Raw genomic sequence first — 210,940 nt, forward strand, 5'->3', positions numbered from 1 at the left:
CAATGCTTATACGGATCGAACGCAAATGATTGTTCAGCGCAGTGGTGTGGCACAGGCAGGAGGCTGGGTGTCGGAGCGCGTCGATGTGTTGTCAGATGTCGTGAAAGCCTACGGAAGCGATCAGGCAAAAATTAATCTGTTAGCACTCGCCTCTGATACAGATAACACCAAATCGAAAGCACACGCAGGTTTTGCAGATTTACACTTTGTTGGACGGGATGCGCCTTGCGTGTTTCCAGTCAAGTGATGAATGAGAATCTAGGACTTTTCTATGCGTAAATTATTGATTTTCATCTTGATGAGCGTCGGCGTTGCAACCAGCGCGCTGACCTTTGCCGCATCGCCTGACAAACATCCACCACTGAGATTTGGCGTTGGGATGTTCCAGCCTGACAGGGAAAAAAATGATGCCACCTATCGTCCCTTAGCCGAGTATTTGTCTGCCAAACTCAATCGCCGTGTGGAGTTGCGTACGGTGGATAGTTGGGAAGGATTAGCTAAGTCGCTCGCCAATGGCGAGACCGATATGGCGCTAATGGGTCCTTGGGGCTATGTATTGGCCAATAACGAAGCGGGTGCTCAAGTGGTATCCACGATTTTGTACGACGACAAGCCTGAATATTTTGGCATCATCGTGACGCACCCCAACTCATGTATCAACACCATCGCGGACCTCAAAGGAAAAACCTTTGCGTTTGGCGATAAGGGTTCCACCTCTGGATATTTGATTCCGCGTCACTTTTTTATGACACAGGGAATTACACCCGAGAAATACTTTAAAAAGGTGATCTATACCAAACATCAGGCGATTGAGACCCAAGTCGCCCAAGGGATGTTGGACGCCGGGGCAGATTACAATCGAAATCGGAATGCGATGATTGCCCAAGGACTGATCAAGGCTGAGCAATCTAAAATCATTTGGCAGTCAGACCCTTTGCCCAATGACGCTTTTGCCGTCGGCAGGACACTTTTTTCGAATAAAGAATTTGTGACACAGCTTCAACAAGTGTTGGAGTCGATTGGACCGGCCTTAAAACAATCCCCTAATCTTTTGCCTACGCACTACACAGGCTTTGTGACGCGTGACAATGCGTTTTACAAGCCGATCCGAGATGCTGGACTGGCGACTGGTGTGTTACGACCGCGATAAACACTAAACATGTCAGCAATCGATATTCCTCCTTCATTGACGAACGACCGTTCTGGAAATTTTTTTCTGCATGGTCGCGCAGGTTTTCTATTGATGACCCTGATGTATGTTGTCCTGATCTCGGTCTGTTTGTTTTCTTTGATTCAAGATGGCGAGCTCTCGATCGGTCGCAATCCCTGGGCAAATTTACTCAAGACCTTTTCTGAGTTTTCTTACCCAAGTTTTTTCGATGTCTGGTTTGGTGATACCGCGCTCGAATACCGCAGTGATGATGGGCGTGTATTACGTGTTGAAAATCGTCGGGAAGTTGAGCTCGACTTCCTGATGGGTTTGGCGCGTGCAACCTGGACGACGATCACGATCGCAACGCTTGGTTCATTACTGGGTGCGCTTTTGGCGCTTCCGCTTGCGGTGTTGACTGCTCGTAACATGTCCGCTCCTAGACTTTTGGCTTGGATAGCCAAAGGCTTGCTGGATGTCATGCGTTCTATTCATACCCTTGTGTTTGGACTGGTTTTGGTGGGCATTGTCGGCTTAGGACCGACAGCGGGTATCTTGGCGATCGGGCTGCATTCCATGGGAACATACGGTAAGTTGTTTGCTGAGTCGATCGAGTTTCTCGATATGCAAGCCGTCCATGCCGTGCAGAGTGTCGGAGCGGGTCCAGTTCAAGTTTTTTTTAATGCGATCTGGCCTGCTGTTCTGCCGCAGTTTGTGTCCAGCCATTTGTATATCTGGGAGTTCAATATTCGTGACTCCACGATTCTTGGCATGATCGGTGCCGGTGGTCTGGGTTTATTGATTACCGAGGCAACCTCTTTGTTTCAATGGGGGCGATTGTCCACGGTATTGCTTGTGGTGATTGTCTTAGTGACTTCTTTTGATGCCTTGAGTCGTCGTATTCGTCGGAGCTTGGCATGAGCCCGAAACCATCCCTTGCGATTGATCTACGCGATGTGCTGTGGAGCGTGCATGGCCGCACGGTATTAGAGGTTGGCGCGCTCAAGGTTTTCGCAGGCGAGCGTATCGCGCTGGTCGGTCCCAATGGCGCCGGTAAATCGACACTATTGCGTTTGATTGCTGGCACCCTTACGCCTACGCATGGCTCATTACACGTTCTTGAGCGTTCACCCTCTCGCAGTCTCAACGCGCGTGAGCGTCGAGTCTGGAGGCGTGAGGTCGGACAGGTTTTTCAGGGCTTGCATCTTGTTTCGCGCCTCAGTGTTCTGGACAATGTGCGGATTGGTGCGTTGGGGCGTCTTTCCGGCTGGCGCACATGGTTGCGTTTTTATCCTCACGAGATTTCTCAGCAAGCCTGTGAGGCGCTGCGGGCAGTGGGTTTGCTCGGACAACAGGACACACGCGCAGATCATTTGTCAGGCGGAGAACGACAAAAAGTGGCCATTGCCCGACTGCTTCTGCAGCAACCAAAATTAATTTTGGCGGATGAGCCGACTGCGGCTTTGGATCCAAATGCAGCAGCGGAGGTGTGTCGACTTTTAGTGCAAGCCGCGCAGGGGGCGACCCTCTTGACGGTCGTACACAATACGACCTTACTGCCGCTGATTGCTGATCGTGTCATTGGTTTACGTCAAGGCAAAATCGCGTTTGATCTCCCAGTTGGTGACGTCGATGATCGCGCGCTGCTAGCGCTTTACCAAATGGATACACGTCGTCCCTCGGATCAATTGAACGTTGTGCTGCCTGCTCGGGCAGAAGTGCAGACACAGGAGCTGTCATGACAAATGATGATTCAGAGGCTCCAGGCCGGAGTTGTCCGCTCAGGTATCGCTATGGTGCCTCTGCAATCGCTCGGTCTCCACTGATTGATACTGAGACGCTCTATGTGGTGGGTGGTCTGTACGGAAATCTTCAAGCACTCGACACCATAGAAAATCTCGTCTCGAGCGAAACAGGAGATGTTCGCCTCTGTTTTAACGGTGACTTTAATTGGTTTAACGTGGATGCCCCAAGCTATCAGGCTGTGATGTCTCGAGTGCTTGAGTACGATGCAGTGCTGGGTAATGTCGAAGCAGAGCTCGGGATGGACGGCGCGGATGCCGGCTGCGGTTGTGCCTATCCAGATGTCGTCGACTCAGCAGTGGTTGAGCGATCTAATCGTATTCATGCGCGACTCAAAGAAACTGCTTCCCGTCATCCTGCGTTGACGACTCGTCTGGAGTCGCTGCCTATGTTTGCGCGTTACCGCGTGGGTCACTGTCAGGTCGGGATCGTACATGGTGATGCCGACTCGTTAGCGGGTTGGCGTTTTAGTCGAGCAGACCTTTCCAGTGCAGGTGCTGATGAGTGGCTTGAACAGGTCTTTTCTGAGGCAGAGGTTGATGTATTTGCCTCCAGCCATACCTGTGAGCCTGTCTTGCATCAGGTGACGCGTGACCGGGGATTGGGAGTTGTCATTAATAACGGTGCGGCTGGCATGCCAAATTTTCAAGGTCAACTGAGCGGCGTGATCACCCGCATTGGCGTTGCACCATTTAGTGCTTCGTCAATACAGGGCGCAAAAATGATTGAGCGCACCCTCATCAAAGGTGTTGAGATCGCGGCGATTTCACTGCCTTATGACCATGAAAAATGGCGAACCCATTTTCTGTCGAATTGGCCACAGGGGTCAGACGCTCACACTTCATACTATGCGCGCATCATGGGAAATCTTTGATATGAATCTTCTTGAAATTGATTTAAATAGTAAAAAAATCCGGATGCGTAGATCCGGATCTCTGGTGTTGTCATGCGTACTTAGTTGACTTCGAGCAACTCGACATCAAAAACAAGCGTGGCATTTGGAGGAATGACGCCACCTGCACCTCTTGCGCCATAGCCCATTTCGGGAGGAATGATCAGGGTGCGTTGACCACCGACTTTCATTCCGGCAACACCTTCATCCCAGCCACGGATCACATGGCCGGCGCCGAGTGGGAAATCAAATGGATCGCCGCGGTCCCGTGAACTATCAAACTTTGCACCTTTGTTACCCGGGGCAGATGCATCGTGCAACCAACCGGTGTAGTGCACGGTGACATGTGCACCTGCTGTGGCTTCCGTACCGCTACCAGCGGCAACTTCGATTTTCTCTAGTGTGCTCATTTTAGTTCCTGTGTAGTTGATGATCAGGCCGCACTCTGTACGACCGGGGGTTTTGGGGTTTTGACACGCAAGCGGTGCATGAGCATTCCGACCGTAAACAAAGCGAGGATGGCATGCACAAGCCATACGCCTAGGCTAAAGGAGAGTTTGCCGCTGATAATCCAGCCCTGCGAGATGTTGATTAAATTGAGGTAGAGCATCGCGATTAAGCCTGCTATGAGCAGGTCACCCGAGCGTCCCATGCGTGGGTTGACTGCGCCAAGAGGAATTGCCATCAGCGCGAGGTTAAGTGCTGCGAGAGGCAGCGCTAAACGCCACATCAGCTGGCCCAGTGAAGCGGGAACCTTGTCGGTGATCAGCAACTCGGTCGGGCGTGAGCGTCGACTATTGAGTGTTTGTTCGCGTGCATTTTCCAGTGACTTTTCACCGTCTTTACTTTCGATACGGGCACCAAAGGCCTCAAACTTGGTCAGGCGCATTTCGGGTGCGCCAGGCTTGATGTCGTAGCGTTGTCCGGGACCCAGCACCAAAAATTTATCACCATTGTTTTCCATGACTGTATCCGCCGAGGAGGAAGTCACGAGGGTGAGCCAATCGGGATCAATGATGCGCATGAATACTTGACCGAGCGGGCCATCTGGCACGGTGGAGCCTTCCACGAAAAAGACTCGGGCCCCTCCTTCGGTTTCTAGAAACTGGCCGGGTGTGATCTTTGAGAGGTCCGACCGTAACTCAAAGCGGGCGCGGTATTCACCGATCTGTCGGTTGGCCCAAGGTGTGCCAAACAGGGTCAGTGACGCGATGATCACAGCGACGGGGATCGCAACACGCAAGACCGGATTGATCCAGTTGAGTAAGGATAAGCCGCTTGAGAACCACACCACCATTTCAGATTCTCTGTAATTGCGGGTGATCGTGGTCAGCACCCCAATAAAGATGGATACCGCCAAAATAATGGGAAGTGCGGCGATGGTGGTAAAGGCGGCTAGGCCAATCACGACATCTGCACCGATGCGGCCGGCAGCGGCTTCGCCTAATAAACGCACCAGCACGACGCTCAGCCATACAACAATCAGCGTCGAGAGTACGACGCTAAAGTGGTTGGTAATTTCGGAGACAACGGAACGTTTAAATAGGGACATTGTGCGCGATGCGGTGTTGCATCAAAAAAATGGTGCGGCGCAAACAACGCCGACACCATGAATTTAGCACAATGAGACGGGCTAGGCCTTAGGCATTCGGTAGGCTGTCGATCAGTTGAATCATCCGTTTGCGCATCGCAGCATCTGGAAGACGGCCTACGCCACCCGCCATATTGTCGATCATGTTGGATACGCGACTAGTCGCGGGTGTGATGCAGGTGACCGCAGGGTGGCTGGCCACAAATTTCAAGAAAAACTGTGCCCAGGTAGTGGCATCAAACTCTTTGGCCCATTCGGGTACCGCTTGACCTTTGACGCGGCTCCAGAGGCGGGTGCGTCCAAAGGGCGCATAGACCAAGACGGCGATGCCGCGTTCTTGCGCGAGTGGAAGAATCGTTTTCTCTGCGAATAAGTCATCAATGGCATAGTTGGTGCCAATAAAGTCGATTTTTTGCGACCGCATGGTGTCAATCATGCTGTCGTATTGATTGCTAAAGGTTGTTGTGATGCCAAGATAGCGAATCCGACCTTTTTCTTTGGCTTCGCGCAAAATAGGGAGTTGAGTCTGCACGTCTCCCATGTTGTGGATTTGAACCAGGTCAATGACTGGTTTGCCGATGCGCTTGAACGACATCTCCAGCTGCGCATGTGCAGCCGCTGCATCTGCCGCACCGCCTCCGCGCGGTGCCACATTAAGCTTAGTGGCCCAAAAGAGTTTTTGTGCGATGCCGAGGTCTTGCGCGATTTTTCCTGCGACCTCTTCAGAGGCACCGTAACTTGGGGCGGTATCAAAGACCGTTCCACCCAGCTCCACCATTTTGGCCATGACATTTTTTAGCGCTTCGCGATCTTCGGTGCGTGCGACTTGCGCAAAGGTGGCCGAACTTCCAAGACCGATGATGGGCAGACGCTGTCCGCTTGAGGGAATCGGGCGTGTGATCAGAGGACCTGTATTGGCTAAAGTCTGTGCCCAGGCGCCTGATAACGCGGAGGCGCTGGCAGCGGTAAGTGTGGTTTGAAGCCAAGTGCGACGATTCATCATGTGAGTCTCCTAAAAGGATGGTCTAAAGTTGTACGGGCGGGCGGGCAGGCGTACTGCGTTTTGCTTGGGCATAGCCGAGCCAAAGTCCCAAGCTCATCCAGATCACTGCGAGCGGAACCGCGAACCATGCGAGCCCAGCCAGTCCCATCCCTAGACGGCCTAACAAGCCTTCTGTTTGAGAGCCCAGGGCGTCACCGCTTCGGTAAACAAAGGTGTCGATAAAAGCCTTTGCCTTATAGCGTTCGGCCCGGGGAACGGTAGTAAAAAGTGTTTCACGCGCGGGGCGCATGATGCCACGCTGGACGGCGCGAAAAGACGCCTCAAAAGCGATCAGCGCTGCCAATGAGCCGAGTAGCGCCAGCCCGATAAAGCCAAAGGCGACCGTGATAGGCAGCAGTGCAAGCGTCACTGCAATTCCAAATCGTTTAATCAGATGACTAGTCAGAAAGGCTTGCAAGACAAAGGTTGCTGCTTGAGTGTAGAGATCAATCCGTGCAAACGCCTCGGTGCGTGTGTCGGTATCGAGTGCCAAGGCTGCGACCATCTGCAAGCGGGTGAAATACAGGAGGGTCGCCACGACGGCCAATATCAGCACGTATGCAGAAATACCAAGTAGGTAAGGGGAACGGAGCACTGCCGTAAAGCCTTCCCACGCACTGCCGCCAATGAGAGTGTGTTCAGCATCGGGCTCGGAGCTGTTGGGCCGCCTCGCATCTGTCGCGTGTGCTTCTTCAAGATCTATCTTTAATGAGGTGAGCCACCAGGCACTCAACACCGCACACAGCAAAAAGCCAGCTGCGATCAGCAGTAACAAGGGCGTACCAAAAGGACGGGCAAGCATGCTGGCAAGCCAAGGACCAAACATCGCGCCGAGCGTTCCCCCCAGGGAAATCGCCGCAAACAAGCGCTGACTTTGGTCTTTTGAAAAGCGATCGGTCATCAATGCCCAAAAGAGCATGGTGGCGAAAAGATTAAAGACGCTGAACCAGACATAAAAAACCTGACCACTGATCAGGCCGACATGAGTGGGTGCAAACGTGAGCAGCAGGTAAAAACAAAGCAGTCCAAACGAAAAAAAACAGTAGGTGGCTGCGATGAAAACCATGCGCCGAAAGCGACTGACAAGCAGACTAAAGAGGGGGTTGATCAAGAGTGTGACGAGCAGTGTCGCCATAAAGAGCCATCGAATGGCGTCTATGCCTCGCTGCATACCCAAGGCTTCGCGAGCAGGTCTGACGACCATGAGCGCGCTGAGAATGCAGAAAAAAAACAGACCGGCTACCAAGGTAGGCAGCAATTCTTGTCGTCTGATGTTGGTAAATGTCTGTAGCACTGTTTTCATTGAGTGGTATCCCCAAACTCGCAGCTATCTTACTGAGGAATCCTCGTTTGTGTGGAGTTGTTTTTGTGCTTTGGGCGTCCTCATAGTGGAAGTGCAGCCTAAACAATGCTTTTTATCTGAGAGTTTTTCCGGGGACGGATAAAATACTGTTTGATCGAGGCGTTTGTTGCCTCTGCAAAGACTGTTTTTGAGAGAAATGCCGTGCCACTCACCCCAACCGTTGAACGCGAAGAGGTTCACCAACGTCAGATTGTGATGAAAGCGTATCGCAGGTCTGATGGACTGTATGACATAGAAGGTCGGGTGGTGGACACCAAAACCTCACCTTTTCTTTCTCCTGTGGCCCAGGCGGAGCGTCAACCTGGCGAGCCGATCCATGATATCTGGGTGCGTTTGGTGATCGATGAATGGTTTGAGATTAAAGACGTGGCGGCGAGTTCTGATGCGACGCCCTTTGTCGTCTGTACCCAAGCGCCACCCACTCTCCAATCACTGATTGGTGCAAAGATTGGGGCGGGTTGGTCTAAGCTCGTGAGGGAAAAGCTTAAAGGTGCGGCTGGCTGCACGCATATGATGGAGCTGTTGGGACCCATGGCGACAACAGCATATCAGGCTCTGTGGCCAGTCACCAGCAAGCGGCCACAGCCACTGGATGCGAATGGGCGTCCAACCAAAATTGACAGTTGTTTTGCTTATGCGAGTCACACAGAAATCGTGGCAACCTTATGGCCCGAGCATTACACCGGACCCAAAGTTACAAAGGAGTGATCCTGACCAGCTGGTAGAGGCGATGCAGGTCCGTGGGTTCGCATAAGTTTGAGTCCACGTTCATGACGGCTGCCGCGGCACTCGCCATGCCAAAGCCAAAGGACTGCTCCAGTGCGTGTTGATTGCACAGGCCCCACAGAATGCCGGCGACGAAATTGTCGCCAGCCCCCACCGTGCTGACGACTTTGACAGGGACGGCGGGCGCACGAAAACTTTGCTTGGCTGTCACGAGCAACGCACCCTCTTCACCGAGCGAGAGCGCAACAATTTCAGCCTGACCCCGCCCGACAATCTCACGCGCGGCCTCGTGCCACTGAGCCTCCGTTGTGAGCGTTTGTCCAAGCAGTTCTTCGAGCTCACGCAGGCTGGGTTTAAACAAGTAGACGCCGACTTCAAGCGCTGCACGCAAGGCTGGACCTGAGGTGTCGAGCACGAAATGCTGACCGTGGTCTTTTGCTCGCTTGGCGAGCCGAGCATAAAAGTCATCTGAAACGCCTGGAGGCAGACTACCGCTGGCAACTAGAAAGCGAGCGGCGGCTCCTCGCTGATCCAGGGCGGCGGCGCAAGCTTGTTGCTCCGCGAGAGTGAGTATGGGTCCAGGTAATAAAAAGCGAAAGTCCTTGCCGCTGGATGTCTCGTGAACGGTAAAGCATTCCCTTGTTTCCTGAGCAATCGGGATGCCCTGACTCTGCACGCCTTCGTTTTCGAGCAGTTGGGTCAAAATCTGACCGGTAAAGCCACCTGAGGGGTAGATGGCCGTTGTTTGGGTGTCAAGACGCCTGACGACACGTGAAATATTGATGCCACCACCCCCGGGTTGCGTTTTTTCCTCTCGACACCTGAGCTTATGGGTGGCGACGACCTTGTCGACGGAGGTCGAAATATCAAGGGCGGGATTCATGGTGAGCGTCACGATTTGCGTCATGCGGGGGCACTCTTTTTTAAGGATACCTGCGAATTATCGCTGAATCCCCTCACGCTATACTCGAAGGAGAAAATTAAAGGCATCGCGCGATGCCGTGTTTGAATAACGGAGATGAGTGATGCGTTCCTTGCTGTTTGTGCCCGCCGATAGTCCACGCAAGCTGGAAAAATCCTTGCAGAGCGGGTCGGATGTACTGATTTTTGATCTAGAGGATGCTGTTTCCCCTTCTCGCAAACAAGAAGGTCGCGTGGAGTTGGTCAAGTTTTTGAATGAAGTGAAAAAGGCCGGTCTCAAAACGCCTGAACTCTATGTGCGTGTCAACGCGCTGACAACGGGCATGACGCTGGCCGATTTGGCTGCTGTGATGCCTTGTCGCCCGGCTGGTGTGGTGTTGCCCAAGTCAACTGGCGCACGCGATTTGGCTCTTCTGTCAGCCTATCTCGAAGCCTTTGAGCATTTGTACCCGCAGACACCATCGGTTGGATCGGACGCATCGACCCAGGCACTGACCTCCATCATCGCGATTGTCACTGAAACTGCTGATTCGTTGGCAAGGTTGAATGAATATCGGGGCGCAACGCCGCGCTTGGCCGGCATGATGTGGGGGGCGGAAGACTTGTCGGGTGATATTGGCGCGTTAACCAACAAGGAAGAAGGGACTTCTGAGTGGACCACCCCCTTCAAGCTTGTGCGTTCGCTCTGTCTGTTCGCGGCCTCAGCCGCGGGCGTGCCTGCCATTGATACCGTGCCGACGGAAATTAACAACGTCGAGGCGTTGACGCGCGAAACGCGACAAGCCTATCGAGATGGTTTTTCAGCGAAAGCTGCGATTCATCCCGGACAGGTGCCTGTGATTAATGCGGCGATGACGCCCGATGCCGCCACGCAGGAGTGGGCCGCTCGCGTGATTGCCGCTTTTGCTGCGAGCGCGAGCGTGGGTGTGGCGACCATGGATGGAAAAATGTTGGATACGCCGCATTTGCGCTTAGCTAAAAAAATTATCGCTGCGGCGCAACTCGCCTAAAGCCTCAAGGAGTTTGACGATCATGGTAGGTCCTTTGGATGGTGTGCGTGTCATTGATATGACATCGATTTTGATGGGGCCGTATGCGGCACAGTTGATGGGCGACATGGGTGCTGATGTCATCAAAGTCGAATCCCCCCAAGGAGATATGGTGCGCGACGTCGGACCGATGTTACATCCACGCATGGGCTCGCTTTATCTGCACGTCAACCGCAGCAAGCGCGGCATGGTGCTCGATGTCAAACAACCCGAGGGCCTTGAGGCGATCAAAAAACTGATCGCAACCGCTGATATCTTGCTATATAACGTGCGGCCTCAAGCGATGGCCCGACTGGGCTTGAGCTACGAAGTCGTCAGTGAAATCAATCCCCGTATTTTGTACGCAGGGACTTTTGGTTTCGGTCAGGATGGTCCCTATGCGCACAAGCCGGCCTTTGATGATCTGATTCAGGGGGCGATTGGTTTGCCGTCCTTGATCAAGCAAGCGGGTTCGGACGTGCCTCGTTATGTACCTTCCAACCTTGTTGATCGCACGGTAGGGCTCTATGCCACCTCTTCTATTTGTGCCGCGTTGTACCACCGTGAAAAAACCGGACGCGGACAGCGGATCGATATTCCGATGTTTGAAACAATGATCAGTCACTTGCTCAGTGATCATATTGGTGGCAAAACCTTTGACCCGCAGTTTGGACCTCCAGGCTATCCGCGTTTGTTGGCGCCTGAACGACGGCCTTATAAAACCTCGGACAGTTATGTTTGCGCCGTGATTTATAACGACAAGCAGTGGGCCTCATTTTTTAGTGCGATTGGTCGATTGGATATTTTTGAAAATGATCCGCGTTTTAAAAACTTGAGTATTCGCACGCAGCACATCAATGATTTGCAGGGCTTGGTGGCTAAATTCTTTCTGGAGCGCACCACGCAAGAGTGGCTCAATCTGCTTGAAAAAGCTGATATCCCCAGTATGCCGTTGCATGACCTTGAAACGATTTTTGAAGATCCGCATCTCGAAGCGATTCATTTCTTTCAGTGGGAAGACCACCCCTCAGAGGGGCGTATTCGTCGCGTGGATGTCCCCACCACATGGTCTGAAAGCCAACCTGTGGCGGGGCGTCCTGCGCCGATGTTGGGACAGCATAGCGAAGAAATTTTGCGTGAGTTGGGCTATAGCGATGAATCAATTGCTTCCTTTATCCGCCAAGGTGTCACGCAGACTGCCGTGATGCCCAAGGAAGCGTAATGACGGTGGATCAGAGTTCGGCATGGCAGCCTTTGAAAGGCGTTCGCATCGCTGATTTCTCTGTGCTGTTGCCTGGTCCGCTTTCGACAGTGTTGTTGGCAGATCTGGGTGCAGAGGTTGTGAAAATCGAATCACCTCATGGCGATCCTGCCAGGAGTCTCTTGCCCGGCGTGTTTAATACGCTCAATCGAAATAAACGCGGTGTGATGCTTGATCTCAAGGATCCGGCGAATGCAACGCGTGTGGCTGAGTTGATGCGCTGGGCCGATGTGGTCGTCGAGTCTTTTCGACCTGGGGTAGCCGCGCGTATCGGGATTGGCTTGGAGGTGGCGCGCAGCCACAACCCTAAAATTATTTATTGCTCAATGTCCGGTTTTGGTCAGGATGGACCTTGGCGTGCCAAGTCAGGCCATGATCTGACCTATAGCGCAGCGGCGGGGGCGATGTCACATTCAGGGAGTTGGGGCCAAGCTCCAGCGCGTTCAGGCTTGCCGGTCGGCGATCTCGTGGCGGGCATGATGGCTTCAAATGCTATTCTCGCAGCGCTCCGTGAACGCGATCTCACGGGTCAATCTGCCCATCTTGATCTCAGTATTTTCGAGTCGATGTTTTTCTGTGCCGCAACGCGACACGGTTTGGACGAGCAGGTCGATCTCACTGGTCATTTATTTCCTGGCAATGATTTGTATCAAACGGCGGATGGTCAAACACTCGCACTGGGCTTGATGGAAGATCATTATTGGCAAGTGTTCTGTGATCGCACGGCTTCTTTAGCAGGCGGCCTTTCTGAGTGTCGGGACTTGGATGAGCAAGCACGTCGGACACGCGGCGATGAGCTGACCACTCAGCTCAAGGCCTTGGTGCGTTCACAAACACTAGAGCAATGGTGTCAGAGACTAGAAGGCAGCGATATTCCCTTTGAAGTCTGCGTGACGCCGGCACAAGCGGCGAACTCTGCGCACTTGCGCACAAGGGTGCGGGTGGCACAACAAGAGGATCAGAAATTTGTTCCATTTCCCGTGACGGTCAATGGTCGGCGGCGTCCTGCAGTGTCGCGCGTGAGTCCAAGGATTGGTCAGGAAACAGAAGATTTTTTTAATGAACTTCAAAGCGCTCAACAATGAGCTAATTTAAAAGTATCAGGGAGTGACGATGGATTTTTCTTTTTCACAAGAACAGCAGACGATTCGCGAAGCGATCAATAAAATCTGTGCACAGTTCGATGATCAGTATTGGTTGGAAAAAGATCGTAACGGTGGCTTTCCTGTGGAGTTGCATCAGGCGCTCGCCAAAGACGGCTGGCTGGGAATTTGTATTCCTGAGCAATACGGTGGTTCAGGCCTAGGAATCACCGAAGCCACCATCATGATGCAAGCCATCAGTGAATCCGGTGCCGGCATGACCGGTGCCTCATCCGTGCATATGAATATCTTTGGTTTAAACCCTGTCGTACAGTTCGCGACCGAAGAGCAAAAAATGCGGATGCTGCCGCCTTTGATTGAGGGCCGCGAGCGTGCCTGTTTTGCGGTGACCGAGCCCAACACAGGGCTCAACACCACCCAGCTCAAAGTAAAAGCGGACCGCCAGGGTGATCATTATGTGTTGAGTGGAACCAAGGTATGGATTTCGACTGCGCAGGTCGCCGAGAAAATGCTGATCTTGGCGCGTACGACACCGCTTGAAGAATGCAAAAAACACACCGATGGCTTGAGCCTGTTTTATACCGATCTTGATCGCAATTTTGTGCGTGTGCACGAGATTGAGAAAATGGGTCGTAAAGCGGTGGACTCAAACGAGTTGTTCATCGATGGGCTCAAGGTGCCGGTCGAGGACCGAATTGGCGAGGAAGGCAAAGGCTTTCACTACATCATGCACGGGATGAATGCCGAGCGCATCCTGATTGCTGCCGAAGGTATTGGTTTGGGACGCGCGGCGCTTAAGCGTGCAACTGAATACGCCAAGGAACGGATTGTGTTTGATCGTCCAATCGGGATGAATCAAGGCATTCAACATCCGCTCGCCGCAAACTGGATGGAGCTGGAGGCCGCGAATCTGATGGTGTTTAACGCTGCGACACTGTTTGACAAAGGTGAGTCGTGTGGCGCGCAAGCCAATGCGGCCAAATACCTAGCAGGCGAAGCCGGCTTTAATGCGTGTCAGCAAGCGGTGATGACGCATGGTGGGTTTGGCTACGCCAAGGAATACCATGTGGAGCGCTATTTGCGCGAAGTCCTGATCACACGTATCGCTCCCGTGAGTCCTCAGTTGGTGTTGTGCTTTATTGCCGAGCGCGTGCTGGGCTTACCCAAATCCTATTAGGAGATTGTGATGGCTGGTTTGTATTTCGAAGAATTTGAAGTGGGTCAGGTGTTTAAACATGCGATGACGCGCACCGTGACTGAAATGGACAATGTGTTGTTTTCGACCTTGACCATGAATCCACAGCCCTTGCATCTGGATGCTGAGTTTGCTTCCAAGACTGAGTTTGGGCGAATCTTAGTCAACAGCTTGTTTACATTAGGCTTGGTGATCGGGATCTCGGTCGGTGAAACCACGCTTGGCACGACAATTGCCAATCTAGGGATGACGGATACGCGTTTTCCAAGTCCCGTGTTTTATGGCGATACGATCCGTGTGGAGACTACGATTGTGTCCAAGCGTCTGAGTAAGTCGCGCAGCGATGCAGGTATTGTCGAGTTTGAACACCATGGGATCAATCAGCGTGGAGAGATCGTGTGTATCTGTCGTCGTTCTGGTTTTATGAAGTGCAAACCAGTTTGATGCAAGTGTCAAAAAAACGATGATGTGGCAAGCGGGACCGAGACGACAACTGCCCGACGCCAAAATGGCGTTGGTGGTCCTGTTGATTTGCTTTGTCTTCAACATGCTTGGGCGTGGGATCGGCGATACCTACGTGACGTTTCTGTTGCCGCTTGAGACTGAGTTTGGGTGGACCCGCTCCGAGCTTTCGAGTGTCTACAGTATCTATATGGTCGCGAATGGTTTGTCTGCTCCATTTGTAGGCATCCTGTTCGATCGCTGGGGACCTCGTCTGGTTTACTTGTTAGGTGTGGGCAGCCTGGGTCTCGGATACTTTTTAGCGGGCAATCTGACGCAGTTGTGGCAGTTTCATCTGTGTATCGGTGTGGCGGGTGGCATTGGTATCTCCGCCATCGGCATGGTGCCTTCTGCCAGTTTGATTAGCCGATGGTTTCCTCATAGCACCAGCACAGCGATTGGTATTGCTTATGCAGGCTTTGGTGCGGGAACGCTTGTCTTGGTGCCGTTCGCGCAATATCTCAATCAAGCAGTGGGATGGCGTGATGCCTATCATGTGATGGGTGGTAGCTTGCTGATCGCCTTGCCCATCGTCATGTTGTTGCCCTGGCGCGTCATTCGCGCTGGCTATGGCGCGCGTGAGAAGCTCAGGAATAGTCAACGTGCTGTCGATGATGCCTTTACGAATGCCAATACATCTGTTCAACCAAAGTCTTCGCCCTTGCGCGCGGCATTGCGACACTCTGGTTTCTGGGGTTTAGCCCAAGCGTTCTTTTTTACCTCGGTGGTGGTCTATACCGTTCTGGTGCAAATGATCGCTTATCTGGTCTCAACGGGATTCACGCCGATTGAGGCTGCGAGTGCGTTTGGCTTTGCGGGTATGTTGTCTGTACTGGGTGTGGGTTCGGCGGGTCGCCTGGCGGATGTGTTGGGCCCGAGGCGAACTGCGACACTCACCTTTATGTGCACCACACTCGGTCTCGCGAGTTTGTTGGCATTGAGTTATTTTCCCTCCCACTGGTTTTTGATGTCGTTTGTGGTGTTCTTTGGGATCGCGCAGGGCGCGAGGGGGCCGATTATTTCTGGCCTGTGCTCCAAGCTGTTTCCAGGCCCCGGTTTGGCCACCATATACGGCGTAGCCTATGCCTGTATGTCGGTCGGTGCGGCAACGGGAGCGATGATGTCTGGCTTTTTATATGACTGGACTGGGGGTTATCAGGCAAGCATTATTTTTTCCATGTTAAACGTCATCCTGGCGGTTTCACCGTTCTGGGTTTATCGTGAACTCAGAAAGTTTGGTTGAGCGAGAGCATGAAAAAATCATTGTTGATGATGCTGTTATCTGTCTGTACGGCAATCTTTTCCTGGCCAGCGCAGAGCTCGTCTCTGTTGAGTGCGCTCACGGATGGGCAGCACGTATTGATGATTCGCCACGCAGATGCCCCGGGCTATAGCGATCCGCCAGGCTTCAAGCTAGGTGATTGTTCCACGCAAAGAAATCTGGGTGAGCGTGGTCGCAAACAAGCAAACGAACTGGGCGTTTGGCTCAAGCGCCAAGGTATCGAGTCCGCAGTCGTGCTCAGTAGCGCATGGTGTCGCTGCGAGGAGACCGCAAGTTTGTTGGCCTTAGGCGCTGTGACAACCGTTGCTGAACTCGGTTCCTTTTTTCAAAGTATGAGCGATTCAGGTCCGCAAACACGCGCACTCAGGGTCTTGCTCGCACAGCGGTTCAAGGCGTCTGCACCGCAAAAACCCATGATTTTGGTCACGCATCAGGTCAATATTTCAGCATTTGCTGGGGCCTCTGTGGGCCAAGGGGAGGTGTTGTTGGTCAAAATCGGCACAAACGGTGAGTTTGTTTCTGCTCGGTCAATTGCGACTCCAACCTCCGACTGAGTGTTGACCGCTTCAATTGCGGTGATAATGTCGATTCTTTAGAGAGCGAGTTTAGGGGCAAGATCGGCATGACCGAGCAAACAATCTATTTGTGGAAAGCGTTTTTTCTAGGCATCGTAGAGGGCATCACCGAGTTTTTGCCCATTTCGAGCACTGGCCATTTAATTCTCTTTGGTGACTGGATCAGCTTTGAGTCAAACGAGGCCAAAGTTTTTGAAGTGGTGATTCAGCTCGGCTCAATTTTGGCTGTTGTATGGATTTTTCGTCATCGCTTGTTCCAGATGGTTCGAGGCACACTGCGTCTTGAGCCTGTCGAAGTCGCCTTTACGCGTAACTTATTGATCGCTTTTTTGCCTTCCGCGATTGTTGGGCTCTTGTTCATCAAGGCGATCAAGGCTTTGTTTTTTCATCCTGGCGTGGTGGTCGTCACCCTAGTGTTGGGTGGCTTGATTATGCTTTGGGTAGAGCGCAAACGTCCCGCTAACAGTGCAGATGCACCCGCCAATCAAGTGCAAACCATTGAAAAAATCACCTGGAAACAAGCCTTGATCGTGGGCTGTGCGCAATGTCTCGCAATGGTGCCGGGTACTTCTCGCTCGGGCTCGACCATCATTGCTGGCATGCTCTCTGGCATTCAACGCAAGACCGCGACAGAGTTTTCATTCTTTCTTGCGATTCCAACGATGTTGGCGGCAGCCGTCTATGATTTTTACAAGCATGCACATTTGCTGAGTCAGCAAGATATGTTGGCGATCGCTGTGGGCTTTGTCAGTGCGTTTGTGTGCGCGTTGGTGGTGGTGCGCGCCATTCTTGTATTTGTGTCTCGACACACCTATCGTGCGTTTGCGTGGTACCGAATCGCATTGGGCCTGGTGGTGGGTGCGTGGCTCTGGATATAAGACGTTAGGTGTTCATTTTGAGTTGAAGTCATTAAAAAAATAAAGGAGAGTGAGAATGCGTTTATTTAGCTATTTAGATCAGAACAATCAAAAACGTGTGGGCGTGCTGAAAGCCGCGGGTTCGCAGGAGTTCGTGGATTTGGCGGCAACCGATGCCACGCTACCCAAGAGTTTGTTGGAGATTATTGCTACGCCGGGTGCGATGGATCGTGCTCAGCAGGCTACGAAAAGCGCCTCAGCGGTGGTGCAGTCTCTCAAGGATGTACGTTTCATTCCCCTGATTGATCGTCCTAGCAAAATTGTTTGTCTGGGTTTGAACTATGCAGATCACGCAGCAGAAGGTGGTCACGCGCGTCCGGAGTACCCAAGCTTTTTTATGCGTGGACCAAGCTCCATGGTGGGTCACCTTGAGCCTATGATTCGTCCCAAGGCTTCGGATAAGTTTGACTTTGAAGCGGAGCTTGCCTTTGTGGTGGGCAAGTCAGGACGTCATCTGACTGCTGAAAACGCACTTGAGCATATCGCAGGCTATAGCGTATTTAATGACGGAAGTCTGCGCGACTATCAGCGCAAATCAACGCAGTGGACAATTGGTAAAAACTTTGACGCGACCGGTGGTTTTGGACCTTGGTTGGTCACGCCCGACGAGTTGCCACCGGGTGCCGACGGTTTGCGTATTCAGTCCCGTCTCAACGGCCAGATTATGCAAGACGCCAACACCAAGAGCTTTCTGTGGGGTGTCGTAGAGACGTTGGTGCTGATTACCGAATGTATGACGCTTGAGCCAGGTGATGTCGTGATCACAGGTACGCCAGCTGGTGTAGGCTATGCCAGAAAACCACCTGTTTTCATGAAGCAGGGCGATACGATCGAAGTCGAAATCGAAGGTGTTGGTTTGCTGAGCAATCCCATCGTTGATGAAAAATAAAATGCATGGATCGCACTTTTAAAATTTGCTTTTAAAAGTATTGCGATCAAAAAAGGGGACCCCGTGGTGTCCCCTTTTTTATTGACGCACACTGCGAGCGACTTAGACCACGCCTTGCTCTTGGAACTTAGCGATTTCGTCGGCAGAGTAGCCAACCTCTGACAACACCTCTTGCGTATGCTCACCCCATTGTGGTGCTGTGGTGACCACATCGGCAGGGGTGCGGCTCAAGGTTGCAGGCTGAGTAATAAAGCCTTTTTCATTGCCCGCTTTGTCTTTGACCATTTTCGAGATGTTCGCTTGCTTGACGTGTTTGTCCGCAAACATCTGTGGCACGTTGTAAACCGGACCGGCTGGCACGCCTGCGTTATTCAGTGCCTCGACCCAATACTCGACGGTGTTGGTGCGGAACACTTCATTCAGAATCTTGTTGCAGCGCGTACGGTTTACTGTACGGGATTTTTCGTTCGCAAAATCTGGATCGGCGATCCACTCGGGATGCTGAACCAATTCACATAAACGCACCCAGTTGCCTTGGCCAGAAGCGCCAAGGTTAAAGGCGCCGTCGCTGGCTTCGAACAGACCCATCGGCGTGGAGGTGGGATGGTCGTTGCCCGCCTGACCTGCGACATCGCCCTCATTGAGGTAGCGCGCCGCCTGGAAGTCCATCATGGCGATTTGGGCGTGCAACAGCGAAGCGTGGACCCATTGGCCTTTGCCAGAGCGTTCGCGCTCTAGCAGTGCTGTCAGGATGCCGATACCAGCGTAGAGTCCTGCGCTCATATCCGCGACAGCCAGACCAGCCCGGACGGGTCCTTGGCCTGGAATGCCGGTCACGGACATCAGACCACCCATGCCTTGCATAATTTGGTCGAAACCAGGGCGTGAGGCGTAGGGGCCTTCTTGTCCAAAGCCAGAGATACTGGCCAAAATAATGCGAGGATTGACCTTGGCCAGGGACTCATAGTCGATGCCGAGTTTCTTTTTGATATCAGGACGCCAGTTTTCGACCACAACGTCGGCTGTCTTGACTAGGCGCATCATAATGTCGAGCGCACCAGGTTTTTTCAAGTTGAGCGTCATCGCCCGCTTGTTGCGGTTGAGGTTCTGAAAATCGCCGCCTTCGCGGTTGCCGGCAAACATCCCTTCGTTAGGGTCGACGCCTTTCGGAGGTTCGATACGGATTACATCCGCGCCAAAGTCGGCCAATAAGCGCACGCAGTTTGGACCCGCACGCACGCGCGACATATCAAGAACACGAAGATTGGAGAGTGCAGAAGAAGCCTGAATTTTGGACATGGTTTTTTTATAGGTGATGAATAATGAACTGTATGTTTTATATGTTGCTTTGAGAATTATTGCAAGAGATACTAGGGGGCTTAAAAAGATAACAGACAACGATTATTTAAAAGGACTTTCATGGCTGAGTTATTGATCACCAAAAATGCAGCGGTTGGCACGATTACGATCTCCAATCCCAACAAAATGAATGCGATGTCGGTCCAGATGTGGACAGACCTGCCAAAGGCCATCCGCGCCTTTGATGCTGACCCCGAGGTGCGTGTCATCGTCATTACGGGTCAGGGTGAAAAAGCCTTCGTATCGGGGGCAGATATTTCTCAGTTCGATACTTTGCGTAGCTCGCCGCAGACACAAAAAGACTACGAAGACGCTGTGGCGGACTCGATGATTGCGCCGCTTGAATGTTCCAAGCCCGTCATCGCGAAAATTCGTGGTTTTTGTTTTGGTGGTGGGTTGGGTTTGGCAGCGGCTTGTGACATCCGTATTTGTTCAGATAATTCCAGCTTCAGAATGCCTGCGGCGCGCTTGGGTCTGGGTTATGGACACACGGGTATCAAGCGTTTCACCGATGTGATTGGTTTGGCCAATGCCACAGATATTTTTGTGACAGCCCGTCGCTTTGATGCCCCAGACGCGCTACGTATGGGTTTTGTGTCGCGCGTGTGTTCTGTAGAGGAAATTGACGCAGTGGTCGACCAGTACACCCAAGCGATTTCTGACAATGCGCCATTGACCGTGGCAGCCAGTAAGTTCATCGTCCGTACGGTGTGCGCGCACCCTTCTGAGCAGGATATTCCCCGTGCTGAGGAAATGGTTAAAAAGTGTTTCGCTAGCGAGGACTTTAAAGAAGGACGCGCCGCCTTTATGGAAAAGCGGCCCGCCCAATTTAAAGGTCGTTAATCAGGCAGCGGCTGTTGAGAGACAGCCGTCGCTTATGCGAGCTCTCTTTTTGGAAACTGCATCAGCATAATCGCAACACCATCCGCGCTGGCGTGGATGGTGGGTGCAGCCTCATCAGGTGCGACAAAAACCAGCGAGCGCTCGGTGGCGGCTTGACCATTGATCTGACAGTGCCCCCGCATGACGAGCCAATACTGTCCTCGACCTTCTGCCGGTGAAGGGCCCGCAATCGCAGCCTCGCCCGTGGTTTGAAAAAGCGTACACACCAGACCATCATCTTCTTGGGGCACGATGGTCTGCGTCAGCACACCCTCGATATTCTTTGGGCCGTCCGCATCCCCGAGCAACGCAGGGATAGATCCCAGGCCGTGACGATAGGACTTTGTCCGACCTTTGAGCGCCTCGCGATGCTCAGGCATCCAGCGAGCGCCAGGATCCCAGCCGTTACGCAGAGTTAAGTACTCGACGCCTGTGCTGTCGGCATGAATAGGGGCATAGGGCGTGAATGCCATGGCATAGTGCACCGTCAGACCCTCAATGGGTTTGATGCCAAATTTGCCTTCGCCGGCCATAAAGACTTGAAACTGATCCGCCTGATGATAGTGACCAGGAATCATGCTGTTGGCGCCTTGCTCGACTAAAAAGGCGATTGGCTCAAGCGGTGGTGGAAAAGCCTCGGGCGTACGCGCTGGCAAGCCTTTTGCGCGGCGCTCCACAGAGTTGATCCCCACATAAGACGAGATCCAGGTGTCTGTGCCATTGGGTAAGCGATAGTGATGGCGTTCATTGCGCGCCTGTTCTTTTGTGACAACAGTCGTCATGTCTGAAATATCTCCAACAATCAATTAAAAGTTTTGAGCCGCGAGGCGAAAGCTCTCGGGTACAGCAACAGGGCGCTGCGAAGCACGATTGACACAGACGTGCACAAACTGACCTTGTGCGGCCGCCTCGTCTGATTCGTCATTAAACACCGCGACCTCATAGGCGATTGAGCTGCGTCCCAAGCGACCGATACGCACGCCGACTTGAATCACGCCGGGTGAAGAGATTTGACGAAAATAGCGGCACTCTGAGGCGACGACAAGTGTTTGATATTCGCCCGCTAACGTTGAACGCATGTCGACATGTAATAAAAATCCGTCGACCGCTGTGTCAAAAAATGAGTAGTAGTGGGCATTGTTGATATGCCCATAGGAGTCGTTATCCGCCCAGCGCAAGGTAATCATTTCAAAAAACTTGAAATCGCTTTTTGACAGCGGGCCGGCGCGAGGTGTCTCTGCAGTCTGTTCGTTCATCACAATCATCTAAAGTAGTTTGATTAAGCAGGTCGGTACTTGGTTGAAATCATGCACAAGGCCACAAAAACGCACAATCCCAAGGTCCAAGACAGCCACAGGACGTTTGATCCCCAGTCAGTCAAGGCGAGTCCAAATAAAAAGGGCGCGGCGGCTTGCGCAAACTTTGACGGCATCATGAGCCATCCTTGTCGTTGCCCATATCCCTTTGTACCAAAAATTGCGAGAGGTAAGGTGCCGCGGGCGATGATCAGGATCCCGTTCCCAATGCCGTGCAAAATGACAAAAGCCATTGCAAAAGGGGCGCCAAACACCAGCAACAACGCACCACCAATCGGGTGTGTCAAGGCCGCGAGACGGGTGCTCACGAGCGGATGCCAACGCCGCATAAAAAAGAAATCGATCAATCTGCCCAAGACTTGGGAAGGACCGACTAAAGAACCAATCGTGAAGGCCACGGCAAGAGGCACACCCATACCCTCAAGCATGCGAGGCATATGGATCATCAGCCCCATGCCAACGAAAGAGTTGGCGGCAAACACAAAAGCCAGCAGGAAGGCGGTGTATTTGTTTGGGATGGGTGCTGGCTCAGTGATTGGTGGTGGAGTCAGGGGGGCGGACGTGGCGGAGGCAGGCGAGACGCCACCTTCTGGCGCCGCAGTGTTAAGCGCCCGCTCGGCGCTCGCACTCAGCGGGCTAGGCAACAGGGCGTTGAGCGGTAAACCGACCAGTATATGGACGCAGGCCCAAAACCAGCACACCCCGCTCCAGCCGAATTTGCTCTCGACGTAAACGGATACCGTCCAAGCCACAAAGCTCGCGAAGCCCGCGATCAGTGTCACCCCAGTAATTGGGTTGCGCGAGCTCTTACCAAAGAGGCGGACAATTGCTGAAAAAGCGACCTCAAACAGGCCCGTGGCCATGCCTAACCCCAAGATGGCATAGCCAAACAGGACGCTCCACATGCCCTCGGCAAAGCCAAGACAGGTCAGTCCCAAGGCAAAAATCAAGTTCGACAGCATCAGAACGGGTCGGCCACCAAAGCGGTCTACCATTTTTCCCGCGAGTGGTCCTGCCAAGGCTGACACGCCCAGGGCGATGGAAAACCCGGCAAACAAGACGGCAGGAGGCAGTCCGAGATCCCTGCTAGCGGGAATGGCGATGACGGCGGGAAGGTAGTGCGCGCCGGCGCTGGCAATCACTTGAGCCGCGCCAGTGACGCTGACGGCGCGATAAATACGAGAGGACATGCGTTTGTCTTGTCTGTCTAGGGGTTATTTTTTCCTTATTGTCCACTTTAAATGACTCAAAATATTGGGTTAAAGGCGAGGTTGTGCGATTCGGTGCCAAGCTTTAAGCTTGTGCAACACTTTTTCCTGTGAGCACACCCATGAGCCGTCAGCAAGCCATTGATTTAGCTACCGCCTATTTTGACCAGGGTCAATTCCAAACGACGCTTGAGCGCCGTGTCGCGATTCCGACTGAAAGTCAGGAGCCTGGAAAGATACCTGTACTGACCGCATACCTCACCGAAGAGCTCTCGCCGCTTCTGGTCAAGCTCGGTTTCGACTGCAAAATCGTTCCAAATCCGATTGAGGGTGGCGCACCTTTCTTGGTCGCGAGTCGCACCGAGCCGGAAGCAAACTTTACGGTCTTGACCTATGGCCATGGTGACGTGGTGCGCGGTTACGCTCCGCAATGGCACGAAGGACTCGCACCTTGGACGTTAAGCATTCGCGGCGACCGTTGGTATGGTCGCGGCACGGCAGACAATAAAGGTCAACACACCATTAATCTCGCCGCGCTCGAGCAAGTGATCACCGCAAGGCAGGGCAAGCTGGGCTACAACGTGACCTTGCTCATCGAGATGGGCGAGGAAATGGGCTCGCCAGGTTTACGCGAGATGTGTACGCTACACGGTGATTTACTCAAAGCTGATTTATTCCTGGCTTCTGATGGTCCGCGCGTATCGGCCTCGCGTCCAACCCTTTTCTTGGGCTCGCGCGGCGCGTTTAATTTCGAACTGCGCCTGAACGTGCGTGAGGGTGGTCATCACTCCGGCAACTGGGGTGGTTTGCTTAAAAATCCGGGCATCCGACTGGCGCATGCAATCGCCTCGATGGTGGATCCCAAGGGCCGTATTTTGGTGCCAAAGTTGTTGCCGAGTTCGTTGCCTGACAATGTGCGCCGTGCCTTGGCCAACATCCAGGTGGGCGGTGGCCCGAACGATCCTGAAATCGATCCTGATTGGGCTGAGCCCGGCTTGACACCGACTGAGCGAGTCTTCGCTTGGAATACCTTTGAAACACTCGCATTTAAAACGGGTAATCCTGACGCACCTGTAAACGCTATTCCGGGCTATGCCATTGCGTTCTGTCAGTTGCGTTATGTTGTGGGTAGTGACAACCAAAACTTTTTAAAGCATATTCGCGACCATCTGGATGCGCATGGTTTTACGGATGTCGAGGCCTTGCCCAGTCGTGGTGAGGCTGCTGAAGCCACCCGTCTGGATCCTGATAATGCCTGGGTCAAAATGGCGGCCGCCTCCATCACGCAGACAACCGGCAAAGAAGTCGACGTCTTGCCGAATTTAGGCGGGACCTTGCCCAATGACGCTTTTTCAAAAATCCTGGCTTTACCCACCGTATGGGTGCCGCACTCTTATGCGGCATGTTCCCAGCACGCTCCAAATGAACATATGCTGGGCTCAGTCGCCCGCGAGTCTCTGCAGTTGATGGCAGGCTTGTTCTGGGATTTGGGTGATAAGGGCGCCAAGATCGCAGCGTGAGAAGTTGTGTCAAGCGTACCGCAGGTTTCAATCTATCTGGAGTTGTAAAAGATGAGCACACAGTTTGATTTGCTGATTAAAAATGCCACCGTGGTCGATGGCACCGGTGCGGACCGATTTACAGGCGATATTGGTATCAATGGCGATCGCATTGCCAAGATTGGCGATCTCTCAGCTTGCACGGGAAAGCAGGAAATCGACTTAAAGGGTCAGGTCGCGGCGCCTGGTTTCATCGATGCGCATACGCACGACGATCGGATGATGCTCTCAAGTCCTGAGATGACACCAAAGGTCAGCCAAGGTGTGACCACGATTATTGGCGGCAATTGCGGAGTGTCGCTCGCGCCGATGCCACGACCGATTCCTGACCCTGTGACGCCTCCGCTCAACTTGCTGGATGATGTGGGTCATTGGTTTAAATACCGAAGCTTCAAAGAATATTTAGATGCTTTGCGCGCCGAACCGTCAACGACCAATCGCGCCATGCTGGTGGGTCATACCACTTTGCGGGTTGCGACCATGGATGATTTGGAAAAGCCTGCAACGCCTGCTCAGATCGAGCAGATGCGTGAGCTTGTAGTGGAGGCCATGCAAGCCGGTGCGATTGGTGTATCAACAGGTTTGTTTTACGAGCCTGCTGTCGCAGCTCCCACCGAGGAAGTCATCGAGATTTGTCGCCCCTTGAAGGAATACAACGGCTTGTATTGCACACATATGCGCGATGAAGCGGATGGCGTGATGGACTCGCTAGAGGAGACGTTTCGCATTGGTCGCGAAGTGGACGTGCCGGTCGTGATTTCTCATCACAAGGTGATCGGTGCGAAAAATTACGGTCGTTCGGACGAGACGTTAGAGTTTATCCGCAAGAGTATGGCCAAGCAGCCGATCTGTTTGGATTGCTATCCCTACACAGCTGGCTCTACAGTGTTATCGATGAGTCGGGCAATCACCTCCGCGCGTGTCATCGTGACGTGGTCGAAAACCTTGCCTGAATATGCAGGTCAGGATCTGGACAAGATCGCAGAGAAAATGGGTGTCACGCAAGAAGAGGCGGTTGAGCGCCTGTTGCCTGCAGGCGCCATTTATTTCCGGATGGATGAAGGCGATGTCCAGAAAATCATGCAGTTCGCTCCCACGATGATTGGTTCGGATGGTTTGCCGCACGACGCTTCGCCGCATCCACGCTTGTGGTCTACCTTCCCCCGTGTGCTCGGTCACTATCGGCGCGGTCTGGGTCTTTTTTCACTTGAGACCGCCGTGCACAAAATGACGGGTCTGACGGCCGTTAACTTTGGTCTGACAGATCGCGGTGTCTTGAAAGAAGGCGCTTTCGCAGATTTGACTTTGTTTAACGAAGAAACGGTCGATGAAGTCGCGACCTACGAAAACCCGATCGCGATGGCGCGCGGGATCAACACAGTGATCGTCAATGGCGCAGTGGTCTGGGATCAGGGCAAGGCAACAGGTGCAAGACCGGGTCGTGTGCTGTCCCGGCCCGCCGCAGCACACTAAGCTGATATCTCTACTTCTTATACCGACATTATTTAGGACACGACGCATGACCACGCTTTTGCCGACCCTTGATCCGTCTCAACTTGCTCGGGCAATCAGCCTGCTGGACGAGGAGTGGTTGCAGCACGACCCCGATTTCGGTCCGGTAATGCCCTTGGTGCTTGGTCGAGGTGTTGGCCAGGATTGGCACAAGGCCGGTACTTTTCGGCATCATCTAATCGGTGTGACACGGACGTTGACATTGTGGCAGCAACCCAAGCATGTGCGTCAGCTTGGGCTCTTGCACAGCGTATATGGAAACGCCCACGTCGATCTCATGAAGTTCGATCCAAAAAGCGAACGGGGTCGTCTGCAAGAGGCCGTCGGTGAGGATGCGGAGCGGCTGATCCATTTGTTTTGTGTCATGTCGCGCACTGAGTTTCTGGGAGAACTATTCAAAGGCAACTTGAAGGACGATGGCAGTTTGACCATCACGCTGCAAGGTGCGCCTTTTGTCTTGCCTGCACGTGATGTGGCAGCTTTTATCGTCGTCAGCATGGCTGATATCTGCGAGCAATGGTACAGCTGGCAAGATGATATTTATATGGGCTATCCCGATTATAAAGCTCAGCCTGCTCAACAGCATTGGGCCGCAGCGCTTTGGCCAGGTCCCATGCGTCCCACGACCTATCGGTGGGGTCAGATTTCGCGCCTGGGGAATTTTCTGCAACATCCTGCCTTAAAAAACCAGTTGCCACAGCCTCCCGTGTTTGACCATGGCCGTCAGGTCATGGCACCCGGCGACGAAGCCGCCGCTGCGGCCCTGTATTGGTCGGTGATGCAACAAAGCCAGCCACTGATGTCGCCGACCGCAACAGCGGCGGTGCTTGAGCAAGCCATCAAGCTCAACCCTTGGGTGGCCGAGCCCTATATGGTGTTGTCGCAGCTCCATATGACAGAGCGCAACTTTGATTTGGGTCGTCAGTATGCAGAGGCCGGTGTGCAAATGGCGGCCTGTTGGGGTAATTCTTGGGACAAGCGGATTGGTTGGGACGGCTGGATGTCTTGGGGGCGAGTGTTGTTACAGTCCGCTCAAAAACGTCAATGGCCCGAAACGCTGAACAAACTGAACAACGTTGCCTTGACGCCGGAGCTTTAATTAAAGCTCAATGATTTGCGCAGAGCCGTTCATGATGGGTTTGCATAAAATTTTGTAGCCATCGCTATCAAAGCCGGGTGCTGTCAGATGCAGCGTCCGCGCTTGCTCTACAGTCGCGACACTCCCCAGATAAAACCAGTTTTTGACGACATGAATCTGTGTCTCGTCATCCAAGGTTTCGATCAAGCCGATCGCGCCTGAATAGGGCCAGCAAATGACTCGACTGTGGGAGAGGCTGTCAAGAAGTCGCCTGCGATGTGCGGCGTGAGTTTCTTGGCCATGACAAGCCCCCGCGCAGCGGTTGAGCATTGCCCGAAAGCAGGGTCGATCACCCGAAAGTTTTTCAAGGCCAAGCACGCTCAAGCAAAGCCGTTGTTCATCAGCAATATTTTTGAGTGCTTCAAGTGCGGCATGCCGACTCGCATATAAACCGTACAAATCAGGTGTGTTAGAAAAGTCGATTTGATTCGAATAGACTACTTCGGGTTTGTCACCGTCAATACGCAGTGAGCACATTTGTCTGCTACGGCGCAATTTTTGATTAAAGAGCGGTTGCTGCTCTTTAATCAATCTGGCTTCAAGTAACAACGCACCGATTTCACCCGTTGTACGGATACAGGTGATTTTTTCAGTTTGCTTGAGCATGCGTGCTTCATCTGCAGTCCGCAGATGAGACATCACGCGCGAACGGATGTTGACGCTTTTCCCGATATACAACGGCAAATCACCAGACTCACCGTGAAAAATATAAACACCTGGTGTGCTGGGTAGATCCGAGATGCTTTCACGTAAGTGTGTGGGATATTCGTAGCCAAGCGTGGCATCAAAGTCCGTGCGCCGCGCGACACGTTTCATGACTGGTTGAACACCTAACCGGACACGTAGCTGAGAGCTAAGGCCTCGGCTACGCGAATCCCATCGACGCCTGCCGACAAAATACCGCCTGCATAGCCAGCCCCTTCACCTGCGGGATACAGACCTTTGACATTGAGACTTTGGAAGTCCGCTCCACGTGTCATCCTTAAGGGGGAGGACGTTCTGGTCTCCACGCCAGTCAAGATGGCATCGTGCATGGAAAAACCTTTAATTTGTTTTTCAAAGGCAGGAATCGCCTCGCGGATGGCTTCGATGGCATAGTCGGGCAGGCTGGTCGCCAAGTCTGTCAAGTGAACGCCAGGCTTGTAAGAGGGGATCACGCTCCCGAGTTCAGTCGAGGCGCGACCCATCAAAAAGTCACCCACGAGTTGGCCGGGTGCTTCGTAGTTACTGCCGCCCAAGACATAGGCGTGCGATTCGATTTGTCGTTGAAAGTCGAGGCCTGCAAGCGGCCCGCCTGGATAATCTTCGGGTGTGATGCCGACCACGATGCCCGCGTTGGCGTTGCGCTCGTTGCGTGAGTACTGGCTCATGCCGTTTGTGACGACACGATTGGGCTCAGAGGTTGCGGCCACGACAGTACCTCCTGGGCACATGCAGAAACTGTAGACGGCTCGACCATTGCTGGCATGATGCACGAGCTTGTAGTCCGCAGCGCCGATAAGCGTGTTGCCTGCGTAGGGTCCGAGGCGCGCGCGATCAATCAAAGATTGTGGATGCTCGATCCGAAAACCGACTGAAAACGGTTTGGCTTCCATATAGACGCCCGCATCATGCAAGACCTTAAAGGTGTCACGGGCGCTATGTCCGAGTGCGACGATGACATGATCAGCCGCGAGTACTTCGCCGCTTTCGAGTTGAACAGCGCGAATCTGCTGCTGCTCGATCTCGAAACCTACGACTTTTTGTGAAAAACGAATCTCTCCGCCCAACGCGATGATTTCTTCTCGCATTTTTTCAACCACACCGACCAGACGAAAGGTACCGATATGCGGTTTGGCGACGTAAAGGATTTCTTCGGGTGCACCGGCTTTGACAAACTCTCGGATGACTTTGCGACCGTAAAACTTTGGGTCTTTAATCTGGCTCCAGAGCTTGCCGTCAGAGAACGTCCCGGCTCCGCCTTCGCCAAACTGCACGTTTGATTCGGGATTGAGTATATTTTTACGCCAGAGTTTCCAAGTGTCCTGCGTGCGCTCGCGCACCGCTTTGCCGCGCTCCAGCACAATCGGTTTTAAGCCCATCTGCGCCAACAACAGTGCCGCGAAAATGCCACAGGGACCAAAGCCAATCACCACAGGCCGAGGACGCGCCTGTTTGGTCACATGCGCCGCGGGCAGGACGAATTTATAGTCAGTGTCAGGTGTTGGACGAATATGCGGATCACCACTAAACTTTTTTAATAGCGATTCAGGTTCAGTGACTTCGACATCGACGGTATAGATAAAAGTGAGTGCACTTTTCTTGCGCGCATCGTAACTGCGTTTAAAGATTTCAAAGGACAGCAGTTGCTCAGGTGCGATGGCAAGCCGCTCGAGAATAGCGGTGTGTAACGCATCCTCAGAGTGTTCGAGCGGTAGACGTAATTCGGTAATGTGGATCATAGGGTGAACGATACACAAATTTTGGCTTGGCTGACACGAACACCCCTGTTTAGACGTCAGAGTTGAACCGATACTGACCCAATTCCGTCAAATTGGGCGACCACCAGATCACCCGCCTGTGCCGCAGGCACGCCTGACCAACTGCCTGTCGTCACGATCGCACCCGCGGGTAAGGTTTGGCCGCCCGCTGTCGCGTGACGGACCCAGGAGGGGATCACCCAGCGGGGATCTTGCATCGAGTGGGTGCCAACGAACTCCAACGGCATTTGTTCGCCAATTTTGACCGTGCAGCGCTGTTTGGACCAATCGCGGCGCGCCTCCTGCTCGCCATAGGGTTGCCATTGCCCCACGACCAGCACGCCATGGGATTGCATGTCCGCGAGCTTTAACAGTGCAGCAGTATCGTTACCTTGTTGCCAGCGCGAGTCAACCACCTCGATGGTGACGGTAAAGGCTTCAATCAGCGCATGACCTTGTTCTTGGGTCATGTTGACTGCCTCGGCAGGTGTGACGGCGTGTTTGGTTTTAAATCCAATCTCGATTTCGATCAGCCGCAGATTAAAAGGGTGTGCACCGGCTTGGGCGGGGCTTTTCCAAATGCCCGCATCCAACAAAGGCGTATTTAAAATCTCACCCGTGCGCGAGGGGCCACCTGATTTCCAGTGGCGGGAAATGGGCGTCTGTTGGGGGGCGAGTGCCGCAAGGACGATGTCCTGAACGGCGAGGGCCTCGGCGCTGTTTTGGAGCTTTCCGTCAAACGGGGTTGAGTCGGCGGGTATCTGGTTACGGCGAGCCGTCAACAAGGTCTGGGCAATGGCGTCAATCTGTGGGTTTGTCATGAAATTTCACTAATGAGTGGGTAATCAAGGATAATCCAGATCTTCCCGTCATGGCGTACGAGCGTCTGACTGCACTTTAAGACGACTTATGGCCCTGCGCGCGACTATCTATAAAGCTGAACTCAATGTGGCGGACTCAGACCGTCACTATTATGAGAGTCACACTCTGACGCTGGCGCGTCATCCTTCTGAAACAGACGAAAGGATGATGGTACGCCTCTTGGCGTTCGCCCTGAATGCTCACGAGGACCTGATGTTTACCAAAGGCATCAGCGATGCCGATGAGCCCGACCTCTGGCGTAAAGACCTGACGGGTGCCATTGATCTCTGGATCGAGGTGGGACAGCCAGACGAACGCCGGATTCTAAAAGCTTGTGGGCGTGCAACCGAAGTGGTGATTTATTGCTATGGCGGGCACACCAGCAAGATCTGGTGGGACGCCATTCAAAACAAATTGGCACGTACACGCAACCTCAAGGTTGTGTGTTTACCTTCAGAACAAACCAAAGAGCTCGCGGCCTGGGCTGAGCGCACGATGACCGTGCACGTCAATATTCAGGATGGCGAGCTCTTTGTTTCCTCAGATAAAGGCCAGATCACGCTAGAGCAGCAGATCTGGCGCTAAGCCAGTTTACGCACGCAATTAAACGCCCATCTGGGTCGCCAGATCGCGAATATCCTTGGCGACGATATCCCAGTCATGGGCCGCGACCAGATTGGTTTTCTGGTCTGGACCATGTTCCGTCGGACGAGGCCAGAACGCTGTTTTGAGGCCAACATTGCGCGCTGCCAACAAATCATCGTTATGGGCCGCGCACATCATGACTTCGCCGGGCTCCAGTTGCAAGGCTGCACACACACCCAGATAGGATTGGGGCTGTGGCTTGTAGGCGCGAAACACTTCGGTGGAGAGATTGAGATCCCAGGGCAGGCCGGTGTACTTGGCGATATCGGTCAGCAAAGAGATATTGCCGTTCGATAATGGCGCAATGATGTATTTGCTTTTGAGACGCGTGAGTCCGCCCACCGAATCAGGCCAACCATCGAGTCGGTGCCAGACCTTGTTGACATGTACGCGTTGTGCTTCGGTCATCGCATCAAGACCGAATTCCTTGATCAGGATCTCGAGGGATTCACGATGCAGCACATCGAGAATAGTCCAGGGACGTTTGCCGCTGCGCACAGCTTCCATTGAGGGCTGGTACATTCCGCGCCATTTGACGGCAAAGGCAGTCCAGTCGGCTTCAAAGCCGTTTTCTTGCCCCCAGCGGGTCAGGTCGCGCGTGATGCTGCCGCGCCAGTCAACCACGGAGCCGAACGTATCGAACACCATGGCTTTGACGGTTGTAGTGAGTGATGACATAACGATTGCTCCGTGATTACATCACTGCGGATAAGCCGCCATCCAGGTTGACACTGCTGCCGGTGACATAGCTGCCACCCTCAGACGCCAGAAATGTGACGACATTCGCGACTTCTTCAGCGCGACCCACGCGACCCAGTGGAATATTTTTGCCCATCGTCTCGTACATTTGCTCAACAGGAATGCCTGCTTTTTCAGCTTTGCGCTCGTGTTGTCCGGCTTTGATCAAGCCGATACACACGCTGTTGACCAAGATATTGTTGGGTGCGAACTCTTTCGACAAGGCCTTGGTCATGGCGAGACCGGCTGCGCGCGTGACCGTGGTGGGCATGGATTTTTCTTTGGGCTGTTTGGCGCCAATGTTGGTCACGTTGATGATGCGACCCCAGTTGTTCTTTTTCATTTCTGGGATAGCCAGGCGCGTGAGGCGAATGGCGGCAAACAATTTCAAGTCAAAGTCGGCTTGCCACTTGTCGTCTGTCACGGATTCAAATTCACCTGTCGCAGAGGTGCCTGCGTTGTTAATCAAAATATCCAGGCGACCGTGGGTCTTGAGAATTTCCTGGACCAAGCGTGTGCATTCTGCATCTTGTGAAACGTCTGCCGCAATGGCGGTCACTTTGCCACCGGCCGCACGAATCTCCGCTGCGACTTCGTCCAGCAAGGCTTGGCCACGGGCCGCGATGACGACTGTCGCGCCTTCTTGGGCGAATTTCATCGCAACTGCTTTGCCGATGCCTTGTGAGCCGCCTGTGACCAATGCGACGCGATTATTAAGTTGTAAGTCCATGTGATGTCTCCGTCCTAAATGACCCGAAATCTTAGCGATCGAGTTGTTGTGAAATAGATAATGCGGCTAATTTAATTTTTGTCGTCAGTTTCTGCAGCAATCTGACGCAAGGCCTGTTCAAAGGCTTCGGGAGGTTGCGCACCCTGCAGCAGATAGTGATCGTTGATGATAATCGAGGGCACAGAGTGAATGCCCATGCTGGTGTATTTTTCTTGTTGCGCGCGGACCTCAGCTTTAAATTCCTCGGTGTCCAAAATATTTTTGGCACGCGTCGTATCCAGCCCCGCGCGTTCAACTGCTGCAACCAGATTGCTCTTGTCATCTAAATTAACGGCAAGCGTAAAGTAGGTGATCAACAATTCGCGCTTGAGGCGATGTTGCGCAGCGGGGTCGTACTCGAGCCCCGCCCAGTAAATGAGTCGGTGCGCATCAAAGGTGTTGTAGACGTGCTTGCGACCTTCGGGGTGAAAGGGAAAGCCCACCTCGGCGGCGCGCGCTTTGATGCTGTCTTGTGTCACACGGACCTGCTCCACCGTTTTGCCGTATTTTTGCGTCAGGTGTTCAAATACTTCCTGGCCGCCAGGGGGCATCTGGGGGTTGAGCTCAAACGGTTGAAAATGAATTTCTACCGGAATGCTGTCACCGATATTTTTAAGCGCGATTTCAAGTCCGCCGAGTCCGACCGCGCACCAGGGGCACGCGATATCCGAAACGTAGTCGATTTTAATTACCATGTTTTTTCCGAATCAGGGGTTGCCGAGACGTGGTGGATGCTGAGGTCAGCGCCCGCATATTCGTCTTCAGGATCCATTCTCAAACCAAGGATGAGTTTGAGGGCACCATACACGATTGTTCCGCCTAGCAATGCAATGATGACTGCCACCGCAGTGCCGATGAGCTGCGCAGTCAGACTGACACCACCCAAGCCGCCCAGGGCTTGCTGACCAAAAATGCCGGCAGCAATGCCACCCCAAACACCGCACAAACCATGCAGAGGCCAGACACCCAAGACGTCGTCGATTTTCCAGCGATTTTGTTCAAGAGTAAAGATAAATACAAACAGTGCGCCGGCCGACAAACCCACAAACAGAGCACCTAAGGGGTGCATTAAGTCTGAGCCCGCACAGATGGCCACTAGACCGGCAAGGGGGCCGTTGTAACTAAAGCCTGCGTCATTTTTGCCAAAGAACCAGCCGCCAAGCGTGCCGCCTACCATGGCCATCAAGGAGTTGATCGCAACCAGTCCGCTGATTTTGTCGATGGTTTGTGCGCTCATGACATTGAAGCCAAACCAGCCCACAGTCAAAATCCAGGCACCCAAGGCCAGAAAGGGAACGTTTGACGGAGGGTGAGCCGCGACCTTGCCGTCTTTACGATATCGACCGCTGCGGGCACCGAGCAATAAGATCGCAGGTAGTGCAATCCAGCCACCCACGGCATGCACCACGACCGAGCCCGCAAAGTCATGAAAATCTTCACCGGTGAAGGATTTGATCCAAACTTGAAAGCCGGAAAAGTGGGTGGGATTCCATGCCATGCCTTCAAACAGAGGATAGATGAACCCGACCAACAAAAAGGTGGCGAGAAGTTGAGGATTAAATTTGGCGCGTTCGGCAATGCCGCCAGAAATGATGGCAGGTATGGCTGCAGCAAAGGTCAGTAGAAAAAAGAACTTCACCAGCTCGAAACCATTTTTGGTGGCCAACTGCTCAGCATCCATCCAAAAATTGAGTCCATAAGCCAAGCTGTAGCCGATAAAAAAATACGCGATGGTTGATACTGAAAAATCAACCAGGATTTTGACTAGCGCATTGACTTGATTTTTTTCTCGCACAGTGCCGAGTTCGAGAAAAGCAAAACCAGCGTGCATCGCCAGAATCATGATGGCACCCAGCATGATAAATAAGGTGTCTACACCTGCTTTAATATTTTCCAAGATCATTCCAACCGAAGAGTGGATCGTTACAATTGAGGCTGAATCTTAGCTCGAATGTTTAGGCATATTGTTATAGGCCGAGACGGATCACGAGCCTAAAACAACAAATCACTATTTTGGTGCAAAAAATAACGAAGAGGAGCAAAAACTGTGTCAGCAACATATCAAATCGCAACGATTGAAGGTGACGGCATTGGACCTGAGGTCTGCAGCGCCACGGTGACGGTACTCACAGAAGCCTTGGGTACCGGGGTCATGGACTTTAATCAGTTCCCCGGTGGGGCCTCGCATTACGTCAAGTCTGGCTCCGTGCTTCCCGAGGAAACTTTTGTAGCCTGCCAGACCTCGCATGCCATGCTGCACGGCGCGGCAGGTTTGCCTGAAGTGACCTATCCCGATGGAACTGAGGTGGGCAACGATCTGCATTTGCAGTTGCGCTTCAAGCTGGATTTGTATGCGAACGTCCGTCCGATCCGGTTGTACCAGGGAGACTTTTCGCCACTCAAGAATCGTCATGCGGGTGATATCGATTATGTGATTGTGCGTGAGAACACGGAAGGCCTGTATGCCAGCCGGGGTGCGGGTGTATTGCTGCGCGGTGAGGTGGCGACCGATACCTTGGTGCTGACACGCAAGGGCGTCGAGCGCATCGCCAAGTTTGCTTTTGAGCTGTCGCGCAAGCGGGGCGGTGCTCCCTCTGATCACAAGCGTCGCATGACAGTATGTGACAAAGCCAATATTTTGCGCAGTTATGCTTTCTTTAGATCCATTTGCGACGAAGTGGCGCAGAGTTACCCGGATGTGGCGATTGATTACTCCTACGTAGACGCCATCACGGTGCACTTGGTCAAGCGTCCAGAGTTTTATGACGTGATCGTGGCTGAAAATATGTTTGGCGACATCATTTCAGACTTGGGGGCGGCGACCGTAGGCGGCATGGGCATCGCGCCATCGGGTGAGCTGGGGGATCATCACGGTTTGTTTCAAGGGGCACATGGCTCCGCGCCAGACATTGCGGGCCAAAATATCGCGAGTCCCTTAGCGACTGTCCTGTCAGGGTCTTTCATGTTGCGTTGGCTGGCAGACCGTCATCAGGACGAGAGACTGACGGAGGCCGCCGGTCGTATTGAGCGCGCGGTCGAGCTCACACTCTCTCAGGGCACTGCGATTCCGCGTGATTTGGGTGGTCAGGCTTCTTGTACAGAGGTGACCGAGGCGATTTGCCGCAACTTAAGATAAATAATATTTAGTTTTAAACGCACACTAGGTCAGTTTTCTTAGGAAATCTGACCTATTTACTTAAATAACTGGGGTTGACCCGTATAGAATCGTAGGATTGGTTGAATGTTCGGGAATCCCACATGATCGGCGCAGTACATCACGCTTTACCAAGCTATCAGACAAAAACTTTGCGACACCTTTTTGTGCGGTATATTTCCAGAACTCTATTAGGAGCTTCTGCAATTTGGTTGGGGTGCTCAGGACTGCTACATGCTCAGCCTGCGGGTCCGCAAGGACCTTTGGCGGTATCCGTGATACAGGCTAAACCCACCAATATCCCCAACGTGCTCGAAGTCACCGCGCAAGCCGAGGGCGCCAAAGAAACCGAAGTGCGTTCACGCGTCAATGGTATTTTGCTCAAAAGGCTGTACGAAGAAGGTAGTCCTGTTCAGGCCGGTCAGCCTTTGTTTCAGATCGATCCCGAGCCTTTCAAAATTACCCTCGAAGAAGCCCAGGCTCGCGCCAAGCAAACAGCGCGTGAGGCTGCGCGCTTGAAGTTACTCTTTAGCAAACAGGCCGTGAGTCGGAAAGAATTCGATGATGCGACTTCCTTGAACGAAATCGCACAGGCTACGCTGAAAACGGCCCAGCTCAATCTTAAGTGGACGACGGTGACCGCGCCCGTGGATGGCATCTCAGGGCGTTCGCTGCGCTCCGAAGGCAATCTGATTTCAAATACGGGCGATGCGGGTCTTTTGACCTCCATCTATCAGATCAATCCGATCTGGGTACGTTTTGGTTTATCGAGCAGTGATACTGCTCAGTTGCCAAGCGGTCGTCTCGACCCAAAGCAAAACACAAGTGTCGAGTTATTGCTTCCAAATGGGCAGGTCTATTCTGAAAAAGGTCAGCTCAACTTTCAGTCAACCTTTATTGATCCAAAACTCGGCACCCAGCAAATGCGCGCGGAGTTTCCCAATCCCAACAGCGTAATTTTGCCAGGTCAGTTTCTGCGCATTCGCGTGACAACAGGCATGCAGGAAAATGTATTCCTTGTGCCACAGGCCGCTGTGATTCAGAGTGAGCGTGGCTTTATGGTCTGGACCGTCGGCCCTGAGGGTCAGGTCATCCCGACGCCCATCAAGGTTGGCAAGTGGTCAGGGAAAAACTGGATTGTTTTGTCAGGCTTAAAGGCGGGCGATCAAGTGGTCACGGACCAGCTCATCAAGATTCGACCTGGTGCGCAAGTCAAGCCCACTGTGGTGCCGCTCGGTCAGGCCTCACCTGGAACGGCCTCTGGATCTGCTAGCGCTGAAGCGCAAAAGAACGCCGCCGCTCAGAAGGATGCTCGATGAGTCTGTCTAGCTTTTTTATCGGTCGGCCGATTTTTTCGGCAGTGATCTCCATCACCATTGTGATCGCAGGACTGATGGCCGCGCGTGGTTTACCGATTGCGCAATATCCCCAAATCGCCCCACCGACAGTCATTATCACGGCCACGTATCCTGGCGCCTCGACGGAGACATTGACACGCACTGTGGCCGGCCCGATCGAAGAGCAGTTGTCAGGTGTAGAAAACCTGCTGTATTTCAACTCGAGTGCCCAATCCAATGGTTCGCTAGTGATTACTGCGACGTTCGAGGTGGGCACCAATATTGATACTGCCACGGTCAACGTGAATAACCGTGTCAAGATCGCCGAGCCGCGATTGCCGGATATTGTGCGTCAATTTGGCGTCACAGCTCAAAAGCGTTCAAACGATATTTTGTTGGTGACGGCGATTACCTCGCCGACCGAGGAATTTTCAAATCTGTTTTTGTCCAACTATGCACTCGTCAATATTGTGGATGAGCTCAAGCGCCTCCCGGGTGTGGGCGACGCACAGATTTTGGGTGCCAAGGATTACTCCATGCGCATCTGGCTCAAGCCAGACCGCATGGCGCAGCTAGGCATTACGGCACCTGATGTCGCTGCGGCGATTGCGGCGCAAAACAAGCAAAACGTCGCAGGAAAGATTGGACAGGAACCGGCTCCACAGGGGCAGCAGTTGGTCTATACCGTGACCGCAAAAGGGCGCCTGGTCACGCCAGAGCAGTTTGGAGACATTGTCATTCGCTCAGAGGGTGCGAGTGGCACGCTCAGACTGAAAGATATCGCACGGATTGAGCTTGGCGCGGCAGACTACGACGCCAATACCAAACTGGTTGGCAAACCCGTCGCACTTGTCGCGACTTATTTGCAATCTGGTGCCAACGCGTTGGCCGTTGCCGAAAGTGTCCGCTCCAAAATGCAGGAGCTGGAGAAGAAATTTCCAAAAGGGATCGACTATGTCATTCCCTTTGATACGACAAAATTCGTCACCGCCTCGATTAATGAAGTGATTAAAACCTTGTTCGAAGCCATGGTTTTAGTCGCCCTCGTGGTCTATTTGTTTTTGCAAAATTGGCGAGCGACTTTAATTCCTCTGATCGCGGTCCCTGTCTCATTGATCGGAACATTTGCAGGTTTGTGGCTGTTTGGCTTTTCCATCAACACTCTGACACTGTTTGCGATGGTGTTGTCGATCGGTATTGTGGTCGATGATGCGATCGTTGTGCTGGAAAACGTCGAACGTCTCATGGCGGAGAAAAATCTTTCTCCAAAAGACGCGGCCTATGAAGCGATGCGAGAGGTGTCCGGAGCGGTAGTGGCCATTGTGCTGGTGCTTTCCGCCGTGTTTATTCCCGTGGCTTTTTTAGGTGGGATCGCCGGAACGCTCTATCAACAGTTCGCAGTCACCGTGGCGCTCGCCGTTGTCTTGTCAGGGATCGTTGCTTTGACCTTGACGCCTGCCTTGTGTGCGCTGTTACTCAAGCCGGGTATGCATGCCCCCAAAGGGTTTGGATGGTTTAACCGCAGTTTTGCCGCATTGACCGATCAATACACCAAGCTAGTCAATAAAACTTTGCACCACCGCGTCTTGGGCGCCTCGGTGTTCGGCGCGATTTTGGTGGGGTGTTTTGTGATGTTTCGCCTGGTGCCTGGTGGTTTTGTTCCAGCAGAGGATCAGGGTTATCTGATTAGTGCACTGGTGCTGCCGGATGGCGCAAGCTTGCAGCGCACCGAAGCAACGGGTGATGCCTTTCAAAAGCGCGTAGTCCAGGACCCTGGTGTCGCGCGTGTGTTTGTGATTGCTGGTCGAGACATTATTGGTGGCGGCAACAAAGCCAACGCAGGTACGATTTTTATCCCGCTCAAGGATTGGGACGAGCGGACTTCGTCCTCTGAACAGCTCGCCAAGAAATTTACTGGTGTGGGAATGAGCTTGCCCGATGGCATGGCGCTGGTGTTTAACCCGCCTCCGATTCGTGGCTTGGGTTCTGCTGGGGGTTTTGAGTTTTATGTGCAGTCTAAGGGCGAGCCCTCGGTGACGGAGTTGGCGAAAGTCGTCAACAATTTTACAGAGGAGCTTAAAAAACAACCCAAGCTCACTGGCATCAATACTTTTTTTAGACCGACCGCCCCACAACTGTATGTTGAGGTCGATGAGGCGAAAGCCTTGTCCCTTGGAATCCCCGTGGCAGATGTTTACCTCAGTCTGCAAGCCACGATGGGCGCACTCTACGTCAATGATTTCAACTTAAACGGTCGGACGTATCGCGTGCAGATGCAGGCGGATTCCCAATATCGCACTGAGCCCACTGATCTCGGTCAGATTTACGTGCGTGCCAACAACGGCAGCATGGTGCCGGTGTCCGCCTTGATCTCGGTCAACCAAGTAGTCGGCCCCGAGCAACTTGAGCGATTCAATGGTTTCCTGTCCGCCAAGGTGCTGGGTAGTGCGGTGCAAGGTGTGAGCTCTGGTGATGCCATCAATATTGTTGAGCAAACCGCACGGGCGTCTTTGCCCACTGGCTATGAATTGGCGTGGGCCGGACAGGCATATCAGCAGATTCGCACAGGTGATGCGTCTGGTTTGGCCTTTATGTTTGGCATCGTGATGGTGTTTCTGATTCTGGCTGCGCAGTATGAGCGTTGGTCCTTGCCAATTGCCGTGCTGTTGGCTGTGCCCTTTGCGTTGTTTGGTGCCTTGCTGGCAGTCTTGTTGCGCGGCATGCCCAATGACATTTATTTTCAGATTGGTTTGCTGGTGTTGATTGGCTTGTCTGCTAAAAACGCAATCCTGGTGGTGGAGTTCGCTTCACAAAAACGGGCGCAAGGCATGAGTGCCATGGATGCCGCCTTAACGGCGGCTAGACAACGCTTCCGACCGATTGTGATGACCTCTCTGGCATTTATCTTAGGCGTATTTCCTTTGGTCATTTCCTCTGGGGCAGGTGCAGCGGCACGTCAGTCCATGGGCACTGGCGTATTTGGCGGCATGTTGGCGTCGACGTTCATTGCCACTATTTTTGTACCGATGTTTTTTACTTGGTTATCTCGCAAAAAATCATGACGCAACCTCTTTCTTCTGGTGTGCGTACATGGGTTCGCACGATGTTGGCACTGTCAATCAGTGGCGTCCTGAGTGGGTGTCTGCTCGGTCCTGATTACGCGCGGCCCCAAGTGGATTTGCCGGAGCGTTTCAATGCGCAAACCTCAGTAACGGCACCACCCGGAGCGATCATTTCTCCAGCGGGCGCTTCGAGTGCTTCAGGATCCACCCCCGCTGCGGTTGCGTTGGCGGACTGGTGGACATTGTTTAATGATCCTGTTCTCAATGACCTTGTTGCGAATGCTCAAAAGAATAATGCGGATGTGCAGATCGCAGTCGCCCGCTTAGGTCAGGCTCAGGCACTCGCCCGACAAGCAGGTGCAGCGCTTTATCCGACCTTGAACTTAACAGCCTCGGGTGTGCGAGCCTCAACCGGTACGGCGGTTTCCGCTTCTGGCGTGGGCTTGCAGACCAACACCTCACAAGTCGGGTTGGTGACTTCCTACGAAATTGATGTGTGGGGGCGTGTGCGACGCAATATAGAGTCAGCAACTGCAGTGGCGACCGCCAGTCAGTATGAGCAGGACAGCGTACGCCTCACAATCTCTGCCTTGGTCACCAATACGTATTTACGTTTGCGCGCCTTGGATGCGCAGACCTCTGTGGTCAGCAACTCCGTCAAGACCCGCGAAAATTCACTGCGTGTCGCGCAGGCCAAGCTCGATGGGGGGTTGGTGTCGCCCATTGATGTCAGCCAAGCCCGTGCGGCCAAGGCTGCCTCCGAGGCGACGCTCTCAGAGCTCACACGCCAACGCGCGATCGTACAGAATCAACTCGGTATTTTGACAGGACAACTCCAGCTGAGCCTCGCACCCGTAGATTTGCGCGGTTTACCGATTCCACCTATTCCGCCTGCGGGCATCCCTTCGACGTTGTTGGAGAGCCGTCCAGACGTCAATCGGGTGGAGCAAGAGTTGACGGCAGCAAATGCGCGGATTGGCGTCGCGACGGCTAACTTTTTCCCAACACTCTCTCTGACGGGTGTTTTTGGTGCGCAAAGTGTGGATTTCAGTGCGTTTCTTTCGGGGCAAAGTGCCGTATGGTCTGCAGGTTTAGGCTTGCTCCAGCCGATATTTTCCGGTGGATCATTGACGGCGCGTCTGGATTTTGCCAAGGCTCAACAGCAGGAAGTTCTTGGTAATTACGTTAAAGTTGTCAGAAATGCGTTTGGCGAAGTGGGGGATGCGCTGGTGTCAGTGCATCAAACCCTTCAAACCGAGCTCTTTTTAACGGAACAAGTCGCTGCAGCGACCAAGGCACAAGAGCTCGCGACCGTGCGTTATGAGGCGGGCTATGTCGATTATTTGAATGTGCTGGAGGCGCAGCGTGTGCAAAACGAGGCGAATTTGGCTTTTGTATTAAATCGTTCCCTGCGCTTGCAGGCGGGTGTGGACTTATTTAAGGCTTTGGGTGGTGGCTGGAACAAGCCGACGCCATAGTCTTGAGCAAAATGAGAGGATGACATGATGAATGAAGCGATTGAAAAACAATACAACCCCCGCACCACGGTGACGCCTGAGCAGCTGGCACATTTCAGCGAGCTCGGCGCGCGCCTCAGCGAGGAGGCACGTCAAAAATACGCGGGACGTTACGATTTGCGCTTCGGTGAAGGCCCGTTAGAAAACGCCGATTTCTTTTATTGCGGTAAACCCAATCGTCCCTTGATGGTATTTTTTCATGGCGGCTATTGGCGTGCCCGTGACAAAAAGGACTACAGTTTTGTCGTGAATGGCGTCTTGCCACTGGATTGTTCTGTCGTGGTGATGAATTACGATTTGTGTCCCGCGGTCACTGTTCAACAGATTGTGGCGCAAACCAAGCGCGGACTCGAATGGGTCGCCCAGCAAGTGGCGGCTTGGCAAGTCGATCCCAAGCAAATCTATGTTTCTGGTCATTCAGCTGGTGCGCACATCATTGCGGCGACGCTCGCACACACTGGCGAGGCCTTTCAGTTGAAGGATCACAACATTAAAAAGGCCTACTTGATTAGTGGTGTCTTTGATGTGGAGCCTGTCCTACACATTACGGTCAATGAAGAAGTGAAACTCAAGCCCAGTGATGTGCAAGAGTTGAGTCCGATTCGTCATCCGTTTTCAGCAAACGTTGCTTACGAGGTGATCGTGGGCGGCGCGGAGCCCAAGGATTGGATTGGTGAATCAGAGCGCATGGCCGCTCACTTGCGTGCTCAAGGCTGTCAGGTGGGTTTGCATGTGTTGCCAGGCTTGAACCATTACACCGTCCTGCACGAAATGGATCGGCCCGAAGGCTATGTATCCAAGCTGTTCGCACGCGATATCGGATAACACATGGAAAATCTCGATCAGCCAAGCGTTGAGTCAAACGCAACCATGACGGTCTTGCGCAGACAGTTAGGCGAGATTCTCATGAGTGAGCGCTTAAGTCAGAAAAAAGACACCGTCGATGTCGCACGTCGCTTGATGCTTTCCAAGCAACAGTTGCTTGCGATCGAGGCGGGTGAGGCCGCAAGCTTTCATCATGAGCGTCGTTATATACAGGGTATCAAAAGCTATGTGTTTTATTTAGGTCTGCAGAGTCGGATGGATGTTGAAAGCTTCCTCAAGCAGATCGAGGATTGCTCTGCAGAGGCATTGCGCGCCTCGCCTGCAGCCGGTGTTGCACAACTGCATCGTGCGGCTGCAACGCCTGCAAATACAAAGCCCTACTCATCGCGCAATCCTCGTTATGTCTACCTTGGGTTGGCCTTGCTCGTTCTGGGAGCCGTTGCGCTTGCCATTTCAGAAGGATGGCCGTTCAAGGGCAGCAACGACGAGGTCGTCAGCAGCGAGTCCACGCCAAGCGCTGCCTTGACGACGGAGGTGAGCAACAACACGCAGGTAGTTCCTACACCTGCGCCTCCAATGATGCCGCAGTCTGAGACCTCCGCGCAGACACAGGCATCTACAACTATACAAGCCCCCTCACAAGTACAGCCTTCACCCAGTCCGCCGGTTGTCGACAAAAGTATTGCGACTGAAAAGCCCGCACCTGCCGTCGCCTCTGGTGCTCCCGGCATAATGCGGATCGATTTCAATGCAGAGTGCTGGATGTCGGTACAGACAATAGATGGCAAAAAAATAGATCGCATTTACAAGCAAGGCGAAAGTTTTTCGATGCCTGTCGCGAACGTGAGTGCGATGATTTTGGGTAATGCGCCTGCTGCCAAAGTATTTTTTGGAACACGACAAGTGGACATCATGTCCAAGGGCTTAGCGCAAGGCAATGTATCCAGACTCGATCAAAAAAGCCTACAGCTGCTGCAAAAGAATTAAGCGCTGAACGTCGAGCGTTTAATTCTTTTCTGCAGGTTCTGTTTGTGACGGGTCTGGTTTGGCAAAGCCTTGCCAACCACCTCCAAGCGCCTTGACCAACGCCACACTCGCGATAAATTGTCCGCCATGCATCTGCCACTTGATGCGCTGTGCGGTGAGCTGGTTTTGCTGAATCAACGCAAGTGTTTGTGCCGTATCCAAGCCTTCGCGATAACGAATCGAACTGATTTGATAGGCACGATTCAGATTGCTGACAGCCGCATCTTGCATCGAACGCGCACGATCAAGTTGTTGCAAAGTGCTCATCGCATCTTGCGTCTCTTGTATGGCGACCATCACTGATTGACGGTAGTTGGCCAAGGTCACGCGATAACCAGCTTGCGCAAAACGATAGTTGGCGCTGATGCGGCCACCATCAAACAACGTTTGCGTTGCGGTCAAGCCAATCGACCAGATGAGCGAAGGTGCATTAAAAATCGAACTCAAAATTGAGCTTTCGCCGCCGATAAAAGCCGGCGCCAGTGTCAATGTGGGAAAGTACGCGGCTTTGGCGACACCGATCTGAGCGTTGGCAGCCGCCATCGCCCGCTCAGCAGCCGAAACGTCTGGTCGTCTTTCCAGCAGGGTAGAGGGCAAGCCGACAGGAAACGCGGGCAATTGCTGAGGTAATTGACCTGGTGGCAAACTAAAGGCGGAGGCGGGCGTGCCGGTTAAAGTTGCCAGCAGATTTTCCTGGACATTACGCAACGAGCGTAGGAGTTCAAGTTGGGCGCCGCTGGACTGTGTCAGGGCGGTCTGCTGTGACAGCTCTGTGCGCCCTGCTGCACCCATGTCATAGCGTTTTTTGATGAGCCCTAAGAGCTTGTCCTGAATCTGGACGATCCCGGTAAGCACGCGAATCTCTTCGTCGTATTGTCTTAAGAGAAAATAACTATTTGCAAGTTGAGCCGTGAGTAAAAGCTTGACGTTCTCAGTATCGGCCGCGGCTTGCTCGGCCGTGCTACGTGAGGCCTCGACTTCACGACGGACTTTACCCAACCAGTCGATTTCATAGGTCATCACCGCGACAGGGCGGAAGTTATTCTGCGTGGTCGATTGACTGACTGTGCTGTAGTTTGTACCAGGGCGATTGGCCGAGGTTTCAGTGCGTGCGCCGGTTGCGCCAAGCGAGACCGTCGGCAGTAGCGCAGCGCCTCGCGCTTCGCTCTGGGCGATTGCTTGATCCAAGCGGGCCAGAGAGGCTTGCAAGGTATTGTTATTGCTCAGTGAGGTCTCGACCAGTTGATCCAGCGTCGGATCACCAAAGGCTTTCCACCACTTTTCTTTCGGGACGTCATCCGCGGGTGTCGCTGTTTTCCAAAGCGTTGGATTCGCACTCGGCAGGGTTTTCCAGTTTTCCGGAAAGTCGACGACAGGTCGTGCGTAGTCAGGCCCAATCGGCGAACAGCCGACACAGGCAAACACTAATACGCTGAGAGCGAGGCTTGATTTCATCATGCGCTTAGGAGCCGCGTCTGGACGCTGGTGCGCGTGGCGCAGGTGCCTGGGGCACGACGGTTTGTCCATTCACCAAGGAATCCATGGGATTCAAGATCATCAGATCATCTGGTGCGAGACCACTACGAATCTCAACTTGATTACCAAAGTCGATACCGAGCGTGACCTTTTTCTTTTCAGCGCGATTGTCTTTGACGACTGCGATGTAAGGGCCCCCAGAACCAAAAATCAAGGTATTGGTCGGAACAATTAAGCTGTCACCAAGTGCAACAGTCATCGCGACTTCGACATAAGCACCTGGCAGGAGAGCGTTACTTTCGTTCGGGATCTCGACATCGACTTGCAGTGTGCGAGTATTGATATCGATGGCGCCAGCAGTGCGCGCGATGCGGCCTTTGATGATTTTCTCCGGCGCATTCGTTTGATAAACCGACACTTCATCCCCGACCTTGACCTGTGACGTACGATCTTGAGGGAGGTAGACATAGACGCTCAGTTTGTCGGTACGCGCCATCGAGAACATGGCTTGCGCATTGCCTACGTTACCGGCATTGACCAAGTCGCCAAGATTGACATTGCGTCGTGTGATGCGTCCTTCAAAGGGGGCGACCACCGTGCCAAAACTCTGCAACTGTTTCAGACGATTGAGTACGGCTTCACTTTGGCGATAAAGAGCTGTTTTTTCATCCATCTCTTGCTGAGAAACCGCGTCTTCGGCACGCAAGCGTTTCCATCGGTCATAGACTGTTTTCGCGAGCTTGAAGTTCGCCGTGGCTTCTTCCACTTGGCGATTGATTTCCGGGATGTCGATGAGCGCGAGCGTTTCACCTTGCTTAGCCGTGTCGCCTAGATCTTTGAACCATTGTTTGACGTAACCCGTCACGCGCGAATGAATTTGCGCCTCATTAATCCCGCGCAGCGTCCCTGGCAGCACCAGTTTCATATTGGGATTGTTTTTGTCCGGGGCGGTTGGTTTGACCACCAAGACATGCATGACGCCGCTGTCATCTGCTCGCTTGGCCAATACTTCCGCATAAGACCAGCGCTCAAATAGTGCGGTGCCTAATCCAAACAGCATCAACGCAAAAATGATGACAGCCACAAACTTGACCGAGCGAAGCGATTTTTTCAATTTGATCTGCGAGTCGGGGTTGTCAGGATGTCCGAGGGGTAGACCATGCGAATCGTGGAGCGAGTCCTTCATACTTTTGCTTCCTTGGAGGCGTGGCGTTGATCGAGCCAGCCGTGCAGACTTGCGAAAAGAACGGGTACGAATAATACGGTTGAAACTGTCGCCAGCAATAAGCCGCCGATCACAGTGCGACCGAGTGGTGCGTTTTGTTCTGAGCCCTGCCCAAAGCCAATCGCCATGGGAATCATGCCGATAATCATGGCCAGTGCAGTCATCAGCACAGGGCGAATACGCGTGGCACCCGCCTCGAGAGCTGCAGCAAGTGGCGAGAGGCCGTCCTTGAGGCGCTCGCGCGCAAAGGAGATCACCAGCACACTATTGGCAGTCGCTACCCCCATCGTCATGATGGCACCGGTGAGTGCAGGCACACTGAGATTGGTGCGCGTAATAATCAGCATCCAAGCAATACCAGCCAGCGCAGAAATCAAGGCGGCAATGATAATGAACGGATCCAGCCAAGATTGGAAGTTCACGACAATCAGCAGATACACCAGCAGCACAGCACCAAGCAGACCAATGCCAAGACCGACATAGGATTGCTTCATGGTCTCAACTTGACCGCGCATCGTCATGGTGCTGCCGCGCGGCAGTTGTGATTTTGCTTCGTCCATGATGACTTGAATATCCATGGCAACTGCCGCGAGATCACGTCCGCGCACGTTTGCGTAAATGTTGATGGAGGGTCGAATGTTGTAACGCGTCAAAATCGCAAACTCTGTAGTGGGTGTCGAACTCACCAGGTTGCCTATGAGTTGTGTGCCGCGATTAGCGGTTGCATTGGCTGTCGCGGCGGTGGCTGACGCAGCCGCATTAGAGGGGCCGACAGGCAATCTGAGCAAATCATCAAGCGAGTCGATGTTGTATTGCGGTGTCTGGGCTTGAATCTGGTAGCTGATGTTATTAACCGGATTGAGCCAGAATGAGGAGGTGGTTTGGGCGCTACCGGAAAGTGGCAACAGAACGTTTTGTGCGAGGTCTTGTGGCGTGAGCCCCATGCCTTGCATGCGCGTGCGATCCATTTTCAAGGCAATCGAAGGTTGATCCAAGCGCTGATGGATATGTACATCCGCGGCACCTGGTACAGAGGCGATTTTGCCCATGAGCTTTGCAGCGAGCTGATGGTTCGCGGCATAGTTATTACCAACAATTTGAACGTCAATGGCAGCAGGTGTACCGAAATTTAGAATTTGTGTGACGATATCTGCGGGTTGATAAAAGAACTCAATGCCCGGGAATCTTTTTCGCAGAATGGGTAACAGTTCGTCCATGTACTCCAAACTCGGCTTGTGGCCAGGTTTAAGAGAGATCATGATGTCCGCATCAAATGATCCAATCGTGCCGGAGCTGCTGTAGGAGAGGTTAATACCGCTATTGGGTAAGCCGACATTATCCAAAATACCCTCTAGATCTTTTTCTGGAATGACTTCGCGGATGACTTTCTGGACTTCGTCCGCCAAAATCGCAGTCCGTTCAACGCGCGTGCCAGTAGGCGCGCGCATGTGAAGCTTGATTTGGCTCGTATCGACAAACGGAAATAAATCTCGTCCGAGTATAAAAAAGATACTGCACGACAGCAGACAGAACGTCAGGAAGCCAGCAATGAATTTCTTGCGATTGCTCAGCAGGTGTCCGAGAAATAAGACATAGCTCTCGCGAAATATTTCAAAGCGCGCGTTAAAGCGGACATGTAGGTTATGAATCCAGCGCCCCACAGGTCCGGGCTGTCCGGCATCCTTGAGCATCAGATAGGCGAGTGTGGGAACCAGCGTGCGTGAAAGAATATAGGAGGCGATCATCGCAAAGCTCACCGCTTCGGCAAGCGGAACAAACAAGTAACGCGCCACGCCGCCCAAGAAAAACATCGGGACAAACACAATACAGATCGAAAGGGTCGCGACAAAGGTCGGGATGGCAATTTCTCCGGCACCATCCAAAACAGCCTGGTACAGATCCTTGCCCATGTGGATGTGACGCTCGATATTTTCGATGGTGACGGTGGCGTCATCGACCAAAATACCCACGGCAAGCGCCAGACCTCCCAAGGTCATCACATTGATAGTCTCGCCAATCAGATGCAGTGCAATCAGTGAAGTAAAAATCGATAGCGGGATTGAAATTGCGATGATCGAGGTGGTACGCCAATTGCCCAAGAACAGCAGAAGCATCAGCGCAGTCAGACCGCCAGCAATCAGGATTTCGTGAATGACACCGGCGAGTGCTTTTTCAACAAAAACGGATTGGTCTCCTAGTAGTCGGACATCAATGCCTTCGGGTAACAGAGGCAAGATAGCAGGCAGCTTTTCCTTGACCTGGCGGACAATATCCAGCGTCGAGGCACCCCCGTTTTTAAGCGCGGTCAGGGTGAGGCCGCGCTCGCCATTTTGCCGAACGATATTGATCTGAGGGGAAAAACCATCACGGACGTGCGCGACTTCGCGCATAAAGGTGGTGGCACCATTGACGGTCCGAATCGGAATGTTATTGAGCTCTGCGATCGTATTCGGGGACGAGTTTAGCGAGATGCTGTATTCGACATCGTCAATTTTTGCAGAGCCAGCCGGCAGGGTCAGGTTTTGCGCAGTGATGGCATTGATCACATCCGAAGAGGTCATGCCTTTGGCGCGTAAGGCCTCGGGATCGATATCCACAGAGACTGCGCGGACTTTGCCGCCATAGGGAAAAGGCACGGCAATGCCCGGAATCGTAATCAGCTGCGGCCGCATGATGTTGAGCGCGGCATCAAAGAGCTCTTTTTCAGAAAGCGTCTTGCTCGACATTCCGATTTGGATCACTGGAATGGAAGAGGCGGTGTATTTAATGACGAGTGGCGGCGCAACACCCGGTGGCATTTGTCGCAAGGCTGACTGAGAGACAGCCACGACTTGTGAGATAGCCGTTTGAATATTCGCTTTTGGCTGAAAATAAATTTTGATAATCGTAATGCCGCCGAGCGAGCGAGATTCGATGTGTTCGATATCGTTGACCGTGGTGGTGATCGAGCGTTCGTGGTTTTGGGCAATCCGATTGCCCATCTGCTCGGCGGAGAGACCACGATAGTTCCAGATCACGCTGATCACTGGAATATCAATTTCCGGCAGCACGTCAACCGGTGTGCGCATAATCGCCAACGGGGCGGAAAACAGAATGAGAAGAGCCATCACGATAAACGTGTATGGCTTATCTAGTGCTATCCGAACGATCCACATCCTGAATTACCTGCGTTAAGCGCCTACGTTCTGCAAGCCAATATGGCTCTACTCGTCAGATCAGCACGCAGGAAGTATAGATAAACTGAACAGGGTCGGATAGATGTATTTCAATTTGACGCTCGAATCAGTGGCTAAATAGCTCGATTCAAGGGTTTTCCCGAAGCGAAGTGCCATGCAAATACTCTTGTTCTAAAACTTCCATCAGGCGCTGTGCACTCATGGGTCTTGCTTGAGCATAGGCACGCCCGGCCCATAGGCTTTGGTGCTCTCCATCGTTATGCTGCACCGCCATTTGTCGCAGATGACTGGTCAAGGTGTTTTGGAGTGGAAAAGGCAAGTGCGGTTGACCGTGCATCACCTCAATAAATTCGTTGCGTAAACCTTGGGCACGACGACCGGAAAATGCATGCGTGAACACAGTTCCGCGCGTGGGCTTGGTCAAAAGAAAGTGTTTGTGCGCAGGCGTTGCACCGGACTCATCACACACCAAAAAGGCGGTACCCATTTGCGCCGCCGCTGCACCTGCCGCCATGGCGAGAGAGACATCACCGCCTGTCATCAGGCCGCCCGCCGCGACAACAGGAATACGCAGGGCTGCGGAAAGTTGGTTGACAAGGGTGAGTGTGGGTAGGTCCTCATCGAGCATGTCAGGCTCAAACGTCCCTCTGTGCCCGCCCGCCTCGATGCCTTGAGCAATCACAAAGTCTGCTCCCGCCGCTTCGATCGCGTGTCCTTCTGCCAAACAGGTCGCACTCACACCAACGCAGATGCCCGCCAGTCTGGCGCGTTCGAGCACTTCAGGTGCGGGCAGACCAAAGTGAAAGGTCAGGACCGCAGGTCGATGCAACCAAACGGGCTCAAGCATGGCGTGTATGTCTGGAAAATAGGGCAGCTCAGGAGGTAATAGCTTTAGATCTTGCGCGATCGGCAGACGCTTGAGTGCGGCAATAGAGTGGTGTTGAAGCTCAACACTCGGAGTCGGGACGGGATGAAACACAAAAAAGTTCGCGTTGATGGGGCCGGCTGTCAGTTGTTTGGCTGCCCCAAGATCATCACTGATTTTTTGTGGTGAGCTGTAGGCAAACCCAAAGCTCCCTAACCCACCGGCGTTGCTGACCGCAGCCGCGAGTGCGGGGGTGTTGACCCCACCTGCCATAGGTGCTTGAATAATCGGAACACGTAATTTGTTCAGAGCAAAAGCCATGGTCACGTCCACCTTTAAAAAGGGATTGGAGACCCATTCTATCCCCTGATTGCCGTTTATCATTACTCAAATGAATTAAAAATATCAATTCTTGAGACGACACCATGAAAAATGAAAGACTGCTGACTTTTGTAAAAGGCATGAGTCGCCTGCTAGAGGGACAGCCTCACGAACCACTGATTTTGGAGCAGGGGGGGGCGTTGTTGGCGGAGCTAGTCAGACATGATGACTGGTTGCCTGAAATCTTTGCACGGCCGCATCCACAGTACTACCAACAATATCTCTTGTATGCCGATCCGTTGGAACGCTTTTCAATGGTGAGTTTTGTTTGGGGTCCCGGTCAAAAAACGCCTGTCCACGATCATATGACCTGGGGGTTGATTGGAATGCTGCGCGGACAAGAAATCGATACGCACTATTTCAAAGAAGCCGACGGTCACTATCGGCGTGGTGAAAGTTCGCTGTTGTTACCCGGACAAGTGGGTTCGGTCTCGCCCGCGACCCACGATGTCCATGAGGTCGCCAACTATTACGCAGATCGCCCCTCAATCAGCATTCATGTGTATGGCGGAAATATCGGTCGTATCCATCGTCATGTGTTCGATGCGGTGTCCGGTCAGGAAAAACCCTTTGTCTCGGGCTACAGCAACGATGTCGTCCCCAACCTTTGGAATTAAGTCAGATGCAGAGCACAGTCCCCGTTCCTTCTCCTGTCGATATTCAGTCTTGTGATTATCAGGCGGTGCGTCAGGCATTATTAGACAAACGTGAGGTTGCTTTTTTGGACGTGCGCGAAGAAGATCCGCACGCCCAATCCCATCCGTTGTTTGCCGCGAATTTCCCACTGTCGCGCGTTGAGCTTGATGCCTACAGTAAGTTACCGCGACGCGATGTGTGGATCGTGACCTTGGATGAAGGGGATGTCTCCCTGGAAGCGTCAGATGCGATGCAGGCCGCGCGACGCTTGGCGACCCTTGGTTACACGAATGTCAGTGTCTTTAAAGGCGGTGTGCGGGCATGGTCTGCGGCGGGTGGCGAGTTGTTTAAAGACGTCAACGTTCCAAGCAAGTCTTTTGGTGAGTTGGTCGAAGCACGCAAGCACACCCCCTCCTTGTCCGCGCAGGAGGTCAAGGCATTGATTGATGAGCAGGCCGATGTGGTGATTGTCGACGCACGTCGGTTTGATGAGTACAACACCATGAGTATCCCGACTGCAATCAGTTGCCCTGGTGCAGAGCTTGTGTTGCGTATCGCCGAGTTGGCACCTCGTCCGGAGACGCGGGTGATCGTCAATTGCGCGGGCCGTACGCGCAGCATCATCGGTACCCAGTCTTTGATCAACGCGGGTATTCCCAATAAAGTCTCGGCCTTACGCAACGGTACGATTGGTTGGACGCTTGCTGAGCAGGTCCTGGACAAAGGGCAAACCAGAAAGTTTTCTGAGGTCTCCGCTTCTACCACGCAAAGTGCTGCGACGCGTGCGCGCAGTGTGGCCGACCGTGCAGGCGTCAAGCGAGCCACCTTGACAGACGTCCAGGCTTGGCGAACGCAGTCGGCACGGACGACGTATTTTTTTGACACCCGTAACCCTGAAGAATTTGTGGCGGGTCATCTGCCAGGTTTTCGTTCGACACCTGGCGGTCAGCTTGTTCAAGAAACCGAAATGGTCGCGCCTGTGCGAGGCGCGCGAGTGGTGTTGGTCGACACCGATGGCGTGCGTGCCAATATGACTGCGTCTTGGCTCGCACAAATGGCGTGGGAGGTCTATGTGCTCGACGGTGTGGGAGCACAAGATTTCAATGTCGAGGGCGCTTGGCAGGCCACACTGCCTTTGGTCCCAGAGGCACCGTTGGTGACGCCTGCGACGCTTGCGGCCTGGTTGCAAGCGTCCGCACCAGATGCAGAAACCCTCGTGATCGATTTCGCGCGTCATGCGCAGTATGTGCAGGGTCACATTCCCGCTGCGCGTTACGTACTGCGCTCACAACTTAAACAAGCCCTCTCGCAGTGTCCTCGCGCCTCGCGTTATGTGCTGACCTGTCCCGATGGTGTGATGGCACGCTTTGCCTTGAACGACTGTGTCCAAATCCTGCGCGAACTTGGCAATACAGCGTCTCTGTCTGTCTTGGAAGGGGGCACTCAGGCTTGGCGTGATGCTGGGCTGGACGTGGAAAAGGGCCCTACCCATTTGGTTTCACCTGCGATTGATCGCTACAAGAGACCTTATGAGGGGACAAATAATGCCCGTGAAGCGATGCAGGGCTATCTCGACTGGGAGTTCGGTTTAGTCGAACAGCTCGGTCGAGATGGCACGCATCATTTCTGGGTTTTATAACGTAGCGCGCTCAGTGCTGCGCGATCGTTAGCGCAGCACCTTGCTCTCTTTTGCTTTTTCAATCAGTGCTGCAGCATCGATGGGCAGTAAAAAGCCTTCTTTAGCTGCGCGCTCGGTGGCTTTTGTCACGGCGGCGACATAGCCTTCATGACTACCATAGCGCTCCTCAAGAGATAGGCGAGGATCTTGATTCGCTTGTCTTTCAGCTGCTGTACGGGCAAAGGGAATCATGCCACCCACATAATTGCAAATCTGATCCTTGTGAAAAGGCTTGGCGCCATCCGCTGTGATGTTCCAACCCAGATAAGTCCCAAGAGGCGCATCGAGCAATACAACGGGAACACCCCCAAGCTCATTGCCATCTTGATCCACCTTGGGTGCATACATTTTTAAGACTTGTTTGATCGGTGGCGGTGCCTTGGTAGGAATGCCAGAGACATCCAAGGCATTGAATTGAGGGCCCCAGTCGTAATCCAGGACGCTCATGATGAAGTCAGGTTCAGGAACCGTAGGTCGCAAACCTGGCAGAGTTGGAAAGCCGATATCCTTTTTATTCGCAAGAGCCAGCGTGCCGCTCTGTTCACCTGGCTGTGCCGCCAGCGTTGGGTAGCGGCTAGGCGGTGGTTCTGTTCCCTTCATGACCCAATCGCGGAAATGCACGCGGATAGCATTGACTGTTTCAGTGTGAGGAACGGGGTTCGCAGGCAAAATGCCGACACCAAAATTATTGCCGGGACATACGGCTGGTGTTTTAGGTAGCCCCACACCTGGCAGGCTTGTATCAAATCCACCGGCCCCGCCGCCGTGATGGCTGCTGGCGATGTAATACCGTCTGACGGTGTTGGGGAGGGGCAAATCCTGCTTGCCATCGGTGCCGACCCATTCCGGGGTGAGCTTGAGGGCCCAGACCTCTGCAGAGCCAAAATGCTCAACAATTTTCGGACAGGTGTTGGAGGCGGTGCAGCGATCCAGAATACCTGCGGAGGGCAGACCTCGAACAGGATCGGGGTGCGGAAGCCACCATTGCGGTCCTTCGCTGCCCGCTTGATACAACTCAAGCACGCCATCGGCTTGCGCCCAGCGGAAATTGAGTGCGATACGACGTCCTGCGATGATGGGCCACATTCCATCGTGCACCATGCCACCGCGTTCCGCCTGGTTGAAACCAAGATGGAGCCAACCCCGCAGGAAATTTCCTGACTGTGACACACCACGACCAATGCTGTGCTTGGCGATGCCAGCGATTGGATTGGCGGTTCCTGCCTCATCTTGCGTAGCATTTTTAAAGAAATCACCCACATCGCGCCAGGCCGCAAATCCAATCCCTAAAACATAGGGATCTGCCGCCGTAAAGACCACCTGATACAGGCGCTTGGGATCAAAGCCTTCTTTTAGACAAATTTGCGTAGCATCGGGTGTGCCAGGAAAGGGAGTCTTGTCATCACATTTTCCCCAGGCCCAGTCTGAGTCGGCAAGGCGGACTTCATCGATGACTTGTCCGTGCATGCCCTCACCGGCACGCGAGGTCAGTGTTGATTTCGAAGTGTCGAGCGAAACTGGCTTGTAGGGGAGGGGATTGCTTTGGACAATCAAGGGTTGTGAGGACTTTCCCGAGCGATTGACGATACGACCAAAGACCTCACCTGTGACAGGATCACCATTGAGCTGGCGCGCAACGGGGACCTCAAGAAATTGACCCGTCTTGGCGGAGTTAACGGGACGCACACGTGTATTGCCGCTGTTATCGCCTTGCCATGCGCTGGCAAGGAGAATGTCGCCAAGCGCTTGTTCGCGGGGTGAAAAGGGGTAGACACGTCCACGGTTTGGGACATCGTGCCATAGCAAACCGCTCGCATTTTTTAGTTCAACGGGCTTATGAATGACGAACGAAGCGACATAACGGACCTTGCCGTCCTTATCTTTGGCGAGTTCGATATCCTGAATGAGTGCGTTGTGCGGCAGTTTGGGGTCCAGCTCTCCAAACGCTCTTCCGGCAATCGTTTCGTAGGCAATGGCTGGAGCAGTATTGCCTTTTTCAACTGCCATCGGTGTAGTTTCGTCGATGATGATTTTGGTCACACGTGCTTGAGCCGTTGTGGCAACAGTCATACCGAGTGCACTCGCAAGTAGTGCAGCGTGAAACAGATGATTTTTCTTTTGATGAAGCATATTGTCTCCTGATTATTTTTTTATTAGACCGCTTGTTGTAACGCTCTTAACTTTTCTAAAAATAACACTTCGCCGTGATTGATTTTTTCGTGCCAGTCCTGGCCAGAGTCATCATTGGTAAAGTCGGTCACATACTTGTAGGAAAGCCAAGGGAGCCCGTGGGCATGCGCCACGGCGGCAATCGCGTACAGCTCCATGTCGACGACATGAATGCCTTGCGCTTCGAGCCAAGGGTCTTTGGCAGTCACAAAGCTGTCACCTGTGCCGCAGGTGTGCGTCCCTTTTTCAGAGAAATACTCATGAGGACGTTCACAAAATGGCACACGTCCTCTGGGAGCAAGGGGTTCGGCAATCATGTCGCGCTGCACCACGCGTGAAATTTCAATTAGACCCGATACGTGCGGACTGACTGCGCCGACCGTCCCGAAGTTGACGATCAATGCAGGTTGCGCTTGCTCAATGGCTTGGAGCGTCGTGAGGGTGGCATTGATTTTGCCAATCCCGGTATAAAAAATCTGAACGCCCTCGGGCATATTCTGAGGATCTAGCTCCGGACGTAATGCGGTGAGGACGATCAGCTTGGTGGCCATTGTTTGAAATGTTTAGTCTTTTTTAGGCCAAAGCACCATTTGTGTGCATCGGAAGATCGCGATTTTTTTATCCGTGGCGGCATCCGTGACGACAGCATCCCAGACTTGAGTATTGCCGCCTAGGTGCTGTGCTGTTGCAGTGCAGCGAATGATTGAGCCTTCGCCACGCACTGTCCCTAAATGATTGCTCTTGAGCTCGATGGTCGTAAACGACACAGCGCCCTCGGGAAGGTGTGCAATCGTCGCATAACCACAGGTCGTATCTGCAAGAGCGATAACGCTTGCGGCATGAAGATACGTGTTGGGTGCGAAGTGCACTTTGCGCAGCTTCATCTGACTCTTGAGCGTACCTTCTGATAGCTCCAGCATTTCGACCCCCATCAGGCCAGGCAGGTTTTCACCGCTACGGAGATTGAGCTCATTGACAGTGATGGTGGGGCGAAGCTTGGGCATACAGCAGATTCCTACAGGAGAATAGATTGAATTAACGTAAGATTATGCCGTAACTGAATCCAACTCACTTTAGTGGACCACCATGACATCGACCCCTTCAACTCCCGTGCGCCTAGGCCCTGAATACGAAGCGCACCTGCGCCAAGGCTTTTCCCAGTCCAGACTGGATCGCCTGGGGCTCTCGATACAAGAACAAATCACGGCCGGACTTTTTCCCGGCGCGGTCACCATGGTGATGCGCAATGATGAGTGCGTGCATTTTGAGGCCTATGGACATCAGAACGCCGCAGGCACGATTCCAATGGCGACAGATTCGATTTTTCGTCTGGCCTCTATGACCAAGCCCTTAGTGACTGTCGCGGCCATGATGTTGGTCGAGCGTGGGCGCTTTAATCTGTATGACCCGATTACCAATTGGCTGCCTGAACTCAAAGACCTCAAGGTGGAGACGCCCGAGGGAGATGTGCCACTGATCCGCCCCATCACCGTTCAAGACTTGATGCGACACTCCGCAGGTTTTGTGCATGGCGATCGGGCGCAGTCACCACGCATTAGAAAGTTGTATGACGAGTTACAAATCGAGGCCAACAAGCAAGACATCCTGGGTGATCAGATGCTCAAAAATCTGGGCACGATTCCGCTTGCGAGTCAGCCGGGTGCGCACTGGGAATACTCCATTGCTGTGGACGTGTTAGGTCTGTTGCTTGAGCGTGTTGAAAATAAAACACTCGAGGAAATCCTCAACGTGTTGTTGATTAAACCGTTGGGAATGAAAGACACTACTTGGTGGGTGGAACCTGAGCGCCTCAGCAGACTCGCCGAAGCACCGGACTCGGATCCACTCAAAGCCAAAATGCTCCTTGCGTATCGTCAGACCACTAATCCTGTGGGTCGCACGTATCTGCGCGGCGGGGCGGGTCTACTTGGCACAGCAGCAGATTACATGCGGTTTTTGCAGATGATGTTGCGTGGTGGCGAGTTAGAGGGCAGGCGATACCTGTCTCGTCGCACAGTTGAGTTTATGTGTTCTGAACACACCATCGGGATGACGGGCTCGACCCATGCCAATACGGGACCAGGCTATGGTTTTGGACTGGGTTTTGCAGTCAGACTGAATCAAGGCATGTGTTGGGTCCCGGGTTCGGCTGGTGAATCGTTGTGGTCTGGGATCTGGGGGACGAGCTTCTGGCTGGATTTCAAAGAAAACCTCACGGCGTTGATTTTGACGCAAGGCCCCACACACAAAATTCAAAGTCGTATGCTCTATAAAACGCTGGTGTATTCGGCGCTGGTGAAGTAAGTGCGATGACGCGACAGAGTCAACAATCCTCCGCCGAATTCACTGCCGAATTTGCAGCCAATCAGCCCATCGATCCGGATCGTTTGCTGGCTCTTGCAGCAGCTGTTTACCGCAGCATTGGCGTACCCGAGCAAGAAGCTTGGCTCGCGGCAGATACGCTAGTTCAGGCTGATCTGTGGGGGCATCAATCGCACGGACTTTTGCGCTTAGGCTGGTATTACGCCCGGCTTGAGTCCCAGGCGATGAAAGCCCAGACCGTGACGACGCTAGAGGTGGATGCAGGAGCGGTCGCCGTGATGGACGGCCATGATGGTGTGGGTCAGGTCATCACCAGACGCGCTGTCGATGAGGCAGTCTCGCGGGCGCGTAAACATGGCGTTGGCATCGTTTCGATCCGCAACTCCAATCACTTTGGTACCTGCATGTACTACACACGTCTGGCCGCGGAGCAAGGCTGCATCATGATGCTGATGAGTAATGCGGGTCCCAATATGGCGCCTTGGGGCGGGTTGAAAAAGAAAATCGGCACCAATCCCTGGTCGATCGCAGTTCCTGGAGGAGCCTACGGTCCTGTGGTGATGGATATGGCCAACTCAGGTGTGGCGCGCGGCAAGATTTATCTCGCCAACAAACGTCGCGAGTCGATTCCGGATCATTGGGCAGTCGACGCGCGCGGTCGTCCCACCACCGATCCCAAAGAGGCGCTGGAGGGTTTTATCTTGCCGATGGCGGGCCACAAAGGCTACGTGATGGGCGTGATGGTGGACATCTTGTCTGGTGTGTTGTCGGGCAGTCAATTTCTCGATACGGTTCACGGACCCTACGACCCGACCAACCGCAGCGGTGCAGGTCACTTGATGGTGGCGATGAATGTCTCGGCGTTTCAACCCCTGAGCGAATTTGAACAGCGCATTGATGCCTATATCCTTTCGTTAAAAGACGTGCCTTTAGCCGAGGGACACGAGCAGGTCTACTATCCTGGCGAGATGGAGAAATTAGCCGATATTAAAAATCGACAACAGGGCCTGTTGTTGCCTGAGGACACGCTGTCGGATGTGCTGCGCGTGGCCAAACACGCGGGTGTGTTGTAGTTCAATCAATAGAGACTCTTGTAAACAATCGTTTTAGAACGTTTAAAAATAAACAAAGGGGTGGAGACCATGGAATTTAGTATTCAACATGCAAAGGACAAGCCTTTTTCGCACGATGGTTTGCGAGAGTATTTTGACTATCGAGACCTCGGGATCTTTGATTCCACCAAGGGCGCTGCGGTGATGCACGTCATCCGCGCGACCAAAGGCTGCAATGCGACGGGTGAATGGCATCGCCACGAATTGAACTTCCAGTTCGTCTATGTGCTCAAGGGTTGGGCAATTTTTGAATACGAGGGTCACGGCGAACATAAACTGGTCGAGGGTACCTGTGTGCATCAGCCTCCCAATATCCGACATCGTGAAATCAGTCACTCAGAGGATTTTGAAGTGCTTGAGATTGTGTTGCCAGGTCAGTTTAAAACGGTTGCACTGTGATTGTGACGCGGCGGCGTGTATTGGGAACGCTCGGCAGTGTCGGTCTTGCGGGCGCGAGCGTTTTAGGCTTTCCCGCCCTCGGATTGGCACAAGCCAGCAAAGGCTCAAAGGCCTCAGCAACATCGTCTGATCCCGCGATAGAAACGCTTAAAAATCCTAAGACAGGCCGTTCGATCAAGCTACGCGTCCGCTTGCCTGAGGCACAGATCCCGACAGGGTTGATTCTGTATTCGCCCGGCCTGGGCAGTGGTGTATCGAATGGCCAAGCTTGGTGCGAGACGTGGCGCCAAGCCGGTTATCTTGTGGTGACGCTCGCACACCCTGTCACTGATGACTCCCTTTGGCGTACCAGTGACAAGCAGAGCTTTAAAACCAATATGCAACTGGCGCTTGCCGGCCCGCAATATGGTTTACGCGTGTCCGACTGCAGTTTTGCGTTAGACCATTGTTTACAGTCAGCACTGCTCAAACCCTATATTGATCCCGACAGGATTGGCTTGGCCGGGCACTCCTATGGCGCCTTGACGGCGCAGACCATTGCGGGACAGCCGCTTGGTGCCAATAGTATGAGGGACCCACGCATCAAAGCGGTGATTGCTTTTTCGCCTGGTGCGACTTCACCTGAGCGTGCAAAGTCCATGTCCAAGGTAGAGATCCCTTTCTTTTGCATCACAAGCGATCGCGATCAGTTTGTGACCTTTAAAAAGGATGCAGACGCCATACAGCTTGGTGTGAGTTTAGCCAATCGAGAGTTGGTGTTTGCTCATCTTCCTGCAGGAAAGAAACTTCAACTCAAATTTCGTGATGCGGACCACATGAGTTTTGCAGGCGAGGCGGTGGACCCCAAGCGCTTTAGCCGTGATATCAAGGTGACCGAGCAGGGTAATCGCGTGTTGTGGGGGCGTGTGAGTGAGATGACGACTGCCTTTTGGGCATATTATCTGGCGGCGGAGGGACGCTCTGTGCCTGCGACAAAAGACGCCTTTGAAGAAAAATTACGCACGCTGAAAGGCCCGGATGACGAGTTGAAGTTTGGTTAATCAGTACCTGAATTGTTTTATGCTTATTCGTTAAAAATTAATATTCTTTTTAGAGACCCATGATGAAAATTATTGTGCTGCCAGGTGATGGTATTGGTGTAGAAACAGTTTCAGTCGCCGTCGACGCGCTTGAGTTGATTTCTAAAAAATTCAAGCTCGACTTGTCGCTTAAGCATGATATTGCCGGTCACGAAAGCCTGAAAAAGTACGGCACCACCATTCATCCAGGCTTGCTAGAGTCTGTTAAAAATGCAGATGGTTTGATTTTGGGCCCGATGGCCACCTACGATTTCAAAGACGAATCCAAAGGTGAAATCAACCCGTCAAAGTTTTTCCGCAAGAGTCTGGATCTGTACGCCAATATTCGTCCTGCCAAGACCTTCCCTGGCTGCGGCACCCCCCACAAACCTCTTGATCTCGTCGTCGTGCGCGAGAACACCGAAGGCTTTTATGCTGACCGCAACATCGAGTCGGGCGGCAGCGAAATGTTGATTACACCGGACGTTGTGGTTTCCTTACGTCGCATCACTCGCCTCTGCTGCGAGCGCATCGCACGTTCTGCTTTCGAACTCGCGATGACCCGCAGAAAACACGTCACTGTGGTGCACAAAGCCAACGTGCTGCGGCTCGGTGATGGCATGTTCATCGATTCTTGCCGTTTGATTGGTCAAGAGTTCCCAGAGGTGCAGATCGAGGAAATCATTGTCGATGCCATGATGGCGCACGTTGTCCGTACACCTGAGCGCTACGACGTCTTGGTCACCACCAACATGTTCGGCGATATTTTGTCCGATTTGACTGCAGAGCTGTCCGGTAGTCTGGGCATGGCGGGTTCCATCAATGCAGGCGATCACTATGCCATGGCCCAGGCGGCGCATGGCTCCGCGCCTGATATCGCCGGAAAAAACCTCGCCAACCCTTTTTCGCAGGTATGGTCAGTGGCGATGCTGTTGAACTGGTATGGTCAGCGTAAAAACAAGCCACAGTTTGTGACTGCTGCACAAGTGATGGAGACGGCGATGGCAGAGGCGATTGCAGCCGGTGAATCGACCTCAGACATTGGCGGTAAGCTTGGCACCAAAGAAACCGGTCAAGCCTTACTGGAGCGCTTGTCTAAGGCCTGAGCATAAAAATAGCGGAGCCATGTGCTCCGCTACTGGTGACTACATCATCAGGTGCGCGATATTTAAATAAATTGAGGCACTCAGCCTGCTTTGTTGAGTGCCTCAATTTTTTTGAGCGCGCCGGCAATCGCGTCGCCAGACAAGTTGATGGCAGGGATGCCTCTAAAGACAAAAGCAATTCCCGCGACAGCCTGTAACTCTTGCACAGAAGCACCTGCGCGTAATGCAGCGACTGCATGGTTTTCTGCTGCTTGCGAAAGGTTCATTAACAACATGCCAAATGCCATGAGTTGACTTGTTTTTAAGTCTAGCGCTTCGGGCTCGAGCAGTTGTGCACGGAGGCGTTCAACGCCCTCGGTCATCTCAGGAGCAGTCTGAACCCCAAGCGTGATTCTGGAATGAATCCTGTCAGGCACAAAGCCCAAAATATGTTTGTAGTTCTCTTCGAGCGCATCAATCTTGCTTTGATTGCTGCTCTGTTGATTGTGATCGTTGCTCATATGCTTGCGTTTTAGTTAGTCTGGATCAGCGTGAATATGGTTTGAAACCGTAGAGGCGTTCAGCGTTTGTGACAAACAGTTTTTGGCGCGCTGCCTCATCAGGTATCCAGGTTTCCAGCAGATCGATCAAGTCGATGTCATTGGGCATTTGGATATGGATGCCTGGGTGAGGCCAGTTGGTCCCCCATACGCAGCGATCAACGTGGTGCGTGAGCAAGGTTTGCGCGAAAGGTTTGATGTCAGGGTAAAGCGGCATGCCAACCGCGGGGGCAGGGACTTCTGACATTCGGTACAAGCTGGAGATCTTGACCCAGGTGTCAGATTTTTGATCCAGCAGGCGTCGTACTGCCAAAAACTCCTCGGCATCGACACCGCGGCTGCCACGAACCCGACCCAGGTGATCAAACACCAAGCCGACCGGACACGCCATCAGGCGTTGTTCGAGGCCTGTCCAATCCGTGCCATTCAGGATGTTGATTTCGATATGCCAGCCAAAGTCTGCGACCAGGTCGGCGATGGCTTCTAGGTCGCGTGTTGTGGCACCGTTAGGATATTGATCCATCAGACGCGCAGCCCGAAAGCCCGCATCATGCAGGCGTTGAATGTGCGCTTTGGGTGTACCAGGAGCAATCGCGGCGACACCGCGAAAGCGCTCAGGGTCTGTCTTGATAAAGTCTTCGGTAATGCTGTTGTCAAAACTATAAATCGAACCGTGAACTTGCACGCCACGATCCACACCCATGATGCGATGCATATTGAGCCAGGATTCCCGTGTGCAGACAGGTGGACTGTACTTGCGGTTGGGATCCATGGGATAGCGATCCACCTGATCAAAGATGTGCGCGTGGCAGTCGATTGTGCCAGCAGGCAGTTGTCGTTTGGGTGCGCGCAAATCCAGGATAGGGGGCAGCGGTGTGGCGTGTGTGTTCATGATGACTGATTAATTGAGGACGATGTTGGCCGCTTTGCCGATTTCTTTGTTGGTGTTGTAGTCTTTTATGACATATTCCTGAAACGCTGCGCGATCCAGAGTAATAATTTCCACACCGAGTGCCGTAAAGCGATCCTTCACACTGTCGCGTGCAAGCGTGTCTTTCAAGGCCTTGGTCAGTTTGTCCACGACAGGTTGTGGCATGCCTTTGGGCCCAAAAATACCGGTGTAGGTCATCATGTCAAAATCTTTGACGCCGAGCTCTTCAAAAGTTGGCACGTTGGGGAGCAAGGGTGAGCGTGTCTTGCCTGTTTGCGCTAACGGAATCAATGCGCCACTCTTGATGTGTTGAAGCGATGCGGTGAGCTGGTCCATCATCGTGTCCACCTGGCCACCAATCACGTCCACCAAGGCTGGGCCGCTACCCTTGTAGGGGATGTGATTGAGCTTGACGCCCATTTTTAAGGCCAGTAATTCGAGCGCAAGGTGCTGGGTCGAACCGTTACCTGCCGAGCCCACTGAAATTGGGTTTTTGTCTGTTTTGGCGCGCGCAGAAAAATCAGCAAAATTTTTCATCGGGCCTTTGGCCGAGGCGCTCAACACAATCGGTACGGCATGAATCGGTCCAATCGCCACTAGGTCCGTTACAGGGCTGTAGGGCGCGTTAGGTGTGAGGGCAGGCGCAATTGAGATGGATCCGCTCGAACCCAACAGTAAAGTGTAGCCATCTGGGTTCGATTTCACGACGCCGGTGCTGCCGATAAAACCACCCGCTCCGGGCTTGTTTTCCACAATGACTTGCTGGCCCAGCAGCTCAGACATTGTGGGTGCCACAGCACGGGCTGTAATGTCAACGTTGCCGCCCGGCGCCCAAGGCACAACGAGTTTGATGGGCTGTTTTGGGAAGTCCTGTGCCTGAGCCTGTGGGCCCATGGCTAAGCCCAAGGCGCTGATAGTCAACGCTAGGCTGGGAAGTAGTCTGGATAGTTTCATCGTGGTCTCCGTGTTGTTAGGATAGCGGCAAGCGTTTGAAAGAAACGCTCCTAAGCCCGAGCAACTGTTTTTGGTATCGCTTAGACTATTGGTTTTAGGGGCAGGGCGCAAGCCATTTCTAGAGCATCCTTTATGCTAATGTAACGCGCACTACAATCCTCTGGGTATCCCCTGCCTGGAACGTTTAACCGAATCGTTTAACTGAATCGTCCAACAGGTTCGCAAAGAGACAAGGAATAAAGTGAATACATTTAACGAGACCGCCGAAGGCGTCTACCTGATTACCGTGACCCCTTTCAAGGACAACGGCGAGCTTGACCTGCCCAGTACCGATCGCATGGTGGATTTCTGCCTCGAGCGCGGCGTCACGGGCCTGACTATTTTGGGCATCATGGGCGAAGCCACCAAGCTGACCGCCGAAGAGTCCCGTCAGTTTGTGCGTCAAGTTCTCGCCCGCGTGCAGGGCAAAGTCCCCGTCGTGGTCGGTGCCTCGGCTGCCGGCTTCGCACCGATGAGCGAGCTCACCAAAAGCGTGATGGACATGGGTGCCGCTGGCGTCATGGTTGCGCCACCTTCGAGCGTGCGTACGGATGATCAGATTTGTAGTTATTTCGATATGGTGACCGAGACTCTCGGACCCGATGTACCTTGGTGCTTGCAGGATCACCCGACCTCAACCGGCGTGCAGATGTCCCCAGGTGTGGTGATGCGCATTTTGAAAAACTCGCCCACCTGCGTCATGCTCAAGCATGAGGACTTCCCCGGTCTGGCCAAGCTTTCGGCTGTACGTACCGCGATGGAAAAAGGTGATCTGCGCAAAATCTCGATTTTGACGGGTAATGGTGGTGGCTTGTTCTTGCCCGAAGAGCTGGTGCGTGGCGCCAACGGCGCGATGACAGGCTTTGCCTATCCAGAGATGATGATTGACGTGTGCAATGCCTACAAAGCGGGTGATGTGGAGCGCGCCTTTGATATTTTTGACGCGTACTTGCCCTTGGCGCGCTACGAACAGCAGGCCGGCATTGGCTTGGCGGTTCGCAAGCACATCTTGGCACAGCGCGGCGCGATTGCCTCAGCAGCCGTCAGAAAGCCTGGACCCAAGCTTTCCGCCCTCGACTTGGCTGACATCGCACGCCTCATTTCCAGACAAGAGAAAAGACTCGCAGCGTTGGGTTGATTCCCCGCAGCTTTTATTTTTTAAAACATCACCTCACGCTTAGTGACCCGGAGAGTACTCATGGTAGATATGAACATTGATCCCAAGGTTAGGGATATCCTTGCTGGAATTTCCACCGCAACCTTGACAACGATTTTGCTCAAAAAAGGTTTGCGTAACGTCTGGATGCGCGGCACCAAGCCTATCCGCGCAGGTCAGCCCCGTTTGGTCGCACGTGCGTTTACCTTGCGTTTTGTACCCGCACGCGAGGATCTGGCGACACCTGAGTCCTGGTCGTCACCCAAGTCGACACGCGGCGCGATCGAAGACATGCCCGAAGGTTGTATCGCCGTGGTCGATTCGATGGGTGTACAGGACGCTGGTATTTTTGGCGATATTTTGTGTGCACGGATGGCAAAAAAGAAAGTCGCCGCACTGGTGACGGATGGTGTGGTGCGTGACTTGGCGGGTGTGCTCGGTACCGGGTTACCTGTCTGGTGCTCAGGTGCTGCAGCGCCTCCATCGGTCGCAGGCTTGACCTTTGTGGATTGGCAGCAACCGATTGGTTGTGGTGGCGTGGCTGTATTCCCAGGCGATGTCGTGGTGGTGGACGATGATGGCGCCGTCCTGATCCCCGCCGCGTTGCTGGATGATGTGGTGACCAGTGCAGCCGCTCAGGAACAGCTCGAAAACTGGATCATGAGTCAGGTCGAAAAAGGCCACGCATTGCCGGGCCTGTATCCACCCAACGCGGAAAATCTGGCTCGTTACAAGGCTGAAACAGGTCAGAAATAATTAAGCTGAGTGTTTCAGTGCGTTCAAAGGCCTGCACCTTGATGCAGGCCTTTTTTATTCTGAGGACCAAAAGAGCGCCAGGTAAACCAAGCAATACTCACGCTAGCGATTGCGGCAGCGACCCATTGCACAGGTTTTGTCTGAGGAAAATCAATCGTCGTGGTCAACAAGATATAGACGCCGACCAAGCCTGCTGTACTGATGATGCGCATCAGCCATGCTTGGGGGAGCAAGGCGCGTGCGGGGATGGATTGAGTCAGCCTGGCACCGGCGATCCCGCTAAACAGACCGATCGCGGCACCCGCGCAAACATCGGCAGGCCAATGTGCACCCACTGCAATACGTGCCAGGCCAGCTAGCGTCGCGACAACGAACAGCCAGCGATAGGCGCTGCGTTTGTGTACTTCGATCGCAAAATAAAAGGCCGTCAAAATCGCAAATGCCGTCAGGGTGTGACCTGAAGGCATCGAGAAGTGCGTCAGCGTTTTACCCATGATGTTGAAACTGGACGGATCCAAGATCGCAGCAGGGCGTGGCATTTCAAGCGCGTGTTTAAAGAAATGCGAAAGCGTGCCTGAGATGGCACCGCCAACGAGTGCTGCAGGCAGTAGACGGGGTGCGAGTACGAGTAGCGGGCATGCCAAGGCGAACACGCCCCAGCCGTTACCCAGCATATTAAAGCTGGCCCAAAAAATTTCTGGCAAAACGTGTGCGGCACGATTGAGCTGAAGAAATAGTTGAGGCTCTGGCGCAAACAACCATAGCCCAAGCCAGACCACGAGAGGAATCAGGCACCAAAGAAAATCTTTGGCGTAAACGGTTTGTACGGGTCGAATAGTCTTGTCGTTCTGCGTGGGCTCGGAAATCTGACTCATGCGCGTGCAGCCTCAAATTGAATCGCAACTTTTTCCATGACTTGTGACACAGTGATGGCTTGCATGCAGACATTGTCTGAACAAGGAGTCTTGCGGTGATTGGCGGCACTCACGCATGGTGAGCAAGCGAGTTGGGCGGTGATCGGTATAGATTTTCCAAGCGAGCCATATAGCGCAGGCGTTTCAGGTCCAAACAGCACGACGGTATGCAGACTGGTCACAGAAGAAAAGTGTCCGGGTCCCGAGTCGTTCGTCACCATGACATCTGCGAGACTATAGAGCGCGGGGAGTTCAGAAAAAGATACCTGGCCGGCAAAATTGAGGGCGCGAGTGACCTTGGCGCCCACGCGCACATTTTCAACGTAGGCAAACTCAGCGGGCGAACCTGTGATCAAAATCAGACTGTCCGGCCATGTGCGTTGTAATTCGACAATCAGTGCAGAAAAGCGCTCTGGTGCCCAGCGCCGTTGAACTAAGAGCTCACTGGCATTGGGATTGACCAAAAATAACGGCTGAGTGCCCAGCTGGAAGTCACATTGCGCTTGAGCGGCGAGTTGTTCGATGCGACCCAATACCGTTTGACGCACCGAGGGTTCAATCACGGCTTGTGCAATCTTGATCGCTTCATCAGGGATATGAATCTTGCTAAAGGGCGTTTCTTGTGCGGTCGCAAAGGCTGCGTGAATGAGCGACAAGAAATTTTTAGCGATATGGATATGGGGGTTGTAATGGACCTTGTGCGTCAGCATATTGCCGCGCCATAAGCCTTCGCCATGAAAGATGTAATAACCGACGCGCCGGCGTGCACCGCAAAGACCTGTTAGAAGCGCGGTAAAACGCGAGAACAGCTCCAGATCGATGACTGTATCAATTTTGCGCGCGCGCGCCCACAAAAGAAATTTAAGGGTATCGAGCGCGAGCGAAACGACTGAGCTTGAATCAATCGTGAAGACGTTTTCAGCAGGAACTGTATTGAGCAAACTCAAGCTTGCACGATTGCTCTTGAAAATCAAAAAGAAAATTTCAGCACCACGCGCCTGCGTATCGCGCATGGCGGGATCCACAATAATCGCGCTTCCCATTTCGGAAAGCTCGATGAACAAGACCTTGCGAGGTGTACTAGCAGGGCCCGCGAACAGACGCGTCAGCCAGTCGATTAACATCACAAACGGCGTAAATAAGGCGCAAAGCGGGACACCGACTCGATGGTCGATGGTGCGCATGGTGTCTACACTGAGGCTCATAAGCTAAATATTTTAAAGATTTTTTGAAGAGAGTTGCGTTGCGCTGTCAGAGTCTTCACGCTTGCGCCTCAAGAGTGACAGGGAGCCGGGCAGGTAGGTGGCGAGTGTCACGATACCAAAGCTCACCGAAGCGAGAACGGTTATGCCACTGTCGATCCCCCACAGCGCTAACGTGGCCGAAAGTGTCGCCTCGCGCAAGCCCCAACCAGAAATACTAATCGGCAGCATCATGAGCAGAGCCAGTGCTGGCATGCCAATCATGAGCGCAGAAAACGGGGCGCTGACGCCAAAAGCTTTGAGACAGCACCAAAAACTGGTGAGCGCTAAAACATGAGTCAACACAGAAATGATGAGTTGGGGGATCACTGTGGGCCACCCCAACCCGGTCTTAAGCGCAAACATCGCCTGAGGCATGCCAAGTTTGTTGAGTATTCGTTGAATCAGCTCTCGGCTCTTTTGCACTTTTAACAGGATTGCGGCCGTCGCAGCGGCGCCTAACATGGCGGCGAGTATCCACCATCCCAGGGATTGAGCCCACGGGGCGAGCATCGCTCCTCCCACCATGAGTCCGCACGCACCCACAATGTTGTTACTCAGTAAGCCGAGCCCGCGGTCGAGCGCGACGCTAAAAAAACCTAATCTCAGACGTGGGGGCGCACGGTTGAGTTCGACGGGTTCGTGGAGCTCCTGCTGGAGTGTTTGGGGCGTGGCGCGCGCCGCACCGCCCTTGTCTGGGTGGCTATTGGCCTTAGCATGATAGGGGCGACTGCCTTCGACTGCGCGATAGCTGTCGCCTCCAATCGTACTGGGTAGCCCCTGGTTGATCAGACCACCGGCAAAATACAGTGTGATGTAGTCTTGGACGGGTCGATAGAGTTTGACACTGCGCATGAGCCAGCCCCAGCGTAAAACCGCTAAAAGGTTGGTGAGCACCAGCATCACCAGTGCGAGCACAAACCAGATGGGATGGATGGCAATTTTGGTGTCTCTGAGTGCTTGCCAGTCGATACTTCTCGTCGCGAGCCAGAGCAGAGCGATGGAAAGTGCGATGCGGATATAGGGCCAGAGTTTTTTAAAAATTTGTTTCAAGGCAAGCGCTTTATTGAGTGCCTGGGGTGGCACCCCAGTGACGACAATGGTAGAAATCAAAGCGTGAGATGTGACGTTCGAAGCGTTTTGCTTCAAAGGTGCCAATCAGTCGGCACCATTCAAACTCTCCCGGCTTGGTCGGTAGGTCAAACTTTACTTGCGACCAGTTTACAAAAAGACTGTCCGACCCGGGCGGAATATTCCCGAACCACAGGTCAAATTGGTCGAAACGGCTGTCCAGGACATGAACAGGCAGAGGTCTGGCATACCAGGCGAGGCGACTCCCAAGCGTCCAGTTTCTGACAGAAAGTGACTTGAGATCGTGCGTTTGGGCAAGCTCTCGCGCTTGAATACCCGCTTGATCCCAGCCCCATAGGTCCGCGAGCGGGTTTTTACGTGACAAAGGGTGGTCTGCCGACAGCCCAGGAATACCAACAAAAAACAAGGCGGCAAACGCAATGAGGCAGATGACGACTTGCGCCCGGATAAACGCCAAAATGAGCGCCTTGTGCCCACTGGACCAACGTTGTGCGAGAGCGATCGCCGCGAAAGGTGTCATTGCCAGCCAGGCTGGTGCAGTCCAGTGGGGCAGACTTCCGCCACCACCCGACATCAAGCCCGTCACCACAAAGGGAATAAAGAAAAACAATAAGAGACATGCGAGCAGCCATTGTCGTCTTTGGAAAATCTGGCGCGTGGCGAGATAGGCACCCAACACCAGCAAGGGGCCGTAGGCCACAATTTGTATGCCAATAAACGCCGCGAGTCTTTTTGCTTGCCAGGCACCACCACTGCCATGTTTGAGCTGATAGGCAAAAGAAATCCACTCGTTGTGCGCATTCCAGAGGAGTACTGGGCTAATGAGTAAAAGAGCCAAGGCGGCTGCTAGCCAAGGACCGCTTGTCCACAGCAATCTCACCCCGCGAGCCACTAAAAGCGTCACAATCACGGCTAAAGCAGGCAGGATGGCGGTGTATTTGGAGAGCCCAGCCAGTCCGAGCAGCAGGCCAAGCGCAAGCCAACGTGACCACTCGTGCCGCAGCGGATCGGCCTGTGCCAAGCTCAGCGTGACGGACATCAGCAACAGTACCCACACCATCAGCAAGCTGTCTGGCAAGAGACCGACTGCCAGAACGTGTAAGACAGGAGCCAGCAAGACGAGCCCGACTGCCCACAGCCCAACTGTGTCGCGATTGAGGGGCTGGGCGACATCGGAGCCGTGCGCAGTTACCTGCTGTTGGTCGAACAGCCGCATCGCCAACTGTCGCGCCAGCAAACTGGAAACCAGCCAAAGTGCCTGTGGAATCAGACGGATCACGCTGTCCGGGGCACCTGCGGCGACCAACGGCCATTGAATCCAGCCCACCAGAGGAGGGTGGTCGAAGTAGCTCCAGTCAGGCTTGGCCGCGTACAAGACATAATGGGCTTCGTCGACCGACAGGGTCAGCAGAAAACCAAACCCCGCATGGATCAACAGACCTAGCAGCAGCAAACGGCTTAAGTTGATGACGGACGAGGTCCTCTCAACATTGTGGGTATTTTGGGTGTGCACGGGAGGTCAATGGCCCGTTTTATTTGATTTGGACAGGCATGACGCGCCATGTCACTTGTCGCTTTCCATCCTCTGTAACTACTTTGGCATTGGCGCGGGTTGCGGTAAAGCCGGCGGGGAAATCGGTTGTGCCCGTCACGTGCAGATAGTGATTGAGCTTGATCGCAATGCGAGGCAGTACGATTGTCTCGACACGCCCATTGGCATAGCGCCCTTCAAAGGAAAGTTCGAGCCATCCCTTGAACTCTGGTTTTTGTGCATTTTCTTGTAACAACCACACCAGATAAGAAAGTTTGGTCGCGTTTTTTTCCTGGGTAAATGAGCTGGTGCTGACACCAATCGGACCATAGCGCGGATCGAAGGTCAGGGTCTGCGCAAACAAATTAAGTTGTTCGCGTAAAGGACCGATGAGCGACTCGGCCTTGGCTAAGCTGGATTTAAGCTGATGAATTTGCTCATCGCGCACGCGCACTTCTGAATCGAGCACTTTTTGAGAGGCATCGACTCGCGTTTGCAGGGATTGTTTTTCGACTGAAAGATTTTTGAGCTCTTCGGTGAGCTTTTGCGTCTCAGCGAGAGACAGACGCTTTTCGCCGTAGCTGGCTTGTAGAAAAAGAACGCCGCCGCCGCCCAGCAAAATACCGACTAAAAATAAAATCAACCAACCCGGCAAGCCGCGTGAGCCCCGCCGTGTGTCATACGGGGCGGGTTTAAAAATCGCACGTTTAGCTTGGACACGTATGACCATCTCTTTCTCCGCGAGCGGACCTCAACTCTTAAGCATGCATTCTAACGTGTTGAGTCGTTCTGGGGTACCGACGTCAATCCACGCGCCTTGGTGAAGTTGACCTGTGATCCCCTTGCGCGCAATTGCTTGACGGAGGAGGGGCGCAAGTTTTGCTGGCTGATGCGCGGGTGTCTGAGCAAAAAGTGATGGTTTATACACACCGATGCCAGAAAAGGTGTGTTTTTGAGCTTCTGCAGGCGAGTCTGTGTCTGTGATCAGTCCGTTTGCCATGAGTCCAAAATCCCCCTTGGGATGATGATCAGGATTGGGGACAAGTAGCAGCCAGGCTTGCTGCGTACTCTGAGCCAAGCTGGCACCAATTTGTAAAGCTTGTAACGGATTCCAGTCACACCAAATGTCGCCATTCATCACTAAAAATGGCTCAGTCCCCAAAAGTGGCAGCGCTGTGGCAATCCCACCCGCTGTTTCGAGCGCAACCGTTTCAGCAGAGTAGTGAAGATTGACCCCCCACTGGCGACCATCTTTGAGGGTGTGCTCAATCAGGGCACCCAGCCAGGCGTGATTGATCACAATCTCAGTGATCCCCGCAGCTGCCAATTTTTCGATATGCCACTGAATCAAAGGCTTGCCAGCGACCGGAAGCAGAGGTTTTGGCACAGTGTCCGTGAGTGGGCGCATCCGTTCGCCTCGCCCGGCGGCAAGAATCATCGCGCGCATCAGAACGTGTACCCGACCTTTGTTTGCACTTGATCGAGTTCGTCGAGGATACGCAGCAGCGGTTTGAAGGCGATGTATCGTCCTGCGACTTGGCGCACGTATTGATTGACACGCGGAATGTGTGCCAGATAGGCGGCTTTGCCGTCGCGGTGATTCAGTCTGGCAAATACTCCGAGGATACGCAAATTACGCTGTAGACCCATCCACTCATAGTCTTGGTGAAAATCTGCGAAATCAGCCGGTACTGGCAGACCATTTTTCCGTGCAAGTTCCCAGTAGCGAATGGCCCAGTCCAGTTGCTGGGGTTCTTCCCAAGTGGTGCGGGCATCCATCACCAAGGAGGCCAGGTCATACGTGATTGGACCTGAAACGGCATCCTGAAAGTCCAAAATGCCCGGGTTGGCGCCGTGCTCTGGACGCTCACAGCGCATCAGATTGGGGGAGTGAAAGTCCCGATGCACCAGAACGCGAGGTTGTGCGGCGTTGCGGGTCACGAGCAAATCAAACACTTGGTTGAGCCCTTCGAGCGCCGCGGGCGCCAAGCTCACCTTGCAATGCACGGACACATACCATTCGATAAACAGACCTAGTTCGTCCTTCAGGCGAACGGTGTCATAAATCGGCAGTCCAGTCGCATCAGCCGCTTGCATTTGCACGAGAGCTGCAAGTGCGTCGCGATACATTGCTTGCAAACTAGCGTCAGTGACGCCAGCCTGAATGCTGTCGTAATACGTGGTGGGCCCCAAATCTGTCAAAAGTAAAAAACCCTGTGCTAAATCCTGCGCAAGGATGGTGGGGACGTTGAGGCCTACGGCTGCGAGCCGATGTGCTACGTCGACAAAGGGCCGGCAATCTTCTTTTGGAGGCGGCGCATCCATCACGACAAGCGTACCCTGCGCGGCTTCAATCCTGAAGTAGCGCCTAAAGCTAGCATCGCTGGATGCCGGGGCGAGGCTGGTGGAATCGAGTCCTAAAGAGGGTGAGCACGTGCCGAGCCACTCAAGAAGACTGGCCATTCTGGGTTCTGAATTGATGGTTGACATGAGCGTAAATATTTAATGAAAAAGTGAATCAAGCAGACGGTTTAAATGATCGCAGCAAAGATGATGGGCTTCTCTATAATAGCGGCTGTGTGAGGCATATCCTCAGAGTTATTTTCCAAAGCAAAATACAGTCTATTTTGCTAATTGTTTGTATTATGGTGACTTTTTAGAACGTGCGACTCTTTCATTCGCTTTGGGTGTTTTTAGGGCTAGGGATTGCGGCAGCGCATGCTCAACCTACCCCTATTTCCGTGACCCCAGCGATTGTAGGCCCAGGTTTGCGCGTTTCACCATTGCTTGAGCGCAGTACGGTCCCAGACAAAGAAATGCCGGCCTTCCTCGAAGGTGCCCAAATGGAGGGTGATGGCTTGGGAAACGCCAAGCTGCGGGGTAAAGCGACCATCAGACGTCAGGATGCCGTCCTCAAAGCTAATATCATTGATTACAACAAACGCACGGGTGTGATGGACGCACAGGTCAATGCGCGTTTGATCCGGGACGGTAACGTGATCACCGGCACCAGCATCATTTACAACTCCGAGGACGGTACTGCCAGCGTCGCTCAGCCTAACTTTTGGGTGGACAACGGTGGCGCGGGGGTTGGCTCCTGGGCGGATGTCTTTAACCGCGATCAGATGAGTCTGACTGATGTCACCTACAGCGGTTGCCCATGCCCACAGCCGTCTTGGTATATCGAGACGGAAAAGCTTGATTTGGACTATGCCGCCAATGAAGGTGTGGCCCGTAATGGTGTCTTGTACTTTAAAGATGTTCCAATTTTGGCCTCGCCTTATCTGACGTTTCCCATCAGAAAAGAGCGAAAATCAGGTTTCTTGTTACCAACTTTCGGTAACACGTCCAACACGGGCTTTGACTACACGCAGCCCTACTATTTTAATATCGCGCCTAACTACGATGCCACGCTGCAGGCGCGCGCGATGTCCAAACGTGGCGTTCAGCTTGGCGGAGAGTTTCGTTATCTCGGCCAAAGTTACAGCGGGACGATGGCCGGTACGTATTTGTCAAAAGATCTCCAGACTGGTGAGGATCGCTGGCTCTACAGCGCCCAACATAGCCAGAGTTTTGGTCGCGGGTTTTATGGTGCGTACAACATCAATGGTGTATCGGACAACAAATACTTTGATGATTTTGCAAGCTTAGGCATCAATCAGGCCGTCATCAGCGCCTTGCCACGGCAGGCCGGTGGAGGCTGGGCCAACGAGTACTTCAACACCAGCGTGCAAGTGTCGACGTTTCAGACGTTGACCGGTATTCCTCAGTACAACAAAGTCCCCGAATACACTTTAAACGCAGCACGTTTTGATTTCGGCGGATTTGATGTGCAGAGCTTAAACACTGCGACGGAGTTTAAGGCACCCCTCGATAATCGCTTTGCTTACGGCCCTGGCGGCAGTTTGCGCTGGCGTCCAGACGGACAACGTCTGCTCTCCTACAACTCGATTGCCTACCCCATCGTGCAACCAGGTTGGTACATCACCCCCAAGATCGCCCTGAGTCTGGCCCAGTACCAAACCAACTGGTATGGCTTGGAGCAGAACTTTGGCTATGGTCAAGCGTCTAATTCGCGGGCCCTGCCCATCATGTCCGTCGATTCGGGCATGACGTTTGAGCGCGACACGACATTCTTCGGCAAAGGCGCACTCCAGACCTTGGAGCCTCGCGCCTATTATCTGCGTGTGCCGTATCGGGATCAGTCCCAGTTTCCTGTTTACGACACCACCTTGGCAGACTTTAGTTTTTCTTCTGCCTTTCAGGAAAATATCTTCGCAGGTTTTGACCGGATCGCAAACGCCAACCAAGCGACCTTTGCCTTGACGACCCGCTGGCTCGACGCAAGCTCTGGTTTTGAGCGTTTGCAGCTGGGTGTTGCTCAGCAGTTTTACTTCGAGGATGAACAGGTCACTTTACCTGGCCAGGTGCCGCGGACCAATACCAAGTCTCAGTTTTTGTTTGGTGGAAGTGCGGCGCTGACCGATACCCTCAATTTGACCTCGTTGGTGCAATACAACCCCTACGCCAGCCAGATCAGTCGTGCCCAGATTACCAGTCGCTGGCGTCCGCAGAGGCTCGCGACACTTGCCTTATCCTATCGCTATCAGGTCAATCCACCCGCGTTGAGTCTTTATCAGTCTCAGGGTCAAAATCAAGTTAGCGCAGCCTTTCAGTGGCCGCTCACAAATAAGTGGTACTCGATCGGACGGGTGGATTACTCTCTGAACAACGCCACGGCGCCGAGTGTGATTGATCCTTCTTTGATCAAGGCCGTACCCAAAGTCACCCAGGCTGTGATGGGACTGGAGTACAAAGGCGATTGTTGTTGGACCGGTCGGGTCGTTGTGCAGCGCTATGTGGTGAGCGTCGACCAAACCAATACAGGTATATTTTTTCAGCTCGAACTCGGCGGACTCGGCAATTTAGGCCAGAATCCAATGGGCGTGATTGGTCGGAGCATTCCTGATTATCAGCCGATCAATCCTCCAGTTCCAAGCATTAGTAAATTTGAAAGGTACGAATGATGGCAAGCTCAATGGCAAGCTTAAAGGCGATTGCGATGACACGCTCAACAAAAAGAGCAAACAGCTTACAGCGCTGTTTAACCTGGCTGGCTTGGATGGGTCTTGCGACCTTGGCGATGCCAAGCGTGGCGCAGCTAGGTGCGCCTGCTCCAGTACGCGCAAATACTGCACAAAAAGCACCTGCTGACCGAGATGCTGACGGTATTGTTGCGGTCGTTAATAAAGACGTCATCACGCGTCGCGAGCTGGATGCCCGCATTCGGATTTCAAAACGAGAGCTCGCCGCTCAGCGTATTCAGGCTCCGCCCGATTCCGTACTTGAGCCTCAGATCTTGCAGAGACTGATCACTGAAACGCTTGAGCAGCAAGAGGCGCGTCGCCAGCGTATCGATATCACCGATACGATGCTCAATGCAGCACTTGAAATTGTTGCAAAGCGCAACAACACGACAGTCGCCAGTATGCGCAAACAGATTGAGGGTGCAGGCATTAGCTGGTCAGATTACAGCTCCATGATTCGTCGTGAGATCATGGTCGAGCAGCTTAGACAAAAAGTGGTGGACAGCACAATTTTTGTCAGCGATGCAGATGTCGATTCCTATCTCCGTGAACAAAAGGCGCGCAAAGAAGGCAACCTGCCATTATCCGTACGTCCAGCGCCACCACCGGCACCCAAGCCGCCACCACCTAAGCCACAAGCGGTCAAGCCCGCCATTATGGGACTGGCTCAAATTTTGGTACGCGTACCTGAGGGCTCCACCGATGAGGAAGTTAAAGCGCTGCGCGCTAAGGCTCAAGCCTTACTCACGCGAGTGCGTCGTGGTGAAAGTTTTGACGCGGTCGCTAAATCTTCTTCGGACGGTCCAGAAGCCAGTCGTGGAGGAGATATGGGCGTGCGCTTGGCGACTGACTGGCCTGATTTGTTCACCAAAGGCGTGGCGGGCGTACCCGACGGGCAGATCAGCAACATCATTAAAAGCCCGAACGGTTTTCATATCCTGAAAGTGATTGGTCGCGCTGGTGGTGCACCGCCACCAGAGCCTAAACCTAAGCCGCAAGCAACGCCTGCACCTGGAACGCCTGGTGGACCCATCCCCCAAGGACCCATGCCGGTTCAGCAAACTCAGGCTAGACATATTTTGATCAAGACCACTGCAGTCGTGACGGACGATATTGCCCGTCAGAGACTGGAGCAAATTCGACAGCGAATTGTTCAGGGTGGAGAATCTTTTTCAGATTTGGCTAAACGCTTTTCTAATGACTCCTCTGCTCCTCAAGGCGGCGTGCTAGGTTGGCTCAACCCAGGCGAAACAGTTCCGCCCTTTGAAAAGGCGATGAATGCGCTTAAAGAAGGTGAGGTCAGCGTTCCCGTACAAAGCCAATTCGGTTGGCACCTCATCATTGTGGATGGACGTCGTACTCAAGATATGGCGGATCAGTTCCTGAGAAATCAGGCGCGACAACTCCTGTTCCAACAGCGTTCAAGCGTTGCGTTTGACGCATGGTTGCAGCAAGTCCGTACGAACTCCTTTATTGATAACAGGCTTGAGAAAAGCCAGCGTCAGTCTGGACGCTAGGACGTGGTAAATAGCCACTCCAACCAAGCGCACCAAGCGCGCAAGCGCTTTGGCCAGAACTTTCTGGTCGACATCGCTGTGGTGGAGTCGATTGTTCGCGCGATTGCGCCGCAGCAGCAAGACAATATGGTCGAGATTGGGCCTGGCTTGTCTGCGCTGACGGCACCGTTGCTCGAGCGTCTCAATCGCTTGTCCGTGGTGGAGATCGACCGCGACCTCGCCCAGCGTTTGCGCGAGCGTTTTCCGGCTGAACAGCTCAACATTGTTGAGGGCGATGCCCTGCAAATTGATTTCGCTCAGTTTGGCGACAAGCTTCGGATTGTGGGCAATTTGCCCTACAACATTTCAAGCCCTTTGTTGTTTGCTTTGGTAGGGAGTGCAGAGCGGGTCATCGATCAGCACTTCATGTTGCAAAGAGAGGTGGTCGATCGCATGGTCGCAAGTGCTGGCGAGTCTGATTACAGTCGCTTGTCGGTGATGTTGCAATATCGCTATCGCATTCAAAAGCTATTCGATGTCTCTCCAGATGCTTTTGATCCACCGCCGCGCGTGACCTCCTCAATTGTGCGGATGATTCCCTTGGGCGCGGAACGTTTACGCGCGCAAAGCGACACCTTGTTTGCGCAGGTTGTTCAGCGCGCCTTTTCCCAACGTCGCAAAATGTTGCGCGGTGTCATGGGTGAATGGACTGCTTTGATTCCTTGGCAAGCGCTGGGTATCGAACCGACTTGGCGCGCAGAGCAGGTGTCTGTTGCGGGGTTTGTCGGCATGACGGATGCCTTGTGGCATGCAGGTGTGCGTTAGGCCCGCGCAGCGAGCCACACCCTCAAAATATCTTGTGCCCGATCGCTCAGCAGAGACTCTGCGTGTGTACAGGCATGCGCTAACGTAGAGGGCCCGGAAACTAGGCTAAACGCTGCCACAATTCCGGTTTGATATAAGGCTTGATAGCCTTCGCCCAAGGAGCCTGCGATCGCGATCACAGGGATGCCTGCAGCTTGCGCAATTTTTGCGACACCCATTGGTGTTTTGCCATGCAGGGTCTGCGCGTCCATACGCCCCTCTCCCGTAATCACGAGTTGGGCACCCTTGATGGCTTGTACGAGGCCACCGAGCTCTGCCACCACCTCGACGCCGGGTCGAAAGCGGGCGTGCAGCCATGCGTGTGCAGCGAACCCTACACCACCTGCCGCACCAGCACCCGGTGCTTCACGGTGGTCTTGTCCAAGCGTCTGGGCACATGCTTGCGCAAAACGACCTAAGGCATGGTCCAAGGTGATGACTTGCTCGGGGGTGGCTCCTTTTTGAGGTCCAAAAATGGCCGAGGCTCCCGAGGGGCCGCATAGGGGATTGTTCACATCCGACGCAATGGTAAATTCAACTTGACTCAGTCTGGTATCGAGGTGGGTGCGATCGATATGCGCCAGTCGGGCAAGCGCGGCCCCACCTGGGGGAAGTGTCTGGCCTTGCTCATCCAAGAGAACAAGCCCAAGCGCTTGAAGCATGCCCGCACCCCCGTCATTGGTCGCAGAGCCACCTAGGCCGAGAACAATTTTCTCAGCCCCAAGATCAAGCGCATGGCGTATCAATTGGCCCACGCCATAACTGCTTGCGCATAAAGGGTCTCGTTCAGACACGGCAATATGCTCAAGGCCTGCAGCGCAAGCCATTTCAATGATGGCAACCTTACCTGGGAGCCAGCCCCAAGGCGCTTCAATAGCACGGCCCAGAGCATCTTGCACAGTGTTGACGCGCCTTTCACCTTGAGTCGCCGTGAGAATGGCCTCCACGGTTCCTTCACCCCCATCCGCCATAGGAATGCAGAGGCAGTCGACATTTGGCAAGGCTCTTCGCAGGCCGTGCGCGATCGCTGCGGCCACAGCGGGTGCGGAGAGCGACTCTTTAAAAGAGTCGGGGGCGATGACAATTTTCATGCGATCAGGAGGCTGTCTTTTTTTGGATAAGTTCGATTTTGTAACCGTCTGGATCCTCAACAAAGGCAATCACTGTGGTGCCGTGCTTCATCGGACCCGCCTCGCGCGTGACTTTGCCACCGCGAGCGCGGACGAGATCGCAAGCTTCGTAGGCATTTTCCACAGACAGTGCGATGTGGCCATAGCCGGTGCCGAGATCATAGGAAGTGGTATCCCAGTTATAGGTCAACTCCAAGACAGCACCTTCACTTTCGTCTTGATAGCCAACAAAGGTGTTGGTAAAACGGCCGCTGGGGTATTCAGTGCTGCGCAGGACGTGCATGCCAAGTACTTTTGTGTAGAACTCAATAGAGCGTTCGAGATTTCCAACGCGCAGCATAGTGTGCAAAATTTTCATGGAGCGTCCTTTAGAAGAAAAGTGCAGATCTGATTGGTTGTGGAATCATACCAATGGACGGCTGGTGCCCATCACAATTCAGGCACGTGATCAGGGGTGTGATGTTTGAGTATCTTTTTCGCCTGCTGATAATCTGGATACAGTTGTTGCACTTCAGACCAAAAGTCCTGGCTATGATTCATTTCTCGTAAGTGTGCGAGTTCGTGGGCAATGACATAGTCGATCACCATGGGCGAAAAATGGATCAGGCGCCAATTGAGCATGATGTTGCCGTCACTGGTGCATGAGCCCCAGCGCGTGGCTGCTGACGATAGGCGCCAGCGACTAATTGTCAGACCTGTCTTGTCAAGAAAGTGTTTAAGACGTTGTTCAAACCACACTCGGGCGCGCCCTTGCAGCCAGGCTTGTGCCATGTCACGGATGCGATGCGCGTCAGCATCATTTGGCAAGGGGAGCCAGAGCAGTTGGCCGTGCTCGGGCGCATCTGGATTGCCTTCAAAATAAGCGGTGCCGCGTGCGACGTGCTCGCCAGGGATACCGTTGCGCAAGATAATTTTGCAACCCATGTAGGGGAGTTCTCCGCCTGATTGCCAGCGGGTATGCGCCATTTCAAGTCGTTCTTTTCGGGCTTGCCAGTCTTGGAGCTTGGCAAGAATCCACGGCATTTTTTCGATCACGGCTTCATCAATCTGGGAGAGTGTGACCCAGTTGGGTGCGGTCACTCTCAGGCCTTCGTCTTGAATCACAAAGCCAATGCTGCGACGGCGCGAGCGTAACAAGCTAAATCCGACCGCCTGATCGCCGTGTCGAACAATTCGCCATTTGGCGCCGAGCGGAATGGTTTCAGGCGCAACTGTCCACCCAGGTTTTGGGGTGTCGGCATCTGAAAGCAAGAGCTCGAGTTGGCTCATGGTTGCGTGGGATAACGCTCTGGATTCAAGCGTTGCATCTCGGCTTCGATCCATGCTTGCACACGCTCGTTGAGGATCTCTGGCGTGAGGCCTGCTGAGTCGATGGCGGGACCAATAGAGACAGTGATGCAACCAGGTTTTTTGATAAAGGCATTGCGCGGCCAGCATTCGCCGGCGTTGAGCGCGATGGGAATGACCGGCGCGCCGGTACGAATGGCAAGCAAGGCCCCGCCCATTTTGAAGCGTCCCACCTTACCTGGCGCGATTCGCGTGCCTTCGGGAAATAAAATGGGCCAGCGTCCTTCGTCGAGTCGTTGTTGCCCGACTTTGACGACTTGCTCAAAGGCATCACGGCCTTTGCTACGGTCGATCGGGATCATGGCGAGCAAGGCCAAGCCCCAGCCGAAAAAGGGTACGCGATGTAATTCGCGTTTGTAAACAAAGCAGACTTCGCGGGGCAGGTAGGCGGGCAAAAACAAGGTCTCCCAAGCGGACTGGTGCTTGGATAAAACAATCGCGGGACCGTCGGGTAGATTTTCCCATCCTTGCACCTGCCAACGCACGCCACAAATGACTTTTGCTCCCCAGACTGCGAGTCTCGGCCAACCCATTGTGAGTGTGTAACGCCAGTTCAAGGCAAGCGGTGACCAGATCATGCAAGCAAAAGCGTAGGGAATGACCGTGACCACCAAAAACAAGGTGTAGAGCGTTGCACGTAGAGTCAGAAAAAGTTTATTGAGCATGGGTGAGTATTTTTTCAACGGCTTCAGCGAGGTTTTGAACAACCTGCGTATTGTCAGGAAGTTGGCCTTGTCGAAGGGTTTGAGGACCATTGCCCGTTTGTACGAGCCAAGGCCGACAGCCTGCACTCGCACCAGCCTGGATGTCTCTCAGAGAGTCACCCACGGTTGGGACGTCGGTGAGGTCAACGTCGTAGCGTCGAGCGATATCGTGAAACAAACCAGGAAGAGGTTTTCGACACAGACAGCCATCATCTGGACCGTGCGGGCAGACAAAAATCGAATCCACAGCACCGTTCAGTTGTGCGAGTTCTTTGCGTAGCTTGAGATGAATGGCAGTCAGAGCGGAAATATCAAACAAGCCCCTAGCCAAACCGGATTGATTCGACGCGATCGCGACAGTCCAACCAGCTTGATGCAGGCGCGCGATGGCCTGCAAGCTGCCGGGGATGGCATGCCACTCGTCCGGACCTTTGACATAGTCCGGACTATCTTCGTTGATCACACCGTCACGATCGAGGATGATGAGTTTCATGTCGCCAGTCTGGAAATGTCAGCGACTTGATTCATCAAACGATGGAGCTGGGCAAGCAGTGCAAGCCGATTCAGACGGACCGCTTGGTCTTCGGCCATCACCATAATGTCATTAAAGAAAGCATCGACGGCCTCGCGCGTTTGCGCCAAGGTTGCCAAGGCTGCTTTGTAGTCGCCTGCATCGAATTGTTGCTGAGCCACTGGCTGGACTGCGGCAATGCTCTGGGCGAGCGCCTGCTCAGCGGGCTCAGTTAAGAGTGCGGGATTCACTGCAGGCAGTGCTTCTTCGGTCTTTTTCAAGAGATTGCCCATACGCTTGTTAGCAGCAGCCAAGCTTGCGGCATCAGGACTTTGCGCGAAGGCCTCGGCAGCGGCCACGCGAGCGGGGATTTGATGCAGCGGAGGCGTGAGGGCCAGCACGGCCTCGACTGCATTGCGATCATGCTGGGTGATGAGCTGATTGCGCAAGCGCTCGAGAATAAACGTCCCAACCTCGGCAACGGTATCGGTTTGCAGTGTGCCGGGCGCAAAGGTATCTGCGCTTGCTTGCAAAAGTCCCTGCAAGGTCAGGGGACCGTCTTGTTGAATGTGCAGGATTGCTCCGGCAGTTAATTGCTCGAACGCACTGATCAGGCCAAGTGCCGCACGCCGCAGACCGAAAGGATCTCGCTCGCCAGTCGGTGCGAGTCCAATGCCCCAAATGCCCACAAGGGTTTCTGCACGCTCGGCCATGAACAGCACCGTCGCAGTGAGATGCGCTGCGGTGACGGGCGTATCAATGCGGATGCGGTATTGACCGGCAAGGGCCTCGACAACGCCAGCAGGCTCTTGATCTGCACGGGCGTAATAGGCGCCCATAATGCCTTGCAGTTCAGGAAACTCGCCCACCATATTGGTATTGAGATCAGCCTTGGCCAACAAGGCTGCACGCGAGCACTCGTCGACATGGGCCCCAAGAGCGTGTGCAAGCCAAGTGGCAATTTTTTGAACGCGGTGCGAGCGCTCTAGCTGCGTGCCGAGTTTATTGTGATAAACGATGGTGCTGAGCGGTTCAACGCGTGCCGCAAGCGGCATCTTGCGATCTGTTTCAAAAAAGAATTCAGCATCAGCCAAGCGAGGACGAATCACGCGCTCGTTGCCCTCAATGATCGCGACAGGTTTGTCGGTTGGCATGTTGCTCACAATCAAAAACTGATTGGTGAGCTTGCCAGTGACGGGGTCAAAGAGTGGGAAATACTTTTGATTGAGACGCATAGTCAAAATCAGACATTCCTGAGGGACAGCCAGAAAACGTTCCTCAAAGGTGCCAACATAGACAACGGGCGCTTCGACCAAGGCGGTGACTTCATCCAGCAAGGCCGGTACTTCTGGGTCGTGACCGAGTGATCCACCTAGCTTGCTCGCTTGCGCATCCAGCAAAGCCTGAATCTGCGCGCGGCGTTTGTCAAAGGATGCCACCACAAAGCCGGTCTCGGCGAGTTGAGTTTCGTAACTGTCAGCATGTGTAATGCTGAGTGGTCCTGGATGTAAAAAGCGATGTCCGTGCGTGACGCGTCCCGCTTTTAAACCGAGAATCTCTGCAGGAATCACGGCGTCACCAAATAAGGCGATCAGGCCATGCGCAGGACGGACAAATTTGACGGAGGTGTGCCCATCGGCCAATTGGTATTTCATCACCTTGGGGATGGGCAGGCCTGCGATGGCGGCTTCGATCGAAGCTTGTAAAACGTCCACAAGTTTGGCACCGGGAGCCGTTCCGCTCGCCACCAGGTAGTCTTGTTTGCCATCGGACTCGCGTCCCAGTTGACTCACGTCCAGTTGCTCCCAGCCTTTCGCCGCGAGTTTTTTAAGGAGTGCAGGGGTTGCTGCACCGGCAGCGTCTAAGGCGATTTTGACGGGCATCAGCCTTTCAGAAAATGCCTGCTCAGGCGCCTCTTCCAGAACTTGGGACAATCTGACCGCCATGTGTCGAGGTGAGGCAAACGGAACGATTGTGTTGTCTTTTCCGATCAGACCGTGCTGGGAAAGTGCAGTGAAGAGACCCTCGGCAAAAGCCTGTCCGAGTTTGGGCAAGGCTTTGGGTGGAAGCTCTTCGGTAAAGAGTTCAACGAGCAGGGGACGCTTGATCATGACTGAGCCCCTTGTGTGGCGTGCAACATGGGGAAACCTAATTTTTCGCGTGATTCGTAATAGGCCTGAGCGACGGCGCGTGACAGGTTGCGGATGCGTCCGATGTAAGCGGCACGCTCCGTCACGCTAATCGCACCACGTGCGTCGAGCATATTGAAGGTGTGGGCCGCTTTGAGCGTCGCCTCGTAAGCGGGCAGCGCCAAGGGGACTTCCATGAGGCGCTTGGCCAAGGTCTCGAAATCCGTGAAGTGTCTGAACAGTGTTTCAGCATCCGAATGTTCAAAGTTATAAGTGGATTGTTCGACTTCGTTTTGGTGAAACACGTCGCGGTAGAGCACACGTCCATTCGGTCCGTCGGTCCAGACCAAGTCATAGACGCTCTCAACACCTTGCAAGTACATGGCCAGGCGTTCGAGGCCGTAGGTGATTTCTCCCGTGGTTGGGGTGCAGTCCAGACCGCCTACTTGCTGAAAATAGGTGAACTGGGTGACTTCCATGCCGTTGAGCCAGACTTCCCAGCCAAGGCCCCAAGCACCGAGGGTGGGATTTTCCCAGTCATCCTCGACAAAGCGGACGTCGTGCTCAGTTGGACGGATACCGAGGGCTTCGAGCGAGCCAATATAGAGGTCCAAAATGTTTGGAGGTGCCGGCTTGAGCACGACTTGGTATTGATAGTAGTGCTGCAGACGGTTTGGGTTTTCGCCATAACGACCGTCTTTGGGGCGACGCGAGGGCTGTACATAGGCTGCGCGCCATGGCTCTGGGCCGATTGCCCGCAAAAAGGTCGCGGTATGCGAGGTACCAGCACCGACCTCCATGTCATAGGGTTGGAGCAGGGCACAACCCTGTTGATCCCAATACTCTTGCAAGCGCAGGATAATTTGCTGAAAAGTGATCATGAAAATTTGACGCAATAATGGCGAAATAAGGCTGCATTTTAGCTTGGGGGCGGGGTGTATGGTGATGGGGCAAGGGTTCTAAAGACTGTTTGGGCGTGAATCGCCTATGATTTAAGAAATTCAGTCGTTTTTATTGAATATTTCGCCTTTTTTCCCTAAGGAGCACCCATGTCCAGTTTGGTTAGCGTGGATTTCACCGACGGTATCCTAATTATTACGATCAACCGCCCTGAGGCGCGTAATGCCATCAGTTTTGACACGGCGCAGCAGCTTTCGGACGCCTTTGACCAAATGGATGCCCGCGAGGACGTTCGAATCGGAATTTTGACTGGTGCGGGCGGCACGTTTAGCTCTGGGATGGACTTAAAGGACTTTGCCAAGACGCGTAAGCGCTCGGCGATTCCGGGCAAGGGTTTTGGTGGCCTGAATGAGTCGCCTCCTAAAAAGCCTCTGATCGCAGCTGTCGAAGGTTATGCGGTAGCGGGCGGATTTGAGATGGTGCTGGCGTGCGACCTGATCGTGGCAGCGAATAATGCGAATTTCGGTTTGCCCGAGGTCAAGCGAGGTCTCGTGGCGGGTGCGGGGGGCTTGGTGCGTTTGCCGCGTCAAATTCCCTATCACATCGCGATGGAGGTGCTGCTCACGGGAGATATGTTGACGGCTGAGCGAGCGCATCAGTTTGGTCTGGTCAATGTCATGGCCGACCCAGGTCAGGCGCTGTCCGAAGCCATCAACTTGGCGCGTCGAATCTGCGAAAATGGACCTTTAGCGATTCAGGCAGTGAAAAATGTCGTCAACAAAGGGCTGGATTTTCCTGCGGCCGATATGTTTGACTTGCAGCGTCCGTTGATTGAGCACATTTTCATGTCCGAAGACGGCAAAGAAGGCGCAACGGCTTTTGCGGAAAAGCGCAAACCGGTCTGGCGAGGCAAGTAACTCTCGTGGCACATGCGTGTGCCTAAATAATTTGATTTTTATCCATTGCAGCATCGTTTTCACACATCGAAACACAGATAGGGTTCTCTATGTCCATCACTATTCAAGAAGAAGATTTCGTCAGTTCGATCGCCGATGCGATCCAGTTCATCAGCTATTACCACCCGGCTGATTACATCAAGCACTTGGCGCGTGCCTATGAGCGCGAGGAAAGCCCCGCAGCCAAGGATGCGATTGCACAGATTCTGACTAACTCGCGCATGAGCGCCGAGGGCCGCCGTCCTATTTGTCAGGACACGGGCATCGTCAACGTCTTTCTGAAAATTGGTATGGATGTCCGTTTCAACTCCAAAAAGAGTATTCAGGAGTTGTGCGATGAGGGTGTGCGCCGCGGTTATCTCAATCCGGACAATCCTTTGCGTGCCTCGGTGCTGGATGATCCAATTTTCTTGCGCAAAAACACCAAGGACAACACACCCTGTATCGTCAACGTTGAGCTGGTGCAGGGCGACACGGTCGATGTGCAGGTGGCGGCCAAAGGTGGCGGCTCAGAAAACAAATCCAAGCTCGCCATGTTGAATCCGAATGATTCGATCGTGGACTGGGTGTTGAAAACAGTTCCCACAATGGGTGCTGGCTGGTGTCCACCAGGCATGCTCGGGATTGGTGTGGGCGGCACAGCAGAAAAGGCCGTGCTGATGGCCAAGCACTCGTTGATGCAAGACTTGGATATGTATGAGCTGCTTGAGCGCGGTCCAAGTAACAAGCTCGAAGAATTGCGGATTGAGATCTATCAAAAGGTCAACGCGCTTGGGATTGGCGCGCAGGGCTTGGGTGGTTTGACGACGGTGCTGGATGTCAAAATCGAGACCTTCGCCACCCATGCGGCCTCCTTCCCCGTTGCCATGATTCCAAACTGTGCGGCGACTCGCCATGCGCATTTTGTGTTGGATGGCTCAGGTCCTGCTCATTTGCATCGTCCTTCCTTGTCAGATTGGCCGGATGTGCATTGGGCACCAGACTACAAATCGTCCAAGCAAGTGGATTTGAATAAACTGACGCGCGAAGAAGTCGCCAGCTGGAAACCAGGCCAGACCCTGTTGCTCAACGGAAAAATGCTGACCGGTCGCGATGCGGCTCACAAGCGCATTCAGGATATGCTGGCCAAGGGCGAGCCCTTGCCCGTCGACTTCCACGGCAAGATGATTTATTACGTGGGTCCTGTTGATCCAGTTGGTGATGAGGTGGTGGGACCTGCGGGCCCGACAACGTCGACACGCATGGATAAGTTCACCGATATGATGTTGGAGAAGACGGGCTTGTTTGCGATGATTGGTAAGGCTGAGCGGGGTCCTGCAACGGTTGATGCGATTCGTAAGCATCAGTCGGCTTATTTGATGGCGGTGGGTGGTGCGGCTTACTTGGTTTCTAAAGCGATCCGTGGCGCCAAGGTCATCGGTTTTGCTGATCTGGGCATGGAAGCCATCTACGAATTTGATGTGGTGGATATGCCTGTGACGGTGGCGGTTGATTCTAAGGGGACTTCGGTGCATACGACTGGACCAAAAGAATGGTCAGCAAAGATCGCAGGGATTCCTGTGGTGGCTGGTTAAGAGCCTCTATAGGTAAAAGCCATGCAGCCCTAAACAGTTCGGTGCGCTGCCTGTCGAGCCGAAGCCCCGCCGTGTTGACGGGAAAAAGACGACCCCCTGTTTGAGCGAAGCGAGTTAGGGGTCGTCGCCGTCAACGCAAGGGGTCTGAGGGCAGCCTGCGAAGTAGGCCGAGAAAGCCAGCGCACCGAACTGTTTAGGGCTGCATGGCTTGCTGTTACTTAAGCGCTCTGTGCTGAATCTAGTTTTTGTTGTGCCAGTTCTCTGAGTTTGACGCGCTGAAATTTATCGCCATTGGCGCTTGCGGTGGCGGGAAAGGCGTCGATGAACCAGAGGTGGGTGGGGACTTTGAAGGCGGCGAGTTGTTTGGAAAGTCTGGCGAGGATGCCCTTTGCGTCGATTGCATCGCTCTTTGACTGATCGCTGAGTGTGTCAGATCCAATGACAAATGCGACAGGCCTGAGTTGACCTTTGATTTCAATACCAACGACTTGCGCGCTTTTGATTTCAGGTTGCTCAGCAAGCAACTGTTCAATCTCTGTTGGATCTACAAGAAAGCCGCCTAGTCGCATGGTGTCACCCATTCGGGACTGATAGACAAAGCTGCCGTCTGCTCTGACATAACCGAGGTCGCCTGTTTTAAAAAAGCCATCTTCTGTGAAGGCTTCTTTGGTGGCAAGTGGGTTGTTGAAATATCCTTTAAATAACGTTGGAGAGTGTATTTCCAGCTCGCCTGAGATGCCTGGTGCGCAAATCGCTCCTGACTCTGGATCTCTAGCGCGCACTGTTGCAAGCGAGCCCGCTGCGGGATAGCCGCCGCCGAGCGCGCGCTCCTCGATGGGGATGTCAGGCTGTTGCAGAGAAAATAGTGCCATGACCTCGCTCGATCCGTACAAACCTCGCATGGGAATGCCGCGAGGAATCAATGCTTTGGCCAGGTCAATGAAACGAGGACTAAAGGATGCGAATCCAAACGTCTTCAGCGAAGGAAAGGGCGTTGGCTCAGCATCCTCAATCAAGCGACGCAGCATTTCGTCACTGCCAAAAACATGAGTGATCTGTTTCTCTTTAATCAGTGTTGCAGCGGTATTTCCATCAAAGAAATCCATCAGTACGACAGGCATCCCAGCAGCGATCGCACCCAGCACACTGTTTAAACCAAAGACACCACATAGAGGCAGTGCTGCGAGCAGCTTGTCGCCGGGCTCGCCAAAGTGATAACCAGAGGTGACGTGCTGAGCATGCTCACTAAGCGTGCGTTGCGTATGCATGACAAGCTTCGGCCCCTTGGTGGTGCCTGAAGTCGTAAAGAACGCAACGTTTCGATCGGCGAGTGAGCTTGTGTTCTCTGCGTCCTTTGAAAAAGAATCATCCATCAAAGTACTGGGTTTAAAAGCAATGACTGGACGGTCAAGTAAGCGAGTCGGTGTCGAGGCGTCGGCATCCAGCATGATGACGCGCTGGAGATGCTTGAGTGCCTGAGGGTCAACATCTTTCACGACTGCGGCGAAATCAATCTTTTTAAAATTGAGCTGCAGGATGAGTGTCGTGGCGTGTGAGTTTGTCAAAATATATTGCAGCTCATGCGCACGATATTTTGTGTTGACGGCGACAAGTGTGGCACCGATTTTGGCCAGTGCAAAAAGCAGTACTAACCACTCGGTGCGATTGATCAGCCAAACTGCGACATGGTCACCGGGTTCTATGCCCTGCTGGAGCAGCCAGGCGGCTGTTTGATGGACCTGTTGGTCAAACTGCGAATAGCTCACAGTTTGACCCTCTTGAACGAGCATGGTGGCGTTTGGGTGGCGCTCTACATGTTGTTGGTAAATCGTAAACAGCGACCCCGCATGCGACATATCAATACAGTTCCATGAGTTCAGTGTTGTTGCTAAATGCTTCAGGCGAGCCTTCGCGAATGAGTTGACCGGACTTCATGACGATGACGCGATCAGAAATTTTGAGTGCTTCTCGAACGTTTTGTTCAACAATCAAAATCGACATTTTGCGTTCTTGCTGAAGCGCACGAATCGGACCCGCCAAGTCTTGAAATAATTTGGGCGCAAGACCAATTGAAGGCTCATCCAGCAACAGGCAGCGTGGTTGACTCAACAGCGCACGACCGAGAGAGACCATTTGTTGCTGTCCTCCCGAAAGCGTACCCGCACGTTGCGTATAAAACTTTTTAATCATCGGCAAAACATTCATGACCCACTCGAGCCGAGCGGTCTGTTCGCCAGTCGGAATGTTGTTGGCCCAAAAACCCAGCTTCATGATTTCTGCAACGGTCAACCCGGGAAAAACGCCTCGACCTTCTGGAACCAGTGCGATACCGGCAGCACTGAGTTCTTTTGGATCCGGTTTGGAGATGGACTTGCCTTCAAGAGTAATGGACCCGTGCTCCAGAGGAACGAGTCCAAACAAGGCCTTGAGAAGCGTGGATTTACCCGCGCCATTGTGGCCGATCAAGCACAAGACCTCGTTGTATTGGAGGCTGACATTAAAGTCTTCCAGCACGGGTCTGCCGCCGTATCCGACGCGCAGATTTTTAGCTTCAAGAAATGGACCCTGGCTCATGAGCGGTCTCCAAAATAAATAGCCGCTAGATGCGGATCTTTGAGAATGTCCTGAGAACTGCCCTGTGCCAGGAGTTTGCCTTGATCGAGAAAGGCGACACGGTCTGAAAGCTTGATCACGATGTCCAGGTTGTGTTCAATGATGCAGATGGTGATGCCGCGTTTGGCATAGTTACGTAACAGCGCAACGAATCGTTCAAACGAGCGCGGATCCAGTCCGGAGGCAGGTTCGTCGAGCAACCAAAGTTTGGCCTCACTCGCCATGATGCGGGCCAGGCTGAGGAACTTTCTTTCTGCGTATGCCAGATCAACCGCACGTTCATTGCGTTTATCGCTGAGTTGCGTTTCCTCAAGAATTTCCGTGACTCTGCGTTCGGCGGCTTCTTTACCACTTTGCCACAGCCAGCTGCTTCGCTCCATCACCGTCATGATGTTTTCTTCGACGGTCATTTGGTTAAAGAGGCGCAAGTCCTGAAAAGTGCGCGCGATGCCCATGCGTGCGATCTGCCAAGGTTCAATGCCTTTGAGAGGCTTGCCGAGCCAGTGTACGGTTCCGCTGGTGGGCACGAGGTGCCCAGTAATGAGGTTAAAGAGTGTTGTTTTGCCCGCGCCATTCGGACCGACGAGCGTGGTGATCACACCTGCAGGCAAGTCCATCGTGACTTCTGAGATCGCTTGAAGTCCACCAAAATTTTTATTCAGTGCACGGATCTCGAGAAGAATTTCTTGAGGTGCCTGATGAGCAGGCTGAGCGTGATGAGTTGCATTCACCGAGGTTGTCGCTGTCGTCATGCTGCTTTCCCCTTTGTGCGTCCACCGACAAGACCGCCGGGTCTGAACATCATCAGTAGCACCATCGCAAGGCCGTAAATAATTTGCTGGATTGTGCCGAGCTCAGAGGGTGGCAGGAAAGGCAGGTATGTCAATGCTGCAGGTAATGACATCAGCAAGGCTGCACCGACGATTGGCCCAAATAGCGTCCCTGTTCCGCCAATGATCACCATCGCCATCAACAAAATCGACATTTCAAGCATGAAGCTTTCAGGGTTAATGAAGCTCATGTAAAACGCGTAAAGTGAGCCTGCTACGCCAGCGAGCCCGGCTGAAACAGCGACAGAAAGCGTTTTGACGGCATTCACGTGTTTGCCATAGGTCTGAGCAGCTGACTCACTATCTCGAATCGCCATGAGGCTTCGACCAAAGCTGCCTCGTACCAACAGCGCGGTGATGGCAAGGACCATCAAAAGAATCACGAGTGCGAGTGCGAGAAAAGCAGTATCGCTATTAAAAACGTACCCAAATAAATTAGGTCTTGGAATGCCAATCATGCCGCCGAGACCACCTGTCACAGATTTCCACTCTGAAAAAATGGTGACGCCAATCACTTGCAAACCAAGCGAAGCGGCGACAAAGTATTCACCCCGCACACGCAAAGCAGGGAGTGCGAGTGCCATCGAGAGGACGGCGGAAATCATTGCCGAGGCAAAGAGACAGAGCAAGAGCGAGTCGGAAAAATTTAAGGCGATATATGCAGTCGCATAGGCGCCCACACCAAAGAACACAGCATGCGCAAGAGAAAAAATACCCGCATAGCCCATGATGAAGTTCAGCGTCAGCGCAAGGATGCCGTTGATGCAAAAAAGGACAGCAATATTTTGTAGGTAGGCAATCATGTTGTGTCCTTCCTTAAGAAACTGTGGCTCGACCGTACACGCCACCAGGACGGAACAGAATGAACAGGAACAAAATCACAAAGGTGACGGCTTCGCTCCACTGGGGATCGATAAAAGCCAAGCAAAGGTTTTCCGCGAGTCCAAGTAGCAATCCTGCAACGGCCGCGCCTTTTAAGCTGCCGACCCCGCCTACGATGGTCGCGGCAATACTGATCAACATGACGTGGTTGCCCATTGAGGGATTTAAGCCTGAGGTCGCCGCCGTCAAAATCGCGGCTGGAACGACTAAGACAGAACCGATCAGAAAAACATATTGAGACAGGCGGCGTGGAGTCAGGCCATAAACTTCGATCAAGGCGGGATTTTCACCTAAGGCACGCAGTGCGATGCCCAAATTGGTGCGTGTCAGCAACCATTGAAGTAGGGCAAACGATACGATGGCACTGGCCAAGACCGCTGCTGCGATGGGCGCGATAAAGAGACCCGGAATAATTTCGAGGCTCTTGCTCAAGGGGGTGCTGACAGTCACCATGCCACGACCGAATACGATCGAGATGACGTTCTGCACCACGATGGCTGCGCCAAAAGAGGCGACAAACACTGTAAAGAATGAACCCTCGTGGCGCTGAATCACTGCATAGACCCAACGATCCAACAGGATACCAAAAAGGCCTGCTGCGGCTGCCGAGGCGATTGCCGCCAGTGGCCATGCCCAACCAAGCACGACATAACATTCATAAAAAATAAAGCCGGCGATCGTAAAGGTCGCGCCATGCGCGGCATGAAATATACGGGTCATGCCGAAAATCAGCGAAAACCCAGCCGCAATCAGTGCGTAAAGCGCACCGGTTTGCAGCCCATTGGCTAACAATTGGGCAAACAGCATGGAGCAGTTTCCTATTTAGACATCCAAATGACGCGTGGACAAAGCCCACGCGTTGACTAACTCGCTTGCTTATTTAGCTGTGGAGATGACTTTGCTCGTGCCATCGCCGACCATTTCATTGATTTGAATGGGGGACTTGACGGTGCCATCATCAGCAAAAGAGACTGTGGCGCCAACGAACTGGAAGTTTTTCGTGGCTTTGCGCTGTGCCAACAGATTTTCGCCTGTGACGGGTTTCCCTGCTTTTTCAAGCGCTGCAGCGAGGTCAGCAAAAGTCAATACGGCGTTGTAATAGTTGAGCACGTACATATTTGGCTCTTTGCCGTATTTCTTTTTGTAGTCATCTTGGACACGCTTGGTCAGAGGATCGTTTTTGTCTAACGAGACTTGCTGGCTGGTGTAAACAAGGCCTTTAGCTTCTGGCAGGGTCAGAATCGATGGCAAGGACATGGCCGAATAACTCGCCAAGGGTTGGCTCACACCGTTGTCACGCAGTTGCTTGACCAATTGAACTTGCTGGTTGCCGTAGGTCGCGATGTAAACGGCATCAGGTTTTGTGTCACGCACGCGCGCAGCAACACCTGAGAACTGTTGAGCTGTTGTAGGAATAGAGAATGAACCCACCACATCGCCACCAGCGGCTTTCACTTCTTTGGTGAGATCTTTCAATACAGCTTGGCCAAGTGGATCATCCACATAAATCAACGCAATACGCTTGTAGCCTTTTTCTTTGACGAGATAAGGCACCATGGCTGTCACTTCGAAGTTCGCCAAGGGAATGGTGTTCCAGAAGTATTCACCGAGCATGGCCAAATCAGGGCCGACGCCACCGCCGTTCACCATGACAGTTTTGGTGCGTGCGCCAATCGGAGCCATTGCTTTCGATACACCAGTAAAGGCTGAGAGAATAAAAGGCACTTTGCTCACGTTGATGAGTTTATTGGCAGCAATCACGCCTTGAGCAGGCAGTGCTTGGCTATCTTCGTACACGGCCGAGAGTTTGCCCGACAGTTTTTTGTCTGCGTTGATGTGCTCAATAGCAAGGTTCACGCCCGAGCTAAAGACCTGACCATATTCGGCATTCGCGCCGCTCAGAGGAAACGCAGCGCCAATTGCATAGTCTTTGGCCATCGCGGGTGTGGCAAGTGCTGCGTGCACCAAGGTTAAACCAACAAGTAGTTTTTTCATTTTTTGTCTCCGGGTTTATAAATAGACTGCTAATTAAATGGGCTACTGATTTTCATGATGAATTGAGTTGCCTTGCCGATTAAGCGTCGATCTTTAACGCGTTCGACCTAGCAACTCCTTTAAGATCTCATCGGTATGCTGCCCCAGCATCGGTGCTGCACGCTTGTATTGAACAGGTGTTGCTGAAAAATTCATCGGGCTTGCTGTCGTGGGCGAGGTGCCGCCTGTTGGATGTGGAATGTTTTTCCAGATTTCGCGCGCGATCACCTGCGGATGATCAAATACCTGATCGATCGTTTGAATCGGACCGCAAGGTACACCGACCGCTTCAAGCTTTGCGATCCATTCATCGCGTTTGCCGGTCGCCATGATTTTTTCCAGCGCTGGAATGAGCTCTTGACGGTGAACGATACGCTGACGATTGGTCACGAACTTTGGGTCGGTTGCATACTCGGGGATGCCGATTGCGCCGCAAAATGAGCGGTACTGCGAGTCGTTACCGACTGCGACGATCATAAAGCCATCCGACGTTTTAAATACTTGGTAAGGTACAACGTTTTGATGCGCATTTCCGGCACGAACCGGAGCCTGACCTGTTGTCATGTAGTTCAGGTTTTGATTCGCTAGCATCGAAATGTGGCAGTCAAGGAGGGCAATATCTAAATGCTGTCCCAAACCGCTGTGATTGCGCTCTTGGAGCGCAGCAAGAATAGCCACTGAGGCATACATGCCCGTGATAATGTCGGTCACTGCGACGCCTGCTTTTTGCGGACCACCGCCTGGCAAGTCATCACGTTCACCTGTGATACTCATCAGGCCGCCCATGCCTTGAATCATAAAGTCGTAGCCAGGACGCTCCGCATAGGGGCCGGTCTGACCAAAGCCTGTGATGGAGCAATAAATCAGGCCAGGATATTCGTCTTTCATGCTCTCGTAGTCGAGACTATACTGCTTGAGGCCGCCCACCTTGAAATTTTCAACCAAGATGTCACAGTGTTTGGCGAGTTCTTTGACAAGCTTAATCCCCTCGGGACTGGCGAGGTCAATTTCGATCGAACGTTTGTTGCGATTAGTGCTGAGGTAGTAGGCCGCTTCAGTGGTGTCATTGCCCTCTTGATCTTTGAGAAACGGAGGCCCCCACGCGCGCGTATCGTCACCTAACTTGGGCCGTTCGACTTTGATGACATCGGCACCCAAGTCTGCCAGGTTTTGCGTGCACCAAGGGCCTGCTAATACCCTGGATAAATCCAAGACACGAATGCCAGCGAGGGGAGCACGGCGTGCTTGAGGTTGTTGCTGATTCACATCTGAAGTCATGCTTTGATTCCTGCGTAGCCATGGCTTAAAACAACGATGTCGCGTTCTGCGACCTTGGCCCTAAAGCGTACTCCATCCTGACCATCGCGCCAAATCTCACACACCAGTGTTTCACCAGGGAAAACAGGCGAGGAGAAGCGGGTGTGTAACGCTGTCAGACGGGTGGCGTCGTGATCACAGGCGGCTTGCACAATCGCACGTGCTGCGACACCGTAAGTGCATAAGCCGTGGAGAATCGGGCGTGGGTAGCCTGCGCGTTCGGCCACAGCGGGATCTGCATGCAGGGGGTTGTTATCTGCACACAAACGGTAAATCAACGCCGCTTGGGGGAGGGTGGGCAAAGAGCAGGTCATATCGGGTGCGCGATCAGGCGTCGCCTCGAGCGCTGGAGGGCTCTCGTCAGAATGACTCAGTCCACCATCACCACGACAAAAAGTTGTTTGACCGATTGTGACGAGATGATTGCCGGCACCGTCATGCAAAGTACGCTCAGATAAAACCAGTGCACCCTTATCCGCGCCTTTGTCGATCACATGCGTAATGCGTGTGCGACCAATCACGCGGCCCGAGGCAGGTAAGGGTCTGTGAATCGTCAGACGTTGCTCACCATGCACCAGTTTGACCCAGTTGATGCCGGCTTTTGGATCTTTCATCCAAAAGCCGGGATAACCGAGCACCACAGCCATGGTGGGAAAGGCCTGCATATCCTGCTCATAGACGTATTTCAAATGATTTGGATTGGTCGGTTCCTGACCGAAACCAATACCGAGCGCATACAAAATACTGTCGTTTTCAGTATAGGTCCGATCGACTTCAGGAAAGACCCAATTTTTAATCAGTTGATAGTCCATGATTAGATTGGATCCCAGTCGATTGCGTCAGGTGAACGCTCGAGCGCCATAAAGTGATGACGCATGGCGGGTGCAGCGATTTCTGCGATCGCTTCGGGTGTCCAGCCTGTACTCATGTGCACAGAGCGAATCGGGCGAGGCTGACTAAACAACATGATTTCATTCGCACGCACGCCAAAGATTTGACCGGTCACTTCCTTAGCTTGGTCGCTACCAAGGTAAACAGCCATTGGCGCGATTTTGTTGGCTTCCATTTTTTGAAGCTTGGTAACGCGGGCTTTTTCCTCGTCGGTGTTAGCGGGAATCGAGCTTGTCATCCGGCTCCAGGCAAAAGGTGCGATGCAATTGGAGCGGACGTTGTAGCGTTGCATGTCCAAAGCGATTGACTTGGACAGTGCAGCAATGCCAAGCTTGGCTGCTGAGTAGTTGGCTTGACCTAAGTTGCCGATCAAGCCTGAAGTCGAGGTCATGTGTACGAAAGCGCCTGACTCTTGTTCGCGATAGTAGTTAGCTGCCGCACGGCTGACGAAGAATGTGCCGTTGAGATGCACGTCAATGACTTGAGTCCATTCTTCTTCGCTCATTTTGTGAAAAACGCGATCACGCAAATTGCCAGCGTTGTTCACCACAATATCAATACGTCCAAAACTTTGGACTGCTGTTTCAATAATGTTGTGTGCGCTGACGCGAGTCGCCACGCTGTCGGTATTTGGAACAGCTTGGCCGCCTGCTTTGATGATCTCGTCGGCAACCTGTTGGGCTGGGCCGGCGCCAGAGCCTTCGCCAGCGAGGCTCGCGCCAATATCATTGACGACCACTTTTGCGCCAGCGGCTGCCATGGCCAATGCAATACCACGTCCGATTCCGCCGCCCGCACCTGTCACGACAGCAACTTTGCCTTCTAACATTCCACTCATCAAGAGCTCCATTTAATCAATTTAATTAAAAAAACTTCAACAATCTGAATTGATTATTGGTTCGGGTAGATATTGCCTTTTGTAATCACGTCTTCCCACATTTTGTATTCGCTGTTGATGCGAGCACCCAAGGCTTTTGCATCACCTTTGTCAAGCGAATAACCGCCAGCTTGAACCGCTTTGATGAATTCAGGATTACGCTTGACCGCATCTATTGCAGCAGTTAGCTTTGTGACAATTGTCTGGGGAATATTCTTAGGGCCAATGACAGCAAACCAGCCCAGCACTTCATAGTCAGCGATACCTGCTTCGATCATGGTGGGGATGTTTGGCATACTTGGATTACGCTCTTTTGATGTCACAGCCAACCCGCGTGCTTTACCGCTGTCGATAAAAGCTTTGCCGGTGCTGGTGATGTCAAACATAAATGTGACCTTACCACCTAACACGTCCACCATAGCAGGTGCATTGCCTTTGTAAGGTACGTGCAGCATTTGTGTTTTGGTGGATTGCTTGAGCAACTCAGCTGATAAATGATTGGATCCACCAAATCCTGCTGAACCAAAGCTCACTTTTTCGGGGTTTTTACGCGCATAGTCGACTAATTCTCCCACATTTTTTGCGGGAATCTGCGGACCAATCAGCAGGACGTTTGCATAGTTCACAATCGGACTGATTAATGTGAAATCAGTGCGTGGGTTAAATAATTTGCTACGTTGAACAATAGGTGAAATAGTCAAGCTGGGACTTGCAACAAAGTTCAGGGTGTAGCCGTCTGGTGTCGCTTTCGCCGTTGCGTCTGCACCAATCATTCCGCTGGCGCCTGCTTTATTTTCAACAACAACCGTTTGCTTGAGTTCATCGCCTAAAAATCGCGAAAATAAGCGACCCGTTGTATCAACCGGTCCGCCTGGTGGATATGCCACGATCAGTTTGATCGGACGGTCTGGCCAGTTGGCCTGGGCGTGTGCTGAGGTGGAGATACCAAAGGTAAGTGCTAGGCCACAGACAAGTTGCAAGGCTTGAGTGATTGATGTTTTGAATAATTTATTGTTCATTTTTTGTCCTTAATATGATTAGTTAATTTTTGCGCCAGATTCTTTAACGGCTTTATTCCATTTTGCAAGCTCAACATCAATATGTTGAGCAAATGCCGCTGGCGTGGAGCCCACCATTTCATAGCCATTGGAATTCAGTTGTGCTTTGATCTTTGGATCGGCAGCGACTTCAGCAAAAGCTTTGCTCAGAGTATTCACAGTCGCGGCAGGGGTGCCTGCAGGCGCGAGGATGCCATACCAAACATTGACTTCAAAGCCTGGAAGCGTTTCTGCGACAGTCGGGACATCAGGCAAGATGGAGGCGCGTTTCGCGCCAGTCACGGCGATCGCTTTCAGTTTGCCAGTTTTGACCTGCTGATAAGAGGTCGAAATACTGTCAAACATAAAATTGACTTCATTGCCAAGCATCGCAATGACGGCCGGGCCGCTTCCTTTGTAGGGGATGTGAGTCATCTTGGTGCCAGTCTGCGATTTAAATAACTCGACAGCGAGGTGGCTGGTGTTGCCGTTGCCTGCAGAGGCATAGGACAGTTTGTCTGGATTTTTCTTGGCCAAATCGATGAGCTCAGGAATCGTATTGGCGGGTGTTGCAAGCGGGGCCGCGACTAAAAGTGGCAGCGTGGCGACGAGCGAGACCGGTGCAAAATCCTTGCGCGTATTGTAGGGGAGTGAGGGATACAGCGCATCGTTAATCGCATGTGCGGTCAGTACCATCAGGAGGGTGTTGCCATCGGGTTTGGCTCGAGCAAGTGCTTGGGTCGCAATGGTGCCACCGGCTCCCGCTTTGTAATCCAGCACGATTGTGCGGCCGAGTTTCTTTTGAAGCTCAGGCAGCATAGGGCGTGCCAGCATGTCCGCACTACCACCGGGTGGGTAGGGAATAATGAGGGTAAGGGGTTGGCTGGATGCACTTTGTGACCAAGCTAGGCTGTGCGCGACGAGTGTCGCTGCACCCAAGGCAAGTTTGAGGCCTACTGAGAATTTACTGTTCATCTTTGATCTCCTCGATTCACAGAGCCCGATTGAAACTCTGTATGGGTGGACGTGTCCCCGTCCTTGATCCCTGTATTGTGACTGAAACAGTCTTAACCGCTATTCATGACTACCCGTAGGTGGGATGGCCCTGTGCATCACGTCGTATGACTGAAAGCTTGGCGCTTGGCTTGAGCGGTGCGCCAGTTTTTTGTTGCAAGGCCTCCATTGAAAGACCCTCGATGAGGGCACGGACCTCAAACCCCTGTGGAGTGACGTCGATGATGGCGAGGTCGGTGTAGACCTGGTCTACCACCCCTGCACCTGTGAGTGGATAAGTACATTGCTGCATCAGTTTTGAGCTTTGATCTTTTGCCACATGTTCCATCATCACGATCACATTTCGTGCGCCGATTGCTAAATCCATGGCGCCACCAATTGCCGCGATTGCGTCCGGGCCGGAGGTGATCCAGTTGGCAAGATCGCCGTTCGCTGCGACTTGAAAGCCACCCAGCACGGAGTAATCCAGATGACCGCCGCGCATCATCGCAAACGAAACAGTGTGCTCGGTAATTGAAGCACCATCGAGAAGCGTCACGGGCGTGCGACTGGCGTTAATGAGATCGAGATCAATTTCATCTCCAATCGCAGCGCGTCCCATGCCCAAAATGCCATTTTCGCTATGGAGCAAAATTTCGCGGTCTTTGGGTAAAAAGTCGGCGACTTGGGTAGGCATGCCGATTCCAAGGTTCACGACCGAGCCATCAGGAAAGTCATGGGCGACGAGATAGGAAATTTCTGCGCGTGAAAGCGGCTTGAATGTGCTGTCTGCGGCTGTGCTCATCGCTCGCCTCCGATTGCTACAACAGATTGAACAAAAATCCCGGGTGTCATGACATGCTCGGGGGCGAGTTCGCCAAGTGGCACGATGCGATTGACTTGCGCGATGGTGTGCTTGGCGGCCATACACATGACGGGCCCAAAATTGCGCGCAGCCCATCGGTAGTTCAGGTTGCCCCAACGATCACCCAGATGCGCGCGAATCAGTGCAAAGTCCGCCGATAGTGGTTGCTCAAGGATATAGCCTTTGCCATCAATGACACGTTGCTCTTTACCTTCAGCAATCAACGTGCCGTAACCTGTTGGGGTGAAAAAGGGACCGAGTCCAGCTCCCGCTGCGCGTAAACGCTCGGCGAGTGTGCCTTGTGGCATGCACTCGAGTTCGACTTGTCCTGCGCGATAAGCATTTGCAAACACATCTGAGTTGGCTGGGCGCGGATGAGAGCAAACGATTTTACGTACCCGGCCTGCTTTGATGAGTCCGGCGATGCCTGTTTCGTGCGTGCCAGCGTTGTTGCTGATGATGGTGAGTTCACGTAAACCTTTGTCGAGCACGGCGCTCATCAGCTCAAATGGGATGCCTGCATCACCAAAGCCGCTGACCATGATGGCGGCACCATCTCTGATCGGTTCGATTGCTTCTTGCAGGGATGCTTTGACTTTATCGAGCATGCTGACTCCAGGTAAGACTGATCGTTAAAAAAGACGCACAAGCGTCGAGTATTAGGGTTTTCATCAGTGTGGTGCTGTCTCGTAGAAATGTTTTTTTTGATTGTAGGGGGTTTTTGAATCAGTATTGCCTCGCGGGGATTTTCACTTGCGGAATGCGGACTTCCAAAATGACAGATGGAATCGCTGCGGGGGAGCGTTAAGATACTGTACATAGGAGAACGCTCATGGATCTGACTTGGACCCCCGAAGAACGCGCCTTTCGTGAAGAGGTGCGTGCATTTGTAGTGGCTAAATTACCGGCCGATTTACGTGCAAAGTCTTTTGCGCATCAACGTATCAAGCGCGATGACTATTTGCGCTGGCATCGCATTCTTGCCGAGCATGGCTGGGGAGCGCCGAGTTGGCCAAAAGAATATGGCGGTACTGGCTGGAATGCCGTGCAGCGCATGATCTTTGAGATTGAATCTTTCAAAGCCGGTGCGCCTCGCTTGTTGCCTTTTGGCCTGAGCATGATTGGTCCTGTATTAATGAAATACGGTAATGCCTCACAAAAGGAGCGTTTTCTTTCCCGCATCATTAACGTGGATGACTGGTGGTGTCAGGGCTATTCGGAGCCTGGTTCTGGCTCTGATTTGGCCTCACTCAAGACACGTGCTGAGCGCGTGGGTGACCGTTACATCATTAACGGCCAGAAAACCTGGACGACTTTGGCGCATTATGCTGACTGGATGTTTTGTCTGGCGCGAACGGACCCAGCCGCCAAGGCACAGCGCGGCATTTCAATGATCTTGATCGACATGCGTCAGCCAGGCGTTCAGGTCAGACCGATCAAAACGCTGGATGGTGGTGCTGAAGTCAACGAGGTCTGGCTTGAAAATGTCGAAGCACCTCTTGAAAATCTCGTCGGGGAAGAAAACAACGGCTGGACCTATGCCAAGTATTTGTTAGGCCACGAGCGCAGCGGAATTGCCGGAATTGGTCACTGCCATCGCGAGCTGGCGATTCTGAAGTCACTCGCTGAACGCACGATGGCCAGTGGTGAGTCATTGAGTCTGAACTCTCGCGTGCGCGACAGTATCAATCGCGTCGAAGCACAAGTGTTGGCGCTTGAAATGATGGTCTTGCGCGTGGCGGCCGATGAGTCAAGCGATCCTGGACCCAAAGCATCTATTTTAAAAATTCGTGGTTCAGAGCTTCAGATGGAACTCGCAAAACTGCAGATGCAGGTAGCGGGTTCAGACGCGTTGCCCTACGACCCGGAGTGGATGTTGGCAGAGTCAGAGTTTCACGGCCCAGGCCCTGAATATTCGGCTGCAGCAGCAGCGGCGTATTTCGACATGCGCAAGACTGCCATTTACGGTGGAACCAACGAGGTTCAGAAAGGCATCATCGCCAAGCAAATTATCGGGGTCTAGGATACATCATGGATTTTTCATACTCAGAAGAGCAACGGATGTTGACAGACAGTCTGCACCGTTTAATTGCAGACAACTGGACTCGACCCAAGCGCCGTGCGCGTCAAGTCAGCGGCAAGCTTGATGTGTCCGCTTGGAACAGTTTGGTCGAACTAGGCGTAGGTGGTTTGTTAGTGGCCGAGGAGTTTGGTGGCTTTGGCGAGACGCCCGCCACGATGTTGGCAGTGCACCAAGAGCTTGGTCGCGGCTTGGTCAGCGAGCCCGTGATTTCCAGCGCAGTGATGGGTGTCACCTTGCTTGCGCAGAGCGATAATCAGGCGCTCAAACAGCAATGGCTGACCGCGCATGCTGAAGGTGAGGCCATTCTTGCAGTGGCTTGGCAAGAAGAGGGCGAGCGTGATGCTCAGCGTCCTCTGAGCACGCGCGCTTCTGCGCATCAGGGAGGCTATCAGCTGGACGGTAAAAAAATTCTGGTTTGGCATGCGGCCGGCTCAGATGCTTTACTGGTCTCCGTCGTGCTTGAGGGTGAAACAACTGTGCTGCTGGTTCCCACCGGTTCGGCTGGCGTGTCGATCGCTGACTATCCCACTTTTGATGGCTCACGTGCTGCGACAGTCACCTTCGAACGCGTCGTCGTACCCGCGGAAAATTTGGTGGCGAAAGGTGTACTTGCGCAAGCCTCGCTCACGATGGCACTGGACTTCGGGATCGTCGCGTTGTGCGCGCAAGCCTGCGGTGCGATGGCTTATCTCACTGACAGCACGATTCAGTACCTCAAGACACGCAAGCAATTCGGACAGCCTTTGGCAAATTTCCAAGTCTTGCAACATCGCTTGGCCGAGATGCTGATCCAGTCCGAAATGGGCTTGTCGATGACCTATGTCGCGGCGATCGCGCTCAGCGAGCCAGATGCGCAAAAGCGTAGTCGCATTGTCTCCATGGCTAAAGTTGAAGTGGCTGCCGCTGCACGTTTTGTAGGTGAGGCCTCTGTGCAGTCTCACGGTGGTATGGGCGTGACAGACGAGCTGGAGGTGGGCGATTACTTTAAACGCTTGACCTATCTTGATTTGTTACTTGGCGATACCAACTACCACTTGCAACGCATGCAAGATCTTGAGACTTAAAGAAAGGAAGTGATCAGATGTCGACGACAGATTTAAATGCGTGGCTAGGCAAGTCGCAAACCGTTGTGGACCGCATGGATCCTGGCCACGCTGCCTGCATTGCGGCAACCTTAGGCGAAACGACCCCGCAAGTGGGTCAGGTGGTGCCGCACCTCTGGCATTGGGCTTTTTTCCTTGAAACCGTGCCAATTGCGCAAACCGGTCTTGATGGTCATCCCGCTCGCGGCAGCTTTTTGCCTCCTGCGGACAATCGCAATCGTATGTGGGCAGGCGGTCGAGTCTCTTTCAATGAGGGCTTGCGCGTGGGGATCGAGGCACACAAAACCTCGACTGTTTTAGCCATCAAAGAAAAGCAAGGTCGCACCGGTTCTTTGCTATTTGTGACGGTCAAGCATGACATCGTCCAAGAGGGCAAACTCGTGATTAGCGAGGAGCAAGATATCGTCTATCGCGAGCCAAGCCCGCCAAAGCTTCAGGGTACGGAGTCTGCACCGGTCGCACAATGGAGCGAGTCAGTGGACCCGAGTCCGGTACTGCTGTTCAGATACTCGGCCGTGACCTTCAACAGCCACCGCATTCACTACGATCACCCATATGTGACGCAAACCGAAGGGTATCCAGGGCTTGTGATCCACGGTCCTTTAATCGCAACGCTCATGTGTCGGGCGTTCGTCCGCGCCAATCCCGCCGCACAAGTACGTCATCTTGCTTATCGCGGTCTACGACCTCTCATCGCACCGACACCTTTCGCGGTCGCCGGCATGATGGAAGCGCCGGGTGAAGCCAAACTATGGGCTGAGCAAGAGGGCACGCTTGCCCACCAAGCAGAATTGAGGTTCGAAGTATGAAAAAAGCTGGTCCACGCCCACTCGATGGGATTACTGTCGTCAGTCTAGAGCACGCGATCGCAGCGCCGTTTTGCACCCGTCAACTCGCCGACAATGGTGCGCGCGTCATCAAAGTCGAGCGGCCGGGTGTTGGCGATTTTGCTCGCAAATACGATGAGCGCACACGCGGTATGGCCTCGCACTTTGTTTGGACGAATCGCTCAAAAGAAAGTTTGACCTTGGACCTCAAACATGAGGATGCCGGTCCGATTTTGAACGAATTGCTGGCCGAGGCCGATGTACTTGTGCAAAATCTGGCACCCGGGGCTGCTGCGCGCATGGGTTTATCTTTCGAGGCCTTGCACGAGCGCTTTCCCAAACTGATTGTGTGCGATATATCAGGCTACGGCGAAGGCGGTCCTTACGAAACCAAAAAAGCGTACGACCTGTTGATTCAGAGTGAAAGTGGTTTCATCTCTGTGACGGGTTCGCCTGATGCGCCCGCCAAGGCAGGCTGTTCGATCGCGGATATTGCTGCCGGTTCGTATGCCTATTCCAGCATTTTGAACGCATTGTTGTTGCGCCATAAAACGGGTTTGGGCAGTCATCTCGATGTATCAATGCTCGAGAGCATGGTGGAGTGGATGAGCTTCCCACTTTATTACGCCTTTGAAGGACAGTCTCCTCCGCCACGCGCAGGCGCTGCACACGCAACGATTTACCCTTATGGCCCCTTTCCCGTGGGGGACGGTAGCAACGTCATGCTTGGTTTGCAAAACGAGCGTGAGTGGCAAGTGTTTTGCGAAAAAGTGTTGAACCAACCTGCTTTGGCGAAAGACCCACGTTATGACTCGACTTCCAAGCGGGTTGCAAATCGCGATGGCTTGCGGGGTTTGATTGTCGATGCTTTTGCCAAGATGACGATCGACGAAGTCATTGAGGCGTTGGAAAAAGCACAGATTGCCAATGCGCGGGTCAATGAAATGAAAGACGTATGGGCGCATCCGCAACTCAAAGCTCGTCAACGCTGGACAGAGGTACAGACTCCTGTGGGTGCTTTACCTGCCTTGCTTCCGCCAGCCACTAGCAGCGCCTTTGATGCTCGAATGGATCCCATTCCGGCCATTGGTGAGCACACGCTCGCGATTCTCAAATCCTTGGGCGTGAGTGACGAAATCATCGCCAAGCTTGAGGCCGCAAAAGCGATTTAAATTTCAAATGCTCTAAAGCGGTAGCGGCCAGAGTTTCTGGTCGCTACATTGCTCCAGCAGAGTCTGGAGGCTTCCTTGCTTGAGTACGAGATCTGGGGTCAGCTCGCTGAGCGGCCGCAACACAAAGGCTCTCTCGTGCATGCGTGGATGGGGCAGTGTGAGTCTCGGTGTTTCCATCTCGACACCTTCATATAAAAGTAAATCGAGATCCAAGGTCCGTGGTGCATTGCGAAACGGCCGCTCTCGTCCATGCGCCTGTTCAATCGCCTGCAAGGCGTCGAGCAAGGCTAATGGCGCGAGAGTGGTATGAATTTGAGCGACTGTATTGACAAAGGTCGGACCCTGCGCATCGACGGGGTCACTGCCGTAAAGCGGCGCAACAATCAGCGACTGAATACCTCGAGTCTCGCCAAGTGCTTTAAGAGCCCGTTCAATCGTCTCGCGCGCGTCCCCAAGATTTGCACCCAGGCCGATCCAAGCGCGCGCAGACATTTTCGAAGACCTAACTTGGGTCAGAGGATGGCGAGCGCTGGGTGTCTGTACTTGGGCTGCGCTTGCGACGGCGTGTGCGCGGACGAGTTCCGGTCGCACTTGATTCGCGAGGGAGTTTGCTCAAGTCTTCAAGCATCGCTGCCCGACCCTCATCATCAGCATTCGCAAGATCCATCCACCATTGCGCCAGAACACTATCGAACTGATGCGATGCTGCGCGTAACTGCAGAAAATCGACAGCGGCTCTAAAGCGAGGTTGTTCGAACATACGCCAGATTGATTTAGGCAAGCGCTTTTCAAAGCGTGGTTGCATAAACCAGATCTCTCGCATATCAGCACTAAAGCGTTTTTGAATGGCGAGCTTTTCAGTTTGTTCGTCGAGGACAGAGTCCGCGGCTTCCATGAGCGCTTGAATCGAAGGCTCGCCGGCTGCAACACGTTGCTGCCAACGCACATCGACTTGATGCCAAAGCAACGCGGCGAACAGAAAGCTTGGGCTGACAGTTTTGCCACTTCGAATACGCTGATCGGTTCGTTCGAGCGAGAGCTCGATAAACGCCTCGCCACCGGGCTGCTCAAGCACCACGTCCAACAAAGGTAAGATCCCTTGATGCAAGCCGTCTTGTCGCAGTTGCGTCAAACATTCCATTGCTTGACCACAGGTCAGCAATTTCAGCATCTCATCGAATAATCTCGAGGCTGGAACGTTTTCAATCAGTTCAGCCATTGATGCTAAAGGCTCTTTGGTCTCAGGCTCGATCTTTCCCTTGAGCTTGACCGCAAAGCGCACGGCACGCAGCATGCGCACCGGATCTTCACGATAGCGCGTGCGTGGATCACCGATCATACGAATCAAACGATGTTTGAGATCGTCGACGCCATTGTGATAATCGATCACTTCTTCTGTGCTGGGATCGTAGTACAGCGCGTTGATCGTGAAATCTCGACGCGCCGCATCTTGTGCATGGGTACCAAACTCGTTGTCGCGCAAAATGCGACCATGCCCGTCGGTGGATTGTGATTCAGAGGCAGGCGCTCGAAAGGTCGACGTTTCAATGATTTCTTGGCCAAAGACCACATGTACCAGTTGAAAGCGTCGGCCGATGATGCGAGCGCGCCTGAACAGCGGACGGATTTGCTCTGGCGTTGCATTGGTCGCAACGTCAAAGTCTTTGGGTTCGAGTCCCACAATCAGATCTCGAACGGCACCCCCGACAATGTAGGCTTGGTAGCCTTCGTGCTGTAAAACCTCGCAGACTTTGATGGCATGACGCGAAACAATCCGGCGATCAATGCCATGCTTATCTTTGCTGATACGTCGCAAACCCTGTGATCTCTGGCCAAACAGCTGACCAACAAAGCGTTTAATGGTGTCTGTAAGCATCAGGATTTATCGTCGGCTAGCGTGTTGAAAAGATTGAGGACGGGCCATTTGCGTTGTTGTGCAACGGCGAGCAGGCTCTCACTAGGATTTGTCACGATGGGATGCGTGACGACTTCGAGCAGCGGAAGATCATTGATCGAGTCACTGTAAAAATAGGACGCATCAAAATCTTGTAATCGCTTGCTCAAGCCTTCAAGCCAGCTGTTCACGCGGAGGACTTTGCCATGTTTAAAACTGGGCGTGCCTAATATTTTTCCGGTGTAACGGCCTGCAATGTATTCGGGATCTGTTGCGATCAGTGTGGGCACACCAAACGCACGCGCAATCGGCGCTGTCACAAAGCTGTTGGTCGCGGTAACCACTGCACAGAGGTCGCCTGCAGCCAAGTGTTGTTGTACGAGTTCAATTGCCGCTTGAGTCATCGCCGGACGAATCACGTTTTGCATAAACTCTTCATGCCAGGCTGCCAGCAAGTGAGGAGGGTGCGCAGCCAGCAAACCCAGCATAAACTCTGCGGCTTGTTCAGCAGTCAACTCACCTGCGTTATAACGGTCCATCAGCTCTTCGTTGCGACGCAACGCTTCGGCCGGATCGCCCGCCCGCCCGGATTTGGCCATGAAAACAGCCCATTGATAATCACTATCAAGAGGCAGTAGCGTGTGGTCGAGATCAAAAAGTGCGAGTCGTCTGAAGGTCATGATTGTAAAAATTCTCGGTCGGACAGCATTTGGCGCACAAGGGGCACAGTCACCGTCCGGTGTTTAGAAAGAGAGTACCGGTCTAGCGCATCCACCAAGGCAAAAAGTTGCCGGATGTCTCGGGTGTAATGCGTCAACATCCAGTCCAACACCTCTTCGGAGAGTGGGAGCCCACGCCTGAGCGCATAGGCTTTGAGCGCTTCGAGTTTTTCCGCATCGGACAACGGGTCTAGGCGAAACACCAGATCCCAGCCCAAGCGGGTGCGTAAGTCTTCACGCAAGGACATCATCATCGGCGCACGATCACCTGTGACAACCAGTCCGAAAGCTTGAGGCGTCGCAGCAAGCTCGCGCCAGCGATTGTACAGGGCAAACACGGCTGCCTGCTGCTCTGCGGTCATCTCCTGGATGTCATCCACCGCCACAACTTCTGCCTCAATTTGGTCGGCTGGCAGGGTGGCGAGGGCCATAATTTTGTCAGAAAGTGTCTCGATATTGAAAAAATGAGCACGTTTGTCTTTTATCATTGCATGCAGCAAATGGCTGCGCCCACAGCCGGGTGGACCCCATAAATACAGTGCCCGTCCCGGAGACAAGCCCTTTGCCGCATCGATAGCGGCGGCATTTGCGCCCACCACAGTGTTGTCCAAACTTGGACTTTGGGTGGGGGAGATTTCTAGAAGTAACTGCCGACTCATCGACTCATCGTAAAATCAGTAAAAATACGGACGAAAGTCCACAATTGTCACACAACCACGGCTTTTTCCCATGACACAACCTCAAGCTCCTCTGACTTACCGCGACGCTGGCGTCGATATTGACGCGGGCGATGCCCTGGTCGACCGTATTAAACCCCTGGCAGCGCGCACAATGCGCGAGGGTGTCCTGGCAGGCATTGGTGGCTTTGGTGCCTTGTTTGAGGTCCCAAAACGCTACAAAGAACCCGTTTTGGTCTCAGGCACCGATGGCGTTGGTACCAAACTCAAGCTTGCCTTTGACTGGCAACGCCACGACACCGTCGGAATCGATCTTGTGGCGATGAGTGTCAACGACATTTTGGTTCAGGGTGCAGAGCCATTGTTTTTCCTGGATTATTTTGCCTGCGGCAAATTGTCAGTCGACGTGGCCGCTCAAGTGGTGGGCGGTATCGCCAAGGGTTGCGAGCTTTCTGGTTGCGCACTCATCGGCGGCGAAACTGCTGAAATGCCCGGCATGTATCCGGATGGTGAGTACGACTTGGCTGGTTTTGCTGTGGGCGCGGCGGAAAAGTCTGCGCTGATTGATGGCAAATCCATTCAACCAGGCGACGTGGTGTTAGGTTTGGCCTCAAGTGGTGCCCATTCAAACGGTTATTCCTTGCTGCGCAAAATCTTGCAGCGTGCCAATGCCCGTCCCGAACAAGACTTTCACGGTCAGCCTTTAGGTGATGTCGTGATGGCGCCGACGCATTTGTATGTCAAGCCCGTATTGGCGGTCCTCAAGGATTTTGGTAAACAAATCAAAGGCTTGGCGCATATTACTGGTGGTGGGTTGCTAGACAATGTGCCACGTATTTTGCAGCCTGGTTTACAAGCGCGTCTGCACCGAGATGCTTGGCAAATGCCCAAACTTTTTAGCTGGCTGCAAGAGCAGGGCGGCGTCGCCGACACCGAAATGCACCGTGTTTTTAACTGCGGAATCGGTATGGTTGCTGTTGTGCCTGCGGCTCAAGCAGAGGCCATCAGTCAAGCACTACGAGCCCAAGGCGAGACGGTCTATCAGCTCGGAGAGATCGCCGAGTGTGCGGCTACAGACGCACAAACTGTCGTCCTCTAAGTTAGTCGACAATCGTTCGGTCGTGGATCAAACGATCCACGATTGCCAAGGTCTTCTCGGTTGCTGCACTTGAATCAGCTTCGATCGTGAGGCGATCGGGTAGGCTACGCAGCCACGTCAGTTGCCTTTTGGCCAATTGACGTGTGGCTGCGATGGCTTGCTCTCTGGCCTGTGCGGGCGTGACCTCGCCCTCCAGCATGGACCAAAATTGTCGATAGCCCACGCAGCGAATCGATGGCAGGTCTGTATGCAAATCGCCTCGCGCACGTAGCGTTCGGACCTCCTCAACCAAGCCTTCCTCCAGCATTTGATCAAAGCGTAACGCAATGCGCTGGTGCAGATGGCTACGCTCTGTTGGCTCAAGACTCAAGGTGACCGTGGCCAAAGGTTTGTCAGTTTGTTCGGGAGCGCTGAGCAGCTCAGACATCGTCTTGCCGCTGATATGCCAGATCTCAAGTGCCCTCTGTATGCGTTGACTATCGTTGGGAGAAAGCCTCGCAGCGGTGACGGGATCAATCAAGTGAAGCGCTGCATGCATTGCAGGCCAACCCTCGACAGCGGCTCGCAACTCAAGTTCTTTTCTAATCTCTGGGTCTGCGCTAGGTAAGTCATTGAGTCCATCGCGCAGGGCCTTAAAGTAAAGCATCGTGCCGCCCACCAACACAGGCAGGCGTCCTCGGGCGCGTATTTCTTTTACGCAACGAAGCGTATCGCGTCTAAAGGCTGCCGCTGAATATGATTCCAGCGGATCCAAAATATCTAATAAGTGGTGATGAATCGCGGCACGCTCTTCTTGCGAGGGCTTGGCTGTACCAATATCCATGCCGCGATAAATGGTGGCAGAGTCAACATTAATAATTTCGCATGGCCACTTTTGTGCAATCGCGCGTGCGATGGCGCTCTTGCCACTTGCTGTGGGGCCCGCAATACACAGCAAAGCGGGAGTGTGAAGTGACTGAGCGGAGAGTGGGTCCGCTGTCATTGGCCGCGTAAAAATAGTTTGTCTAAATCCGATACGTTCCAGTGGATCCAGGTGGGCCGTCCGTGGTTGCACTGATCCGCGCGTTCAGTCTGCTCCATCTGACGCAGCAGGGCATTCATTTCTTCGAGCGTGAGTTGACGATTGGCACGCACTGCCCCATGGCAAGCCATTGTGCCAAGCAAGGTGTTGCGCTGCTCGGTTAAAAGCTGACTTGCACCCAAGTGTTCAAGGTCGCGCAGAACGCCGCGTGCGAGCGCCTCTAAATCACCTCGAACCAGCATGGCGGGTACGGCCCGTAGCGCCATATCTTGAGGTCCCACGGTAGCCATCTCAAAGCCGAGTTCGTTGATCTGTGCACGAAATTCTTCGGCCAGTGCGATTTCTTTTTCGGTGACTCGAAACACAACGGGCACAAGCAGAGTTTGTTGCGGCAATGATTGCGTATCAAGCGCCTTTTTAAGCTGCTCATACACCACACGCTCGTGGGCGGCATGCATGTCGATCAACGCCAGCCCCGAACTCGTTTGAGCCAAGATGTAGATTCCATGCACCTGGGCGAGGGCGCGTCCGAGTGGCCAGGCAGGTGTCGGCTCATCGAGTGGCGCGTAAAGTGTTTTCCATGCCTCAGTCGAAACAGATGAGGCTGGTCCATTCTCACGTAAATGAAAAGTGTTCTGTGTCGCGGCTTGCCAGGGTACGCTTGGCTGAGTGCGATGATCAAATGCGGCTGAGCGACTGCTCGATCCCGCGCTTGCAAAGGTCGCTGGCATAAAGCCAGTCACGTTCTCTTGCGTGGTTGGTGCATTCGGATCAGTAGATGTCCCCACAGCAGAGACTTGCTGGGCGCCCGCGACACCGGCGAGTGCTTGAGTGACTGTTTGCTGAACAAAACGATGGACGGCACCAGAGTCGCGAAAACGGACCTCGTGTTTGGCCGGATGGACGTTGACGTCTACGGCGGTAGGGTCCACATGTAAAAATAATACATAGGCGGGTTGACGATCGCCATGCAAGACATCGGCGTAGGCGCTACGCAAGGCATGGGAAACCGTACGGTCTCGGACATGACGGCCATTGACAAACAAAAACTGTCGATCTGCGCGGGCGCGTGCTGCCGTGGGCCTCGTCACCACACCCATGAGAGAGATCAAGCCGCCTTGGGCATTGACCTCGATGCCGTGCTCGTTAAATTCTGATCCCAGGACGTCGCTGATCCGTTTGAGGGCTGAAGTGGGCAACCATTGACGCACCGCCCGGTCATTATGAAAGACACGGAAGCCAACTTCTGGAAAGGCCAGTGCGATGCGTTCGATGGCATCAATGCAGTGACCAAATTCCGTCGCTTCTGCACGCAAAAATTTACGTCTGGCTGGTACGCGATCAAATAAATATTTCACATCCACTGTGGTGCCGAGGGCGCCAGAGGCGGCCGTCGCATCGCTGGCACCAGGCTCCAGGCACCAAGCGTGTTCCGCTTCTTTGGGGCGAGAGATGAGTGTCAGCTGCGAAACCGCGGCAATTGAGGCCAGCGCTTCACCACGAAACCCCATCGAATGAACAGACTCGAGTTCTTCGAGCGAGTTGATTTTGCTCGTCGCGTGACGGGTCAAAGCCAGCGCGAGTTCTTCTTTCGCAATGCCGCCGCCATCATCTATCACCGCAATACGTCTGATGCCACCTGCCTCAAGACGTACCTCAACCGTTTGTGCGCCCGCATCTACGGCATTTTCCACGAGTTCTTTGAGCACGGAGGCAGGACGCTCGATGACCTCGCCGGCCGCGATTTGACTCACTAGCAGGTCGGGTAGTGCACAGATGGGGCGACGAATAGACATATTGAGAACGAACAAAAAGAAGCCTCTATTCTAGAGGCTTGTTGGGGCAGATGTTCGTATTGTTGTGTTAACCGACGGTTGAGAGATGCGGATTGACTTTGAAAAAATGGTGAATACCTGAGTGCATCGCCGAGGCGAAGCGATCTTGAGTCTGAGCGCTTCTCAGCATCTGCTCTTCGGTTGGATTGCTGATAAAGGCTGTTTCGACCAAGATCGAAGGCATATCAGGCGCGCGCAACACCGCAAAACCGGCGTTTTCAACCTGTGGTTTGTGCAGGCGATAAACGCCGCGCAGCTGATCCAGCATTGTCGAAGCCAGTTGGGTCGAATCTTTGATTTGGGCGGAGGTAGACAGATCAAGCAAAATTTTTGCGACTTGATTGTTTTGTGTCTGAATATTGATGCCACCGATCAAATCCGCTGAGTTTTCTTTTTCAGCTAACCATTTTGCCGCAGTGCTCGAGGCGCCGCGATCTGACAGGACATACACAGAGCTGCCACCCGCGGTGGGACGAGGGAAGGCATCTGCGTGAATCGAAACAAACAGATCTGCTTTGACTCGGCGGGCCTTCTCAACGCGAACATGGAGTGGAACGAAATAATCGCCGTCACGGGTGAGGTAGCCACGCATACCGGGTGTGGCATCAATGCGAGCTTTTAGCTTTTGAGCAATTGCGAGAACAACGTCTTTTTCGCGTGTGCCGCCTTTGCCGATTGCACCTGGATCTTCACCGCCATGGCCTGCATCAATTGCGATTGTTACCATGCGACGCCGACCGAGAGGCGTCGGACTGGTGCTTGGGCTGCTAGGCGCAAGTGGTGGCGCGACAGAGTTGGGGATCACGGGAACAGCAGCCATGCCCGTTCCTTTTGGATTACGACTGATGTCGTTGAGCACCCGCGCAAGAGGATCCTCGTCCAACTTCTTCTGCGGCATTTTCTTAAGCAGCGCGGTCAGAGGGTCCTGCGCTACTTTTGGATACAGGTCAAGCACCAAGCGGAACTTATAGTCCCCGACTGGCTTGAGCGTAAAGACCTGTGGCGCAATGGCTTGCTTCAGATCAAAAACAATGCGGATAACATTGGCCCGGTTCTGCGCGACGCGCAACGAGCTGATGTAAGGGTCGTCAGGGCGTACTTTGCGGACCAAGTCGTTGAGTGCCGGGTTCATCTCCATGCCCTGAATGTCCACCACCATACGATGCGGATTTTCTAGAGTGAAATGTTCGGCACGCAATTCACTGTCGAGTTCGAGCGTGACGCGTGTGTAATCATCCGCTGGCCACGTGCGCACAGCGAGTAGCTTGGCCGCCATGGCGATTCGAGGAATCACTGGCAAAAGTAAAATCGTTGCCGCACCCAACAGACGGCGACGAGCAGGGGCTTTTAGCCCTTCTGAGCATCCTGACTTGTCTGAGGCAAAGCGTCGATCCATTTAAGCCCTCTGGCTGTATAAGCACTAAGTGTTGCAAGACGACCCTGGTTGGCATAAGCCAGCTGAATAAGTAGATCCGGATGCCCTAATAAATCGCCCGCACGTTCAGGCCATTCGATCAAAACAAGTGCTCGGTTATTGAGCAAATCACGGAACCCAGCGTCTAACCATTCTGCAGGATCGTTAAATCTATAAAAATCAAGATGATACAAGTATAAGTTAGAAACTTCATAAGATTCAAGTAAAGCGTAACTTGGGCTCTTAATTCGTCCAGAAACGCCACATTGTCGTAAAAAAGCTCTGGCTAAGGAAGTCTTTCCTGCGCCGAGGTCGCCTTCCAGATGAATGCGGCCGCCAGCGTCGGGACCGGGCTGATCTCCCTCGGACGATGGCTGCATATCCGCCGCAACCCGGGCAAGTGCTTGACCGAGAAGATCGGTATCCACTTCTCCGGGTAACAATAGGGAGAGGGTTTTCAGAGGGGCAGGAGGCATAGGGTAAAACTGGCAGATAAGTGGGTGAGTGAATGCTACTATCATTTTCTCATTTCGCGTCATGGCATCCCGCATGAGTGCTCAGGAATCAAGCGCTGTCGGCACCTTTATCGATGCGGTTTGGCTCGAAGACGGCCTGGCCGCCAACACGCTTGCGGCTTATCGCCGCGATTTGAGTGCGTTTGAACAATGGCTGCAGGTTGAGCGTGGCGTTGCACTTGATGCCGCCGTTGGCGCCGATATCGAGTCTTGGTTTGCCGCTTTGCATGCCAACAGTAAACCCAGCACAGCCAATCGCCGCCTCGCCACACTTCGTCGTTACTACTTGTGGGCCATTCGCCATCAACGCGTCTCGGCGGACCCGTGTCTACAGCTGACAACGGCTCGTCAGCCGCTGCGTGTGCCCAAGACGCTTTCTGAGGGACAAGTGGAGGCTTTGCTTAAACAACCTCCTGTTCATACACCGCGTGGCTTGCGTGATCGCGCCATGCTCGAGGTGTTGTATGCCACAGGTTTGCGTGTTTCTGAGTTGGTCAACATAGGCGTGTTGGAAATCAGCCTGTCCGATGGCGTGCTCAGAGTCGTGCAGGGTAAGGGTGGCAAGGACCGCTTGGTGCCGCTTGGCGCCGAAGCTGCACAATGGATTGATACGTATATGAAAGAGGCGCGTCCCGTCTTGCTCGGACCGCGGACCAGCCCTGCGATGTTTGTGACGGCTCGGGGGACGCCGATGACGCGGCAGTCTTTTTGGCTGTTGATTAAAAAATATGCGGTGCTGGCGGGCGTGCGGGCACCGCTATCTCCGCACGTGCTGCGACATGCATTTGCCACTCATTTGCTCAATCATGGCGCGGACTTGCGCGTGGTGCAAATGTTGCTGGGTCATGCAGATATTTCAACCACACAGATTTATACCCACGTTGCACGCGAGCGTCTAAAAAGCTTGCATGCCCAGCATCACCCTCGCGGCTGAGGGACTTGCTCAACACTTGTTAAACTACACCACACGCCGCCGTAACTCAGTGGATAGAGTACCTTCCTCCTAAGAAGGGAGTCGGACGTTCGATTCGTCTCGGCGGCGCCACCAGATTCTCAAGGGTCACTCTTTAAAAGCATCAATATCTTTTGACATATTTTTATATCGAAAAAAATAACTATTAGATAAAAAAAATAAGCCTTTTGATGAATTTACGCTCGACTGCTTCCTGATCAGACTTGAAACGTGGCGAACATTTGTTTGCCGTCGGATCAAACGTGTTGCCTTTCTTGGCCACGGGATCTTCAAGGAGAATGATATGGATTACAGTTACGAAGGTAATGTTGAGTTGCTTTCAGAAGAATCAGTGAATTCGGATTCTTCGAGTCGTACCGGTTTAAGTCAGATAGACTTTCCTTCAGTTGCAGTCAATGCAGATTCTTTTTCTAGAGATATCCATAGTAGCGTGGCACAGCTTTATATTGTTATGCTTGGCCGAGCGCCAGAAAAAGCGGGCTTAAATATTTGGAGTGGAGAGCTGGCTAATGGGGCTGATATTCAGGACGTATGCAGTTATTTTGCGGCCTGTTCAGAGGTTTCGGATACTTTTCGCGGAATGACCTCAGCTCAACAAGTCAATATGTTTTATTTGAATGCATTTGATCGTTCTGCAGACTCGGAGGGACTCAAGTATTGGGGCGGGCTAATCGATGATGGTATCCCTTTTTACGAAGTTGCGAGAATGCTGACAGAGGCGGCATTTAATGGTTCGGGCGGTGTAGACGCTGCTGATACTGGAGCAATCAGGAGCAAGGTCGAAAGAGCGACTAATTTTGCATTGCATTCCCAAAATGATGACATTGATAGCGCAAGAGATGCGGTGAGGCCATCCACACCAGATGTCGGTGCTCCTGTTCAAACGGATCCTGCCCCGCAATTGCCAGTGAACGTGACTCCGGGACCATCGGATCCGGGTCCCGTGAATCCAGGTCCCGTGACGCCAGAGCCTCCTCCGGTACCAACGCTTACCTATAGTTCCGGTACATTTGTGGAATCTACTGCAAATAACGGGACCATTGGTAGCTCGATTGTGATTACTCTCGCTGGGGATACCTTTTCTACAAATGTTGCAAATAAAATTCTAGTCGCTAATGTGCCTGAGGGGCTTGTTGCATCGTTTACGTTAGCTAGCAACACGATTTTGACTGCCACGCTCACAGGAACTGCGTCACCTAGTGCCAGTGTTCACGATATCAATAATCTGTCCTTTACTTTTCTCGATGGTGCATTTGAGACAACGCCTAACGCGTCAACGGTGGTCAATTACACAAAAACGAGTTTGGTTGTAGATTTTATTGATGGAACTTCTACCGATGAGGGTGGAGGAAGTGGAGGGAGCGGAGGAAGTGGAAATGGTGGCGGTGGCGGTGGCGGCGGGGGTGGCAGTAACGATAACGGTGACTTGTACGGCGATCAGTACGTTCTTCTCCGTGATCTTGACGCAACTGATGGCTTTGGTAACGGAGAAGCTGTTCTAGATGCGAATGGACAGCAAATCCTTGTAGGTACAAACGGCGCTCCAATCTATTACGTGCTCAATGCCGATGGAGATTATGAAATTCCTGCAGATTTGCTGGCGTTTACTCAAACGGTGGAACTCGAGCGAGCAAACGTTGTGCGTGCACCAGAGTCTGTTTTGAATCATGCGCTGACTGAAGCACTTTCTAAGATCGATGCTGCCACTAGTATCACAACGGATCCCGCAGGTCGCATAATGTGCGATGGTGCAACGATTGATTCACCTCTTGAAAATCTAGCACTCTATAAATATTTGATGACAGCAGATGGGCAAACTAATTGGAATGATGTCGTGGACAATTGGCCCGATAAATTCAAAGCCCTTGCCGGAGACGATGCTCTCAATCCGGACTGGAGTCCTGCGAGTCTTTTAGGTGCTGTATTTTCAAAAGAGTCAACGGTCCTCGTAGACGCGGTCTTATACGAAAATACGATGCTTGGCGTCAACACTGTGACCCAGGTGGATGGAGAGCCTCATGTTGATTATTTTAATTTCAATAACGGCAGCAGTGAGGCGTTTAATTATGATCGTGAATCCCATTTTGCAGATGTCTGGTTTCAATGGTATGAAGACACAGACGGGGATCTGAATAATCTTGAGCTTGTTCAAAAGTCTCTTATGGATGCTGTGTTTAATGGTGAGAACTGGTCTGATGAGTACATTGCAGTGTCTGAAGATGGCGCTGCTTTTGAGCCTGTCGCTGCAACGTCCTCAGGTATGAATGATTTTAGCCAGTCTGTGGATGACTCTAGGGCCGTCATTAATTTTATGCATGAGAGTTTTGGTGCAGTTCAGATTCAGGCCCCGGTCTCGTCAGCTTTCGCTTCTGCAGATGCTTTTCTGACTTCTGTTGAGAGCTCTCAGGCCCTCATTTTCGACGAAATTGATAGTATGACCCCAAGTCAAGAGTTGTCGACGCCAACTACGGATTCGCCAGCTCAAGGTTACGCCTTGGTTCAGACGCCTACCTCGGATGTTGAGGAGCTGTTTTCTTTGGAGGAGCCAGATGAAGCGGAGGATGCAATTCAATTGGATGCAGTTCTGACGGACTCGGACTATGTCTTTGAACATACATCTGGTTGCTCTGGTGGGTCTTCAACACAAGAATCTCACCTTTCTGCCATGGCTTCACATTATGTTGAAGTGCCGTTGCCGGTCGCCGAAGTGTCCATTTAATGGTGTCAGACTGGGGGCTGTGTCCTGTGGTCGCGGTTGAGTGCTCGGTCTGATTATCGTTAATTTATAGTCTTATCAGAAAAGATAAGACTATTTTTTTTGTCAAATTGTTAATATGCATTTATCTGCTTACAGAATGTATGTCTGCAAACTTAATATCAGATAGCTTTAATCAAAGGAATTACGTTGTGATGATGGCTCAGAAGAAAAATAAAGCATCAGTTTTCTGCCTTCCATCGGCATGCCTGATGTTTTTAGTCGCCACGTTACTAACCGGTTGTGTTGGCGATAAGCCTGGATTGGGAGACGGGACAAATATTACAGTTTCAGATACTGCCCGCATGACAAAATCAGGATTTCTCTCTGAATACGGACGTTTGAAAGCGACCCAATGGGGTGAGGGTATGCAGTGCTGGAGCGAGCAAAATTTAAAAGCCTCCCGCTACAACAAGGTACTTGTTTCACGAATAGTCGTGTCATTTGCTTCGTCAACAGACAGGCGCAACGAAACAATGATTGATCCTAATGACCTCAAAACCCTGACGGATTATTTCCACGAGGCATTGGTTAAAAGCCTTAAGCCTCAAATGCAAATAGTAGATAAAGCTGGCCCGGGTGTAGTTGTCATGCGTGTAGCATTAACTGACCTTGTCCCTACGCAAGTGACTGACAGCATTGCTGGTACCTTGATTCCCTACGCCTTCATTCTGGAGGCTGGCTCCGGAACAGCAACAGGGCGTCCCGCTGGATCGACCCCATACATGGGTGAAACCGGCATGGAAATGCAGTTTCGTGATGGTGTCACAGGCGCGGTGCTGGCAGAATGCCGCGATACAGAAATTGGACGTAAATATGCAGCCGACATGAACAGTGGTGTTGTAGGTGCTGCGCAGACTTGGGCGAGCGGTTATCTCAATTCTTTTCAGCAATGGTCCTATGCCAAAAACGCTTTTGACAAATGGTCAGTCTTGATTGCGCAGCGCATGGCTGAAATGCGAGGCGTTTCCGCAGCAAAAAAATAAATAAACAAGTCTCCTGACTTTTATCCTCTTGATCCAGATTGCTGCAGAGACATATGACACAAGCGACCGCCAATACACCAGAACAAAAAGATCAATATGCAGTCCGGACTATCCTAATAGGAACATTCATTGTTCTTTTGGCGATGGGGACGCGCGCGACCTTTGGTTTGTTCATGCAGCCAATGGGGCTTGAGCATAACTGGCCCCGTGAAGTCTTTTCGATGGCGTTTGCCATTCAAAATCTGGTCTGGGGATTCGGAGCGATCGGTGCTGGCATGATGGCGGATCGATTCGGTTCGGGCCGAACGATCGCTTTGAGTGCAGTTTTTTATGCCTGTGGTCTTGTCGGCACGCGTTACGCCACGAGCGTATCAGATTTGTATCTGAGCGCAGGCGTACTGGTGGGGCTTGGACAAGCGGGTACAACTTTTGCGGTCATTCTCCCTGTTATTGCAAGAACGGTTCCTGTCGCGTCACGTAGCACGGCGATGGGTATTGCGAGTGCAGGTGGTTCCCTCGGACAATTTTTGGTGGTTCCCACCGGTCAATTGTTGATTGATACATATCAGTGGACGGGTGCGTATTGGATAATGTCAGTTGTGCTGGCCTCGACCTTACCGCTGATCTGGTTTTTGAGAGGAAAGCCTGCGGCTGCAGTCGGGCAGCAACAATCGCTGCTCAGCGCGATTAGCCAGGCCTTGAAACACCCGACGTTTCATTTCCTGTTCTGGAGTTATTTTGTGTGCGGTTTTCACACCGCGTTCATTACTCTGCATTTGCCTTCCTTTGTTACAGATGCGGGTTTAAACGCGAGCACCGGAGCGATCGCGATTGCCTTGATTGGTTTATTCAATGTTTTTGGCTCTTTTTCCGCAGGCAAAATGGGCGGCACACACAGTAAAAAGAACTTGCTCGCCTTCTTGTATTTCATGCGTGCCTTTGGCATTCTTTGGATTTTGGTGATGCCGACAACGACATTCGTCGTCTACGTATTTGCTGCGTGGATGGGGTTATTCTGGCTGGGGACGGTTCCGTTGACGTTGGGTCTGATCGCTCAGATTTACGGCCTGCGTTATGCGGCGACACTTTCAGGTATGGTGTTTTTAGGGCATCAATTGGGGAGCTTTAGCGGCGTCTGGTTGGGAGGCAAGGTCCAGGCGATCACAGGTAGTTATGATCTGGTCTGGTGGATAGGCATTGCATTAGCACTCATAGCCGCAGCCTTATGCCTGCCAGTCAAAGAAAAACCACTTGCCCTCGGCCTCACTCCTGCTGGCGCTTGAGATGCCTCACACTAAACAACATTCTGGTTTTTCAAAAATACTACTCAAGGTACTCGGGGGCGGAGTACTGCTTGCTGTACTCGTGATCGGTTTCTTAGGTTACCTAACGCCCGGTATGCGCATCAACTGGGAAACAGTCGCCACGATGTGCGGGTTTTAATTGTCTGAGATGCCTGCACTAAAAGATTTTCCTGCTACGGATTACACGCAGCTTTGTGGCTTGCCTGCACGTTCAACTGCTGTATTGACCGTCAACAATCGATTGACTCGAAGCGTGATTCAGTCTCTCGCGGCGCATCACGCGCGCACTGCAGAGATCCCACTGGTCGCACCCTGGTCCTCCTGGCTCACGCATGTGCTTGCACAACTTAGCTTTGAGGAACATATTCCTGCACCAGCGTATGTGCTGGATAGTTTTTCAGCACAAACACTTTGGACTCAGGTGATACAGGACCTCGAGACCGAGCGGCCACTGCTTGATATGAATCAGGCTGCCGCAGCAGCGATGCAGGCCGATGCCTTAATGAGCGAGTGGGAAATTGTGGTTGCTGAGGGCAATCACACGGAGGAGTTTTTAAGCCTTGAGCGTTGGCGTGATGCATATCGCACGCGCTTGCACGCGTTAGATGCGCTTGATCCAAGTCAACTCATCGAACGCATCATTTTGCATCTGGAGAAGCTTGCTGACGAGGCTGTGCAAAGCAAAGTATCGATGCCTGCACATGTTGTACTGGCTGGATTTTCTGAAATTTCACCGCGTATGGCGAGGGTGTTATCCGCCTTGTCGATGATGGATGTCTCGATCTCTGTCTTGAGTCAGGGTGATGATCAGCCAGGTCAAGTCAAGAGAATCCTGGCCGCGAATGCTCAGGCAGAGTGGCACGCGGCGGCGTATTGGGCGCGGCACCAGCTGATTCAGAATCCTGAAAAGCGTTATGCAATCGTCGCCGCTCAGCTGGATCGAGAAGTCCCTTATGCCAGGCGCGTGTTGGATCACATTCTTAGAGAAGATGTCGTTGAGCCGCTGGCATTTAACGTCGCGGTGGCTAGACCTTTGTCTGATTGGCGTGCGGGACGTGCGATGCTCGCCTGGTTGAGAACATTTGTCTTCATGAAAGACCGTAAGGGGGCCGAACCTGCGGAACTTGGTGCAGCATTACTGGCTGGCTATTGCGCGGGTGATTTAAACGAGATGGGGCTGCGCGCGCGAATTGATGCGCGTTGGCGTGACAGGCAGACAACGCGCGTGACCTTAGCGGGATGGTCGCGTGCCATTGAGCCACTTTTGATATTAGGACCTGCCTGGCAGTTGGCCTGGCAAAAGTGGCAAGACTTCCCCCGCCAAGCGGACGCTCAGACATGGTCGCAACTTTTTCGTACAACACTTTCCCTCATTGGCTTTCCTGGCAATACCCAGCAAAGCTCCGTGGCCTATCAGGTGACAGAGGCGCTGGACGTTCTGCTCGATCGATTCGCACGTATGAATCCGGTGTTAGGTGTTGTGAGTGCTTCCGAGGCATGGTCGTCGCTGAATCGCTTAGCGCGAAGCTCAGCTTTTCAACCACAACGTGATGCAAAAGCGAGGCTCGATGTTCTAGGTTTGCTCGAGGCGGAAGGCGGGAGCTGGGATGGAGTCTGGATTCTCGGGTTGACGGATGAGGTCATGCCTGCGACGCCCAAGCCTAATCCCTTTATTCCGCTATCAGCTTTGCGTGTTGCGCAGGCACCTCGTGCGACGCCAGAGCGTGAGTATGAGTGGGCACAACAAATTTACAAGCATTTAACCCACACTGCACCAGAAATCATGGTGAGCTCGGCCTCACAAGAAGGTGAGAGGGCTTTGAGGCCTTCGCCGCTCATTTCCAGTCTGACTCCAGTCGCTGATGTCTGGTCGCCCGAATCTCATCCACTCCATAAGCAGGATACCCTGCAAGAGTTGGTGGATGATCACGGACCCGCACTGCGCACGGCAGAGGTGACCGCGGGCGGCGTCAATGTTTTGGAGACGCAGTCTTGTAACCCGATGTGGGGATTTGTGCGTTACAGGCTGGGTGTGCAAGGTTTAAAACCTTATGCGACGCTACCCTCTAAAGCCTTACGCGGTATTTATCTGCATGCAGTGATGCAGCGACTCTGGGAAGAGTTGCGCACACAGGACAGTTTGATTGAGAGACGTGATCGTGGTGAGCTTCAGGGCTGGTTGGAGGCCCTGTTGCACGATGTCGCAAAGCAGAAACTTCAGGAATATCCTGAAATGTGGCAGCAACTGGAGGCTGAACGCTCTGCGCCAATCGTCATGCAATGGTTAGACCTTGAGTCAGAACGACAGCCTTTTACTGTCACTGAAATTGAACAAAAGCGCTTGATGACCATTGGTTCTGTTTCCAAACTCAAGCTTGAATTGAGACTGGATCGGCTTGATACGCTTTTGAGCGATGAGCGACAGGTGGTGATTGATTACAAGTCAGGTTCTAAATTACCGGATGTACTCAAAGACTGGAAGCAGTCCAGACTGTTGAATCTTCAGTTGCCGAGTTATGCAGCGCTAATGCTTAGCCATGATTCGTTTCACTCTGACGCTGAACACCTTGGTGCGTCAGCCGCAGAGGGTCTGGCTGGTTTTATTCTTGTGCAATTGCACAGTAAATCTGTTGCCGCGATTGGTTTGGTGGATGAAGATCTCGGACTCAAAGGTCCCAAGTCACTGAGTGACGCAAAATTTGATGATCCTAGTTGGGGCAGTGCCATGCAAAGACTACACGACGCAATCACGGGGCTTGCAGATGAGTTTTTACAAGGTGTGGCAATTAATCAGTCCTTTAATAAAAATGATCTGAAGTTTTGCGACGTTTTGCCGATATTACGTGTCTATGAGGAAGATCAGGATGACTGAAAAAATCCCTCATGATGCAGCTGTCCGCGCGCGTGCGATTGATCCCAGACAGTCCTTTTTAGTTCAGGCGCCGGCAGGTTCGGGTAAAACTGAGTTGCTCACGGATCGTATTCTTGCGCTCCTTGCGACGGTGAATCGCCCCGAAGAAATCGTAGCGATTACCTTTACGCGCAAAGCCGCGGCGGAAATGCACGAAAGGGTGTTGCAAAAACTGGTGGCAGGTCTGGCGGTCGATCCCCCCGACAAAATGCATGCGCGTAAAAGCTGGGAGCTGGCGCGTCTGGCCCTTGCGCGAGACCAGGAGATGGGTTGGCAAATCTTGCAACATCCCGCGCGGCTTTCGATTCGTACGATTGATGCTTTTTGCGCATCACTCGTGCGCACGATGCCTTGGCTGTCCTCCATGGGCGGTTTGCCAGGAGTGGTCGATGATGCGCGTCCGCATTATCTGGCCGCTGCCCGCATGACGCTGGACCTTGCTGATCAGCAAGAGTTTGTGTGCGTGACTGATTTGCTCAAGCATCTAGATCTGGATATCGAGGTCGCAGCGGATGCGCTTGCAGATATGCTGGGTCAGCGTGATCAGTGGTTACCTTTGCTCGAAAAAGGAGATGATCGCGACTTATTGGAATTGAACTTACAGACTGCGATTGAAGCGGATTTGTCCCGCCTGTCCTCGCTCATGCCGATCGGCTGGGCAGAGCAATTGGCGCCAGTCGCGCGCATGGCGGCTGCTGCACTGTCTGAAACGCATGCAGAGCACGCGCTGACTGATTTACTCGATTGGGAGGGAGAGTCGTTTGGCGCTGAGGTTGAGTACTTGGCGCAATGGCGCGCGCTGGCTGATCTCCTCTTAACGGGGAGTGGCACATTGCGGCGCGCCTTGAACAAGAACAATGGATGTCCACCGCAATCACAGCAAAAAAAATTATTGCAGGAATGGCTGGCTTCGCACGAAAGCGATGAGCCTGCGGCTTGGATTGAAAGATTATTTGCGATCGTTGAAACGCCTGACCCTGCATTTTCGGATGAACAGTGGCATATCCTGAGCGCACAAATAAAATGTTTGTGGATAGCTTCTGCTCAACTCATGGTGCAATTTGCACAAGCCGGTGAGGTGGACTTCATTGAAATCGCCAGGCGCGCAGATCAGGCGCTTGGGCGTTCGGACGATCCTTCGGAATTATTGTTGAAACTTGATGCCGGCATCAGGCATTTGTTGATCGATGAATTTCAGGACACGAGCCAGTCACAGATTGATTTGCTCAAAAAAATAACCTCTGGGTGGCAGACCCATGACGGCCGAACGCTTTTTCTGGTTGGCGATCCGATGCAGTCGATTTATCGGTTTCGTAAAGCGGATGTCGCGCTGTTTCTAAAAATTCGCGATCACGGCCTAGCGGATTTGCGCGTAGAGTCTTTGCAGCTGACCGATAACTTCCGCTCGCAAGCGGGCGTGGTGAATTGGGTCAACACGACTTTTTCTAAGCTGTTGCCTGCTGAGGATGAACCCGCAGCGGGTGCGATTTCTTATGCGCCTTCGCAGGCCTTTCATCCCTTGAGCCTGGATCCTGCAGTGAGTTTTCACCCTGTATTCGTACAGTCTGGCGCGAAAGCCGAAGCAGTGGTGGTGGACTTGGTACGCGAGGCGCTTGAGATGTATCCCGACAAGCAGCATCCTGTTGCCGTTCTGGTGCGCGCGCGGACGCATTTGAAAGAAGTGACGCAGTTGTTATCTCTGGCTGGCATTGCTTGCCGGGCGGTAGAACTCGTTCCCTTGTACAAGCGCCCGTTTGTGGTGGATCTGGTCCAGATCATCCGTGCCTTGAGTCACCCCGGCGATCGTGCTGCTTGGGTCTCTGTTCTGCGGTCACCCTATTGCGGCTTGACGCTCAAGAGCCTGCACGCCTTGGTGTCTGAGGATCGGCTGGAAGCGGTACCCGCGATACTGGAGCGTGCCTTAAAAATATCCTCAACGGGCAACGTCTGTCATGCAGAGCAGGTACTTGAGCCTGATGAGTATGCTCGCTTGATGGCGACTGCCCCGATATTACTGCGAGCATTAAAAGAGGATGATATTCGTCCGCTCGCCAACATGATTGAGCGGGTATGGCGTTTGCTTGGCGGTCCGGCTTTGGCACAAGGGGCCGGGGACTTGCAGGATGCCGAAAGAGTGTTTCAGCTAGTCGAGCAGATGGCACCATATGGTGGTCTTGATCTTGATGCCCTTGAGTCAAAGCTTGAAAAACTGTTTGCGGCACCGGATTCTGAAAGCCGTGCTGTCGAAGTCATGACGATGCACAAATCCAAAGGCTTGCAATTTGAGCGAGTCATTCTCTTCGGTCTGCATCATGCGCCACGTTCGGATCAAAGTCCGCTGGTGCGCATTGAGCAGATTGATGAGCACGTCATGTTTGGTCCGATCAAACCTCGGGCTAGCTCCGATGCTGATGTTTTTTCCAAATATCTCGGCTCACGTGAAAAGCGTCGCGCAGCCTTTGAAGTGGATCGTTTGTTGTATGTCGCTGCGACGCGCGCCAAAGAATCTTTACATTTAGTGGCAGAGGTCAAGCTCGACAAGAAAACCGGTCTGTTAGCGGATCCTGTTTCAGGAAGCTTGCTCGGACGTCTATGGTCGCATGTACAAAAACCTGAGGTGCCGCAAGGTTTGCAAATCCCCGATGAGGTCGCCTCGGATCGACCGGTCCTGACGGGGCAGCCACTCAGGCGCCGCCTACATATTCCGCCTGCGTTCCCGCTGCACCTTGATGCCCCGCGCAATGCTGCCTATGCCTGGCGCGATTCAACGACCTTCGATCGGGAGGTCGGCATTCTTGTGCACGCCTGGCTCGCGCACATTGGCGAACAGGGGCTGGCTGGCTGGTCACCTGAGGCAGTCCTTGAGAAATCCTCTTTGATTCATCGTCAGCTCACGCAGGCGGGTTTACCTGTTTCACAAGCTGGATTGGCTGTGACTGAGGTCACTGATACTTTGGTGGCGATGCTGACACGAGAGCGCGGGCGCTGGTTGTTAAGTCATCCGCAATCCTATCGGGAATGGACGTTGATGGATGCAGCTGGCAAGGTCTCCGTGATCGACCTTGCCCTCGCGGATGAGCAGGGCTGGTTGGTGGTTGACTATAAAACAGGACGTCCGGGTCAGGGTGAAGCTCATGTGAATTTCGTGCAGCGCATGCACGAACGGTATGCCCCCCAACTTGAACGATATTGTCAACAATTGACCGATCTTGATGGTCGAAGTGCGCGTGCAGCCCTTTATTTTCCAAGAGATGACCTTTGGATACCGCTCAATTCAGATTGATGGGGCAAGCCCTGCTAAAATCGAAGTTGGCGGGCCCCTTCGCATGGTTCGGCGGTCAATCTGGTCAGGTCGGGAACGAAGCAGCCACAGCCGTGCAGAATTAGTGCCGAAGTCAGGCTCGCCTCTTCAATTTCCGTCTCTGATCGGTAAAACTTATGAGCTATCTGGTCCTCGCGCGTAAATGGCGTCCTCGCTCGTTCGATACGCTGGTCGGTCAAGATCACGTTGTTCGTGCCCTCACGCACGCACTGACTACCCAGCGACTTCATCATGCCTGGCTGTTTACCGGCACACGAGGCGTGGGCAAAACAACGCTTTCCCGTATTCTGGCCAAGTCGCTCAATTGCGAGACAGGTATCACACCAACCCCTTGTGGTGTGTGTCAGGCTTGTACCGAGATTGATCAAGGGCGCTTTGTCGACTATTTAGAGCTTGATGCCGCGTCCAATCGCGGCGTCGATGAAATGACTCAGCTGCTCGAACAGGCGGTGTACTCCCCGAGCGCGGGCCGTTTCAAGGTCTACATGATCGACGAAGTCCATATGCTGACCGGTCATGCGTTCAACGCCATGCTCAAAACGCTCGAAGAGCCTCCCGCTCACGTCAAATTCATCCTGGCGACCACTGATCCTCAGAAAATTCCTGTGACGGTTCTGTCGCGTTGTTTACAGTTCAATCTCAAGCAGATGCCGGGCGAGGCGATTGTCGGTCATCTTGAAAACGTCCTCGGGCATGAGCAGATTCCTTTCGAGGTGCCTGCTTTGCGCCTGTTGGGTCAAGCCGCAGCGGGTTCGATGCGTGATGCCTTGTCGTTGACTGATCAGGCCATCGCTTACAGCGCCAGCAACCTCACCGAAGAAGCGGTGCGTGGCATGCTGGGTACGATCGACCAGCGACATCTCGTGCGACTGCTCGAGGCGCTGCAGTCTGGTCAAGCGCCGGCTGTGCTCGAAATCGCCGATGAGCTGGCAACACGCGGACTTTCCTATCGTGCTGCCTTGGCCGATCTCGCCGTGCTGCTGTCCCGCATTGCGATTGCTCAGCGGGTCAGTGCTGCTGTGGATGAGGCAGATCCGATCGCACTGGATATCCGCAAGTTTGCGACTTCTTTGCACCCAGATGTTGTGCAGTTGTTTTATACCGTTGCGGTGCACAGCCGCTCCGAGCTCGCGATTGCTCCCGATGAGTATGCCGGCTTTGTAATGGCTTGCTTACGAATGCTTTCGTTAGGTGGCTCGTCCGGTGTGCCGATGCCTGCGCCTGAGTCGACGTCTCAGCCAATGATTACGCCACCCTCCGTCTCTGCTGTAGCAACCTCGGCTGTACTCGCGCCCGCACCAGCTCCCGCGCCAGCGGCTGCGGTAGCTGCGGCACAGACTGCTGCGCCTGTTCAGGCTCGTCCAGCTGTGGTGACGACACCTCCGGCACCTGCAGTGACCGCACCCACACCCGCACCCGTTGCTGTTTCATCGCTACCTGCGCAGCCTCCTGAATCAGATTCGGAACCAGAGCCTGACGACGGGTTCGGTTTTCAGGACGCGGGCGAGCACGACGAGTATTCGTTGAGCGCAGCAGACTTTGAAAGAATGCATGTTGCAGAGGATGAGGAGGCCCTGGGCCTCAATCCAGCCACTCCCGCTCCCACTCTCGCGCCTGCCCCCTCGGTCCCCTCGGCGAATCAAGACACGATCGTCCTGCCAGAGCCTTGGGCCGCGTTTGCCGCCAAGCTCCCTTTGTCTGGCATGTCGGAGCAGCTTGCCAGACAGTCCGAATGCGTTGCCATATTCAAACAGCAATTGACCTTGCGGGTGCCGAGCAAGGCGTTGTCAGAGGGCGCACCGGTCGAGCGCTTGCGCACGGTGCTGAACGATTACTTTGGTTTCAAGGTCGAGCTGCTCTTTGAAATTGGGGCAGGCGAGGGCTCCTCTGCGCATGCCCTTGATTTAGTGGCGCAGCAAGCGCGACAAGATGCCGCCGAGGTCGCCATTGATCAAGATCCTTTCGTACAAGCACTGATTCAAGATTTTGGTGCCAAAATCGTGCCAGGATCGATTCGTCCAAGTCAGCTTAATTAGCGCGCTCACCATACCCATTCTTTAATTTATTTAGGAAATCCAATCATGATGAAAGGACAAATTGCCGGTTTGATGCGTCAAGCGCAACAAATGCAGGAAAACATGAAAAAGGCGCAAGACGCGTTGGCCGATATTTTGGTCGAGGGCGGTTCGGGTGGTGGTTTGGTCAAGGTCACCATGACTTGCCGTCACGATGTCAAGCGTGTGTCGATTGATCCGAGCTTGCTCGCAGACGACAAAGACATGCTCGAGGACCTCGTAGCAGCCGCCTTTAATGATGCATTGCGTAAAGCTGAGGCCACCTCCTCAGAAAAAATGTCGGCCGTCACTGCTGGCATGCCATTGCCACCCGGCATGAAACTTCCTTTCTAAGATGGAAAAAGTCGGCTCTGAGCCACAACCGCTGCTCGCGCTCGTGGACGCGCTCAAACGTTTGCCCGGCGTCGGTGTCAGAACCGCGCGCCGCATGGCCTATCACTTGTTGCAGCACGATTTGCAAGCAGCCGAGCAGCTGGGTCAAGCGTTGACAGATGCGGTCGAGCGCCTGCAGCACTGCGAGCAATGCAATGGTTTCACCGAGGTGCCCGTTTGTGCGACGTGCGAGCATCCTGAGCGTGATGAGACGTTGCTTTGTATCGTTGAGACCCCGGCTGATCAAAACTCGATTGAAGCGACCCACGGCTACACCGGTTTGTATTACGTGTTGATGGGGAGTCTTGCGCCGCTTGAGGGCAGAGGGCCGGATGAGCTGGATTTTGGGCGCGTCTTGAAAAGAGCGGGCAACGGCATCGTGAGCGAAGTGATTCTGGCCACCAACTTTACAGCCGAAGGCGAAACCACGGCCCATTACCTGTCAGAGTCGTTGCGCGCACTCGGTATTAAGGTCACCCGATTGGCACGTGGCGTGCCCGCAGGCAGCGAAATAGAGTACGTGGATGCCGGCACTGTGGCATGGGCGCTGATGGAACGACGTCCGACCTAAATCGTCGCCCACCTCAGTGCTGACCACCTGGCTTTAGCGTTGCGCGTCGATCAAAGCGTCGAGCTTACGCGCATCGGCCACAAATGCCCGAATGCCCTCTGACAGCTTTTCACTCGCCATCGCATCTTCATTCAACAAAAAACGGAAGCTTTGTTCATCGCAGGGCAGGGCTTGTGGCTGACTGGCGCGCGCATTTTCTGGCGTGAGTGAGGCCGCCAAGCTTTCCTGCGCGTCGTTCAGGCTGCCTAAAAGCTCAGGGCTGATCGTCAGGAGATCACAACCTGCGAGGGCCAAAATTTGACCAGTATTCCGAAAACTCGCACCCATGATTTCGGTCGTGATGCCAAAAAACTTGTAGTAGTTGTAAATCTTGGTGACTGACAGCACACCAGGGTCGTGACGGCCACTGCTTGCCGCCTCATCCCAGGCGCTGCCTTGTTGTTTTTTATGCCAGTCGTAAATGCGACCTACGAAAGGGGAAATCAGCTGAACGCGAGCATCTGCACATGCCACAGCCTGCGAAAGCGAAAAAAGTAACGTCAAATTACAGCGAATGCCTTCGGATTCCAATACGCGTGCAGCCTGAATTCCCTCCCAGGTCGCCGCAATCTTGATCAATACACGCTCCCGGTCAAAGCCTTCGGCCTCATACAGCGCCATAATTTGGCGAGCCCGATCAATGGTGGCGCGAGTATCAAAGGACAGGCGGGCATCGACTTCGGTTGACACGCGTCCCGGCACAATACTAAGAATTTCTTTCCCAAACGCCACCAATAAGTGGTCCACCAAGGCCTCTTTAGAGGCGTTCGGGTGCGCGTGCACACAGCGTGCCAGCATTGGGCGGTAGACCTCTTGCTGTACCGCCTTCAAAATCAGGGACGGATTGGTAGTCGCATCGGTCGGCTGATAGCGTTTCATGCTCTCAAAGTCGCCGGTGTCTGCTACAACAGTGGTGTACTTACGTAAAGATTCGAGAAGGCTGGCCATCGGGTTATACTTCCAAGGTTTGCTTACTAGATTTGATGCCGGGGTTAATTGTGCTGCCAAATATATTTGATGAAATTGAGCTTAAGAACCCAGGGTCTGGAACTAATTCAAGTGCCACTAAAACAATTGCTATTCTAGCGTTGGCTGATGGTACCGTGTTTCGAGGCATCTCGATCGGTGCCCCGGGCCATACGGTTGCCGAGGTGGTGTTCAACACCGCCATGACAGGTTACCAAGAGATTTTGACAGATCCGAGCTACAGCGGCCAGATTGTGACGCTGACTTATCCTCATATCGGCAATACGGGCGTCAACCTCGAAGACGTCGAGTCCACCAAAATCCACGCAGCTGGTCTGATTGTTCGTAACTGCCCCGCGCGGTTGTCCAATTTTCGCTCGACCCAGTCCTTGCCAGACTATCTCAAGTCGCAAGGTATTGTCGCGATCGCCGAAATCGACACCCGCAAGCTGACACGCATCCTCAGAGAGGGTGGTGCGCAAGGCGGTTGTATCTTTGTGGGCGATGATGCGGACCAAGCACTCAAGCTTGCTAAAGCCTTTCCAGGCATGTCTGGTCAGGATTTGGCCAAGGTCGTCTCTGCCAGCAAAAATGCCACATGGACAGAGTCCACTTGGCAGCTCGGCGAAGGTTTTGGCAAAAATGACAGCCAGACCCCTCACGTGGTCGCCTATGACTTTGGCGTCAAAGCCAACATCTTGCGCTTGCTTGCCGAGCGTGGCTGTCGCATCACTGTGGTGCCCGCCCAAACAACTGCTGAGCAGGTCCTAGCACTCAATCCGGACGGAGTATTCTTGTCCAACGGCCCGGGCGATCCAGATCCTTGCGATTACGCGATTGCCGCCACCAAGGTTTTCCTGGAGCGCAAGCTCCCGACCTTCGGCATCTGCCTTGGACACCAGATCATGGGCTTGGCTCTAGGCGCCAAGACCGTCAAGATGAAAACAGGCCATCACGGCTCCAATCATCCTGTTCAGGATCTGGCGACAGGGCGAGTGTTTATTACTGCCCAAAACCACGGGTTTGCCGTGGATGCTAAAACGCTCCCCGCAAATGCCCGTGTGACACACATTTCCTTGTTTGACGGCACCCTGCAGGGCTTTGCGCTCACGGACCGCCCAGCATTTTGTTTTCAAGGGCACCCCGAAGCCAGCCCTGGACCGCACGATATCGTGGTCCTGTTCGATCAATTCATGAGCCTGATGGCCGGTAAAAAATAAAGAGTCACCATGCCAAAGCGTACAGACCTAAAAAGTATTCTCATCATTGGTGCAGGCCCGATCATCATCGGTCAAGCCTGCGAATTCGATTACTCCGGCGCACAGGCCTGCAAAGCCTTAAAGGCTGAGGGTTACCGTACCATTTTGGTTAACAGCAACCCTGCGACCATCATGACGGATCCGGAAACCGCCGATGTCACCTATATCGAGCCCATTACCTGGCAAGTGGTCGAAAAGATCATCGAAAAAGAGCGCCCCGATGCGGTCTTGCCTACGATGGGTGGTCAGACTGCGCTCAATTGCGCGCTCGATCTCGACAAGCACGGCGTACTGAAAAAATACAACGTCGAGTTGATTGGTGCGAATGCACACGCCATCGAAAAAGCCGAAGACCGCCAAAAATTCAAGGTCGCGATGTCTGCGATTGGACTCGAGTCGGCTAAATCCGGTGTGGCGCACACACTCGAAGAGGCTTGGGAAGTTCAAAAGCGTATCGCGATTGAAATTGGGACTTCAGGGTTCCCTGCTGTCATTCGCCCAAGCTTTACCTTGGGCGGTAGCGGTGGCGGTATCGCCTACAACGCCGAAGAGTTTGAAACCATTTGCCGTCGCGGTCTCGAGGCCTCGCCCACCAGCGAGCTGCTGATCGAGGAATCGTTGCTCGGCTGGAAAGAGTTTGAAATGGAAGTCGTGCGTGATTGCGTCGACAACTGCATCATCGTTTGCTCGATCGAAAACCTCGATCCAATGGGCGTGCATACCGGTGACTCCATCACGGTCGCGCCTGCACAAACGCTGACCGACAAAGAATATCAAATCATGCGTAACGCCTCGATCGCGGTGTTGCGCGAGATTGGCGTGGATACCGGAGGCTCGAACGTACAGTTCGCCGTCAATCCCGATAACGGTCGCATGATCGTCATCGAGATGAACCCACGTGTGTCTCGCTCCTCGGCGCTCGCCTCCAAAGCAACGGGTTTCCCCATCGCCAAGGTTGCAGCTCGCTTGGCTGTTGGTTACACGCTTGATGAGTTGAAAAACGAAATCACCGGCGGTGCGACCCCTGCCTCCTTCGAACCGACGATCGATTATGTGGTCACCAAAGTGCCACGTTTCGCTTTCGAAAAATTCCCGACGGCTGATGCGCGTCTGACCACACAGATGAAGTCGGTTGGCGAAGTCATGGCGATTGGCCGCACCTTCCAAGAGTCCTTCCAGAAAGCCTTGCGCGGCCTCGAAGTTGGTGTTGACGGTCTCAATCAAAAGACGACTGATCGCGAAAAAATTCAGGTCGAGCTCGGTGAGCCCGGTCCCGAGCGGATCTGGTATGTAGGCGATGCGTTCGCTCAAGGCTTCAGTCTTGACGAGGTGCATCAGCTCACCAAAATCGACCCTTGGTTCCTTGCGCAGATCAAGGAAATTGTCGACATCGAATTGGCGCTCGAGCAGCGGACTCTGGCAGATCTGGACGTTGAAACACTCTTGCAACTTAAGCGCCGCGGTTTCTCCGATCGACGCTTGGCATTCCTGCTCGATACAGTCGAAGCCGAAGTGCGTAAGTTGCGCCATCAGTACAACGTTCGCCCTGTATACAAGCGTGTCGATACCTGCGCGGCCGAATTCGCCACCAACACTGCATACCTGTACTCAACGTACGAGCAAGAATGCGAAGCTGAACCCACCAATCGTAAAAAAATCATGGTGCTCGGTGGTGGCCCCAACCGTATTGGTCAGGGTATTGAGTTTGATTATTGCTGCGTACATGCAGCCCTGGCATTACGCGAAGATGGTTACGAGACCATTATGGTCAATTGCAACCCAGAGACCGTGTCGACCGATTACGACACCTCTGATCGCCTGTATTTTGAGTCACTGACACTTGAGGACGTGCTTGAAATCGTCCACAAGGAAAAGCCGGTCGGCATTATTGTTCAGTATGGTGGCCAGACCCCCTTGAAACTCGCACGCGCACTCGAGGCGAACGGTGCACCGATTATCGGTACCAGCCCAGAGTCCATCGACGTGGCAGAGGATCGCGAGCGTTTTCAAAAACTACTCAACAAACTCAATTTGCGTCAGCCGCCTAACCGTACCGCGCGTACAGAAAGCGAAGCCCTCAATCACGCCCAGGAAATCGGCTATCCCCTGGTGGTGCGTCCAAGCTATGTGCTGGGTGGCCGTGCGATGGAAATCGTGCACGAACAAACCGATCTCGAGCGTTACATGCGCGAGGCTGTCAAAGTCAGTAATGACTCACCCGTCTTGCTCGATCGCTTTTTGAATAACGCAATCGAAATCGACGTGGATTGCTTGTGTGACGGCCAAGAAGTATTTATCGGTGGTGTGATGGAACACATCGAGCAAGCTGGCGTGCACTCTGGTGACTCCGCTTGTTGCTTGCCGCCATACTCGCTATCCCCTGAGTTGACCGAGGAAATCAAGCGTCAAACCGCGCTGATGGCGCGCGCGTTGAATGTGAAAGGTTTGATGAACGTTCAGTTCGCCATCCAAAATGATGACGTTTACGTGCTTGAAGTCAATCCACGTGCATCGCGTACGGTTCCTTTCGTCTCCAAGGCTACAGGCTTGCAGTTGGCAAAAATTGCCGCACGCGCGATGGCGGGTCAGACATTGGCTTCGCAAGGCATTACAAAAGAAGTCGTGCCACATTACTTCTCAGTCAAAGAAGCCGTTTTCCCCTTCGTCAAGTTCCCCGGTGTGGATACGATTCTCGGACCCGAGATGAAGTCGACGGGCGAAGTCATGGGCGTAGGCGAGACGTTTGGTGAGGCCTTTGTCAAATCCCAAATGGCTGCGAGCGTCAATTTGCCTGAGTCCGGTACGGTCTTTATCAGCGTGAAAAATGCTGACAAGCCCAAGGCGGTTCATGTCGCACGCGGTCTGCATGCGCTGGGCTTCAAAGTTGTCGCGACACGCGGTACAGCGGCTGCGATTCAAGAGGCGGGGATTCCCGTGACCCTGGTCAACAAGGTCGCCGAAGGTCGCCCGCATATCGTGGATATGCTCAAAAATGGCGAGATTGCGCTTGTGATCAACACGGTCGAGGAGCGCCGCAATGCGATCACCGATTCACGTGCGATCCGTACCCAAGCCTTGGCAGCACGCGTGACCTACTACACAACGATCGCGGGTGCACTTGCCGCCGTTGAGGGTATGCAATACCTGCGTGAAGGTCTCGGTATCAAGGTTTACTCACTGCAGGACTTGCACCGCTCGCTCGCTTCTTAACCTCACCTTAGGCAGACTGGCTGATGATTCTTCCCTACACCGGATTACGTGTTTTAGACATCAGCCAGGGCATCGCGGGGCCTTATTGCGCACATATCCTGTGGCAACAGGGTGCTGACGTGATCAAGGTCGAACCCCCTGCGGGAGACTGGATTCGCTCCATCGGTGTCAGCAAGGGTGAACATAGCGCTTACGGCATTCAGAATAGTGCAGGCAAAAAAGCGCTTGCGCTTGATGCACGCACAAAGGACGGCAAGAAAATTTTGTATGACATGGCGATGCAAGCGGATGTGATCGTGCAAAACTTTCGTCCTGGTGTCGCGCAGCGACTCGGTGTTGGCTACGAGGAGCTCTCCAAGCTTAAGCCTGAGCTTATCTATGTTTCGATTAGTGGTTACGGTCCGGATGGCCCTTACGCGGATGCCCCTGCGACAGACTCCGTCATGCAGTCCGATAGTGGCTTGATGTTCTCCAATCAGGATGAGCAGGGCACGCCCAGGCGGATGGGGGTGTTGGTGGCCGACATCATGACAGGTTTGTATGCCTCGCAAGGTGCTGCAACGGCTCTATACCAGCGTTTGGCGCGCAAGCAAGGCACGCATGTCGAGGTCAGTCTGTTCGAGGCCTGTGCCTCATTTCAAGGCATGTGTTTTCTTGAGGAAGCAATCGCAGGCAAACGACCTTTCGGTTCTGTCAGTGCACCCAACGGCGTCTTTGACACCTTAGACGGCAAGGTGTCGATCGTGACCGTTCACACGGGACACTTTCACAATATCTGTGATGCGATGGGTCGAGACGAGTGGAAAACCGATCCGCGTTTTATCGATAATCACAATCGTTTTGAAAACAGAGACGCCTTGCGCGAAGAGATGAGCCAACAACTGCGTCATCATTCGACCGAGCACTGGGTTGCTTTGTTTAAAAAGCACGATGTGCTGCATGCCGTGGTACGTGATTACCAAGGTGTGCTCAATCATCCTCAAGCGCTTCACCTCAACTTGGCCCAGCAGCTCGATCAACCAGGCGTTGGAATGTTGCCCTACATCGGAATACCGATTCATCCCCACCGTCGCCCTGTTGAGAGCTCACCGCGGATTGGTGAGCATTCGATTGAGATTCTTGAGCAGTTAGGCCTGTCCCAGGAGACGATCGAGCAACTCATCGCGTCTGGTGTTGTGAAACAGGCTGGTCGCTAAGTCGTGGCCGTCTTTATCACGGGTGCCAGTAGCGGTCTGGGTGCAGCCTTGGCGCGGCACTATGCCGCGCAGGGTCACGTGCTGGGTTTGCTGGCGCGTCGGGGTGAAAGGCTCAGAGAGCTCGTCGCGACCTTGCCCGGATCGCATCACCTCTATGTGGTCGATGTCTGTGAGCGTCAGGCCTTGCACGCGGCGGCCGCAGACTTCATACAAAAAGTCGGGCGGGTCGATATTGTGATCGCATCGGCCGGGATCAGCGCCGGAACCCTGACCGAACAAACAGATGATTTTGACGTGTTCAAAGCGATCTTTGAGACTAACGTTTTGGCGACCGTTTCAACCTTCGAGCCTTTTGTCCCTCACATGAAACAGGTCGGAGCAGGGACCTTGGTTGGGATTGCCTCGGTCGCCGGTGTGCGAGGCCTCCCCGGTGCCGGTGCCTACAGTGCTTCTAAGTCGGCCGTGACCACCTATTGTGAAAGTTTGCGCTTGGAACTCAAACCTTTTGCTGTGGGCGTGGTGACGATTGCCCCGGGCTACATCAAAACAGAGATGACGGCTAAAAATCCTTACAGCATGCCTTTCTTGCTCGATGCGGAGGTCTTTGCCACCCGAGCGGCGCGGGCGGTCGCACGTCAAGATTCTTATGTGGTGATTCCCTGGCAGATGGGAATTGTCGGAAAAATCATGCGCATGCTCCCGAATTGGCTCTACGACAAGATGGCCGTCAATGCGCCTCGAAAACCCCGCATGTCCCGTCAGCCCCGCCAGCCTTAACCGCCATTGCGCGCAGATTGACGGGTACATTGATCGTCAAAACAGGTCAGGGCGTCACATCGCTTTGGGCGGCACCATCCAAATGCGCAACTTCACCCCAGCTTAAGATTTCCCAACGTTCTGGCGAAATGCGCAGACGATTCAGGCTGGCATTGAGAAGTGGCGCATCGCGCGTGGCTTGTAAGCCCACTTGGCTGGCATGCCGCCAAATAATATCCATCGCACCGCCGTGACTGACCACCATCACGCGCTCCCCAGCGTGTTTTTGAGCCAACTGATTCAGTGCGCCCACGACACGTTGGTGAAAGACCCCGAGAGATTCGCCTTTGGGCAGTTCTGCCTCCGGATCGCGGCTCCGCCAGACCTTGGCAGCCTCGGGCTCGTGTTGATCCATCTCATGGAAGATCAAGCCTTGCAAGACTCCAAAATGACGCTCACGCACACCAGGCTCAATCGCGACCGGCAGGCCGACAGCGTCGGCCACGATGCTTGCCGTATGATGCGCGCGCTTGAGGTCACTGCTGTAAATAGCATCCAGACGCGTGCCTGACTCAGTCAGCTGTTTAACGTGACGCGCGAGCGACTGTGCTTGCTCAATGCCCTTGTCATTCAGCCCGATATCTTCCCATCCTTGAACGCGACGCACAACGTTCCAGGGTGTTTCTCCGTGCCGAACTAGCCAGATTTCAGTCATGCTGTGCATCCATACTCAAAATAGAACGTTCAGTGTACTGCCCGACATCATTGCTCGGCGAAAGCACGCTCAATCACAAAGTCACCGGGCCGAGTCGTATTGCCTTCTTTAAAGTTGCGGTCTTCGAGCATCTTTTTAAGGTCACGCAGCATCTCAGGACTGCCACAAATCATGATTCGGTCTTGTTCGCGATCCAAGCTTGGTACACCCAGATCAGTAAAAAGCTTGCTGTTTTCGATCAACGTGGTGATCCGTCCCGTATGGGTAAACGCTTCGCGTGTCACGGTCGGGTAGTAGCGCAACTGTTTGCGGACCATCTCACCCAAAAACTCATGCTCAGGCAATGTTTGGGTCAAATAGTCGTGATAGGCAAGCTCGGCAACTTCGCGTACGCCATGCACCAAGATCACTTCTTCAAACTTTTCATACGTCTCGGGGTCACGAATCACGCTCAAAAAGGGCGCCAAACCCGTGCCAGAAGCAAACATATACAGACGCTTGCCAGGCAACAGATAGTCGATCAGTAAGGTGCCGGTGGGTTTACGCCCCACCACGATCGAATCACCGACCTGAATGTGTTGCAAGCGCGAGGTCAGGGGACCGTCCTCGACTTTGATGCTCAGAAACTCGAGATGCTCTTCGTAGTTAGCGCTTGCGATGCTGTAAGCGCGCAAGAGGGGCTTGTCGTTCACCCGCAAACCGATCATTGTGAAATGACCATTGCTAAATCTTAGTGAAGGGTCTCGCGTGGTCGTAAAGCTAAAGAGACGGTCTGTCCAGTGGTGCACACTCAGGACTTTTTCTTCGTTAAAGGCACTCATGCGGATGTTCTTTATGACTGACAAAAAAAAACTATAACAAATATGATGCAGATCCTTAGTCAAGTTGACCGATATGTCAGGCTAAGTCGCATCCCGAGCTCAATTTGGTTAAAGTTTTTTGCTGAGGCGGCTATAGTGTTCCTTCGCAATAGTCTTTCGCCGCAATGTTGAAATGTTGTCAGAGGAAAAGTCATGAGTGTGCAGAATCCAATGAAGTGGACCCGTTTGCTGTTAAAAGCTTGCGCAATGTTGGCGTTTTCGTCCGCCACGCTTGCACAGAGCACCATCAAAATTGGTGAAATCAATAGCTATAAGGCGCAACCCGCCTTTCTCGAGCCCTATAAAAAAGGCATGGAGCTTGCGGTCGAACAGATCAATGCGGCAGGCGGTCTGAACGGAAAAAAAGTGCAGCTCATTACCCGTGACGACAATGCAAATCCGGGTGATGCGGTGCGTGTGGCTGAAGAGCTGATTTCTCGCGACAAAGTCGATGTGTTGACGGGCTCGTTTCTGTCACACATCGGGTTAGCCTTGACTGACTTTGCCAAACAGAAAAAGGTATTTTTTCTGGCGAGTGAGCCGTTGACGGACAAAATCGTCTGGCAAAACGGTAATCGCTACACTTTCCGCTTGCGGACCTCTACCTACATGCAGGTCGCGATGTTAGTGCCCGAAGCGGCCGCGACGAAAAAGAAACGCTGGGCGATCGTTTATCCCAATTACGAGTACGGCCAGTCCGCCGCTGCCACGTTTAAAACGCTCATGAAGGCGGCGCAGCCTGATGTCGAGTTCGTCGCAGAGCAGGCTTCCCCTTTGGGTAAGCTTGATGCAGGGAGTGTCGTACAGGCTCTCGCCGACGCCAAGCCTGATGCCATTTTCAATGTGCTGTTCGGCGCGGATCTTGCAAAATTTGTTCGTGAAGGCAACACGCGTGGCTTGTTCAAAGGCCGTGAAGTCGTGAGTTTGTTGACCGGAGAACCTGAGTACCTCGATCCTTTGAAAGACGAGACCCCTGAGGGCTGGTTAGTGACGGGCTACCCGTGGTATGGCATCAAGACTCCAGAGCACGAGGCCTTTCTCAAGGCGTACCAGGCACGTTTTAAAGACTATCCGCGCCTGGGTTCTGTGATCGGTTACAGCACCATCATGTCGCTCGCAGAGGGCATCAAAAAGGCCAAAGGTACTGATACTGAAGCCTTGATCACTGCCTTTAGCGGTTTGCAACTGATGACGCCTTTCGGACCGATCACCTACCGCCCTGAGGATCACCAGTCCACCATGGGCAGCTATGTTGGCCGTACGAAAAATGACGGCGGCAAAGGGGTGATGGTAGATTTTCGTTACATGGACGGCACAGGATTTTTGCCAACCGCCGCCGAGGTTAAAAAGCTTCGACCGGCTGACTAAACACGCTCACCACATCGTATGGATTTTGCTAGTTTCATTGTTCAACTCTTAAACGGTCTGGCCGGCGCTTCCTCATTGTTTTTGGTGGCGGCCGGGCTATCGTTGATCTTTGGCGTGACTCGCATTGTCAACTTTGCCCACGGTTCTTTTTTCATGGTGGGCATTTATGTCGCATACAGTTTTGTTGCTAAATTTTCTGCCACGATCGGGTTTTGGCCCGCACTTCTCGCAGCACCGCTTGTTGTAGGCGTGCTTGGCGCCTTGGTTGAAATGACCCTCATGCGTCGCATTTATCGAGCACCAGAGTTGTTTCAGTTGCTGGCCACCTTTGCGCTCGTGCTTGTCATCAAAGATGCCGTCTTGTGGATATGGGGACCAGAAGAGCTGCTCGGTCCGCGTGCGCCAGGCTTTAAATCCGCGGTGCAAATTTTAGGGCGTAGTTTTCCCTCTTACGATTTGCTACTGATTGTGTTGGGGCCTGTCCTCCTTGGCTTGTTGTGGCTGTTGCTGACCCGAACGCGTTGGGGCACCTATGTGCGTGCCGCAACCCAGGACAGGGAAATGGTCTCTGCACTTGGCGTCAACCAGGCTTGGTTGTTTACGAGCGTGTTTGCACTCGGTGCCTTACTTGCGGGCTTAGGGGGAGCACTTCAGCTTCCGCGCGAACCCGCTAGCCTGGAGATGGATCTCAATATTATTGGCGCCGCTTTTGTGGTGGTGGTGGTCGGTGGCATGGGCTCCATTCCTGGGGCTTTTGTGGCGGCGTTACTGATTGCAGAAATTAAAGCCATTTGCATATGGTTAGGGATCGTCACCATTTTTGGTGTTGAAATTTCTTTTTCTAAACTGACGCTCGTGGTGGAGTTTTTAGTCATGGCAACGGTGCTCATGCTCAGGCCTTGGGGACTGCTTGGTCGACCCCAGCCACCTGCGCGACAGGTTGCCCAAGCCGAAGCGCCTTTGCGGGCGTCAGGGGTCTGGAGCTTGCGACTGTGGGGAGTAGGAATTGCCTTGCTTGTCGCCTTGCCTTGGCTGACGCAGTCCTCGCCTTATGTGACGATTTTGAGTATTGATTTGCTGGTGGCTGTTCTGTTTGCGACGAGCTTGCATTTCATCATGGGACCCGCTGGCATGCATTCCTTTGGGCATGCCGCCTATTTTGGTTTGGGGGCCTATGGGGCGGCTTTACTTTTAAAGTATGCAGGGGTGCCCATGGAGGGGGCATTGTTGCTCGCACCTGTCGTGGCGGTCCTTGGTGCGGGTTTGTTTGGCTGGTTTAGCGTGCGCCTGTCTGGCGTGTACCTTGCCATGCTGACGCTCGCTTTTGCGCAGATCACCTGGGCCGTGGTGTTTCAATGGGATGGCTTCACGGGCGGCAGCAATGGTCTGACCGGAGTGTGGCCCGCCCAGTGGTTAACGGATAAAAAGCATTACTACTGGTTGACGCTGGCCTTGGTCGTCGCCGCAGTGTGGTGGTTACGCTGCATGCTCCATGCGCCGTTTGGTTATGCGCTGCGTGCGGCGAGAGACTCAGCCTTGCGGGCAGATGCCATCGGTATTCACGTCAAGCGTATGCAATGGTTTGCCTTCATGATTGCGGGTGGGTTTGCGGGCTTGGCGGGCGCGTTATTCGCCTTTTCAAAAGGAAGTATCTCGCCCGAGGTATTACATGTCAGCAAGTCCGTCGATGGCCTGGTGATGGTGTTGCTTGGCGGGATTCAAACCTTATCGGGGCCGATTGTGGGTGCACTATCGTTTACTTGGCTACACGATACGGTTGCGCGCAACACCGAATATTGGCGCGCCATGTTGGGTGCCATTATTTTGTTATTGGTATTGTTATTTCCAGAGGGCATTGCGGGAGCCGCGCGCCGCCTCTTTACTCGACAGGGTGCCCGATGAGCTTGCTGACGGTCAAGGATCTGGGAAAGTCTTTCGGTGGTTTAGCCGCAGTCGATGACGTCAGTTTTTCGATCCGCCCGGGCGAGCTGTTGGCCCTGATCGGTCCCAATGGCGCAGGCAAGACGACGACATTCAATATGATCAACGGACAATTGCGGGCCGACCGAGGCTCAGTACGTTTATCTGAGCATGAGTTGCTTGGCCTAGCGCCGCGCGACATTTGGCGAATGGGTGTTGGTCGGACCTTTCAGATTGCAGAGACTTTTTCCTCACTGACTGCGTTGGAAAATGTGCAAATGGCGCTACTGTCGCATCAGCGACGTTTGTTTTCGTTTCTCAAACCTGCACGCGCGCTGTATCTAGACCGAGCCCGAGAACTCCTCCACCAGGTCGGCATGGCAGAGCAAGCGGAGCGCGCCTGTAGTGCGTTAGCGTATGGTGATGTCAAACGTGTCGAGCTCGCCATGGCGCTGGCCAATGAGCCAACATTACTACTGATGGATGAGCCTACCGCTGGCATGGCTCCCCAAGAGCGCCACGCCTTAATGGCACTCACTAAACGTTTAGTGCTTGAGCAAAATATTGCCGTGCTCTTTACCGAGCACAGCATGGACGTGGTGTTCGCCTTTGCAGATCGGGTGATTGTGTTGGCGCGGGGACGCTTGATTGCGCAAGGCACGCCCGCCGAAGTTCGTCGCGACCCGCTGGTTCAAGACGTCTACTTTGGAACAGGGGCGACCTTTACCACGCATGAAGACAAGAGGGGCGCGCATGCTTGAGCCAGACCGCAATCAACCTGCGTTATTAACAGCTGAAAATTTGTGCGCCTGGTATGGTGCCGCGCAAATCCTGTTTGACATCAATCTTGAGGTCAGGCGCGGCGAAGTTGTGGCCTTGATGGGGCGCAACGGGGCCGGCAAGTCGACCACGCTCAAGACGCTCATGGGCTTGCTGGAGCGTCGCGCGGGATCTGTCACATGGATGGGGCGTGACATTTCTAAGCAACCCTCTTATCGCATTGCTTCGTCTGGTCTAGGCTTTGTGCCTGAGGATCGACGGATCTTTACCGATTTGACCGTGCTTGAAAATCTAGCCGTTGGACGACAGCCGCCACGTCGCTGGCCGGAGGGTGATGCAGCGCCCGCGTGGACAGTCGAACGTGTGTTTGGTCTGTTTCCTAATCTGGCTGCCATGCCGGAGAGACTGGGTGGACAAATGAGTGGTGGTGAGCAGCAAATGCTGACCGTGGCCCGCACCCTGATGGGCAATCCTTTTTTGGTGTTGCTCGATGAGCCCTCCGAGGGTGTCGCTCCCATTGTGGTGGAGCAGATGGTGCACATGATCCTTGCGCTCAAGCGCCAAGGTGTCAGTATTTTGCTGTCTGAGCAGAATCTCCACTTTGCACGCTTGGTGTGCGATCGCGTGTATCTGCTTGAAAAAGGCCACATTCGTTTCGCCGGTACGCTGGCAGAGCTTGACCAGCTTGAACAGGTCAAACAGGATTATTTGACGATGTAAAAAGCAGGCAGGCCAAGGCACTGCAGCCTTGTTTGATTTGGCCGCTTGCTTTTGCTGCCAACTTTGCTCACAATAGAGTCTTGATCACCACCCCGGCTTCGCATCGATCCGGGGTTTTGTTTTTTGGGAAAAATACCATGGCCACTATTCCTCTTACCGTGCGCGGGGCCGAGCGCTTGCAAGCCGAATTGCATCGCCTCAAACACGTCGAACGTCCTGCTGTGATCAACGCGATCGCAGAGGCGCGCGCTCAGGGCGACTTGTCTGAAAACGCCGAGTACGACGCCGCACGCGAACGTCAGGGTTTTATCGAAGGCCGCATCAGCGAGCTCGATGGCACCTTGTCCAACGCTCAGCTCATTGATCCCACAGCAATTGATGCTGATGGTCGCGCCGTGTTTGGCTCAACCGTTGAGATCGAGGATCTCGAGTCGGGCGAAAAGGTCACCTACCAGATCGTGGGCGACGTTGAGGCCGATATTCGCGCCAACCTCATTTCTGTTTCGAGCCCGGTCGCCCGCGCGTTGATCGGCAAATACGAGGGTGATGTCGTACAGGTGCAGGCACCCTCTGGCATTCGTGAGTTTGAGATCGTCAGCATCAAATATCTCTGATCTTTTGACAGAAATACTTGTTATGCAAAAAAAACGCCCCGATGCTTGGTGCATCGAGGCGTTTTAAATTTAAAGGTTTATTTTTTACAGTGTGTTTTGCGGTCGGCGTGACAGCAAGCGCAACGTCCGTTAACGCTTAGGTGCCGGGCGTTTGCGAGACGTCAATCCCGCTGCGCCACGACGTGCTCCCGCACGTAACGACAGTGCGCTACGACGTGGGATGCCATGTGCGGTATCCTTAGCACCTGTTGCACGCGTGCTTGGGCGTGCAGGACGGTCGCCAGAAAATACGCGAGGGCGATCCAGATCCTCTTCGCCATCCCGCTCGGCGCGTGTGCGGCGAGAAGGTTTTTCAAGCTTTTTGCCTTCGGCAGCGAGCTTTTTAGGTGTGTGAGGTTCGGAGGGTTTGCGTTTAGCAGGCGAAGTCGGTGCAGGTGTAGTCTTGAGGTAGGTGCCTTTTGCGCCATAACGGTACAAAATCAGCATCTTGCCCAGATGATGTACGGCGGCACAAGACAGTGCCTCGCAGATTGCACTGAGCATTTCCTCGCGCGCCTCTCGATCTGCTGTGCCAGCACGGACTTTGATGAGCTCGTGGGCCGACAGGTTTAGATCGATTTCTTTTAGTACTGCCTCAGTCAGGCCGTTGTCTCCAATCAGGACGACAGGGCGCAGTGGGTGGGCAGCAGCACGAAGGGCGCTGCGTTCGCGTGGGGTAAGTTCCATAATAGTCATAAGGTAGATTGTACGGGAATGGCCAAGAACAAATTTTCAAAAGAGTGGGTGATGCAACACATCAACGACCCATTCGTCAAATTAGCCACGCAAAAAGGGTATCGTGCCCGTGCGGCCTTCAAGTTAACCGAAATTCTTGACGCCGAAAAGCTCATGCGGCGGGGCGATGTGATTGTTGACCTGGGTTCAGCCCCTGGAAGCTGGTCTCAAGTCGCGCGTGAAAGGCTGGTGGGCAAGGCGGGTGTGATCGATGGGCGGATCTTGGCCATGGACATCTTGCCCATGGAACCCATTGCGGGCGTAGAGTTTCTTCAGGGAGACTTTAGCGAAGAAGAGGTGCTGAACACTCTTAACGCGATGCTCGGCGACACTAAGGTAGATTTGGTGATGTCGGATATGGCACCCAATTTATCTGGTGTGGGCATGGCCGATGCGGCCCGGATTCAAATTGTGATCGAATTAGCCCTTGAATTTGCGCTGATGCACCTCAAACCTGAGGGAGCACTCATCGTCAAAGCGTTTCACGGAAGTGGTTTTTCCCAAGTGGTAGAGAGCTTCAAGCGCCATTTCAAGCGCGTAGTCGAACGAAAACCCAAAGCATCACGTGATCGTTCTTCTGAAACTTTTCTGATCGCCAAGGGTCTTAAGAAATAGGCACGTCAGCTCGGTGGTGTGCTGATCGCGTCACGGCGTCCAATTTGTTTGTGTAGCTTTTGATTTTGCTTAACTTTTGATCCCTCAGGTGCGTAGGGAATGAACTGAGGGCAGGCTCAGAACGGAGTAGAATTACAAATAGCTGAATCGCGAAATTCCCTCACAAAGGGTTAACGCTTGTAGGAATGACAAGCAGGAGATCTTCCTTGAATAATTCGTTTTCTAAAGTTGCAGTCTGGATGGTGATCGCGCTGGTTCTGTTTACGGTGTTTAAACAGTTCGACAGCCGTGCGCCCGCCCAAGACTCGGTCAGTTACACCCAGTTCATGGATGACGCCAAGGCTGGCAAAATCCGCAAGGTGGATGTGCAGAGCGATGTGCTCCACGTCACGCCTGATTCTGGTCGCCCCTACACCTTGACTTCGCCCGGCGATATCTGGATGGTGTCGGATCTGATGAAAGCTGGCGTTCAGGTCTCTGGCAAAGCTCGCGAAGAACCCTCATTCCTGATGAGTATCTTTGTTTCGTGGTTCCCAATGTTGCTGCTGATCGGCGTATGGGTATTTTTCATGCGTCAGATGCAGGGCGGCGGCAAGGGTGGTGCCTTCAGTTTCGGTAAATCCCGTGCCCGACTGCTGGACGAGTCCACGAACGTGGTGACCTTCGCAGACGTTGCAGGATGCGATGAGGCCAAAGAAGACGTTCAGGAACTGGTCGATTTCTTGCGCGACCCCACCAAGTTTCAAAAACTAGGCGGTCATATTCCGCGTGGCGTGCTGATGGTGGGTTCGCCCGGTACAGGTAAAACGCTGTTGGCCAAGGCCATTGCCGGCGAGGCCAAGGTACCTTTCTTTAGTATTTCAGGCTCAGACTTCGTTGAGATGTTTGTCGGTGTCGGCGCCTCACGTGTGCGCGACATGTTCGAAAATGCCAAAAAGCATTCTCCTTGCATTATCTTTATTGACGAAATCGACGCCGTCGGCCGCCAGCGTGGCGCGGGCCTCGGTGGTGGTAATGATGAGCGCGAACAGACCCTCAACCAGCTTTTGGTCGAGATGGACGGTTTTGAGACGGGTGTCGGTGTCATTGTGATTGCAGCGACCAACCGTCCAGACGTCTTGGATGCAGCTTTGCTTCGCCCAGGTCGCTTTGATCGTCAAGTGGTCGTGCCTTTACCTGATATCCGCGGTCGCGAGCAGATCTTGCACGTGCACATGCGCAAAGTGCCTTTGGCACAAAACGTCAATGCCCACGTCTTGGCCCGCGGTTGCCCTGGTTTTTCCGGTGCTGACTTGGCGAACTTGGTCAACGAAGCCGCATTGTTTGCCGCACGCCGCAACGGCCGCACCGTTGACATGTCTGATTTTGAAAAAGCAAAAGACAAAATCATGATGGGTGCCGAGCGTCGTTCACTCGTGATGCCCGAAGAAGAGCGTCGCAACACGGCCTATCATGAGTCAGGTCATGCGATTGTGGCGCGTATGTTGCCCAAGACAGATCCTGTGCACAAAATCACGATCATTCCTCGCGGTCGTGCGCTGGGTGTGACGATGCAATTGCCTGAGGGTGATCGTTACAGCATGGACAAAGAGCGTCTGCTTTGCACGATTGCTGTGCTGTTTGGTGGTCGTATTGCCGAAGAGTTGTTCATGAATCAAATGACGACGGGCGCCTCCAATGACTTTGAGCGTGCAACTGCGATTGCCCGTGACATGGTGACGCGTTATGGCATGACGACTGAGTTGGGCCCTATGGTCTATGCCGACAACGAAGGCGAGGTGTTTCTGGGTCGTAGTGTGACCAAGACCACCAATATGTCCGAAGACACCATGCAAAAAGTGGATAACCAGATCCGCAAAATCATTGATGAGCAGTACAAAGTGGCGCGTGCGATTCTTGAAAACAACCGCGATAAAGTCGAAGTGATGACCAAAGCCTTGCTCGAATGGGAAACGATCGACTCGGATCAAATCAACGACATCATCGAAGGTCGTCCACCACGTCCACCCAAAGTGCCTGAGGCACCGCTGGATTCGACTGGAGCACCTCCAACTAGCGGAACCACGCCGGGTACGACCACTGATCCGGCTGCTGTTGTCTAAAGCGTAAGTGCTGAGCACAATGTCAGAACGCTGGGTATGCGGGCGCTTCGAGTTTCAACTCAAGCGCCCGATTCTTATGGGTATCGTCAATGTCACCCCGGATTCTTTTTCGGACGGTGGTCTGCACGCTCGCACAGAGTCGGCGATTCGTCATGCCCATACACTGATTCAAGAGGGTGCGGACATCCTGGATATTGGAGGCGAGTCCACGCGCCCAGGTGCTTTAGCAGTTTCCGTGCAAGATGAGCTTGGGCGAGTGTTGCCTGTGATCAAAGCACTCATGCACAGCGGTGTGGCGATTTCAGTGGACACCTGCAAGCCAGAGGTGATGCAAGCGGCCTTGGATATGGGGGCGGACATCATCAATGACGTCACCGGTATGCGCGACCCATCAGCTCAACGTATCGTGGCTCGTCACGGTCAGTGTGGCGTCTGTTTGATGCATATGCAGGGCGAGCCTCGCACCATGCAAGACAAGCCGCACTACAACGATGTCGTGCAAGACATTAAATCTGAATTGATCCAACAAGCCCAACTGCTCGAGACAATGGGTGTTCAAGCCTCACGGATCAGCCTGGATCCCGGTTTTGGTTTTGGTAAAACCGTTGAGCAAAACTATCAGCTACTTGCCAATTTGAACTCAATCGTCGATGCGGGTTATCCTGTCGTCTTAGGTGTGTCACGTAAATCCATGATCGGTGCAGTCACAGAGCAGCCGGTTGATCAAAGATTGTCTGGCAGTATCGCTGCGGCCCTTGCGGGAGCGCTTCGTGGGGCCCGAGTGTTGCGGGTGCACGATGTGAGAGAGACGCGGGATGCCTTGGCGGTTTGGCACGCTGTAGAAAATGCGGAAAAATAAAATGTCTAAAAGAAAATATTTCGGAACCGATGGTGTGCGCGGTCTCGCAGGTGGCCCTGTCATTAATGCGGAGTTTGCTTTACGTCTGGGCTATGCAGCCGGCAAGGTGTTGTCTCAAGGCCATGACAGTGCGAACGGACGTGGTGGTCGACCGACTGTTTTGATTGGTAAAGACACCCGCATCAGTGGCTATATGCTTGAGTCTGCGCTTGAGGCGGGCTTTGCGTCCGCCGGTGTGGAGGTTTTGCTGGCAGGTCCTTTACCCACCCCCGCGGTGGCCTATCTGACCCGTACGTGGCGCTTGGTCGCAGGCATCGTGATTAGTGCTTCCCACAATCCTTACCATGACAACGGCATCAAATTTTTCTCCTCCAAAGGGATGAAACTTCCTGATGAAACCGAGGCCGCGATTGAGGCGGCGATTGATCAGCCCATGGTTTGCGTGCCCTCTGAAAAACTAGGTCGAGCACGCCGGATTGACGATGCGCCTGGCCGCTACATCGAGTTTTGTAAAAGTACCTTTCCCTCCGACTTGGATTTGAAAGGTCTCAAGCTTGTGATTGATGCCGCCAATGGTGCGGCGTATCACATTGCACCACACGTGTTTCGTGAGTTGGGTGCCGAGGTCCATGCCATCGGTGTATCGCCAGATGGCTTCAACATCAATAAAAACGTAGGCGCATTGCATCCCGAAGGACTCGCTGCTGAAGTCCAGGCGCGCGGCGCCGATCTCGGTATCGCCCTGGATGGCGATGCAGATCGCTTACAAATGGTGGATGCAACGGGTCGAGTGTTTAACGGTGACGAGTTGCTGTTTGCGGTGGTCCGTGAGCGTTTGGCGCGCGGCCCTGTCGCAGGTGTTGTCGGCACCTTGATGACTAACTTTGGACTGGAGAAACAGTTCAAAACACTGGGTATCCCTTTTGAACGTGCTCAAGTCGGCGATCGCTACGTGCTCGAACAATTGCGCAATCGTGGCTGGCTGTATGGTGGTGAAAGTTCTGGACACCTGTTGTGTCTGGATTCGCATACGACCGGCGATGGCATCGTGGCGGCACTGCAAGTACTCGCCGCGCTCCAGCGCAGTGGTGAGTCTTTGTCTCAGTGGTTGCAAGCGCTCAAAATGTATCCCCAGACGATGGTCAACGTTCCTTGGGTCCCCGGCAAAAGTTGGGCTGAGCATGCCGGTTTAGTCGCGGCAAAAGCTCAGGTCGAACATATGCTCGGAGAGCGCGGCCGCGTGTTGATTCGTGCGTCGGGTACAGAGCCTAAATTACGGTTGATGGTCGAAGCAGAGGATGACAGTCTGGTGGAGCAGGGCATTGCCATGCTCACAGCCGTCAACCTCAGCTAAACCTGTCTCAAACCAGAATCAATTCAAAGTCAAAGCCGACCTTACCCCACTCAGACTCTTCGCCGTGCAGCGAAAAGTCGGTGAGTGGGTGTGTGGCGAGCCATTTTTTGTCGACCTTGCACACGATAGAGTTGCCGTGCACGCTGACAGTGAGCGGTAAACGCGTGACATCTTCGCGACGGCGGCAGAGCAGCACAGCCAGTCGCAAACACAAAATAGTGAGCCACTGGTCGCGATTTTTTACCAGAGGCTGGGATTTGGCGAGCTTGCCAGTGTGAACAAGCGCCAACAGGCCGAGTTGCAACTGATCAATCCGAGAAAACCCCGGCATGTCCGCATTGTTCAAAATGTAAGCGCTATGCTTGTGATAGCCGGCTTGAGCAATCGATAGGCCGACTTCGTGCAGATCGGCAGCCCAGCTCAATGTGTGTCTCAACTCATCTTGTTCGCCGCGGTCTGGAAACAAGCTTTCAAAGAGACTGAGTGCTGTGCGTTTGACTCGGGCAGCCTGGCGGGGATCCACGTGATAGCGTTTCATAAAGGCGGTGACAGATTCGTCACGGCGATCATGCGCCTCTTCGCGGCCGGCCAAGTCGACCAGCACGCCTAAACGCAGCGCGCCATCGCCCGTTGTCATGGTGTCGACGCGCATTTCATCAAAAAATGCACTCATGATCGCCAAGCCGCCAGTCAGCACGTCCGTGCGATCCACCTTGATGCCAGGTAAATCGCTTGTGACGACCCGACCTGCGCGAATCAGTTTGGCCTTGAGTCGATCCAGCCCGTCTCGGGTGATGCCACCCGTGGTGAGCTTTCCGTCGGTCAAAATGGCAAGTAGAGCTTTGGCGGTACCAGAGGAGCCATACGCCATGTCCCAGCCCATCTTTCTGTAGGGCTTGGTGATGACCTCGATTTCGCGTCGTGCTGCGAGCTCCGCTTGTTTCATGCTCTGCGCATCAATGCGTCCGCCAGGGAAGAATTTTTGGCTAAAACTCACGCAACCCATATAGAGCGAGGAGGTGAGGATGGGTTCATCCCCCTTGCCGATAATCACTTCGGTGGAGCCGCCTCCGATATCGATCACCAGCCTTTTTTCAGCTGAAATGGGAAGGGTATGACTCACACCGGTATAGATCAGTCGTGCTTCTTCGCGCCCGGCAATGACCTCAATTGGAAAGCCTAGCGCAGCCTCTGCCAGTGGTAGAAAATCGGCCACGTTACGGGCCACGCGAAAAGTGTTGGTGGCCACTGCACGCACACGATCGGGGTGAAAACTCCGTAACCGCTCGCCAAATCGCTGCAGCACCTCGACCGCGCGGTCGATGGCTTCTTGGTTGAGGTTTTTGGAGGCATCCAAACCGGCAGCTAGGCGCACGGTTTCTTTTAGACGGTCGATCTGATAGATGTGTTTGGCGCCATTTTGTTCGGCTACCCGCCCAATCGACAGCCTAAAGCTGTTGGATCCAAGATCGACTGCAGCCAACAGGTGTTTCATAAAGTTAAACCAAATTGCGATTCCACCATTATAAAAGGGTATCTTGTAAAAAGTTTGTCATATGCGTGAGATACGCTTTACCCACGAAAATGCCGCTATCATGTCTTGAACAGCCCCTGAATAGCCCCTGAACAGCGTCGCTCCTCACTTATCCACAGGTTTCACCCCCATGCCCGCCAGAAAAAAAGCTGAGCCCCTTTACTTCAATCGTGAATTATCACTATTGCAATTCAACGAGCGCGTCTTGGCGATGGCGGAGCGTCCTGATACCCCGGCGCTTGAGCGTTTGCGCTATGTCTGTATCGTGGGCTCCAATCTGGATGAGTTTTTTGAAATCAGGGTGTCGAGCCTGAAAGCGCAAATTGCTCAACATCCTCATTTAATGGGCCCGGATGGCCTGACAACCGAAGAAGCGTTCGAGCGTGTTCAGCAAGCCGTTCACGTGTTGGTCGACAGGCAATACGCCTTGCTTAATGAGCAAGTGTTGCCTGCACTCAAGGCTGAAGGCGTGGTGCTGCATCAGGCCGCCGAGTGGAACGCTGCGCAGAAAAAGTGGGCACGCGAGGTTTTTCATCGCGACGTGATGCCTTTGTTGACGCCGATCGGTTTGGATCCTGCCCATCCGTTTCCAAGGGTCTACAACAAGAGTCTGAACTTCATTGTGCCTTTGTCTGGTGCAGATGCCTTTGGTCGAAAGGCCACCATTGCGATTGTGCAGGCTCCCAGAGCGTTACCGCGCTTGATCAAAGTGCCGCCCGCAGTCTCTGGTCATCCGCATGGTTTCATTTTGCTGACTGGATTTTTGCGCGCCTTTGTTGGGGACTTATTTCCTGGCATGCATATGGAAGGGTGTTACCAATGGCGCGTGACGCGCAATAGCGATTTGTTTGTCGACGAAGAAGAAGTGACCAACCTGCGCCAAGCCCTGCAAGGTGAGCTTTCGCAGCGCAACTTTGGCTCCGCTGTGCGCCTAGAGATTGATCACAATACACCTCCGCATATCGAGGCTTTTTTACAAAAAGAATTCTCGCTGACAGCGGAGGATACCTATCGCGTCAATGGTCCCGCCAACGTCGCGCGTTTGATGCAAATCTGTAATATTGTTAAAGCGCCCGAGTTGTTGTTTTCCGAGTTTCAGGGAAAGATTCCTAAGCCATTTAATAATTTGCCGAATCGTTCTTCAGCAATTTTTGAGGCGATTGCAAAGCAAGATCATTTGCTGCACCACCCGTATCAGTCCTTTACGCCCGTTCTGGATTTTTTGACTGCAGCCTCAATCGACCCTGATGTGGTGGCGATCAAACAAACGATCTATCGCACGGGTGAGGATTCGGAGCTCATGCATTTGCTGCTGTCGGCAGCCAAGGCAGGTAAAGAAGTGACCGTTGTCGTAGAGTTGATGGCGCGCTTTGATGAGCAAACCAACATCAATTGGGCGGCTCGCCTCGAAGAGGTCGGCGCGCACGTCGTCTACGGTGTGGTGGGACACAAAACGCACGCCAAGATGGCCTTAGTGCTGCGGCGTGAAAAGGGACGTATTCGTCGTTATGGACACATGGGAACCGGCAACTATCATTTGCGTACCGCCAGTCTTTATACAGACTTTGGTCTGTTGACGGCCGATCCCAAGCTCTGCGACGACATGGATCAGGTATTTTCTCAGCTGACCGGGCTGGGGGAGCGACGAAAATTAAAAATGTTGCTGCAGTCGCCTTTCACCATGCACAGCACGGTCATCAGCATGATTCGCGCTGAAACACGGGCTGCACGTGCGGGTAAAAAGTCACGGATCATGGCAAAAATGAATTCATTGCTTGAGCCTGTGGTGATCCAAGAGCTCTACAAAGCCAGCCAGGCCGGCGTCAAGATCGATCTGATCGTGCGCGGCGTCTGTGCACTGCGTTCCGGCGTGGCGGGCTTATCCGAAAATATAACCGTGCGGTCGATTGTGGGACGTTTTTTAGAGCATTCTCGCGTTTTTTATTTTTATGCTCAAGGCGCTGAGTCCGTCTATCTTTCCTCTGCAGACTGGATGGATCGCAATTTCTTCAGGCGTGTCGAGATTGCCTTTCCCGTGAATGATCCTTTGCTCAAAAAGCGTGTCATTGATGAGGCGTTTACGGAAGCTCTGCGTGATAATCAGCGGGCTTGGCTACAGCTACCAGATGGTACATATGAGTTGATTCGCAATCGCCGGGCACCATTTTCATTACATCAACATTTAATGGAAAAGTTGGGCTGAGACCTCAAAAGGTCTGATTTGTCACAAATCCGTCATCTTGGCTCTTTAAGATGACTTCTGTAGCAAATGAAGACCTACTTTTTTATAGCTTTGTTGAGGATTAAAAATGATCAAACGCGTACTGACTTCCGTGACAGCAGGTATCGCCATGAGCGTTGCCGCCCTGTCTGTGCAAGCTGCCGACATTACTGGTGCTGGCGCTACATTCCCTTATCCAATCTTCGCCAAATGGGCTGAAGTCTACAAAAAAATCGAAAACGTTGGTTTGAACTATCAGTCGATTGGTTCATCAGGTGGTTTGCGTCAGATTCGCGCCAAGACCGTGACTTTCGGTGCTTCGGATGCCCCAGTCAAGGGTGAGCAGCTCGACAAAGACGGTATGGTTCAGTTCCCGGTCATTCTTGGTGGCGTAGTGCCTGTGGTCAACCTCGAAGGTTTCAAGCCCGGTGAGCTGAAGATTTCTGGTGAAGTGCTGGCTGACGTCTACATGGGCACTATTTCAAAATGGAATGACCCCAAAATCGCGGCGCTCAATCCAGGCAAAACTCTGCCTAATCAGTCGATCACTGTTGTTCACCGCGCCGATGGCTCCGGTACAACCTTCATTTTCACTGACTACTTGAACGAAGTCAGCAAAGCGTGGGCCGATAAAGTTGGTAAGGGCGCTGCAGTCAAATGGCCCGCTGGCAGTTCAGTCGGTGGTAAAGGTAACGAAGGCGTCGCTGCTAACGTGACACGCGTGAAAGGTTCGATTGGCTACGTAGAATTCGCTTACGCCAAGAAAAACAACATCACACACCTTCAGTTGTTGAACAAGAACGGCAAATACGTCAATCCAAGCGAGTCAACCTTTGCTGCAGCTGCAGCCGGTGCAGATTGGTTCAGCGTGCCAGGTATGGGTATTTCCTTGGTTGAGCAAAAGGGCGATGCTGCTTGGCCAATCACGGGTGCTTCGTTTGTCTTGATGTACAAAGAGCCTACAGACAAGGCTCTCTCCAAGGACGCCATCAAGTTCTTTACCTGGGCCTTCAAAGACGGCAAGCAGCTGGCTCTGGATTTGGACTACGTGCCGCTGCCAGACGTCTTGACACAGCAAATCGCAGCTAAAGTCTGGTCACAGATCAAGAACTAAGCTTCAGTTTCGATAGTAAGCTTCTATACAAGCTGAGATGAAGGTTTAAGTCTCAAATCAGACTGTCCAGGCCCGGTGGGTCTGGACATTCGGTTCTAAGGAGTAGTGGATGGGTACGCCCCCAACGACGAGCGGCATGTTGGACCCCCGCATGATGGCGGTGGTCAAAAAGCAGCGTATTCAGGACTTTCTGTTTCATAAAGTCACGATGTTGTTTGCAGTGTTGGTGTTGGTCGCCTTAGCAGCCATTTTGGTGTCGCTGATGATCAGCGCCTGGCCAGCTTTTCAAAAGTTCGGTATCAGTTTTATCTGGACGGAAGAGTGGGACATTATTAACGAAGATTTTGGAGCCGCGATCGCCATTTATGGCACGCTGGTGAGCTCTGTCATTGCACTTGTGATTGCCGTGCCTCTGGCCTTTGGCATCGCCCTGTTTTTAACCGAGATGTGCCCGACCTGGTTGCGCCGCCCACTCGGTACCGCCATTGAATTGTTGGCCGCGGTGCCTTCGATTATTTACGGCATGTTCGGATTGTTTATTTTTGCGCCACTCTTTGCCGAGTACGGTCAGCCCGCCTTACAGTCCACGCTCGGACAGATGCCTTTGATCGGGCCTTTGTTTGGTGGTGCGATGAATGGTATTGGCCTGTTGGCTGCCGGCATTATCTTGGCCTTTATGGTCTTGCCTTTTATCGCTGCGGTGATGCGCGATGTGTTTGCGATTGTCCCGCCGATTTTGCGCGAGTCCGCTTATGGTCTGGGCTGCACAACGTGGGAGGTGGTTCGTTACATCGTATTGCCCTATACCCAAAAAGGCGTCATCGGCGGCATTATGCTTGGCCTGGGACGCGCATTGGGTGAAACGATGGCGGTGACTTTTGTGATCGGAAACTCACAACGTATTAGCGAGTCATTATTTGCGCCGGGTACCTCGATTGCATCGACCTTGGCCAATGAGTTTGGTGAGGCCGATGATTTCCACTTGGCCACGTTGTTTGCGCTTGGCTTTCTCTTGTTCGTCATCACCTTCGTCGTGCTTGGCATCGCCAAGGTCATGATCATGCGTACTGAGCGCGCTCAAGGGGCAAAGACATAATGAATCACAACATGAATACCAGTCTCTATCGCCGCCGCAAGTTCGTCAATACGCTTGGCCTGTCGCTTTCCCTGTTTGCGATGTGTCTGGGCTTGTTCGTCTTGCTCTGGATTTTATTTATCTTATTTAAAAATGGCTTTGCCGGTTTGAGCCTGGCCATTTTCACCGAGTCCACCCCTGCACCGGGTACACCAGGGGGCGGCTTGGCTAACGCGATCGTCGGCAGTCTCATGATGATTGGCGTGACAGCCCTGATCGCGACGCCCATCGGTATTTTTGCCGGGGTATATCTGGCAGAGTTCGGTGATGACAACAAATTAGCCTCTGTCACGCGTTTTGTGACGGACATCATGTTGTCCGCGCCTTCGATTGTGCTGGGCTTGTTTGTCTATGCCGTCCTCGTGGCGCAAGTCAAACACTTCTCTGGTTGGGCGGGTTCTTTGGCACTCGCGTTGATCGCCATTCCGGTGGTGTTGCGTACGACTGAAAACATGCTGCGCTTGGTGCCAGGCAGTTTGCGTGAAGCCGCTTTTGCCTTGGGTGCGCCTCACTGGAAAGTGACTAACTACGTGACCTTGCGTGCAGCCCGTGCCGGAGTGATGACGGGTCTGTTGCTCGCCTTGGCGCGTATCAGTGGCGAGACCGCACCTTTGCTGTTTACCGCGCTGAACAATCAGTTTTTCTCCACCAATATGAACGCGCCGCTGGCGAACTTGCCCGTGGTGATTTTCCAGTTCGCGATGAGTCCGTATGACAACTGGGTCAGTCTGGCTTGGGCCGGTGCGTTGCTGATTACGCTCACTGTGCTGGTGCTCAATATTATTGCGCGCGTGGCTTTCCGCGAAAAATCTTCTGGTTAACCTTCTGGAACCCCTAAATGAATAATCAAGCTACTGCAGCGCCCCTGAAAAATGCCCTCGAGGTGCGCGGTCTGAACTTTTTTTACGGCAAATTCCAAGGTCTGAAAAATATTGATCTGGATATCGCTGAGCACCATGTCACGGCCTTTATTGGTCCTTCCGGCTGTGGCAAGTCTACGCTGTTGCGTGCGCTGAATCGTATGTACAGTTTGTACCCAGGCCAGCGCGCTGAAGGGGAGGTCAATTTTTACGGTGAAAACATCCTCAACCCCAAGCAAGATCTCAATATGCTGCGCGCACGGATCGGTATGGTGTTTCAAAAGCCTACACCGTTCCCAATGTCGATTTATGACAACGTTGCGTTTGGTGTGCGTCTCTATGAAAACCTGAACAAGGCTGATATGGACGCCCGTGTCGAATGGGCACTGACCAAGGCTGCGTTGTGGGGCGAGGTCAAAGACAAGCTCAACCAAAGCGGCCTCTCACTCTCTGGCGGTCAGCAGCAGCGTCTCTGTATCGCCCGTTCGGTGGCGGTCAAGCCTTCGGTCATCCTGTTTGACGAGCCTACCTCGGCGCTGGATCCGATCTCGACCGGCAAAGTCGAAGAGTTGTTGCACGAGCTGAAGTCCGAATACACCGTTGCAATCGTGACGCACAATATGCAGCAGGCGGCCCGCGTGTCGGACTTTACGGCTTTTATGTACCTCGGCGAGTTGGTGGAGTTTGGTCAAACAGACAAAATCTTCGTCAAGCCCAAACGCAAGGAAACCGAAGACTACATCACAGGCCGTTTTGGCTGATTTTCAATTTTCTGGTATATTGTCGGTCTTCGGGGCGTAGCGCAGCCTGGTAGCGCATCTGCTTTGGGAGCAGAGGGTCGTGAGTTCGAATCCCACCGCCCCGACCAGTCATACCAACGAGTTACAGATCAAAAGTCTGTAACTCGTTTTTTTTTCAAACCCTCACAGTCAACCTTTTGTGTAAGTGCTAATAGAGGTTTTTCAAAGTATCGATTAAAATACGTACGTTATTACGCACGTAATTGCATGTTGACATATCGTGCAAATACATATCGAGCAAAAGGGTTTTTAAGATGACTACATTAACTGCGAGCGAAGCGAGAGCCAGTCTTTATCGCTTGATTGACCAAACGGCAGAGTCGCATCAGCCAGTATTAATCTCGGGAAAACGCGCCAATGCCGTTTTAGTCTCTGAGGAAGATTGGAGCGCCATTCAAGAAACGCTTTACCTTTTGGCGGTTCCTGGCATGCGAGAGTCCATCAAAGACGCAATGTCTGAACCGCTTGCCAAAAGTACAAGGACGCTAAAGTGGTAACTTGGAATTTGGTTTATTCCAAGTACGCATTAAAGGATGCAAAAAAGCTCTCGGCTGCTGGTTTAAAGGAAAAAGCGAAAGTACTGCTCGACATCCTGGAAAAAGATCCATTGCAGAATCCACCTCCCTACGAAAAGCTCGTCGGTGATTTAAAAGGGGCGTATTCGCGCAGAATTAATATTCAGCACCGTCTGGTGTATGAGATTTTTCGTAAAGAAAAAACGGTCCGTATCTTAAGAATGTGGACACATTACGAATAGCGAAGTTCTTTTCAGGTTTGCATCACCCATGAATTCAATCCGACTCGATTGGTTTTCCAATATCCGTCATGATCTGCTCGCAGGTCTGGTCGTCGCACTGGCCCTAATCCCCGAGGCCATTGCCTTTTCGATCATTGCGGGTGTGGATCCCAAGGTTGGCCTTTACGCATCATTCTCGATGGCGGTGGTCATCGCTTTCGCAGGTGGACGCCCGGGCATGATTTCGGCAGCGACGGGTGCGATGGCCTTACTGATGGTGACGCTCGTCAAGGAACACGGGTTGCAGTACTTGCTCGCAGCAACCGTTTTGACTGGTGTCCTGCAAATTATTGCTGGCTACATCAAGCTAGGTGTGTTGATGCGTTTTGTGTCGCGCTCGGTGGTGACGGGTTTTGTCAATGCACTCGCGATTTTAATTTTCGCGGCTCAGTTGCCTGAGCTGACCGGTGTGACATGGCATGTATATGCGATGACCGCCGCGGGTCTCGCCATCATCTATGGCTTTCCCTACATCACCAAAGCGATCCCTTCACCGCTAGTGACCATCTTGGTGTTGACGGCTGTTTCGCTTCTCTTGGATTTGGATATCCGAACGGTGGGTGACATGGGCGCGTTGCCTGATAGCCTCCCGATTTTTTTGATCCCAGACATTCCCTTCAGTTTTCAAACGCTTGCCATCATCTTTCCCTATTCGCTCACGATGATGGTGGTCGGACTGCTTGAGTCGCTCATGACGGCGACGATTGTGGATGAGATGACCGATACCAAAAGCGACAAAAATCGTGAGTGCGTAGGCCAAGGCGTGGCCAATATCGCAACGGGTTTCATCGGTGGTATGGCTGGTTGCGCCATGATCGGCCAGTCTGTTATCAATATCAGATCCGGGGGCCGTGGCAGACTCTCAACTTTTGTGGCGGGTGTTTTTTTATTGTTGATGGTGGTGTTTTTGTCTGACTGGGTGAGCCGTATTCCGATGGCGGCACTCGTCGCGGTCATGATCATGGTATCGATCGGGACCTTCAAATGGAGCTCGATTACCAATCTTCGTCAAAATCCAAAGAGCTCAAGCATCGTGATGATCGCAACAGTCATCATGACCGTTGCTACGCATGACTTGGCTAAAGGCGTACTGACGGGCGTACTGTTGTCTGGTTTCTTTTTTGCTCACAAGGTCGAACGGATCATGAGAGTTGCCTCCCAACTGAGCGAAGATGGTCGGGTGCGAACCTATCAGGTGTTCGGTCAGGTATTTTTTGCTAGCGCGGATCGTTTCTCAAATGCCTTTGATTACAAAGAAGTGATTGCTAAAGTCCGTATTGATTTGAATCAGGCACATTTTTGGGATATCACCGCTGTCAGTGCGCTAGACAAGGTGGTCTTGAAGTTCCGCCGTGTGGGAATTGAGGTCGAGGTGCTTGGGCTGAATGAGGCGAGTGCCACGATGGTCGATAAATTTGGCGTCCATGACAAAAATGCTGCGGATACCACCTTGTAAATCCAGAGTTCAACTCTGAATTTACAATGTTTGTCATTTTTCGCTGTTTTCACGCCAAAATAAGGCGCGTAGTTAGGCAAACTGTGCCAATATTCTCCCCATATCCTAGTCCCTTGCCATTTGGATCAGCATTGAGCCTAAATTGTCCGTCTCCCTGTGTTCAGATGCAAACCCACCTCGTGCAAAGCAAGGCGGCAACAATTGAAATATTTACGGTGGGAGAGGGGCCTTGGCTGGTGATGCTGCCCTCGCTCGGGCGAGGCGTTGAGGACATGGCAGATCTGGCGCATCGAGTTGCCGAGCAAGGCTTTTCCGTATGCCTCCCCAATCCGAGAGGGATTGGGCAAAGTTTAGGATCGATGTGTAATCTTTCCCTTGATGACTTGGCTGATGATGTGATACAGGTGATTCGTAGCCTAACAGAGCAACCTGTCGTCATTGCAGGGCATGCGTTTGGCAATTGGGTTGCACGTAACCTTGCGACACGTTACCCAAGCCATATCCGTGGCGTCGTACTGCTGGCCGCCGCGCACAATACGATTCGTCCTGAACTCGCCCAACACATTAATACCTGCATGGATATGGCTTTGAGCGATGAGGTGCGTTTGGCATCTTTGCAGTTTGCATTTTTTGCGCCGGGACACGATGCGCGTGCCTGGTTGTCAGGGTGGCACCCAGAAGTTGCGCGGATGCAGAGAGAGGCCAGTCAGGCCTGTCCACGTGACCGGTGGTGGCATGCAGGGTCGGCGCCCATCCTGGATCTACAGGCAGAGCAGGACCCCTTTGCCCCCTTAGCGACTGCACAAGACTTAGCCAAAGAACTTGGGGCCGACCGCGTCAAGGTATTGCGTATTCAGGATGCTAGTCATGCACTGATTCCTGAGCAGCCAGAGGCCGTGAGTCATGCCATTATTGCGTTTATGCAGTCCATGTTTGAATCTGCACCAGACAAAAAATAGTTTTATAAAAAGGTACATTTAAAACGTACTTAAAAAAATACTTCAGGAGACAAAGATGTTGGGGTTTTTAAAAAGACAAGGTTTGGTTTTGCTCGCGTCGCTTGGCTTGACCTGTAGCGCATTGGCCGCCTATCCGGACAAGCCGATTCGCTTGGTCGTGCCTTTTCCGCCAGGGGGCGCGGCAGACATCATGGCCAGAGGCATGGCCGTCAAACTGGGTCAAGAGTTGGGGCAACCCATTGTGATCGACAATCGAGGTGGTGCGGGTGGCAGCACGGCCAGCGAGCTCGTCGCAAAATCCCCTGCGGACGGATACACCATTTTGTTTGCCAACATGGGCACCATGGCGATCAATGTCTCGCTGTATCCCAACCTGCGTTACGACCCCGTTCAAGACTTTGCTCCGGTCAGTTTGACGCACTTAACGCCGCGCGTGTTGATGGTCAGCCCAGATGTGCCGGCCAACTCCATCGCCGAGCTGATTGCTTTGGCTAAAAAAAATCCTGGCATGCTGAGTTATGGTTCAGCGGGTAATGGGAGTTCGAGTCACATCTCCGGCGCGCTGTTCGGCACGATGGCGGGCGTGGAGATGCTTCACATTCCTTACAAGGGTAGTGCGCCACTGGTGACGGATTTATTGGCGGGTCGCGTCAATATGACCTTTGACTCCTACTCCGTGTATGAAAATCACATCCGGAACGGCAAGGTCAAAGTGCTTGGTGTCACTGCGCCCACGCGCATGGATGTATTACCTGCGGCTCCAACCATTGCAGAGAGTGGACTGAAAGGCTATGAAGTGCTCAATTGGCTGGGCCTCGTCGTACCAGCAGGAACACCGACGGACGTGATCAAGCGGTTGAACGAGGCAACCGCCAAAGCGATGGCGGATCCCGAGCTGCGCAAACAGCTGATCCAGTTAGGCATTGAGCCAACGCATTCGACACCTGAACAGTTTTCAGCGCTGATTCTGACCGAGATTCCTAAATGGAAAGCCGTTGTCAGCAGCACAGGTGCGACAAACAACTAGTGACCTAAGAGATATTATTGCCCCGTGTAGTTTGCTGCGATGAAATTTCCGACAGGCGTAAAAAACATGAATAGATTTGTTTTTGTTTGATCAGGTGCTTGGGGGTTGTTAAAGATGACCTTCCATTCCTTTCCTTTTTTTCCATCAACATAAGCAATCGATTCGTACTTGATGGACGTCCAACTTTTATCCAACTTATTGCCTTTGATCAAAGTCTCTTTACGTTGGTTCGCGCATTGGAGGATGGTTGCTTCGGCAGCGGGTTTTGAGCCGTGAAAGTGACAAGCGTTACCTGGATCTGCGGTCGATAAAACCGGAGCAAATGTCACCAGAGAAAAAATAACGGCGTGGATGAATGTTTTCATGAGGATTCCTGGATAAATTAGAGTGCGTTGCGACTACTGTCCGTGGCATTGTTAATGTCTATATCTTCGTGCGCATGACGATGCTCTTCAGTTGGGAAGCGAAATGATTCCCCATTGACGTCGTGCTGATAGCCGTGGAGTTGGACAAAAAGGAGATAGAGGCCTGCCAGAATGAGGCCTAGATTCGCAGCGTAGCTAAACCTTTCAAAGCTGGGAGTTTTTCGCCATAAGGCAAGTACGCCAACCATGACTGTCAGTGCAGCGATCTGACCCAGTTCAACACCTGCGTTAAAACTCAGGATTCGAAGAATCATGTGCGCAGGATCGTCACCCAACGGTAATTGCTGGAGACGGGTAGAGAGACCAAAGCCGTGCAATAAACCAAAGGCAAAGACCATCTTGAGCACGTTCGGTGACGCCATGTTGAAGTGACGTTGAAAGCCTCCGTTGTTGTCAAAACCTTTGTAGATCACGCTCACGGCAATGATCGCGTCGACGAGCCAGAAATTCCAGGTGATTTTGAAATACGTCGCAAAAATTAACGTCAGGCAGTGCCCAAGCGTAAAGACCGTCACAAACTTCAAAATATCTTTGAAGGTGTTCAAAAAGAAGACAACCCCTAGCAAGAACAAAAGATGATCATAGCCAGTGAGCATGTGGCTCGCGCCGAGCCAGATGTACTGAATATAGCCGCCGTCCAGCATGCTTTGTTTGTCTGCTTCGCTGATGCCATGCGCAACAGCCATGAGCGGAATCAGCGCGAACAGCAACACCCCAAGACGGTGGGGAGAAAGGTAACTCATGGAAATTCCTTAAACAGTCCAATACGGCCGAGCGGATGAATCCTGCTCGGAAGTGAGTAAAACTAGACTGTGGTGCGAGGGGGGCGAAGCAAACCGTCAAGATAGACGGAAGAGGGCTCTTTGGGATGGGGGGCTCTTAAGGCTTCGGTTCTTGCTAAAAAAGAAAAAGCATTGAGATCTGAAGTGAGGGCCGATGTCTGAAAATTGTCACTGGTGTGCTGATGACCATTTTCGCCGTTGTGATGATCAGCGTGAGTCGAGAATGCATCGTGATGGTGGTGATCAACCACTTGTTCATGAGAAAGCACTTGATGGATTTCGTCTGATGCAACAGTAAAGATTTCCACAGCTGAAACGAGAGTCATCTGGCAACTGAGAATGATGGCAACAATGAATGATCGGAAACTACTCATCGTAATATTGTAAAGAATCTTTACAAATGCGGCAGCACTTTATCCAAACCTGGAACGGCATCGCGCATCGGACGACAAGCACCCGAGTCATTCGCGCAGCAGTTCTCTGTCAAAAACGCAATCACCTCTAGCATTTGAGGGATGTTGGCGCGGTAACGCTGAAAGCGGCCCTGTTGTTCCACCAAGGCAAGTTTGGCCTGGACAAGTGTTTTTAGATGAAAAGAAGTGTTGGTGAGAGGAATGTCCAAGGACTTGGCGATGTCACTGCTGACCATACCTTCGGTGCCCATCTTCACCAATAGACGATACACATCAAGCCGTACACCGGACGAAAGCGCCGACATCGCCTCAAGCGCAGCTGTTTTGATCATGTCTGATTGTCACTTATTTGTCATCTAATGATGCAATTATAGTTGCAGTATTGCATTGACTCAATAGGTTTAGATATTTAAAGGAAAAAAATGACCGAGCGCATTTTCAACACTCTCTTTATTTGCACCGGTAACTCTGCCAGAAGCATCATGGCAGAGGCCATTCTTAACAGTATCGGACAAGGGCGCTTCAAAGCTTATAGCGCTGGCAGTCGGCCTTCTGGCGTGGTCAGTCCTTATGCCCTTGAAATAATTGAGAAAAATAATCTCCCTGATGAAGGGTTACGTAGTAAAAACTGGAGTGAGTTTGCCTTGCCGACCGCGCCTGCAATGGATTTTATCTTGACGGTGTGTGACACAGCCGCTGGAGAAATCTGCCCTGTTTGGCCGGGGCAACCGATGACGGCGCACTGGGGTGTCGAAGACCCAGTATTATTTGTGGGCTCGGATGAACAAAAAACAAAGGTATTTATAGATGCCTTTCGTATTTTGCACAGAAGAATTTCGCTGATGACGAGCCTTCCTTTTGACAAACTGAGCAAGCTGGCTTTGCAAAAGGAAATGGATCAGATTGGCCTGGTATAAAGACGTGATGGAGATGGTGCGTGAAACCAAACAAAGTCGCTACCAAATGGGATGAATGGCTCCATCAGTTGATGAGAATCACCGGATGAAGCCCCTGGCTAACCATGATCGCATCGTCGAGGGCGAGGATTCTGCCCAGGCGCTCAATCACACCTGTTATTGCAAAACGCTGAATAAACAAACGCTCCAAAAACAATTGGATCGCGACCCCAGCGTGAGCGCGGTCATGACAGATCTTTGGCAATCCCGCCCTCATTTGTTCTCCTCAACTGTGGTGTTCATCTCTCCCGAGACGCGTCAACACATCACCGAGGCCATTGAGGCGTTGGAGCGTGTCATTGCGCTGCCTGCTTATCAGGTCTTGGCGCTTGAACGTGCACCAGCAATTGCCAAGCATCGCTTCGGACCGCGCGGTGTATTTCTGGGGTTTGATTTTCACTTGGACGCTGAGGGTCCCAAGCTGATTGAGATCAATACCAATGCGGGCGGGGCGCTGCTCAACACCGCGTTGGCGCGCGCGCAGGAAGCGTGTTGCGTGGAAATGGAATGGACGCGCCAACCCAATCAGGAACTTGACTCACTTGAAGAGCAATTCCTAAAGATGTTCAAAAACGAGTGGCACTCGCAGCGCGATCAGGCACCTTTGCGTACGCTTGTGATTGTGGACGAGGATCCGCACAATCAATATCTGGCACCAGAGTTCGAGCTTTTCAGACTGATGTTTAACAAGGCGGGAATCGACGCGCATATTGCTGCGCCCTCCTCATTGATTTGGCGCGAGGGGCAGTTGTATCTAGGACAACAGCCTGTGGATATGCTCTACAACCGCCTGACGGATTTTTATCTACAAGAGCCTGCTCATGAAGCGATACGCAAAGCCTACGAACAGAATCGGGTGGTGATCACCCCCGATCCGCATGCGCATGCGCTTTATGCAGACAAGCGTAATCTGATTGTGCTGAGCGACGATGATTGTTTGGCGCGGTGGGGAGTGACCGAGGCCGACCGTATTGTTTTGCGTCGCGTGGTGCCACGTACGGCGCTTGTGAGCGTTGACCAGGCAGAAACGCTCTGGTCAAATCGTCGTAATTTATTTTTTAAACCTGTTGCGGGTTTCGGTTCGAAAGCGACATACCGCGGTGACAAACTTACTAAAAAGGTATGGGCGGAAATACTCGAGGGTGACTTTGTTGCCCAGCAACTGGTTCGTCCGAGCGAGCGTCTCGTATCTTATGACGGCGTGTTGGCCGAGCTGAAATTCGATGTGCGCGCTTACGCGTATGCCGGACATGTACAACTGCTGGCGGCGAGGATGTACGCAGGCCAGACGACGAATTTTCGAACGTCTGGCGGTGGCTTCGCACCGGTTGTTGTCGTGCCTGAGTCCAAGCCTTTATAGTGCGACGTCGTTCAGTCGCGCACTATTTTGAGCGAAACACCTCAACGCCCACGCCTTCGCAGTCTGGATAGACATCAGGCTTTTCGGTCGAGACGCGTGTGGCATACACCAGCGGATGCGCGAGCATGCGTTTGACGATTTCATCGCATAGCGTTTCTTGCAGATGTATATGACCTGTCGCAATAATGTCCGCGATAGTCTGACGCATAAAGTCGTAATCAACGACTTCGCTGAGTTCGTCTTTGTTGGGTGTGTTGCTTTGCAGTGGCACATACAAGTCGACATTGATGATGACACGTTGCTCCCCTTGCTTTTCGAAATCATGCACACCGATATTCATGTTGATCTCAAAAGCTTTTAAGAACAAGCGACGGCAGTGTGTCAGGTCGAGTTTTTCAATATGCGTAGGAGTCATTGGTCAGGTGTGCAGGTCAAAGAGTCAAAAGTCAGAAAGAGTCCGGATTACGATGTCAAAAACATCACATCACGGTCGGAGGATTTGAGATGTTGGCCGCCATCCACATACAGCGTGGTGCCGGTGATAGCGTGTGCTGAGGCGAGGTAGACCGCGGCAGCCGTAATATCCTCGGGTGTCGAGGACTTGCCCAGCGGCGTCATATGGTGTGCTTGCTGAAAGCCGTTCTCAGTCTGATCGCCAGAGACCAAGGTAATGCCTGGCGCCAAGCCAACGATTCGGACGTGAGGCGCGAGCGCCTGTGCCAAGAGGCGGGTAGCTTCTAGCAGGGCGGCCTTGGAAAGTGTGTAGGACAAAAAATCTGGGTTAGGGTTGATCAGTTTTTGATCCAGCAAATTGATCACAACAGCAGGATGCTCGAATGAGGTCGCGCTTTGAATTCGCGCACGGTGCAGGTCACGCGCAAGCGATATGGGCGCGGCCACGTTGATCTGCATATGCGCATCGAGTCGCGCAAAGCTAAAGCTCTCTGCCTGGTCATAATCAAACAGCGAAGCATTATTAACAATGCAGCTTGGCAATCCGAGTAACTCAGTGCAACGTGCAATCAACGTCGAGACTGACGCTTCGTGTGCCAGCTCGGCTTGTAAAGTGATTGCTCGACGACCGAGCGCCTCAATATCCCGCACAGTCTGCCGGGCGTGCTCGGCAGACGCCCCGTAATGAATCGCGACATCCCAGCCTGCTGAGGCAAGCCCCAAGGCAATGCTGCGCCCCAGACGCTTGCCAGCGCCTGTGACTAGGGCAATTTTTCCAGAAGGGAGAGTAGACACGTCCGTGTAGCCTGAGCAGTTTGCGACGCCACAAGCGGGCGTCAACACAACCGTCATATTAACGTGCCTGGCGGACTTTTAACCTATACACCCTGGAGCAAGGGGCTTAACACCCGCGAATACTGGCTAGCCATGTCATAGGCATGTCCGAGCTGCAGCACTTCAAAGTCATGTTGCAAGGAGCCAATCACCTGAATCCCTGCGGGCATACCGGTTGCGCTAAAGCCGGCCGGCATGCTGAGCGCAGGCAGTCCGGCCATGGTGGCCGGGATCACTGACTGCATCCAGCGGTGGTAGGTATCCATTTTCTGACCAGCGACTTCTTTGGGCCAGTGTTGCTCTGCATTGAAGGGAAAAATCTGCGTTGTCGGCATGACCAGGAAGTCATAGGTCTCAAAGAGTCGGCGCAGTTCTTGATACCAGGCTGTGCGGACCTTGGCCGCGGCAAAGACAGCCGGTCCAGTCAGATTGAGGCCTTGTTCGATTTCCCAGACGGCTTCGGGCTTGAGCATGGCGCGACGTTCGGGGGAGTCATAGTGCTGTGCATTCCCGCCTGCAAAGGTAAAGCTGCGCAAAGTCAGCCATGCATTCCATAATTGTTCGAGATCAAAATTGGGGTGTGCGTCTTCGACCGTGCAGCCAATCGTCTTGAAGTGTTCGAGCGCGCGCGTGGTGACGGCGAGTAATTCTGGATCCATCGGTAAGTGACTCTTGAGATTGCCCAGCCAACCGATGCGTTTGCCGCGGAGGTCTGTTTCAAGAGGTTGCGTAAACAAACGTGGATCGTCTTGACGACGGGTCAAGGGCAAGCGCGGATCAAAACCAGCCTGCACGGCCAGCAACATGGCCAAGTCGGGGACGTTGCGCGCCATCGGCCCTGTGACGCTGAATTGCTGGAAAAAGACCTCTTCGCCGGGACCGTGGGGCACACAGCCTGGCGAGGGACGAAAACCAAAGACATTATTGAAGGCAGCTGGCGTGCGCAAAGAGCCCATCATGTCCGAACCATCGGCCACGGGCAGCATACGGAGCGCCAAGGCCACACCTGCGCCGCCGCTGCTTCCGCCTGCGGTACGCGAGGGGTCAAAGGCGTTACGGGTAATGCCATACACCTTGTTATAGGTATGTGCACCCAGACCGAACTCTGGAGAGTTCGTGCGGCCGACAAAGATCGCCCCGCCGGCTCGCACCCGTCCGTTGGCAGCCGAGTCCACCTTGGTCACCTGATCTTTAAAGATCAGCGAGCCGTTGGTCGTGACCATGCCGGCAACCGGCGCGATGTCCTTTGGGGCCTGAGGAAAGCCGTGGAGGGGCCCCATGCTTTGATTGCGGGCAAGTTGTGCATCACGCTCTTGAGCTTGCGCAAGCAAAGTGCTGCGCTCAGGCATCGCCACAATCGCGTTGACGGTTGGATTTTGCGCATCGATTTGAGACAGAAATGCCTCCATCACCTCAACGCAAGACAGCGCGCGCCGATGAATCGCACGAGACAAGCTCGTCGCATCCATTGAAACAATGTCCCAATTATTGTTTGGAGGGCTGGCCTGGCCAGACTGCTTGGCAGATGAAGGTGTTGTCATGATGTCGGTAGGTTGCGAGGGTCAGGATCGTGCGATTCAAAAAACAGACACTATTGTGCAATAAAATCCCTCAGAATAAGCCCGCAGACGGATACAGGAACGAAATGAGTCTATTTTCTTTGCACGGTAAAACGGCACTGGTGACCGCAAGTGTGCGAGGACTCGGTTTTGAGATTGCGCAGGGTCTTGCCAGGCAAGGTGCGCGCGTCCTGCTAAACGGTCGCGACGAAGCCACGCTTGCGCTTGCGCGGGATCAGATACGTGCCCAAGGCGGTCTGGCCGAAGCGATAGCGTTCGATGTCTCGGATTTGAACCAGCTCCATGCTGTCATGAGTGAGATTGACGCATCTTTTGGTCCCCTCGATATTTTGGTCAACAACGCAGGGCTGCGTGACCGCCGAGACGTATTTGCCTTTGAGCTCGACGCTGTCCGTCAAATGTTCGAGGCGAATCTTGTCGCACCGTTTGAGTTGTCCCGCCAAGTCGCGCAGCGCATGGTGAGCCAGCAGCGCACTGGGCGCATCATCAATATCACTTCGATTGCAGGTCCGATTTCGCGTGCCTCTGACGCCGTTTACACCACAGCAAAAGGGGGGCTCGCCGCCATGACACGCGCGTTGGCAGCGGATTTTGGTCAGTTTGGCATCACGGTCAATGGCGTTGCGCCGGGATTTTTCGCGACCGAAGCTAATGCAGCTCTGGTCGCCGATCCCGCGCTTGGTGCAATGCTTGAGAAACGCACCTCATTGGCGCGCTGGGGGCAACCCGCTGAGATCGCCGGTGCCGTGGCGTTTTTAGCGTCCGATGCCGCCTCTTATGTCACAGGCGAAGTGATTGCTGTGGACGGTGGTTATTTGGCACATTTTTAGAAAAATGATCATTCTTTGAGTCTTTAGCTAGCGCGCCATTAAATAAGTGTTGAGGCAAGGCCTGTCTTTTTTGTTTCGCGCTCTGGAATTAAAACAATTGCTTGACCAGCAACACCGACTGCCATGACCCAGGGGTTGGCGTCTGTCTCTGTTGTGCCGAGACCCGCAAATATCAATGCCATATCAATCGGTAGGCGTAAGGCACCTAATGCTTTTCCCGGATGCTCCTGTATGCGCTGCGTGATTCTTTTTTTTAAATCGGATAAGAGGCAGTGTTGCTAAAGACCTAAGCGTGTGCTGAGTGACAGAGTTTATTGTGTAGACAGTATTTGTCGTTTTTTTTAAGGTAGATAGCACTTACTATGCTCTATTAAAGGCAATTCCACAATGATTCAATCATGAGATGCGTTCGGATAGGTTTTGGAAAGATTGCACGCATCCACGATGAGCAGCTGCAAAAGCATGGCGTTCTGACAGTCGGAATCTTAGAGGTGGATCCTGAGCGCATTCGGGCCATTGAGCAAGTGGGTCTTCGTGCAATTGGGTCGCTACAAGAGGCGGTTTCTATCCGGCCGGATTTTTATGACATCTGTACACCGACGCATGCGCGTCTAGAAATTCTTCGCCAGCTTTGTGCACTGGACCCGCTGGCTAATATTCTGATCGAAAAGCCAATCTGTGATTTTCAAGATGTTGCGCAGATTCAGCAGGTTTTGCAGCAACATCGTGGCCGCATCGTCATCAATGAAAATTATGCCTCCTCTAACGTGACTCTGGCTGTTCAAGATGAACTGGCAATCCGAGGCATCACTCCGACCAGAGTCATCATTGAATCAACTAAAAATCGTGGTGCAGACTTTCTGGCTGGGCGATTCATCGATACGCGTCTTGGCGCTTTAGGCTACGAGGGCTCACATTTGCTTGCGTTGATTGGTGCGTTTGGAGAGGGATATACAAAGGCGCATTTGTTAGATTCAGATATCGACAATATCGCACTCAGTCAGCCCGATTTTTTACCCCAAGAAACGGTCCATTTGGTCAATCAAGGTGGTGCCTTCATGAAATACCAGGCCAAGAATGGGTGCATCATTGAGTTGTATTCATCGATGGCTGGACGAATTGGTTTTCCATGTCCTCCATATGCCCAACCTGATCAAGTGATTGGCCATCTTGATGTCAAAACACGTTTCAGAATATTACGTACAGATGGAATCAATGCTGAGGGTGTTGCGCATCAAATCATCGGATTGTTTGAACCGGTGCAGAATTTAAAGAGATCCCAGGGGCTTTTGCTGGTGTTTAAAAACTGGGTGCTTGAGAGTATTTCGGCGCCTATTGAGGACAATACAATGTCCCAGCACTTGCTCCGTGCGATTCGCTTTTTTGAGGGTTCGGCGCCCAATCCTTATAGCTTAGAGCGTGGATTCGATGATGTCCGAATGTTGCGCGAATGGGCTGAAAGCTGTTGGTCCAACGATGATGATTCCAACGAAGAACTCGGTCGACCGGATAGTGTGCTGGAGCGACGAACAGACGCTCTTCGTTTCAAATTGCCAACATCACGACTAGTCTGACTCGAGTGACCGCCAGCTTAAGGTCTCGTGCTAGCGCAAGCTACAAACATCCATCTTCAAACGACCAGAGGTTTTCTTCTGCTGGCCAGATTTGCTGCCCAAAAGAGCACGGTTAACAACACCGCAGCACCGACTTGGGCCACCAGGACAATGTCATAGGATTGATCGATCGCCCAGAGCCAGGCCGCCACCACAGGCCCAATCGCTCGCGCGATAATCGTCGGGACGGTGATCAAGCCATTCAGTGCTCCGTAAGCATGTGCACTCAACATTTCGGGGACGACCTGAGAGCGCACAATCGTAAATACGCCATTTGCCAGACCATAGATCCCAAACAGCGCCGCGACCAATTGAAAACTGAGCGAGTCCAGCAAAAAAGTCGCGAATACAAAGGGGAAAATGCTGAGCATGATGGAGCCAAGCGTGCGCATAGAAACGCGCGTTGCAAAGCGACTGATGATGATGCGTCCAAGGACTTGAGCGGGGCCAATAATGGAAATCGCCCACACCACTTCGTTTGTTGGCAGTTGTTTGTCCAGCAGCATCGGGTACATATGAAAGGTGAATACTGAAAACACCATTGAGTAAGTGGTCAGTGCAATCAATAAAAGCCAGAACACTGAGCTGTGCAGTGCTTCGTGAATGATGTTTTTGTCACGGGCGATGTTGTCAGCTTTGCTCGTCGTTTGTGTCGCATTGACCGCGTCCAGCTCGGGTTTGATCCAGTGCCAATAGCCCGCCGCGCAGACGACATTGACCAGTGCGAGGACCCAAAGCGAAGCACGCCAACCCCAGCCATCGATCAAAAACTGTTCGAGCGGAATAAAGACCGTGCTGGCAAAGCCTGCCCAGAGCGTAATCGTGGTGATGCCTGCGCGAGAGTTTTGTGGACCGACGCGACGCGCTAAAAGTGCAAAGGCAGACTCATAAAGGATGGCGGCTTGCAGCGAGCCCATGGCTGCGGCGATTAAATAAAAAATGAACAAGCTTTGTACAAAGGACCAAGCAATAAAGAGCACCGCAGCAGTCAGTGAGCCCCACACCATGACACGTCTGCCATGACCGCGATCAATCGCGAGACCGACTGGATAGGCAAGCGCAGCGGCAAGCAGCAAGCCAATGGTGAGGGCGCCGTAGACATCGGACTTTGACCAGCCAAGTTCGCGTTGCATGGCCACAATAATGAGCGGAAACGCATAATAAATCGTGCCATAGGAGCAGATTTGGGCGATGCCAAGAAAGCGGGCGAGGCCGTGAAGTTGACCAGTGGTAGGGGCGCGTGCGGTTTCCATGCCTTGTCTCGGTGTTATGATTTATTTTGTCATTATGGCAACAATTTACATTTGCATCACATTCTGATGATGTATGGATCGCCCTTCAATTCACATTTCAGCAAAAGATTAACTCAATATGAAAACCTCATCGATTTTGGCTTTAGTAGCTGGTACCTCCTTAGCTATTTTGGCGGGCTGTTCGGGCAACACCCCAGGTGATACGGCCTTGGCGATGCGCGCAGACATGTGCAAAACCAAAGACATGGGCAGTATGACGAAATACTTGACCGAAGAGTCCAAGCCTATGATGGAAATGGTCACCAAGCTGGCCTCCAGTCCAGAAAAGAAAGCCATGATGGACAAAAATTTGACAGAGACCTGTGCCAAGCCGGCCAAGGTTGTTGCTGAAAAAATTACGGGTGATACCGCTGAGGTCACGCTCGAGGGTGACAAGCCAATGAAAATGCGCAAGGTCGACGGAAAATGGCTCGTCGTCATCTCCAAAAACTAAGCATTCTTGTTGGAACAGGAACAGCCGCACTGATTGTTGCGGCTGTTTTTTTTCTGGTATGGCCGACAAAACATGAGACCGACTTGTCTGCGCCTCAAGCGCAGCAACTGGCCTTAGCGTTCGCGCCACAACTTCAACAAGGCGACTTGGTATTTCGCCGCGGGCGAGGCTTTTGGTCGGAAACCTTCTCTGACAAGGCGGGCTCTAATCTTAGCCACGTGGGCGTACTAATCCATGATCAAGACGGTTGGGGGGTGGTGCACGCAGAGGCAGACGATTTGAGTTTGATTGGTGGCGTGCAACGCACTCCACTTGCGTTATTTCTAAACGGCACAGCCCTTCGTCACATCCGAAGAATTCAGATGCCAGAGGCGGCACGTGAAAAGTTCGTGCAAAACATCCGAGAGCATTTGCGCCGACAGACCCCGTTTGATACGAGTCTTTCGCTTGAGGATGATGCGACCCGCGTCTATTGCTCCGAGCTGATTTGGAGTGCGGCTCAATATGCCGGGATCGAGCTGGCTCGACCCCGGGATTTACTTGGCAAGTCATACATCACGATTGACGACTTGTTTTTTAGTCCGTTATTGAGCGTCGTGTCAGCCCAAGCGCACTAACCCGTCTACCGCCAAGACTTTATTTTCCTGAACAAATAAGGGATTAATTTCGGCCTCGAGAATATTCGCGCCCGATACCGCCGCTAGCTTGGAAAAGGCCACGACAGCTTGCGCCAAAGCATTGCAATCACCTTTGGGCAAGCCGCGGAATCCCTTGATCAGCTTGGTGACTCGCACCTCGTCGATCATGGCGTGGGCTTGTTCGAGTGTGACCGGTGCCAGTCGAATCGCAAAATCTGGGGAGAGTTCAGCGGTGATGCCACCTGCACCCAAGATGATTGTGGGGCCGACCAGCGGATCATTGCGGTAGCCGAGAATCAATTCCAGCAGACGCGACTCCATCGCTTGGACTAAAAATCCATCTAGCTTCGCTTGAGGCGCGTAGGCATGCGCACTCTGGGTAATTTCTTTGACCGCAGTTTCAAAATCAGCAGTGTTGCGAACGCCAACCTTGACACCACCTGCTTCGGTCTTGTGCGGGATATCGCGTGAGGATACCTTGACCACTACGGGGTAGGGAACCGTGTGGGTAGGGTGCTCACCGCTCACGAGTTGAGCCTGCGCTGTGTTGACCCCCAGCGTTTTAAAGACTTGTGCGGCCTCATACTCAGTCAGTAAGCCTTGTGTGGGCAAGCCAGCGGGCCAAGCAATGTCTGCCAGAACCGGTGGTGCTTTGTCACGGGCCTGAAAAAAGACCGACAAGGCATCCGCGCACGACTCTGGTGTGCGAAAGGCAGGAATGCCGGCTTGCTGAAGTAGGCTCAGCGAAGCCATCGCTTCAGGCGCTAAAAAGACCGCAAGGGGTTTGGTGTCCGGCTTGTCGGATTCGACCAGAGGTTTGACGGCCAGCTCGGGGTGGAATTGCGCGGACGACCCCACCACGCTTAGCACGGCATCGCACCAGTCAGTGCGTAACAATTGCTCGAGCAAATCTTTGTACTGTGCGCTAGTGGCCGCGAGCGTCAAGTCGATGATGGTGGTTTCACGGATTTTCATGCCACGCTGGGCCATTTGTGCCACAAACGACGGTGGGGGCGCGACCGCTACCATGCCCATCAGTCCCAAGTTGTCCACGACCGTTGCCGCGCCGCCGCCCGTGGTGGTGATCACCGCCACACGTGCAGGCTGAGGGTGGGGCGCCGTTTTACCCAGATAACGTTGGGCCAGCGGTGCGATTTCAAACAAGGTTTCAAGGTTGCGCACACGCAGCACACCGTGCGCGCGCAAAAAGGCATCCACTGCGACGTCATTACCCGCTAGGGCACCCGTATGTGATTGCGCGAGTGCATCACCTTGCTCGGAGCGGCCAATCTTGTAGGCAATCACGGGCTTATTGTGCGCACGTGCGCGTTCGAGGGCGCGGGCCAAGGTCGGTGAGTCGCGAATGGTCTCAAGAAACAGCAAAATCACTTTCGTGTTCGCATCATCGACCAAAGCGTCAATCACTTCGCCAACAGTGACGTCACTTTCGTTACCAACAGAAACTGATTTTGCAAAACCAAACCCGCGCGCGTTGGCGCGTGCCATCAATGAGCCCATCATTGAGCCGCTTTGTGACACTAAGCTCAGTCCGCCGGAGATGAGTGTCTCTGCTTCGAAGGCTGCGTTGACGGACAAAATCATGCCGCTATGCAAGTCAGCCAAGCCAATACTGTTTGGTCCCACAATACGGACACCGAGTTCTTTGGCGCGGGCAATCAGGGCGTCTTGGGCCACCATGCCTTCAGGACCCGTTTCTCCAAAACCATCCGAGTAGATGGTGATGACTTTCGCGCCGGCCTTGGCGCAGGAGTCAATCAAGGGCAGGACCAAGTCGCTGGCGACCATCACAAACGCTTGATCAATTGGGCCGGGCAGATCGGCGAGGTCAGCGTAGGCGGGCTCGCCCATGATCTCTGTCTGCGTGCGATTGATGGGATAAATTTTTCCCTGAAAACCATGCTTGCGCATAAAGCGCATCGGTCTGGCAGTGTTTTTTTGTAAATTTCCTGAGGCACCTACCAAGGCAATCGCGCGAGGAGAAAAAAGTGCTTGGGCAAAGTCGGGGGCAGAGACGGGCTTATTCATTCGTTCCAACAAGTTTAGAGGGTACTTTCGTGAATGAGATTAATCTTTCGTTACGATAACTCAAAGAATCACGCAGTTTTTTAGACCGACTACCCTACAATCGTCGGTAGACATAAAAATCTGGTTACAAACGGAGGGGGTTGACCCATGAGTAAGGAAAGTAGCGGAAAACACGTTAAAACGCCTGAATCTCTGCGCAGCGCACGCTGGTTCGCACCGGACGATTTGCGTTCCTTTGGTCACCGGTCGCGTGCCATGCAAATGGGTTATGGTCCCGAGGACTGGGTGGGCAAGCCCGTGATCGGTATCGTCAATACGTGGTCCGACATCAATCCCTGCCATAGTCACTTTAAACACCGTGTCGAGGACGTCAAGCGTGGCGTACTCCAGGCCGGAGGCTTTCCGATCGAGTTGCCTGCCCAGTCTTTGGCAGAGCAGTACGTCAAACCCACCACGATGCTTTACCGCAACTTACTCGCCATGGATGTCGAGGAATTGCTGCGCTGCCATCCCATCGACGGCGTGGTCCTGATGGGTGGTTGCGACAAAACAACGCCAGCATTGTTGATGGGGGCGACGAGTGCCGGCTTGCCTTCTATTTACGTCCCGGCCGGTCCGATGTTGCGCGGGAACTGGCACGGCAAGGTCTTGGGCTCTGGTTCGGATGCCTGGAAATACTGGGATGACCGCCGCGCGGGTCTGATCAACCAAAAAGACTGGATCGAAATTGAGGGCGGTATCGCACGCAGCCACGGCACCTGTATGACCATGGGTACGGCGAGCACGATGACCGCGATCGCCGAGGCTTTAGGCATGACCTTGCCCGGCGCCTCCTCGATTCCTGCACCCGACTCCAATCATTTGCGCATGAGCGCAGAGTCCGGACGACGGATTGTCGACATGGTGTGGGAAGACCTGACGCCTAACAAAATTCAGACACATGCCGCGTTTGAAAACGCGATTGCTGTGGCGATGGCCATGGGCTGTTCGACCAACGCCATCATCCACGTGATTGCACAGGCCAAACGTGCCGGCTGTGACATTGGTCTCGAGGACTTCGACCGCTTTAGTCGTTTTGTTCCCGTGATTGCCAATGTCCGCCCAAGTGGTGATGCCTATTTGATGGAAGACTTCTTCTATGCCGGCGGTCTGCCTGGTCTGATGTCGCGTATCAAACAGCATTTACATTTAGATACGTTGACCGTGACCGGCAAAACGCTTGGTGAAAATATCGAAGGCGCAGCGGTGTATAACGATGATGTGATTCGCCCGATAGACAATCCTATTTATGCCGAAGGCGCGCTGGCTGTGCTCAAAGGCAATCTGGCACCAGATGGCTGTGTCATCAAGCCGAGCGCATGCCCGCCACACTTGCACCGTCATACCGGGCCTGCACTCGTGTTTGACGACTATCCGTCAATGAAAGCAGTGATTGACAATGATGATCTGGATGTCACGGCTGATCATGTTTTGATTTTGCGCAATGCCGGCCCCCAGGGTGGTCCCGGGATGCCGGAGTGGGGCATGTTGCCTATGCCTAAAAAGCTGCTCAAGCAAGGCGTGCGTGACATGCTGCGTATGTCCGATTCGCGGATGAGTGGCACGAGCTATGGCGCGTGTGTATTGCATATTTCACCCGAGTCGTTTGTCGGTGGTCCTTTGGCGTTAGTGAAAACGGGTGACATGATTTCGGTGGACGTGCCCGCACGCACGATCAATCTCGAAATCTCCGAAGAAGAGTTCGCCCGCCGCAAAGCAGCCTGGAAGGCGCCCGAGCCCAAGTACGAACGCGGCTATGGCTGGATGTTCTCCAAACACATCCAACAAGCCAACGAAGGTTGCGACTTTGACTTTTTGCGGACTGACTTTGGTCGTGCTGTTCCCGAACCCGACATTTATTAAAAGACTAAAAAGAGACTGACTGATGAGCAAACTGTCTGCTGCAACACGTGAAAAACTGATGGCGGTGAGCACGGCCACACTGGCGACTTGCCTCTACAAGCGAGGCTTGCGTTCGCAATTTATCCAAAATGTACAAAAACTCTCGCTGGCCAAGGAAAATATGGTGGGCGAGGCGTACACACTGCGCTACATCCCTGCGCGTGAGGACTTAAATGGCATCGAGGTATTCAAAGATCGTGCGCATCCCCAGCGTAAAGCCGTAGATGAGTGTCCTGCGGGTGCGGTCATGGTCATCGACAGTCGCAAGGATGCCCGCGCCGCTTCGGCCGGTGGCATTCTGGTGGGGCGCCTCATGGTCCGTGGTGCGGCCGGTGTGGTGACGGATGGCGGTTTTCGGGACTCCGCGGAGATCGCAGCGCTTGGCATCCCCGCCTATCATCAGCGCCCTTCGGCGCCAACTAATCTGACGCATCATCAGGCGATTGACATCAACGTGCCGATTGCCTGTGGAGACGCACCTGTTTTCCCAGGCGATGTCATGGTCGGTGATGCGGACGGTGTCTTGGTGTTGCCCGCGCATTTGGCCGACGAGTTAGCCGATGAAGCAACAGAAATGACGGTTTTTGAGGATTTTGTGACCGAAACGGTCAAGACAGGGCGCTCTATTTTGGGTTTATATCCAAACACGGATCCCCAAACAAGCATTGACTTTAAAGCTTGGCGCCAAAAAATGGGCCGATAAACCAACAGAAATCTAAGTGGGGTGAACGACGGGGCTCGAACCCGCGACAACCAGAATCACAATCTGGGACTCTACCAACTGAGCTACGTCCACCACAGAAGCAAAATTCTATCATGTTTGCGCGTTTGTCGTGCTTCGGAAACATCATTACCCTTTATCGCTAGGTAGCATCACATGGTTCGGCTCCAAGAAGTTTTGATTGAATATTGGCCCCATCTCTTGCTGGTGATTTCGATCGCCGCCAGTGCAGTCGCCTCCGTGCATGCCGCGATGACGAAACAAGATGTACGCGCGGCAATCGCGTGGGTGGGGGTGATTATCTTTTCCCCTATTTTTGGTGCTTTCTTGTATTTGGTGGCTGGCATCAACCGGATTCGCAAAGATCGCGTCTCTGCTCGACGTGCGCATACCCTGTATGACCAGTCCAAAATTGACAAAGTCGTGGTGCACGATGTCGTAGCAGTCTCTGGAGCACAATTTGCCTCCCTGAAAACGTTGGGGGACCATGTCAGCGACTTTAAGGTGCTCGGCGCCAATCAGATCAAGATGTTAAATGGTGGGGATGAAACCTACCCAGCAATGCTGGAGGCGATTCGGCAGGCACAGCGCTCTATTGTGTTGCAGAGCTATATTTTCGATCACGATACGGTTGGCAAAGAACTGGCACAAGCGTTGATAGAAGCTCACAAGCGTGGGGTAAAGGTCAGGGTATTGATAGACGCTGTCGGGTCAAAATATTCGCGCCCACCCATTACCGCGCTGCTTAGAAATGCGGGTGTTCCAACGGCATTGTTTATGCGGCCTGTGATTGGCATCCGGCTGGTGTATGCCAATTTGCGGAGTCACAGAAAGCTTCTTGTCATCGACGGTTTGCACGGCTTTACAGGAGGCATGAATATCCGCCAGGGCTTTGTCACGGCGATCGCCAAAGAGGCTGTCACGCATGACACGCACTTTCAGGTGAGTGGACCGATTGTGTACCAACTCATGACAAATTTCGCGCATGACTGGCAGTTTACGACGAATGAAAAATTGACGGGTGGCGAATGGTACGCACCCTCCGCGACGGAAATTAGTGAGACCGGAATCGCCTTACGCTGTGTCCCCTCGGGACCGGACTCTACGTTGGCCAGCACACACAATATGTTGCTCGGCGCCTTGGCCGTGGCACAAAAACATGTGCGGATTCAGTCGCCTTATTTGTTGCCTGATATGGCTTTGATCGCTGCATTATCGACCACCGCGCGTAGAGGCGTGATCGTGGACGTCGTAGTGCCGGGCGCCAACAATCTCAAACTCGTGAACGCTGCCATGATGGCGCAGATTGATCAGCTCATCATGACAGGCTGCAGAGTCTGGCGAGCCTCAGGCACGTTTGATCATTCCAAGCTATTTACCGTCGATGGCGGCTGGTCATATATCGGCTCTTCCAATATCGACCCGCGTAGTTTGCGCTTAAATTTTGAGCTCGACCTCGAGGTCTATGACAGGGGGATCGCCCAAGAGCTTGAGACCAAAATCGATGCCATCATCTCGCAGGCCAAGCTCATTACCCTTGAGAGCGTGAACCAGGACCCCTTCTGGATCCGGCTCCGCAACAAAATCGTCTGGTTGGCCTCGCCCTACCTTTAAAGATGGGGTTTAGCTTATAGCTGGTCGAGTGGGTCTTGGCCGGGATCTGCTGCATGACCAACGCCCGCACCCTGAATGCCATGGCGTGTCATCGAATCCTTGACCATGCCGGAAGCTTTCATTTCCTCGACGAAGGTACGCAAAAATGTCGCGGCGGCCGGACCTTTGGTTTTGGGAACCCCCATCGCCTGGTTGATCACCATAAACCGCTCACCGAGAATACGCACACCTGACATCCCTTGTGTGTCGGCTTCTAGTTGCTGCTTGACGCCTGCCGCCACTTCGAGCTGCTGGGCCAAGAAATCCTGAACAACGGTTTGCGAGGAAGAGGCCCGCACAATGGGCGATTGTTTAAGGTGTCTGGTGAGAAACAAGTCATAAGCACTGCCTTTACCCACCACGACACGGTTGCCGGGCGCATCGACCTGCGCATTGTGGGTGATCGGCGAGTCTGTCCGCACAAGGTAATAGCCCTCAATCAACACATAGGCTGCTGTAAAGGCGATGTCTTTGCCGCGCTCAGGATCTACGGCAAAAAAACCAATATCGGCACGTCCTGACTCTACGGTCGCAACTGATTTGCCTGCTGTTTCATTGACGATGAGCTCAACGGACACGCCTAATTTTTGGCCTAAAGCTTGGGCCAGATCGATCGAAATCCCAAAGGGCTTGCCATGAGCGTCCAGGTTGGCCAAAACAGGGTTTCCGATGTTGAGCGATGCGCGCAGCACGCCTGTGGGGGCAAAAGCCTGGATGATGTCGGTGGGAATGGAATTCATGGGGGGCTCCTAGGGTTGGGCGAGTGTGCGCCGCTATTTTTCGTCAACATAACAGAATCAGACGCAATTGGCAGGCCGAGGTGCGTGACCAAGACTCTGCGCCTATAATCGGGGTTCAGGTTTCTAAACCATGTTTAGCTAAAAAACGGTAACGATGATGAATGTTTCTCTGCTCAAGCTCTCTGCTGCGAGTGCTGTTTGTTCAGTTTTATTGCTGGTGACGGGGCCGAGCTTGGCTCAGCCTAAACCCGCGTCAACGAGCGCAGCGGCTGGTGTCATGGCGACGGTCAATGGCGTGGCGATCCCTGCGAGTTTGCTCGAGCAAAACGTCAACGCCAACGTGGCGCAAGGCCAACGTGATACACCCGAGTTGCGCCAACTCCTCAAGGAAGAGTTGATCAATCGCGAAATCTTGGCTCAAGAAGCCGCCAAGCTCGGTCTGGACAAAACCGCTGAGGCAAAAACGCAGCTGGCACAGTTGCGTCAGACTTTGATGGTCGAGTTGTTGCTCAATGATCTGATCAAAAAGACTCCCGTCACAGACGTCAAGATCAAAGCCGAATACGACCGACGCGTAGAAGCGCTTAAAAATGAACAAGAGTACAAAGTTGCCTTGATCGTGACCCCGACCGAGGACGAAGCCAAAGCATTGATTGCCCGTCTCAACAAGGGCGAGTCATTTGAAAAGATCGCGACTGAAAAGTCGATTGACCCTAGCAAGGAAAAGGGTGGACAGGTCGGTTGGGTTCTGCCTGCCCAGATTTTGCCCGCGATCTCCAATGTCATGGTCAATCTCAACAAAGGTACGTTGGCGGTTTCGCCCATTCGTACCCAGGCAGGCTGGAACATCATCAAGGTCGAAGACAAGCGGGCCTATCAGCCACCAGGACTCAACGAAGCCAAGAATGACATTCGCCAAGCTTTGCAGCAGCAACAGCGTGCTGATCTGGTGAAGCGTTTGCGCGAAGGCGCAAAAGTACAGTAACTGGTGGTGCCGCCTACTGGAGTCGAACCAGTGACCCACGCCTTAGAAGGGCGTTGCTCTATCCAGCTGAGCTAAGGCGACATCGCGGCGTTATTCTAACCTCTTCTATTCTGGTCTGTGTTCTGATGTCACAACTCTTTGTTGTTCACCCCGAAAATCCTCAGCCCCGACTGCTCAAACAGGCGGCGCAACTGTTGCAAAATGGTGGATTAGTCGCGGTGCCAACAGACTCCAGCTATGCTGTGGTGGCCCGTCTCGATGATCGGGCTGCGGCTGACGCGCTACGCAAGTTGCGTGGTTTGGACGAGCGCCATCACTTAACCGTTCTTTGCCGCGATATGGCTGCAATCAGCCAGTTCGCGCGAGTCGACAATGCTCAGTTTCGATTGTTAAAACAAGCTACGCCAGGCCCCTGGACCTTTATTCTGGAAGCCTCCAAAGAAGTGCCCCGACGTGTGTCCCATCCCTCGCGTAAAACGATTGGTATCAGAGTCCCGGCGCACCCAGTGACCTTGGCTTTCCTTGAAATGGTGGATGCACCACTCCTTTCGACCACCCTGATTCCGGAGGGAGAGGAGCTTCCCATGAATGATCCAGAGGAGATCAGGGCGCGCTATCAGCATGCTTTGGCGGCGGTGATTGATGCGGGTGCCTGTCCGTTTGAGCCCACAACGGTGGTCGATCTGTCAGGTCCTGTGCCTGAGTTGATCCGGCGCGGCCGAGGCGATCCAGCACTACTTGGGATTGCCTAGTTTTAGATGCTCGATAAACCTCTACAATCAAGCGCATGAACGAAATTATTCAAACGCTGAGTCTGTATGCCTTGCCAGTGATCTTTGCGATCACGCTGCATGAGGCTGCGCATGGCTACGTTGCGCGCTTGTTTGGGGATCCCACTGCCACTCAGCTCGGGCGTGTGACTCTCAATCCGATCAAACATATCGATCCGGTCGGTACGATCGCTGTCCCAATCGGGATTTTGCTGATGTCAAAACTGGTGGGCGGTCCCTTTTTACTGTTTGGCTGGGCCAAGCCCGTGCCAGTGGACTTCGGTCGTCTGCGCAGACCCAAGCGTGACATGCTTTGGGTCGCCCTGGCTGGCCCTGCCGCCAATTTGTTCATGGCGATCCTCTGGGGCATTTCACTGAGACTTCTGTTCGAAGCGGGCGATCGCAGCTCTTTTTGGTTTCAGATGGCGCAGGTCGGTATTCAGATCAACCTGACGCTGATGGCACTCAACCTCTTGCCGATCCTGCCTCTCGATGGCGGACGTGTTCTTTTTAGCTTGCTGCCGCACCAATTAGCTTGGCAATACAGTCGAATTGAGCCTTTTGGTCTCTTCATTGTGATTGGATTGCTGGCAACAGGCGTGCTAGGTACTTTGATTGACCCGATGATGTCTCTTGGAGAGTGGATCGTGCGACTGGTGCTCTGAAAGGCTCACTAATCCGGTACACTTTTGACTTAATTTATTCACGGCGCGATTGCGCCTCGATCAGCGCTCTGGATCCTATTTATGGCCACGAATTCTTCCGCTCACGGACCCTTGTTTCAAGGCAGCATTCCTGCTTTGGTGACCCCGATGCACCCAGACGGTAGTCTGGATTACCAGAGCTTTCGAGCATTGGTAGATTGGCATGCCCAAGAAGGCACCAATGCTTTGGTGATTGTCGGGACATCAGGTGAGTCTCCCACGGTCAACGTCGACGAGCATGCTGAGCTGATTCGTGTCGCAGTTGAGCATTCGGCGGGGCGACTGCCCATTATTGCTGGCGTGGGTGCCAACTCCACCCGCGAAGCCATTCATTTGGCTGAGCACGCGCGCAAGGTTGGCGCGGTCGCGGGTCTGTCCGTTGTGCCTTATTACAATAAGCCTTCCCAAGAGGGTATGTATCAGCATTTCAAAACTATCCAAGAGGCTGTCGACCTGCCCACGGTGCTTTACAACGTACCGGGAAGAACCGTTGCGGATATGTCCCACGAGACCGTACTGAGACTTGCTCAGATTCCAGGCATTATCGGCCTCAAAGATGCGACCGGTGATATTGGTCGTGGTGCATTGCTAATCCGTGATGTGCCCGCACACTTCCAGATTATGAGTGGTGATGATGCAACAGCCGCCGCGCTGATTTTGCTGGGTGGTCGCGCGAATATTTCCGTGACAGCCAATATTGCACCCCGTCAAATGAGTGAGCTTTGCAAAGCAGCACTTGCAGGCGATGTACAAAAAGTTAGGCAGTTCAATAATTTGCTGGGTCCTCTCAACAAACTCTTGTTTGTCGAAGGTAACCCGATTCCAGTGAAGTGGGCGTTGGCACAGATGGGACGTATTCCCTCTGGTATCCGCTTGCCTCTCGTGGAGTTGGGTGCTCAGTTTCACGCTCCTTTGCGAGCTGCAATGGTTCAGGCGGGGTTGCTCTGAAATGAAAAGTTTGTTGAGTCAAAAGAAAGTACTACTGGCGTCGGCGCTGACCGCCGTCTTGACCCTCAGTGGTTGCGCCTCTGTGCGCAACATGCTGAGTGGTGACGAATCAGTCGATTACAAGAGCGTTGTTCGCACTGATCCCCTGAGCATTCCGCCGGACATGACACAAGCCGCCAGCGATCCACGTTTCCGCGCGCCTGACTCAGGTACGACAACATTTAATCAATACCAAAAAGCAGGTCAAGCCACTCCAGCCGCACAGGCCTCAACAGCCAAGTCCGCTGTGTTGCCGACGCGTAATGACATGCGTGTGATGCGCGATGGTGACTTGCGTTGGTTGTCCGTCGATATGCCAGCAGATCGGGTGTTTTCGACTGCGGCTGACTTCTGGACGGAGATTGGTTTTACCCTTGATGTCACAGATCCCAAGGCGGGCTTGCTCGTCACAAACTGGGCAGAAAACCGCGCCAACATTCCTGACAGCTGGATTCGTCAGGCGCTTGGTACCGTTTTTGCAGGTGCGTGGGATAGCGGTACGCGTGACAAATTTCGCACCCGGATCGAACGCAACGGCAACCGCACTGAGATTTACATTACTCACCAGCACATGGTCGAAGAAGCTATGGGCAAGGGTGCAGGCGGCGCCTCAACCGACATCCGTTGGACGATTGGCAAAGAAGACCCAGGTCTGAACGCTGCGATGTTAGCGCGCATGATGGTCTTCTTTGGCGAAGATGTTGACGGCGCACGCAAGAAAATGGCGCAAGCCAAGGCAGACCCACAAGCTCCACAGGTCGTGGCACCTGACGGTGACAAGACAAGATTGATGGTCGGCGAAACGTTTGACCGCGCCTGGCGTCGTGTCGGCGTGGCACTCGACTCGGGTGGCTTTGCAGTGGATGATCGTGATCGCTCAACCGGCGAATACTACGTGCGCTACGTTGATACAGATACAGGTCTCAAGCGCGAAGAGCCACATTTCTTTGCTCGCTTGTTTGGAGCTAAAGATGCGCCCAAAGCCCCAACATACCGCATCCGCTTGACCGCAGTCGGTACGCAGACTGAAGTCACGATTTTGGATGAAAAGGGTGCTCGTGATACGAGCCCAACCGCTCAGCGTTTGTTGAGCGTCTTGGCAGACAAAATCTAATCGTCTGACAGACCCTCGCAGGCCCCCTAGTTCGCTAGTGGGGCCTTTTTTTTGAATGCTCGATTGTGGAGCGCATCGCTGTTTTTTGCACTCAAGTAGTGCCTTTCATGCATCAAATGAGGGCTTTTTGGTCGAGCGTATGGCGTTGTCCTGACCCACTACCTCGGGTGCGTGTGCTGGCGCAGTGGGCATCAAAATTGCTAGTACTGACCCATGAACCGACATGAGTCTTTGACTACGCCGGGTTGGCTTGCCCGATTAGCGCTTGATTTCAATGTTGCCGCCGTGCAAGGCGACAGCGCGTCCCTGCGCGGCGCTTTGCGGACAAATCTCAAGCATCAACACTTTGGGCCGCTACGTATACAAAAAGCGCTTTACCCCGAAGGGCCTGAACAGTGCCACGCCATTATTGTGCATCCACCAGGTGGGATTGCCGGGGGGGATCGCCTAGAGATTGAGCTCCATTGTCAGGCGCGGAGCCAAGCACTGGTGACGACGCCCTCTGCGGCCAAGTGGTATGGGACAGACTTATCCGTGCCCGCTTCACAAAAGATTGAGATTGACTTAAAGGGGCAGTTGGAATGGTTGCCCCAAGAAACGATCGTCTTTGATCGTGCGCGAGTGGCCTCAGAGCTCTCAGTTGATGCCACTGAAACAGGCGCGATGCTGGGTTGGGACCATTTGATTTTTGGTCGTCGTGCTTCTGGAGAGACATTTACGACCGGGTGCTTTACGCAGTCTCTCAGGGTCAGGCTCTCAGACCAATTGGTATGGCACGATCGTTTGGTACTCAAAGGCAACGATCCCTTATTCAGCTCTCCGGTGGGGTTGAGAGGGCATCACGCTTTTGCCACGATGTGGGCGATTTTGGCAGAACCTCAGACCTGGACTGAGACCTTGCTGGAGACTGTCCGCGCGCAAAGCCCGCAGGTCGCCTGGACGGTTTTACACCCCCGGCTTTTGGTGGGGCGTTTGCTAGTGGAACCTTTACAACTCAAGGTATTACTCGAGCAGGCCTGGGCCACTTTACGCCCCATTGTGATCAATCGCTCAGCCCTTCCTCCCCGCCTCTGGGCAACATAAATTCAGGAGTTTATATGGATCTCACCCCTCGCGAAAAAGACAAGTTGTTGATCTTTACCGCAGCCTTGCTGGCAGAGAGACGTCTGGCAAGAGGTCTCAAGCTCAACGTCCCCGAAGCGATCGCCTTGATTACGGCGGCGATCATGGAGGGGGCCCGTGACGGCAAAACCGTAGCGACTTTAATGGCAGAGGGGCGCAATGTGCTGACACGCGCAGACGTGATGGAGGGGATCCCAGAGATGATCCCGGATATCCAGGTCGAAGCAACATTTCCCGATGGCACCAAGCTTGTCACGGTTCATCAACCCATTCAGTGAGGCGTGGACATGCAAACAGTACCTATGATTCCAGGGCAAATGCTTGTCCAAGACGGTGAGGACATTGAAATCAATGTGGGTCGAACACTGCTCAGCCTGACCGTGGCCAACACCGGCGACCGACCCGTGCAGATTGGCTCACACTTTCATTTTGCAGAAACGAATGCAGCCTTACATTTTGATCGTGCTGCGGCGCGTGGCTTTCGCTTGAATATTCCTGCCGGCACGGCGATTCGTTTTGAACCCGGACAAGAACGTGTCGTTGAGCTGGTCGCGCTGAGCGGCGATCGGATGGTGTATGGGTTTTCCGGGGCTGTCATGGGGAGTCTGGATCAATGAAAATTTCAAGACAAGCGTATGCCGAAATGTTTGGTCCAACCACAGGCGATCGCATTCGTCTGGCCGATACGGCGCTGTTTGCCCGCGTAGAAAAGGACTTTACGATTTACGGTGAAGAGGTCAAGTTTGGCGGCGGTAAGGTGATCCGTGACGGCATGGGACAGTCGCAGCGCATGAGTGCGGACTGCGTGGATACCGTATTGACCAATGCACTGATCATCGACTACTGGGGCATCGTCAAAGCCGATATCGGCATTAAAAATGGTCGCATCTCCGGGATCGGTAAGGCCGGTAATCCGGACATTCAACCGGGTGTGACGATTGTGATTGGACCCGCCACCGAGGTCATCGCTGCCGAAGGCATGATCGTGACCGCCGGTGGGGTGGACAGTCATATTCACTTTATTTGTCCGCAACAAATCGAAGAGGCCTTGTGCTCCGGCGTGACCACGATGATTGGCGGTGGCACAGGTCCTGCGACCGGAACCTTTGCCACGACGGTGACACCCGGACCTTGGCATCTGGCGCGCATGTTGCAGTCGCTCGAGTCCTATCCGATCAATATCGGTTTGCTGGGCAAGGGCAATGTCTCATTACCTGGTCCACTCCATGAGCAAATCGAAGCTGGGGCAGTGGGTTTAAAGCTCCACGAGGACTGGGGCAGCACACCCGCTGCGATCGACAATTGCCTGACGGTCGCGGATCAGACTGACACGCAGGTGGCGATCCATACCGACACACTCAACGAGTCAGGCTTTGTCGAGGCGACACTCAAAGCGATCGATGGCAGGGTGATCCACACTTATCACACTGAGGGAGCAGGGGGCGGTCATGCGCCCGATATCATCCGTGTCTGTGGTGAGCAAAATGTCCTGCCATCCTCGACCAATCCGACTCGGCCTTACACCATCAATACGCTGGATGAGCATTTGGATATGTTGATGGTGTGTCATCACTTGGATGCCTCGATTGCTGAGGATATCGCCTTTGCAGAAAGCCGGATCCGCCGTGAAACCATTGCGGCCGAAGATATTCTGCATGACATCGGCGCTTTTTCAATGATTTCCTCTGATAGTCAGGCAATGGGGCGCGTCGGTGAGGTCATTATGCGGACGTGGCAGACTGCGCACAAAATGCGTGAGCAGCGAGGTTCGTTGAGCGAGGCAGGATTTTCCGATCCCTCGACAAGCGATAACGCGCGCATCAAACGCTACATCGCGAAATACACGATTAATCCCGCACTCACGCACGGCATGGCGCATGAAATTGGTTCGGTCGAGGTGGGGAAATGGGCCGATCTCGTGTTGTGGCGTCCTGCATTTTTTGGCGTCAAACCCTCGACTGTCATCAAAGGTGGTCAGATCGCGATGGCAGCGATGGGGGATCCCAACGCGTCGATCCCAACGCCTCAGCCCGTTCATTTCCGACCCCAGTTTGGCGCCTCTGCACGCGGCATCGAAACGAGTTGCATCACTTTTATGTCCGGCATCTCGGTGCAGCGCGGTTTGCATCAGGAGCTTGGCTTGCGCAGGCAGATCGCGACGGTGCAGGGAACTCGCACCGTGACCAAGGCGGATATGAAACTCAATAGCGCTACACCGCACATCACGGTCAGCCCGGAAAATTACAAGGTCTATGCAGATGGTGTGTTGCTCGACTGTCCGCCTGCTCAAGTGCTGCCGATGGCGCAGCGTTACTTTTTGTTTTAGGAGCGACGATGGCGATCATGTTGAGCACGCGTATTCCTGCACATGCACATGCACATGCAGACCCACACGCACATGCAAATGATGAGGCATTGCCAATACTGGAGCTGACCCTCGAAGATCGGCAGCGCTCGCGCCTGGCGGCTATGTTGCCAAATGGGCGTGCCGTGGCCGTCATTTTGCCGCGTGGCGAGTCCATGCAACACGGCGATGTGCTCACAGGTGAAACAGGTGAGCGTGTGTTGGTTCAGGCAGCCGCCGAGGAGTTGATGCTGATCCGTGCCAACAATCCCTTTGAACTGATGCGTATCGTGTATCACTTAGCCAACCGCCACGTGCGTGCCATGTTGCTGCCTGACGCGGCCTTGATCGAGCCTGATCAAGTGTTGGCGGAGCTTGTTCGACGCTTGGGTGGAACAGTTGAAAAAACGAATCAGCCTTTTATTCCAGAGGGCGGTGCCTACTCTGGGGGCGCAGGCGGTCATGCACATACCCATCACCAACATCCCAGCGAGTGCGGTGTCGAGTTGCAAGATGAGGCGATGGGTCAGATCGGTGAACAACTTTCCATTGCAGCCCATGCACGATCCAAAACTTAACTCTCTTTTGTCAGCGTTGCATCTGGCGAGCCCGGCTTTGCCAGTGGGTGGCTTTGCCTATTCACAGGGCCTGGAGCAAGCGATTGAGGACCGTTGGGTCACCAATATGGAGCAAGCCTATATCTGGATCCGGGATGGCCTGTTGCTCAATTTGGCTCGACAGGAATTGCCCTGGTGGTTGCATTGTTACGAGGCTGCTTCACAGCAGCAATGGGACGCGCTGCGCGAGGGAAATCAACAACTCAGTGCGATGCGTGAAACGGCTGAGCTTAGACTCGAGTCTCTGCAGATGGGCTATTCGATGGCCAAGCTGTTTGCGCAGTGGCCCTCTGCGCAGGCGCTCGCCGCACTTCAGGACGTGACGTGGTCTTACCCCGCCGCGTATGCTGCGTTGGCCGCATGCACCAGCGTTGAAAAGGAAACGGCACTGGTAGCCTATCTCTGGAGTTGGGTAGAAAACCAAGTCTTGGCTGCGATTAAAACAGTCCCTCTGGGACAGATCGAAGGCCAGCAGTTATTGCATCGCCTCAAAGAAGACATTGTGGCGGCTTGCGTGGTTGCACAAGCCACCAGCACTGCCGAGGCGGGTTCCGCTCCTGTTGGCCTGGCGTTGGCAAGCGCCAGACATGAAACGCAATACAGCCGCTTATTTAGAAGTTAAAAAATAGGAATCACACCATGACACAACAATCCAATCCTTTGCGCGTGGGTATCGGCGGGCCGGTCGGGTCGGGCAAGACCACCTTGGTCGAAGTCCTCTGCAAAAAAATGCGCGATCAGTACAAGCTCGCTGTCGTGACCAATGATATCTACACCAAAGAAGACGAACGTCTGCTGGTCGCAGCCGAAGCCTTGTCGGCAGATCGCATCATGGGTGTGGAGACTGGCGGTTGTCCCCACACGGCGATCCGTGAAGACGCATCGATCAATCTCGAAGCGATTGATCGTATGCAAAAACGATTCCCCGATCTGGATCTGATTTTCATCGAGTCGGGAGGCGATAATTTAGCGGCGACTTTCAGCCCTGATTTATCGGACCTGACTATTTATGTGATTGATGTCGCCGGTGGCGAAAAAATTCCCCGCAAGGGCGGTCCTGGCATCACGCGTAGCGATTTATTGGTGATCAACAAGACGGATCTCGCACCCTATGTAGGCGCAAACCTTGACGTCATGCGTCATGACACGGCACGCATGCGCGTAGACCGTCCCTGGGTGATGACCAATTTAAAAACCGGCGAGGGTCTGGACGAAGTGATCCGCTTTATCGAAAAAGCGGGATGCCTGCTTCAGTCTTAAAGATCTGAGTCCGCCTATTTGCGAATGAGGTGGACCCAGCCATCGTCAATCCAGTCTGCCAGTGCGTCAAGCGCTTCCTGTGAAAGACGCTTGGCAGTGGGGTCGGTGCCAGCGAGCTCACGGTCATCCGCCAGTCGTTTGAGGCCTGCTTCGGCTTTGACTGTCGCTGGCTCGCCATTGATAAATAGTTGCTGATCGCGGTAGAGCATGCGCGTGCGTCGATCGAGCGCCCAGTGTGTGTAGGCAGACGCATGGGCATCTGTTTCTTGATCCTCATCCATTTCTGTTGCGAGTGGGCTATCAAATACCGCCGCCTGATTGGGCTCGGTCAGCCAGCAACCAAGAAAACGAGTGGCCAGCGCGCGATCAAAGCGGATTTTGTTAGCCGCTGCCATGGCGGCTTCGGTCAGGCGATCGGGCAGCTCGGCAGGATGGGCTACTGCGGGCTGTGCGGGATCACGGTAAAACTTATTGAGCGCAGGGCCGGGGAGAGGGGGTTCTCCATAAGGGCCACTTGCCACGCCGGCGCGTGACAAAATCTGATCGGCTGCCGCCTCAAGCATGCCGCGCGCCAGCGCCGCCTCGTCGGGTGCGCGAAAGCCAATCGAGATCGTCATGCAATCATCAAGCGCGATGCCATCATGCGCAGCCTGAGGTGGGAGATACAACATATCGCCTGGCTCCAGAACAAACTCTTGCTCAGGCTCAAAATTTTGCAAAATTTTGAGTGGCAAACCTGGCACCAAAGACAAGTCTTTTTGCTGACCGAATTTCCAGTGACGTCGTCCCTCGGCTTGCAAAAGAAATACGTCATAGCTATCGTAATGAGGACCGACGCCACCGCCCGTGGTGGCCATGCTGATCATGAGGTCGTCGAGACGCGCGTCCGGCACAAAGCGAAACTGATTCATCAAGGCGCATGCCGCGTCATCATGGATGTCCACGCTTTGCACCAGCAAGGTCCAGTGTGTCTCTGACATTTTAGGCAGACGACTAAAAGGTCCCACCTCCATATTCCACTCGTCCTGGTTTCGCCAGATGAGCTTGGACTCGACTTCGTCGCGTTTGCTCATTTTTTTGAGCGTTGCCATCGAAACGGGGGGCTTGAAATTTTTAAAAGCCTGACGCACGAGCAGAGGCTTGCGCTGCCAGTAGGTCTTCATGAATTGTGAAGGAGTGAGTCCACCCAGTAGGGCGAGAGGTTGATCCGTGTGCATATAAATGACCTAAGGCAATAAATTTTTGAGTTGATACAGCGCATCTAGCGCTTCACGCGGGCTGAGCGTATCGGGGTCGAGTTCGTTGACGGCTTTCTGGAGTGCAGCTTGGGCATCCGCGAGCTCCGTGGCGATTTGCGTCATGCTTTCAGCTGCGACGACCTCACCAAACAAGCCGAGTTGAGGAGTGGGGGCGCCCTGAGACTCGAGTCGCTCCAGCTCGCGTGTTGCGTGTCTGATCACGGCTGCGGGGACACCGGCGCGTTGTGCGACCTGGATGCCGTAACTGCGACTAGCGGGACCGTCTTTGACTACATGTAAAAAAACGATACCCGAAGGGGACTCCGCTGCAGCCAGGTGCACGTTGGCCGTATTGGGCTGTTCGTTGGGCATGCGGGTGATTTCAAAGTAGTGTGTCGCAAACAGCGTCAGGGCGCGATTGTGTGTGACGAGGCGCTGTGCGATGGACCACGCAAGCGCTAGACCATCATAGGTCGAGGTGCCACGACCGATTTCGTCCATCAAGACCAGACTATGCGCTGAGCTCGAAGCCAAGATCGCAGCTGCCTCGGTCATTTCCATCATAAAGGTTGAGCGTCCGCCCGCGAGATCGTCTGCCGCGCCAATACGGGTAAAAATGCGATCCAGTGGGCCAATGGCCGCCGCGCGTGCTGGCACAAAGCTGCCGATTCTGGCGAGCAAGGCAATCAACGCGACTTGTCGCATATAGGTGGACTTACCCCCCATGTTGGGACCCGTGATCACGAGCAAGGCGCGGTGCGGGTTGAGGCTGCAACTATTGGGCGTAAAGCGTTCGATCGAGCGCTCCACGACAGGGTGGCGACCCGCCGTGATTTCAATCGCGGTGTGCTCGAGCAAACTTGGGGCGACCCAGTCGTGATGCTGTGCGTGATGCGCGAGTGCGACCAGTACATCGAGTTCCGCGCACACACTCGCACAGTGGGACAAGGCCTGCGCCATCGGCATCAGTGCTTGCAACACTTGTTCGTAGAGCCATTTTTCCCGCGCTAGTGAGCGGTCTTGCGCGGAGAGGACTTTGTCCTCCCAGGACTTGAGCTCAGGTGTGATGTAGCGCTCGGCATTTTTGAGCGTCTGTCGACGGCGATAATCTTCGGGCACCTTGTCGGACTGTGCTCGACTCACCTCGATAAAAAAGCCATGTACGCGATTGAATTCGACACGCAAGGTCGAGATGCCCGTGCGGGCACGCTCGCGCGCTTCGAGCTCAAGCAAGTAGGTGCCGTTATCGGTAGAAATCCCGCGTAGCTCATCAAGCTCGGCGTCATAGCCGTTTGCAATCACACCGCCGTCGCGCACTTGCACGGCGGGTTCCGCCTCAATGGCCGCGCACAACAAACTTTCCATCCCGGGGGGAGGCAACAGGTGTTGTGCAATTTCTTGCAGACGGAGACAAGCACTTGTGTCTGCAGTCTGCGCGGCGGCAATCAAAACTTGTAACTGAGGTAAAGCGGCCAGGGCGTCGCGTAAGCTCGCAAGTTCGCGTGGACGCACAGAGAGCAGCGCAATGCGCGTGGCAATCCGCTCAAGATCGGGTAGCGCGTTTAATGCAGCGCGTAGTGACTCCAACACTGAGGTTGCATGCAGCAATTCATTGCGCGCGTCGTTTGCCTGCATGAGTGCGGCGATGGCATGTTGACGGGCAAGGACAGGCGCATTGTCACGCAAGGGATGATGAAGCCAGCGTCTCAACAGTCGCGCACCCATCGGCGTGCGGCAACTGTCGAGAATAGAAAAGAGTGTGGGGGCTTCTTCACCGGATAACGTGCGTGTGAGCTCCAAGTTGCGGCGCGTGGCGGGATCCATCAGCACATATTGGCTGGCGCGGTCTGCCTTGAGGGTCTGAATGTGCGCCAAGCCTTGCGCTTGAGTGCGACCGGCATAACGCAAGAGCGCGCCAGCGGCGCAGATCGCAGTCGGTAGATCATCTACATCAAAACCAGAAAGCGATTGCGTTTTGAAATGGCCCAGAAGTTGAGCCTGCGCTTGCTCGGCCTCAAAGTGCCAGGGTGGCACACGGGTGGTGGCGCAGTTTAGGCTCACGTCGAGCTCGACATCGTCGGCGTAAATAATCTCAGCTGGCTCGATGCGATGGAGCTCCGAGTCCAGAGCCTCGGGCGCGCATTCTGTGAGTTTGAAGTCACCGCTGGCCAGGTTGAGCCAGGCTAAACCTGCGCGGGGTGTTTTGCCTTTGCGAGAGACAAAGACTGCCGCCACACAACGGTCAGATTTGGCGGGTAGGAGTGCTTCGTCGGTTAGTGTGCCAGGTGTCACGATGCGGACAATCTTTCGGTCAACCGGACCCTTGCTGGTGGCGGGGTCGCCGATCTGTTCGCAGATCGCGACAGAAACACCTGCGGCCACTAGTTTTGCTAAGTATTGTTCGGCTGCGTGGTACGGAACACCCGCCATCGGGATCGGCGCACCGTTTGAGGTGCCGCGACGCGTCAGGGTGAGATTGAGCAGGCGTGCGCCGCGCTCCGCATCCTCGTAAAACATCTCGTAAAAGTCCCCCATGCGGTAGAGCAGCAATAAAGGACCAGCCTCAGCCTTGAGACGCAAGTACTGCTGCATCATGGGGGTGTGTTGCTCGGTTTGAGCGGGCGTCAAGGCATCGTCTTGCATAGGGTTTTTTATAGGGTGGTGCAGCGCATCTGGCGAAGCCTTTAGTGTAAGCCACGGGGATGACAGACTTCTCTATAATCGTCTAAATAAATACGACCCGTTACAAAGGTGAACAAAACATGATCTCTAAAATCGTGCCCGATTTGCAGGCAGCCATGGCAGGCATTCAGGACGGGTCTACCGTTCTGATAGGCGGCTTTGGTGGCGCAGGGCAACCCCATGAGCTGATTGATGGCCTGATCGAGCAGGGCGCGCGTGAGTTGACGATTGTCTGCAACAACGCAGGTTCTGGCGACACCGGGATCGCAGCCTTGTTGGCTTCGGGTCAAGTGCGCAAGATCATTTGTTCTTTCCCACGCCAGTCGGACTCCTACGTGTTTGACGGCCTCTACCGCGCCGGCAAACTTGAGTTGGAACTTGTGCCACAAGGCACACTCGCTGAGCGCATTCGTGCTGGCGGAGCCGGGATTGGTGGTTTTTTTACGCGTACCGCGGTTGGGACCCAGCTTGCCGAGGGTAAAGAGGTACGGACCATCAATGGTCAGGACTATATTTTAGAGGGCCCCATCACAGCAGATGTCGCGGTGATCCGTGCGCATCGTGCTGACCGCTGGGGCAATCTGGTGTATCGGAAAACAGCCCGCAACTTCTGCCCTGTGATGGCGACAGCCGCCAAGCTGACGATCGCTCAGGTCAATGAAATTGTTGAGCTCGGCGAGCTCGATCCCGAGGCGATCGTCACGCCCGGCGTCTACGTCAAACGCGTTGTCCGCATTCCAGCGAAAGCAGCAAAAGGTTAATTCATGAAACGTATCTCCAGAGATGAGATCGCCGCACGCGTGGCGCGCGATATTCCAGAAGGCGCAATCGTCAACCTTGGCATCGGTTTGCCGACCAAGGTCGCCAATTATTTGCCCCAAGACAAAGACATTTTTCTGCAAAGTGAAAATGGTGTGTTGGGTATGGGCCCCGCTCCCGCGGCTGGCGAAGAAGACTGGGACTTGATCAATGCGGGTAAACAGCCCGTGACCTTGTTGCCGGGTGGGAGCTATTTCCATCATGCGGATTCGTTCGCCATGATGCGTGGCGGTCATCTGGATATTTGCGTACTGGGCGCGTTCCAGGTTGCGGTCAATGGCGATCTGGCCAACTGGTCCACCGGCGAGCCCGATGCGATTCCCGCAGTCGGCGGTGCCATGGATTTGGCCGCTGGTGCGAAAGATGTGTTTGTCATGATGGAGTTGCTCACCAAAGACGGTCAGAGCAAGCTCGTCAAGCAATGTACCTATCCTCTGACTGGCTTGGGCTGCGTATCACGTGTCTACACCGATATCGCAGTCTTTCAGATCGAGCCAGGCGGTGTGGTGCGCGTCGTGGATGACGTCTCTGGTGCTGGCGAACAAGAATTACGCCGCCTGACGGGACTGGGGCTTGATCTGTTGTTTTAAGCGACTGTATGGTTCAATAACCGTATGAGACTGAATTTGGCCCAAATCGCAATGATCCGAGACACGACTTTTGGTGTGTTTGGGGAAAGTGCGCGTGTCACTTTATTTGGATCTAGGGTCAATGATGCGGCTAAAGGTGGAGACGTCGATTTGATGATCGAGGTGCCTAGTTTTGTCTCAGAGCCCGCTCTTCTAAGCGCCCGCGTCGCAAGTCGCGTTTCTCGCGCGATGAATGGACGTAAAGTCGATGTGGTCCTGAAAGCACCCAATCTAATGAGTCAGCCTGTTCATGAAGTTGCGGCTCGTACTGGGGTCGTACTGTGAAGCTCGATGAAGGCCTTCGGCTCCGTCTGCAATTCCTTTGTCGTGTTGTTCAAAAGGAAGCGCACTACTTGCAGGAAACGGACGCCCGGCTCTTTGCTGATGCTTTGTCGGCGAAGTCTTTAGAGGCGATTACCCAAGATCCGTTGCTGGCAGAAAGGCTTGACGCCTTTGTCAGTCGTTTTGGACGACTGCAGGACACCTTGGCTGACAAGTTTTTGCCCACACTTTTAGATGCTTTGGCTGAGCCAAAAGCTTCGGCGATTGATAATCTTGATCGTGCGGAAAAACTTGGATGGCTCGAATCCACAGATGACTGGTTGGAAATGCGTAAGCTACGCAATCAAATGGTCCACGAATACATAGAAGATCTAGTGATCTTGTCCAATGCTCTTAAAGTAGGCCATGAGTTTGTCCACACATTAGTCGACACCGCTGGGCGGTTTGTGGTCCAGGCGCAAAGACGTATTGCGATATCGCTCAATTAAATCTCTTTGGCTGAGCGTTCAAACCCTCATAGTGAACTACTCATCCACAATTTTTGTAAGTTTCTGTGAATCTAAAGGCGGTGAGGTGTCCTGAATTTTGGAACCCATCGCCTCGAGTGACTGACACAGGCTCGAGATGCGCGCATCTTGACGGGCAACATGGGTGATGAGTTCGTTTAGGACCTTGTTCAACGGGTCTGCGGCGCCTGGATCGACCGCATAGGCGGCAATCAAAATAGCGGGAGCTGAAGCGGTTGCTGAAGAGGTTGCTGAAGAGGTTTCTGAAGAAGAGGTTGCTGAAGACGGGGCCTGCTCTTCGCTGTCTTTTTCAATCACGCGTGCGGGGTTGCCCACTGCAGTCGCATGCGCTGGGACGGGTTTGACCACCACCGCATTGGAGCCAATGCGCGCACCATCGCCGACTAAAAAACCACCCAGTACTTGGGCACCTGCACCCACGACGACACCTTTGCCGAGCGTAGGGTGCCGCTTGGCGCCTTTGTAGAGCCGTGTGCCGCCTAGTGTCACGCCCTGATAAATGGTGCAATCATCACCGATTTCGGCTGTCTCACCGATTACCACACCAAAGCCGTGATCGATAAAAACCCGACGACCAATTTTTGCACCAGGATGGATTTCAATTCCCGTCAACATTCGGCTCAGATGTGAGATGAAACGTCCCAACCAATAAAAATGCGCTGTCCACAAACGATGGGCTAGGCGATGGGCCATGATCGCGTGCAAGCCTGGGTAGCATGTGAGGACCTCGAGTTTGCTGCGTGCGGCAGGATCTCGTTCCAAAATACAGGCTATATCTTCGCGTAGTTTTTTAAACATGACTGTGATGCTACCGCAGAGATGGAATACCGCTTGATAGTAACCAGTTTAAGAGGATGGTTTGTTAGGTAGAGGGGCTGTTTTTCCGAGCGGTCGCGATCATCGCGGTACAGACCCCGCGCAACATGTCGACTTCGTCTTTGCTTAAGTCGGAACGATTAAACAAGTGACGCATGCGAGGCATGAGTTTTTTGGGGTGCTCGGGGTCTAAAAAACGCACCGCCTCAAGCGCTTCTTGCCAGTGTGCGAGCAGGGCTTGAACGGCCTCGCCGCTTGCGGGCTGACTGCCTGGGTGTTTGGTGGGCGGTTTAGGCACAATCAAGGAGGGGATGCGTGGGGAGGGACTCGTCCCCTCGGGGCTGCCCTGGCTGGCTATGCCTTGTAACAAGGCGTAGCGGAGTTCCCAGGCACCGAGCTGCATGGCTTGGGAAACATTGAGTGAGCTGTAGGCTGGATTGGCAGGAATATGGCAGACGCGATGGCAGAGCTCAATGTGCTCATTGGTGAGCCCAGACCGCTCAGTGCCCACCACGAGCGCGATACGGCCCTCTGGGTGCTCGTTGAGGTGCAGCTGCGCCATCTGTGCTGCTTCGCGGATGTCGCAGGCAGGTGGTCCGAGGTCGCGTTCTCGGGCGGTCAGGGCAAATGCCAGCGTCACCGGAGCCAAGGCATCTTTAAGATTCTCAAAAGTCTGGGCCTGCGCCAGCACGTCTCCCGCACCGCTTGCCAAGGCGATCGCTTCGGGCTGAAGGGTGATTTCAGGGGTTTTGGGGGCCACGAGGACCAAGTCTTCAAAGCCCATTGTCTTGATGGCGCGGGCTGCCGAACCGACGTTTCCGGGGTGGCTAGGCTCGGTCATAATGAAGCGAACACGGGAAAAGTCGGAAGTCATTTAAAATTCTGCTTTATTCAATAGAAAACAATACGCTCATGCACCCGATGCTTAATACCGCCATCAAGGCGGCCCGGCGCGCCGGAACCATTATCAACCGCGCGAGTCTCGAACTTGATCGATTGCAAATCGCCCGTAAAGGGCCAAGAGATTATGTCACGGAAGTCGACCGTGCCGCCGAAGAGGCCATCATTGAAATGCTGCGCTCGGCCTATCCTGATCACGCCTTTTTGGGCGAGGAGTCTGGCTATCAACGCGGCGATACTCCCGAGGGTGATTTGCCCGCCAATGAATGGGTAATTGACCCGCTTGATGGCACGACCAACTTCATCCATGGTTTTCCGACCTATGCGATTTCTATTGCGTTGCGACAGTTCGGTCAGGTCACGCAGGCCGTGATTTATGACCCGGCACGTAACGAGTTGTTTTCCGCGAGTCGAGGCGGTGGCGCGTTTTTGAATGATCGTCGCATGCGTGTGTCGTCACAACTGAAATATCACGATGCCTTGTTAGGCGCGCGGTGGCCCGGTTCGATCGGCCCCGACGGTGCCTCCCAGCCCCGTTTTATGGAAATGGCTCAGGGTTGTGCGGGCGTGCGTCGCTCGGGCTCAGCTGTGCTGGATCTTGCCTATGTTGCGGCAGGCCGGTTGGATGGTTTTTGTGGTTTGGGTCTCAAGCAGTGGGATATGGCGGCAGCCAGCTTGATGGTTCTTGAGGCGGGTGGCTTGATCGGCGACCTGCAAGGTGAACAGACTTGGATGGATTCTGGCAATGTAATCGCCGCCAATCCAAAAATCTTTACCCAAATGTTGGCGCACTTGCGCGTCTAAGCGCGAATGCCTGCCTCTGGAGGCGGGCATAATAAAAGCAATACTTAGCTTCATTCGGGACAACTCCAGAGTCGATCAGGTACTATGTCAGACTGATTAACTCTTGGAGCCCTCAATGGAGTGGCTGCTCGACCCAACGATATGGGTCGGACTTTTAACGCTCGTGGTGCTAGAGATCGTTCTCGGCATCGACAACCTGATTTTTATCGCTATCCTTGCGGATAAGCTTCCTCCAGCGGAGCGTGAGCGCGCCCGCGTCATTGGACTCTCCCTTGCGCTGCTGATGCGTCTTGGCCTGCTGGCTGGGATGTCCTGGCTTGTCCAGCTCACTTCTCCTCTCGTCTCTTTTTGGGGTTTTCAGCTCTCTGGTCGGGATCTCATCCTGATCGTGGGCGGCTTTTTCCTGTTATTCAAAGGTACGTTGGAGTTGCATGAGCGACTAGAGGGCAAGCGCGCTGAGGTCAGTAATGCACGTGTGTATGCGAGCTTTTGGGTCATCGTGACTCAGATCGTGGTGCTCGATGCCGTATTTTCTATCGATGCGGTGATTACGGCCGTGGGGATGGTGGATGACTTATCGGTCATGATGACGGCAGTCGTGATCGCGATGGTCATCATGTTGTTAGCCTCCAAGCCTCTGACACGCTTCGTCAACGCTCACCCCACGGTGGTCGTGCTGTGCTTGGGCTTTTTGCTGATGATCGGCTTTTCGCTCGTGGGCGAGGGTTTTGGTTTCCAGATTCCCAAGGGCTATCTCTACGCGGCGATTGGTTTCTCGGTCTTAATCGAGATGCTCAACCAATTGGCCCGTCACAAGGGCTTAAAGCTTGAGTCAAAGCGCCCGATGCGCGAACGGACCGCTGAAACTGTGCTGCGGATGCTGGGTAAGCGTCTGCCTGACGAGATTGTCGAAGATCAGCCGACCCCTCAGGGGCAACCTGAACGCATTGCGTTTGGCGTAGAAGAGCGCAACATGGTCAGTGGCGTTCTGACCCTGGCTGAGCGCTCGGTTCACTCTGTGATGACACCGCGTACAGAGATCTCCTGGATCAATCTTGATGATGATCCTCAGGAAATTCAAAAACAGATTGCGATGGTTCCCCACAGCTTCTTTCCAGTGTGCCGGGGCTCGGTAGATGACGTGGTCGGAATTGGCCGCGCCAAAGAAATGATCGCGGATTTGTTGACACACGGCAATATCCGTCGCAATGGTTTACGTGAGCCGATTATTGTTCACGATACGATCAGCATCATCAGTTTGATGGATACGCTTAAACGCTCCCGAGGCCAGTTAGTTCTTGTGGCCGATGAGTTTGGTGCGATTCAGGGGCTGGTCACGCCGATTGATGTGTTCGAAGCGATTGCTGGAGAGTTTCCCGACGAGGACGAAACGCCCGACATCGTGTCTGACGGTGAAGGACAGTGGCTAGTGGATGGCGCCGCAGACTTGCACCATCTCGAGCAAGTGCTCGAGACAGAAGGCCTGGTCAACGACGATCAGGAGTACATCACGCTCGCAGGATACTTGCTGGACAGGTTTGGTCAGTTACCTGTGCGAGGCGACCAGTGTGCGTTCAAGGGCCAGCATGCCAGCTTCAAGTTCGAAGTGATGCAGATCGATGGTCGTCGCATTGCTCAAGTCAAAGTGCAGCGTCTGGCCGAGGAGCCCGAGGACGCTACAGGGTAGGGCCAAGGAGTGGGATTACTCGGCCTGTTCCAGATCGAACAGCGCCGGGCCATCCTCATCAATGATCATCCAGCCACCGCGCATTTTCCCCTCGGGTGCTGTCGGCTCGCAGTCCCAGTCAGGTAACACCCAACGTTCGCAGACCTTGCCATCCACGTTCAGGACATAGCGGCCTGGGCGATGCGTATGACCATGCACCACTAGAGAGACGCCAGCGCTGCGAATCGCTTCAGCAACGGCTTCTGCATTGACGTCCATAATATCCATTGACTTGGTCTGGTTGGCGACCATGCTTTCGCCACGCGCTTGTGCTGCGAGGCTCAGGCGCTCAGGAATGCTCTTGGATAAAAAGCCAGATTGCCACGCAGGGTTGCGAACCATGGCTCTAAACTGCTGATAGGCCACATCATCGGTGCAATATTCATCACCGTGACTCAAGAGCATAGTGTGTCCGGCAACGGTCACCAGGACTTGTTCGGGCAATAATTGTGCACCGACTCCAGCAGCGAGTGCGCCACCCATCAGAAAATCGCGGTTGCCGCGGCCCAGCCAGACAGGGATTTGTGCCGCACAGGCTTTGAGCGCCATGAGGTCCTGAGCCAGCCAAGGTGGGGCCACCACGGCAACATCGTCACCAATCCATGCATCAAAAATATCACCCGGCAACAGCAAGGCCGAAGCCTCGCTGGCTGCGAGTTTGAGAAAGTCACGGAAGGCTTCTGCGGTGCCGGTAGTGTGCTGCCCGAGATGAACATCTGAGGCAAGCCATACCGGTCCGTCGAGTTCGATCTTATTCAAGGACAACAGCCTTTGTAATCACGACATCATTGGTCGGAACGTTTTGATGAAAGCCGCTGTTCGCAGTTGGGACGCCTTTCATTTTGTCGATCACGTCCTGGCCCTCGACGACTTCGCCAAACACGGCGTAGCCCCAACCCTGAGCCGTAGGCGCAGTGTGGTTCAGGAAGTCGTTGTTGGCGACGTTAATGAAAAATTGTGCCGTGGCGGAGTGTGGATCGCTAGTGCGGGCCATTGCGAGTGTGTACTTGTTGTTTTTCAAGCCATTGTTGGCTTCGTTTTCAACAGGCGCCTTGGTGGGCTTTTGCTTGAGGCCTGGCTCAAAACCACCGCCCTGAATCATAAAGCCATCAATCACGCGGTGAAAAATCGTGCCATCAAAAAAGCCGTCTTTGACGTATTCGAGGAAGTTAGCCACGGTCTTGGGTGCTTTTTCAGCATTCAGAGAAATGATGAAGTCGCCCTGATTGGTGGACATTTTGACGCGAGGTGATGTGCTCATTGAAGTAACGCCTTGTTTTTGAGTCGAGTTGGAAGGAGAGGCCGCTTGGGCCGATAAAGACACCAGCGGAATCATACCGACCAGTGCGAGGCAGCGCATGATACGCAGCCCATAAGTAGAAAATTTCATTTTGCAGAACCCTCAAGTAGTTCTTTGACACGTTTAATTTTAGGGGCCAGTCCTGGCACACCTGCTTGCGCTGCGTTTTGATAGGCCCGCAGCGCGAGATTCATTTGCACATCGCCAAGATTGGCTTGTGCGATCGAATATTTTGGATTGATCATGATCGCTATTTCGAGGGCGCGCCGAGCCTGATCCAATTCGTTACGCTTGACGTAAAGCGCCGCCAGGTTGTTCCAGGGCTCAGGGAGCTCCGGAAAACGCGTCGTCATCTGGAGGTAGACCGCCTCTGCCTCGGCAGGGCGATTCATTTCAGCCAAAATGCGGGCATGCAAAAACATCAGTTGTACGTCGGTGCCTGGCGTGTGGCGCAGGGCCTCGACTGCTTGGCGTGCCTCAATGTTTTGCAGGGCTTCTTTGAGGCGACCGGCGCGAATCAAACCATCGATTCTGTTTGAGATTTCAGTCGGCGTCAGTGGAACGCTGGTGTCCACGGAGGGGGCAAGTGCTTCGAGCAGCTTGGCCAGTCCGTCCCAACCGCCTTCAGGCGCCTTGTCCCCCAAGATCGTATTGGCGGAATTTGGCAGGGCTGACGGCAAACTGTTGCGTGGCGTCTGATTACCGGCCGTGTCTGTCGGGTCGCTGGCCAGAGGGTTTAGCGTGGTCGGCGTACTCCCACCCAGATTGATCTGGGCGTGCGCAGGCAGGTGCAAAAGCACCGACAGGCACAGGGCGGCGGCCGAGGCTATCGACCCCCTCTGGGTCGTGATCGAACGCGTTTTTTTCACCAGCTTCAAGTCGTAGAACCCTCAATTGCTATACTTGTTGATCTGCATTTTAGCCCTGCTTTTGACTGACCACACGCATGCTACAGATCTACGACTCATTGTCCCGCTCCAAGCGCCCCTTTCGCCCGGTACAGCCCGGCCAAGTAGGGTTATATGTGTGTGGCATGACGGTATACGATTATTGCCACCTAGGCCACGCCCGGATGCTGGTCAGCTTTGACGTGGTGCAGCGCTGGCTGCGCGCCTCGGGCTATCAGGTGCAATATGTGCGTAACATCACTGATATTGATGACAAAATTATCCGCCGCGCGGTGGAAACCAATCGCCGCCTCGGTGAGGTGACGTCTTATTACATCGATGCGATGCACGCCGACGAGCGTGCCTTATCCGTCCAGTCGCCCGACCAGCAGCCCTGCGCGACCGAATATGTGGGCGATATGCTGGACATCATCGGCAAGCTCGAGCAAAAAGGCCTGGCCTATCACGCTGTTGATGGCGACGTCAATTTCGCGGTCCGCGAGTTTCCGGACTACGGCAAGCTGTCGGGCAAGACCCTCGATGATTTGCGCGCCGGCGAGCGCGTAGCCGTCGCGTCGTCCAAGCGTGACCCGCTGGATTTTGTCTTGTGGAAATCTGCCAAGGAGCATGAGCCTGCGGACACCCGCTGGGATTCTCCCTATGGCTGGGGGCGTCCAGGCTGGCACATTGAATGCTCGGCCATGAGCAAAGCCCTCCTGAGCTTGCCTTTGGATATCCATGGTGGCGGCCCGGACCTCAAGTTTCCCCATCACGAAAACGAGATCGCCCAGACTGAAGGCGCTTTTGGTGGCACGCTGGCCAACAACTGGATGCATTGCGGACCTTTGATGGTCGATGCGGAAAAAATGTCCAAGTCATTGGGTAATTTCCGCACGATTCGTCAGACCATTGGTGTGCAGAATGCTGCGTCCTCGGATAGCCAGCCTGCGGCGGGTGAGAGCGCCGAATACGAGGTCAACCCGCGCGAAGCCGAGATGCTGCGTTTCTTTATCGTGCGCAATCACTACCGTAGCGCGCAAAACTACGCGCCAGATAATTTGATTGATGCGCAGCTGTCGCTTGATCGACTCTATCAGACCTTGCAAAATTGCCCACCTGCTCCAGGGACGGTCGAGATTGATTGGCAGGCGCCTCAGGCGATCGCGTTTCGTGAGGCCATGAACGACGACTTTAATAGCGCGGGCGCAGTGGCGGCTTTGTTTGAGCTGGCAAGCGAGGTCAATCGCAGCAAAGATCCCGCCTTGGTCTCACAGCTCAAGGCACTCGCTGCGCTTTTGGGACTATTGCAAAAAGATCCAGTTGTTTATTTTCAAAGCCCGACACGCTATACCCGCCGTGCAATTGAGCAGGGTTCTGCAGGGTCGGCACAAGCCCCTGCGGCAGCGCTGTCTGAGACTGAGATCGAAACCTTGATCGCTGCACGCGCGGCGGCCAAAGCGGCAAAAAATTTCGCTGAGGCGGATCAGATTCGTGCGACACTGAAAAATGCAGGTGTTGAGCTTGATGACAAGCCCGGTGGCCTGACTCAGTGGCGCCGCGCCTAAGGTTTATCTGATGCCCCGTTCTGATCTCGCACTTGGTAAGCCCGATTATTGGGACTCGGCGACTGCTCAATTGATGCGGCGTGATCGCATCATGAAAAAAATTATCCCCAAGCACCCGGATATTTTTCTCACTACACGCGGCAATCCTTTTATCACCCTCGCGCGTTCCATCATCGGTCAACAAATTTCCGTCAAAGCTGCCGAGTCGGTCTGGCAAAAGTTTTTGCTCGAATGCGGCAAGCGACCTACTCCTGCGAGCGTACAAGCCGCAGGTATGGAACGACTGCGCGCAGCCGGCTTGTCGGGCCGCAAATCTGAATATGTCCTTGATCTTTCAACGCATTTTCTTGACAAACTGGTGCGCCCTCCCAAGTGGGCCACGATGGAAGACGAGGAAGTTATTGCCGAATTGACCGCCATCCGGGGGATTGGACGCTGGACGGCAGAGATGTTTTTGATTTTTAATCTACAGCGGCCTAATATTTTGCCGCTAGATGATGTCGGACTATTAAAGGCAATCTCGTTACACTACTTCAGCGGTGAGCCTGTCTCCCGCTTTGAAGCCCGAGAAGTGGCCCAAGGATGGCAGCCGTGGTGCACGGTCGCGACTTGGTATTTATGGCGCTGCTTAGATCCCACTCCGGTGGAATACTAAGCGCACCTCAGATTGAATGAGCACACACAGACATGCGCAATACTTTTCTCGAATTTGAACAACCCCTTGGCGAGCTCGAGGGCAAGATCGAACAACTGCGCTATGTGCAGGCGGATTCGGCCGTGGATATCTCGGACGAAATCAGTCGACTGCAACAAAAAAGCCAGACGCTGGCCAAAGAGATTTACTCCAAGCTGACGCCCTGGCAGACCTCGATGGTCGCGCGGCATCCGCAGCGTCCCTACACGTTGGATTATGTGCGTGAAATCTTTACTGATTTTCACGAGCTGCATGGTGATCGCATGTTCGCGGACGACTTGTCGATCGTGGGCGGGATGGCGCGATTTAACGGTACGCCTTGCATGGTGATCGGTCATCAAAAAGGTCGTGACACCAAAGAACGCGCCGCGCGCAACTTTGGTATGCCACGTCCCGAGGGCTATCGCAAAGCCATGCGCCTGATGCGTCTCGCGGAAAAATTCAACCTGCCTGTGTTTACCTTTGTCGACACCCCCGGTGCCTATCCTGGTGTGGGTGCCGAGGAGCGCGGTCAGTCCGAAGCCATCGGACACAATCTCTACGCCATGGCTGAGCTCAAGGTGCCGATCATCTCCACCATTATTGGTGAGGGTGGTTCGGGTGGCGCGTTGGCGATCGCGGTTGGTAACGTTGTGTTGATGTTGCAATACTCCACGTACTCGGTGATTTCTCCTGAGGGTTGCGCCTCGATTTTGTGGCGCAGTGCCGACAAGGCCTCTGAGGCAGCGGCCGCGTTAGCAATTACCGCTGATCGTTTGAAAGATTTCGGTTTGATCGACAAGATTGTCAACGAACCCGTCGGTGGTGCGCATCGCGATCCTCGTGTGATGGCACGCTTGTTGCGTCGTTCCCTGGCGGATTCTTTGCGTTCGTTGTCGGGCATGACGCCTCAGCAATTGATCGATCATCGGCTGGAGCGCTTGCTGTCTTACGGAAGTTTCCAAGAGGTGCGCGCCTAAGGGCGGTGCCTCTGGTGCCTCCTTGCGCACTTGTATGAACAGCGCCTGGCCCGAGGCCCCTCTGCGGGCAATCCAACAGGCGCTGGCCAATCTTTCCTCAGAGCAAGCCGTCGCCGTCGCCTTGAGCGGCGGGACGGATTCCGTCGCGCTGGCCTTGGTGGCCGCCGAGGTCTGCGCACAGCGTAGCCAACCCCTTTATTTTTTCCATATTCATCACGGCTTGATGCCGGAGGCCGATGCCTGGGCTGAGCACTTGACTGCGTTCGCACGTGCGCTCAAGGTGTCTTTGGTCGTGCGCCATGTACAAGTTGATCTGGGGCAGGGGCTCGGTACTGAAGCCTCGGCGCGCGAGGCCCGTTATCAGGCCCTGGCCGCACTCGCCAGCGAACATCAGGTCGCTGCGATCCTGCTCGCGCATCATCAACAAGATCAGGCCGAGACCGTGCTGCTGCGTTTGTTGCGCGGGGCAGGGGTGTTGGGACTCAGCGCCATGCAAGATGATGTCTCGCGTCAGGGCATGCGCTTGTTGCGCCCTTGGTTGGAGATTGAGCGTGCGGAGTTGGTGGCGATCGCCCAGGATTATGCGAGCCGGACTGGCTGGCAAGCAGTCGAGGACGCCAGTAATGCCGATCCGCAATACAAGCGGGGGGCGTTCAGAACCGAGCTTGTGCCGGTTTTAGAACAACACTGGCCCGCCTGGCGGCAGACACTGGTGCGTCATGCCAGACAGGCGGCTGACGTGAGCGAGATTCTCGACGAGGTCGCGGCACTGGATTGGCAAACGCTGGAGCCCGATGCGTCTGGCCAGAGCTTTAGCCTCAAGGCCTGGCGGGACTTGAGCCCGGCCCGGCAGGCCTTGGTACTGCGCTATTGGCTCGATCAGCAGCAGGTCGCCATGCCCGGCGAGCGTCGATTGGCTGATTTAATGCGCCAATTGAGGCAATTACATGCCCTTGGGCACGACCGTGAGTTGCTGTGGCAACACGATTCCCATACTGTGCGCTGCCTGCGCGGGCGAGTATCGCTGTCTTCGGGCTAAAATAGTGGACTTTGCATCTGCCTCTCCGTTTTTACCCTAAATCATGTCACTTATCGTTCATAAGTACGGCGGGACCTCCATGGGATCCGTCGAGCGCATTAAAAACGTCGCGCGCCGCGTCGCCAAATGGCATGCGGCTGGCCACCAGGTTGTCGTGGTGCCGTCTGCCATGTCCGGCGAAACCAATCGCTTGTTGGGCCTGGCCCGCGAGCTCTCGGACTCGGCTGATGGTCGCGAGCTCGATATGATTGCCGCCACTGGCGAGCAGGCTTCGAGTGGCCTCTTGGCGATCGCTCTTCAGGCAGCTGGCCTCCAGGCTCGTAGCTACGCTGGCTGGCAGGTCCCGATTCGTACTGACTCCGCCTACACCAAGGCACGCATCACCGGCATTGACGACAAGCGCATTCGCGCGGATCTCGATGCAGGTCGTGTCGTGGTGGTCACCGGCTTTCAGGGCGTGGATGATGCAGGCAATATCACCACACTCGGTCGCGGTGGCTCAGACACCTCCGCTGTGGCAGTCGCCGCGGCTTTAAAGGCGGACGAGTGTCTGATCTATACCGACGTGGATGGTGTCTATACGACCGATCCACGCGTCGAGCCCGATGCCCGCCGCCTGAACGTGATCTCGTTCGAAGAAATGCTCGAGATGGCCTCGCTGGGTTCCAAGGTGTTGCAGATTCGCTCGGTTGAGTTTGCCGGCAAATACCGTGTGCCTACCCGTGTGTTGTCATCACTGACCGACCCCGACATGTCGCTGGACGAAGAAATGCGTTCCGGCACCCTGATTACTTTTGAGGAAGACGAAAAAATGGAAGCAGCTGTTGTCTCGGGCATCGCCTTTAGCCGCGACGAAGCCAAGGTTACTTTGTTGGGCGTACCTGACAAGCCAGGCGTCGCCTACGCAATCCTGGGCAAAGTCGCCGACGCCAACATCGACGTCGATATGATCGTGCAAAACCAGTCCGTGGCCGGCACGACCGACTTTTCCTTTACGGTTCACCGCAACGAGTTTGCGCGTACCCTGGCTTTGCTCACCGGTCAGGTCGGCCCTGACGTAGGCGCCCGCGAGATCGTCTCGGACGACAAAGTCGCTAAAGTCTCGATCGTCGGTATCGGTATGCGCTCACACGCTGGCGTGGCCAGCCTGATGTTTAAAACACTGGCCGCAGAGAACATCAACATCCAGATGATCAGCACCAGCGAGATCAAAACCTCGGTCTTGATCGAAGACAAGTACATGGAGCTCGCCGTGCGCGCCCTGCACAAAGCTTTCGGTCTGGAAACGGCTGCACCGACCAAAGTTTAAGGATGTAGTCTGAGTTAAAAAAGGCGCTATTCGTCATGCTAGAATAGCGCCTTGGTTTGGAGGCGTGCCCGAGCGGCTGAAGGGGCTCCCCTGCTAAGGGAGTATGTGAGCTAAAACTTGCATCCAGGGTTCGAATCCCTGCGCCTCCGCCAAATCTCTTTTTGCAAATTAAGCACCTTCGGGTGCTTTTTTGTTTTGCATTTTTAAATCTTCAGTTAATGCACAATCTTGAGCTTCTGCATTTTTTGGTAATAGTCTCTGAAAAATTTAAAAGCTTATACAAGCCATATCGCGACGCCCCAAACAACGCTTAAAAACAAGATAGGCTTGTAGTTGTCTTTAAACCTGTCACACGAAAGATACGATCCGCTCAAGATCACAATCAGCAAAAAGGTGCGAAGTATGGCACCAATGGCGGCGGGCTCATGGTTTTGCATCAGAAAAGTAGTGGACAGGCCCATTCCATATAGCATACCCATGCACAGGCGCGTGATGGCTGCGGCATTCAAACAGATGATGATCAAATATATGGCGTCTAGGTGACGCGTTTGCTCATGCTGACGCGCGGCAAAGATGGCTTGTACAAAGCCCCAGGTGACTAATACGGGAATCACACCAAACAGGAGCTGATTGGCGGTGGACTGAATCATTTGGCTATTGAGCACGAGGGCAAACAACGCAAAGATAGGCAAGAATACAAAAGCGATCGTTCTACCAAACAGTCGGTGAAAGCGCGTCTTGGTGTCGGAAGGGCGCATAAAAAGCATGATGCCCAACTGCCCAAGCACTACGGCATACAACAAGAAGCTGGTTGCGGCGTGCAAGGTGATGACAGCGATCGAGCTCAGCTCAAATAAACCAAAAGTCACGACTTTCTCAGGAATGACCCAACCCAATCTTGGGTATCCCCACACTCCACGTTCAAAGTAATAACGTAGTGTGTCAAAAAATGAAAGCTGCGCGACCAAGCCTAGGACGATAAAGAAAACCTGCGTTTTTGAGAACAACTGAAAGACTCTTGCTGTCATCTTTAAAACCGTGTGATGATGTTGCGGGTGTTGAACTCATCGGAATGCGCTGGCATTGAAATCACGTCGCCGTCGGCACCTATTTTGATGGGACCTTTATATATTTGATTGGCTTGGCCCATAAAGATGCCTTCTGCGCCGGGGATCTGCAGTGGAGGCGTGATACCGGAGAGCAGCAGGTATTTCACTGATGCTTGAGCCGCGGTTTGAGCGGCTTCATCAGGGGATGTGTGCTGCGTCATGATCAACGAAAAGAGGTCGGATACATGGGTGAGGCCGGACTTAACAGCACCGTCCAGATAGGCCTGCATCAACACCGGAGATAGGGCATTATGCACCAGCAAGTCAACATTTTTTGCTCGGCGAACGATATCTGCGCTTTTGTCCACATCACCAGTGATGAGGGCGCTGCGACCTTTATAGCGAAAAATATAGCCAAGTGATGGTGCATCGCTCGCTGCATTAACTTGAAAAGCCAAAACCTCTAGATCAGTTGTTTTTGAAATCGTTGCGATGTCGTCAGGTTTTTCAAAACGAATCGTGATGGATCGTCCGCCATAACTCGCCTGCGATAAATTGTTCGGATTCAAGGTGTTCAGCTTGTATTTGCTGTCGAGGGAATAGGCTTGATTCAAACCCGCAACAACTTCTGCGACACCCTTGGGGCCTATTACTGGTAGCGGCTGATCGGATTTAGCAAGAATCCAGTTCCAGTTTAATAACTGACCCAAGCCGTTGATTTGATACGAGTGCAGCGATGTCAAAAACACGGCTTTGACTTCGCCGGCGCCAAAGTTCATGCTTTCTATGATCTGGGTGCTTTTATTGCCTGCTCCGATCACAAAGAGTTGTTTGCCAGCGAGCACGAGGACGCATGGTTCACTGCGTTTTGGATCAACTAAAAATTGTGAGCCAGCGCCACACAAGGCAACATGAAGCCCGTCGGGCAAATAGGCCGCGTTGCTGCTCGCCAGTCGATGTCCCACGGCAAGTTGAATGACTCGCTCGATCAAGGGCAGTCGAAAAGCATACAGAACCGCAATCAAGGCGATTGCCGAGAGCGCGAAAATCAATAATCGAGAACGAAGGGTGCGAAAAAACATTGGCTAAGAAAGCATTGGTGAAAGAGAGCGGATGATTGGTATAAAGATACCAGCAAAGACTAGTTGAGTAACTGCGCGATGGTAAACTGAAATACGCCAAAAGTTATATGTCATCCTCTTACTAAATCAACCTGAGATACGTGTGGTCCACCGCCTGACAAACCTTCTTTTCATGCTGTTGCTTGTGCTGGGGGTGTGTTTTCATGGCGTATCGCATGCAAACGCTTGTAGCTTTAAGTCACCCGTCTCAACACGAATAACGTTTTGTGACAATAGCGCATCAATCGCTTTCGAGGTCACAAGTTCTGGAGAAATTACTGGTGGTGCGGAGGGGGTCCAAAATAATAGTGGCGGGTCGATCTCAACCTTTACCAACGCTGGTTCAATCAACGGTACGTCTTACGGCGTAAAAAATAATAGTGGTGCCGCCATCGGTGTGTTGTCCAATACCGGCACGATCACTGGCGGTACTGCGGGCATTTTTAACGCCGGTGTCATTACAACTATTAACAATAAGCAAGGCGCCAGTGGCAGCGCCTTGACCTACACCGGCATCTTGCCTGTGAACTACAACATCATCATTAATAGCCCGAGTGACTTCGGCAAGTTGAGTGTCGCGAGCCCTTCGGGATCAACGATTTTTGGTATTTATGCGGGCTCCACTGTCGCCGATGGTACCTACAGTTCTGTTTTATCTGGTTTGACACTCAGTCATCTGAGTGTGACCTCTGGAACATACGGTGCGGGGACTTGGTCTCTATTGAATAGTTCGGGAAGTGTCTGGGATCTTGTTTTATCTGGATTTACTCTTCCGCCCATTGATATCGGCCCCGGCGATACCGTTGCCTTGAGTTCAGTTGGCACGACAGCCAATCCTGTGTTGAGTGGTGGCACCCTGACCACCTTAAATGGAGAGGCATCAAGTTTGGCCTTCTCTGTTCCAGTGTCGAGCACGATTATGGC

Annotated in this window: 196 protein-coding genes, 5 tRNA genes, 1 other RNA gene and 1 pseudogene (1 of these 203 only partly in view); 115 read left to right on the top strand and 88 right to left on the bottom strand. The window is 53.4% G+C overall.

Annotated features, from left to right (window positions below):
• The 5 genes in view from WBJ47_RS01590 to WBJ47_RS01610 are tightly spaced (at most 24 nt apart) and all read left to right on the top strand, a layout consistent with a single transcriptional unit that may run on beyond the window.
• Positions 1 to 247: the 3' end of a DUF3047 domain-containing protein gene (locus WBJ47_RS01590; protein WP_422244913.1), read on the top strand. It extends 497 nt beyond the left edge of the window; the window shows 247 of its 744 coding nt (coding positions 498-744); the start codon falls outside the window, past its left edge; it ends in the stop codon at positions 245 to 247.
• Positions 248 to 271: 24 nt separating this feature from the next.
• Complete coding sequence (locus WBJ47_RS01595) at positions 272 to 1,150, top strand: phosphate/phosphite/phosphonate ABC transporter substrate-binding protein (protein ID WP_422244914.1); 879 nt, start codon at positions 272 to 274, stop codon at positions 1,148 to 1,150.
• A 9-nt stretch (positions 1,151 to 1,159) separates the two neighbouring features.
• Positions 1,160 to 2,071: a phosphonate ABC transporter, permease protein PhnE gene (gene phnE, locus WBJ47_RS01600; RefSeq protein ID WP_422244916.1), complete on the top strand. Its 912-nt coding sequence runs from the start codon at positions 1,160 to 1,162 to the stop codon at positions 2,069 to 2,071.
• Positions 2,068 to 2,892 (top strand): phosphonate ABC transporter ATP-binding protein, encoded by an 825-nt coding sequence (locus tag WBJ47_RS01605; protein WP_422244917.1) that lies wholly within the window; start codon positions 2,068 to 2,070, stop codon positions 2,890 to 2,892. Before phnE ends, WBJ47_RS01605 begins: the two co-directional genes overlap by 4 nt.
• A complete protein-coding gene (locus tag WBJ47_RS01610) occupies positions 2,889 to 3,827 on the top strand; it encodes a hypothetical protein (RefSeq protein WP_422244919.1) in 939 nt (312 codons plus the stop codon). The genes WBJ47_RS01605 and WBJ47_RS01610 overlap by 4 nt, the downstream gene beginning before the upstream one ends.
• A gap of 80 nt (positions 3,828 to 3,907) precedes the next feature.
• Here WBJ47_RS01610 and WBJ47_RS01615 read toward each other — a convergent pair whose 3' ends face one another.
• From WBJ47_RS01615 to WBJ47_RS01630, 4 genes are all read right to left on the bottom strand, one after another.
• Entirely contained in the window at positions 3,908 to 4,255 is a 348-nt protein-coding gene (locus WBJ47_RS01615) for an FKBP-type peptidyl-prolyl cis-trans isomerase (protein ID WP_422244922.1), read from the bottom strand.
• A gap of 23 nt (positions 4,256 to 4,278) precedes the next feature.
• Positions 4,279 to 5,397, bottom strand: a complete 1,119-nt coding sequence (gene lptF / locus WBJ47_RS01620; protein WP_422244923.1) for an LPS export ABC transporter permease LptF — start codon at positions 5,395 to 5,397, stop codon at positions 4,279 to 4,281.
• 88 nt (positions 5,398 to 5,485) lie between these two features.
• Complete coding sequence (locus WBJ47_RS01625; protein ID WP_422244924.1) at positions 5,486 to 6,439, bottom strand: aldo/keto reductase; 954 nt, start codon at positions 6,437 to 6,439, stop codon at positions 5,486 to 5,488.
• A 22-nt stretch (positions 6,440 to 6,461) separates the two neighbouring features.
• Complete coding sequence (locus WBJ47_RS01630) at positions 6,462 to 7,781, bottom strand: NTP/NDP exchange transporter (protein WP_422244925.1); 1,320 nt, start codon at positions 7,779 to 7,781, stop codon at positions 6,462 to 6,464.
• A 201-nt stretch (positions 7,782 to 7,982) separates the two neighbouring features.
• On the opposite strand from WBJ47_RS01630, the gene WBJ47_RS01635 reads away from it, so the two are divergent.
• Positions 7,983 to 8,549 (top strand): DUF2889 domain-containing protein, encoded by a 567-nt coding sequence (locus WBJ47_RS01635; RefSeq protein ID WP_422244926.1) that lies wholly within the window; start codon positions 7,983 to 7,985, stop codon positions 8,547 to 8,549.
• On the opposite strand, the gene WBJ47_RS01640 is transcribed toward WBJ47_RS01635, so the two are convergent.
• On the bottom strand, positions 8,536 to 9,474 hold the full coding sequence (locus WBJ47_RS01640; protein ID WP_422244928.1) for a 1-phosphofructokinase family hexose kinase: 939 nt from the start codon (positions 9,472 to 9,474) through the stop codon (positions 8,536 to 8,538). The two genes, WBJ47_RS01635 and WBJ47_RS01640, sit on opposite strands and share 14 nt — an antisense overlap.
• A gap of 118 nt (positions 9,475 to 9,592) precedes the next feature.
• On the opposite strand from WBJ47_RS01640, the gene WBJ47_RS01645 reads away from it, so the two are divergent.
• The 9 genes from WBJ47_RS01645 to WBJ47_RS01685 all read left to right on the top strand — a co-directional run bounded on the left by WBJ47_RS01645 (position 9,593) and on the right by WBJ47_RS01685 (position 18,239).
• Positions 9,593 to 10,498: an HpcH/HpaI aldolase/citrate lyase family protein gene (locus tag WBJ47_RS01645; protein ID WP_422244930.1), complete on the top strand. Its 906-nt coding sequence runs from the start codon at positions 9,593 to 9,595 to the stop codon at positions 10,496 to 10,498.
• Positions 10,499 to 10,520: 22 nt separating this feature from the next.
• Entirely contained in the window at positions 10,521 to 11,738 is a 1,218-nt protein-coding gene (locus WBJ47_RS01650) for a CaiB/BaiF CoA transferase family protein (RefSeq protein WP_422244932.1), read from the top strand.
• Positions 11,738 to 12,862, top strand: coding sequence for a CaiB/BaiF CoA transferase family protein (locus tag WBJ47_RS01655; protein WP_422244934.1), 1,125 nt, complete (start codon positions 11,738 to 11,740; stop codon positions 12,860 to 12,862). The genes WBJ47_RS01650 and WBJ47_RS01655 overlap by 1 nt, the downstream gene beginning before the upstream one ends.
• A 28-nt stretch (positions 12,863 to 12,890) precedes the next feature.
• On the top strand, positions 12,891 to 14,057 hold the full coding sequence (locus WBJ47_RS01660; protein ID WP_422244936.1) for an acyl-CoA dehydrogenase family protein: 1,167 nt from the start codon (positions 12,891 to 12,893) through the stop codon (positions 14,055 to 14,057).
• Between the two features lie 9 nt (positions 14,058 to 14,066).
• Positions 14,067 to 14,519, top strand: coding sequence for a MaoC family dehydratase (locus WBJ47_RS01665; RefSeq protein ID WP_422244938.1), 453 nt, complete (start codon positions 14,067 to 14,069; stop codon positions 14,517 to 14,519).
• A gap of 19 nt (positions 14,520 to 14,538) precedes the next feature.
• Complete coding sequence (locus WBJ47_RS01670; protein ID WP_422244939.1) at positions 14,539 to 15,819, top strand: MFS transporter; 1,281 nt, start codon at positions 14,539 to 14,541, stop codon at positions 15,817 to 15,819.
• Between the two features lie 8 nt (positions 15,820 to 15,827).
• The gene (locus WBJ47_RS01675) at positions 15,828 to 16,412 is read left to right on the top strand and encodes a histidine phosphatase family protein (protein ID WP_422244941.1); all 585 of its coding nucleotides are present in this window, start codon (positions 15,828 to 15,830) and stop codon (positions 16,410 to 16,412) included.
• Positions 16,413 to 16,480: 68 nt separating this feature from the next.
• Positions 16,481 to 17,311 (top strand): undecaprenyl-diphosphate phosphatase, encoded by an 831-nt coding sequence (locus tag WBJ47_RS01680; protein ID WP_422244943.1) that lies wholly within the window; start codon positions 16,481 to 16,483, stop codon positions 17,309 to 17,311.
• Between the two features lie 55 nt (positions 17,312 to 17,366).
• Positions 17,367 to 18,239, top strand: a complete 873-nt coding sequence (locus WBJ47_RS01685; protein WP_422244944.1) for a fumarylacetoacetate hydrolase family protein — start codon at positions 17,367 to 17,369, stop codon at positions 18,237 to 18,239.
• Positions 18,240 to 18,341: 102 nt separating this feature from the next.
• Here the strand turns inward: WBJ47_RS01685 and WBJ47_RS01690 are convergent, their stop codons facing one another.
• Positions 18,342 to 19,538: a CaiB/BaiF CoA transferase family protein gene (locus WBJ47_RS01690; RefSeq protein WP_422244945.1), complete on the bottom strand. Its 1,197-nt coding sequence runs from the start codon at positions 19,536 to 19,538 to the stop codon at positions 18,342 to 18,344.
• A 120-nt stretch (positions 19,539 to 19,658) separates the two neighbouring features.
• On the opposite strand from WBJ47_RS01690, the gene WBJ47_RS01695 reads away from it, so the two are divergent.
• On the top strand, positions 19,659 to 20,441 hold the full coding sequence (locus WBJ47_RS01695; protein ID WP_422244946.1) for an enoyl-CoA hydratase: 783 nt from the start codon (positions 19,659 to 19,661) through the stop codon (positions 20,439 to 20,441).
• A gap of 32 nt (positions 20,442 to 20,473) precedes the next feature.
• Here WBJ47_RS01695 and WBJ47_RS01700 read toward each other — a convergent pair whose 3' ends face one another.
• From WBJ47_RS01700 to WBJ47_RS01710, 3 genes are read right to left on the bottom strand one after another with little or no spacing between them, the layout of a single operon-like run.
• The gene (locus WBJ47_RS01700) at positions 20,474 to 21,262 is read right to left on the bottom strand and encodes a hypothetical protein (protein WP_422244947.1); all 789 of its coding nucleotides are present in this window, start codon (positions 21,260 to 21,262) and stop codon (positions 20,474 to 20,476) included.
• Between the two features lie 24 nt (positions 21,263 to 21,286).
• Positions 21,287 to 21,736, bottom strand: a complete 450-nt coding sequence (locus tag WBJ47_RS01705; RefSeq protein ID WP_422244948.1) for an acyl-CoA thioesterase — start codon at positions 21,734 to 21,736, stop codon at positions 21,287 to 21,289.
• A gap of 23 nt (positions 21,737 to 21,759) precedes the next feature.
• A complete protein-coding gene (locus WBJ47_RS01710) occupies positions 21,760 to 22,986 on the bottom strand; it encodes an MFS transporter (RefSeq protein ID WP_422244950.1) in 1,227 nt (408 codons plus the stop codon).
• A 140-nt stretch (positions 22,987 to 23,126) separates the two neighbouring features.
• Here WBJ47_RS01710 and WBJ47_RS01715 point away from each other — a divergent pair, with 140 nt between their 5' ends.
• From WBJ47_RS01715 to WBJ47_RS01725, 3 genes are read left to right on the top strand one after another with little or no spacing between them, the layout of a single operon-like run.
• Complete coding sequence (locus WBJ47_RS01715; protein ID WP_422244952.1) at positions 23,127 to 24,524, top strand: M20 family metallopeptidase; 1,398 nt, start codon at positions 23,127 to 23,129, stop codon at positions 24,522 to 24,524.
• A gap of 51 nt (positions 24,525 to 24,575) precedes the next feature.
• Positions 24,576 to 26,036, top strand: a complete 1,461-nt coding sequence (locus WBJ47_RS01720) for an N-acyl-D-amino-acid deacylase family protein (RefSeq protein WP_422244954.1) — start codon at positions 24,576 to 24,578, stop codon at positions 26,034 to 26,036.
• 46 nt (positions 26,037 to 26,082) lie between these two features.
• Entirely contained in the window at positions 26,083 to 27,174 is a 1,092-nt protein-coding gene (locus WBJ47_RS01725; protein ID WP_422244955.1) for a DUF6817 domain-containing protein, read from the top strand.
• Here the strand turns inward: WBJ47_RS01725 and cho are convergent, their stop codons facing one another.
• The 3 genes from cho to WBJ47_RS01740 are packed head-to-tail and all read right to left on the bottom strand — an operon-like array spanning position 27,175 to position 30,493.
• Positions 27,175 to 28,029, bottom strand: a complete 855-nt coding sequence (gene cho, locus WBJ47_RS01730) for an excinuclease Cho (RefSeq protein WP_422244957.1) — start codon at positions 28,027 to 28,029, stop codon at positions 27,175 to 27,177.
• A gap of 14 nt (positions 28,030 to 28,043) precedes the next feature.
• Positions 28,044 to 29,654, bottom strand: a complete 1,611-nt coding sequence (locus WBJ47_RS01735; RefSeq protein ID WP_422244959.1) for an NAD(P)/FAD-dependent oxidoreductase — start codon at positions 29,652 to 29,654, stop codon at positions 28,044 to 28,046.
• 56 nt (positions 29,655 to 29,710) lie between these two features.
• Entirely contained in the window at positions 29,711 to 30,493 is a 783-nt protein-coding gene (locus WBJ47_RS01740; protein WP_422244961.1) for a fumarylacetoacetate hydrolase family protein, read from the bottom strand.
• 88 nt (positions 30,494 to 30,581) lie between these two features.
• Here WBJ47_RS01740 and WBJ47_RS01745 point away from each other — a divergent pair, with 88 nt between their 5' ends.
• On the top strand, positions 30,582 to 31,118 hold the full coding sequence (locus WBJ47_RS01745; RefSeq protein ID WP_422244963.1) for a YaeQ family protein: 537 nt from the start codon (positions 30,582 to 30,584) through the stop codon (positions 31,116 to 31,118).
• 18 nt (positions 31,119 to 31,136) lie between these two features.
• On the opposite strand, the gene WBJ47_RS01750 is transcribed toward WBJ47_RS01745, so the two are convergent.
• The 4 genes from WBJ47_RS01750 to WBJ47_RS01765 form a co-directional block, all read right to left on the bottom strand.
• Positions 31,137 to 31,856, bottom strand: a complete 720-nt coding sequence (locus tag WBJ47_RS01750; RefSeq protein WP_422244965.1) for a haloacid dehalogenase type II — start codon at positions 31,854 to 31,856, stop codon at positions 31,137 to 31,139.
• A 16-nt stretch (positions 31,857 to 31,872) separates the two neighbouring features.
• Complete coding sequence (locus tag WBJ47_RS01755; RefSeq protein WP_422244966.1) at positions 31,873 to 32,646, bottom strand: SDR family NAD(P)-dependent oxidoreductase; 774 nt, start codon at positions 32,644 to 32,646, stop codon at positions 31,873 to 31,875.
• A 71-nt stretch (positions 32,647 to 32,717) separates the two neighbouring features.
• Positions 32,718 to 33,380 carry a DsbA family oxidoreductase gene (locus WBJ47_RS01760; RefSeq protein ID WP_422244967.1) on the bottom strand — a complete coding sequence of 221 codons (663 nt, stop codon included), beginning with the start codon at positions 33,378 to 33,380 and terminating at the stop codon, positions 32,718 to 32,720.
• Positions 33,374 to 34,582, bottom strand: coding sequence for an ammonium transporter (locus WBJ47_RS01765; protein ID WP_422244968.1), 1,209 nt, complete (start codon positions 34,580 to 34,582; stop codon positions 33,374 to 33,376). The genes WBJ47_RS01760 and WBJ47_RS01765 overlap by 7 nt, the downstream gene beginning before the upstream one ends.
• 150 nt (positions 34,583 to 34,732) lie before the next feature.
• Between WBJ47_RS01765 and WBJ47_RS01770 the strand changes: the two genes are divergently transcribed.
• The 6 genes from WBJ47_RS01770 to WBJ47_RS01795 all read left to right on the top strand — a co-directional run bounded on the left by WBJ47_RS01770 (position 34,733) and on the right by WBJ47_RS01795 (position 43,567).
• Positions 34,733 to 35,821, top strand: coding sequence for an isocitrate/isopropylmalate dehydrogenase family protein (locus WBJ47_RS01770; protein WP_422244970.1), 1,089 nt, complete (start codon positions 34,733 to 34,735; stop codon positions 35,819 to 35,821).
• A gap of 122 nt (positions 35,822 to 35,943) precedes the next feature.
• Positions 35,944 to 37,158 carry an efflux RND transporter periplasmic adaptor subunit gene (locus WBJ47_RS01775; RefSeq protein ID WP_422244972.1) on the top strand — a complete coding sequence of 405 codons (1,215 nt, stop codon included), beginning with the start codon at positions 35,944 to 35,946 and terminating at the stop codon, positions 37,156 to 37,158.
• A complete protein-coding gene (locus tag WBJ47_RS01780) occupies positions 37,155 to 40,238 on the top strand; it encodes an efflux RND transporter permease subunit (RefSeq protein ID WP_422244974.1) in 3,084 nt (1,027 codons plus the stop codon). The genes WBJ47_RS01775 and WBJ47_RS01780 overlap by 4 nt, the downstream gene beginning before the upstream one ends.
• Positions 40,235 to 41,716 carry an efflux transporter outer membrane subunit gene (locus tag WBJ47_RS01785; RefSeq protein ID WP_422244975.1) on the top strand — a complete coding sequence of 494 codons (1,482 nt, stop codon included), beginning with the start codon at positions 40,235 to 40,237 and terminating at the stop codon, positions 41,714 to 41,716. The genes WBJ47_RS01780 and WBJ47_RS01785 overlap by 4 nt, the downstream gene beginning before the upstream one ends.
• Positions 41,717 to 41,740: 24 nt before the next feature.
• Positions 41,741 to 42,580, top strand: coding sequence for an alpha/beta hydrolase (locus WBJ47_RS01790; protein WP_422244977.1), 840 nt, complete (start codon positions 41,741 to 41,743; stop codon positions 42,578 to 42,580).
• Positions 42,581 to 42,583: 3 nt separating this feature from the next.
• On the top strand, positions 42,584 to 43,567 hold the full coding sequence (locus WBJ47_RS01795; protein WP_424585296.1) for a RodZ domain-containing protein: 984 nt from the start codon (positions 42,584 to 42,586) through the stop codon (positions 43,565 to 43,567).
• Between the two features lie 18 nt (positions 43,568 to 43,585).
• Here WBJ47_RS01795 and WBJ47_RS01800 read toward each other — a convergent pair whose 3' ends face one another.
• From WBJ47_RS01800 to WBJ47_RS01815, 4 genes are all read right to left on the bottom strand, one after another.
• Positions 43,586 to 45,064: an efflux transporter outer membrane subunit gene (locus WBJ47_RS01800; protein ID WP_422245166.1), complete on the bottom strand. Its 1,479-nt coding sequence runs from the start codon at positions 45,062 to 45,064 to the stop codon at positions 43,586 to 43,588.
• Between the two features lie 4 nt (positions 45,065 to 45,068).
• Positions 45,069 to 46,268 (bottom strand): efflux RND transporter periplasmic adaptor subunit, encoded by a 1,200-nt coding sequence (locus WBJ47_RS01805; RefSeq protein ID WP_422245165.1) that lies wholly within the window; start codon positions 46,266 to 46,268, stop codon positions 45,069 to 45,071.
• Complete coding sequence (locus WBJ47_RS01810) at positions 46,265 to 49,462, bottom strand: efflux RND transporter permease subunit (protein WP_422245163.1); 3,198 nt, start codon at positions 49,460 to 49,462, stop codon at positions 46,265 to 46,267. The genes WBJ47_RS01805 and WBJ47_RS01810 overlap by 4 nt, the downstream gene beginning before the upstream one ends.
• 148 nt (positions 49,463 to 49,610) lie before the next feature.
• On the bottom strand, positions 49,611 to 50,669 hold the full coding sequence (locus WBJ47_RS01815; RefSeq protein ID WP_422245162.1) for an NAD(P)H-dependent flavin oxidoreductase: 1,059 nt from the start codon (positions 50,667 to 50,669) through the stop codon (positions 49,611 to 49,613).
• Positions 50,670 to 50,773: 104 nt separating this feature from the next.
• Here WBJ47_RS01815 and WBJ47_RS01820 point away from each other — a divergent pair, with 104 nt between their 5' ends.
• Positions 50,774 to 51,346 carry a hypothetical protein gene (locus WBJ47_RS01820; protein ID WP_422245161.1) on the top strand — a complete coding sequence of 191 codons (573 nt, stop codon included), beginning with the start codon at positions 50,774 to 50,776 and terminating at the stop codon, positions 51,344 to 51,346.
• 5 nt (positions 51,347 to 51,351) lie between these two features.
• On the top strand, positions 51,352 to 53,004 hold the full coding sequence (locus WBJ47_RS01825) for a rhodanese homology domain-containing protein (protein WP_422245159.1): 1,653 nt from the start codon (positions 51,352 to 51,354) through the stop codon (positions 53,002 to 53,004).
• Between the two features lie 27 nt (positions 53,005 to 53,031).
• Here the strand turns inward: WBJ47_RS01825 and WBJ47_RS01830 are convergent, their stop codons facing one another.
• From WBJ47_RS01830 to WBJ47_RS01840, 3 genes are read right to left on the bottom strand one after another with little or no spacing between them, the layout of a single operon-like run.
• Positions 53,032 to 55,173 (bottom strand): alpha/beta hydrolase domain-containing protein, encoded by a 2,142-nt coding sequence (locus WBJ47_RS01830; RefSeq protein ID WP_422245158.1) that lies wholly within the window; start codon positions 55,171 to 55,173, stop codon positions 53,032 to 53,034.
• 23 nt (positions 55,174 to 55,196) lie between these two features.
• Positions 55,197 to 55,763, bottom strand: a complete 567-nt coding sequence (locus WBJ47_RS01835) for a 5'-methylthioadenosine nucleosidase (RefSeq protein ID WP_422245157.1) — start codon at positions 55,761 to 55,763, stop codon at positions 55,197 to 55,199.
• 12 nt (positions 55,764 to 55,775) lie between these two features.
• Positions 55,776 to 56,216 (bottom strand): PaaI family thioesterase, encoded by a 441-nt coding sequence (locus WBJ47_RS01840; RefSeq protein ID WP_422245156.1) that lies wholly within the window; start codon positions 56,214 to 56,216, stop codon positions 55,776 to 55,778.
• A gap of 82 nt (positions 56,217 to 56,298) precedes the next feature.
• Here WBJ47_RS01840 and WBJ47_RS01845 point away from each other — a divergent pair, with 82 nt between their 5' ends.
• The 5 genes from WBJ47_RS01845 to WBJ47_RS01865 all read left to right on the top strand — a co-directional run bounded on the left by WBJ47_RS01845 (position 56,299) and on the right by WBJ47_RS01865 (position 61,209).
• Positions 56,299 to 57,516, top strand: a complete 1,218-nt coding sequence (locus tag WBJ47_RS01845) for a serine hydrolase domain-containing protein (protein ID WP_422245155.1) — start codon at positions 56,299 to 56,301, stop codon at positions 57,514 to 57,516.
• A gap of 5 nt (positions 57,517 to 57,521) precedes the next feature.
• The gene (locus tag WBJ47_RS01850) at positions 57,522 to 58,607 is read left to right on the top strand and encodes an Ldh family oxidoreductase (protein WP_422245153.1); all 1,086 of its coding nucleotides are present in this window, start codon (positions 57,522 to 57,524) and stop codon (positions 58,605 to 58,607) included.
• Positions 58,608 to 58,676: 69 nt separating this feature from the next.
• Positions 58,677 to 59,045 (top strand): cupin domain-containing protein, encoded by a 369-nt coding sequence (locus WBJ47_RS01855; RefSeq protein WP_422245151.1) that lies wholly within the window; start codon positions 58,677 to 58,679, stop codon positions 59,043 to 59,045.
• A 2-nt stretch (positions 59,046 to 59,047) separates the two neighbouring features.
• Complete coding sequence (locus WBJ47_RS01860) at positions 59,048 to 60,085, top strand: alpha/beta hydrolase family protein (RefSeq protein ID WP_422245149.1); 1,038 nt, start codon at positions 59,048 to 59,050, stop codon at positions 60,083 to 60,085.
• Between the two features lie 62 nt (positions 60,086 to 60,147).
• Positions 60,148 to 61,209, top strand: coding sequence for an isocitrate/isopropylmalate dehydrogenase family protein (locus WBJ47_RS01865; RefSeq protein WP_422245176.1), 1,062 nt, complete (start codon positions 60,148 to 60,150; stop codon positions 61,207 to 61,209).
• 80 nt (positions 61,210 to 61,289) lie between these two features.
• On the opposite strand, the gene WBJ47_RS01870 is transcribed toward WBJ47_RS01865, so the two are convergent.
• Genes WBJ47_RS01870 through WBJ47_RS01880 form a run of 3 tightly spaced genes read right to left on the bottom strand, consistent with a single transcriptional unit; the run spans position 61,290 to position 63,633 of the window.
• Positions 61,290 to 61,709: a carboxymuconolactone decarboxylase family protein gene (locus WBJ47_RS01870; protein WP_422245148.1), complete on the bottom strand. Its 420-nt coding sequence runs from the start codon at positions 61,707 to 61,709 to the stop codon at positions 61,290 to 61,292.
• A gap of 25 nt (positions 61,710 to 61,734) precedes the next feature.
• Entirely contained in the window at positions 61,735 to 62,640 is a 906-nt protein-coding gene (locus WBJ47_RS01875; RefSeq protein ID WP_422245147.1) for an amidohydrolase family protein, read from the bottom strand.
• A gap of 9 nt (positions 62,641 to 62,649) precedes the next feature.
• Positions 62,650 to 63,633, bottom strand: coding sequence for a Bug family tripartite tricarboxylate transporter substrate binding protein (locus WBJ47_RS01880; RefSeq protein WP_422245146.1), 984 nt, complete (start codon positions 63,631 to 63,633; stop codon positions 62,650 to 62,652).
• A 241-nt stretch (positions 63,634 to 63,874) separates the two neighbouring features.
• Here WBJ47_RS01880 and WBJ47_RS01885 point away from each other — a divergent pair, with 241 nt between their 5' ends.
• Both WBJ47_RS01885 and WBJ47_RS01890 read left to right on the top strand, forming a co-directional pair.
• A complete protein-coding gene (locus tag WBJ47_RS01885) occupies positions 63,875 to 64,810 on the top strand; it encodes a dihydrodipicolinate synthase family protein (protein WP_422245144.1) in 936 nt (311 codons plus the stop codon).
• A gap of 60 nt (positions 64,811 to 64,870) precedes the next feature.
• Complete coding sequence (locus WBJ47_RS01890; RefSeq protein WP_422245143.1) at positions 64,871 to 65,584, top strand: ribonuclease activity regulator RraA; 714 nt, start codon at positions 64,871 to 64,873, stop codon at positions 65,582 to 65,584.
• 23 nt (positions 65,585 to 65,607) lie between these two features.
• Here the strand turns inward: WBJ47_RS01890 and WBJ47_RS01895 are convergent, their stop codons facing one another.
• The 7 genes from WBJ47_RS01895 to WBJ47_RS01925 are packed head-to-tail and all read right to left on the bottom strand — an operon-like array spanning position 65,608 to position 72,852.
• A complete protein-coding gene (locus WBJ47_RS01895; protein WP_422245141.1) occupies positions 65,608 to 66,459 on the bottom strand; it encodes a phosphatase PAP2 family protein in 852 nt (283 codons plus the stop codon).
• Entirely contained in the window at positions 66,456 to 67,682 is a 1,227-nt protein-coding gene (locus WBJ47_RS01900) for a glycosyltransferase family 9 protein (RefSeq protein WP_422245139.1), read from the bottom strand. Before WBJ47_RS01900 ends, WBJ47_RS01895 begins: the two co-directional genes overlap by 4 nt.
• 33 nt (positions 67,683 to 67,715) lie before the next feature.
• Positions 67,716 to 68,792 carry a lysylphosphatidylglycerol synthase transmembrane domain-containing protein gene (locus WBJ47_RS01905; RefSeq protein WP_422245137.1) on the bottom strand — a complete coding sequence of 359 codons (1,077 nt, stop codon included), beginning with the start codon at positions 68,790 to 68,792 and terminating at the stop codon, positions 67,716 to 67,718.
• Between the two features lie 10 nt (positions 68,793 to 68,802).
• Positions 68,803 to 70,344: a glycosyltransferase family 39 protein gene (locus WBJ47_RS01910; RefSeq protein ID WP_422245136.1), complete on the bottom strand. Its 1,542-nt coding sequence runs from the start codon at positions 70,342 to 70,344 to the stop codon at positions 68,803 to 68,805.
• Between the two features lie 19 nt (positions 70,345 to 70,363).
• Positions 70,364 to 71,092 carry a DUF6776 family protein gene (locus tag WBJ47_RS01915; protein ID WP_422245134.1) on the bottom strand — a complete coding sequence of 243 codons (729 nt, stop codon included), beginning with the start codon at positions 71,090 to 71,092 and terminating at the stop codon, positions 70,364 to 70,366.
• 21 nt (positions 71,093 to 71,113) lie between these two features.
• Entirely contained in the window at positions 71,114 to 71,809 is a 696-nt protein-coding gene (gene murU / locus WBJ47_RS01920) for an N-acetylmuramate alpha-1-phosphate uridylyltransferase MurU (RefSeq protein WP_422245132.1), read from the bottom strand.
• Positions 71,809 to 72,852 (bottom strand): aminoglycoside phosphotransferase family protein, encoded by a 1,044-nt coding sequence (locus tag WBJ47_RS01925; RefSeq protein WP_422245130.1) that lies wholly within the window; start codon positions 72,850 to 72,852, stop codon positions 71,809 to 71,811. Before WBJ47_RS01925 ends, murU begins: the two co-directional genes overlap by 1 nt.
• A gap of 173 nt (positions 72,853 to 73,025) precedes the next feature.
• On the opposite strand from WBJ47_RS01925, the gene WBJ47_RS01930 reads away from it, so the two are divergent.
• Genes WBJ47_RS01930 through rsmA form a run of 3 tightly spaced genes read left to right on the top strand, consistent with a single transcriptional unit; the run spans position 73,026 to position 77,770 of the window.
• Positions 73,026 to 75,389: an LPS-assembly protein LptD gene (locus WBJ47_RS01930; RefSeq protein WP_422245128.1), complete on the top strand. Its 2,364-nt coding sequence runs from the start codon at positions 73,026 to 73,028 to the stop codon at positions 75,387 to 75,389.
• An 11-nt stretch (positions 75,390 to 75,400) separates the two neighbouring features.
• The gene (locus WBJ47_RS01935) at positions 75,401 to 76,966 is read left to right on the top strand and encodes a peptidylprolyl isomerase (RefSeq protein WP_422245126.1); all 1,566 of its coding nucleotides are present in this window, start codon (positions 75,401 to 75,403) and stop codon (positions 76,964 to 76,966) included.
• A 3-nt stretch (positions 76,967 to 76,969) separates the two neighbouring features.
• Positions 76,970 to 77,770, top strand: a complete 801-nt coding sequence (rsmA, locus tag WBJ47_RS01940) for a 16S rRNA (adenine(1518)-N(6)/adenine(1519)-N(6))-dimethyltransferase RsmA (protein WP_422245124.1) — start codon at positions 76,970 to 76,972, stop codon at positions 77,768 to 77,770.
• Here the strand turns inward: rsmA and WBJ47_RS01945 are convergent.
• The 7 genes from WBJ47_RS01945 to glyQ form a co-directional block, all read right to left on the bottom strand.
• Positions 77,767 to 78,900 carry a glycerate kinase gene (locus WBJ47_RS01945; protein WP_422245122.1) on the bottom strand — a complete coding sequence of 378 codons (1,134 nt, stop codon included), beginning with the start codon at positions 78,898 to 78,900 and terminating at the stop codon, positions 77,767 to 77,769. The genes rsmA and WBJ47_RS01945 overlap by 4 nt on opposite strands.
• A 4-nt stretch (positions 78,901 to 78,904) precedes the next feature.
• The gene (gene gloA / locus WBJ47_RS01950; RefSeq protein ID WP_422245120.1) at positions 78,905 to 79,297 is read right to left on the bottom strand and encodes a lactoylglutathione lyase; all 393 of its coding nucleotides are present in this window, start codon (positions 79,295 to 79,297) and stop codon (positions 78,905 to 78,907) included.
• Between the two features lie 71 nt (positions 79,298 to 79,368).
• Complete coding sequence (locus WBJ47_RS01955; protein WP_422245174.1) at positions 79,369 to 80,208, bottom strand: M48 family metallopeptidase; 840 nt, start codon at positions 80,206 to 80,208, stop codon at positions 79,369 to 79,371.
• Positions 80,205 to 80,951, bottom strand: coding sequence for a lysophospholipid acyltransferase family protein (locus tag WBJ47_RS01960; protein ID WP_422245118.1), 747 nt, complete (start codon positions 80,949 to 80,951; stop codon positions 80,205 to 80,207). Before WBJ47_RS01960 ends, WBJ47_RS01955 begins: the two co-directional genes overlap by 4 nt.
• The gene (gene gmhB / locus WBJ47_RS01965) at positions 80,941 to 81,483 is read right to left on the bottom strand and encodes a D-glycero-beta-D-manno-heptose 1,7-bisphosphate 7-phosphatase (RefSeq protein ID WP_422245116.1); all 543 of its coding nucleotides are present in this window, start codon (positions 81,481 to 81,483) and stop codon (positions 80,941 to 80,943) included. The genes WBJ47_RS01960 and gmhB overlap by 11 nt, the downstream gene beginning before the upstream one ends.
• Entirely contained in the window at positions 81,480 to 83,612 is a 2,133-nt protein-coding gene (glyS, locus tag WBJ47_RS01970; protein WP_422245114.1) for a glycine--tRNA ligase subunit beta, read from the bottom strand. Before glyS ends, gmhB begins: the two co-directional genes overlap by 4 nt.
• On the bottom strand, positions 83,609 to 84,511 hold the full coding sequence (gene glyQ, locus WBJ47_RS01975; protein ID WP_422245113.1) for a glycine--tRNA ligase subunit alpha: 903 nt from the start codon (positions 84,509 to 84,511) through the stop codon (positions 83,609 to 83,611). Before glyQ ends, glyS begins: the two co-directional genes overlap by 4 nt.
• Positions 84,512 to 84,679: 168 nt before the next feature.
• On the opposite strand from glyQ, the gene WBJ47_RS01980 reads away from it, so the two are divergent.
• Positions 84,680 to 85,447 (top strand): crotonase/enoyl-CoA hydratase family protein, encoded by a 768-nt coding sequence (locus WBJ47_RS01980; RefSeq protein WP_422245111.1) that lies wholly within the window; start codon positions 84,680 to 84,682, stop codon positions 85,445 to 85,447.
• 89 nt (positions 85,448 to 85,536) lie between these two features.
• Positions 85,537 to 87,060 (top strand): fumarate hydratase, encoded by a 1,524-nt coding sequence (locus WBJ47_RS01985; protein WP_422245109.1) that lies wholly within the window; start codon positions 85,537 to 85,539, stop codon positions 87,058 to 87,060.
• A 218-nt stretch (positions 87,061 to 87,278) separates the two neighbouring features.
• Here WBJ47_RS01985 and WBJ47_RS01990 read toward each other — a convergent pair whose 3' ends face one another.
• From WBJ47_RS01990 to WBJ47_RS02050, 13 genes are all read right to left on the bottom strand, one after another.
• The gene (locus tag WBJ47_RS01990; protein ID WP_422245108.1) at positions 87,279 to 88,916 is read right to left on the bottom strand and encodes an AMP-binding protein; all 1,638 of its coding nucleotides are present in this window, start codon (positions 88,914 to 88,916) and stop codon (positions 87,279 to 87,281) included.
• Position 88,917: 1 nt separating this feature from the next.
• Positions 88,918 to 89,634, bottom strand: a complete 717-nt coding sequence (locus WBJ47_RS01995; protein WP_422245106.1) for an ABC transporter ATP-binding protein — start codon at positions 89,632 to 89,634, stop codon at positions 88,918 to 88,920.
• Positions 89,631 to 90,425, bottom strand: coding sequence for an ABC transporter ATP-binding protein (locus WBJ47_RS02000; RefSeq protein ID WP_422245105.1), 795 nt, complete (start codon positions 90,423 to 90,425; stop codon positions 89,631 to 89,633). Before WBJ47_RS02000 ends, WBJ47_RS01995 begins: the two co-directional genes overlap by 4 nt.
• Positions 90,422 to 91,306: a branched-chain amino acid ABC transporter permease gene (locus WBJ47_RS02005; protein WP_422245103.1), complete on the bottom strand. Its 885-nt coding sequence runs from the start codon at positions 91,304 to 91,306 to the stop codon at positions 90,422 to 90,424. The genes WBJ47_RS02000 and WBJ47_RS02005 overlap by 4 nt, the downstream gene beginning before the upstream one ends.
• Before the next feature lie 13 nt (positions 91,307 to 91,319).
• Positions 91,320 to 92,192 carry a branched-chain amino acid ABC transporter permease gene (locus WBJ47_RS02010; protein ID WP_422245101.1) on the bottom strand — a complete coding sequence of 291 codons (873 nt, stop codon included), beginning with the start codon at positions 92,190 to 92,192 and terminating at the stop codon, positions 91,320 to 91,322.
• Positions 92,193 to 92,261: 69 nt separating this feature from the next.
• Complete coding sequence (locus WBJ47_RS02015) at positions 92,262 to 93,380, bottom strand: ABC transporter substrate-binding protein (RefSeq protein WP_422245100.1); 1,119 nt, start codon at positions 93,378 to 93,380, stop codon at positions 92,262 to 92,264.
• A gap of 93 nt (positions 93,381 to 93,473) precedes the next feature.
• Positions 93,474 to 94,697, bottom strand: coding sequence for a CaiB/BaiF CoA transferase family protein (locus WBJ47_RS02020; protein ID WP_422245098.1), 1,224 nt, complete (start codon positions 94,695 to 94,697; stop codon positions 93,474 to 93,476).
• On the bottom strand, positions 94,694 to 95,548 hold the full coding sequence (locus tag WBJ47_RS02025) for a MaoC/PaaZ C-terminal domain-containing protein (protein WP_422245097.1): 855 nt from the start codon (positions 95,546 to 95,548) through the stop codon (positions 94,694 to 94,696). Before WBJ47_RS02025 ends, WBJ47_RS02020 begins: the two co-directional genes overlap by 4 nt.
• A 2-nt stretch (positions 95,549 to 95,550) precedes the next feature.
• On the bottom strand, positions 95,551 to 96,465 hold the full coding sequence (locus WBJ47_RS02030) for an SDR family NAD(P)-dependent oxidoreductase (protein WP_422245095.1): 915 nt from the start codon (positions 96,463 to 96,465) through the stop codon (positions 95,551 to 95,553).
• A 53-nt stretch (positions 96,466 to 96,518) separates the two neighbouring features.
• Positions 96,519 to 97,523, bottom strand: coding sequence for a Bug family tripartite tricarboxylate transporter substrate binding protein (locus tag WBJ47_RS02035; protein ID WP_422245093.1), 1,005 nt, complete (start codon positions 97,521 to 97,523; stop codon positions 96,519 to 96,521).
• An 18-nt stretch (positions 97,524 to 97,541) separates the two neighbouring features.
• Positions 97,542 to 98,516 carry a tripartite tricarboxylate transporter substrate binding protein gene (locus tag WBJ47_RS02040; RefSeq protein WP_422245091.1) on the bottom strand — a complete coding sequence of 325 codons (975 nt, stop codon included), beginning with the start codon at positions 98,514 to 98,516 and terminating at the stop codon, positions 97,542 to 97,544.
• Between the two features lie 109 nt (positions 98,517 to 98,625).
• A complete protein-coding gene (locus WBJ47_RS02045; RefSeq protein ID WP_422245089.1) occupies positions 98,626 to 99,339 on the bottom strand; it encodes a 3-oxoacid CoA-transferase subunit B in 714 nt (237 codons plus the stop codon).
• Positions 99,336 to 100,007 (bottom strand): 3-oxoacid CoA-transferase subunit A, encoded by a 672-nt coding sequence (locus WBJ47_RS02050; protein WP_422245088.1) that lies wholly within the window; start codon positions 100,005 to 100,007, stop codon positions 99,336 to 99,338. The genes WBJ47_RS02045 and WBJ47_RS02050 overlap by 4 nt, the downstream gene beginning before the upstream one ends.
• A 224-nt stretch (positions 100,008 to 100,231) precedes the next feature.
• Between WBJ47_RS02050 and WBJ47_RS02055 the strand changes: the two genes are divergently transcribed.
• Genes WBJ47_RS02055 through WBJ47_RS02070 form a run of 4 tightly spaced genes read left to right on the top strand, consistent with a single transcriptional unit; the run spans position 100,232 to position 104,584 of the window.
• Positions 100,232 to 101,422, top strand: a complete 1,191-nt coding sequence (locus WBJ47_RS02055; RefSeq protein WP_422245086.1) for an acyl-CoA dehydrogenase family protein — start codon at positions 100,232 to 100,234, stop codon at positions 101,420 to 101,422.
• Positions 101,423 to 101,430: 8 nt separating this feature from the next.
• On the top strand, positions 101,431 to 102,546 hold the full coding sequence (locus tag WBJ47_RS02060; protein ID WP_422245085.1) for an acyl-CoA dehydrogenase family protein: 1,116 nt from the start codon (positions 101,431 to 101,433) through the stop codon (positions 102,544 to 102,546).
• A gap of 17 nt (positions 102,547 to 102,563) precedes the next feature.
• Positions 102,564 to 103,394 (top strand): FAS1-like dehydratase domain-containing protein, encoded by an 831-nt coding sequence (locus tag WBJ47_RS02065; protein ID WP_422245084.1) that lies wholly within the window; start codon positions 102,564 to 102,566, stop codon positions 103,392 to 103,394.
• Positions 103,391 to 104,584: a CaiB/BaiF CoA transferase family protein gene (locus tag WBJ47_RS02070; protein ID WP_422245082.1), complete on the top strand. Its 1,194-nt coding sequence runs from the start codon at positions 103,391 to 103,393 to the stop codon at positions 104,582 to 104,584. The genes WBJ47_RS02065 and WBJ47_RS02070 overlap by 4 nt, the downstream gene beginning before the upstream one ends.
• 12 nt (positions 104,585 to 104,596) lie before the next feature.
• On the opposite strand, the gene folK is transcribed toward WBJ47_RS02070, so the two are convergent.
• Genes folK through hda form a run of 4 tightly spaced genes read right to left on the bottom strand, consistent with a single transcriptional unit; the run spans position 104,597 to position 107,856 of the window.
• Positions 104,597 to 105,076 carry a 2-amino-4-hydroxy-6-hydroxymethyldihydropteridine diphosphokinase gene (gene folK / locus WBJ47_RS02075; RefSeq protein WP_422245080.1) on the bottom strand — a complete coding sequence of 160 codons (480 nt, stop codon included), beginning with the start codon at positions 105,074 to 105,076 and terminating at the stop codon, positions 104,597 to 104,599.
• Positions 105,077 to 105,086: 10 nt separating this feature from the next.
• A complete protein-coding gene (pcnB, locus tag WBJ47_RS02080) occupies positions 105,087 to 106,460 on the bottom strand; it encodes a polynucleotide adenylyltransferase PcnB (protein ID WP_422245078.1) in 1,374 nt (457 codons plus the stop codon).
• On the bottom strand, positions 106,460 to 107,158 hold the full coding sequence (locus tag WBJ47_RS02085; protein WP_422245076.1) for an HAD family hydrolase: 699 nt from the start codon (positions 107,156 to 107,158) through the stop codon (positions 106,460 to 106,462). The genes pcnB and WBJ47_RS02085 overlap by 1 nt, the downstream gene beginning before the upstream one ends.
• Entirely contained in the window at positions 107,155 to 107,856 is a 702-nt protein-coding gene (gene hda / locus WBJ47_RS02090) for a DnaA regulatory inactivator Hda (protein ID WP_422245074.1), read from the bottom strand. The genes WBJ47_RS02085 and hda overlap by 4 nt, the downstream gene beginning before the upstream one ends.
• A gap of 70 nt (positions 107,857 to 107,926) precedes the next feature.
• On the opposite strand from hda, the gene purM reads away from it, so the two are divergent.
• Positions 107,927 to 108,973, top strand: a complete 1,047-nt coding sequence (gene purM / locus WBJ47_RS02095; RefSeq protein ID WP_422245072.1) for a phosphoribosylformylglycinamidine cyclo-ligase — start codon at positions 107,927 to 107,929, stop codon at positions 108,971 to 108,973.
• 1 nt (position 108,974) lies between these two features.
• Here the strand turns inward: purM and miaA are convergent, their stop codons facing one another.
• From miaA to tsaE, 4 genes are all read right to left on the bottom strand, one after another.
• Positions 108,975 to 109,955, bottom strand: a complete 981-nt coding sequence (gene miaA, locus WBJ47_RS02100; protein ID WP_422245070.1) for a tRNA (adenosine(37)-N6)-dimethylallyltransferase MiaA — start codon at positions 109,953 to 109,955, stop codon at positions 108,975 to 108,977.
• On the bottom strand, positions 109,952 to 111,790 hold the full coding sequence (mutL, locus tag WBJ47_RS02105) for a DNA mismatch repair endonuclease MutL (RefSeq protein WP_422245068.1): 1,839 nt from the start codon (positions 111,788 to 111,790) through the stop codon (positions 109,952 to 109,954). Before mutL ends, miaA begins: the two co-directional genes overlap by 4 nt.
• A 67-nt stretch (positions 111,791 to 111,857) precedes the next feature.
• Positions 111,858 to 113,225 (bottom strand): N-acetylmuramoyl-L-alanine amidase, encoded by a 1,368-nt coding sequence (locus tag WBJ47_RS02110; protein WP_422245066.1) that lies wholly within the window; start codon positions 113,223 to 113,225, stop codon positions 111,858 to 111,860.
• Positions 113,177 to 113,719 (bottom strand): tRNA (adenosine(37)-N6)-threonylcarbamoyltransferase complex ATPase subunit type 1 TsaE, encoded by a 543-nt coding sequence (gene tsaE, locus WBJ47_RS02115; protein ID WP_422245064.1) that lies wholly within the window; start codon positions 113,717 to 113,719, stop codon positions 113,177 to 113,179. The genes WBJ47_RS02110 and tsaE overlap by 49 nt, the downstream gene beginning before the upstream one ends.
• 61 nt (positions 113,720 to 113,780) lie before the next feature.
• Between tsaE and xerD the strand changes: the two genes are divergently transcribed.
• The 12 genes from xerD to recR all read left to right on the top strand — a co-directional run bounded on the left by xerD (position 113,781) and on the right by recR (position 129,027).
• Complete coding sequence (xerD, locus tag WBJ47_RS02120) at positions 113,781 to 114,692, top strand: site-specific tyrosine recombinase XerD (protein WP_422245173.1); 912 nt, start codon at positions 113,781 to 113,783, stop codon at positions 114,690 to 114,692.
• A 35-nt stretch (positions 114,693 to 114,727) separates the two neighbouring features.
• Positions 114,728 to 114,803 (top strand) — tRNA-Arg (locus WBJ47_RS02125).
• 211 nt (positions 114,804 to 115,014) lie between these two features.
• Complete coding sequence (locus WBJ47_RS02130; protein WP_422245062.1) at positions 115,015 to 117,450, top strand: DUF4214 domain-containing protein; 2,436 nt, start codon at positions 115,015 to 115,017, stop codon at positions 117,448 to 117,450.
• A gap of 140 nt (positions 117,451 to 117,590) precedes the next feature.
• A complete protein-coding gene (locus WBJ47_RS02135) occupies positions 117,591 to 118,472 on the top strand; it encodes a DUF3313 domain-containing protein (RefSeq protein ID WP_424585297.1) in 882 nt (293 codons plus the stop codon).
• Between the two features lie 53 nt (positions 118,473 to 118,525).
• Entirely contained in the window at positions 118,526 to 119,755 is a 1,230-nt protein-coding gene (locus WBJ47_RS02140) for an MFS transporter (protein WP_422245059.1), read from the top strand.
• Position 119,756: 1 nt separating this feature from the next.
• Positions 119,757 to 119,915, top strand: a complete 159-nt coding sequence (locus tag WBJ47_RS02145) for a hypothetical protein (RefSeq protein WP_422245057.1) — start codon at positions 119,757 to 119,759, stop codon at positions 119,913 to 119,915.
• A 9-nt stretch (positions 119,916 to 119,924) separates the two neighbouring features.
• Positions 119,925 to 122,648 carry a PD-(D/E)XK nuclease family protein gene (locus WBJ47_RS02150; RefSeq protein WP_422245172.1) on the top strand — a complete coding sequence of 908 codons (2,724 nt, stop codon included), beginning with the start codon at positions 119,925 to 119,927 and terminating at the stop codon, positions 122,646 to 122,648.
• A complete protein-coding gene (locus WBJ47_RS02155) occupies positions 122,641 to 125,970 on the top strand; it encodes a UvrD-helicase domain-containing protein (RefSeq protein ID WP_422245055.1) in 3,330 nt (1,109 codons plus the stop codon). Before WBJ47_RS02150 ends, WBJ47_RS02155 begins: the two co-directional genes overlap by 8 nt.
• A gap of 28 nt (positions 125,971 to 125,998) precedes the next feature.
• Positions 125,999 to 126,096: signal recognition particle sRNA small type (ffs, locus tag WBJ47_RS02160), an RNA gene on the top strand.
• A 29-nt stretch (positions 126,097 to 126,125) separates the two neighbouring features.
• Positions 126,126 to 128,045 (top strand): DNA polymerase III subunit gamma/tau, encoded by a 1,920-nt coding sequence (dnaX, locus tag WBJ47_RS02165; RefSeq protein WP_422245053.1) that lies wholly within the window; start codon positions 126,126 to 126,128, stop codon positions 128,043 to 128,045.
• Between the two features lie 45 nt (positions 128,046 to 128,090).
• The gene (locus WBJ47_RS02170) at positions 128,091 to 128,417 is read left to right on the top strand and encodes a YbaB/EbfC family nucleoid-associated protein (RefSeq protein WP_422245052.1); all 327 of its coding nucleotides are present in this window, start codon (positions 128,091 to 128,093) and stop codon (positions 128,415 to 128,417) included.
• 1 nt (position 128,418) lies between these two features.
• On the top strand, positions 128,419 to 129,027 hold the full coding sequence (gene recR / locus WBJ47_RS02175; protein ID WP_422245050.1) for a recombination mediator RecR: 609 nt from the start codon (positions 128,419 to 128,421) through the stop codon (positions 129,025 to 129,027).
• 33 nt (positions 129,028 to 129,060) lie between these two features.
• On the opposite strand, the gene tal is transcribed toward recR, so the two are convergent.
• Positions 129,061 to 130,014: a transaldolase gene (gene tal / locus WBJ47_RS02180; protein ID WP_422245048.1), complete on the bottom strand. Its 954-nt coding sequence runs from the start codon at positions 130,012 to 130,014 to the stop codon at positions 129,061 to 129,063.
• 125 nt (positions 130,015 to 130,139) lie between these two features.
• On the opposite strand from tal, the gene carA reads away from it, so the two are divergent.
• From carA to WBJ47_RS02200, 4 genes are read left to right on the top strand one after another with little or no spacing between them, the layout of a single operon-like run.
• The gene (gene carA, locus WBJ47_RS02185) at positions 130,140 to 131,252 is read left to right on the top strand and encodes a glutamine-hydrolyzing carbamoyl-phosphate synthase small subunit (RefSeq protein WP_422245171.1); all 1,113 of its coding nucleotides are present in this window, start codon (positions 130,140 to 130,142) and stop codon (positions 131,250 to 131,252) included.
• A gap of 9 nt (positions 131,253 to 131,261) precedes the next feature.
• Entirely contained in the window at positions 131,262 to 134,501 is a 3,240-nt protein-coding gene (gene carB, locus WBJ47_RS02190; protein ID WP_422245046.1) for a carbamoyl-phosphate synthase large subunit, read from the top strand.
• A gap of 23 nt (positions 134,502 to 134,524) precedes the next feature.
• Entirely contained in the window at positions 134,525 to 135,697 is a 1,173-nt protein-coding gene (locus WBJ47_RS02195; RefSeq protein ID WP_422245045.1) for a CaiB/BaiF CoA transferase family protein, read from the top strand.
• Between the two features lie 3 nt (positions 135,698 to 135,700).
• The gene (locus tag WBJ47_RS02200; RefSeq protein ID WP_422245044.1) at positions 135,701 to 136,474 is read left to right on the top strand and encodes an SDR family oxidoreductase; all 774 of its coding nucleotides are present in this window, start codon (positions 135,701 to 135,703) and stop codon (positions 136,472 to 136,474) included.
• Between the two features lie 46 nt (positions 136,475 to 136,520).
• Here the strand turns inward: WBJ47_RS02200 and WBJ47_RS02205 are convergent, their stop codons facing one another.
• Both WBJ47_RS02205 and WBJ47_RS02210 read right to left on the bottom strand, forming a co-directional pair.
• Positions 136,521 to 137,168, bottom strand: a complete 648-nt coding sequence (locus WBJ47_RS02205; RefSeq protein WP_422245043.1) for a histidine phosphatase family protein — start codon at positions 137,166 to 137,168, stop codon at positions 136,521 to 136,523.
• A 47-nt stretch (positions 137,169 to 137,215) separates the two neighbouring features.
• Entirely contained in the window at positions 137,216 to 137,989 is a 774-nt protein-coding gene (locus WBJ47_RS02210) for a ferredoxin--NADP reductase (RefSeq protein WP_422245041.1), read from the bottom strand.
• A gap of 246 nt (positions 137,990 to 138,235) precedes the next feature.
• Between WBJ47_RS02210 and WBJ47_RS02215 the strand changes: the two genes are divergently transcribed.
• The 5 genes from WBJ47_RS02215 to greA all read left to right on the top strand — a co-directional run bounded on the left by WBJ47_RS02215 (position 138,236) and on the right by greA (position 143,430).
• Positions 138,236 to 139,396 (top strand): ABC transporter substrate-binding protein, encoded by a 1,161-nt coding sequence (locus WBJ47_RS02215; protein WP_422245169.1) that lies wholly within the window; start codon positions 138,236 to 138,238, stop codon positions 139,394 to 139,396.
• Between the two features lie 18 nt (positions 139,397 to 139,414).
• A complete protein-coding gene (locus WBJ47_RS02220) occupies positions 139,415 to 141,298 on the top strand; it encodes an ABC transporter permease (protein ID WP_422245039.1) in 1,884 nt (627 codons plus the stop codon).
• Positions 141,295 to 142,077, top strand: a complete 783-nt coding sequence (locus WBJ47_RS02225; RefSeq protein WP_422245038.1) for an ABC transporter ATP-binding protein — start codon at positions 141,295 to 141,297, stop codon at positions 142,075 to 142,077. The genes WBJ47_RS02220 and WBJ47_RS02225 overlap by 4 nt, the downstream gene beginning before the upstream one ends.
• Positions 142,070 to 142,816: an ABC transporter ATP-binding protein gene (locus WBJ47_RS02230; RefSeq protein ID WP_422245037.1), complete on the top strand. Its 747-nt coding sequence runs from the start codon at positions 142,070 to 142,072 to the stop codon at positions 142,814 to 142,816. Before WBJ47_RS02225 ends, WBJ47_RS02230 begins: the two co-directional genes overlap by 8 nt.
• Before the next feature lie 137 nt (positions 142,817 to 142,953).
• Complete coding sequence (gene greA / locus WBJ47_RS02235; protein WP_422245036.1) at positions 142,954 to 143,430, top strand: transcription elongation factor GreA; 477 nt, start codon at positions 142,954 to 142,956, stop codon at positions 143,428 to 143,430.
• 129 nt (positions 143,431 to 143,559) lie between these two features.
• Here the strand turns inward: greA and WBJ47_RS02240 are convergent, their stop codons facing one another.
• Positions 143,560 to 144,165 (bottom strand): YhbY family RNA-binding protein, encoded by a 606-nt coding sequence (locus WBJ47_RS02240; RefSeq protein ID WP_422245035.1) that lies wholly within the window; start codon positions 144,163 to 144,165, stop codon positions 143,560 to 143,562.
• Positions 144,166 to 144,183: 18 nt separating this feature from the next.
• Here WBJ47_RS02240 and WBJ47_RS02245 point away from each other — a divergent pair, with 18 nt between their 5' ends.
• The 4 genes from WBJ47_RS02245 to glmM all read left to right on the top strand — a co-directional run bounded on the left by WBJ47_RS02245 (position 144,184) and on the right by glmM (position 149,134).
• Positions 144,184 to 144,819 carry an RlmE family RNA methyltransferase gene (locus WBJ47_RS02245; protein WP_422245034.1) on the top strand — a complete coding sequence of 212 codons (636 nt, stop codon included), beginning with the start codon at positions 144,184 to 144,186 and terminating at the stop codon, positions 144,817 to 144,819.
• A 206-nt stretch (positions 144,820 to 145,025) separates the two neighbouring features.
• Positions 145,026 to 146,921: an ATP-dependent zinc metalloprotease FtsH gene (gene ftsH, locus WBJ47_RS02250; protein WP_422245032.1), complete on the top strand. Its 1,896-nt coding sequence runs from the start codon at positions 145,026 to 145,028 to the stop codon at positions 146,919 to 146,921.
• 19 nt (positions 146,922 to 146,940) lie between these two features.
• Positions 146,941 to 147,780 (top strand): dihydropteroate synthase, encoded by an 840-nt coding sequence (gene folP, locus WBJ47_RS02255; RefSeq protein WP_422245031.1) that lies wholly within the window; start codon positions 146,941 to 146,943, stop codon positions 147,778 to 147,780.
• A gap of 1 nt (position 147,781) precedes the next feature.
• Positions 147,782 to 149,134, top strand: coding sequence for a phosphoglucosamine mutase (glmM, locus tag WBJ47_RS02260; protein ID WP_422245029.1), 1,353 nt, complete (start codon positions 147,782 to 147,784; stop codon positions 149,132 to 149,134).
• Positions 149,135 to 149,141: 7 nt separating this feature from the next.
• On the opposite strand, the gene ppx is transcribed toward glmM, so the two are convergent.
• On the bottom strand, positions 149,142 to 150,629 hold the full coding sequence (gene ppx, locus WBJ47_RS02265) for an exopolyphosphatase (protein WP_422245027.1): 1,488 nt from the start codon (positions 150,627 to 150,629) through the stop codon (positions 149,142 to 149,144).
• Between the two features lie 169 nt (positions 150,630 to 150,798).
• Here ppx and ppk1 point away from each other — a divergent pair, with 169 nt between their 5' ends.
• From ppk1 to WBJ47_RS02320, 11 genes are all read left to right on the top strand, one after another.
• Positions 150,799 to 152,871, top strand: a complete 2,073-nt coding sequence (gene ppk1, locus WBJ47_RS02270; RefSeq protein WP_422245026.1) for a polyphosphate kinase 1 — start codon at positions 150,799 to 150,801, stop codon at positions 152,869 to 152,871.
• Positions 152,872 to 152,977: 106 nt separating this feature from the next.
• The gene (gene pstS, locus WBJ47_RS02275; protein ID WP_422245024.1) at positions 152,978 to 154,003 is read left to right on the top strand and encodes a phosphate ABC transporter substrate-binding protein PstS; all 1,026 of its coding nucleotides are present in this window, start codon (positions 152,978 to 152,980) and stop codon (positions 154,001 to 154,003) included.
• A 109-nt stretch (positions 154,004 to 154,112) separates the two neighbouring features.
• Positions 154,113 to 155,099 carry a phosphate ABC transporter permease subunit PstC gene (gene pstC, locus WBJ47_RS02280; protein ID WP_422245022.1) on the top strand — a complete coding sequence of 329 codons (987 nt, stop codon included), beginning with the start codon at positions 154,113 to 154,115 and terminating at the stop codon, positions 155,097 to 155,099.
• Between the two features lie 11 nt (positions 155,100 to 155,110).
• Positions 155,111 to 155,959, top strand: a complete 849-nt coding sequence (gene pstA / locus WBJ47_RS02285) for a phosphate ABC transporter permease PstA (RefSeq protein WP_424585298.1) — start codon at positions 155,111 to 155,113, stop codon at positions 155,957 to 155,959.
• A 17-nt stretch (positions 155,960 to 155,976) separates the two neighbouring features.
• Complete coding sequence (gene pstB, locus WBJ47_RS02290) at positions 155,977 to 156,759, top strand: phosphate ABC transporter ATP-binding protein PstB (RefSeq protein ID WP_422244738.1); 783 nt, start codon at positions 155,977 to 155,979, stop codon at positions 156,757 to 156,759.
• 30 nt (positions 156,760 to 156,789) lie between these two features.
• Positions 156,790 to 156,866: transfer RNA gene (locus tag WBJ47_RS02295), tRNA-Pro, on the top strand.
• A 186-nt stretch (positions 156,867 to 157,052) separates the two neighbouring features.
• Complete coding sequence (locus WBJ47_RS02300) at positions 157,053 to 157,295, top strand: type II toxin-antitoxin system Phd/YefM family antitoxin (RefSeq protein ID WP_422244740.1); 243 nt, start codon at positions 157,053 to 157,055, stop codon at positions 157,293 to 157,295.
• A complete protein-coding gene (locus WBJ47_RS02305) occupies positions 157,289 to 157,555 on the top strand; it encodes a Txe/YoeB family addiction module toxin (RefSeq protein WP_422244742.1) in 267 nt (88 codons plus the stop codon). The genes WBJ47_RS02300 and WBJ47_RS02305 overlap by 7 nt, the downstream gene beginning before the upstream one ends.
• A gap of 28 nt (positions 157,556 to 157,583) precedes the next feature.
• A complete protein-coding gene (locus WBJ47_RS02310; RefSeq protein WP_422244743.1) occupies positions 157,584 to 159,050 on the top strand; it encodes a SulP family inorganic anion transporter in 1,467 nt (488 codons plus the stop codon).
• A gap of 164 nt (positions 159,051 to 159,214) precedes the next feature.
• The gene (locus WBJ47_RS02315) at positions 159,215 to 160,009 is read left to right on the top strand and encodes an alpha/beta fold hydrolase (protein WP_422244745.1); all 795 of its coding nucleotides are present in this window, start codon (positions 159,215 to 159,217) and stop codon (positions 160,007 to 160,009) included.
• Between the two features lie 55 nt (positions 160,010 to 160,064).
• The gene (locus tag WBJ47_RS02320) at positions 160,065 to 161,036 is read left to right on the top strand and encodes a Bug family tripartite tricarboxylate transporter substrate binding protein (protein ID WP_422244746.1); all 972 of its coding nucleotides are present in this window, start codon (positions 160,065 to 160,067) and stop codon (positions 161,034 to 161,036) included.
• Positions 161,037 to 161,050: 14 nt separating this feature from the next.
• On the opposite strand, the gene WBJ47_RS02325 is transcribed toward WBJ47_RS02320, so the two are convergent.
• The 4 genes from WBJ47_RS02325 to WBJ47_RS02340 all read right to left on the bottom strand — a co-directional run bounded on the left by WBJ47_RS02325 (position 161,051) and on the right by WBJ47_RS02340 (position 162,988).
• Entirely contained in the window at positions 161,051 to 161,401 is a 351-nt protein-coding gene (locus WBJ47_RS02325) for a DUF6488 family protein (protein ID WP_422244748.1), read from the bottom strand.
• 17 nt (positions 161,402 to 161,418) lie between these two features.
• Entirely contained in the window at positions 161,419 to 162,204 is a 786-nt protein-coding gene (locus WBJ47_RS02330; protein WP_422244749.1) for a HupE/UreJ family protein, read from the bottom strand.
• Between the two features lie 62 nt (positions 162,205 to 162,266).
• The gene (locus WBJ47_RS02335) at positions 162,267 to 162,569 is read right to left on the bottom strand and encodes a hypothetical protein (protein WP_422244751.1); all 303 of its coding nucleotides are present in this window, start codon (positions 162,567 to 162,569) and stop codon (positions 162,267 to 162,269) included.
• Positions 162,570 to 162,637: 68 nt separating this feature from the next.
• A complete protein-coding gene (locus WBJ47_RS02340) occupies positions 162,638 to 162,988 on the bottom strand; it encodes an ArsR/SmtB family transcription factor (RefSeq protein ID WP_422244752.1) in 351 nt (116 codons plus the stop codon).
• A 90-nt stretch (positions 162,989 to 163,078) separates the two neighbouring features.
• On the opposite strand from WBJ47_RS02340, the gene WBJ47_RS02345 reads away from it, so the two are divergent.
• Together WBJ47_RS02345 and WBJ47_RS02350 are read left to right on the top strand one after the other, a co-directional pair.
• Positions 163,079 to 163,573 carry an arsenate reductase ArsC gene (locus WBJ47_RS02345; protein ID WP_422244754.1) on the top strand — a complete coding sequence of 165 codons (495 nt, stop codon included), beginning with the start codon at positions 163,079 to 163,081 and terminating at the stop codon, positions 163,571 to 163,573.
• 85 nt (positions 163,574 to 163,658) lie between these two features.
• The gene (locus tag WBJ47_RS02350) at positions 163,659 to 164,972 is read left to right on the top strand and encodes a hypothetical protein (RefSeq protein WP_422244756.1); all 1,314 of its coding nucleotides are present in this window, start codon (positions 163,659 to 163,661) and stop codon (positions 164,970 to 164,972) included.
• 22 nt (positions 164,973 to 164,994) lie between these two features.
• Here WBJ47_RS02350 and WBJ47_RS02355 read toward each other — a convergent pair whose 3' ends face one another.
• The 3 genes from WBJ47_RS02355 to WBJ47_RS02365 are packed head-to-tail and all read right to left on the bottom strand — an operon-like array spanning position 164,995 to position 167,800.
• On the bottom strand, positions 164,995 to 165,387 hold the full coding sequence (locus tag WBJ47_RS02355; protein ID WP_422244757.1) for a dihydroneopterin aldolase: 393 nt from the start codon (positions 165,385 to 165,387) through the stop codon (positions 164,995 to 164,997).
• A 47-nt stretch (positions 165,388 to 165,434) separates the two neighbouring features.
• Entirely contained in the window at positions 165,435 to 166,277 is an 843-nt protein-coding gene (locus WBJ47_RS02360) for an SDR family oxidoreductase (protein ID WP_422244759.1), read from the bottom strand.
• A 26-nt stretch (positions 166,278 to 166,303) separates the two neighbouring features.
• The gene (locus tag WBJ47_RS02365; RefSeq protein ID WP_422244761.1) at positions 166,304 to 167,800 is read right to left on the bottom strand and encodes an amidase; all 1,497 of its coding nucleotides are present in this window, start codon (positions 167,798 to 167,800) and stop codon (positions 166,304 to 166,306) included.
• Positions 167,801 to 167,904: 104 nt separating this feature from the next.
• On the opposite strand from WBJ47_RS02365, the gene WBJ47_RS02370 reads away from it, so the two are divergent.
• Complete coding sequence (locus WBJ47_RS02370) at positions 167,905 to 168,669, top strand: SDR family oxidoreductase (protein WP_422244762.1); 765 nt, start codon at positions 167,905 to 167,907, stop codon at positions 168,667 to 168,669.
• Positions 168,670 to 168,707: 38 nt separating this feature from the next.
• Here the strand turns inward: WBJ47_RS02370 and WBJ47_RS02375 are convergent, their stop codons facing one another.
• Complete coding sequence (locus WBJ47_RS02375; RefSeq protein ID WP_422244763.1) at positions 168,708 to 168,851, bottom strand: hypothetical protein; 144 nt, start codon at positions 168,849 to 168,851, stop codon at positions 168,708 to 168,710.
• 216 nt (positions 168,852 to 169,067) lie between these two features.
• Here WBJ47_RS02375 and WBJ47_RS02380 point away from each other — a divergent pair, with 216 nt between their 5' ends.
• The gene (locus WBJ47_RS02380) at positions 169,068 to 170,243 is read left to right on the top strand and encodes a Gfo/Idh/MocA family oxidoreductase (RefSeq protein ID WP_422244765.1); all 1,176 of its coding nucleotides are present in this window, start codon (positions 169,068 to 169,070) and stop codon (positions 170,241 to 170,243) included.
• Between the two features lie 56 nt (positions 170,244 to 170,299).
• Here the strand turns inward: WBJ47_RS02380 and WBJ47_RS02385 are convergent, their stop codons facing one another.
• Positions 170,300 to 171,535 carry an MFS transporter gene (locus WBJ47_RS02385; RefSeq protein ID WP_422244767.1) on the bottom strand — a complete coding sequence of 412 codons (1,236 nt, stop codon included), beginning with the start codon at positions 171,533 to 171,535 and terminating at the stop codon, positions 170,300 to 170,302.
• Between the two features lie 118 nt (positions 171,536 to 171,653).
• Between WBJ47_RS02385 and WBJ47_RS02390 the strand changes: the two genes are divergently transcribed.
• Both WBJ47_RS02390 and WBJ47_RS02395 read left to right on the top strand, forming a co-directional pair.
• Positions 171,654 to 172,028 carry a hypothetical protein gene (locus WBJ47_RS02390; protein WP_422244769.1) on the top strand — a complete coding sequence of 125 codons (375 nt, stop codon included), beginning with the start codon at positions 171,654 to 171,656 and terminating at the stop codon, positions 172,026 to 172,028.
• Positions 172,001 to 172,645: a YiiX/YebB-like N1pC/P60 family cysteine hydrolase gene (locus WBJ47_RS02395; protein ID WP_422244771.1), complete on the top strand. Its 645-nt coding sequence runs from the start codon at positions 172,001 to 172,003 to the stop codon at positions 172,643 to 172,645. The genes WBJ47_RS02390 and WBJ47_RS02395 overlap by 28 nt, the downstream gene beginning before the upstream one ends.
• Here WBJ47_RS02395 and WBJ47_RS02400 read toward each other — a convergent pair.
• A complete protein-coding gene (locus tag WBJ47_RS02400; protein WP_422244773.1) occupies positions 172,628 to 174,712 on the bottom strand; it encodes an acetate--CoA ligase family protein in 2,085 nt (694 codons plus the stop codon). The two genes, WBJ47_RS02395 and WBJ47_RS02400, sit on opposite strands and share 18 nt — an antisense overlap.
• Before the next feature lie 147 nt (positions 174,713 to 174,859).
• Between WBJ47_RS02400 and araD the strand changes: the two genes are divergently transcribed.
• On the top strand, positions 174,860 to 176,614 hold the full coding sequence (araD, locus tag WBJ47_RS02405) for an L-arabinonate dehydratase (RefSeq protein WP_422244775.1): 1,755 nt from the start codon (positions 174,860 to 174,862) through the stop codon (positions 176,612 to 176,614).
• 22 nt (positions 176,615 to 176,636) lie between these two features.
• On the top strand, positions 176,637 to 177,356 hold the full coding sequence (locus WBJ47_RS02410) for a ribonuclease activity regulator RraA (protein ID WP_422244777.1): 720 nt from the start codon (positions 176,637 to 176,639) through the stop codon (positions 177,354 to 177,356).
• A 17-nt stretch (positions 177,357 to 177,373) separates the two neighbouring features.
• Here WBJ47_RS02410 and WBJ47_RS02415 read toward each other — a convergent pair.
• Positions 177,374 to 177,449: transfer RNA gene (locus tag WBJ47_RS02415), tRNA-His, on the bottom strand.
• A gap of 81 nt (positions 177,450 to 177,530) precedes the next feature.
• On the opposite strand from WBJ47_RS02415, the gene cls reads away from it, so the two are divergent.
• Positions 177,531 to 178,988 (top strand): cardiolipin synthase, encoded by a 1,458-nt coding sequence (gene cls / locus WBJ47_RS02420; protein ID WP_422244779.1) that lies wholly within the window; start codon positions 177,531 to 177,533, stop codon positions 178,986 to 178,988.
• Positions 178,989 to 179,002: 14 nt separating this feature from the next.
• Here cls and WBJ47_RS02425 read toward each other — a convergent pair whose 3' ends face one another.
• A complete protein-coding gene (locus tag WBJ47_RS02425; protein ID WP_422244781.1) occupies positions 179,003 to 179,767 on the bottom strand; it encodes an ABC transporter substrate-binding protein in 765 nt (254 codons plus the stop codon).
• Between the two features lie 154 nt (positions 179,768 to 179,921).
• Between WBJ47_RS02425 and WBJ47_RS02430 the strand changes: the two genes are divergently transcribed.
• On the top strand, positions 179,922 to 180,752 hold the full coding sequence (locus tag WBJ47_RS02430; RefSeq protein ID WP_422244782.1) for a peptidylprolyl isomerase: 831 nt from the start codon (positions 179,922 to 179,924) through the stop codon (positions 180,750 to 180,752).
• A 4-nt stretch (positions 180,753 to 180,756) separates the two neighbouring features.
• On the opposite strand, the gene WBJ47_RS02435 is transcribed toward WBJ47_RS02430, so the two are convergent.
• Positions 180,757 to 180,833, bottom strand: a tRNA-Arg gene (locus tag WBJ47_RS02435).
• Between the two features lie 44 nt (positions 180,834 to 180,877).
• On the opposite strand from WBJ47_RS02435, the gene WBJ47_RS02440 reads away from it, so the two are divergent.
• The 11 genes from WBJ47_RS02440 to ureG all read left to right on the top strand — a co-directional run bounded on the left by WBJ47_RS02440 (position 180,878) and on the right by ureG (position 189,670).
• On the top strand, positions 180,878 to 181,504 hold the full coding sequence (locus WBJ47_RS02440; RefSeq protein ID WP_422244783.1) for an L-threonylcarbamoyladenylate synthase: 627 nt from the start codon (positions 180,878 to 180,880) through the stop codon (positions 181,502 to 181,504).
• Positions 181,505 to 181,539: 35 nt separating this feature from the next.
• Positions 181,540 to 182,187 (top strand): site-2 protease family protein, encoded by a 648-nt coding sequence (locus WBJ47_RS02445; RefSeq protein WP_422244784.1) that lies wholly within the window; start codon positions 181,540 to 181,542, stop codon positions 182,185 to 182,187.
• Between the two features lie 81 nt (positions 182,188 to 182,268).
• Positions 182,269 to 183,174 carry a 4-hydroxy-tetrahydrodipicolinate synthase gene (gene dapA, locus WBJ47_RS02450; RefSeq protein WP_422244786.1) on the top strand — a complete coding sequence of 302 codons (906 nt, stop codon included), beginning with the start codon at positions 182,269 to 182,271 and terminating at the stop codon, positions 183,172 to 183,174.
• Between the two features lies 1 nt (position 183,175).
• Entirely contained in the window at positions 183,176 to 184,327 is a 1,152-nt protein-coding gene (gene bamC, locus WBJ47_RS02455; protein ID WP_422244788.1) for an outer membrane protein assembly factor BamC, read from the top strand.
• 213 nt (positions 184,328 to 184,540) lie between these two features.
• Complete coding sequence (locus tag WBJ47_RS02460; RefSeq protein WP_422244789.1) at positions 184,541 to 185,410, top strand: urease accessory protein UreD; 870 nt, start codon at positions 184,541 to 184,543, stop codon at positions 185,408 to 185,410.
• A gap of 14 nt (positions 185,411 to 185,424) precedes the next feature.
• Entirely contained in the window at positions 185,425 to 185,727 is a 303-nt protein-coding gene (locus WBJ47_RS02465; protein WP_422244791.1) for an urease subunit gamma, read from the top strand.
• 24 nt (positions 185,728 to 185,751) lie between these two features.
• A complete protein-coding gene (locus WBJ47_RS02470; protein WP_422244827.1) occupies positions 185,752 to 186,066 on the top strand; it encodes an urease subunit beta in 315 nt (104 codons plus the stop codon).
• Entirely contained in the window at positions 186,063 to 187,775 is a 1,713-nt protein-coding gene (gene ureC, locus WBJ47_RS02475) for an urease subunit alpha (RefSeq protein ID WP_422244793.1), read from the top strand. Before WBJ47_RS02470 ends, ureC begins: the two co-directional genes overlap by 4 nt.
• Before the next feature lie 8 nt (positions 187,776 to 187,783).
• Positions 187,784 to 188,371, top strand: a complete 588-nt coding sequence (locus WBJ47_RS02480; protein ID WP_422244795.1) for a hypothetical protein — start codon at positions 187,784 to 187,786, stop codon at positions 188,369 to 188,371.
• Entirely contained in the window at positions 188,328 to 189,032 is a 705-nt protein-coding gene (locus tag WBJ47_RS02485) for an urease accessory protein UreF (protein ID WP_422244796.1), read from the top strand. The genes WBJ47_RS02480 and WBJ47_RS02485 overlap by 44 nt, the downstream gene beginning before the upstream one ends.
• 17 nt (positions 189,033 to 189,049) lie before the next feature.
• Complete coding sequence (gene ureG, locus WBJ47_RS02490) at positions 189,050 to 189,670, top strand: urease accessory protein UreG (protein WP_422244798.1); 621 nt, start codon at positions 189,050 to 189,052, stop codon at positions 189,668 to 189,670.
• A 14-nt stretch (positions 189,671 to 189,684) separates the two neighbouring features.
• Here ureG and WBJ47_RS02495 read toward each other — a convergent pair whose 3' ends face one another.
• Positions 189,685 to 190,887, bottom strand: a complete 1,203-nt coding sequence (locus WBJ47_RS02495; RefSeq protein WP_422244800.1) for a JmjC domain-containing protein — start codon at positions 190,885 to 190,887, stop codon at positions 189,685 to 189,687.
• 9 nt (positions 190,888 to 190,896) lie between these two features.
• Positions 190,897 to 193,551, bottom strand: coding sequence for a DNA mismatch repair protein MutS (gene mutS / locus WBJ47_RS02500; RefSeq protein WP_422244802.1), 2,655 nt, complete (start codon positions 193,549 to 193,551; stop codon positions 190,897 to 190,899).
• Positions 193,552 to 193,670: 119 nt separating this feature from the next.
• Here mutS and WBJ47_RS02505 point away from each other — a divergent pair, with 119 nt between their 5' ends.
• From WBJ47_RS02505 to WBJ47_RS02520, 4 genes are read left to right on the top strand one after another with little or no spacing between them, the layout of a single operon-like run.
• Complete coding sequence (locus WBJ47_RS02505) at positions 193,671 to 194,351, top strand: 3-oxoacid CoA-transferase subunit A (RefSeq protein ID WP_422244803.1); 681 nt, start codon at positions 193,671 to 193,673, stop codon at positions 194,349 to 194,351.
• 3 nt (positions 194,352 to 194,354) lie between these two features.
• Positions 194,355 to 194,999 (top strand): 3-oxoacid CoA-transferase subunit B, encoded by a 645-nt coding sequence (locus WBJ47_RS02510; protein WP_422244804.1) that lies wholly within the window; start codon positions 194,355 to 194,357, stop codon positions 194,997 to 194,999.
• Between the two features lie 36 nt (positions 195,000 to 195,035).
• Positions 195,036 to 195,323, top strand: a complete 288-nt coding sequence (locus WBJ47_RS02515; RefSeq protein WP_422244806.1) for a nucleotidyltransferase domain-containing protein — start codon at positions 195,036 to 195,038, stop codon at positions 195,321 to 195,323.
• Positions 195,320 to 195,808: a hypothetical protein gene (locus WBJ47_RS02520; protein WP_422244808.1), complete on the top strand. Its 489-nt coding sequence runs from the start codon at positions 195,320 to 195,322 to the stop codon at positions 195,806 to 195,808. The genes WBJ47_RS02515 and WBJ47_RS02520 overlap by 4 nt, the downstream gene beginning before the upstream one ends.
• Before the next feature lie 36 nt (positions 195,809 to 195,844).
• On the opposite strand, the gene cysE is transcribed toward WBJ47_RS02520, so the two are convergent.
• Positions 195,845 to 196,645, bottom strand: a complete 801-nt coding sequence (gene cysE, locus WBJ47_RS02525) for a serine O-acetyltransferase (RefSeq protein ID WP_422244810.1) — start codon at positions 196,643 to 196,645, stop codon at positions 195,845 to 195,847.
• 64 nt (positions 196,646 to 196,709) lie between these two features.
• Positions 196,710 to 197,537 carry an RNA methyltransferase gene (locus tag WBJ47_RS02530; RefSeq protein WP_422244812.1) on the bottom strand — a complete coding sequence of 276 codons (828 nt, stop codon included), beginning with the start codon at positions 197,535 to 197,537 and terminating at the stop codon, positions 196,710 to 196,712.
• Between the two features lie 38 nt (positions 197,538 to 197,575).
• On the opposite strand from WBJ47_RS02530, the gene WBJ47_RS02535 reads away from it, so the two are divergent.
• Positions 197,576 to 198,367, top strand: coding sequence for an inositol monophosphatase family protein (locus WBJ47_RS02535; protein ID WP_422244813.1), 792 nt, complete (start codon positions 197,576 to 197,578; stop codon positions 198,365 to 198,367).
• A 115-nt stretch (positions 198,368 to 198,482) separates the two neighbouring features.
• Entirely contained in the window at positions 198,483 to 200,054 is a 1,572-nt protein-coding gene (locus tag WBJ47_RS02540) for a TerC family protein (protein ID WP_422244815.1), read from the top strand.
• A gap of 15 nt (positions 200,055 to 200,069) precedes the next feature.
• Here the strand turns inward: WBJ47_RS02540 and WBJ47_RS02545 are convergent, their stop codons facing one another.
• Genes WBJ47_RS02545 through WBJ47_RS02555 form a run of 3 tightly spaced genes read right to left on the bottom strand, consistent with a single transcriptional unit; the run spans position 200,070 to position 202,262 of the window.
• Entirely contained in the window at positions 200,070 to 200,852 is a 783-nt protein-coding gene (locus WBJ47_RS02545; protein WP_422244816.1) for a UDP-2,3-diacylglucosamine diphosphatase, read from the bottom strand.
• Positions 200,845 to 201,453 carry a peptidylprolyl isomerase gene (locus tag WBJ47_RS02550; protein ID WP_422244828.1) on the bottom strand — a complete coding sequence of 203 codons (609 nt, stop codon included), beginning with the start codon at positions 201,451 to 201,453 and terminating at the stop codon, positions 200,845 to 200,847. Before WBJ47_RS02550 ends, WBJ47_RS02545 begins: the two co-directional genes overlap by 8 nt.
• A gap of 26 nt (positions 201,454 to 201,479) precedes the next feature.
• Complete coding sequence (locus WBJ47_RS02555; RefSeq protein WP_422244830.1) at positions 201,480 to 202,262, bottom strand: tetratricopeptide repeat protein; 783 nt, start codon at positions 202,260 to 202,262, stop codon at positions 201,480 to 201,482.
• A gap of 77 nt (positions 202,263 to 202,339) precedes the next feature.
• Between WBJ47_RS02555 and cysS the strand changes: the two genes are divergently transcribed.
• The 6 genes from cysS (at position 202,340) to WBJ47_RS02585 (ending at position 207,998) form a co-directional block, all read left to right on the top strand.
• Positions 202,340 to 203,845, top strand: coding sequence for a cysteine--tRNA ligase (gene cysS / locus WBJ47_RS02560; protein WP_422244818.1), 1,506 nt, complete (start codon positions 202,340 to 202,342; stop codon positions 203,843 to 203,845).
• Positions 203,846 to 203,855: 10 nt separating this feature from the next.
• Positions 203,856 to 204,500: a DNA-3-methyladenine glycosylase family protein gene (locus tag WBJ47_RS02565; RefSeq protein ID WP_422244819.1), complete on the top strand. Its 645-nt coding sequence runs from the start codon at positions 203,856 to 203,858 to the stop codon at positions 204,498 to 204,500.
• A gap of 32 nt (positions 204,501 to 204,532) precedes the next feature.
• Positions 204,533 to 205,498 carry an acetyl-CoA carboxylase carboxyltransferase subunit alpha gene (locus WBJ47_RS02570; protein ID WP_422244820.1) on the top strand — a complete coding sequence of 322 codons (966 nt, stop codon included), beginning with the start codon at positions 204,533 to 204,535 and terminating at the stop codon, positions 205,496 to 205,498.
• Between the two features lie 34 nt (positions 205,499 to 205,532).
• A complete protein-coding gene (gene tilS / locus WBJ47_RS02575; protein WP_422244831.1) occupies positions 205,533 to 206,537 on the top strand; it encodes a tRNA lysidine(34) synthetase TilS in 1,005 nt (334 codons plus the stop codon).
• A 43-nt stretch (positions 206,538 to 206,580) separates the two neighbouring features.
• The gene (locus WBJ47_RS02580; RefSeq protein ID WP_422244822.1) at positions 206,581 to 207,846 is read left to right on the top strand and encodes an aspartate kinase; all 1,266 of its coding nucleotides are present in this window, start codon (positions 206,581 to 206,583) and stop codon (positions 207,844 to 207,846) included.
• 58 nt (positions 207,847 to 207,904) lie between these two features.
• A tRNA-Ser gene (locus WBJ47_RS02585) sits at positions 207,905 to 207,998 on the top strand.
• A gap of 123 nt (positions 207,999 to 208,121) precedes the next feature.
• Here the strand turns inward: WBJ47_RS02585 and WBJ47_RS02590 are convergent.
• On the bottom strand, positions 208,122 to 208,874 hold the full coding sequence (locus WBJ47_RS02590; protein ID WP_422244823.1) for a hypothetical protein: 753 nt from the start codon (positions 208,872 to 208,874) through the stop codon (positions 208,122 to 208,124).
• 2 nt (positions 208,875 to 208,876) lie between these two features.
• Entirely contained in the window at positions 208,877 to 209,887 is a 1,011-nt protein-coding gene (locus WBJ47_RS02595; protein ID WP_424585619.1) for an MBL fold metallo-hydrolase, read from the bottom strand.
• 262 nt (positions 209,888 to 210,149) lie between these two features.
• Here WBJ47_RS02595 and WBJ47_RS02600 point away from each other — a divergent pair.
• Positions 210,150 to 210,940: pseudogene (locus WBJ47_RS02600) on the top strand (hypothetical protein); the annotation flags it as partial.

Origin of the sequence: Zwartia sp., from assembly GCF_049655405.1 — a bacterium.
In the GTDB taxonomy this organism is placed as follows: Bacteria; Pseudomonadota; Gammaproteobacteria; order Burkholderiales; family Burkholderiaceae_B; genus Zwartia.

Coding starts and splice junctions, on each gene's coding strand:
- WBJ47_RS01595 (WP_422244914.1), top strand. CDS start 272: ATGCGTAAATTATTGATTTTCATCTTGATGAGCGTCGGCGTTGCAACC.
- phnE (WP_422244916.1), top strand. CDS start 1,160: ATGTCAGCAATCGATATTCCTCCTTCATTGACGAACGACCGTTCTGGA.
- WBJ47_RS01605 (WP_422244917.1), top strand. CDS start 2,068: ATGAGCCCGAAACCATCCCTTGCGATTGATCTACGCGATGTGCTGTGG.
- WBJ47_RS01610 (WP_422244919.1), top strand. CDS start 2,889: ATGACAAATGATGATTCAGAGGCTCCAGGCCGGAGTTGTCCGCTCAGG.
- WBJ47_RS01615 (WP_422244922.1), bottom strand. CDS start 4,255: ATGAGCACACTAGAGAAAATCGAAGTTGCCGCTGGTAGCGGTACGGAA.
- lptF (WP_422244923.1), bottom strand. CDS start 5,397: ATGTCCCTATTTAAACGTTCCGTTGTCTCCGAAATTACCAACCACTTT.
- WBJ47_RS01625 (WP_422244924.1), bottom strand. CDS start 6,439: ATGATGAATCGTCGCACTTGGCTTCAAACCACACTTACCGCTGCCAGC.
- WBJ47_RS01630 (WP_422244925.1), bottom strand. CDS start 7,781: ATGAAAACAGTGCTACAGACATTTACCAACATCAGACGACAAGAATTG.
- WBJ47_RS01640 (WP_422244928.1), bottom strand. CDS start 9,474: ATGACGCAAATCGTGACGCTCACCATGAATCCCGCCCTTGATATTTCG.
- WBJ47_RS01645 (WP_422244930.1), top strand. CDS start 9,593: ATGCGTTCCTTGCTGTTTGTGCCCGCCGATAGTCCACGCAAGCTGGAA.
- WBJ47_RS01650 (WP_422244932.1), top strand. CDS start 10,521: ATGGTAGGTCCTTTGGATGGTGTGCGTGTCATTGATATGACATCGATT.
- WBJ47_RS01655 (WP_422244934.1), top strand. CDS start 11,738: ATGACGGTGGATCAGAGTTCGGCATGGCAGCCTTTGAAAGGCGTTCGC.
- WBJ47_RS01660 (WP_422244936.1), top strand. CDS start 12,891: ATGGATTTTTCTTTTTCACAAGAACAGCAGACGATTCGCGAAGCGATC.
- WBJ47_RS01665 (WP_422244938.1), top strand. CDS start 14,067: ATGGCTGGTTTGTATTTCGAAGAATTTGAAGTGGGTCAGGTGTTTAAA.
- WBJ47_RS01670 (WP_422244939.1), top strand. CDS start 14,539: ATGATGTGGCAAGCGGGACCGAGACGACAACTGCCCGACGCCAAAATG.
- WBJ47_RS01675 (WP_422244941.1), top strand. CDS start 15,828: ATGAAAAAATCATTGTTGATGATGCTGTTATCTGTCTGTACGGCAATC.
- WBJ47_RS01680 (WP_422244943.1), top strand. CDS start 16,481: ATGACCGAGCAAACAATCTATTTGTGGAAAGCGTTTTTTCTAGGCATC.
- WBJ47_RS01685 (WP_422244944.1), top strand. CDS start 17,367: ATGCGTTTATTTAGCTATTTAGATCAGAACAATCAAAAACGTGTGGGC.
- WBJ47_RS01690 (WP_422244945.1), bottom strand. CDS start 19,538: ATGTCCAAAATTCAGGCTTCTTCTGCACTCTCCAATCTTCGTGTTCTT.
- WBJ47_RS01695 (WP_422244946.1), top strand. CDS start 19,659: ATGGCTGAGTTATTGATCACCAAAAATGCAGCGGTTGGCACGATTACG.
- WBJ47_RS01700 (WP_422244947.1), bottom strand. CDS start 21,262: ATGACGACTGTTGTCACAAAAGAACAGGCGCGCAATGAACGCCATCAC.
- WBJ47_RS01705 (WP_422244948.1), bottom strand. CDS start 21,736: ATGAACGAACAGACTGCAGAGACACCTCGCGCCGGCCCGCTGTCAAAA.
- WBJ47_RS01710 (WP_422244950.1), bottom strand. CDS start 22,986: ATGTCCTCTCGTATTTATCGCGCCGTCAGCGTCACTGGCGCGGCTCAA.
- WBJ47_RS01715 (WP_422244952.1), top strand. CDS start 23,127: ATGAGCCGTCAGCAAGCCATTGATTTAGCTACCGCCTATTTTGACCAG.
- WBJ47_RS01720 (WP_422244954.1), top strand. CDS start 24,576: ATGAGCACACAGTTTGATTTGCTGATTAAAAATGCCACCGTGGTCGAT.
- WBJ47_RS01725 (WP_422244955.1), top strand. CDS start 26,083: ATGACCACGCTTTTGCCGACCCTTGATCCGTCTCAACTTGCTCGGGCA.
- cho (WP_422244957.1), bottom strand. CDS start 28,029: ATGAAACGTGTCGCGCGGCGCACGGACTTTGATGCCACGCTTGGCTAC.
- WBJ47_RS01735 (WP_422244959.1), bottom strand. CDS start 29,654: ATGATCCACATTACCGAATTACGTCTACCGCTCGAACACTCTGAGGAT.
- WBJ47_RS01740 (WP_422244961.1), bottom strand. CDS start 30,493: ATGACAAACCCACAGATTGACGCCATTGCCCAGACCTTGTTGACGGCT.
- WBJ47_RS01745 (WP_422244963.1), top strand. CDS start 30,582: ATGGCCCTGCGCGCGACTATCTATAAAGCTGAACTCAATGTGGCGGAC.
- WBJ47_RS01750 (WP_422244965.1), bottom strand. CDS start 31,856: ATGTCATCACTCACTACAACCGTCAAAGCCATGGTGTTCGATACGTTC.
- WBJ47_RS01755 (WP_422244966.1), bottom strand. CDS start 32,646: ATGGACTTACAACTTAATAATCGCGTCGCATTGGTCACAGGCGGCTCA.
- WBJ47_RS01760 (WP_422244967.1), bottom strand. CDS start 33,380: ATGGTAATTAAAATCGACTACGTTTCGGATATCGCGTGCCCCTGGTGC.
- WBJ47_RS01775 (WP_422244972.1), top strand. CDS start 35,944: ATGATCGGCGCAGTACATCACGCTTTACCAAGCTATCAGACAAAAACT.
- WBJ47_RS01780 (WP_422244974.1), top strand. CDS start 37,155: ATGAGTCTGTCTAGCTTTTTTATCGGTCGGCCGATTTTTTCGGCAGTG.
- WBJ47_RS01785 (WP_422244975.1), top strand. CDS start 40,235: ATGACGCAACCTCTTTCTTCTGGTGTGCGTACATGGGTTCGCACGATG.
- WBJ47_RS01790 (WP_422244977.1), top strand. CDS start 41,741: ATGATGAATGAAGCGATTGAAAAACAATACAACCCCCGCACCACGGTG.
- WBJ47_RS01795 (WP_424585296.1), top strand. CDS start 42,584: ATGGAAAATCTCGATCAGCCAAGCGTTGAGTCAAACGCAACCATGACG.
- WBJ47_RS01800 (WP_422245166.1), bottom strand. CDS start 45,064: ATGATGAAATCAAGCCTCGCTCTCAGCGTATTAGTGTTTGCCTGTGTC.
- WBJ47_RS01805 (WP_422245165.1), bottom strand. CDS start 46,268: ATGAAGGACTCGCTCCACGATTCGCATGGTCTACCCCTCGGACATCCT.
- WBJ47_RS01810 (WP_422245163.1), bottom strand. CDS start 49,462: ATGTGGATCGTTCGGATAGCACTAGATAAGCCATACACGTTTATCGTG.
- WBJ47_RS01815 (WP_422245162.1), bottom strand. CDS start 50,669: ATGGCTTTTGCTCTGAACAAATTACGTGTTCCGATTATTCAAGCACCT.
- WBJ47_RS01820 (WP_422245161.1), top strand. CDS start 50,774: ATGAAAAATGAAAGACTGCTGACTTTTGTAAAAGGCATGAGTCGCCTG.
- WBJ47_RS01825 (WP_422245159.1), top strand. CDS start 51,352: ATGCAGAGCACAGTCCCCGTTCCTTCTCCTGTCGATATTCAGTCTTGT.
- WBJ47_RS01830 (WP_422245158.1), bottom strand. CDS start 55,173: ATGCTTCATCAAAAGAAAAATCATCTGTTTCACGCTGCACTACTTGCG.
- WBJ47_RS01835 (WP_422245157.1), bottom strand. CDS start 55,763: ATGGCCACCAAGCTGATCGTCCTCACCGCATTACGTCCGGAGCTAGAT.
- WBJ47_RS01840 (WP_422245156.1), bottom strand. CDS start 56,216: ATGCCCAAGCTTCGCCCCACCATCACTGTCAATGAGCTCAATCTCCGT.
- WBJ47_RS01845 (WP_422245155.1), top strand. CDS start 56,299: ATGACATCGACCCCTTCAACTCCCGTGCGCCTAGGCCCTGAATACGAA.
- WBJ47_RS01850 (WP_422245153.1), top strand. CDS start 57,522: ATGACGCGACAGAGTCAACAATCCTCCGCCGAATTCACTGCCGAATTT.
- WBJ47_RS01855 (WP_422245151.1), top strand. CDS start 58,677: ATGGAATTTAGTATTCAACATGCAAAGGACAAGCCTTTTTCGCACGAT.
- WBJ47_RS01865 (WP_422245176.1), top strand. CDS start 60,148: ATGAAAATTATTGTGCTGCCAGGTGATGGTATTGGTGTAGAAACAGTT.
- WBJ47_RS01870 (WP_422245148.1), bottom strand. CDS start 61,709: ATGAGCAACGATCACAATCAACAGAGCAGCAATCAAAGCAAGATTGAT.
- WBJ47_RS01875 (WP_422245147.1), bottom strand. CDS start 62,640: ATGAACACACACGCCACACCGCTGCCCCCTATCCTGGATTTGCGCGCA.
- WBJ47_RS01880 (WP_422245146.1), bottom strand. CDS start 63,633: ATGAAACTATCCAGACTACTTCCCAGCCTAGCGTTGACTATCAGCGCC.
- WBJ47_RS01890 (WP_422245143.1), top strand. CDS start 64,871: ATGGTAGATATGAACATTGATCCCAAGGTTAGGGATATCCTTGCTGGA.
- WBJ47_RS01895 (WP_422245141.1), bottom strand. CDS start 66,459: ATGAGTCAGATTTCCGAGCCCACGCAGAACGACAAGACTATTCGACCC.
- WBJ47_RS01900 (WP_422245139.1), bottom strand. CDS start 67,682: ATGCGCACCATCGACCATCGAGTCGGTGTCCCGCTTTGCGCCTTATTT.
- WBJ47_RS01915 (WP_422245134.1), bottom strand. CDS start 71,092: ATGGTCATACGTGTCCAAGCTAAACGTGCGATTTTTAAACCCGCCCCG.
- murU (WP_422245132.1), bottom strand. CDS start 71,809: ATGCGCGCGATGATTCTTGCCGCCGGGCGAGGCGAACGGATGCGCCCA.
- WBJ47_RS01925 (WP_422245130.1), bottom strand. CDS start 72,852: ATGTCAACCATCAATTCAGAACCCAGAATGGCCAGTCTTCTTGAGTGG.
- WBJ47_RS01935 (WP_422245126.1), top strand. CDS start 75,401: ATGGCAAGCTTAAAGGCGATTGCGATGACACGCTCAACAAAAAGAGCA.
- WBJ47_RS01945 (WP_422245122.1), bottom strand. CDS start 78,900: ATGAAAATTGTCATCGCCCCCGACTCTTTTAAAGAGTCGCTCTCCGCA.
- gloA (WP_422245120.1), bottom strand. CDS start 79,297: ATGAAAATTTTGCACACTATGCTGCGCGTTGGAAATCTCGAACGCTCT.
- WBJ47_RS01955 (WP_422245174.1), bottom strand. CDS start 80,208: ATGAGCCAACTCGAGCTCTTGCTTTCAGATGCCGACACCCCAAAACCT.
- WBJ47_RS01960 (WP_422245118.1), bottom strand. CDS start 80,951: ATGCTCAATAAACTTTTTCTGACTCTACGTGCAACGCTCTACACCTTG.
- gmhB (WP_422245116.1), bottom strand. CDS start 81,483: ATGAAACTCATCATCCTCGATCGTGACGGTGTGATCAACGAAGATAGT.
- glyS (WP_422245114.1), bottom strand. CDS start 83,612: ATGATCAAGCGTCCCCTGCTCGTTGAACTCTTTACCGAAGAGCTTCCA.
- glyQ (WP_422245113.1), bottom strand. CDS start 84,511: ATGATCACTTTTCAGCAAATTATCCTGCGCTTGCAAGAGTATTGGGAT.
- WBJ47_RS01980 (WP_422245111.1), top strand. CDS start 84,680: ATGTCCAGTTTGGTTAGCGTGGATTTCACCGACGGTATCCTAATTATT.
- WBJ47_RS01985 (WP_422245109.1), top strand. CDS start 85,537: ATGTCCATCACTATTCAAGAAGAAGATTTCGTCAGTTCGATCGCCGAT.
- WBJ47_RS01990 (WP_422245108.1), bottom strand. CDS start 88,916: ATGTCGCATGCGGGGTCGCTGTTTACGATTTACCAACAACATGTAGAG.
- WBJ47_RS01995 (WP_422245106.1), bottom strand. CDS start 89,634: ATGAGCCAGGGTCCATTTCTTGAAGCTAAAAATCTGCGCGTCGGATAC.
- WBJ47_RS02000 (WP_422245105.1), bottom strand. CDS start 90,425: ATGACGACAGCGACAACCTCGGTGAATGCAACTCATCACGCTCAGCCT.
- WBJ47_RS02005 (WP_422245103.1), bottom strand. CDS start 91,306: ATGATTGCCTACCTACAAAATATTGCTGTCCTTTTTTGCATCAACGGC.
- WBJ47_RS02010 (WP_422245101.1), bottom strand. CDS start 92,192: ATGCTGTTTGCCCAATTGTTAGCCAATGGGCTGCAAACCGGTGCGCTT.
- WBJ47_RS02015 (WP_422245100.1), bottom strand. CDS start 93,380: ATGAAAAAACTACTTGTTGGTTTAACCTTGGTGCACGCAGCACTTGCC.
- WBJ47_RS02020 (WP_422245098.1), bottom strand. CDS start 94,697: ATGACTTCAGATGTGAATCAGCAACAACCTCAAGCACGCCGTGCTCCC.
- WBJ47_RS02025 (WP_422245097.1), bottom strand. CDS start 95,548: ATGGACTATCAACTGATTAAAAATTGGGTCTTTCCTGAAGTCGATCGG.
- WBJ47_RS02030 (WP_422245095.1), bottom strand. CDS start 96,465: ATGAGTGGAATGTTAGAAGGCAAAGTTGCTGTCGTGACAGGTGCGGGC.
- WBJ47_RS02035 (WP_422245093.1), bottom strand. CDS start 97,523: ATGAACAATAAATTATTCAAAACATCAATCACTCAAGCCTTGCAACTT.
- WBJ47_RS02040 (WP_422245091.1), bottom strand. CDS start 98,516: ATGAACAGTAAATTCTCAGTAGGCCTCAAACTTGCCTTGGGTGCAGCG.
- WBJ47_RS02045 (WP_422245089.1), bottom strand. CDS start 99,339: ATGAGCACAGCCGCAGACAGCACATTCAAGCCGCTTTCACGCGCAGAA.
- WBJ47_RS02050 (WP_422245088.1), bottom strand. CDS start 100,007: ATGCTCGATAAAGTCAAAGCATCCCTGCAAGAAGCAATCGAACCGATC.
- WBJ47_RS02055 (WP_422245086.1), top strand. CDS start 100,232: ATGGATCTGACTTGGACCCCCGAAGAACGCGCCTTTCGTGAAGAGGTG.
- WBJ47_RS02060 (WP_422245085.1), top strand. CDS start 101,431: ATGGATTTTTCATACTCAGAAGAGCAACGGATGTTGACAGACAGTCTG.
- WBJ47_RS02065 (WP_422245084.1), top strand. CDS start 102,564: ATGTCGACGACAGATTTAAATGCGTGGCTAGGCAAGTCGCAAACCGTT.
- WBJ47_RS02070 (WP_422245082.1), top strand. CDS start 103,391: ATGAAAAAAGCTGGTCCACGCCCACTCGATGGGATTACTGTCGTCAGT.
- folK (WP_422245080.1), bottom strand. CDS start 105,076: ATGTCTGCGCGCGCTTGGATCGGCCTGGGTGCAAATCTTGGGGACGCG.
- pcnB (WP_422245078.1), bottom strand. CDS start 106,460: ATGCTTACAGACACCATTAAACGCTTTGTTGGTCAGCTGTTTGGCCAG.
- WBJ47_RS02085 (WP_422245076.1), bottom strand. CDS start 107,158: ATGACCTTCAGACGACTCGCACTTTTTGATCTCGACCACACGCTACTG.
- hda (WP_422245074.1), bottom strand. CDS start 107,856: ATGAGTCGGCAGTTACTTCTAGAAATCTCCCCCACCCAAAGTCCAAGT.
- purM (WP_422245072.1), top strand. CDS start 107,927: ATGACACAACCTCAAGCTCCTCTGACTTACCGCGACGCTGGCGTCGAT.
- miaA (WP_422245070.1), bottom strand. CDS start 109,955: ATGACAGCGGACCCACTCTCCGCTCAGTCACTTCACACTCCCGCTTTG.
- mutL (WP_422245068.1), bottom strand. CDS start 111,790: ATGTCTATTCGTCGCCCCATCTGTGCACTACCCGACCTGCTAGTGAGT.
- WBJ47_RS02110 (WP_422245066.1), bottom strand. CDS start 113,225: ATGGATCGACGCTTTGCCTCAGACAAGTCAGGATGCTCAGAAGGGCTA.
- tsaE (WP_422245064.1), bottom strand. CDS start 113,719: ATGCCTCCTGCCCCTCTGAAAACCCTCTCCCTATTGTTACCCGGAGAA.
- xerD (WP_422245173.1), top strand. CDS start 113,781: ATGGCATCCCGCATGAGTGCTCAGGAATCAAGCGCTGTCGGCACCTTT.
- WBJ47_RS02130 (WP_422245062.1), top strand. CDS start 115,015: ATGGATTACAGTTACGAAGGTAATGTTGAGTTGCTTTCAGAAGAATCA.
- WBJ47_RS02135 (WP_424585297.1), top strand. CDS start 117,591: ATGTCTGCAAACTTAATATCAGATAGCTTTAATCAAAGGAATTACGTT.
- WBJ47_RS02140 (WP_422245059.1), top strand. CDS start 118,526: ATGACACAAGCGACCGCCAATACACCAGAACAAAAAGATCAATATGCA.
- WBJ47_RS02145 (WP_422245057.1), top strand. CDS start 119,757: ATGCCTCACACTAAACAACATTCTGGTTTTTCAAAAATACTACTCAAG.
- WBJ47_RS02150 (WP_422245172.1), top strand. CDS start 119,925: ATGCCTGCACTAAAAGATTTTCCTGCTACGGATTACACGCAGCTTTGT.
- WBJ47_RS02155 (WP_422245055.1), top strand. CDS start 122,641: ATGACTGAAAAAATCCCTCATGATGCAGCTGTCCGCGCGCGTGCGATT.
- dnaX (WP_422245053.1), top strand. CDS start 126,126: ATGAGCTATCTGGTCCTCGCGCGTAAATGGCGTCCTCGCTCGTTCGAT.
- WBJ47_RS02170 (WP_422245052.1), top strand. CDS start 128,091: ATGATGAAAGGACAAATTGCCGGTTTGATGCGTCAAGCGCAACAAATG.
- recR (WP_422245050.1), top strand. CDS start 128,419: ATGGAAAAAGTCGGCTCTGAGCCACAACCGCTGCTCGCGCTCGTGGAC.
- tal (WP_422245048.1), bottom strand. CDS start 130,014: ATGGCCAGCCTTCTCGAATCTTTACGTAAGTACACCACTGTTGTAGCA.
- carB (WP_422245046.1), top strand. CDS start 131,262: ATGCCAAAGCGTACAGACCTAAAAAGTATTCTCATCATTGGTGCAGGC.
- WBJ47_RS02195 (WP_422245045.1), top strand. CDS start 134,525: ATGATTCTTCCCTACACCGGATTACGTGTTTTAGACATCAGCCAGGGC.
- WBJ47_RS02205 (WP_422245043.1), bottom strand. CDS start 137,168: ATGACTGAAATCTGGCTAGTTCGGCACGGAGAAACACCCTGGAACGTT.
- WBJ47_RS02210 (WP_422245041.1), bottom strand. CDS start 137,989: ATGAGTGCCTTTAACGAAGAAAAAGTCCTGAGTGTGCACCACTGGACA.
- WBJ47_RS02215 (WP_422245169.1), top strand. CDS start 138,236: ATGTTGGCGTTTTCGTCCGCCACGCTTGCACAGAGCACCATCAAAATT.
- WBJ47_RS02220 (WP_422245039.1), top strand. CDS start 139,415: ATGGATTTTGCTAGTTTCATTGTTCAACTCTTAAACGGTCTGGCCGGC.
- WBJ47_RS02225 (WP_422245038.1), top strand. CDS start 141,295: ATGAGCTTGCTGACGGTCAAGGATCTGGGAAAGTCTTTCGGTGGTTTA.
- WBJ47_RS02230 (WP_422245037.1), top strand. CDS start 142,070: ATGCTTGAGCCAGACCGCAATCAACCTGCGTTATTAACAGCTGAAAAT.
- greA (WP_422245036.1), top strand. CDS start 142,954: ATGGCCACTATTCCTCTTACCGTGCGCGGGGCCGAGCGCTTGCAAGCC.
- WBJ47_RS02240 (WP_422245035.1), bottom strand. CDS start 144,165: ATGACTATTATGGAACTTACCCCACGCGAACGCAGCGCCCTTCGTGCT.
- WBJ47_RS02245 (WP_422245034.1), top strand. CDS start 144,184: ATGGCCAAGAACAAATTTTCAAAAGAGTGGGTGATGCAACACATCAAC.
- folP (WP_422245031.1), top strand. CDS start 146,941: ATGTCAGAACGCTGGGTATGCGGGCGCTTCGAGTTTCAACTCAAGCGC.
- glmM (WP_422245029.1), top strand. CDS start 147,782: ATGTCTAAAAGAAAATATTTCGGAACCGATGGTGTGCGCGGTCTCGCA.
- ppx (WP_422245027.1), bottom strand. CDS start 150,629: ATGAAACACCTGTTGGCTGCAGTCGATCTTGGATCCAACAGCTTTAGG.
- ppk1 (WP_422245026.1), top strand. CDS start 150,799: ATGCCCGCCAGAAAAAAAGCTGAGCCCCTTTACTTCAATCGTGAATTA.
- pstS (WP_422245024.1), top strand. CDS start 152,978: ATGATCAAACGCGTACTGACTTCCGTGACAGCAGGTATCGCCATGAGC.
- pstC (WP_422245022.1), top strand. CDS start 154,113: ATGGGTACGCCCCCAACGACGAGCGGCATGTTGGACCCCCGCATGATG.
- pstA (WP_424585298.1), top strand. CDS start 155,111: ATGAATACCAGTCTCTATCGCCGCCGCAAGTTCGTCAATACGCTTGGC.
- pstB (WP_422244738.1), top strand. CDS start 155,977: ATGAATAATCAAGCTACTGCAGCGCCCCTGAAAAATGCCCTCGAGGTG.
- WBJ47_RS02300 (WP_422244740.1), top strand. CDS start 157,053: ATGACTACATTAACTGCGAGCGAAGCGAGAGCCAGTCTTTATCGCTTG.
- WBJ47_RS02310 (WP_422244743.1), top strand. CDS start 157,584: ATGAATTCAATCCGACTCGATTGGTTTTCCAATATCCGTCATGATCTG.
- WBJ47_RS02315 (WP_422244745.1), top strand. CDS start 159,215: ATGCAAACCCACCTCGTGCAAAGCAAGGCGGCAACAATTGAAATATTT.
- WBJ47_RS02320 (WP_422244746.1), top strand. CDS start 160,065: ATGTTGGGGTTTTTAAAAAGACAAGGTTTGGTTTTGCTCGCGTCGCTT.
- WBJ47_RS02325 (WP_422244748.1), bottom strand. CDS start 161,401: ATGAAAACATTCATCCACGCCGTTATTTTTTCTCTGGTGACATTTGCT.
- WBJ47_RS02330 (WP_422244749.1), bottom strand. CDS start 162,204: ATGAGTTACCTTTCTCCCCACCGTCTTGGGGTGTTGCTGTTCGCGCTG.
- WBJ47_RS02335 (WP_422244751.1), bottom strand. CDS start 162,569: ATGACTCTCGTTTCAGCTGTGGAAATCTTTACTGTTGCATCAGACGAA.
- WBJ47_RS02340 (WP_422244752.1), bottom strand. CDS start 162,988: ATGATCAAAACAGCTGCGCTTGAGGCGATGTCGGCGCTTTCGTCCGGT.
- WBJ47_RS02345 (WP_422244754.1), top strand. CDS start 163,079: ATGACCGAGCGCATTTTCAACACTCTCTTTATTTGCACCGGTAACTCT.
- WBJ47_RS02350 (WP_422244756.1), top strand. CDS start 163,659: ATGAAGCCCCTGGCTAACCATGATCGCATCGTCGAGGGCGAGGATTCT.
- WBJ47_RS02355 (WP_422244757.1), bottom strand. CDS start 165,387: ATGACTCCTACGCATATTGAAAAACTCGACCTGACACACTGCCGTCGC.
- WBJ47_RS02360 (WP_422244759.1), bottom strand. CDS start 166,277: ATGACGGTTGTGTTGACGCCCGCTTGTGGCGTCGCAAACTGCTCAGGC.
- WBJ47_RS02365 (WP_422244761.1), bottom strand. CDS start 167,800: ATGACAACACCTTCATCTGCCAAGCAGTCTGGCCAGGCCAGCCCTCCA.
- WBJ47_RS02370 (WP_422244762.1), top strand. CDS start 167,905: ATGAGTCTATTTTCTTTGCACGGTAAAACGGCACTGGTGACCGCAAGT.
- WBJ47_RS02375 (WP_422244763.1), bottom strand. CDS start 168,851: ATGGCATTGATATTTGCGGGTCTCGGCACAACAGAGACAGACGCCAAC.
- WBJ47_RS02380 (WP_422244765.1), top strand. CDS start 169,068: ATGAGATGCGTTCGGATAGGTTTTGGAAAGATTGCACGCATCCACGAT.
- WBJ47_RS02385 (WP_422244767.1), bottom strand. CDS start 171,535: ATGGAAACCGCACGCGCCCCTACCACTGGTCAACTTCACGGCCTCGCC.
- WBJ47_RS02390 (WP_422244769.1), top strand. CDS start 171,654: ATGAAAACCTCATCGATTTTGGCTTTAGTAGCTGGTACCTCCTTAGCT.
- WBJ47_RS02395 (WP_422244771.1), top strand. CDS start 172,001: ATGGCTCGTCGTCATCTCCAAAAACTAAGCATTCTTGTTGGAACAGGA.
- WBJ47_RS02400 (WP_422244773.1), bottom strand. CDS start 174,712: ATGAATAAGCCCGTCTCTGCCCCCGACTTTGCCCAAGCACTTTTTTCT.
- araD (WP_422244775.1), top strand. CDS start 174,860: ATGAGTAAGGAAAGTAGCGGAAAACACGTTAAAACGCCTGAATCTCTG.
- WBJ47_RS02410 (WP_422244777.1), top strand. CDS start 176,637: ATGAGCAAACTGTCTGCTGCAACACGTGAAAAACTGATGGCGGTGAGC.
- cls (WP_422244779.1), top strand. CDS start 177,531: ATGGTTCGGCTCCAAGAAGTTTTGATTGAATATTGGCCCCATCTCTTG.
- WBJ47_RS02425 (WP_422244781.1), bottom strand. CDS start 179,767: ATGAATTCCATTCCCACCGACATCATCCAGGCTTTTGCCCCCACAGGC.
- WBJ47_RS02430 (WP_422244782.1), top strand. CDS start 179,922: ATGATGAATGTTTCTCTGCTCAAGCTCTCTGCTGCGAGTGCTGTTTGT.
- WBJ47_RS02440 (WP_422244783.1), top strand. CDS start 180,878: ATGTCACAACTCTTTGTTGTTCACCCCGAAAATCCTCAGCCCCGACTG.
- WBJ47_RS02445 (WP_422244784.1), top strand. CDS start 181,540: ATGAACGAAATTATTCAAACGCTGAGTCTGTATGCCTTGCCAGTGATC.
- dapA (WP_422244786.1), top strand. CDS start 182,269: ATGGCCACGAATTCTTCCGCTCACGGACCCTTGTTTCAAGGCAGCATT.
- bamC (WP_422244788.1), top strand. CDS start 183,176: ATGAAAAGTTTGTTGAGTCAAAAGAAAGTACTACTGGCGTCGGCGCTG.
- WBJ47_RS02460 (WP_422244789.1), top strand. CDS start 184,541: ATGAACCGACATGAGTCTTTGACTACGCCGGGTTGGCTTGCCCGATTA.
- WBJ47_RS02465 (WP_422244791.1), top strand. CDS start 185,425: ATGGATCTCACCCCTCGCGAAAAAGACAAGTTGTTGATCTTTACCGCA.
- WBJ47_RS02470 (WP_422244827.1), top strand. CDS start 185,752: ATGATTCCAGGGCAAATGCTTGTCCAAGACGGTGAGGACATTGAAATC.
- ureC (WP_422244793.1), top strand. CDS start 186,063: ATGAAAATTTCAAGACAAGCGTATGCCGAAATGTTTGGTCCAACCACA.
- WBJ47_RS02480 (WP_422244795.1), top strand. CDS start 187,784: ATGGCGATCATGTTGAGCACGCGTATTCCTGCACATGCACATGCACAT.
- ureG (WP_422244798.1), top strand. CDS start 189,050: ATGACACAACAATCCAATCCTTTGCGCGTGGGTATCGGCGGGCCGGTC.
- WBJ47_RS02495 (WP_422244800.1), bottom strand. CDS start 190,887: ATGCACACGGATCAACCTCTCGCCCTACTGGGTGGACTCACTCCTTCA.
- mutS (WP_422244802.1), bottom strand. CDS start 193,551: ATGCAAGACGATGCCTTGACGCCCGCTCAAACCGAGCAACACACCCCC.
- WBJ47_RS02505 (WP_422244803.1), top strand. CDS start 193,671: ATGATCTCTAAAATCGTGCCCGATTTGCAGGCAGCCATGGCAGGCATT.
- WBJ47_RS02510 (WP_422244804.1), top strand. CDS start 194,355: ATGAAACGTATCTCCAGAGATGAGATCGCCGCACGCGTGGCGCGCGAT.
- cysE (WP_422244810.1), bottom strand. CDS start 196,645: ATGTTTAAAAAACTACGCGAAGATATAGCCTGTATTTTGGAACGAGAT.
- WBJ47_RS02530 (WP_422244812.1), bottom strand. CDS start 197,537: ATGACTTCCGACTTTTCCCGTGTTCGCTTCATTATGACCGAGCCTAGC.
- WBJ47_RS02535 (WP_422244813.1), top strand. CDS start 197,576: ATGCACCCGATGCTTAATACCGCCATCAAGGCGGCCCGGCGCGCCGGA.
- WBJ47_RS02540 (WP_422244815.1), top strand. CDS start 198,483: ATGGAGTGGCTGCTCGACCCAACGATATGGGTCGGACTTTTAACGCTC.
- WBJ47_RS02550 (WP_422244828.1), bottom strand. CDS start 201,453: ATGCGCTGCCTCGCACTGGTCGGTATGATTCCGCTGGTGTCTTTATCG.
- cysS (WP_422244818.1), top strand. CDS start 202,340: ATGCTACAGATCTACGACTCATTGTCCCGCTCCAAGCGCCCCTTTCGC.
- WBJ47_RS02565 (WP_422244819.1), top strand. CDS start 203,856: ATGCCCCGTTCTGATCTCGCACTTGGTAAGCCCGATTATTGGGACTCG.
- WBJ47_RS02570 (WP_422244820.1), top strand. CDS start 204,533: ATGCGCAATACTTTTCTCGAATTTGAACAACCCCTTGGCGAGCTCGAG.
- tilS (WP_422244831.1), top strand. CDS start 205,533: ATGAACAGCGCCTGGCCCGAGGCCCCTCTGCGGGCAATCCAACAGGCG.
- WBJ47_RS02580 (WP_422244822.1), top strand. CDS start 206,581: ATGTCACTTATCGTTCATAAGTACGGCGGGACCTCCATGGGATCCGTC.
- WBJ47_RS02590 (WP_422244823.1), bottom strand. CDS start 208,874: ATGACAGCAAGAGTCTTTCAGTTGTTCTCAAAAACGCAGGTTTTCTTT.